Raw genomic sequence first — 230,686 nt, forward strand, 5'->3', positions numbered from 1 at the left:
ATCCTATGCATTATTCTGGCGTCTGTCGGCGCAACCATGACCATGGGTAGCGCCGCGAAGCCTGCAATAGCGGCTGACTGAAAGAGGTTTTGACGAAGGTCTGGCAATTGGTGCGTATTTAGGCCATGTTTAGACCCGTAACCCAATGCCAGACATGGATTTTTTCGGACAGGGATTTCAAAACGCTTAGAGCGCAGGCGAACACAGGCAAACCCGGGCATTAGACTCGTGGCCGCTATAAGGACGGTAATGAAACGAATTTTGATACTGATCGCCATACTGGCTATTGCGGGTTGTGCGGCGACTTCGGAAACCAAGGTAAAACGCGGAAAAAAAGGGCTGCACATCAACTGCTCAGGGCTATCGTCCTCCTGGGACAAATGCTACGCCAGCGCCGCCAATGCTTGCTTGCCGAAAGGCTATAAGGTCATCGCCAAATCCGGTGACACCGTGGAAGAACCCGGCGATTACCCGTTCGGTCTCAATCCTGCGGGTTACACCAGTCGCAGCATGATTGTCATCTGTAAATAGATCAGCGCTGCGCGGCAATCTGCCGGCCAATTTCTTCATGGCTGGACTTCAGCACCGCTTGCTGAACGTCCGGCGTAGCCAACATGCGCGCCACCACCAAGGCCCCGACGCATTGCGACAGCACCGACCACGCTAGGGTCTCACTCTCAAGTATCTGTGCCCAGCGCTCTTGCAGCCGACGAATCCATAACTCGGCTTGCTCCCGTACTTGGATATCCGATCGGGCAATTTCCGCGCCCAGCGCCGGCAACGCGCAACCGGCTTCAGGTTGTTCTACGTGAGCCATGCTCAGATAGTGCTTGAGACAGCGCTCCAGTCGCTCACGATCCTGCGCGCCCTCGCCCCCCAGTCGCTCAAGGCTTTGCCCCAACTCTCGCTCGACGATGGCGGTGAACAACGCATCTTTCGACGAAAAGTGACTATAGAACGCCGCGCCACTCAATCCGATAGCCTTCATCAAGCCGTCGACGCCTACCGTGGAAAACCCCGAACGCTTTGCTGACAGCGAGCTGCTCTGCAATAGCTTTTCCCGAGTTTCCAATTTGTGACTGGCGGAGTAACGCATGTGTTTGCCCTCGAATCGACTGCCTTGACGTGGTCTGGATCCTAGCATAACGTTCGTTCACTTAACGATCGTTTAATAAAGGCATCTACCCATGAATAACAAGAAGGTCGTATTAGTGGTTGGCGCCGGCGATGCCACGGGAGGGGCGATTGCCAAGCGTTTTGCCAAAGAAGGATTCATCGCCTGCGTCACCCGACGCAGCGCCGACAAATTGCAGCCGCTGGTGGACGCGATCAAGGCTGAAGGCGGTGAAGCCCACGGTTTTGCCTGCGATGCGCGCAAAGAAGAAGACGTAATCGCTCTGATTGAAGACATCGAGACTCGCCTCGGTCCGATCGAAGCTTTTGTATTCAATATCGGCGCCAATGTGCCGTGCAGCATTCTTGAAGAAACCGCACGCAAGTATTTCAAGATTTGGGAAATGGCCTGTTTCTCAGGCTTCCTCAATGCCCGTGAAGTGGCCAAACGCATGGTCACGCGCAATCGCGGCACGATTCTCTTCACCGGTGCCACCGCTGGGCTGCGTGGCGCTTCCGGATTCGCCGCATTCGCCGGCGCTAAGCACGGCATCCGCGCACTGGCGCAAAGCATGGCGCGGGAACTCGGGCCGATGAACATCCACGTCGCCCATGTGGTGGTCGATGGTGCGATCGACACCGATTTCATTCGCAACAGTTTCCCCGAGAAGTACGCCACCAAAGATCAGGATGGCATCCTCAATCCCGAGCACATCGCCGAGAACTACTGGTATCTGCACAGTCAGCCACGGGATGCCTGGACGTTCGAGCTGGATCTGCGCCCCTGGAACGAACGCTGGTAAGGCCCCGCCATAACAATAACGACAGAGACGCGAAAATGACTAAAACCGTGGAGTTCTATTTCGACCTTGGCAGCCCTGCCACCTATCTGGCCTACACCCAATTGCCGAAGATTTGTGCCGAGACGAACAGTGAGCTGATTTACATCCCGATGCTGCTCGGTGGCGTATTCAAGGCAACCGGCAACGCGTCACCGGCAATGATTCCGGCGAAGGGTCGGTATATGTTTCAGGATCTGGATCGCTACGCGAAACGCTACGGGGTACCGCTGAGATTTAATCCGCATTTCCCGATCAACACACTGATGCTGATGCGTGCGGTCACGGGTATCCAATTACGTCAGCCAGAACGCTTTGAGGCGTTTATCGATTGTCTGTTCACGGCGCTATGGGTTGAAGGACGCAGCCTTGACGAGCCCGCGACTGTCGCCGCTGTACTGAGCGAACACGGTTTCGACCCGCAGGAAGTTCTGGCGCTGAGCAACGATGAATCTGTCAAAGCAGCGCTTAAGGAGAACACCGAAACGGCGGTTAAACGCGGCGTGTTCGGCGCACCGAGCATGTTCATCGGTAATCAGCTGTTCTTCGGCCAGGATCGGCTCGACTTCGTTGAGGAAGCCTTGCGCCAAGGCTAAGCGATCATTCAGGCGCTGGACACAGCGCCTGAATTCAGCCGATCAGATCGCCGCAGTACGGGTGTTCAACCACTCCAGCGCAGCCCCCTCAAGCAACGGACTCAGGCGCTCACGCACTTCTGTGTGGTAGCTGTTGAACCATTGCTTCTCTTCCTCAGTCAGCAGCGCCGGCAGCAGGCATCGCGTATCGATCGGGCACAGCGTCAAGGTTTCAAACTTGAGGAATTCACCGAATTCGCTGCTACCCGCCTCACGGTTCATCGCCAGATTCTCGATACGCACGCCCCAACGGCCCGGACGATACGTACCCGGCTCGATCGACGTGATCATCCCCGGCTGCATGGCCGTCTGCGGCGCAGGCGCGGCCTGATAGGCAATCACCTGTGGTCCTTCATGGACGTTAAGGAAGTAGCCAACGCCGTGACCAGTGCCGTGGCCGTAATCCACGCTGTCGGCCCAGATCGGCGCACGGGCGATGGCGTCCAGCAGCGGCGAGAGAATGCCTTTCGGGAACTGCGCGCGCGACAGCGCGATCACGCCCTTGAGCACGCGCGTGCAATCGCGCTTCTGCTCTTCGCTCGGCGTACCGACCGGCACCATCCGCGTGATGTCCGTGGTGCCGCCCAGGTACTGTCCACCCGAGTCGATCAGCAGCAAGCCGTCACCCTCGATCACCGCGTGTTCTTCTTCGGTCGCGTGGTAATGCGGCATCGCGCCATTGGCGTTAAACGCAGCAATGGTGTTGAAACTCAGCGAGACATAATCCGGACGACGCTCGCGAGCAGCGGTGAGCTTCTCATCGATGGTCAGTTCGGTAATGCGTTCGCGGCCCCAAGCAGATTCCAGCCAGGTAAAGAATTCGCACAGCGCCGCACCGTCCTGCTCCATGGCTTGGCGGATGTGTTGAGCATCGGCTTCACTTTTCTGCGACTTGGCCAGCGTGGTCGGATTCAAGCCTTCGACCAGTTTCACTGCGCTGTCGAGATTATCCAGTAAACCGCTGGTCACTCGTGCCGGATCAACCAGCAGGCTCGCGCCACTCGGTACGGCACGCAGGGCATCAGCGACTTCGCTGTAATCACGCAGCGTTACGCCATCCTGTTCCAGCACAGCGCGCAATTCGCCATCAACTTTGCTCAGCGCCACGAACAACGTCGCCTGCTGCTGATCGATCAAAGCAAACGAAACAAACACCGGGTTGAACGACACATCGCCGCCGCGCAGGTTGAACAGCCAGGCAATGTCGTCGAGGGTGGCGATGAAATGCCAGTCGGCCCCGCGCTCCCGCAAAGTTTCGCGCAGTTTGGCGAGTTTCTCGCCACGGCTGACCGTCGCCTGCGGTGGCAGATGCTGATAGATCGGTGCATTCGGCAGGCTCGGGCGATCACTCCAGACTTCCTGCAGCAGATCGATATCGGTACGCAGGCGCGCACCGCGTGCTTCAAGCTTGCTGCTCAGGGTACGCGCCGACGCCACGGCCATCACCGCACCGTCAACCGCGACCACACCACCTTCCGGTGTTTGCTCGGCCAGCCAGTCCAGCGGACTCGGCTGACCCGGTTGCAGTTTGACCAGTTCGATGCCGCTGCCCTTGAGTTCCTTGGTCGCTTGCTCCCAATAACGGCTGTCGGCCCAGACACCGGCGAAATCAACGGTGACAATCAACGTCCCGACCGAACCATGGAAGCCCGACAACCACTGCCGGCCCTGCCAGTAACCCGGCAGGTATTCCGACAAGTGCGGGTCGGCGGACGGCACCAACAACGCATGAATGCCTTCACGGCGCATCAGTTCACGGGTCTGCGCCAGGCGCTGGGGCACCGATCCTTCGGTCGAGGTCTGGGTACTCATCATGTCTCCTGCTAATCACTTCATCGTTATTGTTCGTAGCCGAGAGATCGGCTCGTTTAAAGCCCGGTCGCCCAGAATGCCGGAGCACTGGCGCAGGCGGTCTTGATCAATGCACAAGCCTTGTCGATATCCTCGGCGGTGGTGAAACGACCGAGGCTCAGCCGAATGGTGCGACCGGCCAGGTGCGCGTCATGCCCCAGCGCCAACAACACGTGGGATGGCGTGTTACTGGCCGAGTTGCAGGCCGAGGTCGCGGAAAAGGCAATCGAATGGCTCAACGCCGCACTGTTGAATTCACCTTCGCTGAAGGTCAGGCTCAAGGTGTGCGGAATGCGTTGAGTGGCGCAACCATTGAGACGTACGCCCGGCAGGCTGAGCAGTTGTTCGAGCAAGCGTTCACGCAACACGACGATAGTTTTTTTCTCGTCATCGAACGTCTCGGCGGCCAGCGCGAACGCTGCGCCCATGCCGGCAATCTGGTGCGTCGCCAACGTCCCGGAGCGCAAGCCACCTTCATGTCCGCCGCCGTGAATCTGCGCCTGTAACCGCTGCTGCGCCCGTGGGCCAACATACAATGCGCCGATGCCTTTGGGGCCGTAGAGTTTGTGTGCGGAGAAGGACATCAGATCCACCGGCCATTGCCCCAGATCGATTGCCACTTTGCCGGCGCCCTGCGCCGCATCGACGTGGAACAATGCCTCGCGACTACGCACCACTTCGCCAATCGCTTGAACATCATTGACGGTACCCAACTCGTTGTTGACCAGCATCAGCGACACCAGAAAGGTGTCGTCGCGCATAGCTTCACTGACCGCTTGCGGGGTGATCAGGCCATCGGCATCCGGCACCAGATAGGTTACGGCGACGCCGGCGTCCTGCAATTGGCGGGCGGTATCGAGAATGGCTTTGTGTTCGATCTGACTGGTAATGATGTGGCCGCCGGGGACACCGCGGGCCTGCGCCACGCCTTTGAGGGCAAGGTTATTGGACTCGGTGGCACCGGAGGTCCAGACGATCTGCTCAGCCTTGGCGCCGACCAGTTCGGCGACCTGTCGGCGGGCCTGCTCGACCGTGTGTCGGGCTTGCTGGCCGAACGCGTGGGAGCTGGAAGCCGGGTTGCCAAAGTTACCGTGAAACCCCAGACACTCGATCATCACCTGGATGACCCGCTCGTCAACCGGGGTGGTGGCGGCGTAATCGAAATACAACGGACGTGTGTTCATAAAAGACTCGCAGAGCGTGTTCCGGGATCAGGAGGCTCGTGTCTGCAAACGGCACGGCGCAGCCTTGTGAGCTGCGCGTCGGTTCGAGAGCGTCATCAATACCTGATCGGATGCCGTTAAAGAAGAACAACTTCATTTAAAAGTGCGTAGGAACGCTCCTGAAGCCGAGCTTAACAGGCATCCGGCCTGCGGTTGAAGCAATGCGTCAGCTAAAGCTTTCGAGAAGTAACGGGTACAGCGAAATCACCAGCAATGCGGCCATGCCCCAGTTGAACACGCGCAACCAGCGCGGATCCTTCAGCACATTGCGCAACAAAGTACCGCAGGCGGCCCAGACGCCGACGCTCGGCAGGTTGATGATGGCGAACACTGCAGCAATCACCACGACATTGGTGAAATAGCCCTGCATCGGCGTGTAGGTGCTGATGGCCCCGATGGCCATGATCCACGCCTTGGGATTGACCCACTGAAACGCGGCCGCGCCGAGGTAGCTGATCGGCTTCGCCTCGCCTTCGGCGCTGTCGCCGACCGGTCCCGAGTGAGCAATTTTCCAAGCCAGATACAGCAGATAGGCCGCGCCGACATAGCGCAGAACCGTGTAGAGAATCGGGTAGGTCTGAAACACCGCACCGAGGCCAAAGCCCACGGCCACGACCAGAACGAAGAAGCCGCAAGTGATCCCGAGCATGTGCGGGATGGTGCGGTTGAAGCCGAAATTCACTCCCGATGCCAGCAACATGGTGTTGTTCGGCCCCGGCGTAATAGAGGTGACTAGGGCAAACAGGGCAAAGCCCAACAGCAGGTCAAGCGAGAGGTTCATGGCAGGCAATCCATCAGGGTCATTCAGGTGTAGACCCTATCCCACGCCGCCCGGCAAGCCCACGGACAGTTGGGGAAAACTTCCACCAGTACAGTTTGTTTTCAGCTAGGACGACCGTGCAGCTGTACGGCACGTTCGGCGCTCATTTCAGCTTTCTTGTCGAACTGAGTCTGACCGAGCAATTGCGCTTTTTTTGCGTGGTATTCGTCGAAGGACAAGCCGCTGCGATTCAGTGCTTCCATCGCCAATTCACGGGATTCTTCATCGGTGTAAGGACGCAGTTCCGGTGATACATGCCCAGCACAACCGGCGAGTACGGAGACAGCGAGCAACAGGGAAACGGTGAGTAAACGATTCATGGGAGCGTCCTGGCGAGCAATGGGGGGGCGATGGACAAAGGCTACGCCCGGGCACGCTTGCGCAGAAATCAACGCTCTCAATAGTGGCTATCAGGAAATCGACACGTGCTGGCACATATCTCTTAACGATCTATAAATATCAATTAACGTTCTTTTACGGAATAACAAACTGCCTCTATAACTCCCTGCATGCGCTGAGCACTGTTGCTCCAGCAACTGTTGCTCAGCCAACACTGATTCAACAAAGCACCCTGCTACTCACAGGGGCGACCGCCGCGCTAACGCTCAACGCCCTGTAAACCGGGGCTTCCAGGAATTGGTACAGCGCTTGCTCTGACCCGGTGACTCACTCACTGCTCGCTGAGCAACTGTTGAAAAAAGGAACTGATCATGTCGCGTCCCCTGAAAGTCGTCGCCCTCTCCGGCGGCACCTGGCGTCCGTCCCGTACTTTGGTGCTGACCCAAGCCTTGCTCGCCGAACTGGCCGGGCATCTGACCATCGAAAGCCATTTGATCGAACTCGGTGATATCGCTCGCCCGCTCGGTGGCGCGCTGTCGCGTCAGGAGCTCATTGCCGAGGTTGAAGCCGAGTTGCAGGCCATTGAACAGGCCGATCTGCTGATCGTTGCCGCGCCGGTTTATCGCGGTTCTTATCCGGGCTTGCTCAAGCATCTGTTCGACCTGATCGACCTCAACGCCTTGATCGACACCCCGGTGCTGCTCGCCGCTACCGGCGGCAGCGAACGCCATGCGCTGGTGCTCGATCACCAGTTGCGGCCGCTGTTGAGCTTCTTCCAGGCCATGACCTTGCCGATCGGCGTGTACGCCACCGAAGCCGACTTCGCCGATTACCAGATCACCAGCGAGCTGCTGAAGGCGCGCATCCGCCTGGCGGCCGAACGCGCCGCGCCGCTGTTCGCCACCCAAATCAAACCTTTGCTGAAAATCGCCTGAGGAGCCGTTCATGGATGTTTTCTGGTTCCTGCCGACCCACGGTGACGGCCACTATCTGGGCACTCCCCAAGGTGCGCGCCCGGTCACCCTCAATTATCTGAAACAAGTGGCGCAGGCGGCTGACAGCCTCGGCTACCACGGCGTGCTGATCCCCACCGGACGCTCCTGCGAAGACTCCTGGGTGATCGCCTCGGCGCTGGTGCCGCTGACCGAACGTCTGCGTTATCTGGTGGCGATCCGTCCGGGAATCATCTCGCCGACGGTGTCGGCGCGCATGGCTGCGACGCTTGACCGGTTATCCAACGGCCGCTTGCTGATCAACGTCGTGACCGGCGGCGATCCGGACGAAAACCGTGGCGACGGCAGTTTTCTCAGTCACGCCGAGCGCTATGAAGTTACCGATGAATTCCTGAAAATCTGGCGCCGCGTGTTGCAGGGCGAGGCGGTGGATTTCGACGGCAAACACCTGAAGGTGCAGAACGCCAAAGCCCTCTATCCGCCCGTGCAGAAACCCTATCCGCCGCTGTACTTCGGCGGCTCATCCGATGCCGCGCATGATCTGGCCGCCGAACAGGTCGATGTCTATCTGACCTGGGGCGAACCGCCGGCCGCGGTTGCGGAAAAACTCGCCGACGTGCGCGAACGAGCGGCGCGGCATGGGCGCAAAGTGAAGTTCGGCATCCGCTTGCACGTGATCGTGCGCGAGACCGCCGAAGAGGCGTGGAAAGCGGCGGACAAACTGATCGAACACATCAGCGACGAGACTATTGAGGCGGCACAGAAATCCTTTTCCCGGTTCGACTCCGAAGGCCAGCGACGCATGGCGGCTTTGCACGATGGTCGTCGCGACAACCTCGAAATTGCCCCCAACCTGTGGGCCGGTGTCGGTCTGGTGCGTGGCGGTGCCGGTACGGCGCTGGTCGGCGATCCGCAGCAAGTGGCGGCGCGGATCAAGGAATACGCGGATCTGGGCATCGAGAGTTTCATCTTCTCCGGTTATCCGCATCTGGAAGAGGCTTACCGCTTTGCCGAGCTGGTGTTCCCGCTGTTGCCCGAGCCTTACGCCAGTCTGGCCGGGCGTGGCGTGACCAATCTGACCGGGCCGTTTGGCGAAATGATTGCCAATGATGTGTTGCCCACAAAAGCCTCGGCGTAAACAAATCCCCTGTAGGAGCTGCCGCAGGCTGCGATCTTTTGACTTTGATTTCTAAAAACCAGATCAAAAGATCGCAGCCTGCGGCAGCTCCTACAAGGGCAGTACAAATTCAGGAGTGTTGGTGTGACCGCCAAACCGCAAAGTACCTTGTTATCCCCATTGCAGACCGCCCGCCAACTGGCTGCCGAGTTTGCCCTGACCGCCGTCGAACGTGACGAACGTGGTGGCACGCCAAAAGTCGAGCGCGATGCCCTGCGCGACAGCGGCCTGCTGGCCCTGAGCATTCCCACCCGCTACGGCGGCCTCGGCGCGAGCTGGAGCGAAACCCTGCAGGTCGTTCGCGAATTCGCCAAGGTCGACAGCTCGATCGCCCACGTTTTCGGTTTTCATCATTTGATGCTCGCCACCGTGCGCCTGTTTTCCCGGCCGGAACAATGGCAGCCGTGGTTCGAACAGACCGCGCGGCAGAACTGGTTCTGGGGCAATGCGCTCAACCCGCTCGACACTCGGACCGTGGTCAAGGATCTCGGCGGCTGGCGCGAATTTTCCGGGAAGAAAAGCTTCTGTTCCGGCGCCAGCGACTCACAAATGCTGATCGCCTCGGCCGTCGATGAGAGCGCTGGCGGCAAATTACTGATCGCGGCGATTCCCAGCGGCCGCAGTGGTATCACCCTGCACAACGACTGGAACAACATCGGCCAGCGCCAGAGCGACAGCGGCAGCGCGACCTTTGAACGGGTGCGGGTCGAAGAGTCGGAATTGCTCCTCGATCCCGGCCCGCTGAGCACGCCGTTCGCCTGCCTGCGGCCATTGATCGCGCAACTGACTTTCACGCATATGTTTCTCGGGATTGCCGAAGGCGCCTTTGAAGACGCGCGGCAATACACCCTCAATGAAACCCGGCTCTGGCATAAATCCTCGGCGCGCGATGTGCGTGAAGATCCATACGTGCTCGCGCATTACGGCGAGTTCTGGGTGGCGCTGGAAGGCATTCGTCTGCTGGTCGAACGCGCGGCCGCATTGCTCGATGAAGCCTGGGCCAAGGGTGCGAATCTCAGTGCCGAGGAGCGCGGCCAAGTCGCGACAGCGATTGCCACCGCGAAAGTTGCCGCCAGCCGTCAGGGCCTGGAGATTTGCAGCCGTCTGTTCGAAGTGACCGGCGCGCGTTCCACCCATGCTTCCCTGCGCCTCGATCGTCACTGGCGCAATCTGCGCACGCAAACCCTGCACGACCCGCTGGACTACAAACTCCATGAGCTGGGCGACTGGGCGCTGAACCAGTCGCTGCCGGTGCCGACTTTCTATTCCTGACTTGCCTGCATTTGAACTAAAAAGAAGGACGAGCCCATGCAACTGCTGACCCTACCGCCCTCCCCCGCGCTCGCCACGTCGATCCGCGCCACCGCGCAGGTGTTCGAAGACCCGAAATCCCAGGCCCTGCTCGCGCATTTGCAACAGGTCGCGCCGAGTGAAGCCAGTGTGCTGATCATCGGTGAGACCGGCACCGGCAAAGAGCTGGTAGCGCGGCATATTCATAACCTCAGCAACCGCCGTCATCGGCCGTTTATCGCGGTCAATTGCGGGGCGTTTTCCGAGTCGCTGGTGGAAGCGGAATTGTTCGGTCATGAAAAAGGCGCGTTCACCGGTGCGCTGAGCGCCAAGGCCGGATGGTTCGAGGAAGCGGACGGCGGCACCTTGTTTCTCGATGAGATCGGCGATCTGCCGATGGCGATTCAGGTGAAGTTGCTGCGGGTGTTGCAGGAGCGCGAAGTGGTGCGGCTGGGCTCGCGCAAAAGCATTCCCATCGATGTGCGGGTGCTGGCAGCGACCAACGTGCAGTTGGAGAAGGCCATCAATGCCGGCCATTTCCGCGAGGATCTGTATTACCGCCTCAACGTGGTCAATCTGGAATTGAGCCCGTTGCGTGAGCGTCCCGGCGATATCCTCCCGCTCACGCGCCATTTCATCGAGGCCTACAGCCAGCGCCTGGGTTATGGCCGCGTCAGTATCAGCCCCGGTGCCGAGCACAAACTGCGTGGCTACAGTTGGCCGGGCAACATTCGCGAACTGGAAAACGTCATCCATCACACCCTGCTGATCTGCCGCAATGGCGTGATCGAACGCGATGATCTGCGCCTGTCGAACCTGCGTATCGATCGCCCGGACGATCATCACAGCAGCGCCGATGATTCACCGGAAGCGTTGCTGGAACAGGCCTTTCAAAAACTGTTCGCGCAACAGGCCGGTGCTTTGCACGAGAAAGTCGAAGACGCCTTGCTGCGCGCAGCGTATCGCTTTTGCCATTACAACCAGGTGCACACCGCAGCACTGCTCGGTCTGAGCCGCAACGTCACCCGCACGCGTTTGATCAAGATCGGCGAACTGGCAGTCAACAAGCGGCGACTCACGGAAAACCTGCAGGGCGAGCGCCTGATCCAGTTGTCGATCTAGCCGACCAGGTGGCAGTGCAGCGCATCGTCGTGACTGCGGGCGATGCTGCTCAGCACCTGAAATGAATTGAAGGTGATGGTTTTCGCCTGATGGGTGTGAATCAGTTGCCAGAAATCCTGCTCGCCGCTTTCAAAGCTGCGAAACGCCGCCTCCCCCGCCTCGCGGGTCTGCCATTGGAGAAAACTCAGCACGCGCCGGCCGTCATCGCTGGCCTGCACACTGGCACTGACAAAACCGTCGTAGCGCTGAGCCAGACGCTCGGTTTGCCTCGATAGTGCAGTCACCAGCGCAGGTTGTTGGCGTGGTTCGATTTCAAATTCGATCAGTTGGGTAAAACTGCGGTTGTTCATGGAATGCCCCCACTCAGCGTAAGACGAGCCTTGCGACTCGAAGACCTGCAGGGTAAAACCTCTAGTTAAGTCAAGGTCAAGAGCTGTCTGCAGATGATCAGCAAAGAAAATGTGCACAAGCAGTTAACAGTCGGCGAAGTCGCGGCGCGCAGCGGTGTCGCCGTCACCGCCCTGCACTTTTATGAGTCCAAAGGCTTGATCAAGAGCCAGCGCAATGCCGGCAATCAGCGCCGTTATCCGCGCGAAGTGCTGCGCCGGGTGGCGTTGATCAAAGTCGCGCAGCGGCTGGGGATTCCATTGGCGGAGATTGGCGAGGCGCTGAAAATCCTTCCGGATGATCGTGCGCCCAGCGCGGCCGACTGGAAAATCCTCTCGGAGCAATGGCGCCGAGAATTGGATGAACGGATCGAACAACTGACGCTACTGCGTGACCGGCTCAATGGCTGCATCGGTTGCGGGTGTTTGTCGATGGAGGCCTGCCCGCTGCGCAATCAGGGCGATGTACTCGGCGAACAAGGCCCGGGGCCGCACTTTCCAAAGGATTGACTGCTCGTCGGGCAAAAACCTGCACGGCGAGGACGGTTCTATAGTGAATCTTCCACAAATCCGGTGGAGTCCTGTCCCATAGAACAACAATTCAGGGAGAACGTCATGAGCGTCAAACCCATTCCCGAGGGGTATCACAGCATTACCCCGTATCTCGGCATCCACAAAGCGGCCGAGGCCATCGATTTCTATAAAAAAGCCTTCGGCGCCACCGAAGTCATGCGCCTGGCCATGCCTGACGGCGGCATCGGTCACGCCGAACTACGCATTGGCGACAGCGCGATCATGCTCGGCTCGCCGTGCGATCAGGGACCGTTGAGCAATCCCGATAAAAGCGTGTCAGTTGGTTTGCATCTGTACGTGACCGATGTCGACAAGTCCTTTCAGCGAGCGCTGGACGCGGGGGCGACGACGGTGTCCGAGGTCAAGGATCAGTTTTACGGTGATCGGAGTGGCACATTGAAGGATCCGTATGGGCATCTGTGGTTTCTGGCCTCGCGCAAGGAGGATCTGACTGAAGAGCAGATCAAGCAGCGGGCGATGGAGATGTTTCAGCAGGGTTGAGCATCTCAGTGTCTGGACTGGCACTATCGCGAGCAGGCTCACTCCTACAGGGGAACGCATTCCAACTGTAGGAGTGAGCCTGCTCGCGATGAGGCCATAACTATCAACACCCATCACACTTCATGAACCTGCCCACCACGCTTTGCCCCTTGCCGCGAACGCCGGACGATTTCAGGATGCAGCCAACCAGAACCCTGAAAAAGGATCAGCCCGATGTTTGCCGGATTCCGCAAAGACCAGCGTCACGTCAACGGCGTCGACATTGCCTACCGCCTCGGCGGCAGCGGCCCGGGCCTGTTGCTGTTGCACGGGCACCCGCAGACCCATGTGATCTGGCACAAGATTGCCGAACAACTGGCCGAACACTTCACCGTGGTCGCCGCCGACCTGCGCGGTTACGGCGACAGCAGTCGCCCGGCCGCTGATGAGCTGCACGCCCATTACTCGAAACGCGAAATGGCCCGCGACAATGTCGAGTTGATGCAGGCGCTGGGCTTCGAGCAGTTTTCGATTCTCGCTCACGACCGTGGCGCGCGGGTCGCCCATCGTCTCGCGCTTGATCACCCGAACGCCGTGCAGCGCATGATGCTGCTCGACATCGCCCCGACCCTGTCGATGTATACGCAAACCAACGAAGCCTTTGCCCGCGCGTATTGGCACTGGTTCTTCCTGATCCGCCCGGCACCACTGCCGGAAACCCTGATCGAAGCGGATCCGGAAGGCTATCTGCGCAGCGTGATGGGCAGCCGCAGCGCCGGACTCAAGCCGTTTACCGATGAAGCCTTTGGCGAATACCTGCGCTGCCTGCAACGACCGGGCAGCGCTCGCGGCATCTGCGAAGACTATCGCGCCAGCGCCGGCATCGATCTTGCGCACGACCGCGCCGACATCGCCGCCGGGCATCAGCTGAATCTACCGCTGCGCGTGTTGTGGGGCGCCGAAGGTACGGTCGGGCGCTGCTTCGATCCGCTCAAGGAATGGCAGCAAGTGGCGTCGAACGTCAGCGGTCAGGCATTGCCCGCTGGCCATTACATTGCCGAAGAAGTCCCCGAACGGTTGCTCGCCGAAGCACTGGCCTTTCTGCGCTGACCGGAAACACTGGATCTCGGTGCTATGCTGGCGGCTTCTGCCGCCAGTGTTCGTTTTTGACATGTCCCAGAAGAAAGACACCGTGCCCCTGCCCGAAGACCTGCGCGTACTGCTCACCGTAATCCGCAAGAACGGCTTTGCCGCTGCAGCGGATGAGTTGGGCCTGTCACCGGCCTACGTCAGCAAACGCATCCAGATTCTCGAAACCACCCTCGGCACGCGTCTGTTGCACCGCACCAGCCGTCGCGTCTCGCTGACCGAGGACGGTGAGCGCGTGCAGCGCTGGGCGTTGCGCATTCTCGATGATTTCCAGCAGTTGCACGATGAACTCTCCGACGCCCACGGCAGCCCGCGTGGGCGTTTGCACATTTGCAGCAGTTTCGGTTTCGGTCGCAATCACGTAGCCCCGGCGGTGTCGTTGCTGGCCGAACGTTATCCAGAACTGGAGATTCGCCTCGACCTGTTTGACCGGGTGGTGGACATCATCAACGAAGGCTTCGATCTGGAGATCCGCGTCGGCGATGACCTGCCCGGCCAGCACATCGGTCGACGCCTGGTCAGTAACCGGCGGGTGCTGTGCGCCGCTCCCGGTTATCTGCAACGTCGCGGCACACCGCAGACGCTGGACGAACTGCAACAGCACGATTGCCTGGTGATCAAGGAGCGCGACAACGCCTTTGGGATCTGGAATCTGGATCGCGATGGCGGGCAAGAGAGCGTGCGGGTCAGCGGGCCATTGTCATCAAACAACGGCGAAATCGTTTTGCAATGGGCGCTGGATGGACGTGGGGTTTTGTTGCGGTCGTTGTGGGATGTGAAGCCGTTGCTGGAGCAAGGACGCCTGGTGCAGGTGCTGGAGGATTACAGCCAGAGTGCCAATGTCTGGGCGGTGTACCCGACGCGGCTGGCGCATTCGGGGAAGTTGCGCGCGTGTGTGGAGTTTTTGCAGGCGCATTTCAAAAGCCTGTCGCTATAGCTCAAAACACCACAAAAACCTGTGGGAGCTGGCTTGTCGGAACGCCGTATCGCAGCGATGGCGTCAGCTCAGCCAACACAAATGCTGGAAGTGCCGGCCTCATCGCTGCGATGCGGCGTTCCGACAAGCCAGCTCCCACAGGTTATGCGTTCAGCCTAACCAAGGGTTGTTGGCCAGATGTTGGCGTTCGAAGGTTTTGATCTGCTCGCGCCGTTGCAAGGTACTGCCGATAGCATCCAGACCGAGGATCAACGCAGTCTTGCGCAGGGTGTCGATCTGAAAATCGATCACGCTGCCATCCGCAAGACTAATCCGCTGCGCCTCCAGATCAATACTGATCCGCGCCGTTTCAGCCTGACCGACAAGCTGTCCGATGCGTTGCACCTGCGCTTCATCCAGGGTGATCAACAACACCCCGTTACGCTGGCAATTGTCGTAGAAGATCCCGGCAAAACTGCTGCCGATCAACGCGCGGATGCCCATCTGCTGCAAGCCCCAAACCGCATGTTCGCGGCTGGAACCGCAGCCAAAATTCGCTCCGACTACTAGAAAACTCGCGCCCTGCCATGTCGGTTTGTTCAACACAAAATCGGGATCGGGGCTGCCATCGCGCAGAAACCGCAGATCGAAAAACAGCCCGCGATCGAGTCCTCGGCGATCAATGCCTTTGAGGAATTGTTTTGGCATGATCACGTCCGTGTCGACGTTGGCCGCCAGTAACGGTGCGGCCCGACCGCTGATGTGGGTGAAGGGTTGCAGGCTCATGGGCGTTCTCCAAATTGGCGAATATCGGTGAGTCGACCGCAGATCGCAGCGGCGGCGACCATGGCCGGGCTCATCAAATGAGTGCGCGCACCGGCGCCCTGACGGCCTTCGAAATTGCGGTTGGTACTCGACGCGCAGCGGTCGCCGGGCGCAAGTACGTCGTCGTTCATCGCCAGGCACATCGAGCAGCCGGACTGACGCCATTCAAAACCGGCATCGATAAAGATCTGCGCCAACCCTTCGGCCTCGGCCTGAGCGCGAACTTCGCTGGAGCCGGGGACGATCATCGCCCGCACATGTCCGGCCACTTGCTGACCGCGCACGACGCTGGCGGCATCGCGCAGGTCTTCTATCCGCGCGTTGGTGCACGAGCCGATAAAGGCGTGGCTGATAACAATGTCGCTGAGCGCCATGCCCGCTTCGAGGCCCATATAGTTGAGGGCGCGGCGCATGTCCTGACGCAGGATCGGATCGCTGATCGCTTGCGGATCTGGTACCCGCGCACCAATTGCAGCTGCCTGATCGGGGCTGGTGCCCCAGGTGACCATCGGTTCCAGGACGCTGGCGTCAAGGTGAATCTCGCGGTCAAACAGCGCACCGGGATCACTGCGCAGTTCGCGCCACTTCTTCACGCCCTGTTCCCATAGCTCTCCTTGCGGCGTTCGCGGCTTGCCCTTGAGATAGGCGAAGACTTTGTCATCCGGGGCCATGAATGCGCCGCGCGCTCCAGCCTCGACAGCCATGTTGCAAATGGTCATGCGCGCTTCAACGCTGAGGGCATCAATGGTCGAGCCGCAGAATTCGATCGCGTAACCGCTGGCCCCGGAAGCACCGATGCGGCCGATCAGGGCCATGATCACGTCTTTCGAGGTCAAACCCGGCGCCAACTCGCCGTCGACGGTCACGCGCAGGCTTTTCAGTCGTTTGTAGACCAGCGTCTGCGAAGCCAGCAGGTGTTCGATCTCGGAGGTGCCGATGCCGAAACCGAAAGCACCGAGTGCGCCATAGGTGGTGGTGTGGCTGTCGCCAGCGGCAATGACCATGCCAGGCAGAATAAAGCCCTGCTCGGGGGCGATAACGTGCTCGATGCCCTGACGCTTGTCGAGGATGTCCAGCAACTCGATGCCGAAGTCCCGGCAGTTCTCCGCCAGATACGACACTTGCCGCGCGCCGCCGGCGTCGGGCATTACTGCGATGCGCACAGGCGTGGTCGGGTTGACGTGATCGACCACCGCCAGCGCCGTGCCCGGCCGCCAGACGTCGCGCCCGGCCGCGCGCAAACCGCTGAAAGCCTGCGGGCTGGTGTATTCGTTGATCACCTGACGATCGATATACAACAGGACATGACCCTGATCGTCGAGGCGGCACACCGTGTGCGAATCGATGTGTTTGTCATAGAGGGTTCTGGCGGTCATCAAGGCGCTCACTCAGGGAAATCAGGTGATCCCCATCATAGGGAGCGCGGGTCGGCCATCAATTGGCAGACAGTGATGGCGTGGATCATGAATCGTGTTTGATCCCCTGTACGCAGCAAAGCCCTGTGGGAGCGAGCCTGCTCGCGAAAGCGGTGGATCAGGCAACGGATGAAGTGACTGACCCGGCGCTTTCGCGAGCAGGCTCGCTCCCACAAAGGGATTTGTGGTGAGCGGGGAATTGGGAAACATTTGCTTTCATATCACCTTTCGGGATTTGTCCCGCTCATTCGTCCTATAGAGATGCAGGCCGTTCGCGTAGGCAAAAGCCACGTTCGGTCTTTCGGGGTCTGCCGTGCTGCGAAGCCCGTAGCCACGCGCCCTTTCACCGCTATAAAGACGCGCAATCATGTCGAAGAAATCCCGCTCCAAACTGTGGTTCCTCGTTCATAGCTGGCTGGCGTTACCGATCTGGTTCTTTGTCCTGATCGTCTGTGTCACCGGCACGCTGGCGGTGGTCAGCCAGGAAATCGTCTGGCTGGCCAACCCGCAGATGCGCGCCAGCCAGCCTGCGGACGATGCGCCGCTGCTCAGCTATGACCAGATCATGGCAGCGATCAAAACAGCCGAACCACAGACCATCGTTGAAAGTATCAGTCGTCCCGACGAATCCCACTTCGCCCTCGACGTTGCGGTCAGCTATCCGGACGGTCGTTCGCAGACGGTCTACGTCAATCCTTACACCGGGGTGATTCAGGGCCCTGCCCCGACGTTCGATTTCAAGGCCTTCACCCGCGCCCTGCATGGCTGGTGGCTGGTGCCGTTCACCAACGGTTTCAGTTGGGGCTGGTATCTGGTGTCGTTCCTCGGCGTGCCGATGCTGGTGTCGCTGATCACAGGTCTAGTGGTCTACAAGCGCTTCTGGAAAGGTTTTCTGCGTCCGACCCTGCGCGTGCGTCACGGCGCGCGGATCTTCTGGGGTGACTTCCATCGCTTGTGCGGTATCTGGTCGATCTGGTTCATTGCGGTGATTTCCATCACCGGGATCTGGTTTCTGATTCGGGCGATTCTGTTCGACAACCAGATCGCCATTTCCAGCGAGCCGATCATTCCGGCCATGTCCCGCGAGAGCGTGCCGATCTCTGCCGCCGGCACACCGCCGCCACGGATCAGCCTGGACCGTGCCGTCGAGCTCGCGCAAGAGAAGATTCCGGGGCTGGAAGCCAGCTTCGTCAGCCTGCCGGGCAATGCCTACAGCCACATGAGCGTCGGTGGGCGCGGCTGGTATCCGTTGATGTTCCAGACCGCCACGCTCAATCCGTACAACGGCGACATCGCCGCTTCACGGCTTCTGTCCGATCGTTCGTCGCTGGAGTTCGTCACCGAGTCCATGCGGCCACTGCACACCGGCGACTTCGGCGGCATCTGGATCAAGCTGATCTGGTTCTTCTTCGGTTTGATCCTGAGCATGATGATCCTCAGCGGCTTGTTGATCTGGACCAAACGCACCGCGCTGGCCACCGCCAACGCGTTGAAGCGCGAAGACAAGAAACACCGCCTCAAGGCACAACCGGCGATGAGCCGTGAAACCTCGGAGGCCAGCCTGTGAGCAAATCAATCACCAAGGCACAGCCTTCTCGACTCGCGCGTTTCTGGCACAAATGGCGCTTCCACATCAATGTCCTGCTGCTGTTGATCCCGCTGGGGTTCATGCCCAAATACTTCGCCGACGCCTCTCTGTTTCGCGGTGACAGCGGGCTGGGCCAACATGAAATCGGCAATATCCAGGTTGGCCCGTGGAGCCTGCGCCTGGCCGAACTGCGCAACGAAGCGCCGGTGCTCACTGGCCCGGCCGGCTACATGAAAGACTTCAGCGCCGCCCTTTGCGATGCCTGTGTCGAGCAGGTCAAGGCCACCTACCTGCGCATCGGCAAGCCACGCAGCCTGCGCGCCGCCGGTACGATTTTCTTTGGCACGCCATACCGCATGGGCACGCAGATGCCGATCCCGGAGAAGACCAGACCCGACGCCGAACTGTGGATCACCATGGAAGGCTGGGACGGCAGCATGCATCAGGCTTCGATTCCCCTGAGTCAGGCCTCCCCCGCCACCTTCGCCTGGCTGAACAAACAAGGAGTCAAACCATGACTTGTTCCCAACGCCCTTCCCGCCTGCGCCTGAAGGCCGTGCTGCTGGTGCTGTGCGCCGGTTTCAGCGCCAGTGCGCTGGCTCACAACCCGATGTGCGAATGTAAAGCCATCGACGCCGAGCAGATCAAATGCACCGGCGGGTTCTCCGACGGCAGCGGCGCGCCGGGGGTGACCCTCGATGTGATCGGTTACGACGAAACCATTCTGGTGCCGGGCAAACTCGGCGCCGATTCCACACTGACGTTCAAGAAACCCGGCAGCGAATTTTACGTGCTGTTCGACGCGGGCCCGGGCCACGTGGTGGAAATCGACCAAGCGGATATCGAAGCCCCATGAGTACGCCCACTCGACAAATCGTGCGTCCGGCCGGTGCCGGTCATGAAACCCTCAATGTGCTGCTGTTGTGCCTGTTGATCCTCGCGGTCGCAGGTTCTGTGGTCGCGTGGCGCGGGGTTTCCCATGAGCCCGAGCCAGTGGCGACTAACCAGCTCGACGCACGCCGCGACCTCAGTGCTGCCGAGCAAGGCATCTATGCCGACCTGCGTGTGACCCTCGATGAAATCCGCTTGCTGCGCGAGGAACAACAAGCCCTGCCGACGCCGCAGAATCTGGCCGACGAAGGGTTTGCGCCATTTGCCCAGGATGCGAGTTCGGTCAGCCGCGGCGGCCATGCCTGGCAATTGCTGGCGGACGCCGCGTATTTCGGCCAAAGCCAGAATCCGGCCGTCGCCGGTTCGTTTGTGATGCTGCTCAGCGCCGATGACAAGGCTGCGCCGGACATCTGGCTCAGCCGCGATGCTGCCGCTCAAGCCCCGGCGCAACTCACTGCGGCGGCGCTGTCCGCTGCCGGCTGGAAACAGATCGTCGCGCAATACGATGCCGGGGTTACCCGCGAACATCGCCATTGATTCCTCGCCCTCCTCCGAGAGAAGACCGCTTGCCCATGTCTATTTCATCGCCACGCCGTCCATTGTTACGCCTCTTTTTATTGGGCCTGTGTGCCTGTCTGCTGAGCCCTTTGGCCAGCGCCGATCAGGCCAAACGCCTGCGCATTGGCATCACCCTGCACCCTTACTACAGCTATGTGGCCAACATCGTCGGCGACAAGGCCGAGGTGGTGCCGCTGATCCCGGCCGGTTTCAACCCGCATGCCTACGAGCCACGGGCCGAAGACATCAAACGCATCAGCGGGCTGGATGTGATCGTGCTCAACGGCGTTGGCCATGACGACTTCGCCGACCGCATGATCGCCGCCAGCGAAACGCCAAACATCAAAACCATCGAAGCCAACGAAAACGTGCCGTTGCTGGCGGCCACCGGGGTCGCCGCACGCGGGGCCGGCAAAGTGGTGAACCCGCACACGTTCCTGTCGATCAGCGCTTCTATTGCCCAGGTCAACAACATTGCTCGCGAACTGGGCAAACTCGATCCGGACAACGCCAAGACCTACACCCAGAACGCCCGTGCCTACGGCAAACGCCTGCGGCAGATGCGCGCCGACGCGCTGGCAAAACTGACGCAAGCGCCGAACGCGGAACTGCGCGTGGCCACGGTGCACGCGGCTTACGACTATCTGCTGCGTGAGTTCGGCCTGGAAGTGACCGCCGTGGTCGAGCCGGCCCACGGTATCGAGCCGAGCCCAAGCCAGTTGAAGAAGACCATCGACCAGTTGCGTGAACTGGACGTGAAAGTGATCTTCTCGGAGATGGATTTCCCGTCCACTTACGTCGACACCATTCAGCGTGAATCCGGCGTGAAACTGTACCCGCTGTCGCACATTTCCTACGGCGAATACACCGCCGACAAGTACGAAAAGGAAATGACCGGCAACCTCAACACCTTGGTGCGGGCGATTCAGGAGTCTGGCGCATGACTTCCAGAGAAACGATCTCGACCGAACTCCAGTCCCCTGTGGGAGCGAGCCTGCTCGCGAAGGCGCCGGATCAGCCAACATCTGTATTGAATGACACGCCGCATTCGCGAGCAGGTCGAATCGTCGCACCGTCGCTCCCACAGACCTGCGGGCCGACGCTGGATTTTGCGGAGGTTTGTCTGACGCTGGGGCGCACGACGATTTTGGATAACGTCACCTTCCAGGTGCAGCCCGGCAGCGTACATGCTCTGGTCGGCCCAAACGGTGGCGGCAAGAGTTCGCTGATCAAGACCCTGCTCGGGCAAATGCCCCATCAGGGCCAGCTCAGCCTGCAATGGCCCGGCGAACCCGGCACCATCGGTTATGTACCGCAGGCGCTGGAATTCGATCGCGGTCTGCCGATGACCGTCGACGATTTCATGGCTGCCATGTGCCAGCGACGTCCGGCGTTTCTCGGTTTGAGCAAGCGTTACGCCGGCGCCATTGGTGAAGCGCTGGAACGCGTCGGCATGCAGGACAAACGCAAGCGCCGCATGGGCGCGCTGTCTGGCGGTGAGCGGCAGCGGGTGCTGCTCGCCCAAGGTTTGATTCCGGCGCCGCAATTGCTGGTGCTGGATGAACCGATGTCGGCCCTTGATGAAGCTGGGATTCAAGTGTTCGAACGTCTGCTCGGCGATTGGCGTGCAGCGGGCATCACCGTGCTGTGGATCGAGCACGATCTGGAAGCGGTTGGGCGTCTGGCCAGCCGTGTCACTGGTCTAAACCGCCGCGTGCTGTTCGATGCCTCACCGCAAGAGGCGCTGACCCCGGAACGTCTGCTGACCTTGTTCTCGACCCATCCACGGAGCGCTGCCTGATGAGTTACGAAGCCTTTCGTTTGATGGTGCAAGGCTGGGCCTCGTCCGGTTATCTGCCGGAAGCGCTGGCCTACGGTTTTGTGGTCAATGCGTTGCTTGCCGGCCTGTTGATCGGCCCGGTACTCGGCGGCCTTGGCACTCTGGTAGTGGTCAAGCGCTTCGCGTTTTTTTCCGAAGCGGTGGGTCATGCGGCGCTCACCGGTGTAGCCATCGGCATTCTGCTCGGCGAACCTTACACCGGGCCCTACGGCAGTCTGTTCGGCTACTGCCTGCTGTTCGGCATCCTGCTCAATTACCTGCGCAACCGTACCGGTCTGGCACCGGACACTTTGATCGGCGTATTCCTCTCGGTGTCACTGGCACTGGGCGCGAGTCTGCTGCTGATTCTGGCGGGCAAGATCAATGTGCACATTCTCGAGAACGTACTGTTCGGTTCGGTACTCACGGTTAACGGCAACGATCTGGCGGTATTGGCCATCGTCGGTTCGCTGGTCATGGCCCTGGCCTTGCCACTGTACAACCGCATCATGCTCGCCAGTTTCAACCCGCAACTGGCGGCGGTGCGCGGGGTGGCGGTGAAGACCCTGGACTATCTGTTCGTGATTCTGGTGACGCTGATCACCGTCGCAGCAGTGAAAGTCATCGGCGCGATTCTGGTCGGCGCGCTGCTGGTGATTCCAGCGGCGGCGGCACGTTTGCTCAGCCAGTCGCTCAAGGGCTTCTTCTGGTGCTCGGTGTTGATCGCCACGGTCAGCACACTGTGCGGGATCCTCGCGCCGATCGTGTTTGATCTGCCGATTCCGTCCGGCGCCGCGATCATTCTGGTCGCCGGCATTGCCTTCGCCCTCGCCGCCATTGCGCGCGGGGTTGTCCCGAGTCTGAAAGGGAATCTTGGATAAATGAGTTTTTCACTGCGCAAACTGACCCTGGCCATGACCCTGTGCGGTGTGATCTGCACGCCGTTGATGGCCGCCGAAAACACTAAACCGCTGCGAGTGCTGGCCTCGTTGCCGATCACGTATGGCTTGGGCGAAGTGCTGCTCAAAGGCACTGACGTCAGTCTGGAACGTGCAGCCCCCGCCAATTTGCCGGGCAGTCGCCAGACCGCGTATTTCACCGGTCGCGGTGCGCCGGCGCTGAGCAAACTGGCAACCGGAGCGGACGCGGTCATTGGCGTGCGTTCACTGTGGGCCGATGATCCGCTGTACCCGATCGCCCGTCGCAGCAATATTCGCATCGTTGAAGTTGATGCGGCGCGCCCGGTCGACGGCGCCCTCCCGGGCATTGCCGTGCAACCGGATCTGAAGGTTGATGGTTTGAACAGTCAACCGTGGCTGGCGAGCAACAACATGGGGCGCATGGCGGACGTGATGGCGGCGGATCTGGTGCGCCTGGCACCTAGCGCCAAGCCTGCGATCGAGGCGAATCTGGCGACGTTGAAGCAGCGTTTGCTGAAGCTCAGCGCCGACAGCGAGGCGCGGTTGGCGAGTGCCGACAATCTGAGTGTGATGAGTTTGAGTGATCACTTTGGTTATCTGATCGGTAGTCTGAATCTGGAACTGATCGGCGAGGATCCACGCCCTGATGCGGAATGGACGCCGCAGGATCTGAAAAAACTGACGGCGACGCTCAAGGACAATGATGTGGCGGTGGTGCTGCATCATCGGCAGCCATCGGAGTCGGTGAAAGCGGCAATTGCCGAGTCAGGCAGTCGTTTGGTGGTGTTGAGTACCGATGCGGTAGATCCGGTGGCGGAGCTGGAAGGCAATGTGGATTTGTTGCTTAAGGGTTTGAGCGGGGCTTAGTTCCAGCCGGACCGCGTTATCGTTCTTCGCGAGCAGGATCACTCCTACAGGGCGAGCGCATTCCAAATGTAGGAGTGAGCCTGCTCGCGATGAGGCCAGCCCCGCCGACACAAATTCAAGGCAAGAAAAAACCCGCTGACTGTTTCCAGTCCAGCGGGTTTGTTTTTGCCCGGTCGCTTATTGCGCGGCGGCCTGGGCTTCCATCTTCTGACGCAGACTCAGCGGACGCATGTCGGTCCAGACTTCTTCGATATAGGCCAGGCATTCCTTTTTCAGGCCGCTCTTGCCCACGGTGCGCCAGCCTTGCGGCACGGCTTTGTAGTCCGGCCAGATCGAGTATTGCTCTTCGTGGTTGACCACGACCTGAAAGAGGATGTCCTCGCGGTCGAATACTGACGTCATGCTGGTTCTCCATCGTTATAAGGGTGGGCTGCACGCTGAGTGCAGCCGGGTATGTAGAAAGAACGTTCGGCGCGGCGAAAAATTTACAGCGCAGCGGTGGCAGCGGCCAAAGCACGGCCAAAGATTTCTGCGACACGGTCGATTTCGGCGGCAGTGATCACCAGCGGCGGCAGGAAACGTACTACTGCGCCATGCCGACCGCCCAGCTCCAGAATCAGCCCACGCTTGAGGCATTCGCGCTGGACCAGCGGCGCCAGTCGTGCGAACGCCGGCGGATGACCGAGCGCATCCGGTGTGCCGTTCGGCTCGACCAGCTCGACGCCGAGCATCAGGCCGCGACCACGAATGTCGCCCAATTGCGGGAAGTCCCGTTGCAGGATGCGCAGGTGCTCGCTGAGGCGCTCGCCCATGGCAGCAGCGTGTTCGCAGACCTTGTGCTCAACCAGATAACGCATCACCGCAGAACCTGCCGCCATGGCCATTTGATTGCCACGGAACGTGCCGGCGTGCGCGCCCGGCTGCCAGGTGTCGAGCCAGTCGCGATAGACCACCACGGCCAACGGCAGGCTGCCGCCGATGGCTTTGGACAACACCACCACATCCGGGGTGATACCGGCGTGTTCGAAGGCAAACATCTTGCCGGTGCGGGCGAAACCGCTCTGGATCTCGTCGACGATCAACGCCACACCCGCCTTTTCGGTGATCCGGCGCAAGCCGCGCAACCACTCGATGTCCGCCGGAATCACACCGCCCTCGCCCTGCACCGCTTCGACGATCACCGCTGCGGGCAGTTGCACGCCGGCTTCCGGGTCGTTGAGCAAGTTTTCCAGATAGCTCAGGTTAGCCTTCACGCCCGCCGCGCCACCAAGGCCGAACGGGCAACGGTAGTCATACGGGAACGGCATGAACTGCACGCCATTGCTGAGCAACGCACCTAGCGGTTTTTTCGGCCCCAGGCTGCCCATCAGGCTCAGCGCGCCCTGGCTCATACCGTGATAACCACCGGAGAACGACAGCACGGTGCTGCGCCCGGTCGCCGTGCGTACCAGCTTCAATGCCGCTTCCACGGCATCGGTACCGGTCGGGCCGCAGAACTGGATTTTCGCTTCAGCCGCGAGGGCAGATGGCAGCAGGCCGAACAGGTCCTGGACGAACTGATCCTTGACCGGCGTGGTCAGGTCGAGGGTATGCAATGGCAATTCATCGGCCAGTACCTGCTGGATCGCTTCGATCACCACCGGGTGGTTATGCCCCAGCGCCAGCGTGCCGGCCCCGGCGAGGCAGTCGATGAACGTGCGCCCTTCAACGTCTTCGACATACAGGCCTTTGGCGCGCTTCAGTGCCAATGGAATGCGTCGTGGATAGCTGCGCGCGTTGGACTCCTGCCGGGCCTGACGAGCCAGCAATGGCGATTCATTGAACTGGTACAGCGTTTCGGCCGGCGCCGAGGTAACCCGGGCCGACGACTCTTCGATAAGGCTGGTGGCGACTGACATCTCTCGACCCCTCAATTGGCTATGGATAGTGACCAAAACAGCACACCGGACAGGTGCGCATTCCGATCGCGGGGCGCACTTGCAGGTTTTCCTGTTCTGGAAACGCTTAAGGGGCCTGAGGATTTAGCCCGTGATCGTGTTGTCAGGCCGGCGCTGCCAACGACTTGTGCATGGGCAGGGTCTGCACGCCTTGGTATTCGACGGGCGGCGCTGACTCGCGATAGCCCAGACGGCGATAAAAAGTACGGCCGGTGCGCGTGCTGTTGAGATTCGCTTGAGCAACGTCGCGAACCCGCAACCAGCCTTCCAGATCGTGCATCAACGCGCGCCCGACGCCCCGGCGAAAGGATTCCGGCTGCACGTAACACAGGGAAATGTCACCACTGGCCTGTGCCATGCCGACACCGACCGGTTTGTCCGCCAGTAAAGCCATGCATAAATAGAAGTGCGGGTCGGCGAGGCGGGCGCTGATGAAGTCGGCGGATTGCTGAGTGATCCAGGTGCTGACCCGTGTCGGATCGTTACGGTGGTCGAGCGCACAACCGATACGGATCGAACGTTCGATGATGCGGCTGATGATGCCGGCGTCGGCCAGTGTGGCGGGACGAATGCAGATGGGTGCTTCCATGGCGCAATTCCCTCAATCCATTGAGTCAAAGCTGCGTTGACCTTACCCCCACCTCTGCCGGATAGCGAATGTCGAAAAGTTACATTTGATGTGTCTGGCGCGATTTCCTGTAGGAGCTGCCGAAGGCTGCGATCTTTTGATCTTGATCTTGAAAAACAAAATCAAAAGATCGCAGCCTTCGGCAGCTCCTACACAAGCTCTACTGGAATCAGACAGGTTGCAATGGCATGGTCAGCTCGACACTCAGGCCATCCGGGCGGCTGTCGAAATGCAGGGCGCAGTCGCAGCGCTGGACGATCGCCTGAACAATCGCCAGGCCAAGGCCGCAACCGGTGCTCTGGCCGTTGCGCCAGAAGCGTTGGGTCAGGTGTTGCAGATCATCCGCCGCAATCCCCGGGCCATGGTCGCGCACGACAAACCGCACACGGTTGCCAATGGTTTCCAGGCTCAGCTCAACCGCGCAGTCTTCTGGCGTATGGCGCAGGGCGTTGTCGAGCAGATTGCGCAGCGCCGCAATCGACAGCACCGCCGGCATTTGCAGCGGTGCAACGGAAAGTCCGGTCGGCAGTTGCAGTTTGATGCGCTGGTGCTCGCCACCGGTGGCGTCCTGAATGGCCAGGCGTGCCACTTGCTCGGCGCTGCACTGCGAACCGTCATCGAACGACAGACTACCCTCGACCCGCGCCAGCAACAGCAACTGTTCGAGGGTGCGATGCAAGCGATCGGCGCCCTCCTCGGCCCGCGCCAGCGACTGATCGCGGGCGCTGCCATCGGTCATGCGCGCAACTTGCAGGTGGGTCTTGATCGCCGTCAGCGGGCTGCGCAGTTCATGCGCCGCGTCACCGGTCAGGCGCCGCTCGCGCTCGATGGTTTTGCCGATGCGTTGAAACAACTGATTTTGCGTTTCAAGCAGCGGCTTCAATTCGCTGGGGAAGGTCTGGATCTGCAACGGCTCAAGCGAGTCGGCATTGCGCCGCATCAACGCTTCACGTAGACGGTTGAGCGGCGCCAGCCCTTGGCCGATACCCAGCCACAACAGGCACAGACAACCGAGCAGCGCCACGCCCACCGGCACCGACGCTGCCAGCAGGATCGACATGTTCAGCGCCTCGCGCTCGATCTGCCGGTCGGCTGTGGTAATGCGCACATCGCCCCGGGCGAGGGTGAAGCTGCGCCACGGTGCACCGTCGATCATCTGGTCATGGAAGCCCATTTTCTCGGCTTCCAGCGCTTGTTCGGGGTTGTTGTGGCTGCGCGCGAGAATTTCCCCACGCAAGGAGCTGACCTGACAGGCCATGCCACCGGGGATATTCAGTTGTTCGGCACTGAAATGCGTGCCCTCGCCTTTGCTCGGCAGCGTCGGCAACTGTTCCAGCAGCCCGGCGACCATGCGCGCCGAGGCCACCAGACGCTGGTCGAGGGAAAACATCATCTGATTGCGCAGGTCACTGAGCATCCAGGCCGCCGCCAGCGCCCAGATCAGCGCAAATGCAGCGCCGAGGGTCAGGCTCAGGCGCAGTCGCAGACTCATCACTTGCCTTGATCTCCACCGTCGGCCGGGCCAAGGCGATAGCCCAGACCGCGCACGGTTTCGACGATGCCTTTGCCCAGCTTGCTGCGCAGGTGATGGATGTGCACGTTCAGCGCGTTGCTTTCCAGTTCATCGTTGAAGCCGTAGACACTGTCCTTCAATTGCTCGGTGGACAGCACCCGGCCACGATTGTGCAGCAGCGCCTGCAACAGCGACTGCTCGCGACGCGACAGGTCCACCGGTTGCCCGGCCAGGGTGGTTTCGCGGCTGCTCGGATCGTACGTCAGCGCGCCATGCTCGATCAGATTGACGCTGCGCCCGGCGACCCGGCGCAACAGGGTTTGCAGGCGGGCGAACAGTTCGCGCAGATCAAACGGCTTGAGCAGGTAATCGTCAGCCCCGGCCTGCAAGCCGTCAACGCGGTCGGTGACCGAGTCGCGCGCGGTCAGAATCAGCACCGGAATTTCCAGGCCGCTCTGCCGCAGTTGTTGCAGCAACTTGAGGCCATCTTCGTCGGGCAAGCCGAGATCGAGCACCATCACGTCAAATTCGGCAACCTTGAGCATCGCCCGCGCTTTCGATGCGGTGTTGACGTGCTCAACGGTCAAACCCTGAGCCGTGAGACCGGCAACGATGCCGCTGGCAATCAGCTCATCGTCTTCGCAAACCAGTACGTGCATGGTGAGTCCCGTAGAAAAAAGCCGATTAGGCAGTTGGCCGATTAAGCTGACATTATGCCCCGAACGTCACAGCGACAAGGGCGTGGCGGTTAATCATCGGTTAATCGCCGCCGCCCATTGTGCACCTCACTTGCACAGGGACAAGGCTCCTCCATGCGTCATTTTTTTCTTTTGTTTGCTCTGCTGATCTCCAGCCTGGCCCAGGCCGGGAACAATCCATTTGAGACAAAACCGGAGTTTCTCCTGGTCGACCAGGCATTCGTGCTGACATCCGAGCGCCTAGAATCCGGTGAGACCCAGTTGTTCTGGCAAATCGCCGACGGTTATTACCTGTATCAGAAACGCCTGAAATTCGAAGGGCTGAGCGCAGAGCAACAGCCCGCGCTGCCTGAAGGCGAATCCCACAGCGACGAGTTTTTCGGTGAGCAACCGGTCTATCGCCAAGGGCTGGAAATTAAAATTCCAGCCTCGGCCACGGGGCAGATCAAGGTCGGCTATCAGGGCTGTGCCGATGCCGGCCTGTGCTATCCACCGCAAACCCGGGTCATCGACCTGGGCGGTAAAGCGCCAGCCACGACAACACCGGCGACAACAGCGACAACGAACGACCAGGCACCGGATCAAGCCCTGGCCAGCAGCCTGCAAGAACACGCGTTGGGCTGGAGCTTGCTGGCGTTTTTCGGTTTCGGCTTGCTGCTGGCATTTGCGCCGTGCTCATTGCCGATGCTGCCGATTCTGGCCGGAATGGTCGTCGGCAGTGGTGCCACCCCGCGTCGCGGATTTGTACTGGCCGGCAGTTATGTGATTTGCATGGCGCTGGTGTATGCAGCGATGGGCGTGATTGCCGCGCTGCTCGGCGCGAACCTGCAGGCATGGTTGCAAAATCCATGGCTGCTGGGGACCTTTGCCGCGATCTTCGTGGTGTTGGCGTTGCCGATGTTTGGCTTCTTTGAACTGCAATTGCCGGTGGCCCTGCGCGATCGCCTGGAACACGCCTCGCGCAGTCGCAGCGGTGGCAGCGTGATCGGTGCCGGAGCGCTCGGTGCATTGTCCGGTCTGCTGGTCGGCCCGTGCATGACCGCGCCACTGGCGGGTGTCTTACTGTATATCGCGCAGACCGGCAACGCGCTGCACGGTGGTTTGATTCTGTTTTCGCTGGGCATCGGCATCGGTGTGCCGCTGCTGTTGCTGGTGACCGTTGGCAATGGCTTCCTGCCCAAACCCGGTGCGTGGATGAACCTGCTCAAAGGCGTGTTCGGATTCTTCTTCCTCGCCACTGCGCTGGTGATGTTGCGCCCGGTGCTGGATGCGTCGTTATGGCTGGGCCTGTGCGGCGCGCTGCTGTTGATCGCCGCGTTCTGCGCCTGGAAACAGTCCGAAGGTTTTGGCCGCGTTGCGCAGTTGTTCGGCGCCAGTTCGCTGCTGCTCGGGCTGTGGGGCAGTTTGCTGGTGATTGGTGCGGCGGGCGGCAGCGATGATCCGTATCAACCGTTGCAGGTCTACAGTGCCGGCCGCGCTGGCGCCGCCGCGCCTTCGGGTCATGAAGCGTTCACCACGATCAAGGAGCCAGCGGCGCTGCAACGCGAACTCGATGCCGCCAAGGCTCAGGGTCAGTGGGTGCTGCTCGATTACTACGCCGACTGGTGCAAGTCTTGCCTGATCATGGAGAAGCAGGTGTTCGGTAAGGACAACGTGATGCAGGCGTTGAGCAACGTGCGCCTGCTCAGGCTTGATGTCACCGACGACAATGCCGCCAGCGCTGAACTGCTCAGCCGCTACAAAGTGCCGGGACCGCCGACGTTCATCTGGATCGGTGCTGATGGTCTGGAGCGCCGCAGCCAGCGCATCACCGGCGAAGTCGACGCCGAGACGTTCCTGCAACACTGGACTGCCACCCGAGATGCCCATTAATGCTGACTTTCACCCTCGGCACCTTTGCCATCGCGCTTAACCACCTGCTGCTGATCAGTGCCCTGGCGCTGGCGACCTTTGTCGGCTGGCGGGTGGCCAAGCGTGGCGGTGATAACCCCGAGTCAGCATTGTTCAGCCTGTTTCTGCTGGGCATGCTCGCGGCGCGAATTGCCTTTGTGCTGCTGTACTGGTCGCACTATCGCAATGACCCGTGGCAGATCATCGATTTGCGCGACGGTGGTTTCCTCGCCTGGCCGGGGGTGATCGTGCTGTTGCTGGTCGCCCTGTATCGCGGCTGGCGGCGTCCAGGGCTGCGTCGCCCGTTGGGTTTTGGCGTGGCCAGCGGCGTGGCGTTCTGGCTGTTGGCGACGTTGTCGTTAAACCTCTACGAACAAGGCACCCGACTGCCGGACATCTCTCTGCGCAACGCGGCCGGGGAAACCATCCAGCTCAGCGATTATCAGGGCGGCCCTCTGGTAATCAACCTGTGGGCGACCTGGTGCCCGCCGTGCCGGCGCGAGATGCCGGTGCTGGAAAGCGCTCAGCAACAACGCCCGGATCTGACCTTCCTGTTCGTCAATCAGGCCGAAAGCATGCAGAGCGTGGCGACGTTTCTCGAAACCCAGGGCCTGAGCCTCAATAACGTGCTGTTCGACCGCAGTGGTCGGCTGGGTCAGGCCGTCGGTTCCATGGCATTGCCGACTACGCTGTTCTATAGCCCTGACGGTCGGCTGCTGACCAGCCACCTGGGTGAGCTGTCCAACGCCAGCCTGGCGCGCGCGCTGGAAAACTTCGCCACCCCAACCCCGAATTCGAACCCGGCCACTGCACCGGCCACCTCTGCAAGGAAACTGCCATGCCCCGCCTCCGCCACCTGCTGACGCTGACTCTGGGCACCGCCCTGCTGCACTTGCCGTCGGTGCAGGCTGCTGAAGAACTGCCCGCGGCGATCAAGCAGATCGAAGCCAAAGGCGCGAAAATCGTCGGCCAGTTCGACGCCCCCGATGGCCTGCGCGGGTATGCGGCGCAGTATCAGAATCGCGGCATGGCGCTGTACCTGACCCCGGATGGCAAACACGTGTTGCTGGGCAATCTGTACGACGCCGACGGTAAAGACCTGAGCAGCGAGCCACTGCAAAAACTGGTCTATGCGCCGATGGCCAAGGAAGTCTGGGCCAAATTCGAGGCGAGCAACTGGATTCAGGACGGCAACAAGGATGCACCGCGCACGGTGTACCTGTTCAGCGATCCGAACTGCCCGTACTGCAACATGTTCTGGGAACAGGCACGGCCATGGGTCAAGGCCGGCAAGGTGCAACTGCGGCACATCATGGTTGGCATCATCCGCGAGGACAGCCCGGGCAAATCCGCCGCGTTGCTGGCCGCGAAAGATCCGGCCAAGGCCCTGGAGGATCACGAAAAAGCAGGCAAGGGCAGCTCGCTCAAAGCGCTGAAAGATATTCCGGCGGCCGTGCAGACCAAACTGGCAGCGAACATGCAGTTGATGGAAGACCTGGATTTGCAGGCGACGCCGGCGATTTTCTACATGGATGACAAGGGTGAGTTGCAACAGCAACAAGGCGCGCCTTCGCCGGACAAGTTGGTGAAGATTCTCGGCCCCAAGTAACGATTACTGGCTCCCGCCTCAGTGCGGGAGCCATCAATATTCGCTTCGGCCGATAATGTCCTCCAGATACTCCGTTGTCCCCTGCTCTTTCAGGAACGTCGTAACCTCAGCTATCCACTGTTGATCCGACGTGATGCCCGCCCAGGCGTGCGTACCCGCCCAGTGATAGGGACGATCATCAAAGGTGCTGATCAGCGCCTGATTCAATGTTCGCACATCAAAATCCGGATTTTTTGCGCTTTGCATCATCAGTGAGCTGAACACTCGCTGTTGTGTGTCTTCGCACAATTTGACCTGCCGGGCCTCTGTGGAGCTCAAAACGATAAAGTCGGGCTTGATGCCCTCGTCGAGCGCTGCCTGCAACCGGTAGTGGCCATCGATGATCACGTACGAGCACAACGCGCCCACATACCAGAGCAAGATGGGCGGCAAGCTGCCTTCCCTGGCTTTTTTACGCCACCATTTCATCCGGCCTGCCAATGGATCCACCGTGTGCAAGCCGATCAGATGACCCAGATCCCAATCGAGCCAATGCACGGTTTGCGGCTGCACATTGTCGAGAATGCCGTCACCGCGCGCGTACCATTTCGGCAAATGGCTGGAAGCTTCTGCAGGCGTTGAGAAATACCAGCCCTTTGCGCCTTCGCCGTAGGTATAGCGGGCAGCAGCGGGCAGCAGAGGACGCGCCACCCAATGGCCGGGATAGAGAAAGTCCGCCTGATTATCCATCAACCTGTTGATGAAATAACGGCACCAGTGGCGGATGCGCTCATCAGGGGGTAAATCAAAATGTTCCTGAACGTCAGCCGCACCAATGGCAGGAACCGGTGACGAGTCCAGTTGAGTGGACTGCGGATTGCGAACCAGCCACGCACCGTAATACGAGGTGGCGATGGTGCCCCAAAACAACGGGATGTCGTTGAGCATCAGCTTCATCCGACCGTTGTTACCGCTCTGCAGATGCAGCGGAGGTTTGGCTGATTTCGCTCGTTTGACTTCAACGCTCAAGCCGGCCCACTTGTCCTCAAGATCCTTGAGATCGCGCCAGTAAAATTGCTCCACATCAATCCCTTAATGATTGTCTTTGCGGGCGGCAGTATCTCAGATTTCAGCTTTGCGGTGCCTGGGCTGGCCCCATCGGCGGATCTGCGCGCGAAGCCGGCTCGCTCCTGCTTTTAGCCGCGCGTCCTCAGTCAGGGTGCGGTCGAGTATCGGAGCGAGCTTGCCCGCGAAGTGCAATTACCCGGTAATTCGGTTGCGCTCGCTGAGGAAGGTAAGCAACGCCTCGGTGACAAACTGCGGATTCTCCAGATTGGAGATATGCCCCGCTTCCGGCACCAACACCCACGGGCAACCGATCAGCTCGGCCATTTCTTTAGCTTCTGACGGTGGCCGTGGTTTGTCCTGATCGCCGCACATGACCAGCGTGGTCGCCGCATTCAACTTGCCCAACCGTGGCAACAAGTCATCACGGCCAAAGGTGATTCGCCCCATCGGCACGATGCTTTCGCGCAGCCGATCCGAAGAGTACGCCGCCAGTTTCGCGCGGAAATCCTGATACAGCGCCGACTGCGGATCGATCCCCGGACGGAAGAAAATCGGCACAACGATATCCAGTAGTTGCTCGGAGATTTCGCCGGTTTCCTCAATTTGCTTGAACAGCGAGAAGTAATACTGACGGGTGGGTTCAGGTTCGACGCCAACGTAGGTGTCCATCAATACCAGACCGTTGATCCGTTGCGGTGCCGACAACGCCAGACGCACGCCCCACATGCCACCGACCGACAGGCCAATCAGGGTGACACGGTCGATATCCAGATGATCGAGCAGAGCCTGCGCCTGACTGGCAATGTCATCCAGTGATGTCGTGCCTTCAGGCAACCGTCCCGACTCACCGTGGCCCCACAGATCCAGCGCAATCACCCGATAGTGCGGCGATAACGCGGCGATCTGCGGCGCCCACATGGCCTGATCCCACAGATAACTGCCGGCCAGCAAAACTGCCGGACCAGTGCCTTGATCAATGTAATGCAGCGCTTGTCCGTCAACCGTGAAAAAAGGCATCGACCACCCCCGCGACAAAAAAGAGAACCGGCAGACTGAGCTGCCGGTTCTTTATCGTCAACCTTGGAAATGTACATGAATGTACCGGCCTCATCGCGAGCAGGCTCACTCCTACATTTTGGAATGCGTTCCCCTGTAGGAGTGAGCCTGCTCGCGATGAGGCCATTGCAGGCGCTAAGGAACTAGAAGCCCTCCAGCTCCGCCATCAGATCATTCAACCGATCAACCTTCTCCTCGGTGATATCACTCGCCGCCAATCCATCGACGTACTCAGCCAACTCCTCCACCGTGCTGCACTCGAACATCGCCCGCAGCGGCACATCGCGTTGCAGGGTTTTCTGCACCCGCGAGGCGATCTGCGTGGCCAGCAACGAATGCCCGCCCAGCTCGAAGAAGTTGTCGCGTACACCGACCTTTTCGACCTTCAGCACCTCGGCCCAAATATCAGCCAACGTCTGTTCAAGATCATTGCGCGGGGCCAGATAATCCTGGCTCTGCAACAGGCCGATCTCCAGCTCCGGGAGGGCCTTGCGGTCGAGCTTGCCGTTGGCATTCAGCGGCATTTGCTCGAGCCACAACCAGTGCAGCGGCACCATGTACTCTGGCAGTTCGGCGCGCAGGCGCTGCTTGATCCGCTCCAGGCGTTCGCTCGGATTGAGTGCTGAATCGGCCGCAACCAGATAACCGACCAAGTGTTTACCGTTGACGCCCTCCTGCACAGCGACCGCGCCATCGCGCACTTCCGGCTGTTCATGCAGGCGCGCTTCGATCTCACCCAGCTCGATGCGATAACCGCGAATCTTCACTTGGTGATCGACCCGGCCGACGTACTCCAGCACACCGTCACTGCGACGCCGCGCCAAGTCACCGGTGCGATACAGACGCTCGCCCGGCGCACCGAACGGGTTTGGTACAAACACCGGCGCCGTACGCAACGGATCGCTGACATAACCGCGCCCGACGCCGGTCCCGGCAACACACAACTCACCCACTGCGCCCAACGGCACCAGTTCCAGCGCGCCATCGACCAGGTACAGCAAGTTGTTGTCGGTCGGCGTGCCGATCGGCAGGTAACTGCCGCGCGTCGAGGCCATGTCGACGCGGAAGAACGCCACGTCGTCCGAGCACTCCGCCGGGCCGTACGCATTGACCAAACCAATGTCCGGATAACGCAGCAGCCATTGGTGCGCCAGCTCCGGCGGCATTGCTTCACCGGTCGGCAGCATCCAGCGCAAGCCATCAAGACTCAGGCGCTCCGAGGCGAGCATGCCCTGAATCAACGAGGGCACACTCTCCAGCACGGTGATGCCCTGCGCTTGCACATGCACCAGCAAACCTTGCGGATCGTGGGCGATGGTGTTCGGCACGATGTCCACTCGCGCTCCGAACAACGGCGCGGCAAGGAACTGCCAGACCGAAATATCGAAGCTTTGCGAAGCGGTCTGTGCAATCACATCGGCATCACTCAGATCCAAGTACGGCACCTTGCTCAACTGGTTATTGAGCATCCCGCGCTGCTCGACCATCACGCCTTTCGGCAGGCCGGTGGAGCCCGAGGTGTAGATCACGTAGGCGAGGTTGTCCGGGCCGCTGTAAATGCCCAGGTTCTGCGCCGAAGTCGCTGCCGCCTGAATCTCCTCCCACACCAGCAAGCGCGGGCGATTGGCGCAGCTGAATTCATCCAGCAAAGTCTGCGCTTGTTCAAAGCATGCTTTGGAGCAGACCAGCACCGGCGTGCGACTCAGCTCGATGATGCGTTGCAGACGCTGGCTCGGCAGGCCCGGATCCAGCGGCAGATAACCCGCGCCGGCCTTGAAGCTGCCGATGATCATGCCGAGCAGATCAAGGTTACGTTCGCCGAGCAAGGCCACCGGTTGATCCATCTGCACACCGGCGGCGATCAGTGCATGACCGAGACGGTTGGCGTTGTGGTTCAGCTCGACGTAGCTCTGTTGTTGATCAAGGCACGTAGCGGCAATCCGTTGCGGATGCGCGGCGACCTGCGCTTCGAACAGCGCAACGTAGCTTTGCTCCAGCGGATAATCGTGGGCACTCTGGTTGCAACCGTGCAGCAGGAAGTCCTGTTCCTCTGTGCCTAGCAGCGGCAGATCGGCCATGTCGCCATGGAAGCCATCGACCAGCGCCAGCAGCAGACGTTTGAACTCGCCGAGCATGCGTTCGATGGTCGATTCGTCGAAATAACGCTGGTCATACGACAGGTGCAGACCGAGGTCATCGCCTGGGTAACACACCGCCGTCAGCGGGAAGTTGGTGTGCGTACGGCCCGAGTCCGAAGTCGCATTCAAGCTCTGCGCATGATCGAGTACCGAAACTTCCACCGGGGCGTTTTCGAAGACAAACAGGCTGTCGAACAGCGGCTGGCCTTTCGGCAATTCGCTCTGTTCCTGGATGTTCACCAACGGCAGGTATTCGTACTCGCGCAGTTGCATGTTGCTGTCGAGCAAATCACTGAGCCACTGACGCACGCTGCTGCGCTGATCGTCCTCAGGCATTTTCACCCGCAGCGCGATGCTGTTGATGAACAGGCCGACAGTTCGCTGCATTTCCGGCATGTCCACCGGGCGCCCGGCCACGGTCACACCGAAGAGCACGTCACGATCGCCGCTCAGGCGCCGCAGGACCAAGGCCCACGCCGCTTGGGCGAAGGTGTTGATGGTCAGTTGATGGGCCTGCGCCAGTTCCCGCAGACGCGCCCCGTCCTCGACTTTGAGGCGGGTGTAGCGGTCGCCGACGACCATGCCGCCGCTTTCACCGGCATGTTCACGCAGGAATGGACGGTCGCTCGGGATCGGCGTGGTGCGCTCAAACCCTTGCAGATTGTGCTGCCACCACTGCCGCGCCTCGGCCAGGCTCTGACGTTGCAGCCAGCCAATGTAATCACGATAACGCGGCGGCACGGCGAGTTGCGTTTCACGGTCCTCACCCAGTGCGGTGTAAATCTCGAAGAAGTCGTTCATCAGCAACGAGCGGCACCAGGCATCGATGAGGATGTGGTGGTTGCTCATCATGAACCAGTAACGCGCCGCGCCGACCTTGATCAGGCGCAAGTGGAACGGCGCCTGATTGAGCAGATCGAAACCGGCCTCGCGCTCGCTTTTCAGCAGGGCTTGCAGCTTCGGTTCCTGCTCGTTTTCAGCAATGGCGCTCCAGTCCAGATATTCGATTGGCGTACGACCCGGCGTATGAATCACTTGCAGCATGTCTTCGCCGACGTTCCAGCAGAACGAGGCTCGCAGCGCTTCGTGACGGGCGACCACCGCTTGCCAGGCCTCAGCGAAACGCTGCGGGTCGAGTTCGCTGTTGATGCGGTAGCGATCCTGCATGTAGTACAGGCCAGTGCCCGGTTCGAGCAAGGTGTGCAGCAACATGCCTTCCTGCATCGGCGTCAGCGGATAAACGTCTTCGATGTGCGCGGCCGGCACCGGCAAGGCATCGAGTTGCGCCTGAGTCAGTCTGGCCAGCGGGAAGTCCGATGGCGTCAGGCCGCCGGCCTCGTCTTGCAGGCAATGGGTGATCAGGCTTTGCAGTTCACCAAGGTAGGCGTCGGCCAGATCGTTGATGGTTTGCGCGTCATAACGCTCGGCGCTGAAGGTCCAGCGCAGGAGCAATTCACCGCCGTAAACCTGGCTGTCGATGCTCAACTCGTTGGGCAATGGCGCCTGCGGATCGTGGGCGGCACCGACCGGCTCGTCCAGCGGACGGAACAGCGCATCACTGCCGAAGCTCTGGTCGAACTGGCCGAGGTAGTTGAAGGTGACCGGCGCATGCGGCAGCGCGGCCATGCTGCGCTGGCTGAGGTCATCGGCGAGATAACGCAGCACGCCATAACCGAGGCCTTTGTGCGGCACCGCGCGCAGCTGCTCCTTGATTGCCTTGATCGAAGCGCCCTGCCCCGCAGCTTCTTCGATGTTGTGCGGGGTCAGACGCAGCGGGTAAGCGCTGGTGAACCAGCCGACGGTGCGGGTCAGGTCGATCTCGTCGAACAGGGTTTCGCGGCCATGACCCTCCAGTTGAATCAGCGCCGACGGTTGACCGCTCCAGCGGCACAACACTCGGGCCAACGCCGTCAGCAGCAGGTCATTGACCTGCGTGCGATAGGCCGCCGGAGCCTGTTGCAATAACTGTTTGGTGTGCTCGGCATCGAGGCGCACGCTGACGGTTTGTGCGTGACGATTCTGCTGGCCGCCCTGTGGATTTTCGCAGGGCAGATCAGCGTTCGGCCCGGCCAGTTGGGTCTGCCACCAGTCGAGTTCTTCGCGCAGTGATTCGCTGCCGGCGTAGGCCTGCAAACGCGCAGCCCAGTCCTTGAAAGAGCTGGTTTTCGCCGGCAGTTTTACCGCTTGTTCGGCGTCGAGTTGGCGATACACGGTTTGCAGATCGTCGAGCAAAACGCGCCACGACACGCCGTCGACCACCAAGTGATGAATCGCGATGAACAGGCGTTGCTGACCTTCAGGGCCGTCAACCAGCAGGGCACGCAACAACGGACCTTGCGCAAGATTCAAGCTGCGTTGGGCATCAGCGAACAGCGCTTCGCACTTGTCCATCGACGCGACGCGTACTTGCCAGAGAACAGCAACGTCGGACACCGGTTGATGCGTGGCTTGCCACTCAGCATTGGCCTCGCTGAAGCGCAGACGCAAGGCGTCATGCTGCTCAATCACCGCCAGCAGCGCCTGCTCCAGACGATGCGGTTCCAGCGCCACAGTTGGCTCCAGCAACAACGCCTGGTTCCAGTGCTGACGTTCAGGGATTTCCGTGTCGAAGAACCAATGTTGAATCGGCGTCAGGGCCGATTCGCCAGCCACCAGGCCCTGCTCGGCCGTCACCTGCTCGGTACGACTGGCTACAGCGGCCAAAGTCTGTACGGTCTGATGCTGGAACAGATCACGCGGGCTGAAATGAATACTTTGCTGACGCGCACGGCTGACCACTTGAATCGACAGAATCGAATCGCCGCCGAGTTCGAAGAAGTTGTCGTTGAGGCCGACCTGTTCGACGTTGAGTACCTCGCACCAGATCTGCGCCAGGGTCTGCTCCAGTTCGTTACTCGGCGCGACGTAGTCCTGACGATTCAACTCAGGATCCGGCGCCGGCAAGGCGCGGCGGTCGAGTTTGCCGTTGGCGGTCAGCGGCATGCTCGCCAGCAGAATCAGGTGGGTCGGCACCATGTAATCCGGCAGTTGTGCCTTGAGGTGCGCCTTGAGGGCGTCGCGCAGTTCAGCCTGACGGGCTTCACTTTGCTCAGCAACTTCGGTGACCAGATAGCCAACCAGTTGTTTGCCGCTCGGGGCATCCAGTGCGAGCACCACGGCTTCACGGATCGAATCGTGATCAAGCAGACGCGTTTCGATTTCGCCCAGTTCGATACGGAATCCACGGATTTTCACCTGATGGTCGATTCGTCCCAAATATTCCACCAAACCATCGGCACGCTGGCGCACCAGGTCACCGGTGCGATACATGCGCCCGCCATCGGTGGCGAACGGGTCAGCGACAAAACGCTCGGCGGTAATGCCCGGACGGTCGTGATACGCCTGCGCCAGACCGGCCCCACCGACGAACAACTCACCGGTCGCACCTTGCGGTACCAATGCCAAATCGGCGTCGAGAATGTACGCGACACGCGCGCCAATCACGCTGCCAATCGGCACGCTGCCGGCGCCCTCGTCCAGCACCTCCGGCGCCAGACTGGCCAGCGGCATGACCACGGTTTCGGTCGGGCCGTAAGCGTTGAAGAACATCGCCGGTTTGAACGCCGCGCGAATCCGTTGCAGGTGTTCACCGGTCAGCGCTTCGCCGCCGGTAATGATCATCCGCACCGGCAAGATTTCGTTTTGCGTTGAGAGGAACTGCGCCAACTGGCTGCCGTAGCTCGGGGTGAAACCAAGCACGTTGATTTTATACGTGCGGATCAAACCGCAGATTTCTTCCGCGTCCCACTGACCCTGCGCACGCAACACCACCTGCGCGCCACTGAGCAACGGCACCAACAGACGCTCGGTCGCCGCGTCGAAGTTGATCGAATAGAAATGCAGTTCGCAGTCGTCCGGGCGCATGCCGAAACGTTCGATCACGGCTTGGCAGTGCATAGCAATTTCACCGTGGGAGACCACCACGCCTTTCGGTTTACCGGTCGAACCCGAGGTGTAAATCAGGTACGCCTGATGCTGCGGCAGACTGATAAACGGCAGCTCGCTGGCCGGGTAAGCGGCGAGTGCCGCGCTGTCGTCTTCCAGACACCAGCGCGCCACACTTGGCGGCAGATCGCCGAGAGCTTTGAACATGGCGCGATCACTGAGCAGCAGGCCGATGCGGCTGTCTTCGATCATGTAATGCAGACGGTCGAGCGGGTATTCCGGGTCTAGCGGCACGTACGCACCGCCGGCCTTGAGAATCGCCAGCAGGCCGATGACCATTTCCAGCGAACGCTGCAGCGCCAGGCCAACGCGCACTTGCGGGCCGACACCGCGCTCACGCAAGGCCCAGGCCAGACGATTGGCGCGGGCGTCGAGTTCGGCGTAGTTCAGGGTCTGCCCGGCGAAGGTCAGGGCCGGCGCGTCTTTGCGCGCCAGCGCCTGTTCGGCGAACAGGTGATGGATGCACTGATCGAGACGATGCTCACCCGACTCGATGCCGAGGCTATCGAGCAGGTGCTGTTGCTCAGGCGCATCGAGCAGCGGCAATTCACTGAGGCGCTGTTGCGGATCGGCGATCAGCGCTTCGAGCAGATTGCGCCAATGCTTGGCCATGCGCGCGATGGTCGGCTCGTCGAACAGATCGGTGCTGTAAGTCAGGCAGCAACCGAGGCGATGGTCGAGGTCGGTGACTTCCAGGTTGAGGTCGAACTTGGTCGCTCGTGCATCGTTGGCCAGGTACTCGACGGTCATGCCAGCGAGCATGCGGCTCTGCTGGAATTCCCAGCGCTGCACGTTGCACATCACCTGAAACAGCGGGTTGTACGCAGCGCTGCGCGGCGGTTGCAAGGCTTCAACCAGATGATCGAATGGCAGATCCTGATGCGACTGGCCTTCGATCACGGTGTGACGCACCTGCTCGAAGAGTTCGCCGACCGACATCATGCCGTCGAGCTGGCAACGTAGCACTTGGGTGTTGAGGAATGCACCGATCAGCCCTTCACTTTCCGGGCGAATGCGGTTGGCCACCGGCGCGCCAATGCGCAGATCAGTCTGGCCGCTATAGCGGTAAAGCAGCGTCGCGAGTGCGGCGGTCATGGTCATGAACAGGGTCAGACCGTTTTGCGCGTTGAACGCACGAACCCGCGCGGCGAGTTCGTCGCTAAGGTCGAAACGGAACAGCTCACCCTGATGGCTTTGCACTGGGGGACGCGGACGGTCACCCGGCAATTCCAGCAGCGGATGTTCACGACCGAGTTGCGCGGTCCAGTAGTCGAGTTGGCGCTGACGCTCGCCGGATTCCAGCCAGTTGCGTTGCCAGACGCTGTAGTCGAGGTACTGCACCGGCAGCGGCTCAAGCGGCGAATCACGGTCATCGACAAAGGCTTCGTACAGCGCACTGAGTTCTCGGGCGAAAATATCCATCGCCCAGCCTTCGGTGACGATGTGGTGCAGAGTCAGGACAAAGTAATGTTCGTGCTCGGCAGTCTTCACCAGACAGGCGCGCAGCAGCGGGCCGGTTTCCAGATCGAACGGCAGATGAGCTTCGTCATCGGCCAGTTGCTGAACCTTTTGCTCACGCACATCGGCGGCAAGTTTTGAAAAATCCTTCCAACCCATGCGCACACCGGTTTCGCCATGCACCTGCTGACGGGCGACGCCGTCGACGCTCGGGAACGTGGTGCGCAGGGTTTCGTGGCGCAGGATCAGCGCTTGCAACGCCGCCTCGAAACACTCGACATGCAACACGCCGCGCAGGCGCGCCATGCCGCCAACGTTGTACGCCGGGCTGTCCGGCTCCATCTGCCAGAGGAACCACATGCGCTGTTGCGAGTACGACAACGGCACCGGTTGGCTGCGATCAACCTTGTCGATCGGTGGCTGTTTGTTCGTGCGACCGCTGGCCTGGATCAGGTGGATCTGTTCGGCAAAATCACCGAGTTCGCTGTGTTCGAACAAGGCGCGCAACGGCAGCTCGACGTCGCAGGCCTGACGAGTACGCGAGATGATTTGCGTGGCCAGCAGCGAGTGGCCACCAAGGGCGAAGAAGTCGTCGCGCAGACCGACTTGAGGCAGACCGAGCACTTCGCGCCAGATCGCGGCGATCTGCTGTTCAAGTGCAGTGACCGGTTCGACGTGTTCACGCACTTGCCATTGCGGCTCGGGCAAGGCGCGGCGGTCGAGTTTGCCGCTGGGGCTGAGTGGCATGGCGTCGAGACGCATCAGTTGCGCCGGGACCATGTATTCCGGCAGCTCGGCGGCCAGCGTGGTTTTCAGGCGAGTGTTTTGTTCGTCGTGATCTTCGCTGGCATCGGTGGCGGTGAAGTAGCCGATCAATTGCGCGCCGGCAGCGGTTTCACGCACCAGGACCACGGCTTGGGCGACGCCGTCCTGTGCGAGCAAGCGTGCTTCGATTTCTTCCGGTTCGACGCGAAAGCCACGCAGTTTGACTTGCTGATCGAGACGGCCGAGGTATTCGATCACGCCATCGGAGGTCCAGCGCGCACGGTCACCGGTACGGTACAAACGGGCGCCCTGCTCGCCCAATGGATCGACCACAAAACGTTCAGCGGTCATCGATGGACGACCAAGGTAACCACGAGCCAGGCCGATACCGCTGATGCACAACTCACCCGGCACGCCTGCCGGCACTGGATTGAGATCGGCGTCGAGCACGCGGCAGATCACGTTGCCCAGCGGACGACCAATCGGCGAGCGCTCACCATCGGCAGTGGTGCAATGCCAGTGGGTGACGTTGATCGCGGTTTCGGTCGGGCCGTAACGGTTGTGCAGTTGCACCGCTGGCAGTTGCGCGAGGACGCGGTTGCGCAGTTCGGCTGGCAGCGCTTCGCCGCCGGAGAACACCCGGCGCAGGCTGGTGCATTCAGTGCTCAGTGGTTCGTCGATGAACAGCGAGAGCAATGGCGGCACAAAGTGCAGCGTGGTCACGCCATAGGCCTGAACCAACTGGGCGATGCGATGCGGATCGCGATGTTCGCCGGGGCCGGCAATCAACAGACGCGCGCCGGTGATCAGTGGCCAGAAGCATTCCCACACCGACACGTCGAAACTGATCGGTGCCTTTTGCATCAGCACATCGGTTTCATCGAGGCGGTAGGTGTTCTGCATCCATTGCAGACGCTCGGCCAGTGCCGCGTGGGTGTTGCCGACGCCTTTCGGTTGGCCGGTGGAACCCGAGGTGTAAATCACGTAAGCGAGGTTGTCGCCGTGCAGGTGCAAGCCCGGTGCCTGGCTCGGCCAGTTTTCCAAGTGCAACGCGTCCATGGCGATGACACTGACGCCATCGCTGGCCGGCAAGCGGCCGAGCAATTCGGTTTGGGTCAGCAGCAGTTCGACGCCGCTGTCGCTGAGCATGTAAGCCAGGCGATCCGCCGGGTAATCCGGGTCCAATGGCACATAGGCGCCGCCGGCCTTGATGATCGCCAGCAGGCCGATCAGCAGTTGCGGCGAACGCTCGGCGGCAATGGCCACGCAGACATCCGGGCCGACGCCTTTGTCGCGCAGATAATGCGCAAGGCGGTTGGCTTGCGTGTGCAGTTCGGCGAAATCGAGGCTGCCACCGTCCCACACCAGCGCGGTGCGTTCCGGGGTCAGGCGCGCCTGTTCATTGAGCAGTTCTGGCAGCCATTGTTGCGCCGGGGTGCATGGCGCAACGCCCCAGTGTTGTTGCTGATCGTGCTCAGTGGCGGTCAGCAGTTGCAGATCACCGATGGCTTGCTCCGGACGTTCGCAGACGTCGCACAACAGATTGCTGAAATGCTCGGCCAGACGCTCGATGGTCGCCACATCGAACAGTTCGCTGGCGTAGTCGAAAGACAGGGTCAGGCGACCGTTACGGTCTTCTTCGCTGTGCAATTGCAGGTCGAACTTGGCTTCGCGGCTGTGCCACGGCAGTTCTTCGGCGAGCAGACCCGGCAGACGTTTGAGCGCACTCAGATCACGTTGCTGGTGGTTGAACATGACCTGGAACAGACCTTGTTCGCGGGCCTGCGGGAAGGCTTCGAGGAGTTGTTCGAAGGGCAGATCCTGATTCGCCTGGGCACCGAGTGTGGCGTTGCGGGTCTGGGCCAACAGCGCAACGAATGACAGGCGCGAATCGATCTCTGCTCGCAGCACTTGGGTGTTGATGAAGAAGCCGATCAGGCCCTGGGTTTCCAGGCGTGGACGGTTGGCGTTCGGTACGCCGATGCGGATGTCGCGCTGACCGCTGTAGCGATGCAGCAGGCTCTGGAATGCCGCGAGCAACAGCATGAACGGGGTCGATTGCTCAGCCTGTGCCGTGTTACGGATCGCATCGCTGAGGCTCGCGCCCAGACGCACGGAGTGACGTGCGGCGCTGTGAGTTTGTTTGGCGGATCGTGGGTAATCGGTGGCCAGCTCCAGCGCTGGATGCTCGTCGCCCAACTGCGCTTTCCACCAGGCCAGTTGCCGCGCGCTCTCGCCTTGCGCTAGCCATTGACGCTGCCAGCTGCCGTAGTCGGCGTACTGGGTTGGCAATGGCGCGAGGTTGGCTGTCGCTCCTTGCGAAGCAGCGGCGTAAAGGCGCGAGAATTCGTCGATCAATACGTTCAGGGACCAGCCGTCGGCAATGATGTGGTGCAGCGTCACCAGCAATTGGTGATCTTCGTCGTCGAGACGCACCAGCGTCACCCGCAGCAGCGGACCTTTTTCCAGGTCGAACCGGGTGCGTGCTTCGTCTTCGCGGATTTGTTGCGCACGGGCCTCGCGCTCGGGCGCCGGCAAGTCGCTGATGTCGATCAGTTGCAGGTTGAATTCGGTGCCGGCAATCACTTGTTGCAGAGCCACGCCGTCGCGCTCGAAGAAACGCGTGCGCAGGGATTCGTGGCGCTCGATCAGTTGCTGGAAGCTGGCATGCAAGGCGTCTTCGTCCAGTTCGCCGCGCAAACGCAGGGCACCGGGAATGTTATAGGCGCTGCTCTGTGGGTCGAGTTGCCAGGTGATCCACAAACGGTTTTGTGCCAGCGATTGCGGCATCGGCTCGCTGCGCGACAGTGTGGTGATTGCACCTTGGGCGCTGCCGCCGTCCTGCTGCTGTTGCGCAACGGCTGCGGCGAACGCTGACAGGGTCGGTGCTTCGAACAACAGGCGCAGGTTCAGCTCAAGCGCGAGCTCTTCACGCACGCGGGCGACCACTTGCGTAGCGGCGATCGAGTTGCCGCCGAGCAGGAAGAAGTGATCGTCGGCGTTGACCTGTTTGACGTTGAGTTGCTCAGCCCAGATCTTGCCGATCAAGCCCTCAAGTTCTGAGGCGCTGGTGACTGCGCCCTGGCTTTCAGCGGTGCTCGACGGGAACACCGCGTAGCTGTCGAGGCTGCCATCGGCCAGACGATTGCGGCACGCCGAGCGCTGCAATTTGCCACTGGAAGTTTTCGGCAAGGCGCCGGGATTAAGCAGCACCACCACGCTCGGGGCTTCCTGAAAAGCCTCAGCCACGGCTTGGCGAATGGCTTTGATCAACGCCTCCGGCGGGAGGATTTTCTGCACGCTGCGGCTGATTTCCGCCGCAATGCCGATGCCCTCCTCGCCATCCTGATTGACCGCAAATGCAGCGACGCGACCCTTGCGCACCACTTCCACTTCGTTCTCGACCGTTTTTTCGATGTCCTGTGGATACAGGTTGTGGCCGCGCACGATCAGCATGTCTTTCAGGCGTCCGGTGATGAACAGCTCACCGTCGCGCATGAAGCCCAGGTCGCCGGTGCGCAGCCAGGTGCGGCCGGCGTGCTGGACGAAGGTCTTGGCGTTCGCTTCAGGATTGCGCCAGTAGCCGTGGGCGATGCTCGGGCCTGCGGCCCAGACTTCGCCGACCGCGTTGTCGGCGAGTTCGACGAGTGTGTTTGGCTCGACGATCAGCACCGCGTGTTCCGGTTGGCTGATACCACAACTCATGATTGGGCTGCCATCGCCCGGCTCGGCGCGGTTTTGTGCCAGCGCCTGATCGTCCACGCGCAGTGCCGGGATACCGGTGCCGCGCGGGGTGCCGGCGACGAACAGCGTGGCTTCGGCCAAACCGTACGAGGCCATGAAGTTGTGCTCACTGAAACCACATGCGGCGAACTTCTCGGCGAAGCGCTCCAGGGTGTCGAGACGGATTGGCTCGGAACCGGAATAGGCCACGCGCCAGCGACTCAGATCGAGACGTTCCAGCGCCGACTCGCTGACCCGTTCGCTGCACAAGCGATAGGCGAAGTCCGGTCCGCCGCTGATGGTGCCGCCGTATTCGCTGATCGCTTCCAGCCAGCGCAATGGCCGACCGAGGAAGTACGCCGGCGACATCAGAATGCATGGCACGCCGCTGAAAATTGGCTGCAGCAGACCACCGATCAAACCCATGTCGTGGTACAGCGGCAGCCAGCTGACGATGACATCGTCAGGGTTCACGTCGATGCCGAAACCGTGACGGATCAGGAGTTCGTTGGCGACCAGATTGCCGTGGCTGACTTGCACGCCTTTGGGCAGTGCAGTCGAACCGGAGGTGTATTGCAGGAAGGCGATGTGGTCTTGCGGCAGGCTCGGTTCAACCCAGTTTTGCGCCAGTGTCTTGTCGAGAGTGTCGACACACAACAACGGCGGCGCACCCTCGATCTGCTGCAAGGCGTCGCGCAGGTCGGCGCTGGTCAGCAGCAGACGCGGTTCGGCGTCGGCAATGATCGACAGCAAACGCTCCTGATGGTGACGGCGCGCGGATTCCGGCGGATAGGCCGGCACTGCGATCACGCCGGCGTATAGGCAGCCAAAAAATGCCGCGACGTAATCCGGACCGCTGGGAAACAGCAGCACCGCACGGTCGCCGAATTCAGCGTCAGCCTGCAACGCGGCGGCGATCATGCGTGCGCGCTCATCCAGCTCACGATAACTGAGTACCACAGCCTGCTCTTCGTTTTCGGCGAGAAAACGCAAGGCCAGTCGATCCGGCGTCAGGGCCGCGCGGCGCTGGAGGGCTTGGACCAGGGTGCTGGGGAGTTCGAACGCGTCGGTCATGAGGTTTCCTGCCTGAATTCGGCTTGCTAATGGAATCGGGTTTGCTGCGTCACGCCCCTCGAAGGGCATGCAGGGCGCGGTCTGTGCCGACCGCGCAAGGCTGCGGAATGCGGTGTGGCCGGGGTTGTGCACCGGGAACCATTCACCAATGAGAACGGATGACGTCTTGAAATAATTAGTCGGCAGGCTGGATCGCCAATGGGGCCGGGGTGTGGCGGCGTGTCGCAGTTCTCAGAACGCACCTTTGTGGCGCATTACTTCTCTTTCTCAATTGACAATCATTATCATTCAACATAATTTGTCGCTCGATGTGTAGGACGCCCCCATCCCCCAAGGCGTCCCACGAACCTATTTGGCAGCAAGGTGATTTCCATGACGGAACAAGTATCCACAAGCAAGTGCGATTCACCGCTACTTCAGGCATTCGTCGACAATCGACTGATTCTGGTCAAGATTGCAGCCCGCATTACCGGCTGCCGGTCGCGCGCCGAAGATGTGGTGCAGGATGCGTTTTTCCGACTGCAATCGGCGCCACCGATCACGTCGTCGATCAAGGCTCAACTGAGCTATCTGTTCCAGATCGTGCGCAACCTCGCCATCGATCATTACCGCAAACAGGCGCTTGAGCAGAAGTACTCCGGCCCTGAAGAGGAAGGTCTGAATGTGGTCATCCAGGGTGCTTCGCCGGAAACCTCGCATATCAATTTCTCGACCCTGGAAAACATCGCCGACGCGCTGACCGAACTGCCCAGCCGCACGCGCTATGCGTTCGAGATGTACCGGCTGCACGGCGTGCCGCAAAAGGACATCGCCAAGGAACTGGGCGTTTCGCCAACCCTGGTCAACTTCATGATTCGTGATGCACTGGTGCACTGCCGCAAGGTCTCGGGCAGCCGTCAGGATGCGGTAGCCGTGGGTCGTCGCTGAGACCGCGCCGACAGATAAAAAAGATCGCAGCCTTCGGCAGCTCCTACATGGAAATGCATTCCTCTGTAAGAGCTGCCGAAGGCTGCGATCTTTTGCTTTTAAATGACCTCAAGCCAACTTGCAGCGATCAAAAAACCGCTCACGCCCCAGCATCATCAGCGCCGCGCGCTTGTGCGGAAAGTCGAATTCCTTCTCGCAGTGAAAGCACTGATTCTGCATATGGCCGATCATCTTCGCGTTGTCGGCCCGCGGCTCGGCGACCACCCGCTGAGTGCGCGGATCATCAAGAAACAGGTAATGCACCAGCGCCGATAACCAGCTCGCCACTTTATGCGGACCACGGTGCTCTTCCTCGCCGACCAGCATGTGAATACCGCGATCGTAGTTGTCGGCATCGTAGAACGGCGCGATGCGATCTTCCTTGGCCCAGTAGGCTTCGAAATAGGCAAACGGCTGATCATCGAAACAGCCAATCAGCGTCAGCGTATGCGGGTCAGCATCGAGCTTGCTCAGGTATTCGCGATGCTTCTCGAGGCTGCCCTCTTCCTGCCAGAAACTGGCAACGCGCGGGCTGTTCTGCCAGCGGTTGAAGCGCGCCAGGTCTGCTTCGATCTCTACAGTGCGCAGGGAAATCCACGCACCAAGGCGGGCATCGAAACGCCGATACACTTCACCGCGCGGTTTGACTGGCCGCAGCGGATGACGCTTGCCCTGGCTGATGACCATCTGCTGCGGATAACTACCACTCAGCGAAGTGCCGAGCCACGGTTGCGGCAACTGCCAGAACAGCGTGCGCTCGCAGCGATATTCGCCGGCCACTTCGGTGCTCACCAGCAAGCCACTGAGCAAGGCTTCGGTCGGTGGCTGATCGAGTTGCCAGGTCAATTGACGGCACGCCGGATCCCGTGCGAACAGCCAGTAACAGGCTGCCCACAACGCCTGCCCGGGCGGCAACGCAAAACGCTCATCGATCTGGATCGGCCCCTTTGCGTCTCGATCGAGGCGCAAGCGGATCAGCGGTTGTCCGTCCAGGCTCAGGCTCAGACGGTTTTCGCTGACATCAGCGATCAGTTGACTGCCCGCAGGCAAGGCCAGGGAAGTCAGGTCATTCAGATTGGACATGGGTCGGGCTCACGATAATCGTCGACAGTTCAACGATGGGACGTGATCCGGGAGGGAAAATTTAGGCTTTGCCCAGAAATCGCTGCCTCAGTGGTGAGGCACCGGCACTACGGCAATCTTGTACGGATCGAAAATCTTCAGCATTTCACCGTTGTCGCGCAAACCCTGCAACAACTTGCCAAACGCCGCGCCGGTGATCGGCGCGGTCGGACGAAGAATCGCGTAATGGTGATAGACCTGATCGATGCGCTGCGACACCAGCAACTCGTCGCGCACCTTCTCGTTACGCAGCAGGTAATCGAACAGATAGGAACGGGTCACCAAGGCAACATCGGCGCGCCCGCGCAGCACCATCAGCAGGTTGCTGTCGTGGGAATAGGTCAGCGTGGCGTTGTAATTCTGTGCGAGATATTTCGGGTCAGCGTTGAAGTTGGCGAACTCGTAGTGATAACCGCTGAACAGAGCCAGGCGCTTGCCAGTGAGGTCGGCGAAATAATTCTGCTGCCGGCCATCTTCGCGTTGTGCGACGAAAATTTCCGCATCCTCAAGACCCATGTCGACATCTGTGTGGGGAATTTCCTTCCAGCCCCAATCGGGATTCTCGAAAATTGCCATGTCGATCCGGCCCTGCTTGAAGTCACCGAAACGCCGGGGAATCGAGGTGGGCACGAGGACGAACTGATAGTCGCTTTGCAGGCGATTGAGGGCCTCGACCAATTGCGGCAGAAGGCCTGTGTCGGCACCGTTTTCCGGGCGAACGGTGTAAGGCGGAAAATGCGCCGCGCCGACCCGGACCAATTGCGCTGCCTGAGCGGGCAATACCCAAAATGCAGCCAGCGCTGCGAGCATCAAGCCCGCGGCCGTCCGAATTGGCAAAGACTTCAAAACACCCCACTCCCCGAAAAAATACCGATCAATGCATTCAAGCTAGGCGGTTTCGCCCAGTTAGCCAGTTTCCCGGCCCGATAGAAAGTGCTTCAACGCTCTTCGAGGACCAGAATCAACGCCTCGTCGGCCAACTGATCGAGGCTCAAACTGCCGCCGGCACGGAACCAGGTGGTCGTCCAGGACAGTGCGCCAGTGAGGAAACGTCGGGTAATAAATACATCGCCACGGATAAATCCTGCGTCCTTGGCCTCACCCAGCACTTGCAGCCAGATGTCCTCGTAGACATCGCGCAGTGCCAGCACTTGGGTCTGACCTTCTTCGGACAGCGAACGCCACTCATAAACCAGCACCGCCATGGCTTCACCGCTGCCGCCCATGATTGACTGCAGTTCGCAGCGAATCAGCGCCAGCACGCGTTCGCGCACATTGGCCGCATCGGCCAGAGCTGCCCGCATTAACGCGGTGTTGTAGCGGATGGTTTCCTCCATCACCGCCCGGAGGATTTCATCCTTGCTTTTGAAGTGATGAAAAATGCTTCCCGACTGGATGCCGACGGCGCCGGCCAGATCGCGCACCGTGGTACGTTCGTAGCCTTTGTTGCGGAACAGGTGAGCGGCCACTTGCAGCAATTTGCCGCGGGCGCTGTCAGGGTCGGTCAACTGGCCTTCGTCGACCAAATCGCGCATGACCCTCAGGGCTTTTTGCTCGTCCACCCGTTCTCTCCTACAGTCGATCAGTCTGTTGCCCCTGAAACCGCAGGGTTGCGCGCAATTTAAGCCGCCAGCGGCAACCAAGCAAGCGCTTGGGCAGAAGATAGTTTCAACTGTTTACAAACCAAGCGCTTGCTTGGTAGCCTCCAGACACTTCTGTCGCAGGTTGCTGAGTCGGAGATAAAAATGCCCACCACCGTTCGCATCGGATGCGCCAGTGCATTCTGGGGAGACACCTCGACCGCCGCCGCGCAGTTAGTGGACGGCGGCAAGCTGGATTATCTGGTGTTCGATTACCTGGCCGAGATCACGATGTCGATCATGGCCGGGGCACGCATGAAGGACCCACAGGCGGGGTTTGCCGGCGACTTCATCGACGCGCTGACCCCCCTGCTGCCACAACTGGCCGAGCAGAACATCCGCGTGATCAGCAATGCCGGCGGGATCAATCCGCAAGCCTGCGCCGCCGCCCTGCAAGCGGCCTGCGACAAGGCCGGCGTCGCACTGAAAATCGCCGTATTACTGGGCGATGATCTGCAATCACAGCTCAAACAGCTCAGCGGCATCACCGAAATGTTCAGCGGCGCCCCGCTGCCGCCAATGTGCGTGTCGACCAACGCCTACCTTGGCGCGCCGGGCATTGTCGAAGCGCTGCGCCTGGGCGCCGACATTGTCATCACTGGGCGCGTGGTCGACAGCGCGGTGGTCAGTGCGGCGCTGGTGCATGAATTCGGCTGGTCATGGCACGACTACGACAAACTCGCCCAGGCTGCGCTCGCCGGGCACATCATCGAATGCGGCGCGCAATGCACCGGCGGCAATTTCACCGATTGGCGCGAAGTGCCGGATTACGAGCACATCGGCTTTCCGATCGTGGAAGTCAGCGCCGACGGCCAGTTCATCGTCAGCAAACCGCAAGGCTCAGGCGGACTGGTCACCCCGCTGACTGTCGGCGAACAGATGCTGTATGAAATCGGCGATCCACAGGCGTATCTGTTGCCCGATGTAGTCTGCGATTTCACTGGGGTCAGACTTCAGCAACAAGGCAAGAATGCCGTGCACGTCCACGGCGCCAAAGGCCTGCCACCAAGCGATAAATACAAGGTCAGCGCCACCTACCCGGAAGGGTTTCGTTGCACCGCCAGTTGCCTGATCGCCGGTATCGATGCAGTGGAAAAAGCGCAGCGGGTCAGTCAGGCGATCATCGACAAGACTTCGCAAATGTTCAGCCAGCGCGGCTGGGCGCCCTACAGCGAAATCAACATCGAACTGCTCGGCAGCGAAGCCACCTACGGCCCTCATGGCCAACGCCGCGACAGCCGCGAAGTGGTTGTCAAGCTCGCCGTACGTCATCCAGACAAACAGGCGCTGGTACTGTTCTCCCGGGAGATTGCCCAGGCCGCCACCGGCATGGCGCCGGGGCTGACCGGCATCGTCGGCGGGCGGCCAACGGTGTATCCGCTGATTCGTCTGTTTTCATTCCTGATCGATAAAAGCGCCTGCACAGTACAGATCGACATGGCCGGTCAACGTTATCCATGCGCCCTGCCTTCGCTCAGCGCACTCGACAGCGCGGATTTGCCCCTGCCCCATCAGCCGCCCAAACCACAGGGCCGCGCCGATGCCAGTGTGGCGCTGGTGAAACTGGCCGTCGCGCGCTCCGGTGACAAGGGCAATCACAGCAACATTGGCGTGATGCCGCGCAAACCCGAATACCTGCCGTGGATCGCCGAAGCGCTGACCCCGGCCGTGGTTGTCGACTGGATGAGCCACGTACTCGACCCGATCCACGGCCGGGTCGAACGCTGGTATCTGCCCGGCACCCACAGCCTGAATTTTCTATTGGAAAACGCCCTCGGCGGTGGCGGCGTGGCCAGTCTGCGCATCGATCCGCAAGGCAAAGCCTTCGCCCAGCAACTGTTGGAAATCCAGATCCCGGTGCCGCAGAGCATCGCCGAACAGCTCGACTAGAGGATTGTTTGCATGGCTTACGCGTCGATTTTCAACGCAGGTCTGTTCAGCGGCCAGACCATCATCGTCACCGGTGGCGGCAGTGGCATCGGTCGCTGCACCGCCCATGAACTGGCGGCCCTCGGCGCCAATGTACTGCTGGTCGGGCGCAAGCCGGAGAAACTGCAAAAGGTCGCCGACGAAATCGCCGAGGACGGCGGCCGCGCGCACTGGAAGGCCTGCGATATCCGCGATGAAGAAGCGGTAAAACAACTGGTCAGCGAATTGATTGCTGAACACGGACCGATCCACGGTCTGGTCAACAATGCCGGCGGCCAGTACCCGTCGCCCTTGGCCTCGATCAATCAGAAAGGTTTCGAAACCGTGCTGCGCACCAATCTGGTCGGCGGTTTTCTGATGGCGCGGGAAGTGTTCAACCAGTCGATGAGCAAACACGGCGGCAACATCGTCAACATGCTCGCCGACATGTGGGGCGGCATGCCCGGCATGGGTCACTCTGGCGCGGCGCGGTCGGGCATGGACAACTTCACCAAAACTGCCGCGTTCGAATGGGGTTATGCCGGCGTGCGGGTCAACGCGGTGGCGCCGGGCTGGATTGCCTCCAGCGGCATGGACACTTACGAAGGCGCGTTCAAAGCGGTGATTCCGACCCTGCGCGAACACGTGCCGCTCAAGCGTATCGGCACCGAGTCGGAAGTCAGTGCGGCGATTGTTTTTTTGCTTAGCCCGGCCGCCGCATTTATCAGTGGCAGCACCTTGAAAATCGACGGCGCGGCCAGCCTCGGCAGCCGTGCATGGCCGTTGCACAAGGCGACCCACAGCGAGTCGTTCAACGGTTTCCACCGCGCGTATTTACCCGATGTGCTGAAGGACAAGGAGTAAGCCATGCCGCAGATCCAGTCCCGACTCGACCCGCACAGCGAAGCGTTTGCCCGCAACCGCTCGGCCATGCTCGCGGCGATCGAACATGTGCAGCAACTCGAACAGAGTCTGCTGAACAAGGCCACCGAAGCCAAAGCCAGGTTCGACAAGCGCGGGCAACTGCTGCCCCGTGAGCGCTTGAATCTGTTGCTCGATCCCGGCGCGCCGTTTCTCGAACTGGCCAGCCTCGCCGGCTACAAGTTGCACGACGACAAGGACGGCAGTTCCGCCGGTGGCGGACTGATCGCCGGTATCGGTTACGTCTGCGGCATTCGCGCGATGGTGGTGGCGAACAACAGCGCAATCAAGGGCGGGACGATCTCGCCCACTGGCTTGAAAAAATCCCTGCGCCTGCAACAAATCGCCCAGGAAAACAAACTCCCGGTGATCACCCTTGCCGAAAGTGGCGGCGCCAACCTCAATTACGCGGCGGAGATTTTTGTCGAAGGCGCGCGCAGTTTTGCCAATCAGGCGCGGATGTCGGCAATGGGTTTGCCGCAGATTACCGTGGTGCATGGTTCGGCCACGGCCGGTGGCGCTTATCAGCCGGGGTTGTCGGATTACGTGGTGGTGGTGCGCGGCAAGGCCAAGCTGTTTCTCGCCGGTCCGCCACTGCTGAAAGCGGCCACTGGCGAAGTCGCCACCGATGAAGAACTCGGTGGTGCCGAGATGCACGCGCAGGTCGCTGGAACGGCCGAGTACCTGGCGGAAAACGATGCCGATGGCGTGCGTCAGGTGCGCGAAATTCTCCGTATGCTGCCGTGGAACGAGCAACTGCCGTGGCTGCCGGAGCCACAATACAAAGAGCCGCTCTACCCCATCGATGAATTGCTCGGGCTGATCCCCGACGATCCGAAAAAACCTTACAACGTACGCGAAATCATCGCGCGCATTGCCGACGAATCCTGCTTCGTCGAATTCAAGGGCGAGTTCGATCAGCAAACAGTTTGCGGCCAGCTAAAGATTCAGGGCCGCGCCTGCGGGTTCATCGGCAACAACGGCCCGATCACACCCAACGGCGCGAGCAAAGCGGCGCAGTTCATTCAGTTGTGCGATCAGAGCCAGACGCCGCTGCTGTTCTTTCACAACACCACCGGTTTCATGGTCGGCACCGAATCCGAGCAGCAAGGCGTGATCAAACACGGCTCGAAACTGATTCAAGCGGTAGCCAATGCACGGGTGCCTAAACTGACGATGGTCGTCGGCGGTTCCTACGGTGCTGGCAACTACGCGATGTGTGGGCGTGGTCTCGATCCGCGCTTCATCTTCGCCTGGCCGAACAGCCGCACGGCGGTGATGGGCGGTGCGCAGGCCGGCAAAGTCTTGCGCATCGTTACCGAAGCCAAGCAGTTGAAGGACGGCCTGACGCCAGACCCGAAAATGCTCGACATGCTCGAACAAGTCACCGCGCAGAAACTCGACAGTCAATCCACCGCGCTCTACGGCAGCGCCAATCTGTGGGATGACGGGCTGATCGACCCCCGCGACACGCGCACCCTGCTTGGCTACTTGCTGGACATCTGCCACGAGGCCGACATTCGCAAGCTGCAACCCAATAGCTTCGGCGTCAGCCGGTTCTGACCGCCACGGATCTTACGGAGAACAATAACAATGATCTTCACCCCGGAACACGAAGCCCTGCGCCGCACCGTCCGCCAGTTCGTCGAGCACGAGATCAATCCGCACGTCGATGAATGGGAAAAGGCCGGACGCTTTCCCATTCACGAAATTTTCCGCAAGGCTGGCGACCTCGGTTTGCTGGGTATTTCCAAACCGGAAAAATTCGGCGGCATGGGCCTCGACTACAGCTATTCGATTGTCGCCGCCGAAGAGTTCGGCACCATCCATTGCGGCGGCATTCCGATGTCGATCGGCGTGCAGACCGACATGTGTACGCCTGCCCTCGCCCGCTTCGGCTCCGATGAACTGCGCGAAGAATTCCTGCGCCCGGCGATCACTGGCGAGCAGGTTGGTTGCATCGGCGTCTCTGAAGTCGGTGCAGGCTCCGACGTCGCCGGGCTGAAAACCACCGCGCGCAAGGACGGCGACGACTATGTGATCAACGGCAGCAAGATGTGGATCACCAACTCGCCGAGCGCCGATTTCATCTGCCTGCTGGCCAACACCTCGGACGACAAACCACACATCAACAAATCGCTGATCATGGTGCCGATGAACACGCCTGGGATCAGCCTCAGCTCGCACCTGGACAAGCTCGGCATGCGCAGCTCGGAAACCGCCCAGGTGTTTTTCGACAACGTGCGCGTGCCGCAGCGCAATCGCATCGGCCATGAAGGCGCCGGATTCATGATGCAGATGCTGCAGTTTCAGGAGGAACGTCTGTTCGGCGCGGCGAACATGATCAAGGGCCTGGAATATTGCGTCGACAGCACCATCGAGTACTGCAAGGAGCGCAAGACCTTCGGCAATCCGCTGATCGACAATCAGGTCATCCACTTCCGCCTCGCCGAATTGCAGACCGAAATCGAATGCCTGCGCGCGCTGGTCTATCAGGCCACCGAGCAATACGTGAAAGGCCAGGACGTCACGCGGCTGGCGTCGATGGCCAAGCTCAAGGCCGGGCGCCTCGGCCGCGAAGTCAGCGACAGCTGCCTGCAATATTGGGGCGGCATGGGTTTCATGTGGGACAACCCGGTGGCCCGCGCCTACCGCGATGTCCGGCTGGTATCGATTGGCGGCGGCGCCGACGAGATCATGCTGGGGATTATCTGCAAACTGATGGGCATCCTCCCGGGGAAAAAGAAATGAGCAGCCTGCCGCAATGCCAGACGCTGTTGCTGGAACTGCATGGCGGCGTGCTGCACGTCACCCTCAATCGGCCGGACAGTCGTAATGCGATGAGCCTGCAGATGGTCAGCGAACTGCGCGAGGTGCTGGCGGCTGTGCGTGATGACCGCGCTGTTCGGGCGTTGGTGCTCAGCGGTGCCGGCGGGCATTTTTGTGCCGGCGGCGATATCAAGGACATGGCCAACGCCCGCGCTCAGAGCACCGAGGCTTACCGCGATCTGAATCGCGCGTTCGGCGCCCTGCTGGAAGAAGCACAGCACACGCCGCAAGTGCTGATCACCGTGCTGCAAGGCGCGGTGCTCGGTGGTGGTTTCGGTCTGGCCTGTATCAGCGACATCGCGATTGCCGATCATCAAGCGCAATTCGGTTTGCCGGAAACCAGTCTCGGTTTACTGCCGGCGCAGATTGCGCCGTTTGTGGTGCAGCGCATCGGCCTCACCGAAACCCGTCGACTGGCACTGACCGCCGCACGTTTCGATGGGCACCAGGCACGCCGTCTGGGGCTGGTGCATTTCGTCGAGCAGGATGCACAAGCGCTGGCTGAGCGGCTGGATGAGGTGTTGCAACATGTGCTGTGTTGCGCGCCGGAGGCGAATGCCATGACCAAGAAATTGTTGTTGGCGAGTGCCGGGCAGCCTTCAAGTGAATTGCTCGATGAGGCGGCGCAGTGGTTTAGCGAAGCGGTGACAGGCGACGAAGGGATCGAGGGCACCATGGCATTTGTGCAAAAGCGTAAACCTCGGTGGGCCACTTAAAAGCATCGCGAGCAGGCTCACTCCTACAGGGGAAATCCATTCCAAATGTAGGAGTGAGCCTGCTCGCGATGAGGCCATCACATTCACCGCCAAATACTCAGGAAGATCACCATGCCCGCCATCCACAAAATCCTGATCGCCAACCGCGGTGAAATCGCCTGCCGCATCCAGCGCACCGCCCAAGCCTTGGGCTATCGCACCGTCGCCGTCTTCAGCGATGCCGACGCCAAGGCCCTGCACGTTCAGATGGCTGACCAAGCCGTTCGCATTGGTCCGTCCCCCGTTCAACAGTCATACCTCAACATCCCTGCGATCCTCGACGCCGCTCGCCGCAGCGGCGCTGACGCGATCCATCCCGGCTACGGCTTTCTTTCGGAAAACGCCGAATTCGCCCGTGCCTGTGAACAGGCCGGGCTGATCTTCATCGGCCCCAGCGTCGAAGCCATCGAATTGATGGGCAGCAAACGCCGTTCGAAAATCGCCATGCTCGAAGCCGGCGTGCCCTGCATCGCCGGTTATCAAGGTACCGAACAGGACGATGCGACCCTGCTGCGTGAAGCGGAGCGCATTGGCTATCCGCTGATGATCAAGGCCAGTGCCGGCGGTGGCGGGCGCGGTATGCGCCTGCTGCACAGCGGCGCTGATTTGCCGGCGCAATTACGCACCGCGCGCTCCGAAGCACTGAACGGTTTCGGCAGCGACGAATTGATCCTCGAACAGGCATTGATCGAACCGCGGCATGTCGAAGTGCAGTTGTTCGGCGATCAGCACGGCAACCTGATCTACCTCGGCGAACGCGATTGCTCGATCCAGCGTCGCCATCAGAAAGTCATCGAGGAAGCGCCCTGCCCGGTGATGACCGCCGAACTGCGCCAGGCCATGGGTGAGGCAGCATTGAAGGCTGGCCGCGCAGTGAACTATGTCGGCGCCGGCACCGTGGAGTTTTTGCTCGATGCGCGCGGGCAGTTCTACTTTCTGGAGATGAACACGCGCCTGCAAGTCGAGCATCCGGTGACTGAATTGATCACCGGGCTGGATCTGGTCGCGTGGCAATTGCTGGTCGCCGAGGGGCAGCCGTTGCCGCTGACCCAGGACCAGGTGCAGCTCAACGGACATGCCATGGAAGTGCGGCTTTACGCCGAAGATCCCGCGCAAGACTTCCTCCCGCAAACCGGTCGAGTAGAAGCCTGGGAGCCGGCGCTGCAGCACGGTGCGCGAATCGATCATGGCTTGCTGGAAGGGCAATCGATCAGCCCGTTCTACGACCCGATGCTGGGCAAAGTGATCGCCTTTGGCGCCACCCGCGAAGAAGCCCGGCGCAAACTCTTGCGCGCGGTACAGGACACGGTGTTATTGGGCGTGCAAAGCAATCAGCGCTTGCTGGCCAGCCTGTTGCAACATCCGCAGTTCATCAGTGGCGAATTCAGTACTGCGTTCATTGCCCGGTACTTTAGCGAACACCCTTGCTTGCACCGTTACATTGCGAATGCCGAGGAACTGGCGATTGCAGCGATGCTTTTCTATCAATCAAGCGCCCTCGCCCACCGCGCGCCGCTCACCGGCTGGCGCAACAATGCCAGTGTGCCGCTGCATTATCGACTCGGGCTTGATGATCAGAACTGGACAGCGCAACTGCTCGCTCACGCGCAAGGCGCCTTCACCGTGCAGGTTGCCGAGCGCACGCTCGAGTTAAAACTCATCGACCAGGACACGCAATCGCTGACACTGGAACTCGACGGTTTGCGCCAGCGTCACGCGTATCGACTGGATAGCGGGCACCTTTGGCTGTTCAGCCATCCCGGCAGTCTGCGCCTTGAGGATCGAACTCACGCCGTGATCGACAGTCAGACCAGCGTCAGCTCCGGCACCCTGAAAGCACCCATGGACGGTGCCATCGTCGACGTACTGGTCAGCGAAGGCAGTCCGGTCAGCAAAGGTCAATTGCTGGTGGTGCTGGAGGCAATGAAAATGGAGCACCCGCTCAAGGCCGGCATCGACGGCGTGCTCAAGCGGGTGCAGGTCAAGGTCGGCGATCAGGTAAAAAATCGTCAGGTTCTGTTACAGGTCGAGTAGTCGCCCACACGCCCGTGCGGGTTTTGACTACGCTCTGAGTTATCAGAACGCGGAAATCAGGAACCCTGCGATGCCTCACTGGCTGGTCATAGATCTGGAAGCCACCACCGATGAGGGTGGCTGGCCAGTCACCGAAATGGAAATTATCGAGATCGGCGCCACCCTGGTCGATCGCGCCGGGCGCGAGCAGGATCACTTCCAGCGTTTCGTCAAACCGACGCGACGGCCGTTGCTTACGCCTTTCTGTCGTGAACTGACACACATCACCCAAGCCAATATCGACTCGGCACAGCCGTTGACTGAAGTCTGGCCGGCGTTCGAACGCTGGCTCGCGCAACATCAGACACGCCTTGAAGGCTGGGCCAGTTGGGGCGATTACGACCGCAAGCAGTTGTTGCAGGAATGGCAGCGCCTGCAAATCGACAGTGGCTTGAGCAAGGTGCCGCACATGAATCTCAAACAACGCTTCGCCAAGGCCCGCCGCCTGGAGCGTCCATTAGGCCTCAACGGTGCGCTGCAATTGGCTGGCATGCAGTTCAGCGGCCAGCAGCACCGGGCGCTGGAAGATGCGCGCAACACCGCGCGGTTGTTGCCACTGGTCTTGCCACTCTAGGGTCAATTCGAGAACTCACCGGACAGACGCCGGGCAGGTGACGGCGCGAAAAGCCTTGTGCATACTGGCCGCCTCCAATTTCTAACCCTTTTCGAGGAATCGCCCATGTTTAAAGTCAACGAGTACTTCGACGGCACCGTCAAGTCGATCGCCTTTGGCACCGCTGAAGGTCCGGCGACCATCGGCGTCATGGCCCCGGGCGAATACGAATTCGGCACCGCTCAGCGTGAAATCATGCATGTGGTTTCCGGCGCACTGACCGTCAAACTGCCCGACAGCAGCGACTGGGAAACCTTCGCCGCCGGCAGCCAGTTCAACGTCCCGGCCAACAGCAAGTTCCAGCTTAAGGTTGCGGTCGACACCGCTTACCTGTGCGAATACCGCGGCTAAAGCAACGGTTTCACTGCACCAATGAAAATGCCCGTGTCCAAAGACACGGGCATTTTTCGTTGCAGTGACGGCTTATTCGAGAATCTCCACTGGCATCCCGACTTCGAGTCGACCATTACGGTCATTCACCAGATTCTGGCCAAACATCGCACCATCGGCTTGAGCGCGATATTTCTGCAAGGTTGCCAGCGGCTCGCGATCGGCACTGCGCTCACCGGTTTGCGGGTCGATGGTGGTGAGAATGCAGCGCGAGCACGACTTGACCACGCGGAACTCGACATCGCCAATGCGAATGCGCTTCCAGCCATCTTCGGAATACGCCTCACTGCCTTCGATCACCAGATTCGGCCGAAAGCGCAGCATTTCCAGCGGACGACCGACTCTGTCCGAGAGATCCTGCAGGGACGCCTCGCCGATCAACAGCAAGGGAAATCCGTCGGCGAATGCGACCTGATCATCATCCTTGCCGAAACCTGCCTGCGTCATGCGGGCACGATCCAGCGGCACTTGCACCAGCCGGGTCGGCTTGCCGATGAAATCGCTGACCCAGCGCGCTGCTTCTTCACCGGCATCCGGCACGCGCAAGGTGTCGCGCCAGATCGTCACACCGCGTAGTTCGGCGTCATTGCCCGGCAAGGCGATGTCGATGGAGGACTGTTCAGGTGCGCTCAGGGTCAGACCGCCCTGCGCATTCCATAGCGCCGACAACTGACTCATCTTCGCTTCAGCGCGCTGGGTCAGAAAGCGGCCGCTGGCCTCGTCCACGAGCATCCAGCGTCGATCGCCATCAAGCCCCAGCTTGTCGAGATCAACACTTTGCAGCACATCGACTTTGCCGGATTTCAACGGGTAACGATAAAGCGCGCTCAGACGCAGCATGGCCAGCTCCCTGAAGGGTAAAAACGCCACCCTATACGAGCTTGATCAGGAATCAAAGAGCAATAACTGTAGGAGTGAGCCTGCTCGCGATAGCGGTGTGTCAGGTAATGATTCGGGGCTGACACACCGCGATCGCGAGCAGGCTCACTCCTACAATGGGTGTGTGATCAGGCCGGAACTTCGTCGAGCATCAGACGCTGGCGAACGACGTCGACCAGTTTGTCCGGCTGGAATTTGGAGAGGAAGTTGTCGCAGCCGACCTTCTTCACCATCGAGTCGTTGAAGCTACCGGACAGCGAGGTATGCAGCACCACGTACAAGCCACGCAGACGCGGATCGTTACGAATTTCGGTGGTCAGGCGATAGCCGTCCATTTCCGGCATTTCCGCATCGGTGAAGATCATCAGCAGCTTGTCGGTCATGTTCACGCCGGTATCCGCCCAGGCCTTGAGCATGTTCAACGCCTTCAGGCCATCGCTGGCAATGTGCATTTTTACCCCGAGCTGGCCGAGGGTGTCGCGCAATTGCGAAAGTGCCACGTTGGAGTCGTCCACCAACAGCACTTCACGGCCACGGGCGCGCTCGAGCACCGGATCATCGAGTTTTTCACGCGAGACCTTGGCGTTGTACGGGACGATTTCGGCGAGGACTTTCTCGACGTCGATGATTTCCACCAGTTGATCGTCGACCTTGCTGATCGCGGTCAGATAGTGCTGACGCCCGGCGCTGGTCGGCGGCGGCAGAATGGCTTCCCAGTTCATGTTGACGATGCGATCCACACCGCCCACCAGGAAGGCCTGCACCGAGCGGTTGTATTCGGTGACGATGATCGTGCTGTTGGGCCCCGGCACCAACGGACGCATACCGATCGCCTGCGACAGATCGATCACCGGCAAGGTCTGACCGCGCAGATTGACCACTCCGCATACAAACGGGTGACGCTGCGGCATCAAAGTCAGTTTCGGCAGTTGCAGCACTTCCTGAACCTTGAACACGTTGATCGCGAACAACTGACGCCCGGCCAGTCGAAACATGAGAATTTCCAGGCGATTCTCACCCACCAGTTGCGTGCGTTGGTCTACCGTGTCGAGAATGCCGGCCATCAATGACTCCTGGGCTTGTTCTGATGAATTCACTATGTGAGGTTATCGGCGGCAAATCGCAGTTCTTGATTGCCATACCCGACCCCATCAAAAATGCCATGAACAGGCATTGATGTCACATTAACATCATGGTTTACTGGCCCGGTGATTTTCATCTGCTACATTCTCTGCGGCGCGACCTCGGTTTGCACGGTAGGTTCCCGCGCCTAAGGGATTCCCCTAGTAACAATCAGGCCCAACCTGATATTCGCAATATCCAATAGCCATTAATGTGACGCCATTCTCATTGCATGAACGGAGTCAGGCTATTGTGTGCGATCGCAGTTCAGTGGAAACAAGCCCTCTGGAACCTCTCAGTCTGTGCACTTGCACGTCTGGGCGCGATCTCCCGACGATTCACGATCGTCGCCACACACGGCATTCCCTCATCAGACATGACGTTGTGGAGATAAGCATGCCAATGGACCGCAAAGAGTGGGTACAACGCTTCCCCGAATTCCTTGTCGAGGCCGAGCAACTCCTGGCCAAGTCCGAAGAATGCCTCAGCCACCTGCAATTGATCAGCAATGACAAGGACGCCATCGAGTGCATGCTCAGTACTCTGCTGAAACTCGCACGCAGGGCTGAAGCCCTCGCGCTGGAGGCGATTTCCGAGTTTTCCCTGCACATTTACAGCCTGCTCAACCTCAATCAGGAACACGTCGACCTTCACGAACAGGCCCTGCAAGCCTTGCAGGATTGCTTCACATTGATGGCCTGGCAGCTTGAACTGGTCGATCAGCAGACCGGGCAACTGAGTCTGGATGAAAGTGAGCAGGCTTTGCTGCTCGAAGCATTCGCCTTCCAGGTCAGCCAAAGCCGCCATCAGCCGCCCCGCACGGGCAAACGTTTGCCCCAACTGCCCTACTCGGGACAAGCCTGACCCGCACTCGGTACCCGCGCAAGCACTTGGAACACAAGCGTTGAACGTCGCAATTGAATAGTTCATACCTGCCAGCGACAAGTCGAACTAAATAATCACTGAAAGCCGACGCCGATATTTTTGCCGGCCTCAGGGTTTACCTGTGTGCAAACAAGCACAACTTCAGGCAACACTGACATCTATCGAACACAACAAATCGACTTTTCCATTATGGAACTTGCGTCCAATATCACGTATTTCCTGACTCAATGGACATATATAGCAAACGCGACCAACGGTATCTTAAGTGGTATTATGCCGCCCATTAGTTGCTTTCAAATTAGTGGCACAGTGACTTCAGAGATCGCTGTCCACTGATAGTTGGCGGCCAATACGTTTACTGAACCGCGTTGAAATCAATAATATAATTGACAGCATTTTCAGACAGAGACCCGTCAGCCTCCGGCCGGTCTGCCCGCAGCGAACATCCATTGGCTCCATCCGTTATGTACGCCAGCCTCAAGTCAATCACTACATGGCCACCCTCCCGCGAAAATGCTCGCCGGTTCACACTCATACTGTGTGTCGCGGCCACGCTCGGCAGTCTGCTGACCTACGCTCTTTCAACACCACTTTGCCTGGGATTGCTGCTGCTCGATATCGCTGCTACTGCGTGCGTCTGGGTGCAATATCGACTGTCACGCAAATCAATCAAGTTTCAGCCGCAGGAACTCGCTGACCGCTTGCTGGAAGTCCAGGAAAACGAGCGCCATCGCCTCAGCCGCGAACTGCATGACGATATCGGCCAACTGCTGACGGCCGCCAAACTGCAAAGCGAATGGCTCAAGCGGCGCATGCCCGACGACTTGCAGGAACAATGCACCGCGTTGTGCGACACCCTGGAAGAAACCCTCAACAAGGTGCGCGACGTTTCAGCCATTCTCAACCCACGCCAGTTGACCAGCCTGGGACTTGAAGCCAGCCTGCGTGCGCACCTGCTCAAGACATTGGCCAACACTAACGTGCACTGGAGCCTCGATTGCCAGCAGCGGCTCAATGGCATTCCGGAAGAAATGGCAGTCGCCGCCTTTCGTATTACCCAAGAGGCTGTTACCAATATCCTGCGTCATGCCCAGGCAAAAAATCTGGTGATACGCGTGCAACGTCTGCCCAAAGGTCTGACGTTGCTGATCAGCGATGACGGCCTGGGATTCGCCCCGGCGGCCAACCCCGGTCGTGAAGGACAACGAGGCATGGCCGGGATGGCCGAACGAATCGAGCAACTGGGTGGCACCCTGAACGTCATCAGCGAACCGGGCAAAGGCACTCAAATCGAAGCACTCTTCCCGTGGGCGCCACGCGCACTCGAGCGGGCCAGTACGAATAAGGTTATGCGTTGACTTGCAACTTACTTCTGGTGGATGACCACTCGCTGATCAGGGCCGGCGTGCGCGCTCTGGTGCTGGATATTCCCGGTTACGCGGTGATTGGCGAGGCCAATGACGGTTCGCAGCTGCTCGAAATGGTCGAGCAACTGAATCCGGATATCGTGTTGCTGGATATCTCCATGAAAGAAACCGGTGGCCTGGAAGCCCTGCAACGGCTCAAGCGGGTACGCCCGCAGAGCAAGGTGCTGATCCTGTCGATGCACACCGATCCGGCGCTGATCATGCAGGCGCTGGAGTCCGGCGCCCACGGCTACCTGCTCAAGGACACCACAGCGACAGAACTTGAGCATGCACTGGAAGCCTTGCGCAACAACGAGCGCTACCTGAGCCCGGCCATCGCCCATACCGTGATCAATCAAGCCCTGACCCGTAATCAGAAGCAGCAGCCGGAGGCAGCCGACTCGCACAATCTGACCGCGCGCCAACTGGAAATCCTGCGCTTGATCGTGCGCGGAAAATCCACCCGGGAAATCGCCAATGGCCTGGGCCTGAGCATCAAGACTGTCGAGACCCACCGTTCACAGATCATGAAGCGACTGCAAATCTACGACGTGGCGGGTCTGGTGCTGTTCGCCGTGCGTGAGCAGATCATCAGCCTGGACGACTGACCAGCCCGGCGCTGCTCAACAAGGGAGAATGTTCCGGCAAATGCACGCGCAACGCCGCCGGACGCGCCTCGAATCGCATGCTGTCACCTTCGAGCGGTTCGCCATCAAGATTGATGCACAGCCCCTCGGCCACCTTGATTTCGACCCATGGCAAACGGGTGCGAACAAACATGTTGTCGATCCCGAAGCCATCGCTGAGCAGCGTCTTCAAGGTGCCCACCAACTCCTGTGGCGCCGGCAGAATACTGATATCCAGCAAGCCATCATCGGCCAGCGCCTCCGGGCACAACACGTGTCCACCGCCGGCCTGTCGGCCATTGCCGATACCCAGTGCCAACAGCTCGCCACGCCAGTGAAAATCCGGCCCCTGAAGTTCGCCGTAAGCGGCATGCAGCTCGCTGAATCGTGACAAGCCAGTGAACAGATAGGCAGCACCGCCAAGTACTTTTTTCAAGTCCTCGGAGGTATTGGCCGTGACCTGGCTGCCGAAACCACCGGTGGCCATGTTGAGAAAAATCTGCCCGCCCACTTCACCCAGATCGATGGCGCGCGGTGGCACATCGAGCAGCTCAAGGGCTTCGGCAGGCTCCAGTGGTACGCCGGCGGCACGGGAAAAATCGTTGGCAGTGCCCAAAGGCAGGAGTACGAGACTGGCTTTGCCAGGATGCGCGGCGAGCGCTTCGGCGATATCGCGCAAGGTGCCATCGCCGCCCCCGGCAATGATTTTCGTGTAGCCGTCAGCCAAGGCTTGTTCTACCCAGCGCTGTGCGTCCCCTGCCTCCCAGGTCAGACGCACGGCCAGCTCCCAGCCTTGCTTGCGCTTGTCCTCGACGGCGGTGCGTACCGCCTCGTTGAGTGCCTGCTTGCCATGCAGAATCAACAGCGCCCGGCGTTCACTCATAACATCACTCCCAAATTGATCGGTTAAGACATCTTGACCACTGGCGCACGCAAAAAAGCCGTCATACCCGTAATTAATTCAGCCTCCTGGCGCCGGACGTCCTACACAGCGGTACTTTTTCTTACAAAACATGCGGAATCGGCTTAATTGACCCGGTTCGAGCATTGAGTCACCGTGTGTTGGCGGTATCGATTTTCAATCCAACACACAGGGACGTGCATGTAATGAGTGGATACACCCCATGGGCTCTTGCCGGTTCGAGAGCTGGAAAAGGTTGCAAGCAAACAGTTGAAACAATCGGTGGATGCTTCCATGCCTGGTCATGAAGCGAGAATACCCATGAGCCCGGTTGGCCCCATTGTCGAAAGTCGCGCGAATCACAAGTCCGATTTCAAAAACAGCGCCAGAACCACTGGAGAAGTTGATATGGAACCCCGTGTTACCGAGCTGGAAACCCATCTCAAATACCTTCGACGGGACATGGACGAAATTCGCGGTGATGTCCGAACGATCAAACACCGGCTTGCCTACTCGGCGGGTGCAACAGCGGTAGTGCTGGGTTTGCTGGGCTGGGTGGCCAATAGCCGATTCGATCAGCTTGTGACATTGATCAGCAATTAATTGAATCAGTCATTGCAGGCGCCGCCTGAGTCAGCCGACGCCTGCATTTACGAGATAGCGATCAGTCGAGCAAGTCACTCAGCGGGATGAAGACCACTTCGTCTCCGACGCTCAGCGTGCGACCTTCCAGCACTTCGACCAATCCATCTGCCCACGCGGCGCTACGCAGTACACCTGAGCTCTGGTTGCGGTAGACAGTCGCCCGTCCTTGCTCAAGACGGCCTCGCAGGTACTCACGCCGATTGCCTGCCACCGGCCAGTCAAACCCCGCTGGCACGGTGAACTTCAGCGGCTCGACGACCCGAACGCCCTGACGGCGTAACAGATAAGGCCGAGTGAGCAGCGCAAAGGTCACCAGTGTCGACGCAGGGTTGCCTGGCAAGCCAATGACCGGCACGTTGCGGAAATGGCCAAAAGTTAGCGGTTTTCCGGGTTTGATCGCCAGCTTCCAAAGGGCAAGCTCGCCCTCTTCACGCAATGCGACACCCAAAAAATCCGCCTCACCCACCGACACGCCACCGGTGGAAAGAATCAGATCAACATCCTGCAACTCACCCAGACGCGCTCGGGTTGTGGCCAGATCGTCCGGAAGAATACCGGCATCAACTACCTCACAGCCCAGGCGTTGCAGCCAACTGCACAGCAACACTCGATTGCTGTTGTATATCTGTCCCGGCCCCAGGGCCTGGCCCGGCTCGACCAATTCATCGCCAGTGGAAATCACCGCGACACGAACCTTGCGCACGACCTTCAACCCGGCACAGCCCAACGATGCGGCTAATCCCTGCTCTATCGGACCCAGCCGAGTTCCGGCGGGCAGGATCAGTTCACCGACTGTGGTTTCCTGACCTTGCGGGCGAATGTTCTGCCCGGCCTTCATCGGTTCAAGGAAACGCACCCTTTCATCGGTTTGAACCTCAGCGTTTTCCTGCATTTCCACGCAATCAGCGCCCGCGGGCACCGGCGCCCCGGTGAAGATCCGTGCACAGGTGCCCGGCTTCAGCGGTTCGGGGGATTGCCCGGCAAACACCTTCTGACTGACCGGCATCGGTTCGCCCGTCCAGTCGGTCAGATTCAGCGCATAACCGTCCATGGCACTGTTTGGCCAGGGTGGCAGATCCAGCGTCGAAATCAGGTCTTCGCTCAGCACACGCCCCTGAACCTGAGCCAGCGGCAAATACTCATGCTCGACAATCGGCGAGGCCTCGGCCATGTCGAGCAGGCGCTCCAGCGCCAGCTCGACCGGCATCAGCGCTCCGGTCTTGCCCGGCTTACCCACGGGATTCACAAGGCGCTGCCTGCTTCAAATGAGTCACGAAGTTGCACGGACGATGACGCGCGTCCAACTGCTCGCCCAGGATGCCATCCCAACCGGTACGTACGGCATTGGTCGAACCTGGCAAACAGCACACCAGCGTGCCGTTGGCCAGACCGGCCAGCGCCCGGGACTGAACTGTCGAGGTACCGATATCGGCTACCGAAATCTGCCGGAACAACTCCCCAAACCCGTCGACCTGTTTATCCAGCAGGCAGGCAACCGCTTCCGGCGTGCTGTCACGACCGGTAAATCCGGTACCGCCGGTGATCAGCACGACCTGCACGACATCGTCGGCAATCCAGCTGGCGACTTGCGCGCGAATTTTGTAGAGGTCATCTTTGAGCAAAACCCGCTCCGCCAAACGGTGGCCCGCCGCCGTCAAGCGATCGACGAAGACCTGGCCTGAGGTGTCGGTTTCCAGAGTTCGGGTGTCACTGACTGTCAGCACCGCAATATTGAGCGGCACGAAAGGTACATCAGCCTTGGCTTTCATAGGCTCGTCCAGTTGTAGGAGAAACAGCCCGGTGTTATATCACAGCGCCCTATTTTTTCGCCGCCCCTCTGGAGAGCTGCCATGACCCGCGATTCGCAATTGCCCCCCTGCTCCATTCTGCTCCTGGCAGGCGGGCGCGGCCAACGCATGGGCGGTCAGGACAAAGGCCTGGTCGAGTGGCTGGGCGAACCGTTGATTGCACATTTGCAGCGTAAGGTACGCGGGCTGACTGACGACCTGATCATCTCCTGCAACCGCAACCGCGAGCGTTACGCACCGTTTGCCGATCAATTGGTGGTCGATGACGAGGGCGATTTTCCGGGGCCATTGGCGGGTATTCGTGCCGGTCTGAAAGCGGCGCGCCATAGCCACCTGCTGGTTTTGCCGTGCGACGTTCCGCGAATTGACGCCGCGCTGCTGCAAAGCATGCGCGAGACTGCCAATCAGCATCCTGAAAAACCTTTAATGTTGCGCCATGACGAGCATTGGGAACCCTTGCTGTGTGTGATTCCGGTGGCCCTTCTAACGGCCTTCGAAGATGCCTGGAATGCCGGTGAACGCAGCCCCGGCCGGGTCATGCGCAATCTAGGCGCCACTGCCCTGGAGTGCCCTGAAAACGACCCGCGGCTGGCCAACCTGAACACCCCCGAACTGTTAAATTCCCATAACACTGTGTCAGACTGACACCATTCAAGGAACTCTCAAGCCTTGTATACGTCTCAAGCTCAGTAACCAAAAGAATTCCCATTCGGAGACACACCCATGACTCAACGGACCCTCGCCACTTTCATGCTCGCACTGGGCCTTGCCACCCTCGCCGGTTGCTCGTCGCCTACAGTGATCACCTTGAATGACGGTCGCGAAATCCAGGCCGTCGACACCCCGAAATACGATGACGATTCGGGCTTCTACGAGTTCAAACAGCTGGACGGCAAAGAAACCCGCATCAACAAGGATCAGGTTCGTACCGTTAAAGAGCTGTAAGCTCTGGTTCGATACCGGATACAGAAAAGCCCGCATTGATTGCGGGCTTTTTCATGGGCGCTCTAAAAAGTGAAGTCAGTATCACCACTGCAAGGTGATCCGGCTCTCGAATTCGCGCTCCTCACCGGTCACCGGGTCGATAAACCGCAAGCCTTGCGCCAGCAGCTTCAACGGATTGGCATAGTCATCCTCGACGTCTTTCAGCACCTGGGGATAAAACGGATCGTTGCAGATGCTCGCCCCCAGCGCAGTCATGTGGACGCGCAGTTGATGTTTCTTGCCGGTCACCGGAAACAATCCATAACGCCACAGATCGCCATGCTTTTCCCGAACCTCCACCGCCGTTTCGGTATTGCTGGCTCCGGCGCCTTCCTGCATGCGGAAAAACGGTTCTCCGTCGACCAGACGGCTCTTGTGCACCAGGGGGAAATTCAGATCGGGCAGTGCCGGAGCGATGGCCTCATAACGCTTGTCGATCTGCCGCGTGGGGAACAGCGACTGATAAGCCGATCGGGTTTGCGGATTGGCCGAGAAAATGACCAGCCCCGCCGTATGCCGGTCGATGCGGTGCAGCGGCACCAAGTGAGGATTGTCCAGGCGATGAATCAGCCTGCGTAACAGGGTTTGCTCAACGTATTCGCCGGCGGGCGTCACCGGCAGAAAATGCGGTTTGTCAGCCACCACCAGATGTTCGTCCGCATACAGGATCGACTCGACTACCGGGATCGGCTTCTCGTCCGGCACTTCGCGAAAATAATGAATCCGCAGACCTTCCTTGTAAGGCAAGTCCACCGGGATCGGCTGGCCATGGCCGTCCAGCACACGTCCCCGAGCGATGCGGTCCAGCCATTGAACGCGGTCAATGGCGCTGAAATGCTCGCACAGACAATCGAGTACGGTCAGCCATTTACCGGGCGGCAGATAAAGCGTGCTCGCCTGATTCTGAGCAGCAGAAAATGTAGATGTGGACATACGAAAATCGAACCCTCAATGCAGGGCGGCATTATCCAGCACTGAGGGAAACGAACCTAGCGCAGAATGTTCAGGCCGGAATTGTTTTCAGCGCTGCGGCGTCAGTGAATTCCTTGAGCCAGCGCAATACATCAACTGCCTCCCAGCGGCCCGGATCGTACAAGGCGTAGAGCAGCCCCTGATAACCGACCACATCCAGTTGCTTGTGGTAACCGGCACGCTGAAACAAGGCCTCGATTTCGGCAAAGCAAGTGTTGAAATGCAGCTTGTTGAACGGCGTCTTGCCTTCCGTGACCAGCCCGTCCAGGCGCAATTCGAGAACGGCCTCGCGCACCACGTCAACCGACATCCGGTTCACGCTGTTTTTCAACTGTTCGACATTGACCACGGTTCATCCCTCTGACGCATTTACTGTATGAACATACAGTAACCGATGAAACCGCAAAATGCCAAGGAATGCATGGCAGTAGCGACCGGCGGGATAAACCAGAAAATGCGGATTAACGCAGAAATGCCACGACCTCATCAGCGCTGAATGGCCAGCCCAGCTCAGCACCTGTATCGACACGGCGCAGTACCGGAATTCGCAGGCTGTAAGCCGCATACCAAGCCTCATCCTCAGTAATATCGACCAGTTCAACCAACAAACCATGCTCGACAAGAGGCATCAACTCGGCCTCGGCGACTTCACACAAATGGCATCCAAGGGTGCCGAACAGCTGACATTCAGGAGGCATGATTGCTCAACCAAAAAATGAGTGGGCCTATTCTAGGCCGCACCTGAAAACCCGTCGAGCCAGCGCCGCCCAAAGGCTCCAGCCCCTCAACAAAGGGTCACAGGCAAAACCCTGACGCAAATCAGTCCACAGAAAAATCATTTGCGCGATCCTCCCGGTCTTTTTGCCTCTACGCTTGAAAAGCCTGATCTGCCATCGGAGTGTCCAGTGTTTGCCAATCTGTTGATCATCCTCGCCTCGTCCCTCGTGGTCATTGCCCTGTTCCGTCGCCTGCGGTTGCCACCGGTTCTGGGTTACCTGTGCGTCGGACTGCTGGTCGGGCCGAGTGCCTTCGACTGGGTCAACGAAAGCGAACACTTGCCTGACGTAGCCGAGTTGGGCGTGGTGTTTCTGTTGTTTTCACTGGGCCTGGAGTTCTCCCTGTCGAAGATGATCGCCCTGCGCCAGGTGGTGTTTCGTCTCGGCAGCCAGCAGGTGCTGATCAGCACCGCGCTGCTCGGTTTGCTGCTGATGCTGTTGGGCATGCCGATGACGCCGGCGCTGTTGCTCGGTGCCGGGCTTTCGCTGTCCTCAACGGCGATTGTGACCAAAGAGTTGGGCAGCCTCGGCGAGGTGTTCAGCAGTCATGGCCAGAATGCTGTCGGCGTTTTGCTGTTTCAGGACGTTATCGCGGTATTGCTGCTGACGTTGGTGCCGGTGTTTGCCGGCAGCAGCGAGCAAGTCTGGTACTGGGCGTTGCCTTTGACCCTGGTAAAAACCGTGGTGCTGTTTGTCGGTCTGCTGCTGGCCAGTCGCTGGTTACTGCCGAGGCTGTTTCATGAAGTGGCCGCGTCACGCTCGGCAGAACTGTTTGTGCTGTTGGCGCTGGTGATTGTGCTGTTGACCGCCTGGCTGACGCACCTGCTGGGGCTGTCCCCTGCCCTTGGTGCATTTCTGGCCGGCATGTTGCTCGGTGAAAGCCACTATCGACACCAGATCGAGGCGGATATCCGGCCGTTCCGCGACATTCTGCTCGGGGTGTTTTTCGTCAGCATCGGCATGCTCATCGACCTGCAACTGTTCGTCAGTCACAGCCTGCTGATCCTCGGGCTCACCGTCGGTTTGATGGTGATCAAGGGTATCGTCGTGGCCTTGCTGGTGAAGTGGCGCGGCAGTGACAGCGAAACAGCATGGCGCAGCGGTCTGGCGCTGGCCCAGGGGGCGAGTTCTGCTTCGCCCTAATGGCACAGATGCAGCAACACAGCATGATGCCCGAAGCACTGAGCGACCTGCTGCTCGCAGCGACGTTCTGCTCGATGTTGTTGACGCCCCTGTTGCTGCGCGCAGCGCCACGCATCGCAGCAGTGCTGCACCGCAAACCCAATCAGGAGGCGCAAATCGAAGAGATCAGCGCCCTCAACGCCGACCTCAACCAGCATGTGGTGATTTGCGGCTACGGCCGCGTCGGCCAATCCATCGGTCGTTTCATGCGCAACGCCAAGCAGCCTTTTATTGCGCTGGACAATGACCCGGTGCGGGTACAGGAAGCCGCCAGTGGAGAAAGCGACGTGCATTACGGCGACTCGTCGCGCGGCGACCTGCTGACCGCCGTGGGCCTGCTACGCGCCAGACTGTTGGTGGTTGCTGTGGATCAGAGCGACATTGCCCTGCGTATCCTCAAGGAAGCACGTCGGCTCAACGCCCACGTACCGATACTGGTGCGTACCCGCGACGACAGCCAGTGGGCCGAACTGAAAGCCGCCGGCGCCACCGAAGTGGTGCCGGAACTGTTGGAATCGAGCCTGATGCTCGCCTCTCACGCCTTGATCATGCTCGGCTTGCCGGCGCATCAGGTGCAGGAAAAAGTCGATCAGGTGCGCATCGACCGGTATCGCCTGCTTCATGGTTTTTATCCCGGTAGCGACGATGCCGAGACTTAATCCTGACTTACCGCGCCGATCTTGTGCAGCGACAGGTCGGCGCCGTAATACTCTTGTTCCTGACTCAGGCGCAGCCCGTGCAGCGCCTTGATCACGCCGTACACAGCGAAGCCACCGATCAGCGCCACCGCAACACCCAGCGCGGTGCCGATCAACTGGCTGATCAAGCTGACGCCGCCAATACCGCCGAGCGCAGTCTGGCCGAAGATCCCGCAGGCAATCCCGCCCCACACGCCGCACAAGCCGTGCAATGGCCACACACCCAAGACATCGTCGATGCGCCATTTCACCTGGGCGGCGGTAAAGCACCAGACAAACAGTGCACCGGCGATCGCGCCCGTCACCAGGGCACCAACCGGATGCATCAAATCCGACCCGGCACAGATCGCCACCAACCCGGCCAACGGGCCGTTATGCAGGAAGCCCGGGTCATTACGTCCGACAAGCAGCGCCGCCATGGTGCCGCCGACCATCGCCATCAACGAGTTGACCGCCACCAGACCGCTGACGCCTTGCAGCGTCTGCGCACTCATCACGTTGAAGCCGAACCAGCCGACAATCAGAATCCACGAACCCAACGCCAGAAAGGGAATGCTCGACGGTGCGAACGCCACCAGACGACCGTCGCGATAACGGCCATTACGCGGCCCCAGCAGCAATACCGCCGCCAGCGCCAGCCAACCACCCATGGCGTGCACCACTACGGAACCGGCAAAGTCATGAAAAGCGGCACCAAACTGCGCCGTCAGCCACGCTTGCAAACCGTAGTTGCCGTTCCAGATCATGCCCTCGAAAAAGGGGTAGATGAACGCGACAATCAAGGCCGTAGCGCACAACTGCGGCACGAAACGCGCGCGCTCGGCGATACCGCCGGAAATGATCGCCGGGATCGCTGCGGCAAAGGTCAGCAGGAAGAAAAACTTCACCAGTCCATAACCGTGATCGGCACTCAGTACCGCCGCCGGCTGCATAAACGTCACGCCATAGGAAATCCAATAGCCTATAAAGAAATAGGCCAGGGTCGAGACGGCGAAATCACTGAGAATTTTCGACAGCGCATTGACCTGGTTTTTCTGGCGCACCGTACCGACTTCCAGAAAGGCGAAACCGGCATGCATCGCCAGCACCATCACCGCACCGATCAGAATGAACAAGGTATTGGAGCTGTGAACCAGGGTGTCCACAGCGCTTTGCAGATTTTCCATAAGCAGGCAGACCTAAAGGCGAAAAAGGCACCAAAGCGGTTCATACGCACATTTCATGCACCAAGTTGCGACCGCGCAGTCGCAGATCCGAAGGTCCGGCGAACCGCTTTGGCGCACGAGGTCGATGTCCTGACACGAACCGGGCTTGTTTGGGATAAGGTTTCTCGAGGCGCACGCCCGACAACAGCGCACAACCGCCGGGGAACGCACCACGACACAGCAAAAGTTGTACCAGTCATTTGTACTGAACCTTCGCGCAAGGCTCATACTCGAACGCTTCAGACGTCACTTACGGAGATCCACCCATGGCCAGCATCAAGGCAAAGACCGCTCAAGAAATCCTGATGAACGACTTCCAGACTTTGGTCGCCGACACCGAACGCTTGCTCGAGCACACCGCCACCCTGGCCGGCGATCAGGCCGATGAGCTGCGCGAGCAGATTCACGACAGCCTGCTGCGCGCCCGCGAAACCTTGAAACTGACCGAAGAAACCTTGCGTGATCGCGGTCAGGCGGCAGTCACTGCTACCGAAGATTACGTCTCGGCCAACCCTTGGCAGTCCGTCGGTATTGCCGCCGGTGTCGGCTTCCTGATCGGCCTGTTGGCTACCCGGCGCTGATTATGTCGATCGGTGAATCCGGCCCGACTGCGGGCACCGCCTCTTCCACGCGACGCCTGGGCGCCGCCGTTCTCGGTCTGCTGCACAGTCATGTCGAATTGTTCGGCATTGAATTGCAGGAGCAGAAATCACGTACCGTCAGCCTGTTGCTTTTCGCAGGCCTGGCGTTAGTCTTTGCCCTGTTATTACTGGTGGGCTTATCGACACTGGTGATGATTGTGTTCTGGGACACTTATCGCCTTGCTGCGATTATCGGCCTGTGCGTGTTCTATACCCTGGCCTCGATCTTCTGCGCGCTGCGCCTCAAGGCTGCGATCTTCGATGAGTCCTCGCCTTTCCACGGCACGCTCGAAGAGCTGGCCAACGACCGGGAGCGCCTGCTGCCATGAGCCTGCCTGAACTGCCACACAACAGCTCGCGTCGGGAAATGCGCAAGGCGTTGATCCGCCTGCGCATGGAAATGCATCGTCAGGAAATCCGCCATGAAGCCGGGCAAGTGTTGCAGCCTCTGCAGCGCATGCGCGGCATGTCGCAAAACCTGCAAGGTGGTTTCGGCATCAAACACGCGCCTTTGTGGGGCGTGGCCGCCGTTACGCTATTGGGTTTCATCACCGGCAAAGGCGCGAAAAGCGGCGGTGTCGGTGGCCTGACCCGCTTGATCCGGCTCGGCACCAGCCTCGGGCCGCTGATCAAACTGGTGATGCAGAGCTCGGCGAAACGCTAAACAGATACATCTGGCTACATTCTTGCACTGTCGGCGGGATGAATCTCTTTATCCGGAGATTCGATCCCGTGCGCCTACCCGGTCGGCGGGGTTCACCAGAACAAGAACCACTAAGGAGGCCCCGTGATCGACGGGCAACCGCTCGCCTGCTTTCAGCCTTTCATCGATACCGCCACCGGACGCATTGCCGGCGTCGAAGCGCTGGGGCGCCTGCGCCAGGCCGACGGTCAACTGAACTCGGTTGGGCCTCTATTCGCCGACCCGCGCACGCCCGCCATTGCCCTGCGCCGTCTCGACCGGCAGATCCGCGATAACGCCTTGAGCCGCTTGCATGAAGCGCCGGCAGACTGGTTTCTCAGCCTGAACATGTCGCCACGCTGGATCAGTCGCCTGCGCGCCGATCAGGCCTTGCCCAGTCTCAAGCAATTGGCACGCTACGACATCGATCCGCAACGCATCGTCTTCGAGATCACCGAACTGGGTGGCAATGGTCAACGCCTAGCCGAAGTCGTCGCGCGCTATCGCGAGGCGGGAGCAAGAATCGCCATCGACGACTTTGGCGCCGGCTACTCGCAACTGGATCGGGTGCTGGCGCTGCAACCGGACATTCTCAAACTCGATATGCGCCTGTTCCAGGCCGCGGCACTGGGCGGGCCGAGCAGCGACGTGGTCAAGGCCCTCGCGCAGATGGCCGAGAAGACCGGCTGCTGGATCATCGCCGAAGGCGTCGAGACCGAAGCGCAGTTGAATTTCGCCCTGGAATGCGGATCGCGCTATGTGCAGGGATTCCTGTTCGCACGGGCACAGGAGGCGTTTTTCCCCAGTGACGCGTTCGTCCAACGCTTCGCCGAGCTGCGCCAGCGCTATGTCCGGCAGAAACTCGTGGAGCGCGGACGACTGATGCAAATGCGCCAGCAACTCGCTGAACTGATGTCGATCCTGCAAGCCTGGGCTCAGGCCCATGCCCCTTTGAGCGCTTTGCCACAACTGGACGCCTTCCCCTGGCTGCTGCGGTTTTATCAATGCGACCGCCACGGCACGCAACTGACGCCCAATCTGGAATGGCGGCAGCATGGCTGGGTCGCCGACAATCGCTATCTGGGGCACAACTGGTCGTGGCGCCCGTACTTCTATCATTTGCTCGCCGAAGGTTGGGAGGAGCGGCGCTTGACGCTCTCCAATACCTACCGCGATGCCACCAGCAATCAGTACTGCCTGACAGCCGGGCAGTTTTTCGACAACGGTGAACGTTTGCTGCTGATCGACATTGACGCCGCCGGACTGTAGTTCCGCTTGCAGGGGCGGACGTGAACCGGGAAGCTAGGGGCCAACGCCCCCAGTCACCTGACGGAGAGAATCAGCCTTGGATTGGCACACCCTGCTCAACCGCGAACGCCTCGGCAAGCCGCTGCACAGCCCGCAAGAACTTGGCCGCAGCCCTTTCCACAAAGACCATGACCGCATTATCTTCTCCGGCGCCTTCCGCCGTCTCGGGCGCAAGACCCAGGTCCACCCGGTCACCAGCAACGATCATATTCACACGCGCCTGACCCACTCGCTGGAAGTCAGTTGCGTCGGCCGTTCGCTGGGCATGCGGGTGGGTGAAACCCTGCGCACTGTCTTGCCCGAATGGTGCGACCCGGCCGATCTCGGCATGGTGGTGCAATCGGCGTGTCTGGCCCACGATATCGGCAATCCGCCGTTCGGCCATTCTGGTGAAGACGCCATCCGCCACTGGTTCCAGCAGGCCGCCGGACGCGGCTGGCTCGACGGCATGAGCGAAGCCGAACGCGCTGACTTCCTCAATTTCGAAGGCAATGCCCAGGGTTTCCGGGTCCTGACTCAGCTGGAGTATCACCAGTTCGACGGCGGCACCCGACTGACCTACGCCACCCTCGGCACTTACCTGAAGTACCCGTGGACCGCGCGCCACGCCGACTCCCTGGGCTACAAGAAACACAAATTCGGCTGCTATCAGAGCGAGTTGCCGCTGCTCGAGCAGATCGCCCACAAACTGGGCCTGCCGCAAATCGAAGACCAGCGCTGGGCGCGTCACCCGCTGGTGTACCTGATGGAAGCCGCCGACGACATCTGCTACGCGCTGATTGATCTCGAAGACGGTCTCGAAATGGAGCTGCTGGACTACGCCGAAGTCGAATCGCTGCTGCTCGGGCTGGTGGGTGATGATCTGCCGGAAACCTATCGCCAACTCGGCCCGCAGGATTCGCGCCGACGCAAACTGGCGATCCTGCGCGGCAAGGCCATCGAGCATTTGACCAACGCCGCCGCACGGGCCTTTGTCGAACAACAGGACGCCCTCCTCGCCGGCACGCTGCACGGCGATCTGGTCGAGCACATGCACGGCCCGGCCAAGCGTTGCGTGCTGAATGCCAAGGACATCGCCCGCAAGAAAATCTTTCAGGACAAACGCAAAACCCTGCATGAAATCGGCGCCTATACCACGCTCGAGATTCTGCTCAACTCGTTCTGCGGCGCGGCGCTGGAACAACACAACGGTCGTACACCGTCGTTCAAAAGCCGGCGCATTCTCGATCTGCTGGGCAGTAACGCACCGGATCCGCAGGGTTCGTTACACACGTCGTTTCTGCGCATGATCGATTTCATCGCCGGCATGACCGACAGCTACGCCAGCGACATGGCGCTGGAAATGACCGGGCGCTCCAGTCACTGACCCGCTCGCCTACGGGCGGCCATAACGATGGCCGTCCGTATCCACACAGCCTGTGATTATCGACCCACAAGTGTCGACGGGCGTCTGATATGGCTGGAATAGCGGCAATTATTGCGCCGATGACTCAGCAACTTTAAACATCTTTAAAAAGCCATTTACGGCCAGTACTTGCAAATCATTCAAGTCAAACTATAAGCCCGTTCAAATCCAGCACTTCCTTACGTCAAACCTAGTTTGGTTGTAGTCCGTTTCCTCATTAATTGTAGGATTAATCCGATATCGTGACTGAAGCCATGTCACTTCATGCGAGTGCTCATTCAACTGAGCTAAGGTGCGCGCTTTATTCGTGCTTGCATGGGATTTGATTATGAACTCCGTTTTTATTGTCGACGATCACCCGGTCATCCGTCTCGCCGTTCGAATGCTGCTGGAGCATGAAGGTTACAAGGTCGTCGGTGAAACCGATAACGGAGTCGATGCCATGCAAATGGTGCGCGAGTGCATGCCCGATCTGGTCATTCTCGATGTGAGCATCCCCAAGCTGGATGGCCTCGAAGTACTGGCTCGCTTCAATGCCATGGGTTCCCCGTTAAAGATCCTGATCCTGACGGCACAGTGTCCGACGCTGTTCGGCATTCGCTGCATGCAATCCGGCGCATCGGGTTATGTCTGTAAACAGGAAGACTTGAGTGAACTGGTCAGTGCGATCAAAGCGGTACTGTCCGGTTACAACTACTTCCCCAGCCAGGCATTGAATCCGGTGCGCAGCGACGATATCCGTTTTGCCGAACTTGAATTATTCAAATCTGTTAATGATCGTGAGTTGATGGTCTTGCAACTTTTCGCCCAGGGTCGCACTAACAAGGAAATAGCCAAGGGCATGTTTCTAAGTAATAAGACCGTCAGCACCTACAAAAAACGTCTGATGCAAAAACTCAAGGCCAAATCCCTTGTAGAACTTATCGAGATGGCCAAACGAAACGCACTCGTGTGAGAGCCCGCATGCCCAGCCGTTTAAAGGACTATTTAATTGCGTTGAGCGCAGGTTTTTACCTGAGCGCCAATGTGTTCGCCATGCCCGGCACCTCACCTGACTATGCCTTGCTCAGCCGGTCGGCGGACGAGCCAGTTCCGGTCACGCTCGAACACTCCCAACGGCAGTGGCTGCTGACACGTAACGAACTGGTCGTGGGCACCTCCGCGCCCGACTACCCGCCTTTTGACATGACGACCAGTGGCAAGGATTACGAAGGTCTGACGGCCGATTACGCCGGGCTCCTCGGCCAGGCCACCGGTCTACCGATCCGGGTGCAGCGCTTTCCCTCTCGGGACGCGGCGATTAGCGCACTGGTCGATGGCCGGATCGACCTGCTCGGTACCGCGAACGGCTTCGAAGCGGGCAATGCCAACCTGGCGCTGTCGATACCCTACGCCGTTGACATGCCGGTGCTGGTTACCCGCGAGGACGAAACCCGCTCACTCACCGAAGGCCTGGCCGGGCTGCGATTGAGCATGGTCTATCACTATCTGCCGTTGCCCGAAGTCAAAGCGCTGTACCCCAAAGCGCTCATCACCTGCTACCCCTCCTACCAGAATGCAATCAACGCCGTGGCGTTCGATCAGGCCGATGTGTTTCTCGGCGACACGCTTTCAACTCACTACATGATCAACAAGGGTTATCTGAACAACGTGCGCATGGCCAATTTCGGCAAGCAGGAAGCCCAGGGATTCAGCTTCGCCGTGCGCCGCAACAACCCACAACTGCTGGCCATCATCGACACAGTACTAAAAGCTGTGCCGGCCAGTGAGCGTGACAATATTGCCAAGCGCTGGAGCGCTGGCAGTGATCTGCTGCTCACCGACCGGAAACTGCAACTGACCCAGCGCGAAGAAGCGTGGCTCAAACAACATCCGGTAGTCAGTGTGGTGGTCAATGAAGCGTTCGCGCCGCTGACATTTTTTGACAACGACGGTAATTTTCGCGGCATCAGTGCCGACCTGCTCGAGCTGATCCGCCTGCGCACCGGCCTGCGTTTCGAGATCCGTCGCAGCCGCAACGACGCGGAAATGATCCAGCAGATCGACCATCATCAAGCCGATCTGATCGCCGCATTACTGCCGACGGCGGAGCGCGAGAAAACCCTCAACTTCAGTCGTCCCTATCTGGAGAACTCCTACGTTCTACTGACCCGCAAAAGCGCGGATGGTCCGACCAATCTGGGCAAGCTCAAGGGCAAGCGACTGGCGATTGCCCAAGGCAATCCGATGGTCGAGTACCTGCGTCGGGAATATCCGCGCATCCAGTTGATCGAAACGGCAGATACGTTCAGCGCGGTGTCCCAGCTCGCTGAAGGCCATGTCGACGGTGCGGTGAACTCGCTGGTGATTGCCAACTATTTCATTTCTTCGCGAATCTTCAATCAGGCGCTGCAGATCACCACCACGATCGGCACGGGCCAGGCGGCGTTTTCACTGGCGACCGCGCGGGACAACACGGAACTGACGTCGATCATCAACAAGGCGTTGTTGAGCATCGCGCCCGACGAACTGGGGGTGATCAATGGGCGCTGGCGCGGTTACTCCACTGTCTCGCAGAACATCTGGCACAACTACCAACGCCTGTTCTATCAAGTGATCATCGGCGCTTTCCTGTTACTGCTGTTGCTGTTGGTCTGGAACGCTTACATGCGCCACCAGATCAAAAAACGCCAGGCTGCCGAACGAGCGCTGAACGACCAGTTCGAATTCATGCGTTCGCTGGTCGACGGCACACCGCATCCAATTTACGTGCGCGACCGCCAGGGCAGGTTGCAAAGTTGCAATGAGAGCTATCTCGAAGCATTCAATGCCCGCCGCGAGGAAGTCATCGGCAAAAACGTCATCGAGGGCTCCCTGAGCAATGCCTTTGAGGCCCAAGCGTTTCAGGCCGATTACCAGCGTGTCATCGCCGAAGGCACGCCGATGGTCGTCGACCGGCCCCTGCACATCGGCAACCGGCGTCTGACGATCTATCACTGGATACTGCCGTACCGCGACTCCAGCGGTGAGGTGAAAGGCATCATTGGCGGCTGGATCGACATCAGCGAGCGCCGCCAGCTGTTCGACGAGTTGCGTACGGCCAAAGAACGGGCGGATGAGGCCAACCGGGCGAAAAGCACCTTTCTGGCGACCATGAGCCACGAGATCCGCACGCCGATGAACGCGGTGATCGGCATGCTCGAACTGACGCTCAAACGCATGGATCCGCAGCACCCGGATCGCTCATCCATCGACACCGCGTACCACTCGGCCAAGGACTTGCTGGGTTTGATCGGCGACATTCTCGACATCGCACGGATCGAATCCGGGCGTCTGAGTCTTTGTCCGGAACGGGTCAATCTGGTCGATACGGTGACGTCAGTGGCCAGGATCTTCGACGGTCTCGCCCGGCAGAAAAACCTCTCCCTGCAAGTCATCTTCAACCCACCAGATCTGGCCGTCGATGTGCATCTGGACCCACTGCGTTTCAAGCAGGTGCTGTCGAATCTGGTCAGCAATGCGATCAAATTCACCGAACAGGGGCATGTGCGGATCACCCTCGACCTCATGAACACCGATGTACCTGCCCGCGCCCTGATGCAGCTGACCGTACAGGACAGCGGCGTCGGTATCAGTGCCGAGGATCAGCAGCGCTTGTTCGAACCGTTTGCCCAAGCGGAAAACAGCAGCCAGCAAGGCAGAGGTGGTGCCGGCCTGGGGCTGGTGATCAGCCGCAACCTGTGCGAAATGATGGGCGGGCAATTGCAATTGAGCAGCCAGCCTGGCATCGGCACCCAGGTCTGCGTCTCGCTGGCACTGGAAACGCTGCCGATACAGCTGAGCACGGTCAAAAGTGAATCCCCAATCAAGGCATCGCAGACCCCCTTACGCGTTTTGGTGGTGGATGACCATCCCGCCAATCGCCTGCTGATGTGTCAACAACTGGAGTTTCTCGGCCATCACTTCAGCATTGCCGAGAACGGTTGCAGCGGCCTGGAACTGTGGAAGACCGGTCACTTCGATCTGGTGATTGTCGACTGCAACATGCCGTTGATGAATGGCTATGATCTGACCCGCGCCATTCGTCAGCAGGAACTGCAAGCGCGCTGTCCGCCATGCACCGTGCTGGGTTTCACGGCCAATGCGCAGCCCGAAGAAATCCAGCGCTGCAAGCAGGCCGGCATGAACGACTGCCTGTTCAAACCCCTGAGCCTGAGCCTGCTCAGCCAGTGGGTCGATGGCATCACACCGACATCAGCGCCGCCGGCTTTCAACCTGCAAAACCTGAACATGCTGACCGGTGGCAATCCGGCCCAGGCTCGCCGTCTGCTGGCGGAATTGCTCAAAAGCAGCCGTCTCGACCGAGAGGAACTGCTCGCGCTGTCGCCGGAACAGGATCGCGGGGCGCTGGCGGTGGTCGCTCACAAAATCAAGGGCGCGGCACGTATCGCGCAGGCATCGCGCGTAATCGAGTGTTGCGATGCCCTTGAGCAGGCCTGCGCCGAGGCCATGGCGACAGACGAAGTTGCTCGCCGTTGCGAGGCGAGCAACCGCGCCATGCTCGAACTGGAGCAGGCATTACAGCAACAATTGGCGGTGTCGGATCGAAGCACAATGAGCTTGCCTTAACTATGCTTGGCGCTGAGCAGTGAGTTAACCATCATGGAGAGTCCGAAATGCCCAGCCCACTGCGCCCGGAGCAACGCCGGTTTCCGCTGCATGTACACATCAGCGTCATGTTCACATTCCTGTTGCTGCTCACCGGGGTCGTACTGGGCCTGTTCAATTACCACCAGACGACGCAGATCATCCTGTCGAGCAGCGAAAAGCTGTTCGAAAGGATCGAACAAGACGTACGTCTGGACATGTCCGCAACCTATCAGCCGATTCGTCACCTGCTGAGTTTGCTGGCGGATGACCCCGCCACTCAGGCCGCGCGCCTTGAACAACGCTTGCCCTTGCTCCGACCGTTTAGCCAGTCGCTCAACGACAATCCCAATCTGGCATCGCTATATCTGGGTTATGCCAATGGCGATTTCTTCATGGTGCGTCCGCTGCGCAGCGCCGCCATCAAGACATTGCTCAAGGCCCCTGAAGCGGCGGCGTATCAGGTCTGGAGTATCGAACATGACCCGCAGGGCGCGGTGCACTCGCAATCGCTGTTTCTTGACCAGACATTGTCGCTGATCAGCCGTCAGGACAACCCCGACGACAGCTACGATCCGCGTAGCCGCGCGTGGTTCAACCATGCTCGCCAGCAAAACGAACAAATCACCACCGAGCCCTACGTGTTTTTCTCCACGCGCAATGTCGGCACGACGCTGGCCCGACGCAGCGGCGAGAACGCCGTCATCGGTGCTGACCTGACGCTGGTCGCCCTGTCGGCGGCGCTGAGCAAACATGTCGTCACACCCTCCACCGAAATTGCCCTGTTCGATGCTGACGGCAACGCCGTGGCCTATCCCGACAGCGAACGCCTGATCGTCGACAGTAGCGGCGCGCATCTGGCCAAAGCGGCGGATCTGAGTCCGGGCTTGCATGCGCTGTTGTCCGGCGCAGCCGCGGGCAATCGCCTGGAAGCCGATGGTCGCCAGTGGATCGTCGCCCGCAGCAGCATTCAGGAGGGCGGCCCGAAAGGTTTGCAGTTGGCGCTGCTGGTGCCCGAGGACGAGTTATTGATCGATGCCTACCGCCTGCGCTGGCAAGGCGCGCTGATCACCCTCGCGACCCTGCTGCTGTGCTTGCCGCTGGGCTGGGTGATTTCGCGGATATTGGTCAAGCCGTTGCATGCGCTGGTCAAGGAAGCCGACGCGATTCGCAGTTTCGATTTCAACTTTCCTCTGGCCCGCCGCTCGCCGGTGCTTGAAGTCGACCAGTTGAGTGTGTCGATGGCGCGGATGAAAGACACTCTGGCGAGTTTCTTCCGGATTACCGACACCCTCGGCGCCGAAACCCGCTTCGCCCCGCTGCTGCAACGGGTGCTGTTTGAAACGGTGCAGATTGCTCAGGCGCAGGCAGGGCTGATCTATCTGCGTGAAAGCGACAGCAGCCGCATGGAGCCATACGGGCTGGTGATCGATGGTACGTCTCAGGCGTTGGAAGCATTCGACATTCAGGGACACGACCTGCAACAGAACAAAGGGCCGGCGTGGTTTGAACAATTGGTCGGCGCCAACAACGTGGTGAGCAACTTCGGCGTCGATCAGGCCGGCGACTTGCAGAAGGTCTTGCTGGCAATGCAATCGCCCCGCATCCATCTGATCGGCATCCGCCTGCACAACCGCCACGACGAAACCATCGGCCTGCTGATTCTGCTGGTGAGCGACAGCGGCACGGCAGCCGATCTGGAAAAACTGCGCCCTGATCGCATCGCGTTCCTCCAGGCTGTCTCGGGCGCGGCGGCGGTCAGTATCGAGAGCCAACGCCTGCAAGCCCGCCAGAAGCAATTGCTCGACGCCTTCATTCAACTGCTCGCTGGCGCTATCGACGCCAAGAGTCCGTACACCGGCGGCCATTGTCAGCGCGTGCCAGAGTTGACGCTGATGCTCGCCCAAGCGGCAGCGGCAAGCGAGGCGCCGGCGTTCAGTGCCTACCAACCGAGCGAGGATGAATGGGAAGCCTTGCACATTGCCGCGTGGCTGCACGACTGCGGCAAAGTGACGACGCCGGAATATGTGGTCGACAAGGCCACCAAACTGGAAACCATCAACGACCGTATTCATGAAATTCGCACGCGTTTCGAAGTGCTCAAGCGTGATGCCTGGATCAGCTATTGGCAGGCGTGTGCTCTGGGCGGCGATGAGACTGCACTGGCCGAATTGCGCGATGCCACGCTGACGGCGCTGGACGACGATTTTACGTTTGTCGCGCGCTGTAATCTGGGCAGTGAAGCGATGGCAGAGGCGGATCTGCAGCGCCTTGACCATCTGGCGCAACGCACCTGGCTGCGCACCCTTGATGACCGCTTGGGCGTGTCATGGGAAGAGAACCGGCGTCAGGCGCGCACGCCGGCACCGAATCTGCCGGTCAGTGAAAAGCTTTTGGCAGACAAGCCGGAGCACTTGCTTGAACGCGACCCGAACGAGTTGATCCCCGAAGACAATCCATGGGGCTTCAAACTGGATGTACCGCAACACAAATACAATCGCGGCGAGCTGTACAACCTGAGCATCAACCGTGGCACCCTGACCCGCGAAGAGCGTTACATGATCAATCACCACATGGTGCAGACGATCATGATGCTCAGCCACCTGCCCTTCCCCGGCCACCTCGACAGCATTGCCGAAATCGCCGGCGGCCATCATGAAAAAATGGACGGCTCCGGTTACCCGAAACGCCTGAAGCGTGAGGACATGAGCCTGCCCGCGCGGATGATGGCGATTGCCGATATCTTTGAGGCGCTGACCGCAGCCGATCGCCCGTACAAAAAGGCCAAAACGCTGAGCGAGGCCTTGGCGATCATGGCCACCATGTGCCGTGAGGCGCACATCGATGCCCAGCTGTTTGGATTGTTCATCAACGAAGGCGTTTACATGCAGTACGCCGTGCGTTTTCTCGATCCCGGTCAAATCGATAACGTCGATCCGGCCAGCCTGTTGCACAAGGCTGGCCTCACCGCGTGATCAGCAGTCGGTCAGACGCAGGAAAATTGCCGCCAGTTGCTCGATGCCGGCCTGATCCTGCGCGGTAAAACGCGACAGTTTCGGGCTGTCGAGGTCGAGTACACCGATCAGGCGCCCGTCCTTGACCAACGGTACGACCAGTTCGCTGTTCGAGGCGCTGTCGCAGGCGATATGCCCCGGGAACGCGTGTACGTCTTCAACGCGCTGGGTTTGCCGAGTGGCCGCCGCCGCGCCACACACACCACGACCAAACGGAATGCGCACGCAGGCGATCTGCCCCTGGAACGGACCAAGCACCAGTTCTTCGTTGCGGTTGAGGTAAAAACCCGCCCAGTTCAGGTCATCGAGCTGGTTGAACAGAAACGCCGAAAACTGCGCGGCGTTGGCGATAAAATCACGCTCGTCCGCCAGCAGCGATTCCAGTTGTGCGGCCAACATGCCATAGCCTTCGAGGCCCTGGCCGCTTTGTTGCAAATCAATCATGCCTTGTGCTCCAACAATTTCAGTCCCACCCAGTAACGGGCGAATTGGTACGCGCAACGTCCGTTGCGATTACCGCGGCCGGTGGCCCAACGCACCGCAAGGATGTCCAGTGCTTCGTCGCGCTGCCAGCTCAGGCCGGCCTTGGCGGCCAACTGGCCGATCCAGTGTTCGACGACGTTAAGGAAGTGTTCTTGGGTAAACGGATAGAACGACAGCCACAGACCGAAACGGTCCGACAGCGCGATCTTGTCTTCAACGGCTTCGCTGGGATGCAGTTCGCCGTCGACGCGTTTCCAGTTTTCGTTATCGCTCTCCTTTTCCGGCACCAGGTGGCGGCGGTTGGAGGTGGCGTACAGCAATACATTGTCCGGGGCCTGCTCAAGCGAACCGTCGAGGACGCTTTTGAGCACGCGATAATCGCCTTCACCGGATTCGAACGACAAGTCATCGCAAAACAGCACGAAGCGTTGTGGCAGCTTGCCGATCTGCTCGACCACCCGCGGCAGATCCGCCAGATGATCACGCTCGATCTCGATCAGGCGCAGGCCGGCGGCAGCGTGCTCCGCCAGCAAGGCCCGCACCAGCGACGACTTGCCGGTACCGCGCGAACCCCAGAGCAACGCATGGTTGGCCGGCATACCATCGAGAAACTGCTGGGTGTTGCGCCCCAGTTGTTCGAGCTGACGGTCAACGCCGATCAGGTCGGACAGGCGCATGTCGAGGCTGACTTCCAGCGGCATCAGATAGCCGCTGCGCCCGTCGCGTTGCCAGCGCGCCGCCAGACAAGTGCCCCAGTCGATCACCGGCCGTGGTGCCGGCAACAACGGTTCGATACGCGCCAGAACCGACTCGGCGCGTTCAAGAAAAGCATTTAATCGGGAATCCACGTCTTCTCCTCGGGCACGTTCACAGTGATGATGGTGAATCCTGCGACGACACACAGATAAAAATCACCCTACCAAGCCTTGTTACAAGGCGATTCGGGAACCTCGGTATCCATACATGATCGACTATGCTTGAGCAGCGAAGGGAAACGGAAGTGGTTCAACACCCCATGGATATCAAATTCACCCACCGGCTGTCTTACAAGCAAGCCAGGCTTACCGTGCTGGTCGGGTTCATTCTGGGCACGCTGCTCAGCCTGCTGCAAATCGGCATCGATTATGCCAGTGAAGACGCCTCCATCAACCGTGAAATCCTGTCTTTGCTGGAAATCAGCCATAACCCGGCCTCACGGATCGCCTACAACATCGACGCCGAACTGGCGCAGGAACTGACCCTGGGCCTGTTGCGCTCGCCGGCAATCATTTCTGCGCAACTGATCGACAACAACAATACGGTGCTGGCCAGCGTCAAACGCCCGGAACTGCAAAGCGGCTATCGGGTCATCAGCGACTTCCTGTTTGGCGCCAAACGCCAGTTCGAAGACCGTCTGTATCTGGATCATCTGCCCAATGAATCGCTGGGCGTGTTAAGCCTTGAGGTCGACACCTATGCGTTCGGCAGCCGCTTCCTGCGCCGCGCCGAGGTGACCCTGCTCAATGGCTTCGCCCGCAGCCTGATTCTCACCGGCATCCTGTTGGCGCTGTTCTATGTGATGTTGACCAAACCACTGGTGCGGGTCATCCGCGAACTCAGCGGGCGCGACCCGCGCAGCGCCGAGCCGACCACGCTGGAGTGCCCGTCCGGGCACGGCAACGATGAAATCGGCGTGCTGGTCAAAGTCGCCAATCAGCAATTCGAGAACATTGCCACCGAGATCCAGCAGCGACGCAACGCCGAAAACCGTCTGACCGACTACCTCGGACAACTGGAAAACATCGTCTCGGCGCGCACCGCTGAACTCAAGGCGATCAACGCACGGCTGAGCCAGTCCAATCAGGAACTCGAAGTCGCCCGCAGCACCGCCCTGGAAATGGCCGAGGCCCGCTCGGCGTTCCTCGCCAACATGAGCCATGAGATCCGCACGCCGCTCAACGGCCTGCTGGGAATGATCGCGCTGTCACTCGACGGTCCGTTGAATGCCGAACAGCAGCAACAACTGTCGATCGCCCACGACTCGGGCAAAGTGCTGGTCGAATTGCTCAACGATATTCTCGACCTGTCGAAGTTCGATGCCGGGCAACTGGAGCTTGAGCACATCCCGTTCGATCTTGGCTCATTGATCGAAGACACCGCCAACCTGCTGTCGCAGAATGCCGCGCCGAGCGTCGAACTGACCTGCCTGATCGACCCGCACTTCCCGGCACTGGTACTGGGCGATCCGACCCGCGTGCGGCAGATCGTCAGCAATCTGCTGTCCAACGCGCTGAAATTCACCCGCTTCGGCCGGGTGGATGTGCGCTTGTCGACCTACAAGGATGGCGTGCGCATCGAGGTCTGCGACACCGGCATCGGTATCGCCCAGGACGCGCAGCTGAAAATCTTCCAGCCGTTCACTCAAGCGGGCGCCGGCATCACTCGACAATACGGCGGCACCGGGCTGGGTCTGGCGCTGACTTACAACCTCTGCGAAGCCATGCAGGGGCGCCTGACCATCAGCTCCGAGACCGGGTTCGGCAGTCAGTTCTGTGCCGAGCTGCCACTGCCGTGTCATACCCGCGCACTGGTTCCGGCGCCGCTGCACGGGAAAATCCTCGCCATCACCGCTGCCAGCAGTGGACTGGCGGAACTGTTGCAGAGCCTGCTGCCGGTGTGGGGACTTACATATGAGCAGCGCACCATCGATGACTCACTGCTGGGCCTGACGCCGGACGTGGTGATCACCGATTGTCCGGAGTGTCTGTTCGGCTTGCGCCCGACGCTTGGGGCGCCGATTTTGCTGGTAACCGCCTACGGCAGTTTCCTGCCGAGCGAAGAAGCCGCCGCACTCGCGCCTCTGCAGCAACAGGCCCGACCATTGGCGCGAAATGCTCTGTACCAGAACCTGCGACGCACCCTGCAACCGGACGTGGTCGCCGTTAACGATGCGCAACTCGAAACGTCTCCCTCGGTGCGGCGCGGGCGGGTGTTGCTGGTCGAGGACAACCCGGTCAATCAACTGGTGGCCAAAGGCATGCTCGGCAAACTGGGCTGCGAGGTCATCGTCGCCGCCCACGGTGCCGAAGCGCTGGATCAGTTGGAGTATCACGAATTCGATCTGGTGCTGATGGACTGCAACATGCCCGTGATGGATGGCTACGAAGCCAGCCGGCAGATCCGTCAGAGCGGGCGCTGGCCGAGCCTGCCCATCGTCGCTCTGACCGCCAACGCCATGTCCGAGGAACGCGAACGCTGCCGCGCAGCCGGCATGAGCGACTATCTGGCCAAGCCGTTCCGCCGTGAAGAGCTGGCGGCACTGCTCGATCAGTGGATCCCGACTACGCCAGCGCTTTGATCTGTCCCAACAAGTGATCAAGTCCGCTGCGCAGGTCATTGAGACGGTCCAGATCCACCCCGCTGTCGCACAACAATCGGGCCTTGAGCGGCCCGACCTGCTCGCGCAAGGCTTGGCCTGCCGGTGTCAGACTCAAGTGCACTTCGCGCTCGTCACGCGTTGAACGCTGGCGCTGTACCCATTGCAACTGTTCCAGACGCTTGAGCAATGGCGTCAGCGTGCCCGAGTCCAGTGCCAGACGCTCGCCCAACGCCTTAACCGTCGGTTGCTCCGGCGCAGCGTCCTGCCATTCCCACAACACCAGCATCGCCAGGTATTGCGGGTACGTCAGGCCGAGCTGATCGAGCATCGGTTTGTAGGCACGAATCACCGCCCGAGAGGCGGCGTACAGCTTGAAGCACAACTGGTTGTCGAGCTTCAGCGAATCGACCGGCAAGCTGTTCATTTGAGCAGGGCTTCGATCTCGCCGCTCAGCTCCTGCGGCTTGGTGGTCGGGGCAAAACGCTTGACCAGTTTTCCGTCCTTGCCAATCAGGAACTTGGTGAAGTTCCACTTGATGCCCTGGGAGCCAAGCAGGCCCGGCGCGCGTTTTTTCAGCTGCACGAACAGCGGATGCGCGTCTCCACCGTTCACGTCAATCTTCTTGAACAGCGGGAAGCTGACGCCGAAGTTCAGCTCGCAGAACTCACTGATCGCCCCTTCGTTACCCGGCTCCTGCTTGCCGAACTGATTGCACGGAAAGCCCAGGACCACCAGACCCTGATCCTTGTAGGTCTGCCACAGTTCTTCGAGGCCTTTGTACTGTGGGGTGAAACCGCATTTGCTCGCGGTGTTGACTACCAGAACCGCTTTGCCGGCGAAATCGGCCAGGGTCTTTTGCTCACCCTTGATGGTGGTGCACGGAATGTTCAACAGGTTGTCGCTCATGGCGTCGGGCTCCGCAGACAGTCAAGAAAGATCAAACATAGCGAGCAATTAAATTGTGTGCAATTTAATTATCGAATAATAAGGCGACCCGAAGGTCGCCTTCATTCGTTTATGCGCGTGGAACCAGATCCAGGCAAACCGAATTGATGCAATAACGCAAACCAGTCGGCGGCGGGCCGTCCGGGAATACATGACCCAAATGCGCATCGCAGCGCGCGCACTTCACTTCCGTGCGGATCATGCCGTGGCTGATGTCACGGATTTCGGTCATCGCGCTTTCGCCAATCGGCGCGTAGAAGCTCGGCCAGCCGCAGCCGGAATCGAATTTGGTCTTGGAATCGAACAGCGCTTCGTTGCAGCAAACGCAGTGGTAGACACCGTCGGTTTTGGTGTCGTTGTATTTGCCGGAGAACGGGCGCTCGGTCGCACTCAGACGACAAACGTTGTATTGCTCAGGGTCGAGCATCGCACGCCATTCTTCCAGGGTTTTTTCCAACTTTTCCATCATCACACCTCAGCGGCTGAAAAAGCCCGATCTGTACCTTTTCCACGGATCGGGCGGCACGTATGATTGCGCCTCGTCACGCACCAGTCTGGCAGCCAGACCGGGCGCATTCAAACGGATTATGGGAGCCACGGCTCAAGACGTCCGCCTGTGTGAAGACGCAGGAATCCCAGTACGGTTGTCCACCCGCCGCCTGGATCGTTCATTTTCGGGATCACATCGCCATGCAGTTCAGCAAATCGAACAAGCTCGCCAACGTCTGCTACGACATTCGCGGCCCAGTGCTCAAGCACGCCAAACGACTGGAAGAGGAAGGCCAGCGCATCCTCAAGCTGAACATCGGCAACCCGGCGCCGTTTGGTTTCGAAGCGCCGGACGAAATTCTTCAGGATGTGATCCGCAACCTGCCGACCGCGCAAGGCTACAGCGACTCCAAAGGTCTGTTCAGCGCGCGTAAAGCGGTGATGCAGTACTACCAGCAGAAGAATGTTGAAGGTGTCGGCATTGAAGACATCTATCTGGGCAACGGCGTATCCGAACTGATCGTGATGTCGCTGCAAGCGCTGCTCAACAACGGCGACGAAGTGCTGGTGCCCGCCCCGGACTATCCGCTGTGGACTGCCGCCGTCAGCCTCGCCGGCGGTAACGCCGTACATTACCTGTGCGACGAAGGCGCCGACTGGTTCCCGGATCTGGCCGACATCAAAGCCAAGATCACCCCGAACACCAAAGCGATGGTGATCATCAACCCGAACAACCCGACCGGCGCGGTGTATTCGAAGGAAGTGTTGCTGGGCATGCTGGAAATCGCCCGCGCGCATAACCTGGTGGTCTTCTCCGACGAGATCTACGACAAAATTCTGTACGACGATGCCGTGCACATCTGCACCGCGTCGCTAGCCCCGGACTTGCTGTGCCTGACCTTCAACGGTCTGTCGAAGTCCTACCGTGTGGCGGGTTTCCGCTCCGGATGGATCGCCATTTCCGGACCGAAGCACAACGCGCAGAGCTACATCGAAGGCATCGACATGCTGGCCAACATGCGCCTGTGCGCCAACGTGCCAAGCCAGCATGCGATCCAGACCGCATTGGGCGGCTATCAGAGCATCAACGACCTGGTGCTGCCGCAGGGTCGCCTGTTGGAACAGCGTAACCGCACCTGGGAATTGCTTAACGACATTCCAGGCGTGAGCTGCGTCAAGCCGATGGGCGCGCTGTATGCGTTCCCGAAGATCGACCCGAAGGTCTGCCCGATCCATAACGACGAGAAATTCGTCCTCGACCTGCTGCTCTCCGAGAAGCTGCTGGTGGTACAGGGCACGGCGTTCAACTGGCCGTGGCCGGATCACTTCCGCGTGGTCACCCTGCCCCGCGTCGACGATCTGGAAATGGCCATCGGCCGTATCGGCAACTTCCTCAAGTCCTACCGCCAGTAACTGGCCAGCAGTGCGCAACGGCCAAACGTTGCGCACTGTCTGATTCAGCAACACTTCTGCGTTCCGCGTCCGCGCACGCCTTCTACACTTGCGATTCGTACCTTTTACCTGCGTCCAGCTTAATGGCGACGGGTCGCGGCTGGCCGTCATCCCTATCGTTATCTGTCGTGGGAAATGTGCCAGGCACCGAAGAATCCGCTGTAGGACACAGTTTGAAATAGTCACTCAGTTGAATAGCCCGGTGCAGCACCTTATATACCCCGCAGTACGCTACATCTTTAGCTTGAGGAGATTTCTACAACCATGATGCGCATCCTGCTGTTTTTGGCCACTAACCTGGCGGTCGTGCTGATAGCCAGCATCACCCTGAGCCTTTTCGGCTTCAACGGGTTCATGGCGGCCAACGGGGTTGATCTCGACCTTAGTCAGCTGCTGGTTTTCTGTGCAGTCTTTGGTTTCGCCGGCTCGCTGTTCTCGCTGTTCATCTCCAAGTGGATGGCGAAGATGAGCACTGGCACCCAGATCATCAGCCAGCCACGTACCCGGCATGAGCAATGGCTGCTGCAAACTGTCGAGCAACTGTCCCGCGAAGCCGGGATCAAGATGCCCGAAGTCGGTATTTTCCCGGCCTACGAAGCAAACGCCTTCGCCACCGGCTGGAACAAGAACGACGCACTGGTCGCGGTCAGCCAGGGCTTGCTCGAGCGCTTCTCACCCGATGAAGTGAAAGCCGTGCTGGCCCACGAAATCGGCCACGTCGCCAACGGCGACATGGTCACCCTGGCGCTGATCCAGGGCGTGGTGAATACCTTCGTGATGTTCTTTGCACGGATCATCGGCAACTTCGTCGACAAGGTGATCTTCAAGAACGAAGAAGGCCAGGGCATCGCCTACTACGTGGCGACCATTTTCGCCGAACTGGTACTGGGCATTCTCGCCAGTGCGATCGTCATGTGGTTCTCGCGCAAGCGCGAATTCCGTGCCGACGAAGCCGGCGCCCGCCTGGCCGGCACCAGCGCAATGATCGGCGCACTGCAACGCCTGCGCGCCGAACAAGGTCTGCCGGTGCACATGCCAGACACCCTTAACGCCTTTGGCATCAACGGTGGTATCAAACAGGGCTTTGCCCGCATGTTCATGAGCCACCCGCCGCTGGAAGAGCGTATCGACGCCCTGCGTCGTCGCGGTTGATCCGACCGGTGTAACAATGAAAAAGGCCCGCAGTGATGCGGGCCTTTTTTGTTTCTGTGCAAATAATGGATTGTTGCTGATGACCTCTTCGCGAGCAGGCACTGTCAGCCAAAAACTATCGAGAAGAAACCCGATAAACCCGCTCCTCCAGCCGCGTCACGCCAGCCTGAAGGAACTTCCCGCTCTCCCCCAGCACATCCTGCTCTTCCAGCACCGGCACCTGCCAGGCACCACTCAGCAACCGCTGCACCTCATCATCCCCCACCGCAAACGGCGGCCCCGGCATCTGCGCCTGATCGTAATCCAGGGTAATCAGCAACCCGTGCACGCCCTTTGGGAGGATCTGCTGAAGATGCGCCGCATAACGCTCACGCATCGGCGCCGGCAAGGCAATCAGCGCGGCGCGGTCGTACAACGCGGCGCAATCGGCAACATCGGCGGCCGTCAGCGCAAAAAAGTCACCGCACCACAGTTCGATGGCATCACCGCGATAGACCTTGAACGCGCCCTTCTGGCTAATCTGCGGCTGCACCTGATATTCACTGAAAAAGTCCTCGATAGCCTTTTCCGACAGTTCGACCCCGAGCACCTGATGACCACGTCCGGCCAGCCACGCCAGATCCAGACTTTTCCCACACAGAGGCACGAGCACTCGCGCCGCAGCCGATACCGCCCAGTGCCGCTGCAAATACGGGTTTACCTCGGGCAGATGGAAACCAATCTGCCCCGAAGCCCACTTCTTGTGCCAAAACTCAGGCTGCATGCATCACTCCCAATAATTCGATCAAAAAGCGTTAAAACTTATATTAGATTTAGATCAATGATCTGACTGAAGATGAAGCCATCTTAACGCTCAGGAACCCGCCATGTTGCCCAGCCTGTTCATTTCCCATGGTTCACCCATGCTGGCCCTGGAGCCCGGCGCCAGTGGCCCGGCTCTGGCTCGTCTGGCCGCCGAATTGCCGAAACCCAAAGCCATCGTCATCGTCTCCGCGCACTGGGAAAGCCAGGAACTGCAGGTCAGCAGCCATGCACAACCGGAAACCTGGCATGACTTCGGCGGCTTTCCCCGGGCGCTGTTTGAAGTGCAGTATCCGGCGCCGGGTAATCCGCAACTGGCTGCTGAGGTGGCTGATCTACTGACTGCCAACAACCTGCCTGCCCGTCTCGATCCGCAACGCCCGTTCGATCACGGTGTTTGGGTGCCACTGTCGCTGATGTACCCGCTGGCGGATATTCCAGTGGTGCAGGTTTCGCTACCGAGCCGCGCGGGCCCGGCGCTGCAAACCCGGGTCGGCCGCGCGCTGGCGAGTCTGCGTGATCAGGGCATTTTGCTGATCGGTTCCGGCAGCATCACGCACAACCTGCGCGAACTGGACTGGCACGCCGGCCCGGAAAGTGTCGAGCCGTGGGCGCGGGATTTCCGTGACTGGGTGATCGAGAAGTTGGCGGCCGACGATGAGGCAGCGCTGCATGATTATCGCCAGCAGGCACCAAATGCGGTGCGCAGCCATCCGAGCGATGAGCATTTGTTGCCGTTGTATTTTGCCCGGGGCGCGGGGGGAGAGTTCAGCGTTGCTCATCAGGGTTTCACGATGGGCGCGCTGGGCATGGATATTTATCGTTTCGGTTGACGCCTTCGCGAGCAGGCTCGCTCCCACAAAGGCAAAAAACAGGCAAAAAAAATCCCCGAACCAGTCGGGGATTTTTTATGTGCGATCAATCAGCCCAAGGGCGGATCAATCTTCGCGATAGCGACGCAGTTTCAGCTGCTTACCGGCAACGCGAGTGTCCTTCAGTTTGGTCAGGAGTTTGTCCAGACCATCTTCCGGCAGCTCGACGAGGCTGAAGCTGTCACGCACCTGGATGCGACCGATCGCTTCACGGGCCAGACCGCCTTCGTTGAGGATGGCGCCCAGCAGGTTTTTCGCAGCGATACCGTCACGCGCACCCAGCGCGGTACGGCAACGAGCACGGCCTTCGCCCAAAGGCATTGGCGCGCGACGCTCACGGTCACCACGATCAGGACGATCACCGGTGCGCTCAGGACGGTCGCCACGCGGTGCGTTGTTCGGCACCAGTGGACGTTCCTTCTCGATGGCAGCCAGGTTCAGCGCTTGACCGTTGGTGGCTTTGCGCAGCAGCGCAGCAGCCAGAGCACGCGGGGTGCAGCCGATGTCTGCAGTCAGACGATCGAGCAGCTCACCGTGGGTCAATTCGGCATCAGCGACCAGTGGCGACAGGCTGTTGGTCAGTTTCTTGATGCGTGCATCGAGAACGGCTTGAGCGTCCGGCAGGCGAACTTCAGCGACTTTCTGACCGGTTACACGCTCGATCACTTGCAGCATGCGGCGCTCACGTGGAGTCACCAGCAGCAGTGCACGACCTTCGCGACCGGCACGGCCAGTACGGCCGATACGGTGAACGTAGGACTCTGGGTCGTACGGCATGTCAACGTTGAACACGTGAGTGATGCGCGGAACGTCCAGACCACGAGCAGCTACGTCGGTCGCGACAACGATGTCCAGACGGCCATCTTTCAGCGAGTCGATGACGCGCTCACGCTGGTTCTGGGCGATGTCACCGTTCAGCGCCGCGGCTTTGTAGCCTTTGGCGTCGAGGGCGCTGGCCAGATCCAGGGTCGCTTGCTTGGTGCGTACGAACATGATCAGAGCGTCGAAATCTTCCACTTCCAGCAAGCTGAGAACGGCCGAAGTCTTCTGGTCAGCGTGAACCAACAGGTGAGCCTGTTCGATCGCGGTAACGGTCTGGGTCTTGGTCTGGATCTTCACGTGTTGCGGATCGCGCAGGTGGCGTTCGGCAATGGCGCGGATCGACTGCGGCAGGGTCGCCGAGAACAAAACGGTCTGACGGGTCGCTGGCAGAGCCTTGAAGATGACTTCCAGGTCATCCATGAAGCCCAGTTTCAACATTTCGTCAGCTTCGTCGAGAACCAGGTGGTTCACGGTCGACAGAACTTTTTCGTCGCGACGCAGGTGGTCGCACAGACGGCCCGGAGTGGCGACAACGATCTGTGCGCCATTACGGATTGCTTTCAGTTGTGGGCCCATAGGCGCGCCGCCGTAAACGGCCACAACGGTAACGCCCGGCATTTGCTTGGCGTAGGTTTCAAAAGCGGTTGCTACTTGCAGCGCCAACTCACGAGTTGGCGCCAGGATCAGGGCTTGCGGTTCGCGCTTGGCAGGATCGATGCGGTGCAGAATAGGCAGTGCGAACGCGGCGGTTTTACCGGTACCGGTTTGCGCCTGACCAATCATGTCCTGGCCGGCCATGATGATCGGGATCGATTGCTGCTGAATCGCCGAAGGCTCTTCGTAGCCAGTCGCTGCGACGGCTGCAAGAATATTCGGGTTAAGATTAAAAGCGGCGAATCCGCCGGTTTCCTGGGTCATGGGTCTGCCTCTAAGTGCATCCGCAAAGACCCATGCTCCAAAGCTGCGCATGCCGTGTTGAGACTCAAGAGTCGCCCTGGCAGCTTTGTCGGCGGGGATTTGCGAAAACGAATGAATGAAAAAAAGAATCGTCCGGGAAGAGCCCGCAATGCGGACGTGCAGCCGAAGCTGACTTCGGGAAATGCGCTACCTAAACGCGGCCCGGTTAAAGGCCGGCGCGCACTATACCGGATTTTGCCCAAAAAGGGAGCTTTTTTTATTGCCTGAATGAGCGTGTCACCGCTGTGTAACGGGGTTTTGCGGATAATCGCGCGAAGGTCTATTTTTCAAAGGCCCGGCCCTGCGGGCGATGACGCTTAAACGATTCACTGATGTGCGGCATACCGTCGCTGCACCCGCCCTTCCCGCCCGAGGATTTCGCCATGAATCAGCCCTGCCCCGGCCGCGTCAGCCGTGAACGTCGTGGTCACGTCCATCTGATTGGCCTGGATCGAGCGGCCAAGCGCAATGCTTTCGACCTCGACCTGCTCAACGAGCTGAGCCTGGCCTACGGCGAGTTCGAGGCCGACAGCGAAGCGCGTGTGGCGGTGGTGTTCGGGCATGGCGAGCACTTTACCGCTGGCCTGGATCTGGTCAACGCCAGTTCCGCCCTCGCCCAGGGCTGGCAGGTTCCGACCGGCGGTTGCGATCCATGGGGTGTTTTCGTCGGGCCACGGGTGAGCAAACCAGTGATTGTCGCCGCGCAGGGTTACTGCCTGACCATCGGCATCGAGCTGATGCTGGCAGCCGATATAAACCTGTGTGCGAGCAATACCCGCTTCGCGCAGATGGAAGTGCAGCGTGGGATCTTTCCTTTTGGTGGTGCGACTTTACGTTTTCAGCAGATTGCCGGTTGGGGCAACGCGATGCGCTGGCTGCTGACCGGCGATGAGTTTGATGCGCACGAGGCGTTGCACCTGGGGTTGGTGCAGGAAGTCATGGCCAGCGAAGACCTGTTGCCGCGGGCGATTGAATTGGCTGAGCGGATTGCCCGGCAGGCGCCGTTGGGGGTACAGGCGACGTTGATGTCGGCGCGGCAGGCAAGGTATGAGGGTGAGACGGCGGCCGCGCAAGGGTTACCGGCGCTGGTGAAGAAATTGTTGGCGAGTGAGGATGCCAAGGAAGGGGTGCGGTCGCTGGTGGAGCGGCGGCCTGGCATATTCAAGGGGATCTGAGAATTATGGCGCCTGTCAGGGCGCCATCGCTGGCAAGCCAGCTCCCACAGTGACCGAGTCGTTCACACATTTTGCGTACGGCGCGAACCCTGTGGGAGCTGGCTTGCCAGCGATGGGGACAGCACTGACGCCTCAGGTGGCTGGGCGAATACTGTTGATCAACGACTGCAACGAATACCCCAACCGCGGTGCCAGCGCTTCAGCCCGGGCCGTCAGTGCCTGCATGTCCAACTCCTGATCGAGGTCCGCCGGCACAATCAGAATCACGTTGCCCTCCTTCACCGGCAATTCCCAGTAATGCCGGTGATAGAGCCCGCGCAACAACGCCGCGCCCAGAGGCTTGCCGTCATCGGTGGCCCACTGATTGATCACCAGCCAGCCACCCGGATTCAGACGCTTCTGGCAGTCGCCGAGAAAACTCCAGGCCAGATGCCCGACGCCCGGGCCGACATCGGTATACAGGTCGACAAAAATCAGATCCGCCGGCTCAGCCGTCGGCAGTAACTCCAGCGCATCGCCAACACGGATGTACAGCCGCGGATCATCGTCCAGGCCAAGGTATTCGATGGCTAGGCGCGGCACATCCGGACGCAGTTCAATGGCTTCGACATCTTCCAGCGGCAGGAACTTGAGGCAGGCCTGGGTCAATGTACCGGCGCCGAGTCCTAGAAACAGCGCGCTCTCCGGCTGCTCGTGGCACAACGCGCCGATCAGCATCGCCCGGGTGTAATCGTATTCGAGCCAGCTCGGATCTGCGGTGAACACGCAGCTCTGCTCGATCGCATCGCCGAACTCGAGAAAGCGGTAATCGGCCACTTCCAGCACGCGAATCACGCCGAACTCATCCTGTACTTCGGCGAGCAGATGCTCGACGCGCTCCTCAGTCATTTCGTCTCCTGATGGTCACCGGGCGCGGTGACGCGATGGCACCGCTGTGGCGCCGTGGCAAAGCGGCGATTGTCGGCGATGGGGCGGGAGCAGGTCACGCACTAATTGCTGCTACCATGGGCTTCCCGTGCGTAGAACCAATTAGAGACCGTGATGAGCCAACCGTGGAGTCCTGATAGCTGGCGCGCCCTGCCGATCCAGCAACAACCCCAATATCCTGACGCGGCGCATCTGCGCCAGGTCGAGCAGACGCTAGCCAGTTATCCGCCACTGGTGTTTGCCGGCGAAGCGCGCGAACTGCGCCGCCAGTTTGCCGAAGTCACCCAGGGCCGGGCATTCCTGCTGCAGGGCGGCGATTGCGCGGAAAGCTTTGCCGAATTCTCCGCCGCGAAGATTCGCGACACGTTCAAAGTGTTACTGCAAATGGCGATCGTCATGACCTTCGCCGCCGGCTGCCCGGTGGTCAAAGTCGGGCGCATGGCCGGTCAGTTTGCCAAACCGCGTTCGGCCAACGACGAGACCATCGACGGCGTGACGCTGCCGGCTTACCGGGGCGACATCGTCAACGGCATCGGCTTCGACGAAAAGAGCCGCGTGCCGGATCCAGAGCGCCTGCTGCAGTCCTATCACCAGTCCACCGCGACCCTGAACCTGCTGCGCGCGTTTGCTCAGGGCGGTTTTGCCGACCTGCACCAAGTGCACAAGTGGAACCTCGATTTCATCGCCAACTCGGCGCTGGCAGAAAAATACAGTCACCTCGCCGACCGCATCGATGAAACCCTGGCGTTCATGCGCGCCTGCGGCATGGACAGCTCGCCGCAACTGCGCGAAACCAGCTTCTTCACCGCCCACGAAGCACTGCTGCTGAACTACGAAGAAGCCTTCGTGCGCCGCGACAGCCTGACCAACGATTACTACGATTGCTCGGCGCACATGCTGTGGATCGGTGACCGTACTCGTCAGCTCGACGGCGCGCATGTCGAATTCCTGCGCGGGGTGAACAACCCGATCGGCGTCAAAGTTGGCCCAAGCATGGATCCCGATGACCTGATCCGCCTGATCGACGTGCTCAACCCGGACAACGATCCGGGGCGCCTCAACCTGATTGCGCGGATGGGCGCGAACAAGGTGGGCGATCACCTGCCGGCGCTGATCCGCGCGGTGCAGCGCGAAGGCAAGCAAGTGCTGTGGAGTTCCGACCCGATGCACGGCAACACCATCAAGGCCAGCAGCGGCTACAAGACCCGCGACTTCGCGCAGATCCTTGGCGAGGTTAAACAGTTCTTCCAGGTGCACGAGGCGGAAGGCACTTACGCCGGCGGCATTCACATCGAGATGACCGGGCAGAATGTCACCGAGTGCATCGGTGGTGCACGGCCGATTACTGAAGATGGCTTGTCGGATCGTTATCACACGCACTGTGATCCACGGATGAATGCTGATCAGTCGCTGGAGTTGGCGTTTTTGATCGCTGAAACCCTGAAACAGGTTCGCCGCTAGACCGCGTCGCCTCCTTCGCGAGCAGGCTCGCTCCCACACTGGATTTGTGTCGTTCGCATATCCCCTGTGGGAGCGAGCCTGCTCGCGAAGAGGCCGGTTCAGTCGCCCCCAATCTGTGCCAATGCCACCCGCAACCGCGCCGCACTCTCGCGCTGACAATTCAACTGCACCCGCGCCAGCCCCAACCAATCCGCCATCCGCCGCAGATTCTCCGCCAGCGCCAGCATCCCCTGCTCATCCAGCCCCGGCTCTTCCTCGTGCACCGCATGCACCGCCAACTGCCCCGCCGCCCGTTCAGCCCGCAAATCCACCCGCGCAGCAATCCGCTCGTTGTGCAAAAACGGCAACACGTAATAGCCGTAAACCCGTTTGTCCTGTGACGTATAAATCTCCAGCCGATAACGGAAATCGAACAAGCGCTCAGTCCGGCTGCGTTCCCAGATCAACGAATCAAAGGGCGACAGCAGCGCACTGGCCATGACCTTGCGCGGGACGCTCGGCTCCGGCAGGCAATAGGCGATTTGCCGCCAACCGGCAACCTCGCACATCTGCAACTGCCCGGCTTCAATCAGTTCCGCGAGACGTGGCCGCGCATCCGCCGGATTCAGGCGAAAGTAATCACGCAGGTCTTTTTCAGTACCGACACCCAAGGCCTGTGCCGCGTGCAACAGCAACCCGCGTTGCGCTTCGGCCTCATCAGGCAACCCCTGTTGCAGGATCGATGAAGGGATCACCCGCTCCGGCAAATCATACAAACGCTCAAAACCACGCCGCCCCGCCACCGTCACTTCACCCGCCGCGAACAGCCACTCCAGCGCATGTTTTTCCGCGCTCCAGTCCCACCACGGCCCGGCCTTGTCTGCACGGGTTGAAAGGCTGCCGGCGCCCAACGCGCCCTGCTCTTGCACCGAATTCAAGACCCGACGCACCACGTCCTGCTGCTCGCGACCGAATCTGGCCAGTTGCTGATAAATATCCTCGCCACGCCTGGCCCGCTGCATGCGCCAGCCCAGCAACGGATACATCGACATCGGCAGCAACGAGGCTTCGTGTCCCCAGTATTCGAACAACGTGCGACGTCGCCCCGAACTCCAGGCAGCCTGGTCGAGCAAGTCGGAAGAATAGGAACCGAGACGGGAAAACAGCGGCAGGTAGTGCGAGCGCACCACGGCGTTGACGGAGTCGATTTGCAGCAAACCCAGCCTTTCGATCAGCCGGTTGACGTGTGGCGCCTTGACGGTCGGCGGCTGGCGCCCGTTGAACCCTTGGGCAGCCAGCGCCAGTCGTCGCGCCTGTTTGAGGGAAAAGGCCAGAGTCGCGGGCATGAGCATCTCCTTGTCTGCTCGCAACCTACCTCACTGGAAGAGGGTTTGTGTAGCGTTCTGCTGATCATTTATGCAGCGGGTCATTTATGCATCGGATCATCCCAGAACGGCCGCACGGACTCGTGTTCAACATCGGCACGACTGACGCCGATGTCTTTCAACGCTTCGTCGCTCAGACTGGCAAGCAACTCGCGTTCACGGTGCAATTCGTACCAGCGGCTAAACTTGTGCAGCAGGTCGGAAACGATATGGCCGTGGCCGGAAAATTTTGCGTCGTCTACATACTCTCTTTGACCTTTCATCGTGTTGCCTCCTTTGTGGATGGCTCAAGTCTCGCGCCGGCGCTAAGATCAATCCAACGAATGTTTCTGATGGCATGCATCACGGAGATTCATCAATTGTCGGCCTACCCCAGTATCGATACCGATGTCCTGCGCACCTTTGTCGCGATTGCCGATCAGGGCGGTTTCACCCGCGCCGGCGAAATGGTCAACCGCACGCAATCGGCGGTGAGCATGCAGATGAAGCGTCTGGAAGAAGACGTGTTGCAGCGGCAGTTGTTTGAGCGCGACGGACGCCAGGTGCGCCTGACCGCTGAAGGCCAGGTGCTGCTCGGATACGCGCGGCGCATCCTCAAGCTGCACAGCGAAGTGTTCAACACCTTGCGCGAGCCGCACATGGTCGGCACCGTGCGCATCGGCACGCCGGATGACTACGTGATGCGTTTTCTGCCGGGGATCCTGTCGCGGTTTGCGCAGTTCTATCCACTGATCCAGATCGAAGTGCATTGCGAATCGACCAAACAACTGTTGCAGCGTACTGACCTGGATTTGTCGATCGTCACCCGTGAACCGGGCAACGAAATCGGTCAGTTGCTGCGCAAGGAGCGTTTTGTCTGGGCCGAGGCGCAGAATTTCAGCGCCCACGAACAAACGCCACTACCTCTGGCGATGTTCAACAGTGATTGTTTCTGCCGCTTGTGGGCGTGTAACGCACTGGATGCGATGGGCCGCGAATACCGCATCGCTTATAACAGCACCAGCCTCTCGGCGTTGATGGCGGTGGTGAGCGCGGGTCTGGCGATCACCGCGCAACTGGAAAGCCTGATCACCCCGGACATGCGCATTCTCGGCGCCGCCGAAGATCTGCCGCTGTTGCCCGAGGCCAGCATCATGCTGATCCGCAACCTGAACAATCCGTCGCCGATCACCGAGTGCCTGGCCGAGCATATCGTCGAAGGTTTTAAACTTTAAACGCGAGCATCACCGCACACAGCACCAGGAAACCGCAGAACAGCCCGCGCAGAAGTTTTTCCGGCATGGCGTGGGCAACTTTCACCCCCCAACTGATGCTAGCCAGACCGCCGATGGCCAGCGGCAGGCCGATCATCCAGTCCACTTCGTTATGCACCGCGTAGGTCACCAGGGTCACGCCGGTGCTTGGCAACGCCAGCGCCAGCGACAAGCCCTGAGCGACCACTTGCGTGGTGCCGAAGAGGCTGGTCAGCACCGGCGTTGCCACCACGGCACCACCGACACCGAACAAGCCGCCCATGGTTCCGGACGCCGCACCGAGGACGCCGAGCCAAGGCCAGGAATAGCGCATCTCGGAAGTCGCAGCGGGTTGCTTGCCGAACATCTTCAGCAGGTTGTACGCCGAGAGCACCACCAGGAAAGCGACAAAACCGATGCGCATGGTTTGCGCATCGATACCCACCGCCCAGATCGAACCGATCCACGCAAAGCAAAAACCCATCACCGCCAAGGGCAACGCATGCCGCAGTTCGATGCGATTGCGCTGGTGATAGCGCCACAGCGCCAGCATCACGTTCGGCACCACCATGACCAGCGCCGTGCCTTGGGCAATCTGCTGATCGAGGCCGAACCACACACCGAGCAACGGAATGGCGATCAAACCGCCACCGATACCGAAAATGCCACCAAGGGTGCCAAGCGCGGCGCCGAACAGCAGGTACAACAAAAACTCCATCACAGCTCAATTCCTCTTACGTCAGGCGATTCATCCTACGCAGTCGTTGCTGGCGGGGAAACGCACAGCAACGCACAATGGCTATGCTGATTTCGCACAAGCGTGAATTCTTATGAACCCCAACCAACTGACTGAACAATTAGGGTTGTTTCTCGATGTGCTGGAGAGTGGCAGTTTTTCCGCCGCCTCGCGCCGTCATCCGCTGACACCTTCGGCCGTTGCGCGACGCATCGACAGCCTGGAAAGCGCCGTCGGCAGCCAGTTATTTATACGCAGCACCCACGCCGTCAGAGCCACACCCGCCGGTCTGGCGTTTGCTGAACGTGCCCGGCGCATTGTCGCCGAGTTGCAACTGGCGCGGGCCGAAGCCGTGTCCTTGAGCAGCGCGCCGGAAGGTTTGATTCGCATCGACGCCCCCGCCGCGTTCGGGCGACGGCATCTGGCACCGGTGATCGCCGACTTTCTCGTCCTCTACCCGGGGCTGGATGTGCAGTTGCACTTGATCGACAGTTTCGTCGACATGGGCGGCTCGAACCTGGGCAAGGTCGATCTGGTACTGCGTGCCGGGCAAATGGCTGACACGCGATTGGTGGCCACGCCTTTGGCGAGCATGGTGCGCATAGCCTGTGCCAGTCCTGACTATCTCAAACGCCGGGGCGTGCCCGGCAGTCCGGCACAACTTGGTGAACATGACGGTCTGGACTGGGAAGGCCTCGCCCCGCCCTTCGCCTGGCGGTTCGAGCAGGACGGCCAGATGCATTTGCACCGCCCGGCGCGCATCCGCATGAGCGCCAACAATGCCGAAGCGCTGGTGTGTGGGGCTTTGGCGGGATTAGGGATTGCGCATTTGCCGACCTGGCTGGCGAGCGAATACCTGCTGCGCGGTGAACTGGTCCCGCTGTTCTGCGAGAACGGTCTGCCGGCCCCGGAATCCACCGGCATCTACGCACTGCGCATGGAACAGCAAACCAACTCGCGCAGCCGCTTGTTGCTTGAATACCTCAAGACTCGTTTCAGTCCAGTGCCGCCGTGGGATCTGGCGCTGAAACGAGATCTCGACCGCCATTAGACCCGGAGAATTATCTGGCGCATTAAAGATTCGAGCGCTAGATTCATGACCATCACCGAACAAGGCTTTGACATGACTTCCCAACGCGACACCTGCGACGACCTGCTGCTGGATAACCAGGCCTGCTTCGCCCTGCATTCCACTTCGCTGATGATGACCAAGGTCTACAAGCCGCTGCTGCAAGCCTTGAACCTGACCTATCCGCAGTACCTGGCGATGATGGTGTTGTGGGAGAAGGATGGATTGACGGTCGGAGAAATCAGCTCGCGGTTGCTGACCGATCCTGGCTCGCTGACGCCACTGCTCAAGCGTCTGGAAGGCGAAGGGTTGCTCAGCCGCACCCGCAGTCGTGAGGATGAGCGGGTGGTGATTGTCGACCTGACCGAGCAAGGCCGAGCGCTGAAAGAAAAAGCCCAGACCGTTCCGCAATGCATCCTCGGCGCCAGCGGCTTCTCTCTGGAACGCCTGCAGAAGCTGCAATCAGAGTTGCAGGCGCTACGCGGTCACTTGCAAGAAAGCCTGATCTGACCTTCACACAGTCCCTGTGGGAGCGAGCCTGCTCGCGAATGCGTAGTGTCAGTCGGTATGAATGGTGACTGATACACCGCATTCCCGAGCAGGCTCGCTCCCACATTGGGTTCATCGACAGCAAAATATTTTTTCCACCTGATCTACCGCGCAATCCGCTCTAACTCAAGCCTTACAGCCACCCTCTCATACCCGCCCCTTCGTGGAAGTGCAGCTTTTTCAAAAATTTATCTTGCGCACTAAATATTCGCGCGATACATTCACCTCGCACTTACTTAGCGCACAAACAATTAGCGCACAAAACCACACCCAATGAGGCTCACACCATGCAAACTCTCTACACCGCAATCGCAACCTCCACTGGCGGCCGTGATGGTCGTGCGATCTCCAGCGACAACATCCTCGACGTCAAACTCGCCACTCCGAAAGAACTCGGCGGTGCCGGCGGCGCGGCGACCAACCCAGAGCAACTGTTCGCGGCCGGCTACTCGGCCTGCTTCATCGGCGCACTGAAATTCGTCGCCAGCCAGACCAAACGCAAAATCCCTGACGACGCCTCGATCACCGCTCATGTCGGTATCGGCCAGATCCCCGGTGGCTTCGGTCTCGACATCGATTTGCACATCAGCCTGCCTGGCCTGGAACAAGCCGACGCACAAGCGCTGGTCGACGCGGCCCACCAGGTCTGCCCGTACTCCAACGCCACCCGTGGCAACGTCGATGTGCGTCTGCACGTCACCGTTTAACTGCTGATACCCCAGGCCCGAACAGGAAATGAACATGCACACTTTCAGCAAAGTCTTGACCGGTACCCTTCTCGCCCTGTCCATCCACAGTGCATTTGCCGGTGATGTCGAACACAACACTCAGGCATTTCTCGATGTGCTGAATGCCGGCACCGGCAAACCGATGGAACAGCTGACACCCAAAGATGCCCGCGCCGTGCTGGTCGGCGCGCAGTCCGGGGTCAAGTTGACGCTGCCCAAAGCGGACATAAGCGAGAAAACCATCCAGGTCGATGGCCAACCGTTGAGCCTGACCATCGTCCGGCCGGCCGGGGTCAAGGGCGAGCTGCCAGTGTTCATGTTCTTCCACGGTGGTGGCTGGGTGCTGGGCGATTTCCCGACGCACGAGCGGCTGGTGCGGGATCTGGTGGTCGGTTCAGGAGCGGCGGCGGTGTTCGTCAATTACACGCCTTCACCGGAAGCGCATTACCCGGTGGCGATCAACCAGGCCTACGCGGCAACGAAGTGGGTCGCCGAGCACGGCAAAGAAATCAATGTCGATGGGAAACGTCTGGCCGTCGCAGGCAACAGCGTCGGCGGCAACATGGCGGCCGTGGTTGCACTGATGGCCAAAGACAAAGGCACGCCGGCGATCAAGTTCCAGGTGCTGTTGTGGCCTGTGACGGACGCCAATTTCGACACCGGCTCCTACAACCAGTACGCCGAAGGGCACTTCCTCACGCGCAACATGATGAAGTGGTTCTGGGACAACTACACCACCGACGCCAAGCAGCGAAACGAGATTTACGCGTCGCCGCTGCGGGCCACCACTGCACAACTGAAGGGCCTGCCGCCAGCACTGGTGCAGACCGCAGGCGCCGATGTGCTGCGTGATGAAGGTGAAGCCTACGCACGCAAACTCGACGAGGCCGGTGTAGCGGTGACGTCGGTGCGTTACAACGGCATGATCCACGATTACGGTTTGCTTAACGTGGTCAGCCAGGTGCCGGCAGTACGTTCGGCGATGTTGCAGGCATCTGAAGAACTCAAGCAACACTTGAAGTAACCACAATCCCATTGTGGGAGTGAGCTTGCTCGCTCCCACAGGGGATTGTGTGAAGCTCAAATCGCAGGCACAAAAAAGCCCGGCTCAATGGCCGGGCTTTTTCTTTCCGTAAAAAGCAGTGCTTATTTGGCACGGCCTTTGTAGGAACCGCCTTCGCGGGTGTCGATTTCGATCTTGTCACCGATTTCGATGAAGTCAGCAACTTGCAGCTCGGTACCGTTGGCCAGCTTGGCTGGCTTCATGACTTTGCCGGAAGTGTCGCCACGAGCCGAACCTTCGGTGTAGTCAACTACGCGCACGATGGTGGTCGGCAGCTCTACGGAAACCAGACGCTCTTCGAAGAAGATCGCTTCGCAAACATCGGTCATGCCTTCTTCAACGAAAGGCAGAACAGCTTCGATGTCTTCAGCGTTCAGCTCGTACATGGTGTAGTCAGTGGTGTCCATGAACGTGTAGGTGTCGCCGCTGATGAAGGACAGGGTCGCTTCTTTGCGGTCGAGGATTACGTCGTCCAGTTTGTCGTCAGCGCTGTAAACGATCTCGGTCTTGTAACCGGTCAGCAGGTTTTTCAGCTTGGTCTTCATGATCGCGCTGTTACGGCCCGACTTGGTGAATTCAGCTTTCTGAACCAGCCAAGGATCGTTCTCGAGACGGATCACGGTACCGGGTTTCAGTTCTTTACCAGTTTTCATTGCGAATATCCGAATTTGGATGGGATTTACAAAAATCTAGGCCGCGTATCATATCCAATTTAGGTAAAACTGTACCAGCGCTGCGGCAAGATCGGCCTGCAAGCCTTGTTCCAGACACCACGCTTCGGCATTTTCCTGCAGTTCTGGCCAATGATTGCGGACTTCGAGCCACTGTTCACCGATGGGCTGACCGGCGCTCCAGGCTCGCCACAGACCGTTCATCGCCTCGGCAGCGGCCGGTGATAGACCTTTTGTGTAAAGCGCGAGGAAGGCATCAAGCTTGTCCAGATGGATGTCTTCGTCCTGCTGATAGATGTGCCAGAGCATCGGCCGCCCCGCCCACTGCGCCCGCACGAACGAGTCCTCACCACGCACCGCGTTGAAATCACAGCACCAGAGCAACTGATCGTATTGATCCTGACGGACGAACGGCAACACCTGCACAGTCAAAGACTGCCGCACATTAATCTCGTCCACCCTCAGGGTCTCCACCCCGAGCCAGCGCGCCACGTCGCCAAGAATCCGCCCCTCCGGCACCAACAGGTGAGTCGGCGCAGCGTCCGCCGCCAAAACGTCCAGCCAACTGGCCAGCCCGGCATTCTCGTAGGCAAACAACGAAATCAGCTCGGCGTCAGACGCAGGATCGATCCCGAGACCTTGCAGGAATTGCCGTTGAGCTTCGGCATCCTGTTGAAACTGCCGACGCTGCTCGAGCAAGCCGCGCTCACGCAACAGCCCGCCAGTGCCTGGCTGGAATCCGGGAAAGAAAAAGAACTTCTGCACCGATTTGTATTTGACCGACGGCAAGCCGTGACAACCAATCACCCAGTCTTCGGCGCTGAGATAGTCGAGGTTCATCCACAAGGGCGGCGGCTCTCGCGTGGCCATCGCGTCCATGTAATCACTGGGCAACTGACAGGCGAACGCAGCGATCACCACATCCGCCGCCTCTATGTGCACCCACTCGGCTGGCCAGTGCCGCACTTCGACACCTTGTTGCCATTGCTGTGAGGCGTTGATATCAATCGCCGGACAAATGCGTTCGAAGGCGCGCAGATCATCGACCCACAATCGCACCGTCAAACCGTGCTCAGCGGCCAATTGCCGGGCCAGGCGCCAGGTCACGCCGATGTCGCCAAAGTTGTCGACCACGGTGCAAAAAATATCCCAGCGGGGTTTCAATTGCGGCATTCAAGACTCCCGTTGGCAAAAGCTGCGATTGTCCGCATAAATCACCTCGCGCAGAAGAGCCGACGGCGATTAATCTTCGTGCGACAATCGCCACTTGCCCGCAATCATCCGCCAGGAGGCAGCCATGCCGTATCGCCCCAATCCGCGTCGCCCGTTGCCTGTTCAGCTTAGCGCGCTGCATTTGACCGGCAGCATTGCCCTGGGCATGTGGCTGGGCTTTGTCGCCATTGCGCTGACTTGCTGGCTGCTGTCGCAGTTTGTCTTCAAAGAACAACTGGCACCGGTTGCACAAGCGGTGCAGCAACTGGCCAATCCGCCGGCCGTGCAGGTACAACCGGATATTGCGCCGCCGAGCCCGCAGTTCCAGCAGTACGAAGAAAACCTGCGCAAGAACGAACAACAGGCACGTCTGGATCAGGCACGCGGCAGCACGCGTAACCTGTCCAATCCGAAGTGCCAGTTCTGGCTGCAACAGGATCAGACGGCCCCGAGCGAAAAAAGCCGCGCCAACGTTTTGCAATTTTGCGATTGATCATGAACAAGCACATCGTCCACCAACTGATTCTCGACAAACTGCGCATCGACCTCGACATCGCCGAACGCGCCTCGCAAACCGCTTACGAAACCGCGACGCACGAAGAAAACATCGCCGAAAACAAGTACGACACGCTGGGTCTGGAAGCGTCGTATCTGGCAGCCGGGCAAGCAAAACGGGTCGAGGAAATCCGTAAGTCACTGGCGTTGTGCCAGAACCTGACGCTGCGAGCCTACGATGAAAATCGTGGTATCGAAGTCGGTGCCCTGCTCGGCCTGGAGGACGAAAAGGGTCGCGAGCAATGGCTGTTTCTGGCGCCGGATGCAGCAGGCCTGAAAGTCGATGTGGTCGGTCAGCCGATTACCGTCATCACTCCGCGCTCGCCGCTGGGCAAAGGTCTGCTGGGCAAGTGCGAAGGTGATGAGGTGGAGATTCTGGTGGCGGGCACCCGGCAACAGTTTGCTGTCACCGAGGTGCTTTGATTCAACGAATCAGTGAACCGGCAGTTCGACGCCGTCGAACAGTTCTTCCAGTTCCTGCTTGTTGTGGCACTGAATGGCTTTGGCCATGACTTCGCGAGTCAGGTGCGGCGCGAACTTCTCGATGAAGTCGCACATGAAGCCGCGCAGGAAAGTGCCGCGACGGAAACCGATCTTGGTCACGCTCGATTCGAACAGTTCGCTGGCGTCCAGCACCACCAGATCGTTGTCGAGTTTGGTGTCGACTGCCATTTTAGCGACGATGCCCACGCCCAGCCCCAGACGCACGTAAGTCTTGATCACGTCGGCGTCGGCTGCGGTGAACACCACTTTCGGTGTCAGACCACGATGGCTGAAAGCTTCGTCGAGTTTCGAACGACCGGTAAAACCGAACACGTAAGTCACGATCGGGTATTCGGCCAGCGCTTCCAGGGTCAGCTTTGGCAACTTGGTCAGCGGATGGCCCTGCGGTACGACCACGCAACGATTCCAGCGGTAGCACGGCATCATCACCAGATCGCCGAACAGCTCCAGCGCTTCAGTGGCGATGGCAAAATCCACAGTGCCATCAGCGGCCATTTCGGCGATCTGCATCGGCGAACCCTGGTGCATGTGCAGCGCCACGTCCGGGTATTGCTTGATGAAATTGCTGATCACCGGCGGCAGTGCATAACGTGCTTGGGTGTGGGTGGTGGCGATCGACAGGGTGCCTTTCTTCTCGTTGGAGAATTCCTGGGCGATCTGCTTGATGCTTTCGACCTTGCGCAGAATCTCACCGGCGGTGGTGATGATGCGCTCGCCGGCCGGGGTCACGCGGGTCAGGTGTTTGCCGCTGCGGGCAAACACTTCGACGCCGAGTTCGTCTTCCAGCAGGCGGATTTGTTTACTGATGCCCGGTTGCGAGGTGTAAAGGCTTTGGGCTGTAGCGGAAACGTTGAGGTCGTGGTGCGCCACTTCCCAGATGTAGCGCAATTGTTGAAGCTTCATATGAATCCCTCAAAGCAGGTAGACGCCACGGGCATCAGCGACGGTATATAACTATATTAATGGTTTGAATAATAAATCTAGAACTTTTTTATCAAAGCGCCATTATTCCTGCCTTAGCGATCCTCCCGCCGCCGCCGCTCCACTAACGGCACCAGATAAACCGGCACCTTGGCCAATTGCAGGACCCGCGCCGCCGTGCGCCCCAACGGCGTTTCCGCGCCCACCCCATGGCTATGACTGCCTACGATCAGCAGATCGACGGAGAGTTTCTGCACCTGGTCGAGAATCACCTGCGACGGATCGCCCTGCAGCACGCGCACGGCGCGAATGCGCTGCAGATCCAGCTCGCCTTCATCTCCCAATTCTTCGCGAAAACTGTCCAGCACCCGCTGCTCGATATTGGCAATGACAGTTTTCAGACCCTGGCTGTGAAATTCGTTCAATGCCTGCTCGTCGAGATAACTCTGCAATACCGATTCGGCAAACAACCCCATCGGCTCCACCGCGTGCACCACGTACAGATCGGCATTGAACGTTCGCGCCAATGCCAGGGCATGCTGCATGACTAACGGTGCGTACAGACCGAGGTCAGTGGCATACAGCATCGAACGAATCATATGACCTCCTCGCGTGCCAACATGGCGGAGATTTGATTCAGCTTAGCAGTGCCTTGGCGACTACGACGGGCGACGCAACGTCTTGAAGCACAGGGCTTTAGATGGACGGCTCATTGCTGATGCCGTGAGGCACGTGACCGGTGGCGACCACTTCGCGGGCGAGCTCGCAGTGGCCGGCCTGATCGTCGAAAAACACGTCGGCAGCAAACGCTTCGAGAAACGCCGACTTGGTCAGGCCACCGAGAAACAGTGACTCGTCGAGACGAATGTCCCACTCGCGCAAGGTGCGGATCACCCGCTCATGGGCCGGCGCCGAACGTGCAGTGACCAGCGCCGTGCGGATCGGGCAATCGTCATCGGGAAACTCGCGCTGCAACAGATTGAGCGCCGCCAGAAAGCCCTTGAACGGCCCACCGCGCAACGGCTCGCGAGCCGACTCACGCTCCTTGGCCTGAAACGCTTCGAGCCCGCCGGACTGATAGACGCGTTCCGACTCGTCGGAAAAAATCACTGCGTCGCCGTCGAAGGCGATGCGCAATTCGTCGCTGGCCGCGCGACTGGCGCCGCCGGACAGAATCGTTGCGGCAGCGAAACCAGCGTCCAGGGCCGCGCGCACGTCTTCGGCATGGGTCGAAAGAAACAGGTCGCAACCAAAGGCTTTCAGATACGGATACGGACTGCGCCCGCCAACAAACGCCGCGCGGGAAATCGCCAGACCGTAATGGTGAATCGAGTTGAACACGCGCAGGCCGGTGTCGGCGCTGTTGCGCGAGACCAGAATCACCTCGACCCGTGCTCGGCCGAGGCGACTGTTGAGTGCCAACAGTTTTTCCACCAGCGGGAAGGCATCGCCGGGCGCAAGAATTTCGTCTTCGTGCTCGATCTGATATTGCCGATAGGCTTCAACGCCGCTCGACAGATAGACCTTGTGGCTCTCGCTCAGGTCGAACAAGGCGCGCGACGAAATCGCCAGCACCAGTTTGTCATCGATGTTTTTGGCCATGCTTTCCCCCAGAGCGACCGGCTTAAATGTTGCGCCGGTCGATAAAACTCAAATTGCGATACAACGCTTCGATGCGCGGCAACTCACAACCCGCTGCTTTCGCTGCCGCCAATGGCCGAGCGTAGATCGCTTCCAGCTCCAGCGGTCGTTTATGCAAAAAGTCGTGGTACATGCTCGGCCAGTAGTCGGGCATTTTCTCGGTCATCATGAACAGATACTCGGCGTATCCCGGCGGCACGTCGTGGCCGCAGGCCTTGGCGCCCTGCACCACTTCGGCCATCAACGCCTGGATCAACGCGCGGCTGTCGACATCGGCCATCAACGGCGTGGTGCTTGCACCGAGCAACACCGAGAGTCCGTTGTAGGGAATATTCCACACCAGTTTCTGCCAGCGCGCCTGTTGCAGATTGGGCATTGCCTGGGAATCGATGCCGGCAGCGCGAAACAACCCGCTGCCCTCCTCGACAATCGCCATGCGCGCGCCATCATCCATGGCCGGGCCGCTGTGATAGCCAACGTTGACCGCGCCGAGTGCCTGATGGGTCACCAGACCCGGACCTTCGCGGTGTACGCAAATCAGGCACAAGCCGCCCAGCAGATGCAAGGAATCGGGAAGCACCTCACGCAAGCTGTCTTCGACGTCGAGACCGTTTTGCAGCACCAGTACTTTCGCGTCCGGTTTGGCCGCTTGAATGATTGAAGGCGCGAGACCTGCGTTGCTGGTGGTTTTCGCCCCCACCAGCAACCAGTCGCACTTGGGCATGTCTTCGGCGGACGAATAGGCCTGCGCCGGATGCAACGTCAGCGGGCCATGCACCGCGCTGTTGATTTGCAAACCGCGCTCAGCCACCGCCGAAAACTCGCTGCGCAACAGAAAGTGCACATCGAAACCGGCGCGCGCCAGCATCACACCGTAAAAACCACCAATTGCGCCGGTGCCGATGATCCCTACGACCGGTTTATTCACTGCCCCCATCATGGCAACTCCTCTGCAGTTCGCCCCAGTGCCTGCGCCAGCGCCGCGTTCAACGCATCGGCCGTCAGGCGCGTGTGCAATGCCCCAAAGAACTCGCCGTCGCGCACCACGAACAACGCCGGTAAATGAAAGACCTGATAGCGCTCGACCAACCCGCCGTTGTCGCCGGCATCGATCCAGCACAGACGATCAATCCCCAGCGCCATAGCCGGCAACACTTCGCGGGCATAACGGCAACTGGCGCAGCCGACGCTGGTGAAAATCACCAGCGAAACGCCGCTCATCGCCAACAGCCGTTGGTCGGCGTCGAAATCGGTCAGTTCGGATTCGACCACTATACTGGGGGAAACAATGTCAAATGGCTGACACAGGGAGTCTGTGCTCATGGGACGTTTCATTCCTCATCCGGACGAGGTGCCGGTTGAATTAACCTTGCTCAAGCCTGAGTGTATTTCCAGGCAACAGCTGCACACTATCAGCCTCGGCGGCATCGCTTGCAATTACCACCGTGCCTGGCGCCATGGCACGGCGCTGCAAGTGCGCATGCCGTCAGTGAATGCCGACATTTGTTATCCGGGCTACGTGGCGTGGTGCCTGCGGCGCAAAAAAGGCTATCTGGTGGGCATCGCGTTTACCGATGAGCAGACGCTGTTCAGTGCGCGAATGGGTGAGCAAGTGTGTCAGATCGAGCGCTACTGCCGCATGCACGACACCCACGATGACCTGCAAGAAATTCAGGCGGTGGCCCTGCAATGGGTCGAGCAACACGCCGACGAGTTCTCCCACGACAGCGTGCGCAAGGCTTTTGCGCAGCCAGCGCTGGACTAAAGCACCTTTTGCCCATTGTCGAGCAGGCGCTTTACGCGCTAAGGTTCCGCTCCCCGACGCGCTTAAATCTGCTGTGCTCCGCCGCGCGGGGATCGCTGGCGGCCGGCACCCGTGACCTGACGAGTAAACGATGGCTGATTTACCGATCAACGACCTAAACGTCGCCTCTAACGAGACCCTGATCACTCCCGATCAGCTCAAGCGTGATATCCCTCTGAGCGATGCTGCCCTGCGCACTGTCACCAAGGGCCGCGAAGTCATTCGCAACATTCTTGATGGCACCGACCACCGTCTGTTCGTAGTGATCGGCCCGTGCTCGATCCACGATATCAAGGCTGCCCACGAATACGCCGATCGCCTCAAGGTGCTGGCTGCGGAAGTTTCCGACACCCTGTATCTGGTCATGCGCGTGTATTTCGAGAAGCCACGCACCACCGTGGGCTGGAAAGGCCTGATCAACGATCCATACCTGGACGACTCGTTCAAGATTCAGGACGGTCTGCACATCGGTCGTCAGTTGCTGCTGGATCTGGCCGAAAAAGGCCTGCCGACCGCGACAGAAGCCCTTGACCCGATTTCCCCGCAGTACCTGCAGGATCTGATCAGTTGGTCGGCCATCGGCGCACGTACCACTGAATCGCAGACTCACCGTGAGATGGCTTCCGGCCTGTCCTCGGCCGTCGGCTTCAAGAACGGCACCGACGGCGGTCTGACTGTGGCGATCAACGCCTTGCAGTCGGTCTCCAGCCCGCATCGCTTCCTCGGCATCAACCAGGAAGGTGGCGTGTCGATCGTCACCACCAAAGGCAATGCCTACGGTCACGTGGTGCTGCGCGGGGGTAATGGCAAGCCGAACTATGATTCGGTCAGCGTTGCCCTGTGCGAGCAGGCGCTGAACAAAGCGAAGATCAAGCCGAACATCATGGTCGACTGCAGCCACGCCAACTCCAACAAGGATCCGGCCCTGCAACCGCTGGTGATGGAGAACGTCGCCAACCAGATCCTCGAAGGCAACCAGTCGATCATCGGCCTGATGGTCGAAAGTCACCTGAACTGGGGCTGCCAGGCGATTCCGAAAGACCTCGCCGACCTGCAATACGGCGTGTCGATCACCGATGCCTGCATCGACTGGTCCGCTACCGAGAACACCCTGCGCAGCATGCACGCAAAGCTCAAGGATGTTCTGCCAAAACGCCAGCGCAGTTGATACACGTTTTACAGGCATAAAAAAACGCCGGGCAATGCCCGGCGTTTTTGTGTATGCGATTCAGATCTTGGCGGCGCGGCGCTGATGACGCTCCATGTAGCGCTCGACGTAGGAGCACGACGGGATCACCGTATAGCCCATTTCTTCGGCGTACTGCAGCGCGCTTTCGGTCAGCGCTGCGGCAATGCCACGGCCACGCAGGGCATTGGGCACGAAGGTGCGATAGATATCCAGGGTCTGTTTCCCCAGATCCATATAGGTCAGGTAGGCACGATGACCGTCCACATTGGTCTCGAACTGATGACCAGCCTGGTCATGGTGGATGGACAACGCCTCGCTCATCACTACTCCTCGCGGGTCTTGAATTCTGACCCCTACCTTACCGATGTTTTTCCGGCGAAGGAACATCTACGCCACCCCGTGCCTGATGGACACCGAGAAGAGCCACACCGATCTCGCGCAACCTGGCACCTGATAAATAGTAGGCACCATTGGCAAAAATGCTCAAGGTACGCTCGTCATCAAGCGGGTTGACGGGGGGTTGCTCCGATGGACGCAGGGTGGGCCTGGAAGAAGATCTTGCCAAACCGGTCACCTGAACATTGCCGGATGTTGAGACTTAAGACGTGCAGCCTTTTTTAAAGTCACCTCAACATGGACAAAGATAAGCGAAGCAGCACGCAAATTCGGAACAAAAGTGTCGACGTATTCATCTAGAAAGACTTTAGCCAAGACTGCAAAAACAGCACGTGGCAACGGGAACTTTTTCGCATTAACTCGCTCAGCTCGGGGCTTGTAGCTGTATGTTTTTTAAACAGCGCAGTTAAAAGTTGCTCGAAAAAGAATCAACGCCTACAATTTTTTTTGCTTCTTGCCTTACGTCAGTTTACTTACTACAAGTAATGGGTAGTATGTACGCCGGCTATTTCCTCAATCGTGAGGAGACAGCCACTTAATTGAAAGTCCTTGAAGGGGAACACGATGAACAACGTTCTGAAATTCTCTGCTCTGGCTCTGGCCGCAGTTCTGGCTACCGGTTGCAGCAGCGCATCGAAAGAAACCGAAGCACGTCTGACCGCTACTGAAGACGCAGCTGCTCGCTCCCAGGCTCGTGCAGACGAAGCTTACCGTAAAGCTGATGAAGCTCTGGCTGCTGCTCAAAAAGCACAACAGACTGCTGACGAAGCTAACGAGCGTGCTCTGCGCATGCTGGACAAAGCTAGCCGCAAGTAATAATCCTTCGGGGTTGTTATCGAGCCGACCCGATTTTTCGGGTCGGCTTTTTTGTGCCCGATGCTTTTGCCCGGGCATTAAAAAACCCGCCGGCGCTGTACGCATCGGCGGGCCTTTAACCTCGACTTACTGCTGCAAGTCGATCGGTGTACTCGAAACCATCGGGGCCGAGGCACTCGGCGTGCCGATTTCCGTTGGCAGGCCATCTTCGGCCGCGACCACATCACGCACCACATCCCAGTTCACGCGCAGGTTGCTGGTGACGTCTTCACGCTTGAGCATCGCGTTGATCACTGCGGTGTGCTTGTCGACCACAGACGGGTTGCCCTTGTCGTCGATCGGCGTGTGCGCTTCCAGATAAACCTTGCCGCCACTGCTGCCGAACTTGTAGGCATCGTTGAGGATACGCACCGACGTGCCTACCGGCACCATGCCGGCCATTTCCAGCACGTTATTGTTGAACATGCGGAAGCAGCCGTGGCTGGTACGCATGCCGATACCGAATTTCTTGTTCGAACCGTGGATCAGGTAACCCGGCGTACCCAGGGTGAACTTGAACGGGCCTAACGGATTGTCTGGGCCGGCCGGCACTACGTTTGGCAGCGGATCACCGTCTGCGGCGTGTTCAGCCTTGATCGATGCTGGAGGCGTCCAGGTCGGGTTTGGCGTTTTGGCGATGATCGAGGTGTGCGCGATTGGCGAGCCCCAACCCTCACGACCGATACCCAGCGGGAACGTGTACACCACGTTGCGGCCTTTCGGGAAGTAGTAGAGGCGGTATTCGGCAAGGTTGATAACGATGCCTTCGCGCGGGCCCGGCGGCAGAATGAAGCGGGTCGGCAAGACGATTTCAGTGCCGGCACCCGGCAACCAGGCATCGACGCCCGGGTTGGCCGCGACCATCTCCGAGTAGCCCAGATCGTACTTCGTGCCCAGATCGGCGAAGGTGTCTTCGTACTTGGCTTTGATCACCTGCACCTGACCGATGATGTCTTCACCGGGTGGTGGCAGGGGAAACTCCAATGCAGCAACGGGACCGGCCACACACAGGGCGGCAAGTGACAGGCAGCGGGTGACGGCAGGAAAGCGCGGCAACATCCGGAAAATCCTTCGCATGATCAACAAGGGTATAAGAGCGCGATTGTACACCGCACTTTGAATATTCGGGGAGCCACGCCGATGGACCGTGCTGAATGCGAAAAGATCGCAGCCTTCGGCAGCTCCTACAGGATTACGCGAACCCATGTAGGAGCTGCCGCAGGCTGCGATCTTTTGCTCTTAAAGCTCGAAACGCAGCTCTGGCCAGATCGGCGAGGTGCCGCGCTTCTGCGATTCCAGAATCGCCCGGCACAGCGAACACAGGCGCTGATCCTGAAACACCCGGCGATCAACGCTCGACCAGCGCGGTTGCGCCGGCAGCAAGCTGCCGCACAGGGTGCGATCAGCTGAGCCACCGAGTTCGAGTTGACGGGTCACCAGATGCACCCGCACTTCCTGGCAGGCGAACAGATCCAGCTGTTCGTCAGGCTCGATCAGTTGGTAGGCAAACAGGGACCAGGCAGAACGCGACATCGGGGGCTCCAGATAAGGGGGCGCCACATTAGCCGAAAGCCTGTCCTTAGAAAAGCCTCATAACAGCGGTTTTAGCGTCGGCCAGACATTTTCCAGCAACTTGCCCTGAGCCCCGGCTGCCGGGTGCAGACCATCGGCCTGCATCAGGTCCGGATGACCGCCCACACCGTCGAGGAAAAACGGCACCAGGGGGATCTTTTTATCGTCGGCGAGTTTGCCGTAGACCTCGGCGAAGGCATCGGTGTAACGCTTGCCGTAATTGGGCGGCAGTTGCATGCCCAACAGCAGCACCTTGGCCCCGCTCTGACGAGAGCTGTCGATCATCGAGGCAAGATTTTGTTGCAATTGAGTTGGCGGCATTCCACGCAAGCCATCGTTGCCGCCGAGTTCGAGGATCACCAGCTCAGGCTTATGCTCTGCAAGCAGCGCCGGCAGCCGTGCCTGGCCTCCGGCGCTGGTGTCGCCGCTGATGGAGGCATTGACCACTTTGTCGTCGAAACCCTCCTGTTTGAGCCGTTGTTCGAGCAACGACACCCACCCCAAGCGGGTATCCAGTCCGAAACCGGCGCTGATACTATCGCCAACGATCAGGACAGTACCCGCCGCTGCGTTCTGGGCCATGCACATCAAGGCCAGGCCAGCACTCAAAAACCACACACGCATCGGATTCTCCATGGGCGCAAGCATTCTCACCGCGAAGAACCTCAGCAAAGTGGTTCCCAGCGCGGAAGGTGAACTGACTATCCTGCACGAACTCAGCCTGGAACTGAACAAGGGCGACAGCCTCGCCATCGTCGGCGCGTCCGGTTCGGGCAAATCCACCCTCCTCGGCCTGCTCGCCGGCCTCGACTTGCCGAGCAGCGGCGAAGTCATCCTCGCCGGCCAGGGCCTGAGCAATCTTGATGAAGACCAGCGTGCACGCATTCGTGCCGAGCATGTCGGCTTCGTCTTCCAGTCCTTTCAGTTGCTCGACAGCCTCAACGCACTGGAAAACGTCATGCTGCCGCTGGAACTCGACGGCCGCAAAGATGCGCGTGACCGCGCCACCGAATTGCTCCAGCGCGTCGGCCTCGGCCAGCGCCTGACGCACTCGCCGCGCCAGCTCTCCGGTGGCGAGCAGCAACGTGTGGCCATTGCCCGCGCCTTCGCAGCCGAACCTGACGTGCTGTTTGCCGACGAACCGACCGGCAACCTCGATAGCCACACCGGTGAGCGCATCAGCGATTTGCTCTTCGAATTGAACAAGGAACGCGGCACCACCCTGGTGCTGGTGACACACGACGAACGCCTGGCCCATCGCTGCCGGCGCCTGATCCGTCTTGAAGCCGGGCTGTTGGTCGCCCCTCTGGAGCCTTGATGGCACGTTTGCCGCTGTTGCGTCTGTTCAGTCTCGCCATACGCCAACTCATGCGCGATGCCCGCGCCGGGGAATTGCGCGTGTTGTTCTTCGCGCTGGTGGTGGCGGTGGCGGCAAGTACCGCCATCGGTTATTTCGGCGCCCGCCTCAACGGCGCCATGATGCTGCGCGCGACCGAATTTCTCGGTGCCGATCTGGTGCTGGAAGGCAGCTCTCCAGCCCGTGAAGAACAGATTCGCAGCGGCACCGAACTGCGCCTGAAGCATGCGCAAGTGGTGGAATTCTCCAGCGTCATCGCCACTGACAACGGCATTCAGCTGTCGAGCATCAAAGCCGTCGACCGCGCCTATCCGTTGCGCGGCGAACTGAAGAGCGCGCCAGCGCCTTTCGCCACTGAAGAAACCGGCGGTGAACCGCAACCCGGCGAAGCCTGGGTCGAGGCACGCCTGCTGACCGCGCTGGATCTGAAAATCGGCGACAGCATCGATGTCGGCATGAAGACATTGAAAATGACCCGCGTGCTGACCTACGAACCGGATCGCGCCGGCAACTTCTATAGCCTTACGCCGCGGGTCATGATCAACCTCGACGACCTCGCGGCCACCGGCGTGGTACAGCCCGGCAGCCGCGTGAGTTACCGCGAACTGTGGCGGGGTGAACCGCAGGCGCTGGAAACCTATCGGCAACTGATCAAACCCGGGCTCGCCGCGAACCAGCGGATTCAGGACGCCCGCGATGGCAACCGGCAGATTGGCGGTGCACTCGGTAAGGCCGAGCGCTATTTGAACATGGCCAGTCTGGTCGCCGTGCTGTTGGCCGGTGTCGCCGTGGCGTTGTCGGCTAACCGTTTTGCCAGTCGCCGCTTCGATGCCAGCGCCTTGCTGCGCTGCCTCGGTCTTTCGCGCCGGGAAACCATGGTGCTGTTCAGTTTGCAGTTGACCGTGCTTGGCCTGCTCGCCGCACTCAGTGGCGCATTGCTCGGCTGGCTCGCGCAGTTGGGCTTGTTCGCCCTGCTCCATGACTTGCTGCCAACCGACGTCCCGCCGGGCGGTCTGTTTCCAGCCATCGCCGGGATCGGCACCGGGTTGGTGGCGCTGGCCGGTTTTGCCTTGCCGCCGCTCGCTGCGCTGGGCCGCGTGCCGCCGTTACGTGTACTGCGCCGCGACATGCTGCCGATTCCGTCGAGTACCTGGATGGTTTACGGCGCAGCATTGGGCGCACTGGGCCTGATCATGTGGCGCCTGAGCCTCGATCTGCTGCTGACGTTCGCTTTGCTCGGTGGTGGCGTGGTTGCCGCGTTGGTGTTGGGCGGTCTGCTGTTGTTGCTGCTGCAAAGCCTGCGGCGGATGCTCGCCCGTGCTTCGCTGCCGTGGCGGTTGGGTCTGGGCCAGTTGCTGCGCCATCCCTTGGCAGCGGCTGGTCAGTCGCTGGCATTCGGTCTGATTCTGCTGTCGATGGCTTTGATTGCCCTGCTGCGCGGCGAATTGCTCGACACCTGGCAAAACCAGTTGCCGAAAAATGCGCCGAACTACTTTGCTCTGAACATCCTGCCAGCAGACAAACAGGCGTTCACCGATCATCTGATCAAAGTGTCCGCGCAAGCCGCACCTCTTTATCCGGTCGTACCCGGCCGATTGATCAGCATCAACGGCGAAGCTGTGCAGCAAATCGTCAGCAAGGATTCGGCGGGCGATCGCGCTGTGCAGCGCGACTTGAGCCTGACCTGGGCGGCGGATTTGCCGGCGGGCAACAAGCTCACTGCCGGTGAGTGGTGGAAAGATCAGCCAACCGACGGTGTTCCCGGCGTATCGGTGGAAGGCAAAGTCGCCGAAAGCCTCAAGCTCAAACTCGGCGATCACATGGTGTTCAGCGTCGGCGGCGTCAATCGTGAAGCGAAGGTCACCAGCCTGCGCGAGATCAACTGGGACAATTTCCAGCCGAACTTCTTCATGATCTTCCAGCCTGGTACGTTGAAGGATCTGCCGGCGACTTATCTGACCAGCTTCTATCTGGCCCCCGGTCATGACCAGCAGATTGTCGAACTGTCGCGCGCATTCCCGGCGGTGACCATTCTTCAGGTCGAGGCACTACTCGAACAGCTGCGCAGCATCCTCGCCCAAGTCACTTTGGCGGTCGAATATGTGCTGTTGTTTGTGTTGGCAGCGGGTATGGCCGTGCTGTTTTCCGGTTTGCAGGCAACGCTGGATGAACGTATCCGCCAAGGTGCGCTGTTGCGGGCATTGGGCGCGGAACGGCAGTTGCTGATCAAGGCGCGGCGCATCGAATTCGGCCTGCTTGGTGCAGTCAGCGGATTACTCGCCGCGATCGGCTCGGAAGTGGTGAGTCTGGTGTTGTATCGCTACGCGTTCGATCTGCCGTGGCACCCGCATCCGTGGTTGCTGGTGCTGCCATTGATTGGCGCGGCGTTGATTGGTGGCGCCGGCGTGTTCGGTACGCGCCGGGCACTCAATGCAAGTCCACTGACAGTGTTACGTGAGGGTTGATAGACTCAAGCGGTCTTAATCACAAGAAGTTGCCATGAGCCGTTATCGCCCTCCCCGCACCGCCGGCACCGCGCTGATCACCCCTGAAGGTGAAGCGCGGATGCGCGCCGAATTCCATGAGTTGTGGCATGTGCGCCGCCCGCAAGTGACGCAATCGGTCAGCGAGGCCGCGGCTCAAGGCGATCGCTCGGAGAACGCCGAGTACACCTATGGCAAGAAGATGCTGCGCGAGATCGACAGTCGCGTGCGCTTTCTGACCAAACGTCTGGAAGCGTTGAAAGTCGTCAGTGAAAAACCCAGCGATCCGAACAAAGTCTACTTCGGCGCCTGGGTGACCATCGAAGACGAAGACGGCAAGCAATCGCGCTACCGCATCGTCGGCCCCGATGAACTGGATCTGAAACTGGGCCTGATCAGCATCGACTCGCCACTGGCCCGCGCCTTGATCGGCAAGGCGCTGGATGCAGAAGTCCGGGTGCAGACGCCGACCGGCGAGCAGTTCGTTTACATCGTCGCCATCGACTATCCGTAAAGCGAATCAGCGGCGGGTGATCAGGCCCTGCCGCGCAACGCGGACCAGTTGCTTGATCATCTCCGGCGCATCTTCAGCGCTCGGTGTCTGAATCACCGCGAGATCAAAACTGTCACTGGCAAAACGTGACAGCGACTCGCCGTCTTCAACGAACTGGATCAGGAACGCGGCAGGACCGCCACTGCGCCGTGGCCAGCCATCGAGATAACGCAGCAGCGTTGGCTGATGTTTGCCGCCAAGAAGGATTTTCGGGTTGCGCTGGGTGATATGCGCCGTGATCGGTGCGGGACGTGCTGGAGGGCGTAGTGCATTCATCGTGTCGTGTCTCTGCCTCAAAAGTCTGCATGGCAGGTGAGAGGCAACACCGAACCAGCGCTTTAGCGGTATTTCGAAGCCCTGTTCCGGCTTCTGACGGCAACTGTTTAAGTCACCTGGCGCCCCGCAAGTAGCTGTTTAAATCGGCGCATGGGCAACATCCTAGAGAACGTGACCGATCAGTGTCAAGAATCAGCCACAACAAAAAAAGGCCCGCACAATGCGGGCCTGTTCCTTGAGCCAGAGCGCTTAACCGGCGATGGCGCGATCCACCGAGAGCTTGCCGGCGCCTTCGATCAGGACGGCGAGGCTGCCACCGAGCAGAGCCAGGGCGAACTCGTAACCGTTGTTGGCCATAAACAGACCGTTGCTGATATGTACGGTGAAGATCGCCACCAGCGACAGGAAGGTCAGGCCCAATGCTGCCGGACGCACCAGCAGGCCAATGATCAACGCCAGGCCAGCGAAGAACTCAGTACCGCCCGCCAATGTGGCCATCAGGTAGCCCGGGTGCAGACCGATGCTGTCCATGTACTGCGCCGTGCCTGCCAGACCATAACCACCGAACAGACCGAAAAGTTTTTGCGAACCGTGAGCCGCGAAGATCACGCCGACAGCGATGCGCAGGATGGTCAGACCGTAGCCAGCGCGAGTGAACAGTACTTTGTTGATCAGAGAGCTCATGGGCATTCCTTGTTTTTGCGAGAAGTTGTGTGTGTTGGTTGGCCGCTATATTAATCAATAAATTTCATGTTAAAAGCGCAAATATTTCGCCATAACAATCAGTTTATTAGATCATTTACGTGAGACGACTTTTTGTGCCCGGGCTCCAACGACTCCCGCTCCCGGTCGAACGCCAAGTAATACTTGTTCACGCTATTAACATAGCTGACCGGCCCCATTCCTACCTGCTCCATGGCAATGCGCTCGACCTGGAAGAACCACTGGTTGGGATTCAACCCGCGCCGCCGGGCCTCTGCGCGCATGCCCTGCACGCGCTCGGGGCCGATGTTGTAGGCCGCCAACGTGAAAGCCATGCGTTCACGCTCATTAAGCTTGGGACTGTTGAAAAACTTGCGGCGGATCATCGCCAGGTACTTGGCCCCGGCCTGCACATTCGCATCGAGATTCTGAATGTTGTTCACGCCGACTCGCTGAGCGGCAGAAGGCGTGATCTGCATCAGCCCGGTCGGACCACTGCCGCTGCGGGCATTGGGTTGCAGGCGTGACTCCTTAAACGCCAGTGCGGCCAGATTCAGCCAGTCCATGTTCTGCGCGTCGGCATGCTTTTGCAGGGTCGGGCGCAGTTTTTCCAGGCGCTGGCGATCAGCCTTGGCCAAGGGATAGTGGACTTGATAGAGACGACGATAGATGCGCAAAAACGCCGCATCTTCATTGGATGGCTTCTTGTAACCGCCGAGAAAGCGATCGATGCTCGCGCGCAACATCGAGGCATCGCGGCGTACGAACCAGTACTCCTCGCCCGGCTCGCTGATTATCAGTTGCCGGTCAAAACGCAGCTTCGGCAAGATCTTGCCCCAGCGCTCGGCGATAGGTTGCTCGACGATGGTCAGGTGGAAAATGCCACCCTGAACCATCTCCAGCACGTCTTCGACCGCCAGGGTCGGATCAACCCATTCGATCTTGATCGGCGCCAGTTTGTGCAACGCCAGTTTCTGATTGAGCTGACTGACCGCCTCCCCCGCCGCACTGCCGGTGGGCAACGCCAGGGTTTTGCCGGAAAGCTGCTCGACCTTGGTGTAGCGCCGCTCGCCCTTGATCCCGACCAACACCAGCGGCACATTGCTGGCAATCGGTTCGCTGCTGGCTACGGCATAGCCCGGTTGCAGATCGAGCAATTCACCCGGCGCGACCAGATCACCTTCGCCACGTTGCAAGGCGCCGAGCAGTTGATCCTTGGCTTTGGGAATGATCTTGAGGGTGACTTCCTGACCATCGCGGGCGTGGCCATTGAGGTATTGCTCGAAGGCGCGCAGGCGATGGTATTCGACGCCGATGGCCTGGCCCTGGACTTCGCCGGAGCTGTTGCGGCTCTGATTGACCAGTACGCGCAACACGCGGCTGCTGCGAATCTCGGACAAGTCACGCACCTTGGCCGCCGGCACGGCTTGCAGTGGCCCGGGCAGGCGCGCGACCGCCGTCATCGGCAGCAGCAACGATCCACACAACAGGAGCAAAACCGAGGGACGAACCATCCACTCTCCGGAAAGAATACGGGGCGATTTCATCTTTAAAAGGTCGAAATCACCGACGAAAACAGAGCGCCATGAGCGCTGGCAACGTGCGAGAGACTGGCACAGTAATGGCACTTCTACCAAACCGGTCTGCGTCGCGGCATCAACAGACAGCTATAACTCGTTGTAGTTCTTGGCTTTTCTTATGAATCTACAGCTCTGGTATGCTTTCCGGCCTTCGGCCCGAGGTAGCAACCATGCAACTCATCGATATCGGCGTCAACCTGACCAACCCCAGTTTCGCCGACAAACATCAGGCCGTACTCGAGCGCGCCTATGCCGCGGGCGTATGCCAACTGGTGCTGACCGGCACCAGCGTCGAGGGCAGCGAGCAAGCCCTGGAGCTGTGCCAGCAACTCGATGAAAGCGGCCAGCGCCTGTTCGCCACCGCCGGTATTCATCCGCATTCGGCCAGCGACTGGAACGCAGACAGCGCGCGCCGCCTGCGCAATTTGCTGAAAGAATCCAATGTCGTCGCGGTAGGCGAATGCGGGCTGGATTTCAACCGGGATTTCTCCCCGCGCCCACAGCAGGAAAAAGTCCTTGAGGAACACTTGGCGCTAGCCGTTGAACTGCAAATGCCAGTGTTCCTGCACGAGCGTGATGCCAGCCAGCGCCTGCTGGAAATCCTCAGAGACTTCCGCGATCAATTACCCGCCGCTGTAGTGCATTGCTTCACCGGCGAGCAAAAAGCCTTGTTCAGCTATCTCGACCTGGATCTGCATATCGGCATCACCGGCTGGATCTGCGACGAGCGCCGTGGCACGCATTTGCATCCGCTGGTGAAAGAGATCAAACGCGGGCGCTTGATGCTGGAAAGTGACGCGCCTTACTTGCTGCCGCGCTCCTTGCGACCAAAACCGAAAAACGGCCGCAATGAGCCGGCGTATCTGACTGAAGTGCTGCGTGAAGTAGCGTTGCATCGTGGCGAAACCGAGGAAGATCTGGCGGCGCACACCACCGCGTGCGCCCGCGCGTTCTACAACCTTCCCGCATTGGCGTAAGCCACAAAAGATCGCAGCCTTCGGCAGCTCCTACAGGGCATACGCCATCCCAATGTAGGAGCTGCCGAAGGCTGCGATCTTTTGATCTCTTGACCCACATCAAATCGAGCCTTCTGCATAGCGGCACAATAATGGCACCTTGCCAAAACTGTTTCCGCTATCAGAGAAGACCTCCATGGGTGCCTGGCTTAGCAATATCTCGCTGAAATACAAATTCTGGGCGGTCAATGCGGTCGCCTTCGTCACCACCCTGCTGCTGGTGCTGTACGCCGTGCAACTCGAACAACAGGCGCGCAGTCACGCATCACAGGCCTCGGCGCAAGCCCAAGCACAACTGCTTAAAGCCTGGCCGGTCGGTCAGCCATTGCCCAAAGCCGATCAGGTGTTGACCTTCAAACGCGGCGAAGCACCGCGCCTGAACGATCAACCCTTGCTGGAAATCACGGAAAGCAACGGCTGGAACGAGATCAATCACCTGCCGCTGTTCGGCGAAAATCCGTTGATGGGCGCCGAAGTGTTCAGCCGCGCCGATGGCCAGCAGGTTGCGGTGATTGCCTATGGTCCGAGCCTGAGCCAAGTGTTCAGCGAACGTTTCGCCAACTATGCGGTGGCGGTGTTCATCCTGATGTTCGCCATGCTGTGCGCCTCGCAACTGTTAATCCGCTTCCTGCTCAGCCAGCTCAACACCTTGAAAGACGTGATGCTCCACGTCGAGAAAAGCGGCGATCTCTCGGCCCGTGTGCCGCTGGCCGGCAAAGACGAAGTCGGGCAGATGGCCAATGCGTTTAACGCGATGCAGGCCGGTTACCAGCGCGTTGTGACGACCGTCGCCAACACCGCGCGGCAACTGGATGTCGGCGCGGCACGGCTAGCGTCGAGCATGAACGAAGTGCGCCACGGCATGCTCGGCCAGCAGAGCGAAACCGATCAGGCCGCCACCGCGATCAACGAAATGACCGCCACCGTTTACCACATCGCCCAGCACGCCGGCGCCACCCGCGACCTGTCGCAGACCGCCGATGGCCTCGCCGGCAGCGGTCAGCAAGTGGTCGCGCGGGTGCAGCAGTCGATTGCCGGACTCTCCAGCGGAGTGCAGCAGACGGCCGAGATGATTCAACGGCTGGCCGAGGACAGTCAGAAGATCAACGGCGTGGTCAGCGTGATTCACAGCATTGCCGAGCAAACCAACCTGTTGGCACTGAACGCCGCCATCGAGGCGGCCCGCGCCGGTGAGATGGGCCGCGGCTTTGCGGTGGTGGCCGATGAGGTGCGCAACCTGGCCAAACGTGTGCAGACCTCGACCGACGAGATCACCACGATGGTCTCGGCCTTGCAGGCCGGCACTCGCGATGCGGTGGATTTCATGCAGGAAAGTTCGTACAAGGCCGACGATTGTGTGCAGCAGGCGCAGGAGGCTGGTGCGGCGCTGGCGGAAATCACCGGCGCGGTGGCGCAGATGCGTGAAAGCAATACGCAGATTGCCGTGGCAGCGGAGCAGCAAAGTCAGGTCGCCGAGGAGATGAACCGAGCGGTGGTGAGCATTCGCGATGTGACCGAGAACACGGTGCAGCAGACTGTGGATTCGGCGACCACGAGTAATGAACTGGCGACGTTGGCCGGGGAATTGAGCAAGGCGATCGGTCAACTGAAACTCTGATGCCCCCTTCGCGAGCAGGCTCGCTCCCACAAGGGGATTTGTGTGCGCACCGATCCAATGTGGGAGCGAGCCTGCTCGCGAAAGCGTCAGCCCCGGCAACATCGAATCTTGCGATGACGCCTATCACTTCAATAGCCAACCTTGATTCGCCGCCCTCCGTGCCCAGGCCTATTCTTCAACCATGTGTTCAACAAGGATCGAGGAGTAGAAAACATGGGCAAACGTCATCCCAACCTTCCCGCGTGGCAATGGCGCGCGTACCCGGGCAATCATCAGCATCCGACCAATCTGGTGCTGCACCTGATTGCCGTGCCGTTGTTTATCGTCGCGTTTCTGCTGATCGTCTCCGGGGTATTCAGCCTGAGTCTGGCCAGTGTGGCCATCGGCGTGATCGGCATCATCGCGGCGCTGGGTTTGCAGCGCCACGGCCACAGCCTGGAGGCGCAAGCCTCCGAGCCGTTCAGTGATCGTAAAGATGCGATGTCGCGTTTACTGGTCGAGCAGTTCCTGACCTTCCCGCGCTTCTTTCTCAGTGGCGGCTGGTGGCGCGCCTGGCGTGAACGCCACCGTCGGCATTGAGTCAGGCGAAAATCGTAACGGTTTGGCGACTCATCGCAATCAACTCTCCTTCCGCGCTCCACAACTTGGCGGCGACATGGCCGTAGCCGTCGGCGGCGTATTCGATATCGGCGAGATACTGACACCAGTCCAGCGTGCTCAAATCGTGTAGCGGCTGCACGAATTCGATGGTCCAGGTCAGCGTGCTACCCGGTGCCGGCCTCTTCAGATATGGCAACAGCGCGGGCGGCCACGCGTCCACCAGGGCCAGCAGATGCGCCTCGTTGACCGGTTCTTCTTTGACATCTCCGCGTAACCGCACCCAGCCGCCCATCAGCCGCGATTGCGTGCCGGTGAACGGCATGCCGCCGACGCTCCAGCGCATCGCCAAATGACGCATGAATTCTGGGGTCACGCCTTTGATGTAAGGCAACTCCTGGCATTCGTCCCAGTGCTTCATTGATGGCGCCGGATAGGCTTCGACTGCCACCTCCGACGGCCGCGAAGCACCGAAGCTGCCTTGAACGATCGTTACCACCTGACCATTCTGCATCGCCCGGCCCATGACCTGGCTGACGGCCTTGCCTTCGCGCAGTACATCGACTTCGAAACTCACCGGGACTTCAGGCTCGACCGGGCCGACAAAGGTGATCGCCAGCGAACGCACCGGGCGATCTGCCGGGACTTTCGCGCGCATGGCTTCGTATTGCAGCGCAGCCACCAGACCACCGAAACTGGCACGGCCCTGGCCCCATTCGGCAGGGATCGTCAGTTCCGGTTGGCGGCGGACCGCCTCAAGCAGATCGCTAAAGCGCATGGCAACCTCAGAAAACAAGAAAGGAATGCAGGGATCTTAACCAGACCTGCAGAGCGCCGCAGCGTCTATTCCGGTCAAATGGGCTGACAGAAAGGCCTTAGCGTATTTCAAATACAGACACAAAACCCTGTAGGAGCTGCCGAAGGCTGCGATCTTTTGATCTTGTTGTTAAAAATCAAAATCAAAAGATCGCAGCCTTCGGCAGCTCCTACAGGGGATATCGCGGGGCTAAAGTTATTTGAAGCAGGCTGAACTGAGTTTTTCCAGCACGCGATCAGCCTTGCTTTCGGCTTTGATCATGGTCGCCTGCCAAGTGGCGACACAGGGCTGCAGATCCGCCTCAAGCTCAGCCTTCGCCAGCCACTGCCAGCAATCGTGCCAGTCGCCCAGCGCGCCTTGGGCAGACTTGAGGCGAGCCAGCGCCGCCTCGGGCAAGCGATCCAGTTCGGGATAGGCGTCGATGCCGTAGCGCACGCGCTTGATCAACAGGCGCAGGCGATGACGGTCGTGAGCGGGATCGTGCAGCGCCTCGTCGAGTTTCTGCCATTGCTTGCCCAAGCGTTTTTCGATGCGTTTGTCCAAGCCCTTGAGCAAGCCCTGACGCTGAGACGCGCGCAGAAATCGCGGGAAAGCGTCGAGAATCATCAACAGCGAAGCCACCTCGGCGCTCGCCGCCAGCGCCGGATAGGCCTCGGCCATTTGCGCCATGCGCCGTTGCGCGGCCTCAGGCTGATCATGCAGGAGCAGATACGCCGCGAGCACTTCGCGATCGCGCCACGGCGTGGTCAATTGGCCGACCGCCGAGGCGGCATCTTCCAGTTGCTCGACCCCGGGCAAACCGCGCAGTGGCCGCAACAGACTGCGCAAGCGCCGCACTGTGGTGCGCAGATCATGCAGCGCCTCGGGGTCGGTCCGTGCAGTGAGCCGTGCCTGACAGGCTAGCAGGCGCACTTCCAGACTCAGGACATGAGCCACCAACCGGTCAACCAACGCAGACATCACTTGCTCCTGATTCAAATGGCTTGAAGATCATTCTGCTGCCCAGCGAACGCAGCCTCCTTGCTTCACGTCAGCAGCTTAGCGGCCGGCGCGGGATTCGCGAATGTAGAAACGCGCCTTCTCGGCTTTCTTGCTGCAGCCTTCGAACCCTTCGAATTGCTGCTGAGTCTTGGCAGCGGTCAGCAGCGACAACGCTTTGGAGTAGCTGACAGTGCCGGCAAAGCCTTCAGCCTTGGCCAGATCCAGCTCATGCCAGGCCGCGTCGAGCTGGCTGCCGCAGCTGTCGCGGTAAGCGGTTTTACCGGCGCAACCGGCCAATGCCAGAGCCATCAACGGCACACAGATCCAGGCTTTCATCACTCACACCTCAAAATAGGTCAACAGTCGTGCAGGTAAGACGGTAAGGCTGCGAAAAAGTGCCTTGCCGGCGGGTGAAACCGCGCAACTGAGAAGGATAGCGCTGAAGGGCCATGCAGTAGCGAAAAAACGACGTCACCGGCGCACTCAACGACCTCGGCGATTGAGCCTGCCCGGCGATGGGTGCATTGTGGAACCTTGTCGGGAGGACGCTGGATGAAAAAAAAACGTGTCGCGCTGGTACTGGGCTCCGGTGGCGCCCGGGGCTATGCCCATATCGGGGTCATTGAAGAGATCGAGAAACGCGGTTACGAAATCGCCTGCATTGCCGGCTGTTCGATGGGTGCCGTGGTCGGCGGGATCTACGCCGCCGGCAAACTCGACGTTTACAAGAACTGGATCGAAAGTCTCGATTATCTGGATGTGCTGCGCCTGGTCGACGTGAGTTTTCGCCTCGGTGCGATTCGCGGCGAAAAAGTCTTCGGCCAGATCCGCAAGATCGTCGGCGAGGTCAACATCGAAGATTTGCGCATCCCCTACACCGCCGTCGCCGCCGACCTCACCAACCAGCAAGAAATCTGGTTTCAGGAAGGCTGCCTGCATCAGGCGATGCGCGCCTCGGCGGCGATTCCCAGCCTGTTCACCCCGGTGATGCAAGGCAATCGCATGCTGGTCGACGGTGGCATTCTCAACCCGTTGCCGATCGTGCCGGTGGTGTCGAGCCACTGCGATCTGATCATTGCGGTCAATCTCAATTCGACCAATCAGCGTCACTACAAACTGCCGGTGATCCAGCGCCCTGCCGCTTTTCGCTCACGCTTCGATAGCCTGATCAGTTCGCTGGGATCGAAGATGCCATTCCGCCGTACACAGGCCGAGCAATTGTTGCGGCTCGAACAGGAAGCGCTGCGCGCCGAAGCGGCGGACATCAATCCCTGGCTGGACGGCGCCGAGCCGGAGAGCCAGCAACCGGCAGCCGCGCCCGAGCGTGAAGGCGCACCGAAATCGGCGACCGGTTCATTCATCATCGATAACGTCGGACCGGCCTCGTTGCTGGACTTGATCAACCAGAGTTTCGAGGTGATGCAGACCTCGCTGGCGCAGTACAAGATCGCCGGATATCCGCCGGATATCCTGATCAATGTGCCGAAGCGGGTGTGCCGGTTTTTCGAGTTTTACAAGGCGCCGGAGCTGATCGCGTTGGGACGCGAGATTGCCCGGGATACGCTGGATCGGTATGACAGTGAGCAGAGCAGAGAGCCCTGAAGTTTTCCGCAGTCTTTAAGGGCCTCATCGCTGGCAAGCCAGCTCCCACAGTGATCGAGGTGATACACAGATTTCAATCACAGCTGAAAAACCTGTGGGAGCTGGCTTGCCAGCGATGGCGTCTGCCGGGACAACAAATGGCTAAAGAGTGTTGTCACTCAACAGCCGATAGCCAACCCCCGCCTCGGTCACGATAAACCGCGGCCGCGTCGGATCATCCGCCAGCTTCTGGCGCAAATGCCCCACCACAATCCGCAGATAATGGCTGTCCTCGGTGTGGGTCGGCCCCCAGATATCCTTGAGCAATTGCTGCTGGGTAATCACCCGCCCCGGATGCCGTGCCAGTTGCGCCAGCACCGCGTATTCCTTGCGGGTCAGCGCCACTTCGACACCGTCGAGCAACACCCGCCGATAAGCTAGATCCACGGTCAGCGGGCCGAAGCTCAGCGCCGCCTGCTGCGCCTCCCCTGCCGGAGCCTGGCGCAACAAGGCGCGGACTCGGGCGAGAAACTCCTGAATGCCAAACGGCTTGGTCACGTAGTCATTGGCGCCGCCATCCAGCGCCTGGACTTTCTGCCCTTCGCTGGCGCGCACCGACAGCACCAGCACCGGCGCCGTCGCCCACTCGCGAAACTCGCGCAGCACTTGCTGGCCATCCATGTCCGGCAGGCCTAAATCGAGCACCAGCAGGTCCGGTTTGTTCAGCGCCGCTTGCGCCAAACCCTCGGCACCGTTGCCGGCCTCAAGCACTTTATAGCCCTGTGAGGTAAGGCTGATACGCAGGAATTTGCGAATCTGCGGTTCGTCGTCGATGACCAAAATGGTCGTGGTCTGGCTCATGAATTCACATCAACACAAATGATTGGCAAGAGAGTAGCGCAGTCAGCTTCAGCCTTCATCGTCCATCCCCGGTTGCGTCTGCAACGGCAAGTGCAAAGTGATGCAGGTGCCGTGTCCCTCGATGCCGTCGGCGACGCTGATGCGCCCGCCGTGTGCGCCGACCATGCCCTGACAGATCGCTAGGCCGAGGCCCGTGCCCTGGCCGCCACGATCCCCTCGGGCAGCGGTGTAGAACATGTCGAAAATCTTCGCCCGCTCATCCTCCGGAATCCCCGGCCCTTCATCGCTGACCGAGAAGAAAATCTCTTGGTCATCCGCGCCTGCGCTCAGTTGCAAGCGACCGTGAGCGGGTGAGAAACGTGCGGCGTTTTCCAATACATTGACCAGCGCCTGCTCGATCAGCGCGGCATGCACGAACAACAGCGGTAACTCGGCCGGCACATCAGTGCTGACCTGCAACGGCGCGAGCACCGCGCGCAGGCGATTGAGCGAACTGCCGACGATATCGGCCGGCGACACCCAGTCCCGCGCCAGCTTCAGCGCGCCGTGGCCGAGGCGGGTCATGTCGAGCAGATTCTGAATGTAGCGATCGAGGCGCTCGGCTTCATCGCGGGTGCCTTCGAGCAGTTCACGACGATCTTCCAGCGGGATCGCTTCGCCGAGGGCCAACAGGCTGTCGATGCTGCCGCGCATGGCCGTCAGCGGCGTGCGCAAATCGTGGGATACGGAGGCCAACAAGGCACTGCGCAGTTGTTCGGTTTCACCGTGCAGGCGCGCGGCTTCCAGGTCATCAGCCAACTGCGCGCGCGCCAGCGCTTGGGCGAGCGGCTGACTCAATGCGGTGAGCAAGCGCCGACGCTGGCCACTCAAGGTCTGGCCTTCTTTGGCGCAGACACCGAGCAGCGCCAGCGGCCCGTCCTCGACCGACAGCGGCCACCACCACCAGCGTCCGAACGGCAGCGTGCCAGTGCCCATGCCTGCCGGTTGATCGTGTTGCCAGGCCCAGTCAGCGGCGGCGCGTTCGGACTCGGTAAACTCCAACGGCCCGCCGGTCTCGACCTTCCAGCCGCCCTGCCCGTCCCGGTTGAGCAGACATAACTGCAGATCGCTCCAGCCATTGAGGTGTTGCGCGGCAGCGCTGACCACCGCTTGGCGATCCGTCGCGGCAGTGAGTTTGCGCGACAGGTCGAGCAGTTCAGTGGTCTCTTCCTGGGTGTCGCGCAGGGCCTGCAATTGCCGACGCTGACGCGCCGCGAGGTTGCCGGTGAGCGCCGCCATCAACAGGAAAAACAATAGAGTCAGGACGTCTTCTTCGCGCTGAATGCTGAAGGAAAAATTCGGCGGGATAAACAGGAAGTCATAGGTCAGAAACGACAGCGCGGCACAGGCCAGCGCCGGGCCGAGACTGCTGCGCACCGCCACCAACAGCACCGCCGCAAGGAACACCAGCGAGATGTTCGGCAGCGGCAGCACGCTCGACACTGCCCACGCCAGGGCGGTGGCCAATACGGTGGCGACCAGCGCCAAGGCATAGTCGAACCACACCAGGGTCAGCGCGTTGCGCGGGCGCGGTTGATGCTGTTGCTGATCGCTGTCGAGGACGTTGATTTCCAGTCCGTGGGCCTGACGCAGAAGGCGCGCTGCGAGTCCGCCGCCGAACAAACGACGGCGCAGACGTGGCCGGGATTGACCGACTAATACCAAGCTCGCACGGCGTTCGGCAGCGTGCTGGATCAGGGTTTTCGCCACCTCACCGGCGCGCAGCAACACCACTTCACCGCCCAGGCGCTCGGCCAGTTGCTGAGCGCTTTGCAGGCGCAGGCGCGATTGCTCGTCGCGTACGCTGCCGTTATCGACATGCACCAGACTCCACGGTAAATGCCGGCGCTGGGCAACGCGACTTGCATGGCGCACCAGGCGTTCGGCCTGAGCATCACCATCGACGCCGACCAGCAAGCGCCCGCGCACTGCCGGGGCCGCCTGACCGAGTTGGCGATAGCCTTGGGCGAGATCGTTATCGACCTGTGCGGCAGCGGTTTGCATAGCCAGTTCGCGCAATGCGGTGAGGTTGGTCTGGGTGAAAAACGCATCGATCGCCGCACGCGCCTGCTCCGGCACGTAGACCTTGCCTTCACGCAAGCGCTCGAGCAATTCGCGCGGCGGCAGGTCGATCAGCAGCAGTTCGTAAGCTTCTTGCAGCACCCAGTCCGGCAGGGTTTCGCGCACCTGCACACCGGTGATGCCGCGCACCTGATCATTGAGACTTTCCAGGTGCTGGACGTTGACCGTGGTGAACACGTCGATGCCGGCGGCGAGCAGTTCCTGAATGTCTTGCCAGCGTTTCGTGTGGCGACTGCCGGGGGCGTTGCTGTGGGCCAGCTCATCGACCAGCACCAGTTTCGGTTTGGCCGCGAGAATGCCGTCGAGGTCCATTTCTTCGAGCATCACGCCACGGTATTCCGAGCGCACCAACGCTTGCTGCGGCAAGCCGCCGAGCAGCGCTTCGGTTTCGGCGCGGCCATGGGTTTCGACGACGCCAGCGATGACTTTCACGCCTTGGCGCAATTGCGTGTGGGCGGCCTGGAGCATGGCGTAGGTCTTGCCGACACCGGGAGCGGCGCCGAGGAAAACCTTGAGCCGGCCACGGCCGTCACGGGGCAGGTCTGCTAACAGCGCGTCGGCGCGGCCGGAGTCGCTCATGCTTGATGTTCTCTCTTGCTGATAGTTATGCGATGTTCTTTCGGCCCTATTCGCGAGCAGGCTCGCTCCCACATTTGGAACGCATATTCCTGTGGGAGCGAGCCTGCTCGCGAATGGCCGCGCCGCTGATTCAGAGTTTTTCCAGTGCCATATTCAGCTCAAGCACATTCACCACCGGCGGCCCCACCAGCGGCTGTTCGATATGCGCATCGAGCAGTTGCTGAAGAGTCGATACCGGCAAGTTTCGCGCTGCCGCAACTCGCGCCAGTTGATAGGCAATTGCCGCCGGTGGCAAGTGCGGATCGAGGCCACTGCCGGAGGTGGTCAGCAGGGCCAATGGCACTGGGCCTTGGCCGGGAACCTGGAGTTTGTTGGCGTCGTCGATCACGCGGGTTGCCAGTGCCGGATTGCTCGGGGCCAGGTTGCTCGCGCTGCTGGAAACGGTCGCAAACGCACCGGCGGAGGGACGTGGATGAAACCACGCATCGCCGACAAAATCCTGCGCGATCAGCGACGAGCCGCGGACCTTGCCGTCGGCGTCTCGCACCAGGCTGCCATTGGCTTGGGCGGGGAATGCGACTTGCGCAACACCGGTCACCACCAGTGGATAGGCGACACCGGTGACCAGGGTCATCAGCACCAGCAGGCTCAGGGCCGGACGTATCATTGTGGACATTTCAAGATCCTCGAATTCGTTGGGCAAACTTTTGCGGGGTGTCAGGGAGATCTTTTCCCCCTCACCCCAGCCCTCTCCCCCAAGGGGGCGAGGGGGAAAGGGAGCCGACTTGTATGCTTTTCAAGACCTGAGTTCGGCTCGGTATCTCAAGTCGGTGTAGTTCATGCAACCACCTCAATCAGTCCCCTCGCTATAAGTGCGCGAGGGAAAGGGAGCCGATTTCTGTGCTTTTCAAGACCTGAGTTCGGCTCGGTATTTCAGGTTGGTGTAGCTCTCGCAAACACCTCAATCAGTCCCCTCTCCCACGAAGGTGACAAGAGGAAAGGGAGCCGATCCTTGTGCAGTTCAAGACCTGAGTTCGGCTCGGTATTTCAGGTCGGTGTACCTCTGTTGAACCACTCGGTCAGTCCCCTCTCCCTCTGGGAGAGGGTTAGGGTGAGGGGCTTTTTCCGGCCTCACACCAGATGCAGCGCCGTGAGCAACATGTCGATCGCCTTGATCCCCACGAACGGCACCAGAATCCCGCCCAGTCCGTAGATCAGCAGATTGCGTCGCAGCAACGCTGCCGCACTCGCCGCCTGCACGCGCACACCGCGCAGCGCCAGCGGAATCAGCACGACGATGATCAAGGCATTGAAGACGATCGCCGAGAGAATCGCGCTCTGCGGACTGGTCAGTTGCATGATGTTCAGCACGCCCAGTTGCGGATAGATCGAAGCGAACAACGCCGGCAGAATCGCGAAATATTTGGCCACGTCGTTGGCGATGGAAAACGTCGTCAGCGCACCGCGTGTCACCAGCAACTCCTTACCGATCTGCACCACGTCGAGCAGCTTGGTCGGGTCGCTGTCGAGGTCAACCATGTTCGCCGCTTCGCGGGCAGCCTGGGTGCCGTCGTTCATCGCCATACCCACGTCAGCCTGGGCCAGCGCCGGCGCATCGTTGGCACCGTCACCGCACATCGCAACCAGACGACCATCGTTCTGCTCGTGACGAATTCGCGCGAGTTTCTTCTCTGGCGTGGCTTCGGCGAGGACGTCATCAACGCCTGCTTCAGCGGCGATGGCGGCAGCGGTCAGCGGGTTGTCGCCGGTGACCATCACGGTACGAATGCCCAGTTTGCGCAGTTCGGCAAAACGCTCACGAATGCCGGGTTTGACCACGTCCTTGAGATGGATCGCGCCAAGCAGTTTGCCGTCGGCGCAGACCAGCAACGGCGTGCCGCCGCTCTGGGCGATCTTGTCGATTTCCCGCGACAGGGCCGGAGCCAGATCCGAGCGCTGTTGGCCGAGGAAACTCAGCAGCGAATCCACCGCACCTTTGCGGTAGACACGACCTTGATAGTCGACGCCGGACAAACGGGTTTCAGCGCTGAACGGCACAGCGGTCAAGGTTTCCAGCGCCGGCTCAGGCTGCGGGTGCAGACCACGCAGGTATTCGACGATGGATTTACCTTCAGCGGTTTCGTCAGCCAACGAGGCGAACAGCGCGCCTTCGGCCAGCTCGCGACCACTCACACCCGGCGCGGCATACACCGCACTGCAACGACGGTTACCGAAGGTGATGGTCCCGGTCTTGTCGAGCAGCAACACATGCACGTCGCCCGCCGCTTCCACCGCACGACCGGACTTGGCGATCACATTGAGGCGCACCAGACGATCCATCCCGGCGATACCGATGGCCGACAGCAGACCGCCAATGGTGGTCGGAATCAGCGTGACCAGCAGCGCCACCAGAAACACCAGCGGCAGGCTGCCGTTGGCGAAATGGGCGAACGGTTGCAGGGTCACGACCACCAGCAGGAAGATCAGGGTCAGGCCGATCAGCAGAATATCCAGCGCCACTTCGTTCGGGGTTTTCTGGCGTTTGGCGCCTTCGACCAGCGCAATCATGCGATCAAGGGTCGACTCGCCCGGATTGGCGGTGATCTGCACCAGCAGCCAGTCGGAGACCAGTCGCGTGTTGCCGGTGACGGCCGAACGGTCACCGCCGGATTCGCGAATCACCGGCGCCGATTCACCGGTGATCGCCGCTTCGTTGACCGCCGCGATACCTTCAATGACTTCGCCATCACCGGGGATCATCTCCCCGGCTTCGACGCGCACCACATCGCCTTTGCGCAGACTTGCCGCTGGCACCACTTGAAAGCTGCCGTTAGCCTGTTTACGACGTGCGCTGAGGCCTTCGCTGCCGGCCTTGAGGCTGTCGGCACGGGCCTTGCCGCGACCTTCGGCCAAAGCTTCAGCGAAGTTGGCAAACAACACGGTGAACCACAACCACAGGGCAATTTGCGCGGCCACGAAGGTCGGTACATCCGCGTCAGGAATGAAGCACAGCACGGTGGTGAATATCGCCGTCAACTCAACCACCAGCATCACCGGCGAACGCTTCAGTTGCCGTGGGTCGAGCTTGACGAAAGCTTGCACCAGCGCCGGCCGCCACAGGGCCGAGATCGCGGTTTTCGGTGCTTCTGCCGACTTGGTCGGCTCTGCAGGTTTTGCAGGAACGTGCATATTCATGATGGATTCCTTAGAAGCCCATACTTAAATGTTCGGCAATCGGGCCGAGCGCCAGAGTCGGCAAGAAGGTCAGGCCGCCCACCAGCAAAATGGTCACGGTCAACAGGGTCACGAACAGCGGGCCATGAGTCGGGAAACTGTTCTGGCCGATCGGTGCGGTTTTCTTCATCGCTAGACTGCCGGCCAATGCCAGAACCGGAAGGATGTAGCCGAAGCGACCGATCAGCATGCCCAGGCCCAGCATCAGGTTATGGAAAGGCGTGTTCGCGCTCAGGCCACCGAACGCCGAGCCATTGTTGGCGCTCGCCGATGTGTAGGCGTAGAGCAACTGGCTGAAACCGTGCGGGCCAGGGTTGCTGATGGTCGCCGCAGCACTGGGAACCGCGGCGGCAATCGCACCGAGCACCAGCACGCCAACCGGCATCACCAGCAAAGTCACCACCAGCAATTGCACTTCGCGCGCCTGGAGTTTCTTGCCGAGGTATTCCGGCGTACGGCCGATCATCAGACCGGCGAGAAACACCGCGATCAGCACGTTGAGCAACATGCCGTAGAGCCCGGCACCGACACCGCCGAAGATCACTTCGCCGACCATCATGTTGACCAGCGCGACCATGCCGCTGAGCGGGTTGAGGCTGTCATGCATGCCGTTGACCGAACCGTTCGAGGCGGCCGTGGTGGTCACCGACCACAGCACGGTAGCGGTGGTGCCGAAGCGCGCTTCTTTACCTTCCAGCGGCGCGGTCTGTTCGACAGCAGCGTTGTTCAGGGTCGGGTTCGGTTGATATTCAGCCCACAGCGAGGTCGCGCCGCCGATCAGGAACAGCGCGAGCATGCAGGCGATAATCGCGCGGCTCTGACGCAGGTCCTTGACGTAGTGGCCGAAAGTGAACACCAGCGCCACCGGAATCAGAATGATCGAAGCGACTTCGAACAAGTTGCTCCACGCGGTCGGGTTCTCGAATGGATGCGCCGAGTTGACGCCGAAGAAGCCACCACCGTTGGTGCCCAGTTGCTTGATCGCAATCTGACTGGCCGCCGGACCGAGCGGGATCACTTGATCAACGCCCTGCATCGTCACTGCGTTCACATACTGCGCGAAGGTTTGCGGTACGCCCTGCCAGACCAGATACAGCGCCAGCAGCAGGCACAGCGGCAACAGGCCGTAGAGGGTGGCGCGGGTCATGTCGACCCAGAAGTTGCCGAGGGTTTTCGTCGATTTGCGGCCGATGCCACGGCACAGTGCGACCAGAACGGCGAGGCCGGTAGCGGCGCTGACAAAGTTCTGCACGGTGAGGCCAACCATCTGGCTCAGATAGCTGAGCGTCGCTTCACCGCTGTAGGACTGCCAGTTGGTATTGGTCATGAAACTGACCGCGGTGTTGAACGCCTGGGTCCATTCCTGGCCGGGCAGATTTTGCGGGTTCAGCGGTAAGTGATCCTGAAACAGCAGAATCGCGAACAGTAGGAGGAAACCGGCGAGGTTGAAGGCCAGCAGCGCCAGCGTGTACTTCTGCCAGCTCTGCTCGGCGTTAGGATCAACCCCGGCGATGCGATAGCAACCGCGCTCGACCGGGCCGAGAACCGGTGTCAGCCAAGTGCGCTGGCCTTCCATCACTTTGTAGTAGAAGCGCCCGAGGAACGGCGCTGGCAGCAAGACCACCGCAAAAAACGCGAGGATCAGCCAATAGTCATAACTGTGCATAGCCGCTCCTAGTTCCGATCCGCGCGCAACAGCGCAACCAACAGATAAATGAACAGCCCCACTGCCAACAGCAGTGACACCCCGTCCAGAACGCTCATGGAAGATCTCCGTGTTACGGCGTATTGCCGCGTGTGGAGGCATTGTCGGAAAGGAGGCTGTAAAGGAACGAGAGCGAGGGGTCTGGCTGGGCATAAAGAAAGCGTAAAGAGTGGGTTTATGCCGGCGTTACAGGTGGGTTTTGCGCCGTATGGGCAGGCCTCTTCGCGAACAGGCTCGCTCCCACAATTTGAAATGCATTCCCCTGTGGGAGCGAGCTTGCTCGCGAAGACGGCATAACGAGCAACATCGCACTCAACTGGCGCACAAAAAGCAGCTATCCCACCGCGAACATCCCCGATACGACAGCTTTCAACTCATTACGACTTGTTTCACAGCAATGGCACGCCCACTGCACACGCCCTCCCCCGAGCTTTCCAAACCGTTCAGGGAGCAAACGCATGAACACACAACTCAAACCCACACTGGGCACCTTGCACCTGTGGGGCATTGCCGTAGGGCTGGTGATTTCCGGGGAATATTTCGGCTGGAGTTACGGCTGGGGTGTGGCCGGGACGCTGGGTTTCCTGGTGACCTCGTTCATGGTCGCGACCATGTACACCTGCTTCATTTTCAGTTTCACCGAACTGACGACCGCGATTCCTCATGCGGGCGGGCCGTTTGCCTATAGTCGTCGAGCGTTTGGTGAAAAAGGCGGATTGATTGCAGGCCTGGCGACGCTGATCGAATTCGTCTTCGCGCCACCGGCCATCGCGCTGGCGATTGGCGCCTACCTGAATGTGCAGTTTCCGGCACTCGATCCGAAGCATGCGGCGGTCGGCGCTTACATCGTGTTCATGGGGCTGAACATTCTCGGGGTGAAACTGGCGGCGACCTTCGAGCTGGTGGTCTGCGTACTGGCGGTGGCCGAGTTGCTGGTGTTCATGGGCGTGGTCGCGCCGGCCTTCAGCTTCAGCAACTTCGCACTGAATGGCTGGGCCGGTTCGGATGTGTTCGGTGCGCCAGCGATTGCCGGGATGTTCGCCGCGATTCCGTTTGCGATCTGGTTTTTCCTGGCGATTGAAGGCGCAGCGATGGCTGCCGAAGAAGCCAAGGATCCGAAACGCACGATTCCAAAGGCCTACATCAGCGGCATCCTGACGCTGGTGTTTTTGGCCATGGGTGTGATGTTCTTTGCTGGCGGCGTGGGTGACTGGCGCACCCTGGCCAACATCAACGACCCGTTACCGCAGGCGATGAAAACCGTGGTCGGCGATAACTCCGGCTGGCTGCATATGCTGGTATGGATTGGCCTGTTCGGGTTGGTGGCGAGTTTCCACGGGATCATCCTCGGCTATTCACGCCAGTTCTTCGCCCTCGCCCGCGCCGGCTATCTACCGGCCTCGCTGGCGAAACTCTCGCGCTTCCAGACGCCGCACCGGGCAATCCTTGTCGGCGGCATCATCGGCATCGCCGCGATTTACAGCGACGGCCTGATCAACCTCGGTGGCATGACCCTTACCGCCGCGATGATCACCATGGCCGTGTTCGGTGCGATCGTGATGTACATCATGAGCATGCTCAGCCTGTTCAAACTGCGTAAATCGGAGCCGAATCTGGAACGCACCTTTCGCGCGCCGTGCTATCCGCTGATTCCGCTGATTGCATTGGTGCTGGCGGTGGTGTGTCTGGTGGCGATGGCGTGGTTTAACACGTTGATCGGCTTGATCTTCCTTGGCTTCATGGCGGTCGGTTTCTGCTACTTCCTGCTGACCGGACAACTGCGTGCCGACGCACCAGCCGATGCGATGCTCACCGGCCTGTAACGACCCGCCTCCTGTAGGAGCTGACGAGTGAAACGAGGCTGCGATCTTTGCTTTTCAAGATCAAAAGATCGCAGCCTTCGGCAGCTCCTACAGGGATTTCGGGTGTACAGGGTGCAAGCGGCCTAGAATGGAACCACTGCGAAGTCACTTCGCTCAAACGTGGTATGCAGCGTCGCACGGCGAAATCCTCGTCCGTCGACCTGCCCTTAAGGAGAGCCGTTATGCCTTGGTATGCCTGGTTGATTCTGGTCGTTGCAATCGGCTCGATCGTCGGCGGATTAATGATGTTGCGCGACACCGCCAATAAGGTCGATCTGACCGATGAAGAACGCCGACGCGTTGCCCAACGCAATGCCGAAGCGGACGCCAAAGACGCCCAAGACCGCTGAACACAACCCCGCCTGATCGGCGGGGTTTGTGCTTTTTATAGCCATTGGAGCTATCTGCACGCTTTTAAGAAGTAGAAGTACAGTCACCATCTAATTTTCCTTGGTTAAGATGGGGACATTGTTGCGGAGAGTTCCAGATGCGTTATTCGCAGGACCATAAAGCCCAGACCCATAAGCGCATCATCAAGGAGGCTTCGGCACGCTTTCGCAAGGACGGAATCGGCGCTACCGGCCTGCAACCCCTGATGAAAGCGCTGGGTCTGACCCATGGCGGTTTCTACTCACATTTCAAGTCCAAGGACGAGTTGGTCGAGAAGGCCTTGCAAGAGGCCGGCAACCAGGTCGACGGGTTATGTGCCGAGATTTTTGCCCAGGACAACGCGCTAGATGTGTTCATCGAGACGTATCTGTCCGAATGGCACCAGACATCGCCAGATGAAGGCTGCCCGCTGCTGACCATTTCTTCCGAGTTGGGGCTGCGCGGGCAACCGAGTCCCACCAGTGACGTGGTACTCAACGCACGGCTGGAGCAGATCGAAAACAGCCTCGAAGGCGAGAACAGCGCTGACCGCGCCATCGTCATCATGTCGACCCTGGTCGGTGCACTGCTGCTGTCGCGCAGTGTCGCGGATGCCGGGTTTGCGCAACGCATCCTCGATATCACCCGCGATCACCTCAAGAACCGGGACTAAGCCTGCCAGCGCTTGAACAATACGCTGGCATTGACCCCGCCAAACCCGAAACCATTGGACAGTGCATATTCGATCGGAATTGACCGCGCCTCGCCATGGACGATATCCACACCGGCACTCGCCGGATCCGGGTTGTCGAAGTTGAGCGTCGGCGGCACCACCTGATCACGGATCGCCAATAGAGTGAAAATCGCTTCAAGCCCACCGGCAGCGCCGAGCAGATGACCTGTGGCCGATTTTGTCGACGTCACCGCGATTTTATTCTCTTCGCCGAAAACACTTTTGATCGCCGCCAATTCACCCAGATCCCCGACCGGGGTCGACGTGGCGTGGGCATTGAGATGCTGCACCTGATCCGGCTCGATACCCGCCTGCGCCAATGCCAGCGTCATCGCCCGACGTGCCCCACTGCCATCTTCCGGCCCGGCCGTCAGGTGATAGGCGTCGGCGCTGGTGCCATAGCCGACCAGCTCCGCCAGCGGCGTCGCGCCACGCGCCAACGCATGCTCCAGGGATTCGATCACCAACAACCCCGCGCCCTCGCCCATGACGAAACCGTCGCGCCCGCTGTCGAACGGCCGCGAGGCGCGCTGCGGGGTGTCGTTGTAACCGCTCGACAGTGCCCGCGCTGCCGCGAAACCGGCCAGACTGACGCGGTCGATGCAGGCTTCCGCACCGCCACACACGGCAATATCCGCTTCGCCGGCGCGGATCAAGCGCGCCGCATCGCCGATCGCTTGGACACCCGCAGCGCACGCCGTCACCGGCGCACCCAAAGGCCCCTTGAGGCCGTGTTGAATGGACACGTGACCTGCCGCGAGATTGACCAGAAACGACGGGATGGTAAACGGTGACAAACGCCGAGGACCGCGACTGTCGGTCGTGCGTACGGCGTCAGCAATCGCGCCGAAACCACCGACACCGGAACCGATGATCGTTGCGCTACGCTCCTGACTTTTGCTTTCTGAAGGATGCCAGTCGGCCTGCTCCAGCGCCTGTCGGGCAGCCTCCATGGCGAACAGAATGAAGCGATCCATCTTCTTCTGCTCCTTGGGCGGCGTGGCGCGATCCGGATCGAAACCTGCTTCAGCGTCCTCTTCCAGCGTCGGCACCGCGCCGCCGACTCGCGTGGGCAAATCAGCGACCGTTGCCTCAGGCAAGTTACGCAAACCAGAACGCCCAGCCAGCAAACGCTGCCATACGACTTCGAGATCGCTGCCCAAGGGTGAAACCAGGCCCATGCCCGTGACGACTATTCGACGCGAATCCATACTGTGGTGACCTCTGATCAATTCAATTGCCGGACTTATAGCGTTGCGCAGCAGCACTGCGGGAAAGGTTCGGCGCCATGACATGGCGAGCCGCAACAAAGGCGTGCCATTCGCCTGCGTCAGGCAGCGAAGGAATGGTGATCAACTCGCCCTGATCCAGACCGGCCAGCGCCGCATCAACCATCTCGCCCGCCTCCATGACCATTTCTGCCGGAATGCCACTGGCATCGATACCGGAACGCTCCCAGATTTCGGTGCGGGTCACACCCGGCAGCACGGCCTGGATCTGCACGCCGGTGCCTTCGAGTTCAGTGTTCAGCGACTGCGTCAGGCTCAGTACATAAGCTTTGCTGGCGCTGTAGGTAGCGTTGAAACGTTCCGGAAACAATGCCACCACCGAGGCGATATTGATGATCGTGCCACGCCCGGCCTTGGCGAAACTGGCAGCAGCCGCCGATGCCAGGCGCGTGACGGCGGTGATATTCAACTGGATCAACCGCTCCAACTGATCCATGTCGGCGTTAGCCAGTAAACCGTCCGACGCCACACCGGCGTTATTCACCAGCAAACTGATGCTGGAATCGCTGCGCAGGCGTTGTTCGAGTTTGAGTACATCATCCTTTTGCGTCAGGTCTGCTTTCAGCACTTCGACCTGAACGCCATGGGCATCACGCAACTGGCTCGCAGCACTTTCCAGACGATCCTTGTCACGGGCAACCAGCAGCAAATCAAAACCACGCGCCGCCAGGCGCTGAGCGTAAATCGCACCGATTCCGGACGATGCGCCAGTGACGAGAGCAGTACCTAGAGATTGTGCGGAATTCATGAGAATGCTCCTGGAATGCTTGATGAAGGGAGTTGCCGATGAGACGTGTTGGCTCGACGCATCGGCAAATTATTATAGGCATAATCCAAACGCAATATGATAGCCGTAATTTTAAATCGGCGGACTGCTGCCCTCTCTTCCACTACCCGCAGCCATGCGCTGCGCAAGTAAAAAAGGCCGGTCAATGACCGGCCCCCTTGGCATTAAACACTCAGCTTAGTTGACTTCCAGCTTGTCGCGATTGCGATCCAGAATCGCCTTACCGATACCCTTCACTTCCAGCAACTCATCCACCGACGCAAACGGCCCGTTTGTTTCACGATAAGCAACAATCGCTTTGGCCTTGGCCTCTCCGACTCCCGCCAGTTCCTTTTGCAGCGTTGCCGCATCGGCATCGTTGAGGTCGACTTTTGCGCTTTGGGAAGGTGCAGTTGTCTCCATCACCAACGGCGCCTTGGGTGACTCCGCCGGCGCAACAGGCGCGGCAATAGCGGCGATCGAGGCGCTGGTGAGGAAAGCAAAGATCAGAGAATAGAAGTAACCGGTACGCATTAGTGACGCTCCATCATCGTTTGAGAAAGCAGCTTTTCCGAAGCTGCTCTCCAAACTTAGGTCATGGTGGAGGGATGTCAAAAATGCGTGCGTTACAGGATGTGAAACAATCAGGGTTCGAGACGACGCTGCTGGTAGATCCAGTCGACGATCTCACCATCGGGGGTATAGCCGCTGACGGTTTCGCGCAATAACTGGCGAACGCGCGAGTAATCATCCTCATCAACCGCCGCCAACAAACTGGCCAATCTAACCTTTAACACTTCCCAAGGTAGATGATCCTCATTGGCCGTCATGATCATCGGATGCGGTGTTGCAGCGACGTTGTCGCCGATCAACAGCTCTTCATAGAGCTTTTCACCTGGACGCAACCCCGTGAACTCGATGGAGATGTCGCCCTGCGGATTGCGATCGGAACGAATACTCAAACCGGACAAGTGGATCATCTTCTCTGCCAGTTCGACGATTTTCACCGGCTCGCCCATGTCCAGCACAAACACATCGCCACCCTGCCCCATCGAACCGGCCTGAATAACCAGTTGCGCGGCTTCGGGGATGGTCATGAAATAACGGGTAATCTTCGGATGAGTGACGGTCAGCGGCCCGCCGGATTTGATCTGGCTGTGGAACAGCGGAATCACCGACCCGGAGGAGCCCAGCACATTGCCGAAGCGAACCATCGTGAAACGGGTTTTGTTAACCCGGGAAACTTTTGCATTGTCTCCGAACAATACCGGCGCGACTTCACGACTGAGCGCCTGAAGCGTCAACTCCGCCAAGCGCTTGGTACTGCCCATGACATTAGTGGGCCGCACCGCCTTATCGGTCGAGATCAGCACAAAATTTGCTACGCCGGATTGCAAGGCAGCCTGAGCAGTATTGAGCGTCCCGATTGCATTGTTCAACACACCCTCGGCGATGTTGTGTTCGACCATGGGCACATGCTTGTAGGCGGCCGCATGATAAACCGTGTCGACCTTCCAGGTTTTCATCACATCGAGCAATTTATCCTGGTGACGTATGGACCCGAGTATGGGAAGCAATCGAACCGGAGCCGACTCTCGAGAGCTGCGTTGCTCCAGCTCTGAAAGAATGTTGTAGAGATTGAATTCACTGTGTTCGAACAACAGAAGCGCGGTTGGCTCCAACGCAAAAATCTGCCGACACAACTCCGAACCGATCGAACCGCCGGCACCTGTGACCATGACAGTCTTGCCTTTGATACAACGCTCCAGAAGATCAGGCTGAGCTGGAACGGCATCGCGCCCCAGCAGGTCCGCAATATCGACTTCCTGAATATCTTCGACCTTGACCCGGCCACTCGCCAGATCGGAAAAATTCGGCACACTGCGAACATGCAGTGGAAAGCCTTCCAGCAAGTTAAGAATTTCCCGGCGCCGAGCACGAGTCGACGATGGCAACGCGAGAAGGATTTCCTGCGCTCCTGTGACGTCGATCATCTGCTGAATATGCTTGGGTTTGTAAACCTGCAGGCCTGAGATCGAGCGATCGGAAATACCCGGGTCATCATCGATAAAGGCAACAGGGCGCATAACGCGCCCCATACGCAGTGCGGCGACAAGTTGATTGCCTGCAACACCTGCGCCGTATATCGCAACTTTGGTCAGACCATCGTCGCGGCTGGCAAAAGGAACATGCTGCGCGGCTGTAAACCAGTCCCCCATGAAGTATTGCCGCATACATAGCCGCAACCCCCCAATGATGACCAGGCTCAACCACCAGTAATTGAAAATGATCGAGCGAGGCACAACCGCTTCGTGATTGCTGTACCAATAAACGACAACCGCCAGAATCAGCGAAGACAAACTGACAGCCTTGATAATCGCGATCAGTGCATCGTTGCCGAAATAGCGCATGACGGCACGGTACATGCCGAAGCGAATGAACAATGGAATGGCCACAACAGGGGCGCAGACGAATAGCCAGAAGTGGACTTTGAAGGGGTTGTACATATCATCGATACCCAAGCGCACGATGAATGCCAACCACAGGGCCACCCAAACCAGAAAGATGTCTGTGCCAACCTGTATCAGTCGTTTGCGCCGCCGTGGAAGTCCAACGAGACGCTCTCTGACTTTATCCATTAACTCTTCAAGCACCTCAGTTTCCCTCTTTCAAATGCTGATCACCGTAATGAATCACCACAAGCCGCCATCATGACTCTAAACCTGGATACCAGAACTGTGTTCTTTTCCATACTAAGCGGTCTTTTCGAGCTCTCCCGCATGAAACCTGATCGCGAGAAAAACCAGAGGGATATAGGCTAAAAGTACACCCCATACGCCGCCCAGCCCAAACCGTGTAACACCTACCGCAATCGGCAACAGCCAGCATAGATTGATCAAGCCTGTTGCCAAGGTTACGGGCAAATGCCGGCCAAATTGCCTGGAAGCAAACTGATAGGCGTGGCTTCTGTGAGCCTCATACAGTTTGTCTCCTCTGAGCAGGCGCCGGAACAACGTGAAGGTGGCATCCACGATAAACACACCGAGCAGGATGAGCCAGCCCCAAAATAGTGAAGGATCATGCCACGCAGCCTGCAGAGAAAGACCGCCCAGAACAACGCCAAGAAATCCGCTACCCGCATCACCCATGAAAATTTTTGCCGGCGGAAAATTCCAGCAGAGAAAGCCCATCACCGCCGCAGCCAACATCAACGGAGCCCAGATCAACGCTGCTGCACCGACAAGCCAATACAACACACACGCCCCAAGACAAACACAAACCGCCTCGACACCTGCGATGCCATCGATGCCATCCATGAAGTTGTAAAGATTGAGCAGCCATACGAGATAAAACAGTGCCAAGAAATGACCAAAGAAACCCAGATCGACCTGCGCGCCGAACAGCTCCACCTCGGGCATGCCACCCATCCAGATCAGCAGCCATCCCGCAGCAAAGAAATGCCCCAGCAGACGCCAGCGTGCCGCTATATGGCCGTGGTCATCCATGAAGCCAATCACTGCAACCAGACTTCCAGCGCCGGCAACAGCGAGAAAAACGTTACCCGAGGTAATTCCGACGCCCCATAACACTACTAGCGCAAAAACAAATGCGATCACTATCGCTACGCCACCGCCACGAGGAGTAGGCACAGAGTGCGAACTGCGCGCATTCGGAATATCCATCAAGCTGCGCGCCAACGCGTAACGGCGTAACGCCCAGGTGAGAACAAAGGATAAGCAGAGAACGACGAAAAGGAACCATCCATAAGTCATGATTTGCGGGTTTCCAGAAAATGCGTTGCGGTCAAAGCAAGACCCTTATCGAGACTGATGGGCGGGGTCCAACCCAGTAACTGTCGATTTTTACTGATATCGACCTGCAGAGAGCCGAAAAGCCGCTGAGATATAGACCGCCGTCCTACCAGGGCCAACAGCCGCTTCATCATCCATACCGGAACAGGCAAGAGATAACTGGTCTTCCCCAACGCTTGGCCTAGCTTGCGCAACAGGTCACTTGTGGAAACATCTTCGCCATCGCTCGCCATAAAAGTTTGATTGGCAGCACCCGGATGGCTGGCACAGGTCACGATGAGATCTACAAGATTGCCTACTGACACCAGACTACGGCTGTTACTCACTGAGCCAAATGGCAACGGGACGCTGCGGTCCAGCCATTGCATCATAGTGAGAAAATTAGCTTTCACCCCCGGACCGTAGACCAGAACCGGGCGAATAATCACCACTTCCATATCCGTAACCTGCGCCAGTCGCTTCAAGCCCTGCTCGGCTTCAAATTTGGAAATGCCATAGGCGTCAAGTGGTGCAGGCACATCATCGGCGTTAAAAGGAGTGCCTGGAAAAGTGCTCTCTCCGTTCACTTTCACCGAACTGACGAAAATAAACCGTTTAACTCCTGACGCTGCAGCCTGACGAGCGAGATTCAAAGTCGCGTCGACATTGATTTCCCGGAAGGCAGCCAAGGGATCGACCGCGACTTCGTCCATGACGTGAACGCGCGCTGCCGCATGGACGACAACATCAACTTCTGTGAGGACGCGACTCCAATCGTTAGCCCCACTGAGACCTTCGAAGGGTATAACGTCCACACCTGGAGCATGCTCATGAGTTCTCGTACGCATCGGCGCGACGACAGAACAATCCGACTCCAGTATTAGCCGATCTATGAGTGCTCTCCCCAGAAAACCATTACCGCCGGTAATCAGGAATGTCTTGGATCTCATGAAAGCACCTTGAGCTAAGAAATCAATGCTTGCCTGTCGACAACAGCCTCGTTGAAGCGGCAAATGGACGCGTGACTGTAGCAACCATGGAGATCGCGTCGTCGAGGGATATGCGAGCGGCAGTCTATTGAATTACGCGATTCTTGGCCACTTCAAAGCAGCAGGAAAAGACAACTTGCGCCACGTCAGAAAAACACACCCTGAAACCTGCCTTCATTGAGGCAAAATTCACTGCTACATTTTGCGCGACTGACATACTGTTAACAAACAAGTTCTTTGGCAAACTCGCGCATAGACTCTGCAACAAGCAATATAAACTCAAACAAACTTTTCTGGAGCAAAACTTGTACGCAAGTATCCAGACAATAAACCGCAAAACACTCCGATTCTAATTATCCGCAAACATCCGCCATACTGGGGTATTGCCCTAACAGCCCATTAACATGGGCTGCGAAAAGTTTTAAAGCAACGAGCGATAAATATCAGCGTAAGATTGCGCCATTAAACTTGAGGAAAACACTTCCTCAAACCGGCGTTCGGCGGCCAAGCCCATCCTGGCAGCTGTAGCGGGTTCGCTCCACAGCCTTGTCATAGCCTGTGCCAATGCAATGGAATCCCTGGGAGGGACGACCAATCCGGTTTCTCCGGCAATATTAATGTAGGTGGTGCCCGAGCCAATTTCACAAGAGATCATCGGTTTTCCGTACATAGCCCCTTCGAGCAGGGAAATTCCGAAAGACTCCGATCTCAAATGCGACGGAAAGACAAAAGCGTAGCAAAGTGTCAGCAGCGCAGCCTTGTCTTCGTCAGGTAACAACCCCAGAAAATGCACGTTGGACACACCCGCTTCCGCGGCTTGAGCCTTGAGTTCTGCTTCAAGATGCCCGCCTCCAAGAATGGCCACCGGTAACCCGGTCGTCCTGGCTGCCTCAAGCAAAAAATCCAGGCCCTTGTAATAACGCAGGGCACCTACAAAAAGAAAAAAACGCTCACCCAACCGGTCTCGCCAGAATGCCAGTTTCTCTGCAGAAGGGACGGGATAAGTCGAGCGATCCAGACCGTAAGGAACAACACGTACCTTATCTTCAAATCGGGTCAAAACCGGGCTGCTTGCCAGATAATTTGGCGACGACGCGACAATACAGTCAACACTGGACAGGAAGCGATTCATCAATGGCTGATAAAGTTTGAGCAGCGTTTTTTGCTTGACGATATCGGAGTGATAGCTGACCACACTGGGCTTGCCGACTCGACTCGCAAAATGAACGAGATCCATGTAAGGCCAAGGAAAATGGTAATGAACAATATCCGCTTCTCGAGCCAGCTCGATGAAATCCCTGAGCGCCGAAAACGAGAATCCCGTAGAAGCAACGTGAAGATCCAGTTTTGAGCGATGGGTCAGATGATGCGCAATCGGTTCATTGCGTGCAGCCCCTCGCTCACTGAGATAGAGCACCTGGGACTCGTACCCGTGTTGTAAACCACCTTCGGCAATCTGAAAGATGACTTGTTCGATGCCCCCCATTGTCTCCGGGTAATAAGTCTTGAAGAAGTGCAGAACCTTGATCATCGCCCGTCGACCACCTTCTGATAAACCTCGAACGTTTCTTTTGCGCACCGCTCCCAGGAAAACTTCGCTGCGTGCAGTAATCCCTGTTCAATGGCACTGGCGCGCCACGCCTCATCTTCAAGGCCTCGGCGCAAAAGCTCAGTCAACGCCAGCGTGTCCGTTGCTTCGCACATAAGTGCCGCATTACCGGCAACCTCTGGCAGGGAAGAACTGTTGGAGCAAACGACGGGAACGCCCGAACTCATAGCCTCTAGCACAGGTAAACCGAAACCCTCGTACAACGAAGGGAAGGTAAATAGCCGCGCACCGGCAAACAACAGAGGCAAGTCTTCGCTGGGAACAAAACCGAGATAGTAGGCCCAGCCCTCGCGACGTGCGCTTTCAAGCCGGTTATGAATATCCTCGTTTTGCCATCCATAGTAACCCGTCAACACGAGCGGCCAGCGCTTGCGCAGCTCCAGTGGCAGACGTGAATAAGCATTGAGCAAGGTATCAATATTCTTGCGCGGCTCGATGGTACCCACAAACAAGCTGTAGCCGCCCGCCTCAAGACCATGTCGCGACAGAGTCAACCGGAGGTCGTCCGCGGACCGAGGATGAAACTCGGCAGAACTGGCCAACGGCACAGTGTGTATCCGCTCAATAGGCCAGGAAAAATAGTCGGACAACTCTTTACGCGTGTATTCAGAGTCCGTTATCAAAGCGTCAGCCCTGACCAACGTCGTCTTGAGCTCCTTCTGCAAATAGCGCACAAGTTGCGGCGCATGACAGTGGGACCACGTAAAGGGAGAAAGATCGTGAAAGGTAGCAACACTGCGTCCGGCAAACGGAGGCAGATAATAATTGGGGCTGTGGTAAAGAAATTCACCATGACCTTTAAGCGCTCGCTTCCTGAGCAATGGCATCAGCAAACGATAGGCCTCAACCGCCAGGAAATTCTTCTGAACGGCTCGCTTCAGACCATAACCGTTACCCGACGTATCGGAAGCAGCAGGCAACGACGGTAGAAATCGCCGACCTGCAAAAAACTGCAGGTCAGTAATTTCACGATTCTGCTGCAGTCGCAGCGCCAACTCATAGGTGTAGCGACCAATGCCGGTCAGTGGAAAACGGACCGGCTCAACAGAAAGAATTAACTTCATTTATCAACCGTCAGCATCCAGCTCAGGGTTTCGCTCAAAGGCGCCGTTGCCCATCCGGGAACCAGATCCCGCAGCTTCGAGTTATCCCCGCACAAGGTTTTCACCTCGTTGGCGCGAACAAACGCTGGATTCACGTCGACTTCGATGTCATGCCCAGTCAGCGACTTGCACAACTCGATAACCTCTCGAAGTGAGTGCGTTTGTCCCGAACTGACATTCACGATCTGCCCCAAGGGTTTCGCGTCGATCAAACCACGATAAGCCTTGACCAAAGCCCGAACATCACTGAAGTCGCGCCAAACATCGAGGTTACCCAATTCAATCCTTGGCGCCTTGCGCAGGAAATGGGAGACGATTTTCGGCAACAGGAAGTTCTCGGCCTGCCCAACACCAGTGTAATTGAATGGCCGCGCGATAACTATGGGAAGACGATCCATCCAGAGCTTGGCCATGTACTCCATGGCCAGCTTGCTAACGGCGTAATCGTTGGCAGGAGCCGGCACTGTAGCTTCCGACAACATGCCACCTGATGCATTGCCATAGACATTGGCGCTGCTGGCAATCAGAACGCAATCCGGAGCCTTCCCGCTAGCGGCAATAGCATCCAGCAGATTACGCGTGCCTATCAAGTTGACCTGATAGAACGCATCCGCCGCACCATGTCCGACAAATGCCAGAGCTGCAAGGTGCACAACGACATCCGGCTGAATCTTTGCCAGCAACGTGCGTAGACCAATACCGTCAGCCAGATCGACTTGATGATAATTGTGATCGTCGGAGGGTTGACTACCCATCCCGACAACTTCGTAGCCATGAGCTTGCAACTCAGCCGCCATGTAGCGACCGGTAAATCCATGAATACCCGTAATCAGCGCACGTTTGCCAGCATTGATCATCAGAAAGAGAACCCTTGCTTGTTACGGCGCAGGTCAGCCTCGACCATCATGCGGCAAAGCTCTTCAAGCGAGGTTTTCGGTTCCCAACCCAATACTTCCTTGGCCTTGGCCGGGTTGCCGATGAGCAACTCAACTTCGGTAGGACGGTAGAACTTCGGATTGATGGTAACCAGTACCTTGCCGGTAGCAGCATCAGTGCCCTGTTCGGCTTCAGCAGTACCCGACCAGGAAATAGTGATACCAGCGGCCTTGAACGCCATGGATACGAAATCACGGACGGTCTCGGTACGATTGGTCGCCAATACGAAGGTATCCGGTACGTCGGCCTGCAGCATGCGCCACATCCCTTCTACGTACTCCTTGGCAAAACCCCAGTCACGTTTGGCATCGAGGTTGCCCAGCTCCATTTTATCGAGCAGACCGAGCTTGATCTTGGCCACGGAGTCAGTGATTTTGCGGGTTACGAACTCACGACCACGCAGAGGCGATTCGTGGTTGAACAAGATGCCGCTGGTCGCAAAAATACCGTACGACTCACGGTAGTTGATGGTCATCCAGTGAGCGTACAGCTTGGCGACACCGTAAGGGCTGCGCGGATAGAAAGGCGTGCTCTCGACCTGCGGGATGGCCTGTACCTGACCAAACATTTCAGAGGTCGATGCCTGATAGAAACGCACCTTTGGATTGACGATGCGGATCGCTTCGAGAAGGTTCACGGCACCCAGGCCAGTGATTTCAGCCGTAGTGATTGGCTGCTCGAACGACACGCCCACAAAGCTCTGCGCGGCGAGGTTATACACCTCGGTGGCTTCAGTGGTTTGCAGCAAACGGATGCTGGCAGAGAGATCTGTCAGATCATATTCGACCAAATGCAGGTTAGGGTTCTGCTGGATACCCAGCTCTTCGATACGCCAGAAATTGACAGAACTGGTACGACGGTAGGTACCGTAAACGGTGTACCCCTTCTCCAGCAGCAGTTCCGCCAGGTAGGCGCCGTCTTGACCGGTAATGCCAGTAACGATTGCTTTCATGCGAATCCTCTAAACTCCATTTGAACGTTGTTGATAACAAGAAAAAATCTAGCCTGGCAATGCGGATGAGGCCAAGACTGTGCATTTTTTTGCGGAACAGGAGAATAGTACCCCATGAACCGCCATTTGCCGCCCCCTGGGCGACTTTTTAGACGCTTGGATTAACCTGCCCGGGGATCCTGGCGAAAGTCATCGGCAAGCCTGCAAGCCAAATTTTTCGCGAGCTCGCGCAATTCAGGTACAGCTGTGGCTTCCCATAAATCGGCCTTGAGCATCGGCCCTATATAGGAAAGCCATGTTGAAACATTCCCGTCAGCATTTTTAACCGCCAGGCGTTCATCTACATGCAAACCCAAACCCAGTAAGTCTGGCTGGAGAAGTCCTTCATCGCGTAATTGGGTAATCAACCGATCATCGACATACCGTAAATTCGAATTGGGCCCGGTACAATTGATAACCTGCCCGACATCGACATATTCGGTCTGATCGCTACCCCGTCTCTGAAAGCTCACACGCACGCCCTCGCCTTCAGGGCTCATGTCCTTGATTCGCCCTGCCAAGGAAATGATTCGTCCGCTGCCCAGAGCCTCTAGAAAGCGCTCATGGGTCTCAGGGGCAACACGATGACGATGCACATCCCAGTAGGGTTGCAGGTGGCGCAGAAAACGGCGTCGCTCGATCTCCGGCAATCGAGCCCAAAGCGCTGGCGTTGCGGGACGCAAGGCTGCAATGAAATCCCTCCAGTCCCGTCCTTCAGCAGCACCCGCTTTAACAAGACTGCGAACTTCGCGAAGATAATTGCTCGCTGTAGGCTCCACGCCAAACAATCGCTCGCTGATTCCTGCATTCGACGCCAGTCCCTTACCATGAGGGCGATGAGCCAATGGCTGCAAGCCACGGCGCGACAGCATGTAGATTGGGCGTGAATTGCGCTGATCGATGTTGAGTGCTACATCCAGAGCGGTCAGCCCGGCACCTATAAGAAGGACGGGCTTGCCTGCATCGGGTAACAGACGTTCACGATCCCAAGGATCCTGCTGATAGCAGCCAGCGGAGATGGCAGGTGCAACACATTGAGGATTCAGTGGGGCAAAGTGTCCAAATGCGAGTACGACGTGATCTGCACGTAATTGCTCCCCATCTGCCAGTTCTACGATCACGCCCTTCTGACCAGACCTGAGGCTGCGCACCTCCGCCGCCAATCGCTGAAGCGAAGTGTCTTCTGCACGCTCCACGGCCGAATCCAGCAAGAAAGACAGGTAATCGCCGTAAAGCTTACGAGGCACAAATGATGAGCCCGAAACGCTCCGATCGGTTTCCTGGCAAAACTTTTGAAAAGATTCAGGTTCATCTACCAAAGCTGTCATGTTGCCAACCGGAACATTGAGCAGATGCTGAGCACTATTTGTTCCATACGCCAGGCCACGAGCCATACCGCCTGAGCGGTTGATCAAAATAACTTGAGCGCCAGGCGGGCAATGCTTCAAAAACTGAATGGCCGTTACTGTCCCACTAAAACCTGCGCCGATAATGACGAGAGTCTTCATGCCACTACCCGCTGATTCAGACAGTCGAGAATTTTCGCCACGCAGGTTTCCAGATTCTCTTCCAGAGTATTGACACGAACATCGGGATTCAGCGGGCTTTCATAGGCCGAGTCGATTCCCGTGAAGTTCTTGATTACGCCGGAGCGAGCCTTCCCGTATAGGCCTTTTGGATCTCTGCGCTCACACTCTGACAAGGGAGTGTCAATGAAGACCTCGATAAATTTTTCATCGCCGATCACATCGCGAGCCAAGGCACGATCATGTTGAAATGGGGAGATGAATGCAGTGATCACGATCAGGCCGGCATCCATGAACAATTTGGCCAGCTCTGCAATTCGACGAATATTTTCCTCCCGGTCAGCATCACTGAACCCAAGGTCTTTACACAGACCCAGACGTACATTGTCGCCATCCAGCAAATAAGTATGTCGACCACGCTCGACCAGAGCCAGCTCCAGCGCGTTTGCGATGGTGGATTTGCCAGCGCCACTCAACCCGGTCAACCATAAAGTGATCGGCTTTTGCGACTTGACCAGCGCTCTCGTTGAAGCGTCGACAACAGACGCCTGGAAAACTAAATTTTTATTGGACACACCGGTACCTCGTATCACTGACATCTCAGATTATCATTGAATTCGCGTACTCACGACAGCGGCGTCGGAAGCGACCTTTCACCCCGCTCCAACCCACCGCCAAGATCTCCAAGACAATAGAGGATAACCCCGTCGTACCACTGATCGATTGAAAGGTGGGCGCCGAGCGTCACTCGAGACGACCCGGCGGGTAACATTTTGTAATGCACTCGCCGAATACGGGAACTTACTTTAGCTGGCCAATTTCAACGCGCATCAATCAATTGACAAGCAAATCTTCTTGGTTCAGTTCGAGAAATGCATTCAATTCCGCCGGTGTACCTAATACATGGACGTCATTAACAGCAAGATCAGTTATAGAAATTTTCCGGCCTTCGGCAATCAGTTGTCGATAAAGTGGCGCAATGTAACGCTCGCCGCGAACAAGATTTTGGGAGTCAGCAAAGAAACGGTCATAGGCTTTCTCATAGTCTTCAGCTCGTGAAAACCAGTACAGACCGATTGATGCGAAATCCGAAATACGCTGCTTTTCAGCCAAATCGGTAGCCCACTGATCATCGCCCAATTTTACGAAACTCCAATGATCGCCCGGAACCTGGAAGCACGGAACCCATCCATCAGCACCCTCACGAATAGACTCTGGGAGCAAGGCGCGTGGATTAACGTACGTATCGATATTATAAATAAGCAGAGGATCCTCCGGCCGCCAGAATTCACGTGCCAGATACGCACTTGTCGCTTGGCCATCAGTTACCTGCCCAATCTCGATAACGTGCACATCACGAAGCCCCATTGCCTCGCTCTGCCTGCGAACGTAATCAGCCGAGTTATTTTCTTCAAGGCATACAAAGATCACACGGCAATCGGTTGTAAGAAAATTCCGTAAAGAAAGCATCGACCAATCGAACAGACTTTTGCCGTGCGCGGGGATTTCATACTTTGGTACCGTATATCCAGCCTCATAGAAGCGCGATCCGCGGCCCGCCATAGTAATAACAATATTCACCGACATCTCAGACTCCTACTCCTGCCCCAGCAATTTATGGATTTCTTCTTCGGTCATGTTGAGGAACTCGTCCGGGCGCACAGATCGATCATCAATATAGAAGCCGCGTTTTCTCGGCCAAGGCTTGCCAAACAGAATTTCGTCGTAAGGAACTTCCCACTTAGCGAGCCACTCGAGAAGAACTGGTGCAGTATGTTTATTAATAAGCGCCAGATTACCCTTATAAGTGTTCATATTACGCGCAGTGAACAGTAAGATTCGATAACCTTTAGCCTGGTATTCGCGAAGTTTAGCCAGCATGGCCTGATCGGGAATCAGATCTGCGTACGACTGATTCGCCGTTTTAATTCCACACAGCGTGCCGTCAATATCAACGACCAATACACCGTCGACGCTCTCAAACTCTTGATTCACTTTCAACCTCATTGAGTATGTGGTGAGCGTTCAGCAGGAAAGCAATCACCTTGTTTGGATAATCTATGTGCAGCGGCAGCATCGACAAAAACAATGATGCTTCGCCCAGACGCATGACGCGAACGTCGTGGCCTGCCGCCTTGACTCGCTGAACAAAGACAGGTTTCAGGACGGCGTGATTGGTGTGTTTAAAACTCAGCAACAACTGATTACTGTCGGTGAAACCTACATTGTAGAGACCATTGTTAATAAAATCGTAGTCGCCCAATGCGCTGTGCGACACCTTGCACAGATCATACAAAGGGTGTGTCCACAGCCCCTCCTCCGTCAGCGCCCCTTTAGGGTCGATCAGCTTTAGCAGATAGCGTTGTTGATCATAAAGTATATTGGAGAAGCAAGGGTCACCGTGCCCGACCACACGGTAATCAAATGCAAATCCTTTCTCGAAGCGTTTGTAGAGCTTCACAAAACGCTCTAGCTGGCGTGAAACATCCAGTTCAGGAGTAGCGCTAGCAGCCAAACGATTGATCCGCTGTCCCTCCTCCATCGCAAGAAACTGCTCAACCCGTTTTTCAAGTTTATTAACGAACAGTTCTCGCGCCGTGGCAGCCGACTGCTCCTTAGTGCAGGTTTGTCTTGAGCGCTCCGCGAGAAAAAACAGCAGACGGTCAACAAAAGAAGTGAACGTATCGGGCTCAAAAGCGCCGTGAACCCATTGCAAAGCAGTATCTGCCAAGTAATAACGCAGCATTTTGTAAGATGCGCGATCACCATCATCCTGAAAATCAAAAGGCTGTATCAGCCAAGGCCGCATGCCTTCGGGAGCGAGGCTATAAAAGGAATACTCCGCGCGCATCTTGGTCTTGTCAGTGGATCGCTTCGTGTAGTAATACGCGTCCATTTGCATTTCGTTGAAATGGCGCGTTGCTGTAGAACCGCTGGTGTAAGAAAGGAAATCGCGGATCTTGCCTAAATCCAGGGGTTCGACCGACTGCAAACGCTGAGCGCCCTGCCACGCCCTATCCCATGTATGAAGAGGTGCCGCCAGAAACGCCGACCATTGGTCGACCAACATGTGGGCATTGCGCAGAAATACCAGCATCGGTTTGTACAACGTATCGGTAAAGTCCTCTTCAGCATACGGCAGGCGCTCTATCAACTGGGTGAGGCGTTCAGGTTGTGAAAAGCCGGCACGCCCGGCGATAACGCAGACAGATGTATCCTCACTACACGCTTCCAGTGTAGAGCGCAGCGCGACAAGATCATCTTCATTCTGCAAACGAATCACACGTGATCGACTCCACGCCGGCAGCGCGGTAAGGAAATGTTCGATCAGTGGTCGGCGCTTGAAGACGATATCACCGAATCGGCGGGAGCCAACCAAGCTGCGCACTTCACCGAAGGCGAACTCGCGATCATCAAGGATAAGCAATAGTTTGGTATATGCTTCAGACATCTCGGGTCCTTAGAATTTTGGAGCGCGCCGGCAACGAAACGACGAGCAGAAATACCAATGTCAACGCCACCAGACCCAGCGACTGGTAGAGACCGAAGGCATTCGAGACTCCCCCGCCGCCGGGTAAGCTCGCCAGCAAACCGGAGGTGAACAGCGCCGCGAGATCCGGATCTCCGATCCCAAGCTGGTTAATAAATAAAGACAACGCCAGAATCTCGACAGACCAGATAAGTACAGAGAGCAGCAGGAAACCTGACACACGCCCCTCGACGGACTTATAGATCGCGACTTCAAGCCTGCGTAATACTTGGCTCGCGCGTAGCACGGTCAGTCCGCGCGGCGTGTAGCTAGTCAGTACAAGATGACGATTCAAATATACAAAGATCTTAGCAACAGCGAAGAACCCCAACAGACTCAAACCACTGGCCAGTACAAATAATACAAAGACAGTGCGCATTGCGGGCACGACTTGAATATTAAAAATGTACAACCCCAGAATAAAGGCGGAGATCACCACTACATCTCCAAAGCGCTCCGCCAACCATACCGCCAGCGCCTTCTGCCGTTTCCCGTACACATGAAAAAAGGAAGCAAGGCGTAAAATCTCGCCCAGCTTGAATGGCAGAAAGCTACTTGGAAAAGCTGTCAATGTATGCGCCGCAACCAGAGGAAACGCCTTATCGCGATCATCAAGCGTCAACAGCACCAGGCGCAGCATACGCAATACATGTGAGCCGAGATAAAGCAGAGTAATACCCACCAGACCAGCCCACTGTGTCTCACGACCAAAACTGGCGATATCCGGCGCACGTAACCACAGCCAACCCATCACCACGATCAGCAGCAGTCCGAAGTAGACCTTCAAGCTTTTACTCATTGGAAGCTGAGCCTTGGCTATAGCGAATTTGCCCCGTGTAAGAATCAAATGCCCGAGAGCGCAGTTCTGTAGAAACAAAGCTATCGCGGCGCATGCCAAATCCCGCAAGCAACCTCAAGACTTTAAATGCTTGACGGAACAATCTGACGTTCGATATCTGGTCGTCTTCTCTCCAACTGATGGGGAAAAAACGCACTACTTGCTTGCGCTGATAGCTTGCCAACAGCATCACATAATTGAACGTCAAGTCGTCAGGAAATGCTTTGTAGTAGAAGTCACGATACGCCGCCACACGATAAAGGTTCAATCCAGATCCCAAATCATAAATAGCACGCATTGTGACCATGGAAAACAGTGCGTTATAAACCCGATTACCGAATGTACGGAACCAGGAATATCCTTTCAAACGGCTACCACGCATGAAACGTGCACCTAACAAGCAATCAACACCTTTATCCAACTCTGATTCGAGCTGAGGCATCAAATCACGAATATCGGCCTGGTCGTCGCCATGCAGCACAACAAGGTAGTCAAACCCATTATCTACTGCATAGCGAAAGGCTGCTTTGTGCGATCCTCCCAGACCATAGTTGTCATCGTTACACCAAGCGATGAAATTACAATTCTTTAGGACCAATTTGCCGCGCTCAATGGCAGCCTCCAGGGTACCGTCAGGCGAGCGGTTATCAACAACCATAACGGTATCGATCCTAGCCTGTACGCTCTCATCAAACTGATCGATAACGCGAGTAATCTGCGTTTCACAGCGATAGGCAGGGATGAAAACCAGGATTTTCGGATTAGCTTCGGACTTGGCCATCGGAGTCAGTACTCATAAATTTCGTAAGAACAGTCATAAACAGGAAATTCGTCAATAAATTAACGGGCGTGACCATTAGCTTCGCCAGAACAGCCGCTGGCAGTGGCAGTACCTGATCAATCCCAAAATCTACCAGTTTTACAACGACGATGGAAATCAGCATCGAATACCCTAAGATAGACACCGCTTGATAAGTCCAATAGATCGGTAGAAAAATATATTTTCCGTGCCCACCTTGTTTGAAAACCCGATTTAGCGCAATCAACCATACGTATGTAACACCGACCATGGATGATGCGAAATTCGCAAAGGCAGGTGACACATCAAAAGCCTGGGTCAAAGTCGTATAGGAAAGCAGATCAAGAATCCACCCGACTCCAGACACCAGTAAGAACCCTAGAAACAACTTCATTATTTATTTTTTCCAGCGGCCTGAAAACCGTCAAATGAATACAACCCGGGTCCTTCGCTACCATATTCGCCGCCCGAAAGCGGAACAAAAGGAATCTTTTTGGGAGGTTTGAAATAATCATCAAAGCCTTCCGGCCTAAATATTTTAACGACCCGACCATCTTTCTGTAAGCTCATACCGAATACTGGCCACGTCCAGACCCAACGATACTTATAAGCATACTCCCGCTGCTCCGAAATCAGTATTTCTCTCACTGACTCAGGCTGTAAAATTGGCCCTGGCGCCACACTAAGCTCGTGCAGAGCGGCATTCTTGAATTCGAGCCATTGTATACTATTGGAGACCTGCCAGAGCGACGCGGACAACAGGCTGACTGAGAGCGCGACAATCGCAAAATAAGCACCACGCACATCAAAATTAACTTTTGCACGCACAAATATAATTGAAGAGAGCATCCATCCCGTGGATCCGATAGTCATCAGAAACCGATAATTAAACTCTCTGCGCGGATCAGTCAGATTGAAATCCTGTATTGCTGAAACCCCGGCATACACCGCAAGACCCGACAACGACAAAAATATTAAAAAGACCAGCAAAAAAATTGCTCCGCCGCCCGCGCTTATGCTACGAGCTATCCATCCGTAAAGCCCAGCAACAATAAGTAGAACAGTTGCCAATAGACTTATTCTAGTATTGCCTACCCACATTTCCCGCGGCATTGCAAAATTGACAAGCTCTAGAAAGGCATTTGTTTCCTGACCAACCGGATGACTAAACTGCCAATATAGAACAAACAGCGACTGGGCTAGGCCGACAGCGCCAAGTACATAGAGGTGTAAATTTTTACAAAAATTACCGCCTGTTCCGCCGAACCAGAATGCAGTCAGCGCGCCAAAAAATATACTGCCGCCCCAAAGAACCAGATTTTCATGCCCTCTGAACAATATCAAAGAAACAATAGCTATCACTAGCCAGTCAAACCATCGAAAATTTATCTTCAACAGCAAATAATGAATCAGCAACCAAGCAAACGCCAAAGATATAAAAGACTGATTAAGAATAAATATATCGGATGGAATCGCGCACGTAACCAGACTTGCTAGAGCAAAGAAAAAAACGCGATAGTCATTTGCCCGACGACTCAATAAAAAACAGAAAAAATAAACAAACACCGGCCCCAAAAACGTTCCAGCACCAAACAGGAACCTCAACCAGCCTAGGTTTTCCACTCCTAACTTAATAGCAATAGCAACAGGAAGTTGATTTACTATATTCGCAAACAACCGTATGTGCTTTGGATCATCGGCAACTGGCCATACCTTATTCTGACTCAACAGTTGCACAAAAAAATTCGAACCGTCAGCGTACAAGACTCTTTCACTTAGAATCGCGTGACCAAGGTAAACCACGTAAAACACGCAAGCCAATATTACAAGGACCAATGCGAGCCACTTCAATGGCCTCACGCCAAAATCATTGCTATTCAAAACGCTGCCCCCTCGCGCCTAAACTTATTGCATCTCTGTGATTGGCAGCCGGTAAAAAACAGACGCCATCAACGTTATGCAAATATGCCACTTGAACCTTCGATCCCCCAAGCCAATAGAGCCTCAAATCACCCACCAATAAAGTCACAGCCACTTTCAAAGAATCACTTTCAATACCGACCATATTTCCTTCTCCGTCGACCAAGTAGCATGCGACCTTTATAGAATCAATTCCCTCTAACAATTCGAGGAACGACTTATAAGTAAACTCAAAGCCTGCTCCTCGCAAAAAACCAATATATAAACTCGAACGCTATATCAGAAGCTCGTTGCATGTGGTGATAAAACGATCACCGATAACCGACCAGTCATACTCATGAGTAATGCGTTGTCCGTTCTCCGCCAGTGTCGCGCACAATGCAGGATCTCGAATCAATCGAGTGATTGCCTCTTCTAATCCTTCGCGCTCCGTCAATACGGCATTGACACCATCAATCGCCATATCATGAAAAGCTGCACAAGCACTGTTCGCAATTACCGGTTTACCGGCCAACCAAGCTTCCAACAGCACGATGCCGAAGCTCTCGCTACTACTCATGTTAATCAATGAAAGACACGACATGAGCGCTCCACGAACAACATTCCTGGGCTGCTTGCCCAAGTAGCTCGCATGGGCAGATAACACGGGCACACCGTCATCGTCAGGTCCAATCAGTACTACATGTAAGTTCTTACCATTTGCATTTAACTTTTCAACGGCTGCAATCGTGTCTTTATAGCCCTTCGCGCCTGATTTTCTGCCCAACACTAAAACAAAGGGGCGATCTACCGAAAAGACAGCTCGAAAGGCATCTACGTCGTCTTGATGGAATATTTCACTGGTATCAATCCCGGCTGGCAGATAACTGACATTACCCCCTCGGCGACGATAAAACTCGCAAGCAGCAAGAGGCGAAGCTAATACCAGACTAGCGTCTCGTGCCGCGTCATTAATGTCTGGAAAATGGTAAAAATCATCATCTAAGTGCGCGTGAGGTATGATAATTACCGGCACCCCGTGCCGCTTGGCACTTTCAACCGCGACAACAGCCGGGCGAAATACGTGATTATGAGTAATCACCAAATCATAATTACTTACTTGAGACTCAACATAATTCTCAAGGGCTTCGGAGAAAGGACCGCGTATATCACTTAGCTTAACATTCAAGGGATCACGAGTCCCCTTGGCAGCGTCCGCCAACACCTCAAACGCCGTCTCGGCATCGACAGTAGCCAAATTAACCAGCGACGGCTTGGAGATATCAAGCTGCACGCTATTGAAATACAACGCTGTCATCATAAATGCCAGAGGACGAGGATCTTCATGTCGAGAGGATCCAATTGATGTTGTTATTTCCAACTCCCCTGCCGGAGCGGAAAACGCCAACACAAACTGCCCCTGAACTTCCGAGCTCAGGATTATCACCCCTTGAGCGTCCATTACCGTCACATAAGCCTTTTGGTGGGCGAAGCCGTCAATTCGAACGTCTGTATCCTCCACAACATACAACCCACACGTGGCATACGCCCAGCGAGAGGCTTTTATTGCCTTACCTTCCGGCAATGCCCAGCCCCAAGTCAGGCCACTGCGATCAAATCCCGTTTTCACAGAATCCGAGATGATACGCTCGAATGTCGGTTGCAATTGCCAGGCACGCTCCAGCCCCTGCGTCGCGGATTGCCCCATTGATGGCTGAATAGGAAAGCGAGCAAATCTGACGTTGTGCATATTGATGAACGCACTGTCATTCGCGTTGAAATGATAGTCTTCCGCAAATCGGAATTTGCTGTGCATCGAGCTGACTTCAGGCGCAACAACATCAATTTGAAAGTTGTTATTTCTGCCAAGAGCCCTCAACAGTTGCTCAACCATCAACTCAGCACCGCCCATGGCAGGAGAGGTATAACGATAAGTTACAAAGAGCACACGCTTCTTAGGGACTGAAAGGCCTTTTAACGCGTAAACAAAATCTGCCGCCAGCGCCTGCATGGACAAGCAACGATTAAATATGGACTGACGTAACAGTCTTACTTCGGGTGTTTGCAGTTCCACATCGGACAGCGCAGTCATTATCGCCGAGGGAAAATCCTCCAGCGTCACTACATTGATATGATCTTGAATGACGTCAGGATACCCTCGCTGCCCAAAAATCGTCGTCACCACAAATAATCCGTTGGCAAGATAGTCGGCCAACTTCACATTCGAACCGCTGCCAGACATCATGGGGTTGATGGCAATGGAACATGACTGCATAACTGCGGACTTGTCCGAATCATCCAAAACACCCCATAGATGAACATTTCGAGTCATCTTGCCACTAATCGAGCTGCACACGGAGCCGATCAGATGGAACTCGACGTCCGGGCAGTTTGGAGCAATGTGCTCAACAATGTAGTTCGCGGAGTCAACATTGGGCATATGCGCGGAGCCAAGAAAAACCGCGGACCGGGCAGAAATACCGGCCTGAATTTTACTTGCATTTTCTGCATCTACTAATGCTGCAGGCGCAGATCCATTGCGTACAACTATCGCGGGCCCTGCTGTACGACGCTTTCTGAGCAGACTATCGGCATCATCGTCAGAAACAGCAATCGTCAGCGCCGAAAGTTCAACGGCTTTACGCTCAAACTCAGCAACATCATCTATCAAAGAGTGCCTGAGTGGATGGTGTTCCAATAGACGCGTTTTCAGCGTCAATTCATTATTCTGGGACGAGTAAACAAATCGGTCAGCATGTGCGACTGGTAACTCCACCATGAATGGATGCTCAATTACAACACTCTGAGAGTTCCCCCTCAAGGCCTGGTAGACTTTGACCAGCAGAGGATTAAGTGCGCAATGTCGGCCGGCAACGATGTCGTCGCACGATATATGCGATTGTGCATTGACGTATTGTAACTCTCCTAGATGCTCCGCAGTTTTTGGAACAGCGATGACTAATGTATTGTCATTGTGACGATCTACCTGCAAGAAACGATCACTGGAAAAGCATAAAAATACAACCGTACTCGTCTCGGAAACTGCGGCGTATAATCCACGCGTCCTAGTTGCACCACCGCCAATTCCCGCAAAAGAATTGTAATCGTTCAATACCGTTACAAGATTCTTTGGAGTATTTTCTTTATTGCGTTGATAGACATCTACTATTTTTTTACTAGCGTTTTCAGCAATGGCATCCCATGTATAGTTGGCATTTACAAATGATAGTCCGGCCTGACCTATACACGAGAGACGCTCAGGAGAGTTCGCTGCATCTCTAATGGCCTGACCAAACGACTCCAGTGAAGAGATGAGAAAATGCTCGTCCTCCTGACCAGAAAGTCCCCTCACACCGAACTCAGTTGAAAGAACCGGCAGACCTCTAGCCAGATACTCCAACACCTTAATATTGGACCCACTGCCAGTGGACATAGGATTCAATGCCAAGTGGCTAGCCCCCAGCAACTCCTCTTTCAGCGTATCGCTCACCCGACCATGACGGATGACGTTAGCGGGATACTTACCTTCAGGGAGGCATGTACCCAAAATATTGAACTTCACCTCTGGCACTAGAGGCGCAATTTCATTAACAAGTGTCAGCGCAGCTATCTGGTTAGGTAAATGGCCGCTGCCCATGAAAACAGTAGAAAAACCTGAGTTCGAATTTTCCTTCAAAGACGCCGTTCGAACAGGTGTCATACCGTTAGGAACAAAGACAGTTTCGAATTTCGCAGCTGGCGCCAAGTCACGGAATGCGACGAGGTCATCGTCACCGCAGTAAAAAACCAGATCCGAGAGTTCAAGTATCTTCTTTTCCAGCCCTATTACCAAGTTCGGAATATCATCCGATCCGGCATCGCTATGCAAGGAACGATAGAGGATACTTTCGCAATTCTGAGAGTTATAAACACGTAGTTTACTATCAAAACCGGCAAACACGTCATAGTCGATGGTAAATGGGAAGTCATGGATAATTATATCCGCCGACTCATACTCTTCAAGATAAGCATCGTGCAAAGCGCCTGGGTACTTGGCACACACAGCAAGGGCAGGACCTGACAGATCACCTTTCCCGGAAACTTTGGACAGTGCAGCCCAGACTTCATTAAACGCGATATCCTTAGGAATTCTACGCTCGATAAAGTTGACACCATGAAAAACACGCTCTTCATCACTGCCTTGGTGAGTTGAGCTCAACAAGGTAACTTGATGCGTACGACTCAGAGACCTGTAAAAATTAAAAACCCTAGATTCACCACCATTCGAGACAGGCGTAAATGCAGGAAAAAAGCTAAATGCCAATATTTTTTTCAAAATAAATACTCAGTAGAAAAAAGACTCAAGGGGTGATTTCAACTCTTCACCGTTCCCTTTTTTCTTAAAACTTGAAAGCTGTGCATATGAAGTTGACGTGTCTACCGTGGTGTTGGATGGACTCACGGCGCCAACATGACTCTGTTGCATTCCCCACGCAATCCGTTTAAGCCGGGCCTTCAATACCGGGCGACGCGAAAGAAAACCGACAGCCCAACCCTTGATTCTCGGATTTTCAACTGCCTTTCGCATTAAACGAGAAATGAAAGATTTTAGCTTGTGCTTGATCTTCAATAATGGAGAAGCCTTCAAATTAGTACCTGGGTCCTTTATCAGCTTGTTCAAAACTCGCAACGGCCTGGTTAGCCGCCATGAAGCACTCGTCATTAATTCTTTAATCTGTCTTTCAAGTTCGAACACTAACGCTTTAGACTCCAAATGCGCACAATCAAACTCAGCCTCCCTCAATACGAGTTTGTCCTCGACCTTCTGACGCTCCGCGTTCGCTTCCGATATTTTAGTTTCAGCTTCGACTAGGATTTCAGCAAACTCCAAACACTTGGCGTCAAGTGCTCTTACTTTTTCCGTCTCGGCTAACAAACTTGTTTCTATGGAGCTATATCTTTCGTGCTCACCAAGTAACTTCCGCTGATGATCAACGCTCGCGTCCACCACCCTCTTCTCAAAACCGAGAACTAATTCACGCGCTCTTTCAGCATCCCGAATTAGACTGGCGCCGGGATCGGTTCTATAATCACGTTGCCAAACCAGAGGCTCGCTTGCTTTACGAAGCGCAACAACCTCATCAATAAGCGTCTGTGATGTCCCTGATAGAAGTAATAGACCATGGGCCCGTTGCTCAACGCTGTTGAAGAAAGCTTTGTCTTTAGCACCGTACACGGCTTGAGGAACTGAGCATTCAGAAAAATCGAGCCCGTCGATACCCATTTCCTTAAGAGCATGGGTAATGTCATTTCGGCACTCTAAACTGTCGCTGAGTCGATCAATATTGATCTGCAGTTCAGAGTGCTTCAGGCCTTCTTTCAAGCCTAGAAACCAAAGCACATAAAAAACAAGGTAACTGTTTTCCGGAGACAAGCGGTTCTGGTAGAACCACGAAAACTTCTGAAAAATGTTCCCTTCCGTCAAACCGTTGAATCCGATTTCGTCAATCAAGCGATTAATAATTTCGGGGTGATGCGCACCATTGATACACATCTGATTTGCATCATCAAAGTAGTGATCCACCTTGTAAGACCACCACTGATCCCAAGGATTTCGCCAGAGATAAATATGACGACCGCCCAATGCATTCTTGATCACACCGATACGAGAGCTTGTACGACACTCTTGTATAAGTGGTCTGCCTTTGGCCGAAGATATCAAACCTGATAAGTATGGTACGCCCGCCTGCTCTGGAGTCGTGGCAAAATAACCATCATAGATGCAGGACTCGTCTAGCTTCGTTATACATTCGTCAGATACGCTATACAACTCGGAATAATACGCCCCCTTCATATCCGGATGACGCAGCACTTTTGCCAGATTGTCATCTGCAGCAAGCATGCTTTCACGCTCGTTGCGCGCAGACAAGACAAACTCGCTCATCGGTTCCTGATAACACCAGTAGCCTGCGCTCGAGCTTCTAAAAACACTAAATATGTAAGTACTTCCCGCCCGAAACAAAGAGTGAACAAATACAGGGCAGGTTTTAGAATCCTTTAAAATGCTCACCCTCTTACTCCATAGCAAGTTCGAATTTTGCTGGGACATTTATAACGCCAGTTTTCGCAAACGTACCCTCATCTGCTCGCACGCGAAACAGGACAACATCAATACGGCGATGCAAAAACAAAGCAACATCACCCGTGTCATCCCGTACACCGCAGTTCACGTAATAGGTTCCGGGGGCAAATGAATTACCAAATTCAAATTTTAGCAGGAGCGTTTCGCCGGCACTGAAGGTTCTGCCTTTCACTTCAGGCATATCCGCGGTATCCATACCAAACAGCGCAATACCATCACGCGTCTTGACCATGAAGGCAAAGGCGATCTGTGTCACCTCCTCGGTAAAACGAACGCGATACTTCAGTATCAAACTATCGTTGCTGCCAAAAACGTTGGCAGGATGCCCCTCCGAGCTTTCCATCCATATCGACTCAACAACCGCGCGGCCGTCGCCATAAGAAAGTTCACAACTACTCAGCAAGCTGGGATCAACCACAGCCTCGACACTCTTTGCGACTGGCAGAGCCGATTTCTTCCCACCGCCGAACAAAACTTGTTCGTAGGTATCGCATACGTCTTTCGCAGCACCAAAAGCGGCGACACTTCCATTCTGAAGGAAGAGCGCTTTATCGCAGATTTTTTTAACTGTTTCAGTATCGTGAGTCACAAAAAGCAGAGTTGTGCCCTTTTCACGAAACTGTTCAATCCGTCGATAGCACTTTCGCTGAAAAGCAACGTCCCCCACCGACAAGGCTTCATCGACGATGAGAATCTCTGGACGCACTGCCGTTGCCACTGCAAATGCCAGCCTCACCTGCATACCGCTGGAATACACACGCACCGGTTGATCAATGTAATCACCTATGTCGGCGAACGCCTCGATTTCCGACATATGCAGAGAGACCTCCTCCAGAGAAAGCCCAAGCAACTGACCGGCCATATAGGCATTCTGTCTACCCGTAAAATCAGGGTGAAACCCCATACCCAACTCGAGCAGAGCGGCGACTCGCCCATTTATGTCTACACTCCCGGTTGTAGGTTGGGTAGTGCCCGTAATCATTTTCAGCAACGTGCTTTTGCCTGCACCATTGACCCCGATTATCCCTACCGCCTCACCTGCATTTACAGAAAAGCTGATGTCTTGTAATACCCACTTAAGGGTATGTCGGGGCTTTAGTTTGGGAATGAGCCACTCAGCCAATCGCCCCCAACGCGTGCGATATTGTTTGTATGCTTTGCCCAGTCCAACAACCGTAATGCTACCCATCAAAGTTCGTCCACTATTTCGCCTGCGTGCTTGCGGAAAAAACGCATACCCACAAAACACAAAAACACCGCCAGGGTGGTGATCGGCCACAAAGTTTCCCATTGCGGCCACTGACCGGAAACAAGAACCCCTTGAAAGGCGGCCATAAGGCTGGTCATCGGGTTAAGGTCAATAAACACGCGCAACTCTTTGGAGAGCGCGGTAATCGGATAGATGATGGGAGTCAGCCAAAACCAGAATGTAATGAAGATCCCAAAGAACTGTCCGACATCGCGGAAAAACACATTGAGCACCCCCAATGTAATGCCGAGCCCTATTGAAAAGAGGATCAGAATCAACAGCAACGGGACCAAGGCAAGAAATGCCAAACCAGGAAAATTACCGCTAATGATTAGAAAAACAGTAAAAAGACCGAATGTGATGATGAAATTTATGCCGGCATTCGCGACAACCACGACTGGAAGGCACAACCGTGGAAAACTGATTTTCTTCAACAAGTTGGCATTATCGAGAAAAACAGTCTGACTTCTCCCGACCAGTTCGGCAAACAGCCCCCAAGTAAGTATCCCCGCGCACAGGTAGATACTGTATCCAAAGGTGCCTTCGACACCCGGCAACTTGGCTCTCATCACCTCAGCGAAAATAACGGTATATACGATAATCATCGCCAACGGATTGAGTATCGTCCACAACGCACCCAGCAAAGAATTTCTGTATTTGGACTGAAACTCTCGTTTGACACTTCCTGAGATAAACCCGCGATAGTTCCAGAGCGCTTTAAGCATAGAACTCATTGGTTCTCTCCTAAAATCAACCCCTCAAGCAGTGCAAGCTGCGATGAAAGCGTGGCTTCATTGGCGCGAGATTCGACGTTCAGTCGCAATAGAGATTCCGTATTGGACTCTCTAAGATTGAAACGCCAGTCACCAAAGTCCATGCTCAAGCCATCAGTCATATCGATCGCTGGATTCAGCGGAAGATAGGCCTTGCGTATTTTTTCAATAATCGTCGGCACATCATCAACGCGATAATTGATTTCACCGCTGCATGGAAAATCGGAAATTCGTTCGTCAACTAACTGAGCCAGGCTCTTTCCATTAGCCGACATCAAAGCGGCTACCAGCAACCACGGAATCATGCCGCTGTCGCAGTACGCAAAATCACGGAAGTAGTGGTGAGCGCTCATTTCGCCGCCATACACTGCATCCTCCTCGCGCATACGCTCCTTGATAAATGCATGGCCGGTTTTACTTTGCACGGCGATACCACCCGCTTTCTCAACGCGCTCGATGGTGTTCCAAGTCAGTCGAGGATCGTGGATGATCTTGCTGCCAGGGTGCTTTATGAGCAGCATTTCGGCCAAAAGGCCAACCAGGTAATAACCCTCGATAAAACGCCCATTCGCATCGAAGAAAAAGCAGCGGTCAAAATCGCCATCCCAGGCCAGTCCGATATCGCACTGGTTCGCCAGTAGTGCATCACGCGTCAACTCGCGATTCTCAGGCAATAATGGATTTGGGACGCCGTTTGGGAAGGTGCCATCAGGCTCTTCATTGATAAACAGCAACTTCAGAGGTAGTCGCGCGGCCAGCGCCTGGAGTACAGGGCCGGCTGCGCCATTACCTGGGTCTGCGAGGATTTTCAAAGGTTTCAGTGCGCTGATGTCGACGTAAGTCAGCAAATGGTCGATGTAGGCACTCTTATCGAACGCCTGACGGACTGTCCCCTTTTCTGCCACCAGGTCACCCAGGTCACCCTGTTCGACGCGTTGGCGGATGGCATCAAGACCCGTGTCACCACTGATAGGGCGAGACTCTGCTTTGACGAGTTTCATCCCGTTGTAGCCTTTGGGATTGTGGCTGGCGGTAATCATCACGCCGCCATCAACTTTGTAGTGGCTTGTGGCGAAGTAAACTTCCTCCGTGCCGCAAAGCCCGATATCGATGACATCGCCGCCGGCCTCGGTAATGCCCCGCATCAGCGCTGCAGCCAAGGATGGACTTTCAAGCCGCATATCCTGACCAACCACGAAATTTTTCGCACGTAATTCAACTACGAGCGCGCGACCAATGCGGTAGGAAATATCTTCGTTGAGTTGAGCGGGAACCTGACCACGAATGTCATAGGCTTTGAAACACTGCGTCACGATAGGAGGATACATTCTACTCACATAGCTGAAATGTCCGATGCCGCCCTGAGGCGGCAACGGCAAGAATGGACCGCCAGGCTTGATGTCACTGGCGCTTGAACCCTGCAAGGCGCAGGGCTCGCATCGGGTTCAGTGTCGTTATTTGTCGACACGACCATAGTTATCTTCAAAACGCACGATGTCGTCTTCACCCAGGTAATCACCACTCTGCACTTCGATCAGCACCAGATCGATGACTCCCGGGTTCATCAGGCGATGTTGGTGGCCGGCGCGAATGAACGTGGACTCATTGGTGTTCAGCATCAGCTCCTGCTGATCGTTGACCACGATTGCCATACCGCTCACAACGATCCAATGCTCACTTCTGTGGTGATGCATTTGCAGTGAAAGAGAAGCTTTTGGCTTGACCACAATGCGCTTGATCTTGAAACGCTCGCCGTTTTCCAGCGTGGTGTAAGTACCCCAAGGACGATGCACCGTACGGTGAAGCAAATGTACCGTATGACTGCAGGCCTTTAGCTGATTGACAATATGCTTCACGTCTTGAGCGTGATCCTTGTGAGCAATCATCACCGCGTCGGGAGTATCAATGACCAGCAAGTCCTCAACGCCGACAAGCGCAGTCAACCTGTCTTCACTGTTGACATAGTTATTGCGCGACTCATGGGACAGTACCTCGCCCTCAAAGCGGTTACCGTTCTCGTCGGGCTCGGTCAATTCGCTGACAGCGTTCCACGAACCGATATCACTCCAACCAATGTCACAGGGAACAGTCGCAACTTTGGAAGAGCGCTCCATCAACGCGTAATCGATGGAAATATCCGGCACCGCTGCGAATGCTTCGGCATCAAGGGCTAGGCAACGGTATTTGGCGGACGAGGTCAGACGCGAGCTATCGATCGTTTTGCTAACCGCCTCGACTACATCCGGAGCATGCTGACGAAGCTCTTCCAGGACGGAGCCCACACGGAAGCAGAACATCCCGGAGTTCCAGTAGTAGTTCCCCGCGCTGACGTAGTTTTGAGCGGTTTCAAGATTAGGCTTTTCGACAAAACGCGCGACTTTCAAGCCACCTTTAAGAGGGGCATCCTTCTGCGCTTCAATGTAACCGAACCCAGTCTCAGGGTAGGTTGGCTGAATACCAAACGTTACCAACCAGCCGTCGGCAGCCAGCGCCATGGCGCTGGAAACGGCCGCAGCGAAAGCCTTTTCGTCTTTGATCAGGTGATCAGCAGCCAACACCAGCATCTGGGCATCGGGGCCGTGGGTGGATTCGAGTTGAAGTGCCGCTGCGGCAACGGCCGCCGCTGTATTGCGACCAAAGGGTTCAAGAATGAAAGCCTGAGCATGCTTGGCAGAATTGACTGCGCTGTACTCATCTTCAGTCTTGAACAAGAGTTCGCGGTTGGTCACCGTCAGAACTTCCACGACACCTTCCAGACGCGAAGCACGAAGGAACGTTTTCTGGATTAGATTCTGGCCATCTGGCAGTGCCATGAACGGCTTTGGATGGGTTTCTCGAGAAACAGGCCACAACCGGCTGCCCACTCCGCCAGACATAATTACGGGAATCAGTTCCATGCTCTCAATCCTTAGTCCCCTCTCCAGTGGATACTTCCAGAAACGGGTTCAATTATATTTCCGGTCATTTGTGCGTCCTGACTGACGCAAATACTTGCCCCAAGCCGCAAGAAAAAAACAGCCGCTCGGCCTAAATCCAAATCAATACGCAACACCCGGATCCTTGCCGATCAACGATTGGGCAGGGCTTCTTTTATGAGGCGTACCCAATGAGGCGAAGCTGCCCGCCCACGACCGCGAGTCGTAAGAACCGGTATGATTGCTGATCATTCTACAGCTTGTGCTTGGACATTAATAACTCCCTCCCGGCGGAAGGCACAAAAAAACGCCCTTAAAATTGAAAGCATCCGAACAAGATCGATATCAAACCGACATCAACCCGGCTCGGCGTAACCACATCACAATCTCTACGAAAAATGGCTACTGCGCCAACAATGTCAGCCCTCGCGCACTGCGGAATCCAGAAGCTTCTCCAGGTACTGCCCATAGCCGGTTTTCTTCAGACGCTCGGCTTGAGCACGCAACTGCGCCATGTCAATCCAGCCATTACTGTAAGCAATCTCTTCAAGGCAGGCGACCTTCAAGCCCTGGCGCTTTTCGATGGTATGCACGAAGTGACTGGCCTCTAGCAGCGAATCATGCGTACCGGTATCAAGCCATGCGAAGCCTCGACCGAGCATTTCAACCTTCAGCGACTTCTGTTGAAGATAAGCGAGATTGACATCGGTAATTTCGAGCTCGCCGCGCGCGGACGGCTTGATCTTCTTGGCAATATCGACAACCTGATTATCGTAGAAATATAGACCTGTCACAGCGTAGCTGGACTTGGGCACTATCGGCTTTTCCTCGATACTCAATGCTGATCCATTAGCGTCAAACTCAACCACACCAAAGCGCTCGGGATCGGATACGTGATATCCGAAGATAGTTGCACCGTCCTCCTGCAGACCGGCCGAACGCAGGTTGTCCGAGAAGTGCTGACCGTAGAAAATGTTGTCTCCCAGGATCAGACAGCACGGATCATCGCCGATGAACTCCTCACCGATAATGAAAGCCTGAGCCAGCCCGTCCGGGCTTGGCTGTTCGGCGTAACACAGCTTGATGCCATATTGGCTACCGTCGCCCAACAGCTTTTGAAAGCACGGCAAATCTTCAGGCGTGGAAATAATCAGAATTTCGCGCATCCCCGCCAACATCAGCACGGACAAGGGATAGAAGATCATCGGCTTGTCGTAGATCGGCAGCATCTGCTTGGACACGCCAAGGGTCAGCGGGTGCAAACGAGTACCCGAACCGCCAGCGAGGATGATGCCTTTACGATTTATCGTGGTCATTTATTGAGAACTTCCGTAAGCATTCGGGTTACGCCACTGCGCCAATCCGGCAAGTGCAAAGAAAAATTGTCGCGCAGCTTTCCCGTATTCAACCGGGAGTTCAGTGGGCGACAGGCTGGCGTTGGGTAGACAGACGTTTCGATCGCATTGATGCCTTTCACACAGAGCTCTTCCCCATGCGCTTTGGCGAAGTCAATCACGTGAGTTGCATATCCATGCCAAGAGACTTCGCCAGCGGCCGCCAAGTGATAAAGACCCGACAATTCAGGACGCAGAAAAACCTGTCGAAGGGTCAAGGCACTGATGTCCGCAATCAGGTCTGCACCGGTTGGCGCCCCGATCTGATCAGCGATGACACTCAGACTTTCGCGCTCTTTTGCCAGACGCAACATGGTTTTGGCGAAATTATTGCCACGAGCGCCATAAACCCAGCTGGTGCGAAAAATAAGATGCTTGCAGCCGGATTCGATGATCAATCGCTCTCCCGCAAGTTTGCTGGCACCGTAGTGATTCACCGGAGCCACGGCGTCACTCTCCCGCCATGGTGCAGATCCATGCCCATCGAAGACATAATCTGTCGAGTAATGAACCAGCCACCCGCCAAGCGCTCTGACCTCTTGCGCCAATACTCCAACAGCACGCGCGTTCACAAGATCTGCCAGCTCAGTCTCGACCTCAGCCTTGTCGACTGCGGTGTAAGCAGCCGCATTGACAACGACATCTGGCCTGATTGCGCGGAGAGTTGCCCGTAACCCATCAATATTGCTCAGGTCACCGCACAAGCCATCGGTTACTTGACGATCCAGTGCCACCAACTCACCGAGGGGCGCGAGAGATCGCTGCAACTCCCAACCGACCTGGCCGTTTTTTCCCAGAAGAAGGATTTTCATGCCTTGCCCGTACGATCTGCGTAGTTCTGATCAATCCACTGCTGATAGCTGCCGCTCTTCACATGCGCGACCCATTCAGTATTGTTCAGATACCACTCCACCGTTTTGCGGATACCACTATCAAACGTTTCTTCCGGCGCCCAACCAAGCTCTTGCTGTATCTTGCTTGCATCAATCGCGTAACGCTGATCATGACCGGGGCGGTCCTGCACGTAAGTGATCAGACTCGCATGGGGGCAATGAGGCGAAGCCGGGCGCAACTCATCAAGCAGCGCGCAGAGAGCATGCACTACTTCGATATTTTGTTTCTCGTTGTGGCCACCAATGTTGTAAGTCTCGCCGATGACGCCATCGGTGACGACTTTGTAGAGCGCGCGAGCGTGATCCTCCACATACAGCCAGTCACGTACCTGGTCGCCCTTGCCGTAAACCGGTAGCGCCTTGCCTTCCAGAGCGTTAAGTATGATTAGCGGAATCAGCTTTTCCGGAAAGTGGTACGGACCATAGTTGTTCGAACAATTGGTAACCAGGGTCGGCAGACCATAGGTGCGAGACCACGCGCGAACTAGGTGATCGGAGCTAGCCTTGCTGGCAGAGTAAGGCGAACTTGGCTGGTAGGGCGTGGTTTCGGTAAACAGATCTTCAGGCCCTTCCAGATCGCCGTACACTTCATCAGTAGAGATATGATGAAAGCGAAAAACGGCTTTACGACCTTGCTCCAGGCCGCTCCAGTAATGACGCGCTGATTCCAGAAGCGTGTAGGTGCCAATGATGTTGGTCTGGATGAATTCCGACGGACCCGATATGGAGCGGTCAACGTGCGACTCTGCCGCCAAATGCATGATCGCGTCAGGCTGGTGCTCACGCAGAACTCGATCCATTTGACCGCGATCACAAATGTCTACGTGCTCAAATGCATAGCGCGAGCTCTGACTCACATCAGCCAGAGACTCCAGATTGCCGGCATAGGTCAGCTTATCGACGTTAACGACAGAATCGCCGGTATTGGAAATGATGTGACGGATAACTGCTGAGCCGATAAACCCGGCGCCGCCGGTTACTAGAATTTTCACGCGGTACCATGCCTTTGAGCTGCTGACAGCGATTCGGGAGCGCTGTCCAATCCACGAATGCAAAAGCTACCAATCGTAGCTTTTATCAAATTCAGTCTGAATGGGTGTGAAAACCTCACAACCAAAAGAGGATCGCATTTTACAGCTTCATAGGCGTTTTACTATTGGATATAGCTAAGCCTGGAAGCAAGCATATGAGGCTTTCACTCTGTCAAATGCTTGCGCGCAGCCCTGTTTCTACTCGCGACTCTTGATGAGCGCCCCAAAAACCAGCCTAACACCGGCCCGATCAGCATCCCGACAAGCAAAGCCAAAACCACGATCAACGAAATCGGCAACTGAGGCCCAGACAAACCCAGAAACAATAACGAAACCGACTGCTGATTCTCGAGAACAAACGCCAGAATCACCAAAATCAGTAAAAGAATAAAAACGCCAAGAAGTATGCGCTTGAGGTTACGCATCAGCGCCCCCTTGAAAAATAGCGAAGATCAAACCCCCTCCTCCTCTTCCTCATTCACCCGGTCACGCAATTCTTTACCCGGCTTGAAATGCGGAACGAACTTACCGTCCAGACTGACCGACTGACCGGTCTTTGGATTGCGGCCAACACGCGGAGCACGGTAATGCAGGGAGAAGCTGCCAAACCCACGGATCTCGATACGATCACCGGTGGCGAGGCACTGGGACATTTGTTCAAGCATGGTCTTGATGGCCAGCTCCACATCCTTGGATGAGAGTAGCCCTTGATGGGTGACAATTCGTTCGATCAACTCCGACTTCGTCATATTTTTCCCTTCTTTTTCAAGCAGCTAGATCAGCGCTTGAAAGGTTTTAGCACGCCCGGAAGATTTTGAACAGCCCAGGGATTGACATATCTTCCTCCGCGTCGAAACGCCCGTTTTCAGGGCATCACAGCAACAAACAGGGCACAGCATGCTTAACGGCATATCACCAGCATGGTTCGCGTCACGTAGCCCGCCGGGTTGAAGCCAAAAGGAAACTCATCTTCATCCTTGGCATCATCTGACCTCGTGATCACTTTGTAGCCCGCGCCCTTGCACTCCTTCGCCGCGCGCTTCTGGCATTTCTCCCAGCCAGAGCCCAATCCAGAGCAGTCGACCTCTATACCACTGACACCACGCACGGCATGGGTCTTGGCACTGGTCGTACAGCCAGCCAGAGCCAGCACAGCCATGAGGACAATAAACTTGTTCATCCACTTCCTTATGCCAGGCAATGCCCGACCGCTACACGCTTAAGATCAAGCTTAGTCGTGAATAGGCGATTGATCCGATTAAAGAAACAGACCACCCGGAAGCAAGATTGGTTTCACCAAAAACCCTAAACAAGCCGTGAGCACTAAATCGCAGGCACAAAAAAGGGCGACCGAAGTCGCCCTTTTTCATGATCAAGCAGAACTTAGTTCTGTTTGGCCATTGCTTGACGCAGCAGTGCAGCCATAGTGGTATCGGCAGGAGCAGCAGCTTCACCTTCTTTCAGGCTCTGGATAGCTTCTTTCTCTTCAGCATCGTCTTTCGATTTGATCGACAGCTGAATCACACGGCTCTTACGATCAACGCTGATGATCTTGGCTTCTACTTCCTGACCTTCTTTCAGAACGTTGCGCGCGTCTTCAACGCGGTCACGGCTGATTTCGGAGGCTTTCAGAGTCGCTTCGATATCGTCGGCCAGAACGATGATGGCGCCTTTGGCGTCAACTTCTTTCACGGTGCCAGTAACGATTGCGCCTTTGTCGTTAACCGAGACGTACTCGGAGAACGGATCGCTTTCCAGTTGCTTGATACCCAGGGAGATACGCTCGCGCTCTGGGTCAACCGACAGGATAACGGTGTCCAGCTCGTCGCCCTTCTTGAAACGACGAACAGCTTCTTCGCCAACTTCGTTCCAGGAGATGTCGGACAGGTGAACCAGACCGTCGATGCCGCCGTCCAGACCAATGAAGATACCGAAATCGGTGATCGACTTGATGGTGCCGGAGATTTTATCGCCCTTGTTGAACTGGCCAGAGAAATCTTCCCATGGGTTAGATTTGCACTGCTTGATGCCCAGGGAGATACGACGACGCTCTTCGTCGATGTCCAGAACCATAACTTCCACTTCGTCGCCGACTTGTACGACTTTCGAAGGGTGGATGTTCTTGTTGGTCCAGTCCATTTCCGAAACGTGTACCAGACCTTCAACGCCTTCTTCCAGCTCAGCGAAGCAGCCGTAGTCGGTCAGGTTGGTTACACGAGCGGTAACGCGAGTGCTTTCTGGGTAACGGGCTTTGATAGCAACCCATGGATCTTCGCCCAGTTGCTTCAGGCCCAGGGAAACACGGTTGCGTTCGCGATCGTATTTCAGAACCTTAACGTCGATTTCGTCACCAACGTTGACGATCTCGGAAGGATGCTTGATGCGCTTCCAAGCCATGTCGGTGATGTGCAGCAGGCCGTCCACGCCACCCAGATCGACGAATGCGCCGTAATCGGTGAGGTTTTTGACGATACCTTTGACTTGCTGGCCTTCCTGCAGGGATTCCAGCAGAGCTTCACGCTCGGCGGAGTTCTCGGCTTCCAGGACGCTGCGACGGGAAACGACAACGTTGTTGCGCTTCTGGTCCAGCTTGATGACCTTGAATTCCAGCTCTTTGCCTTCCAGGTGCGTGGTGTCGCGCACTGGACGGACGTCAACCAGGGAACCTGGCAGGAACGCACGGATGCCGTTAACGTCGACAGTGAAGCCGCCTTTAACCTTACCGTTGATAACGCCCTTGACCACTTCCTCGGCTGCGAAGGCTGCTTCCAGAACGATCCAGCATTCAGCGCGCTTGGCTTTTTCACGGGACAGCTTGGTTTCACCGAAACCGTCTTCAACCGAGTCCAGCGCAACGTGAACTTCGTCACCGACATTGATAGTCAGATCGCCAGCGTCGTTGTAGAACTGCTCAAGCGGGATGAGTGCTTCAGACTTCAGGCCAGCGTGAACGGTTACCCAGCGAGCTTGGTAATCGATATCAACGATAACACCGGTGATGATGGAGCCTGCCTGAAGGTTCAGGGTTTTTAGGCTTTCTTCAAAGAGTTCCGCAAAGCTTTCGCTCATTTTAATTCCTGTAAATGAGGGCGAAGGATACGCCCATCTCCACACCCCAGACGGTGTGGGTTAGTTTCATATAGAAGAAGCGTCGCAGGACTATGACTGGTCCCCTGCGGCCTTCTTGGTCACCCGGCGATATCGCGAATGGCGATCTCGCTCATGATGCGTTCAAGCACCTGATCGATGGACAACTCCGTGGAATCCAGCTGTATGGCGTCAGCCGCCGGCTTAAGCGGGGCTACCGCTCGCTGGGTGTCACGCTCGTCGCGTGCACGGATCTCATCTAGCAGACTCGACAGACTAACACCCTCGACTTTGCCCTTCAACTGCAAATATCGACGGCGCGCCCTCTCCTCGGCACTGGCGGTCAGGAAAATCTTCAGCGGTGCATCCGGAAAAACCACCGTGCCCATGTCGCGACCATCGGCCACCAGACCCGGCGCTTCCTGAAAAGCACGCTGGCGCTGCAGCAGCGCCTCGCGTACGGCCGGCAATGCAGCCACTTGCGAAGCGCCGGAGCCGACGCTTTCGGTGCGGATCACATCGCTGACTTCGTCACCTTCCAGAATGATCCGTTGCAACTGACCTTCGGTCGCCGCAATGAACTGAACATCCAGATGAGCGGCAAGCTTCTTCAGCAGCTCTTCATTGGTCAGGTCGACACCATGGTTATGCGCAGCAAATGCCAGCAAGCGGTACAACGCACCGGAATCCAGCAGGTTCCAGCCCAGACGCTTGGCCAGTATTCCGGCTACGGTGCCTTTGCCCGAGCCGCTTGGCCCATCAATGGTGATGACCGGTGCAATGTTTTTCACGACTGAGCCTCTTGTGCCACACGAATGCCGACCTGCCCGCACAGCGCGAGGAAGTTGGGGAACGACGTCGCGACGTTGGCGCAATCATGGATGCGGATCGGTGCGGTGGCGCGCAGGGAGGCCACACTGAAAGCCATCGCGATACGGTGATCGCCGTGACCATGCACTTCGCCGCCGCCGATCTGGCCGCCGTCGATGATGATACCGTCCGGGGTTGGCTGGCATTTCACGCCCAGCGCCAACAGACCGTCCGCCATCACCTGGATACGATCCGATTCCTTGACCCGCAGCTCTTCAGCGCCAGTCAGCACGGTACGCCCTTCGGCGCAGGCAGCCGCCACGAACAGCACCGGGAATTCGTCGATGGCCAGCGGAACCAGCTCTTCGGGAATCTCGATACCTTTGAGTTTAGCTGCCCGCACGCGCAGGTCAGCCACAGGCTCGCCGCCGACTTCACGCTGGTTTTCCAGGGTGATGTCAGCACCCATCAGGCGCAGGATGTCGATCACGCCAGTACGGGTCGGGTTGATGCCGACGTGCTCAAGCACCAGTTCCGAACCTTCAGCGATCGACGCTGCGACCAGGAAGAACGCCGACGACGAGATGTCGCCCGGCACTTCAATATGGGTCGCAGTCAGCTTGCCACCGGACTCAACCGATGCCGTAGCGCCATCAACGCTTACCGAATAACCAAAACCACGCAGCATGCGTTCGGTATGGTCACGGGTAGGTGCCGGCTCGGTCACTGTGGTCTTGCCTTCCGCGTACAGACCGGCGAGCAGCAGGCAGGATTTCACCTGAGCACTGGCCATCGGCATGGTGTAAGTCAGGCCTTTGAGTTTATGCCCGCCACGAATGGTCATCGGTGGACGACCTTCGGCAGCAGTTTCGATCACGGCGCCCATTTCGCGCAGCGGATTGGCCACGCGGTTCATCGGGCGCTTCGAAAGCGAGGCATCACCCGTCAAAACACTGTCGAAGTTTTGCGCAGCCAACAGGCCGGACAGCAGACGCATCGACGTGCCGGAGTTGCCCAGATAGATCGGGCCCGGCGCCGGTTTCAGGCCGTGCAGGCCGACACCGTGAATGGTCACGCGGCCGTGGTGCGGGCCTTCGATGACCACGCCCATGTCGCGGAATGCCTGCAAGGTCGCCAGGGCGTCTTCACCCTCAAGGAAACCTTCGACTTCGGTGACACCTTCGGCCAGCGAGCCGAGCATGATCGAACGGTGGGAAATGGATTTGTCACCCGGTACGCGAATCCGACCGGACAGGCGGCCACCAGGTTGAGCCAGGAAGATCAGATCGTTGGAATTCATAGCGTCCACATAGGCCCTGCGGGCCAGGATTTTACTGAAATGCTCGCGGGCAACCCGGGCGCGCGTGAAGACGCCCAACAATTGGTGCCCATCCCCTGCATCGACCGCGTCGCGCAAAGCGTCGAGGTCGCTGCGAAATGTATCGAGTGTGCGCAGGACAGCCTCGCGGTTGGCGAGGAAGATGTCGTGCCACATCACCGGGTCGCTTCCGGCGATTCTTGTGAAATCGCGGAAACCGCCCGCAGCGTAACGGAAGATCTCAAGATTTTCATTGCGCTTGGCCAATGAATCGACCAGACCGAAGGCCAGCAGGTGCGGCAGATGACTGGTCGCGGCCAGCACTTCATCATGACGCTCGACTTGCATGTGCTCGACATCGGCACCCAATTCGCGCCACAGACGATCGACCACAGCCAATGCGGCCGGGTCGGTTTGCTCAAGCGGCGTGAGGATCACTTTGTGGCGACGGAACAGCTCGGCATTGGAGGCTTCCACCCCGCTCTGCTCGGAGCCGGCAATCGGATGGCCCGGCACGAAACGCGCCGGCATGCCGCCAAACGCCTCGGTCGCCGCGCGCACCACATTGCCTTTGGCGCTGCCAACATCAGTCAGAATCGCCGCCCCCAGATCAATACTCGCCAAACGCGCGAGCACTTTTTCCATGGCCAGAATCGGCACCGCCAACTGAATTACGTCAGCGCCCTGACAGGCCACCACCAGATCATCTTCACAACGGTCGACCACACCCAACTCGACCGCCAGCTTGCGCGATTGCGGATCGAGATCGACCCCGACCACTTCGCGGCAGATGCCACTTTCACGCAAGCCTTTGGCAAACGAACCACCGATCAACCCCAGACCGACCACCACAAGGCGCCCGATCATAGGTGCAGCAGATTGCAGTGCAGTGACATCACCCACGAGCCAGAACCTTGCGCAGCGCTTCGAGGAAGCGGCTGTTTTCCGCCGGCAGACCAATGGTCACCCGCAGGTGGTTCGGCATGCCGTAGTTGGCCACCGGACGCACGATCACGCCTTCGCGCAGCAAGCCCTGAAATATCGGAGCAGCTACCTGACCGAGATCGACGCAGATGAAGTTGCTTTTGGATTCGATCCAGCTCAGGCCCAACTCACGGAGACCGGCTTGCAGCTGCTGCATACCCGCCTCGTTGAGCTGGCGGCTTTGCGCCAGATATTCCTCATCCTTCAGCGCCGCACAGGCTGCCGCCAAGGCGAGGCTGTTGACGTTGAACGGTTGGCGAACACGGTTCAGCACGTCCGCCACCACCGGGGTCGACAGACCGTAGCCAACACGCAATGCCGCCAGACCATAAGCCTTGGAAAAAGTGCGCGAAACCAGCAGATTGGGGTAAGCCGCGAGGAAATCCAGACCGTCCGGCAGATCGCTGCCTTCGGCGTACTCGATGTAAGCCTCGTCCAGCACCACCAGTACATGCTCCGGAACATCCTGCAGGAACTCGTCCAGCGCTTCTGCGCCGAACCAGGTGCCGGTCGGATTGTTCGGATTGGCGATGAACACGACACGGGTATTGGCATCGATGGCCGCGAGCATCGCCGGCAGGTCATGCCCCCAATCCTTGGCCGGCACCACTTTGGCTTGTGCGCCGACGGCCTGAGTGGCGATCGGGTACACCGCGAACGCGTGCTCACTGAACACGGCATTCAGGCCCGGCGCCAGATAGGCACGCGCGACCAACTCAAGAATGTCATTGGAACCGTTGCCCAGAGTGACCTGGCTCAGTTCGACACGGCATTGCTCGGCCAGCAGGGATTTCAGCGCAAAACCGTTGCCATCCGGGTAACGGGTCAGCTCGGCCAGCTCTTCGCGGATGGCTGCCAAAGCTTTCGGACTGGCGCCTAGCGGGTTTTCGTTGCTCGCCAGTTTGACGATTTTGGCCGGATCCAGGTCCAGCTCGCGCGCCAGTTCATCCACAGGCTTGCCCGGAACGTACGGCGAAAGTTGTTGCACGCCCGGCTGTGCCAGAGCGAGGAAATTGCCACTCATTTGCTACCGCCCTTAGAGAACTGCTTTCGGGTAGGAACCCAGCACTTTGAGTGCTACTGCTTCCTGACTGATCTTTTCCAGCACACCTTTGATCAACGGATCACGGTGGTGGCCGACGAAGTCGATAAAGAACACGTAGGTCCATTTGCCGCTGCGCGACGGACGGGTTTCGATGCGGGTCAGGTCGATCCCGTTGTCATGGAACGGCACCAGCAGCTCGTGGAGCGCACCCGGCTTGTTGCTCATCGAAACGATGATCGAGGTCTTGTCGTCGCCGGTCGGCGGCACTTCCTGGTTACCGATCATCAGGAAGCGCGTCGAGTTATCCGGACGGTCTTCGATCTTCTCGGCCAGACGGGTCAGGCCATACAGACCGGCCGCCATGTCGCCGGCAATCGCCGCCGAGTTCCACTCGCCCTTGACCCGCTTGGCCGCTTCAGCGTTGCTCGACACCGCGACGCGCTCGACATTCGGGTAATGCGCGTCCAGCCACTTGCGGCACTGGGCCAGCGACTGCGCGTGGGAATAGATACGACTGATGCTGTCGGTCTTGGTGTTTTCACCGACCAACAGGTGATGGTGAATGCGCAGCTCGACTTCGCCACAGATGACCATGTCGTGTTCGAGGAAGCTGTCCAGCGTGTGGTTGACCGCGCCCTCGGTGGAGTTTTCCACCGGCACCACGCCAAAATTCACCGCACCGGCCGCCACTTCACGGAACACTTCGTCGATCGCCGCCATCGGCTTGCTGATCACCGCGTGACCGAAGTGTTTCATCGCTGCAGCCTGGGTGAAGGTGCCTTCAGGGCCGAGGTAAGCCACTTTCAGCGGCTGCTCCAGCGCTAGGCACGAGGACATGATTTCGCGGAAAAGCCGCGCCATCTCTTCGTTGCCCAGCGGCCCCTGATTGCGCTCCATCACGCGCTTGAGCACCTGAGCTTCGCGCTCAGGACGATAGAACACCGGCACTTCGCCTTCGGCCAGCGAGGCCATCTTTACTCGCGCGACTTCCTGGGCGCAACGCGCACGCTCACTGATCAGCTCAAGGACTTTGGTGTCCAGAGCGTCAATACGAACGCGCAGTGCCTTGAGTTCTTGCTCGGACATCAGCCGTGTTCCTTCTCGAATTCAGCCATGTACGCCACCAGCGCGTTAACGGCGGTGATGTCGACGGCGTTGTAGATGGAGGCGCGCATGCCGCCCACGGAGCGGTGGCCCTTCAGATTGAGCAAGCCGCGCTCTTCGGCACCGACCAGGAAAGGCTTGTCCAGACGATCATCAGCCAGACGGAACGGCACGTTCATCCACGAGCGGTCCGACTTGTTGATCGGGTTGCTGTAGAGGCCGCTGGCGTCGATGAAGTCGTACAGCGTGCGCTGCTTGACGTCGTTGAGCCTGGCGATCGCTTCAACGCCACCCTGCTCTTTCAGCCACTGGAACACCAGACCGGACAGGTACCAGGCCAGCGTCGGCGGGGTGTTGTACATCGAGCCGTTATCGGCCGCGACTTTGTAGTCGAGCATGGTTGGGCACAGCGAACGCGCCTTGCCGAGCAGGTCTTCGCGGATGATGTTGACGACGATGCCGCTCGGGCCGATGTTTTTCTGTGCGCCGGCGTAGATCATGCCGAAACGCGAGATGTCGACCGGACGCGAGAGGATGTCCGAAGACATGTCCGCTACCAACGGCACGTCACCGGTTTCCGGGATCCACTGGAATTCCAGACCGCCGATGGTTTCGTTCGGCGCGTAGTGAACGTAAGCGGCGTCTTTCGACAGTTTCCACTCGTTCTGGCCCGGGATGGCGAAATAGTCGTAAGGTTTGGCGGTGGCGGCAACATTGACGTGACCGTAGCGCGAGGCTTCTTCGATGGCTTTCTGCGACCAGATACCAGTGTCGATATAGTCGGCCGAGCCGTTTTCCGGCAGCAGGTTCAGTGGAATCTGCGCGAATTGCTGGCTGGCGCCACCTTGCAGAAACAGCACTTTGTAGTTCGACGGGATATTCAGCAGGTCACGCAGATCCTGCTCGGCCTGGGTGGCGATGGACACGAACTCATCGCTGCGATGGCTCATTTCCATGACCGACAGACCCTTGCCGTGCCAATCAAGGAGTTCACCCTGGGCACGTTGCAGGACAGCTTCAGGAAGCGCCGCAGGACCGGCGCAGAAGTTATAGGCTCGCTTGCTCACATCCAATCTCGCTCTGATTTGGTGGTATCACGCAATAAATCACACTACCGATCAACACGGCCCTGTGGGAGCGAGCCTGCTCGCGAATGCATCACCGCGGTGCGTCAGAGGTACCGCAGCGCCTGCATTCGCGAGCAGGCTCGCTCCCACAGGGGATCTCCATGATGTCGAAATTTCATACCGGACAAATAACAAGGGGGCGAATTCTCATCCGCCCCCTCGTTTGTCCGCTTATTCTTGCGGTTCTTCGTCTGCTGCGGCGTCGAGTTGCTGGTCTTCGGCAGCATCGTCGATCACGACATTGCCTTCGAACTCCTCGCCCTCTTCACCCTCAAGCTCTTCACCTTCAACTTCCGAAGGCTCCTGAACCCGCTCCAGCCCAACCAGGGTTTCATCCTTGGCCAGCTTGATCAGTGTGACGCCCTGAGTGTTACGACCCAGGCTCGACACTTCGTCGACACGGGTACGCACCAGAGTGCCCTGATCGGAGATCAGCATGATTTCTTCACCGTCCTGCACCTGAACCGCGCCGACCAGACGGCCGTTACGCTCGTTGCTGACCATGGCGATAACGCCCTGACCGCCACGCTTGTATTCAGGGAACTCGGTGATCGCCGTACGCTTGCCGTAGCCGCGCTCGGAAGCAGTGAGAATCTCGCTGCCTTCTTCTGGAATCAGCATGGAGATCAGCTTCTGCCCTTCTGGCAGACGCATGCCACGCACACCGCGGGCGGTACGGCCCATGGCGCGAACTTCGGATTCCTTGAAGCGAGTCACTTTGCCGCCGTCGGAGAACAGCATGATTTCCTGCTCGCCATCGGTAATGGCGGCGGAGATCAGGATGTCGCCTTCGTCCAGTTCCAGCGCGATCAGACCAACGCTGCGCTGACGGCTGAAGGCCACCAGCGGGGTCTTCTTCACGGTACCGTTGGCGGTCGACATGAAGATGAACGGGGCTTTCTTGCGGTCAGCAGCCTTGATGCGAGCACGACGTTCTTCATCGGTCTCGTTGCTGTTTTCGATTTCTTCTACATCAGCCTCGGCGCCTTCGGCTTCTTCTTCATCAGCCTGACGCTTCATGGCTTCGAGATCGACCGGCAGCATGGTGGTGATGTATTCACCTTCGCTCAATGGCAGAAGGTTGACCAGCGGACGACCACGGGCGGCGCGGGACGCTTCCGGAATCTCGTAGGTCTTGAGCCAGTAAACCTTGCCTTTGCTGGAGAACAGCAGCAGCGTGGTGTGGCTGTTGGCAACCAGCAGGTGAGCGATGTAGTCCTCATCCTTGACGCCGGTGGCCGACTTGCCTTTACCGCCACGACGCTGAGCCTGGTACGCAGCCAGTGGCTGGGTCTTGGCGTAGCCACCGTGGGAGATGGTCACGACGCGTTCTTCTTCCGGGATCATGTCACCCAGGGTCAGATCGAGACGGGCATCGAGAATCTCGGTGCGACGCTGATCGCCGTATTCGGCGCGGATCACTTCCAGCTCTTCGCGGATCACTTCCATCAGGCGCACGGCGCTGTTGAGGATGCGGATCAGCTCGCCGATCTGGTTGAGGATCTCTTGATACTCGGCCAGCAGTTTTTCGTGTTCCAGACCGGTCAGACGGTGCAGACGCAGTTCCAGAATGGCTTGCGCCTGTTCTGGCGACAGGAAGTACTTGCCTTCACGCAGACCGTATTGCGGATCGAGGTTTTCCGGACGGCACGAATCGGCACCGGCACGCTCAACCATCGCCACCACTGCCGAGGATTCCCACGGCGTGCTGACCAGCGCTTCTTTGGCTTCCGACGGCGTCGGCGAAGCCTTGATCAGGGCGATGACCGGGTCGATGTTCGACAGGGCAACGGCCTGGCCTTCGAGGATGTGCCCACGCTCGCGCGCCTTGCGCAGTTCAAACACGGTACGACGGGTGACGACTTCGCGACGGTGACGAACGAAGGCTTCCAGCAGATCCTTGAGGTTAAGGATGCGTGGACGGCCATCGATCAGCGCAACAATGTTGATGCCGAATACCGATTGCAGCTGAGTCTGGGCGTAGAGGTTGTTGAGGATCACCTCAGGCACTTCGCCGCGACGCAGTTCGATCACGACGCGCATACCGTCCTTGTCGGACTCGTCGCGCAGTTCGGTGATGCCTTCGAGCTTCTTCTCTTTAACCAGCTCGGCGATCTTCTCGATCAGACGCGCCTTGTTCAACTGGTAAGGGAGTTCGGTGATGACGATCTGCTGACGGCCACCGACCTTGTCGATGTCTTCGATGATCGAGCGGGCGCGCATGTAAATACGGCCACGACCGGTACGGTAGGCTTCGATGATGCCGGCGCGACCGTTGATGATCGCGGCGGTCGGGAAGTCCGGACCGGGGATGTATTGCATCAGTTCATCGACGGTCAGCTCAGGGTTGTCGATGAGCGCCAGGCAACCGTCGATGACTTCACCGAGGTTGTGCGGCGGAATGTTGGTCGCCATGCCCACGGCAATACCGCTGGAGCCGTTGACCAGCAGGTTGGGGATACGGGTCGGCATGACCGCCGGGATCATTTCGGTGCCGTCGTAGTTCGGCACCCAGTCCACGGTTTCTTTGTGCAGGTCAGCCAGCAGCTCATGCGCCAGCTTGGTCATGCGCACTTCGGTATATCGCATGGCCGCAGCGTTGTCGCCGTCGACCGAACCGAAGTTGCCCTGACCGTCTACCAGCAGGTAGCGCAGGGAGAAAGGCTGTGCCATACGAACGATGGTGTCGTACACCGCGGTATCACCGTGCGGGTGATACTTACCGATCACGTCGCCGACAACACGGGCAGATTTCTTGTACGGCTTGTTGAAGTCGTTGCCCAACTCGCTCATCGCGAACAGTACGCGACGGTGCACGGGCTTGAGGCCATCGCGCGCATCCGGCAGTGCACGGCCGACGATCACGCTCATCGCGTAGTCGAGGTAGGACTGTTTCAGCTCGTCTTCGATATTGACCGGGAGGATTTCTTTGGCCAGTTCGCCCATGAGAAGCCTGATTCCTTTTTCTGGTGAAACTTCGTCATATCCATATGGGACCAACGAAGCTCGTCGGGGCAGACCGAGTGCCATGCACCGACTTACGACAAATCAACATTGGATCGCGGATTTGCGCAGTAAAGACAGCTCCGTGGAGCTGCCTCGGAAAACGCCGGATGTTATCACAAGAGCCGCCACGCACCTATCCCCCTGATGCGCATGGAGCATAGTTAGTTGACCGGTGACAGGCTTAACGGGGACGAGAGAGGCTCAGAGCTTCTTTGAATGCAGAATTGGGGCTTGGTTTAGCGATGTTTATTGACATTTAGGACCCCAAACACCTGTAGGAGCTGCCGAAGGCTGCGATCTTTTGATCCTGACCTGTAAAAAGCAAGATCAAAAGATCGCAGCCTTCGGCAGTTCCTACATTGAGCAGGCCAGCATCAATGCAGGCGTTTGCGGCACATCAACTGGGCCATTTTCGCGGTATCCGGGCGCTCGACGATGCCTTTTTCGGTGACGATCGCATCGATCAGGTCGGCCGGCGTCACGTCAAATACCGGGTTGAACGCTTCAACGTCCGCGCCGACGCGCTTGCCACCCACTTCGAGCAACTCGGCGCCATCACGCTCCTCGATCGGGATGTCGTCACCGCTGGCCAGATTCATGTCGATGGTCGAACTTGGCGCCACCACCATGAAACGCACACCGTGGTGCATGGCGTTGACAGCCAGTTGGTAGGTGCCGATCTTGTTGGCCACGTCACCGTTGGCGGTGATGCGGTCAGCACCGACGATCACCCAGGTCACGCCTTTGGTTTTCATGATGTGCGCAGCGGCGGAGTCGGCATTCAGGGTGACCGGAATGCCTTCGTTGGCCAGTTCCCAAGCGGTCAGGCGCGAGCCCTGCAGCCACGGACGGGTTTCATCGGCGTAAACACGCTCGACCATGCCTTCCAGATAAGCCGCGCGAATCACCCCCAGCGCCGTACCGAACCCGCCGGTAGCCAGCGCACCGGTGTTGCAGTGAGTCAGAATCGCCTGCGCATTGCCCTGGTGCTTGCGGATCAGATCAACGCCGAGCTGGGCCATGGTCAGGTTGGCTTCGCGGTCGCTTTCATGAATGGCAATGGCTTCGGCTTCCAGCGCCGCCAACGGGTCGGCGTTGCCTTTCAGACGATCCAGTCGATCGTGCATACGGCCCAACGCCCAGAACAGATTGACTGCGGTCGGACGAGAATCGGCCAGCAAGGCGAAATCTTCTTCCAGCGCCGCAGCCCAGTCGCCACCTTCGGCCAGACGGGCACGGGCCGCCAGCACAATGCCATAGGCCGCGCTGATGCCGATGGCCGGCGCACCGCGCACCACCATCGAACGAATCGCCTCGGCCACGCCGGCGGCGCTGGTGTAGGCAATCCAGGTTTCCTCGAACGGCAAAATACGCTGATCCAGCAGGTGGAGCGCGCCATCTCGCCAATCGATGGCCTTTACTTTCTCCGCAGCCAACAGTCGATCGCGCATCCCTCACCCCGCACTCATGAACAAAAGCCGCCGATTATAGCGATCCCCCCGCGAAGACGCTCGGGTATACTTCGCCATCCTTTACAAAAGCACTGGAACCGACCCTCGATGCCGAAACCTGCCATTGCGCTCGACTTATTATTGCTGCCGACCTGGCTGGTACCCGTCGAACCTGCAGGTGTTGTGCTCAAGGAGCACGGCCTGGGCATTCGCGACGGTCGCATCGTGTTTATCGGCCCGCGCGCCGAAGCATTGAAGTGTAACGCCACTGAGATCCGGGAATTGCCGGATGTGCTGCTCGCCCCCGGTCTGATCAATGCGCACGGTCACGCGGCGATGACGCTGTTTCGTGGCCTGGCCGATGATTTGCCGCTGATGATCTGGCTGGAAAATCACATCTGGCCGGCCGAGGCCAAGTGGGTCGATGAAGATTTCGTTCGCGATGGGACTGATTTGGCTATCGCCGAGCAGATCAAGGGCGGCATCACCTGTTTCTCGGACATGTATTTCTACCCGAAAGTCGCCAGCGAGCGCGTGCACAACAGCGGTATTCGCGCGCAGATCGCCATTCCAATCCTTGATTTCCCGATTCCGGGCGCCAGCAGCGCCGATGAAGCCATTCGTCAGGGCGTCGAGTTGTTCGGCGATCTCAAGCACCATGAACGGATCAAGATCACCTTCGGCCCCCATGCACCGTACACCGTCGGCGACGAAAACCTGGAGAAAATCCGCGTGATTGCCGAGGAGCTGGACGCCTCGATCCATATGCACGTGCACGAAACCGCTTTCGAAGTTCAGCAAGCGCTGGAGCAGCGCGGCGAACGTCCGCTCGCGCGCCTCGGTCGTCTGGGCCTGCTTGGCCCGCGCTTCCAGGCCGTGCACATGACCCAGATCAGCGATGACGACCTGGCGTTGCTGGTAGAAAGCAACACCAGCGTGATCCACTGCCCGGAATCGAACCTCAAACTCGCCAGCGGCTTCTGCCCGGTCGAGCGTTTGTGGCAGGCTGGCGTCAACGTGGCCGTTGGCACCGATGGCGCCGCCAGCAATAACGATCTCGATCTGCTCGGCGAAACCCGTACCGCTGCACTCCTAGCCAAAGCCGTCGCCGGCTCGGCCACTGCGCTGGATGCCCATCGAGCACTGCGCATGGCCACGCTGAATGGCGCGCGCGCACTGGGGATCGAGGCGCAAGTCGGCTCGCTGGAAATTGGCAAAGCTGCCGACATCGTCGCTTTCGACCTGTCCGGCCTGGCCCAGCAACCGGTATATGACCCGGTCTCGCAGCTTATATATGCCACCGGTCGCGATTGCGTGAAACACCTGTGGGTCGCCGGCAAGCAACTGCTCGACGACCGCCGCCTGACGCGCATGGACGAAGAGCAACTGGGCGTCACCGCCCGGACCTGGGGCCAGCGCATCAGCGGCCACACCGAATCGTAAACACCTTGGCGCAAACGCCAGGGCTACAGCACTTTTAAAGTTTTAGAGGATTTAACATGAGCAACGTCGACCACGCTGAAATCGCCAAATTCGAAGCCTTGGCCCATCGCTGGTGGGACCGCGAAAGCGAGTTCAAACCACTGCACGACATCAACCCGCTGCGGGTCAACTGGATTGACGAGCGGGTCAATCTGGCCGGCAAGAAAGTCCTCGACGTCGGTTGCGGCGGCGGCATCCTCAGCGAAGCCATGGCGCAACGCGGTGCCACGGTGATGGGCATCGACATGGGCGAAGCGCCGCTGGCGGTCGCGCAACTGCATCAGCTGGAATCCGGCGTCAGCGTTGAGTACCGCCAGATCACCGCCGAAGCCCTGGCCGAAGAAATGCCGGAGCAGTTTGACGTGGTCACGTGCCTGGAAATGCTTGAGCACGTGCCGGATCCGTCGTCAGTGATCCGCGCCTGCTTCCGCATGGTCAAGCCGGGCGGTCAGGTGTTCTTCTCGACCATCAACCGCAACCCGAAGGCCTACCTGTTCGCCATCATCGGCGCTGAGTACATCATGAAGCTGCTGCCGCGCGGCACCCACGATTTCAAGAAATTCATCCGCCCGTCCGAGCTGGGTGCCTGGAGCCGCATGGCCGGCCTGACCGTCAAAGACATCATCGGCCTGACCTACAACCCGCTGACCAAGCACTACAAGCTGGCCAGCGACGTTGACGTCAACTACATGATCCAGACCCTGCGCGAGGAGTAAGCCGATGGCGATCAGAGCAGTTCTCTTCGACATGGACGGCACCCTACTCGACACGGCGCCGGACTTCATCGCCATCTGCCAGGCCATGCGTGCAGATCGCGGCTTGCCGCCGATCAACGACAAGCACATCCGCGACGAGATCTCCGGCGGCGCCAAAGCGATGGTTGCGGTGACGTTCTCGATGGACCCGGAGTCGCCGGGCTTCGAAGAACTGCGTCTGGAGTTCCTTGAGCGCTATCTGGTTGGCTGCGCCGTGCACAGCAAGCTGTTTGACGGCATGGGTGAACTGCTGGCCGATATCGAAAAGGCCAAGCTGATCTGGGGCGTGGTGACCAACAAGCCACTGCGCTTTGCCGAGCCGATCATGCAGCAACTGGGATTGGCTGAGCGTTCGGCGCTGCTGATCTGCCCGGATCACGTGAAGAACAGCAAGCCGGATCCGGAGCCGTTGATCCTCGCGTGCAAGATGCTTGATCTGGATCCGTCGACGGTGCTGTTTGTCGGCGATGATCTGCGTGATATCGAATCGGGGCGCGATGCCGGTACGAAAACGGCAGCGGTGACGTTCGGCTACATCCACCCGGACGACAACCCGCGGCATTGGGGGGCGGACGTGGTGGTGGATCATCCGTCGGAGCTGCGCAAGGTGCTCGATAGCGCGCTTTGCAGTTGCTGAGACCTGACGCAGAGCGTCATTGGCTGCATTCCCACGCAGAGCGTGGGAACGATCTGACTTGATGAGGTTTTTATGTTTGATTACTCCGCTCGTCCCGAATTGCTCAAGGATCGGGTCATTCTAGTCACCGGTGCCGGTCGTGGCATTGGCGCGGCGGCCGCGAAAACCTACGCCGCCCATGGCGCTACGGTACTGCTGCTGGGCAAGACCGAGGCCAATCTGACGCAGGTGTATGACGAGATCGAAGCTGCCGGGCATCCGCAACCGGCGGTGATTCCGTTCAATCTGGAAACCGCCCTGCCCCATCAGTACGATGAGTTGGCCGCGATGATCGAGACCGAGTTCGGCCACCTCGACGGTCTGCTGCACAACGCTTCAATCATCGGTCCACGCACGCCGATCGAACAGTTGTCCGGTGAAAACTTCATGCGCGTGATGCAAGTCAACGTCAACGCCATGTTCATGCTGACCAGCACCCTGCTGCCGCTGCTCAAACTGTCGCAGGATGCCTCGGTGGTGTTCACCTCCAGCAGCGTCGGTCGCAAAGGCCGTGCGTACTGGGGCGCTTATGGCGTATCGAAGTTCGCCACCGAAGGCTTGATGCAAACCCTGGCCGATGAAGTCGACGGTGTCGCGCCGGTACGCTCCAACAGCATCAACCCGGGCGGCACGCGCACCAGCATGCGCGCCCAGGCGTATCCGGGGGAAAACCCGCTGAACAACCCGACGCCGGAGGAGATCATGCCGGTCTACCTGTACCTGATGGGCCCGGACAGCTCGGGCATCAACGGCCAGGCCTTCAACGCGCAATAACTGCCATACGTCGCTTTTGTTGCCGCGGCAGATTCCTGTCGCGGCATGCATTTGCCGCTGGCGACCGTCATATTTCAGTCAATTTTCCAGCACACTCCTCCCCCTTGATCAGCCAACTTATTGATTCAAAACGGTTTAAATAAAACCGAACCGAATGGCACGACTTTCGCTCTAAATTTCCTCAAAGCATGCCGTGTGAAGGCAGTGGGGCAAAGCCGATTTCGATAGCTGACTAATCGTCTTCAGGCAGACTAAACTTACGCCAAATGTCCTACGGGACTGATGGATCAGTATGACGCGCAGCCCATAGCCGCTCTCACCCAGCCTGTAAGACAGACTTACTGCTTTAGGGGCTCACGCCATATGAAATCACCCTCCCAGACCAATGCAATTGACTTTGACAGTGCCAAATTGCAACGCCTGGGCTTTGGTCAGCTGCCTCCCCTTCTGGAGCGACCGGCCAGTCTTGCGCAATTGCGCCAGCAAATGAGCCTGCAACTGCAAACCAGCCTCGAACCGCAACGCATCCTCGGTCTGTTTTTCCGCGAAGTTCAGCGCCTCGTGCCCCTGGACGCGCTCAGCTACGTGCATCAGGGCAGCGACCTGCGCCTGGAATTCGGTGCCCGCGGCCACCACTCGATCAGCTATACCCTGAGCCACGAAGGCGAGCACATGGGCGAACTGGTGTTCCGTCGCAATCAGCGCTTCAACGACACGGAACAAGGTCAGCTGGAGTCGTTACTCTCATCCTTGCTGTACCCGATGCGCAACGCGCTGCTTTATCGCGAGGCGACTCAGAGTGCCCTGCGCGATCCGCTGACCGGCGCCGGTAACCGCATCGCCATGGAGCAAACCCTGCAGCGGGAGATCGATATGTCTCGCCGACATCAACAACCGTTGTCGCTGCTGATGCTCGATATCGACCACTTCAAGCGGGTCAACGACAGCCATGGCCACAGCGCCGGCGATGACGTGCTTAAAGCCATCGCCGCGACAATCAAGGCGCAACTGCGCAACGTCGATATGGTGTTCCGTTACGGTGGCGAAGAGTTTCTGGTGCTGCTGTCCAACACCAGCCGGGAAGCGGCAGCGATGGTCGGCGAACGACTGCGTTATGCGACGCAGGCGGCCGAATACTATGCGGATGGACATTTGATTGAATTGACGGTGAGCCTGGGCTGCTCGACGTTGTTGCCGGGGGAATCGGCCGACAGCTTGCTGCGCCGCGCTGACAGTGCGTTGTATGTGGCCAAGCGTGAAGGTCGCAACCGCCTGGCGATGGCGGGCTAAGCTATTCAACCAACACAAAACAGTGTGGGAGCGAGCCTGCTCGCGAATGCGATCTGACATTCAACCATGAGTTGACTGGCATACCACTTTCGCGAGCAGGCTCGCTCCCACATTGGTTTTGCGTGAAGACGAATATCAGCTCTCGACTACCGCCCTGCGCTCTCGGTTGACCAGCAAGCGTTCCGACGTCTCCAGTTGCATGCAACGCTCCAGAAACAGATACATGTAGTCATAGCTCTTGCAGACGGCCTGACGCAACTCGGCCTGCAAGGCCTTGCTAGGGTTCATCCCGGCCAGGGTGCAGATGATTTCCAGCGCCTCCCACGGATGGGCATCGTCGTACTGGGCATGCATCTTCAACCACTTCATCGCGCGCTTGCGATCCTCTTCGGGAAACGCTGCGGCATACACGCCGGTGGAGCAGACCAGCGCCGACCACTCCCCGGTCGCGCCTTCGATGGCATAGTTGGTGGCCGCGATGGCCACAATCAACGAATCGGCTGAGCTGGTGTGCCAGCACCAATGACTCAAGGCATGCAGTTCGGGCGGCACATGTTGGGCCTGAAGGTCTTCCAGACTGACGCCATGTGCACGACTCCAGTGCACCCAATAATCCGCATGATTGAGTTCGACGCGGATATTGCGCATCAGCCAGCGCCGCGCCATGTCTTCGCCCGGATGCCGGGCAAACCTGGTTTTGGTGAGATTCTGCGCCATGTACAACGCAAACTGCTCAACCACCGGCCAGCCCCCGATCAGGTACTGACGCATGGTTCTGGCGCTGAGTTTGTTATCACGCATGCGCAGGTAAAGTTCATGTTCGACAACCCGGCGCTTGCTCTCGCTGCAATCCTCAATGAGCTGTTGTGCCCAGGCAGGATAACTTGCAGCTTCCATGAGTGGTCCGGTTCGGTTGAATGTGTCGATCACTGTTCGGCTCCTTTTGATTTGTGATTGTAAGGATCGGCGAGAGACTTCAACGGAACGTGCCAGGCGCTTTGAATAACAGCGGTTGCGGTCTGGCGGGCCGACTTTGCAAACTGTCGCAGGTAAACAACTGTGGGCGTTCTATAACATAACCCTGAGCGTAATCCACACCAATTTCAAGCAGGGCCTGCTCGATCTGGGTTGTTTCAACAAACTCGGCAATTGTCTTTTTACCCATGACATGCCCGATGTGATTGATCACTTCGACCATTGCGCGGTTAATCGGGTCGTCCAGCATATCCTTTACGAAACTCCCGTCGATCTTCAGGAAGTCTACAGGCAAATGTTTCAGATAAGCGAATGAAGACATTCCGGCGCAAAAATCATCTAACGAAAAATAGCAACCTAAGCCTTTGAGTTCATTAATAAATCTTATTGCACTGCCCAGATTTGAAATTGCACTGGTTTCTGTAATTTCAAAACAAATCATTTCAGGCGGTATTGCATAGTTAACAAACTGTTCCCGCAGAAAGTGCAAAAACGCGTCATCTCCTATAGTAATGCCTGACAGATTAATCGCACACATTGCTAAAGGTTGTTTATGTTCTTGTGCAATACATTGAGCAATAACCTTAAATACATTCTGAACTACCCAACGATCCAGTTGACTCATCAAACCATAGCGCTCGGCTGCGGGAATGAAACTGTCCGGCAGAATCATCCGCCCGGCTTCATCGTGCAGACGCAGCAGAATCTCGATATGCCCACCGTTGTTGTCACCCGACTTGAGCGGAGCGATTTCCTGGGCGTACAGACAAAAACGGTTTTCTTCCAGGGCCATGTGCAAGCGTTGCACCCAGGCCATCTCACCAAAGCGCAGGGACAGTTCGGAATCGTCAGTGTGATAGACCTGCACGCGGTTACGGCCCTTTTCCTTGGCCATGTAACAGGCCATATCTGCGGCACGCAATGAGGCTTCGAGGGTCGTCGGGATTTGTGCGATATGCACCAGGCCAATGCTCACGGTGGTCAGGAACGGCCGCCCCTTCCAGACAAAGTGCAGATTCTGCACAGTCTGACGCAGCGCCTCGGCAATCTTTTCCGCCGCATCCGGCGCGCAGTTCTCCAGCAAGATGCCGAACTCATCACCACCCAGTCGCGCCAGCGTATCGCCCTCGCGCAGTCCGGACTGCAGCAGCGTACAAATGTGCCGCAACAACTCATCGCCGGCGGCATGGCCGCAGGTGTCGTTAACCAGTTTGAATTGATCAAGATCGAGGAACATCAGCGCATGCCGCCCGGTATGGCGCGTGAGATTGTGCAGCGCCTGCTCCAGGCGATATTCGAACTCGCGACGGTTAGCCAGCCCGGTCAGCGCGTCATGGGTGGCCTGCCACGACAGATTGGCGATGTATTGCCGTTCCTGGGTCATATCGTGCAAGACCAGCACCGTGCCACTGACCTTTCCGGCATTACGGATCGGCGCGCCGACCAGGGTCACCGACAATGTCGTGCCATCGAGGCGCTGGATCAGCTTCGAGTGCTCGCTGCCGCCACTAAGCTTGCCGCTGAGAATGTGCTCGATCAGGGTCAGCCCTTCGGACTGGGCGTTGTCGTCGAGCAGATTGAACAATGCCGCCAGCGGCAAACCCGCCGCCTGTTCGGCTTTCCAGTGGGTCATGGCTTCAGCGGCCGGGTTCATGTAATCGATAGCGCCGCTGACGTCGGTGGTAATGACGCCATCACCGATCGAATGCAAGGTAACGTGCGCCCGATCCTTCTCCAGTTGCAGCGCCTCGGCAAAGGCATGGCGCTGTTTGAGCAACTTGTGCGTACGCCACAGGGCCAGCACGATCAACCCCAGCGCCGTGGCGAGATTGGTCAACAGCAGCAGCCGCAGGATCATCCGCGAGCCTTCGCCCAAGGCATCGCTGAAGGCTTTCGCAGCTGGAGTCACGCCATCGTTGATGGCGAAAATCCGTGCCTTCCAGTGCTGGATATCAGTGCTGCTGGCACTGTTTTGCGAAATGCTGCGGTGCATCTCCTGCGCCACGTCATCCAGCTCGACCAGGTAGGCGTCACCGACCGTCCAGCGGTCAATTGCGGTTTCCAGATAACTGAAATGGCGGAAGTTGAGGTACAGCCAGATCAGGCTGGAAACGTCGTCCGGGTGGTTACCACCCTTTAGAATGCCTTCGCGCGCCGCGGCCAGATCCGGTGGTTGATGATCCAGCGCCAGACGCAACTGATGCCCGCCTTGCGGCACACCGATCGCAGTGCGGTACTTGAGGAAAATCGCCTCATCACGGCTGTCGGCGTAGAGATTGAGGTAGTAAATCGCGTCTTTCTGGCCCTTGGACCAGAGGCTTTCACCAGCGACGTAACCGCGAACCGCCGAGAGCACGTAAAGACTCACGCCGCCCAATAACGCTTGAAACAACACGACGGCAATAAATGGCCAGACGATGCCCAACAACCGTGGCGTTCCGAGAGTCCGCTTTTGCTTCATGAGATCCCTTGCGCAAGCACTGCCAGATGAACACCGGAAAATCCCGCTCCTGACAGCTCAGCCTAGGCTAATTTTCGCCAAGTCAAAGGGACAGCTCTGCCGTCCTCTAGGTCGATTGTGCAAATGGCGGGACTGTGCGGGCGTTCCGAGTGATTTTACTTAATGCAATTCAAGCACTAAGCACAGAAACCGGCACGAAACTCAAGGGCGCTGGATCTGCTGCAGATGACCATAGAGCTTGGCATACAGGCCACCGTCGGCAATCAACTGCTGATGATCGCCGTCTTCAGCGACCTGGCCACCATCGAACACCAGCACGCGATCAGCCTGTTTCACCGCCGACAGTCGGTGGGCAATGATCAGCGTGGTGCGGCCATTGAGGAAGCGCGCCATGGCCTGGTGCAGGTTGTACTCGGTGGCCGCGTCGAGGGCCGAGGTGGCTTCGTCGAGGATCACGACTTTCGGTTCGGCGAGGATCATCCGCGCGATGGCCAGACGTTGCCGCTGCCCACCGGACAGGCGCACGCCGGAGCGGCCGACGATACTGTCCAGACCATTGGGCAAGGCGCGGATGGTCGCTTCGAGCTGAGCGATTTCCAGCGCCTGCCAGCACGCCTCGTCACTGCGGGTGCGGCCCATGGTCAGGTTGGCGCGCACGGTGTCGTTAAACAGCGCCGGGTGCTGCAACACCACCGCGACGTTTTCGCGAACCGTGTCCAGACCGATTTCCTGCTGGGTCGAACCGCCGAAGCGGATGGTGCCGGACAGTGGCGTATACAGCCCGAGCAGCAATTGCACGAGGGTACTTTTGCCGCCGCCACTGGCGCCGACAATCGCGACTTTTTCACCGGGAGCAATCGACAGATTCAGCTGATCCAGCACCAGGTCATTGCCGTAGCCGAAGCTCAGGCCCTGTACCTGAATACCTACGGTGTCACGGCCCTTGAACGGATCGACACCGCCGGGATATTGCGGCTCATCGGCGCGCGCCAGCAGTTCGTTGATCCGCGCCAGCGCCCCGCCCGCCGCGTAATAGGCGTATTGCAGATTGAGCAGTTGCTCGACCGGGCCGATCATGAACCACAGGTAACTGAACACCGCGAGCATCTGGCCGATCGACAGGTCGGAGAACAACACCGTAAGCATCGCCGCCGCGCGGAAGATGTCGATACCGAACTGGAACAACAAACCGCTGGCACGGTTGGAAGCGTCGGTTTTCCACTGCGAATTGACCGCGTAGTTGCGCACTTCCTGCGCCCGCAGACCGAGCCGCCCGAGGAAGAAACCCTGACGGTTGCCGGCACGGATCTCCTGAATCGCATCAAGGGTTTCGCTCAACGCCTGGGTGAAGCGCGAGGTGCTGTCGTTCTCGAGTTTCTTCAGGTGTTTGACGCGTTTGCCCAACTGCACCGTGGCGTAGATCACCAGCGGGTTGAACAGCAGAATCAGCAGCGCCAGTTTCCAGTGCATCCACAGCAGGATGCTCGCGGTGCCGACCAGCGTCAGCATCGCCACCAGAAAGCGACTGAGGGTTTCGCCGACGAATTTGTCGAGGGTATCCAGATCAGTGACCAGGTGCGTCGTGACTGTGCCGCTACCAAGGCTTTCGTATTCGCCGAGGGAAATCCGCTTGAGGCGTTCGATCAAACGCACGCGGATACGGTAGACGATGTCCTTGGCCAGCTGTGCAAACAGCCGCGACTGCAACACGCCGAAGCACAGCGAACTGCAACGCAGGGTAAGGGTCACCAGCAGCATCAGGCCTATATAGCCGGCCGCTTGCTGCCACATCGTCGGCAGCACATGGTTCATGACTTTCAGCGCGGCATCGCCATGGCCGAGAAGGACTTCGTCCACTAGCAATGGCAGCAGCAATGGGATCGGCACGCTGCACAGCGTCGCCAGCACAGCCACGCCGTTGGCAATCCATAGGGATTTTTTGTGAGTGAGTGCCAGTCGCCGGACTTCTGCCCAGCTCAGCCGGTCGACACGCTTTACGGCTGGCGTGTCATCGGCCAGGTCAGGCACAGGCGGCGCGCTCCAGCCAGCGGCCGAGCAATGGCGACAGTTCGCTGAGCGGTTGATAGCCATTGGTCAGCAGCGCCAGTTGGCCATTGCGTTCGGCGAGCAGGGTCGGGAAACCGGCGATGCCCAGATCTTGCACCCAACTGAAATCGGCCTGAGTGGCTTTGTGTTGATCGGCATGATCGAACAACGCCGCGAACTCGATGCGCGGCACACCCGCCTGCTCCGCCAACTCGACCAGTACACTGGCCTGGGTGACATCGCGGCCTTCAGCGTAAAACGCCTGCTGGATCAGCCCGACCAACTTCCACGCGCAATCCGGCGCCAGACTGCGCGCCGTGACGATTGCGCGGCAGGCAGGCTCAGTGTCGTAGACAAAACCGTCGGGCAACGCGCCGTCAAATTTGAACGCCTGGCCGGTGGCATCGGTGACCGCTTGCCAGTGTTCAAGAATGTAGCGACGCGTGGTCGGCTCCAGCGCCGAGCCGCTGCCGGTGCGCAAACCACCGACCACCAGATGCAACTCCACCCCGGCTGCTTGCGCCTGCTCGACCAATGCCTTGGCCACCGGAGCAAAACCCCAGCACCACGAACACATCGGATCCATCACATAGAGCAGGCGCGCAGACATGGTTAAGCCTCGGTGGATGCTTGCTTGTAGTTGTAGCCGATCGGGTGCGGCTGGTTACGCGCCTTGGCCAGTTCGATCTGTTTCTGCCGATCGATGGCGCTGCGGCGGGTTTTCTCGCTCAACGTGTCCCAGCAATGCGGGCAGCTGATGCCGGCAACGTAATGCTCGCTGGTGCGATCTTCAACGCTAACCGGTGTGCGGCAGGCATGACATTGATCGTAGTCGCCTTCGCTGAGGTCGTGACGCACGGTCACGCGGTTGTCGAACACGAAGCAGTCGCCCTGCCACTTGGTTTCTTCCTGCGGCACCTCTTCGAGGTACTTCAGGATGCCACCCTTGAGGTGGTAAACCTCTTCGAAACCCTCGCCGAGCATGTAGCTCGAAGCTTTCTCGCAGCGAATGCCACCGGTGCAGAACATTGCGACCTTCTTGTGCACGGCCGGGTCGAAGTGTTCTTTGATGTAGTCGGGGAATTCGCGAAAACTGGTGGTTTTCGGATCGATGGCGCCTTCGAAAGTGCCGATCGATACTTCGTAATCGTTACGGGTGTCGATCAACAGCACTTCCGGGTCACTGATCAGCGCGTTCCAGTCTTGCGGATCAACGTAGGTGCCGACCTTTTTGTTCGGGTCGACGCCTTCGACACCGAGGGTGACGATCTCTTTCTTCAGTTTGACCTTGGTGCGATAGAACGGCTGCTCGTCGCAGTACGACTCTTTGTGATCGATGTCGATCATGCGTGGGTCGTTCTTCAGCCAGGCGAGCAGACCGTCGATGCCTTCGCGAGTGCCGGACACCGTGCCGTTGATGCCTTCTTCGGCGATCAGCAGGGTGCCTTTGATCTGGTTGTCGACCATCGCTTGCAGCAGCGGCTCGCGCAGGTTGACGTAATCTTCGAGGGTGACGAACTTATACAGTGCCGCCACGACAATCGGTTGTGTCATGGGTATTTCTCCAGGTGGCTACCCTCGCAAAGGGTGAACCGGATTCAAAAAAAAACGCGCCGGGTGAGCGGCGCGTTGCGGATTCTAGCAAAAAACCGAAGCTTAATGCTTACTGCCGCCAGCACAGGTCGGCGATGCCGGAGCGGCGCCGATCTCTGCCCATTCCTGCGGGGTGTAGGTGTGCAGCGCCAACGCATGGAACTCGCCCATCAGCTCACCGAGCGTGCCGTAGACTTTCTGGTGGCGCTTGACCCGGTTCAGGCCGTCGAACTGCGCGCTGACCACTACGGCCTTGAAGTGCGTCTGCAACCCGCGACTGTGCATGTGGCTTTCATCCAGCACTTGCAGGTGCTCAGGCTGAAGCAGGGCCAGCGTCGATTCGATGCGTTGTTGCATGGTCATCACGAACTCCGCTTACTTCTTCTTGGCCGGCGCAGCAGCGCCTTTCGGGTCCAGCTCTTTGGTCATGTCGTCGAGCAGCTTGTTGACGACAGGCACGGCGCTTTCCAGTTTGGCCTGGGTCATCTGGGCCGATTGCTGAGTCAGCTGCGGCATTTTTTCCAGGACTTTCTTGCCCAGTGGCGACTTGTAGAACGCGACCAGATCTTTCAGCTCGGATTCGCTGAAGTTGCTGGTGTAAAGCTTGACCATGTCAGGCTTGAGCTTGTTCCAGCCGATGGCCTGGTCCAGGGCGGCGTTGGCCTTGGCCTGGTAGGTTTCCAGAACGGCTTTCTTGGCTTCCGGGGCTTTGGTCTGTTCAAAACGCTGAGCGAACATTTGCTGCACTTGCATGTACACCGGAGTGCCCAGCTTGTCAGCGTGCGCCAGGGTCAGGAAAGCTTCAGCACTGGCGTTGTGGCTGGCGGTATCGGCAAGCACCTGGCCGCTGGCGCAAACCAGTGCAACCGCGGTGCAGATGGCACGAAGACGAGTCATCGAGTTTCCTTTTCAGCTAGGCGAGGTAAAACCCCAAGGGCGACCATTCTGCGCCTAAAAAACCTCGTGGCTCAACCCCCGAGCCTTGCCGTGCTTGATTGGCCGGGTTTTACCGGTCAACAATCGGTTCGAGGGAACCACCACGGCCGATGCCGGCCTAAACTGCGCAAACAGACCAACAGGAGTGTGCACGATGAGCCGTATCGAAACCGACAGCCTGGGCCAGATCGAAGTCCCGGACGACGCCTACTGGGGTGCTCAGACGCAACGCTCGCTGATCAACTTCGCCATTGGTCAGGAACGCATGCCGCTGCCGGTACTGCACGCTCTGGCCCTGATCAAGAAAGCCGCTGCACGAGTCAACGACCGTAACGGCGATTTGCCCGCCGACATCGCCCGCCTGATCGAGCAAGCTGCCGACGAAGTGCTCGACGGCCAGCACGACGACCAGTTTCCGCTCGTCGTGTGGCAGACCGGCAGCGGCACGCAGAGCAATATGAACGTCAACGAGGTGATTGCCGGGCGCGCCAACGAGCTGGCCGGTAATCCGCGCGGCGGCAAGACGCCGGTGCACCCCAACGATCACGTCAACCGCTCGCAAAGCTCCAACGACTGCTTCCCTACCGCCATGAGCATTGCCACCGCCCAGGCTGTGCAGGAACAACTGCTGCCGGCGATCGCCGAGCTGTCCGGTGGTCTCGCCGAACTGGCGGCGCGGCACATGAAACTGGTGAAGACCGGTCGTACGCACATGATGGACGCGACACCGATCACCTTTGGCCAAGAGCTTTCCGGTTTTATCGCGCAGCTGGATTACGCCGAACGCGCAATCCGCGCTGCATTGCCAGCGGTGTGTGAACTGGCTCAGGGCGGCACCGCGGTCGGCACCGGGCTGAATTCGCCGCATGGTTTTGGTGAGGCGATTGCTGCAGAACTGGCGGCGCTGTCCGGCCTGCCCTTCGTCACCGCGCCGAACAAGTTCGCCGCCCTCGCCGGCCACGAACCACTGACCAGCCTGTCCGGTGCGCTGAAAACCCTCGCCGTGGCGCTGATGAAAATCGCCAACGACCTGCGCCTGCTCGGCTCCGGTCCCCGCGCAGGTTTTGCCGAGGTGCGGCTGCCGGCAAATGAGCCGGGCAGCTCGATCATGCCCGGCAAGGTCAACCCGACCCAGTGCGAAGCGCTGTCGATGCTCGCCTGTCAGGTGCTGGGCAACGACGTGACCATCGGCATTGCCGCGAGTCAGGGTCACTTGCAGTTGAACGTGTTCAAACCGGTGATCATCCACAACCTGCTGCAATCGATTCGCCTGCTCGCCGATGGCTGCAGCAACTTCCAGCAGCACTGCATTGCCGGGCTGGAACCAGATGCCGAAGTCATGGCCAGACATCTGGAACGAGGGCTGATGCTGGTGACGGCACTGAATCCGCATATTGGTTATGACAAGTCGGCGGAGATCGCCAAGAAGGCTTACAGCGAAGGGCTGACTTTGCGTGAGGCGGCGTTGGCGTTGGGCTATCTGACGGATGAAGAGTTTGATGCGTGGGTGCGGCCGGAGAATATGATCGAGGCTGGCGCCAAGGGCTAAACAGCAAAAGATCGCAGCCTGCGGCAGCTCCTACATTGGAATGCGTCCTCTGTAGGAGCTGCCGCAGGCTGCGATCTTTTGATCTTCAAGCCATACGCATGCGCCGCGCCTTGAGCCCGGCAATCAACGAAGGCCCCAACGCCACCAGCGCCGAACCCAACACCACTAACACCGCCCCGCCATAGCCAAGCCCATTGATCTGCTCGGCATGCACATAGTCCGGCCAGATAAAAGCCGCAATGGCCACTGCGCCAAACGTCACCAACGGCGTAATCGCCAACGTCGCACTGACCCGCGACGCCTCCCAATGCGCCAGCGCTTCAGCGAACGCGCCATAGGCAATCAGCGTGTTCATACAGCACGCCAGCAGCAGCCAGCCCTGCAACGGGCTGAGGTTCAGCGCTTCGAGCGGATGCACCCACGGCGTCAGCAACAGTGCGCAGAACAGGTAGATCACCATCATCACCTGCAACGAATTCCATACCGTCAGCAATTGCTTCTGGCCCAGCGCATAGAAGGTCCACACCGTCGACGCCAACAGCACCAGCAACACGCCTGCGGTGTAATCCGACAATGACGTCAACAACTCCGCCAGACGTTGATTGAAAAACAGTACAAAACCGATCAACAGCACCGCCAGACCAATGCTCTGACCAATACTGAAGCGCTCCTTGAACACAAACAGACTGGCGATCAACAGCATGATCGGCCCCATTTGCACCACCAGTTGCGCGGTGCCGGGGCTGAGCAGGTTAAGGCCCATCAGGTACAACACGTAGTTGCCCACGAGGCCGAGCACCGCCATCAGCACCAGCCAGCCGCCCTTCGGCCCCAGCACTTTGCGACTCGGCAAACGCTTGACCGCCGCCAGATAGATGAACAGGCAGCCGCCGGACACCAGCAGACGAAACCAGGTCACCGTCACCGGGTCCATCACCAGCAATACCTGTTTGAGTTTGATCGGCAGGATGCCCCACAAAAACGCAGTCAGCAGCGCCAGGAACAAGCCGTAGACCCAGCGACCGGATGAAATGTGCATGGAAACCCCAAAACCTGCTGACAAGAGCGCTCATTCTAGGCGCGCAGCAGGTCGGGACACAGGGACAGTTAAGGCCAGGACGCGAATGCAACTGTGCAGGTCGCAGCATAAAATTGACGCGGCGCCGTTGATCGGCTGGGCGGGCGCGCCAAGTGCTTCAGACATAAGCTCACTGGATCCCTTTCAGCGTACCAGCCAAGGAGACCGCTCATGTTGGGAATGCGCGCCCAGGACAGCGCCCCCGCCATGCGTTTTCGCAGCGACCGGGTGTGTCGGGTCAATGGTGAACTGTATTTCAGTACTCGGGAAAATACCCTTGAAGGGCCGTTTGAGAGTGCCGTACAGATTGAGAAGGAAATCCAGGCTTACATCGCGCGGATGCAAGGACTGAATTCCAGTCGTTAAGCGGTGGTGATCCAATCGCTGGCAAGCCAGCTCCCACAGGATTAGTGGCGTACACAATTTGTGCGACCGCTACGAAACCTGTGGGAGCTGGCTTGCCAGCGATAGCAATGGAACAGACAACAAAAATGCTCTGGCTTAGCTAACCGCCTCAAACAACCCCGTCGCGCCCATCCCGCCGCCCACACACATGGTAACAATGCCATAACGCAAATTGCGCCGCTGCAACTCCCGCACCAGATGCCCGACCTGCCGCGACCCGGTCATACCAAACGGGTGACCAATGGAAATCGAGCCGCCATTGACGTTGTATTTCTCATTATCGATCTCCAGCCGATCCCGGCTGTACAGGCACTGCGAAGCAAACGCCTCGTTCAGTTCCCACAGATCGATATCCGCCACCTGCAAGCCTTTGGCCTTGAGCAGCTTCGGCACCGAGAACACCGGGCCGATGCCCATTTCGTCCGGCTCGCAACCGGCCACGGTGAAGCCGCGAAAAAATGCTTTCGGCTTGAGGCCCAACTGCAAGGCTTTCTCCAGGCTCATCACCAGCGTCATCGACGCACCGTCGGACAGCTGCGACGAGTTGCCCGCCGTGACCGAACCATCCTCAGCAAACACCGGTTTCAACCCGGCGAGACTTTCATAGGTGGTGTCCGGGCGATTGCAGTCGTCGCGATCAACCACACCGTCGAGAATCTGCACTGCACCGGTGTTTTTGTCCTCGACGCGGTACTTCACCGCCATCGGCACGATTTCATCGTTGAACAGTCCGGCAGCCTGCGCCTGAGCGGTGCGGATCTGGCTCTGCAATGAATAGCGATCCTGCGCTTCACGGCTGACGCCATAACGCCGCGCGACCACTTCGGCGGTCTGGCCCATCGTGTAGTAGATGCCCGGCGTTTGCTGTTTGAGCAGCGGGTTGATCAGGTGATCGGTGTTGACGCTTTTCATCGTCAGGCTGATCGACTCGACGCCGCCGGCAACGATGATGTCGCTGCAACCCGAGGCAATCTGGTTGGCAGCAATCGCAATCGCCTGCAAGCCCGATGAACAGAAACGGTTGAGGGTCATGCCGGCGGTGCCGGTGCCCAAACGCGACAGCACCGCGACGTTACGGCCGATGTTGTAGCCCTGCGCGCCTTCGTTGGAGCCGGCGCCGACGATGCAATCCTCGACGCTGGCCGGGTCGATGTCGTTGCGCTCAAGCAGCGCGTTGACGCAATGAGCCGCCATATCATCGGGGCGGGTCTGGTTGAACTTGCCGCGAAAGGACTTGGCCAGGCCAGTCCGCACGCTGTCGACGATCACCACTTCACGCATGGCATACCTCATTGTTGTAGTCGGTTGAGAGTGGACCGAGCATAAGTCCACCGCATCAACCACCGCGACAATCATTCACCCCGCGTATGCGCGTCTATCGGCTCAGTCCTTGTGTTTCTTCGCGTGCTTGTCGGATTTCTCGAAGGCCTCTTCCAGTGCACGGTTGATCGTGCGCAACACCTTCACCCGAGCCCAGCGCTTGTCATTGGCCTCGATCAGCGTCCATGGCGAGATTTCCGAGCTGGTGCGGTCGACCATATCGCCGACGGCAGCGCGATAGGCGTCCCACTTGTCGCGGTTGCGCCAGTCGTCTTCGGTGATCTTGAAGCGTTTGAAGGGGATCGCTTCGCGCGCCTGAAATCGCTCCATCTGCGTGTCTTTATCAATCGCCAGCCAGAACTTGACGACGATCACTCCGGCGTCGGACAGCTGCTCTTCGAAATCGTTGATTTCGCCATAGGCACGCAACCAGTCGGCCGGCGTGCAGAAACCCTCAATCCGCTCTACCAGCACCCGGCCGTACCAAGAGCGGTCGAACACGGTGAACTTGCCGCGCGCCGGAATGTGCCGCCAAAAGCGCCACAAGTACGGCTGAGCGCGCTCCTCCTCAGTCGGTGCGGCGATCGGCACGATGTTGTATTGCCGTGGATCGAGCGCCGCCGCGACCCGACGGATCGCCCCGCCCTTGCCGGCGGCATCGTTGCCTTCGAACACCGCCACCAGGGCGTGGCGGCGCATGCGTTTGTCGCGCATCAGCCCAGACAAGCGCGCCTGCTCGGTGATCAGTTGTTCTTCGTAGTCTTTCTTCTCCAGACGCTGGGTCAGGTCGAGGCTGTCGAGCAGGTTCAACTGATCGACCGGCGTGCCCAACGGCGCGGCGCTGACATCGTGCGGATGCACGTCCGGACGCTTCAGCGCATTTTGCAAACCTTCGAGGAGAATCTTGCCGACCGCCAGGCTGCGATAGTTGGCGTCGGCGCCTTCGATCACATGCCACGGCGCGTAATCGCGACTGGTACGGCGCAGCACGCGCTCGCCGTATTTGACGAACTTGTCGTAGGTTTCCGATTGCTGCCAGTCCAGCGGGCTGATGCGCCAGCTGTGCAGCGGGTCATCAGCCAGCGCCTTGAGCCGGGCCTTCATCTGTTTTTTGGACAGGTGAAACCAGAATTTGAAAATCAGTGCGCCTTCATCGCAGAGCATCTTTTCCAGACGCTCGGCGCCGGCGATCGCCTGATCCAGACGCGGATCCTTGAACAGGCCATGCACCCGCCCCTGCAGCATCTGGCTGTACCAGTTGCCGAAAAAAATGCCCATGCGCCCCTTGGCCGGGAGCATTCGCCAGTAGCGCCATGCCGGAGGCCGTGACAACTCCTCATCGGTCTGCTGATCGAAGGTGCGCACTTCGATCAGGCGCGGGTCCATCCACTCGTTGAGCAACTTGACCGTCTCGCCCTTGCCCGCGCCTTCAATGCCGTTGATCAAGATGATCACCGGAAAACGCTTCTGCTGCTGCAGTTCGAACTGAGCTTCGAGCAAGGCTTCACGCAATGCCGGGACGGCCGCATCAAAGGTGTCTTTGTCGATGGCGTGACCGATTTCAGCGGATTCAAACATGGGACGGCTCCTTCCAGGATTCAGCAAGACTAGCGGATTGGGCACAGCAGCGGCGCAGAAATTCCCGCGGCTGGCGGATTGTCCGTGAGTCAACGGGCGCAAGCCTTGCCATGGATCAAGCAGCCCCTGCGCGATCGGCTAGAATGGCCGCCTTGTCGTTGCCGAGCCTGCCATGAAACCTGTATTGCCCCACGCCCAACTCGATTGGGATGACCACGGACGCCCGCGTTCGCGGGTGTTCGATGACGTGTACTTTTCCGATCAGTCGGGGCTGGAAGAAACCCGTTACGTGTTCCTCGAACAGAACCGCCTGGCCGAGCGTTTTGCCGCGCTGCCGGCGGGTGGGCGACTGGTCATCGGTGAAACCGGTTTTGGCACCGGGCTGAATTTTCTCTGCGCCTGGCAGTTGTTCGAGCAACACGCCATGGCGGGTGCGCGCCTGCATTTCGTCAGCGTCGAAAAATACCCGCTGAGCCCCGCCGACCTGAAACGTGCCTTGGCCCTGTGGCCGGAACTCAAGCCGCTGGCCGATCAGTTGCTGACGCATTACGTGGCGATCCATGCCGGCTTTCAGCGCATCACCCTGGCCCACGGCCGCGTGACGCTGACGCTGTTGATCGGCGATGCCCTGGAACAACTGCCGCAGCTCGACGCGCAGATTGATGCGTGGTTTCTCGACGGTTTCGCCCCGGCAAAAAACCCCGACATGTGGACTGCCGAACTGTTTGTCGAACTGGCGCGACTGGCAGCGCCCGGCTCAACCATCAGCACCTTCACCAGTACCGGTTGGGTCCGCCGTTTGCTCAACGCCGCCGGGTTCAAAATGAAGCGCACGCCGGGCATCGGTCACAAGTGGGAAATCCTCCGTGGCGAGTTTCTCGGCTGGCCGGCGGAAGTGACGCCGCCGACACCGGAAAAACCCTGGTTCGCTCGTCCTGCACCGATCGCGGCTGAACGTCGAGCGCTGGTGATTGGCGCCGGTCTCGCCGGCTGCGCCACGGCGGCCAGCCTGGCCGCACGCGGCTGGCAGGTGACGTTGCTCGAACGCCATGCGGCGGTGGCGCAAGAAGCCTCGGGCAATTCGCAGGGCGTGCTGTACCTGAAATTGTCTGCCCACGGCACGGCACTGTCGCAACTGATCGTCAGCGGTTTCGGTTACACCCGACGCCTGCTGGAAACCCTGCAACGCGGCACCGACTGGGACGCTTGCGGCGTGCTGCAACTGGCGTTCAATACCAAGGAAGCCGAGCGTCACGCCCAGTTGGCCGAAGCCTTCCCGGAAGACCTGTTGCAGTGGCTGGATCAGCCCAAGGCGCAGGCCCGTGCCGGAGTCGGTCTGGCCCATGGCGGCTTGTACTATCCCGAAGGCGGTTGGGTGCATCCGCCGGCGCTGTGTCAGGCGCAAGCGGCGCAGGCGAACATCGAACTGCTCAACCATTGCCAAGCACTGCAACTGCGCAGGGTCGATGACCAGTGGCAAGCCCTCGACGGTGACCGCTTGCTCGCCAGCGCGCCGGTCGTGGTGTTGGCCGGTGCTGCCGACATCAAATGTTTTGCGCAGAGCGCCGAGTTACCGCTCAAGCGCATTCGCGGGCAGATCACCCGTCTCGCCGAAACTGCAGAAAGCCAGGCACTGGCCACTGTGGTCTGCGCCGAAGGCTACGTCGCTCCTGCCCGTCTAGGCGAACACACCCTCGGCGCCAGTTTCGATTTCAACAGCGATGACCTGACGCCAACCACCGCCGAACACGTGGGCAATCTGGCGATGCTCGAAGAGATCTCAAGCGATCTGGTTACGCGTCTGCACATCAGCGAACAGCCCGTCGAAAATCTTCAGGGCCGCGCAGCCTTCCGCTGCACCAGCCCTGACTATTTGCCGATTGTCGGCCCCCTCGCCGACCGCGAAGCGTTCCTCGACACCTACTCGGTGCTGAGCAAAGACGCGCGCCAAGTGCCGGACATCGCCTGCCCTTGGCTGGACGGTTTATACGTCAACAGCGGCCACGGTTCTCGCGGGCTGATCACCGCGCCATTGTCCGGCGAACTGCTCGCTGCGTGGCTGGACAACGAACCGCTACCGCTGCCACGCAGTGTCGCCGAAGCCTGTCACCCCAACCGCTTTGCATTACGTCGGTTGATTCGCGGCAAATGAACTGAAGACCACGGGCCATGACGGTGGCCCACTGGTCTGACGGCGCCGCTTATAACTTATCGTTTTAAAACTCCCACAACCGCGCCGGGTCAGTTTCTGAGTACCGGCCATTTCGGCCGCTGAAGAAACACCCTCCCCAACGGAAAAACCGGTAAGGACTTTATGTGCGGATTAGCTGGCGTTTTTGGTCTGGGGGTTTTAAAGGGCTTCAGGGGGCATTCAACCCCCTAATTCCCCCTAAAAAACGCAGGAATGGTACAAAAATTGGTACGAGATTTCCGTATAGCCAGGCACCTTGAAAGTGCTAGCCGGCTGTACCATCCTGTGTGCGGCATTTGGCCATCAACATAGGAAATGATCATGGCGGATTTCTGCATTACAGCTGTCAAATACTCTAATGACCGAAAACATATCGAGTGGCTCGTCGTTAAAGAGGAAAAACCAACTTCTATCGGCTTAGATAGAATTGTTGCAAGGGCTTTTGTTGCAGACTTAATTCGACTCAACAAGGCAACTTTTCAAACCAGAACAGCCACAACAGATGGTAAATATAAAGTCGGCGCGCAGGTTCACGTTATTGATGAGGTCTACCTCACAACAAACAAGAACAACAGCAAACGAGACAACTTAGAGAATTTTCCTGAATTTGAATAGTTTCACTCGTGACCACCCTGTGCCAGAGCTTTGATGTAGGCCTGGCACGCCTTCAGCGCGATCAACCCCGGTCGCCGTGTCGGTGATGGCGATAATGCGTTGGGCATCGGCTCGACGGATGGGCGTTCGCAGTTTGGAGGGAGTGCTACGATTCGGTGCTGGTGCGGCCTCCATCTCCCCCAACCGCTTGGGCGCTCGCTGCAGAGTCTGATGGAGGTCACACCAAATCATTGAGGTCTCAGCCCATGACCAAGCTCACCTTTCAGCCCCGCATAATTAGAGCAAAGCTGGCGCCAGGATATTTGGGTATGTGCCGAGACGTATTCAACAAGGTCGTCCGGCCATATGTGCGCGAGTTCCCGATCGGCGGGCAAGGTATAGGCTTTGACCGGGTTGAGCTAGACAAATGGGCAGATGCTTACATCGAGGAAAACTCGATAGAAAAACCTCAAAGGGTAGAGGCGCCACCTCCTCTGTTCGACGCACCGCAATCGGTGCGGAAACAGCGTGGCCCCGCGATGTTGGGCCAAAGATCCAGCCTATCCGCCCGTAAGCCTCCGACTTCAGAAGATTTTTATAAATTGATAGACGAAATCTTGGGACGGTCTGGTGTGAAGAAAGATCGCCGCCCGAAAAAGCTGAGTTCTCGATTGTCTGACCAGTAGACTGCGAAGGTAATGCGCCCCGCCCAATAATGCAGCAGTATGAGCTTGAGCAGTGCATAGGCCCCGTATACCCTGGCTTTCAGCATCTCTATCTAAAAATCTTCTGTCATTTGAGTGGATTTCCCCCTAGTAAAACCGGGAGAGAGTGAGCTAGTTTTAGACAGCTTTTCGGAGGGCCGAAGGGAGCTCCAAAATATAAATGGCCGCAGAGCACTACCTGCGCCCGTACGCACGAAAACTTACAGAGGAAAAAACATGTCGAGCAAGGAAGACTTGATTCAGGCATTACAGCGCTTTGAAGAAAAAAAGAGAAGCGCGGAGATAGACAAGGAGGCAAAAGCTGCTGAGTTCAAAAATTTGATCGGCCATAAGATGCTAGAGATACGTAACTGGGTTCCAAAGGTAAGTGGAATTCAGGCGCTGATGGGGCCATCAGTGAGTTTGGGAGGTCTGACCCTTACCTCCCTTGACATAACTGTTCTGGACAAGAAAGTGTCGATTTCGCCAAACGTCCTTGACGAACAGTACTCTATAAAAATTGATGGCCTTTTCGACGGCGTTCAGTATTTTCATTACATAAATAAAGAATGGATCGCCAAGGAAGATTTCCTCGATGTAACCATCAAGCTCACACCCGAAACATTCTATGACCAACTAATCGCCCTTATCCCTAAATAGTTTTCAGCGCAACTAGCTGTCACCGTGTCACACCCCGAACATACGCCTGACAGGCCTGCAAGGCGATCAATCCACGGTCGCCGTTGTCGGTGATGGCGATAATTCGTTGAGCATGCGCCGGGTCAAGTCGGGCGCGTACGGCTGCATGACCCACGCCGCCGGCGCTGGCGGTGGTTGGCACGTCGCAACCTTTGGCAACGTCGGTTGCGTCGAGGAGTACTGACAACCGCAAATCAGCAGTGGCAAGGCGATCGCGCAGGCGATCTTGGTCACGTTGGGCATCAGTCATTTTCCTGAAGTGAGTTTGCTCGCTGGCTGCCAGGCGCTGCTCGAGCGCGAGTCGCTTGTCCTGCTCGGCCTGCTGCGCGGTTGCGGCGGCCTGGATCAGTTGGTTTAGGGTTTCGGCATGCAGCTTTGCCTGCTCGGCAAGCTGCTGGCCGTAACGCCAATCCTGAAACTGCCAGGCGCTGCCGAAGCTGCCGACCACCAGCCCCAGCACGCCAATCAACCGCCACGGAACGGTCACGCCAGCACCTCGCGGGCCTTATCCCAAAGCTCCACCCGATCAGCCAATCCGTTCAACCCACCGTTGATACGCCGGGTGATGGTATTGAACTGGTCCCGATCAGCAAAATCGTTTAACCCGCTCTGTTTCCAGAACCATGCCGCCGACATCGCAGCATGCTGAGGCAACTCGAGCAGTTCGGGATGGGTGATCAGGTCAAGCCCCAGCGCCTCGCCGCACTTGACATAGTTGGCGCGGCCGGTGATCTGGATTAGGCCGCGCCCGCAATACTTCCTGCCATCGCCGGCCACGGTGTTGCCCAAGTCTTCGCGCCCCTCATACCCATGCTGGGCGGCGGTTGGCCCCCAAATCTCGCGGACGTAACGAAGCTGGCCCGACTCATGGCCAATCTGAGCAATGAACGCGGCGGTGCGTTTGTTGCCAACGATTTGGTACCGCTGCATCGCCGTATTTAGGACAGGTGCAAAAACGCCGGCTCGTTGGCCGGCGTTCGGGAGGATCTGCAGCAGCTGCTGCGATGTGATAGACATTCTTTTCTCCAGGAAGGATTAGACGTACAGTGGCGCTCTGAGGTTTATTCTGTTAAATAAAATAGGATTGAGTCGCTCATGGAACTAAAGCACTTATCAGAAGCAGTGATGCAACGATGGAAAACCAAAGAAGTTCATGACACTGATTTTTATGGTTTCACAATAGGCTCAAGACGCATCAACACAATACTCGACATAGGTGCAAATCTTGGCCAAAGCATTATATCCTTCCGAATACTTTTTCCAGATGCGACCATTCACTCGTATGAAGCAAACCCGATACTTATAGACGAATTAAATAGCTTGGCGAGCAAAGTACCCGGAAACATAGAAATAAACCCCTACGGCCTAGCCGATAAAGGGGGCAGCTTTTATTTAAACATACCATATTCAAACGAGGAGGCCTTCATAGAAGAGGCTTCTATAACAGACTCATACTACGAATTACCCTGGGTCAAGCAAAAGTTCTTGGAGCGCGGCGGGCTTACAAGGCTGGAGAAGGTCAAATGCGACTTGAGGGTTGGTGATGATTTAAAATTATCTCCCGACCTAATTAAGGTTGACGTCGAAGGCGCCGAGTCGATGGTTCTTCGCGGATTAAAAAGAACAATCGAGCGATCGAAGCCAATAATAATGGTAGAAAACTCAGATTGGCACAACGTATCCACAATCATGAAGTCATTGGGATATGTTGCACGACGTTATGATCACGATGAAAACAAGTTATTGCCGATGAATGGGCCAACAACAAACACATTCTATATACACCAAGGCCTTAGCCTGACTGATTCCATCAAGAAATTATTATTTCTCAAGTAACCAACCGCGTGTTGGGCACCCTAAGCCGGATGCCCAACACACGGTTGGTTATTGGAGTTACAGCGCCGGTTAATCTTGATCGGCGTTTGGCTTGGCTTCCGGTGGTGAGGCAGGCCACTCAATCGTCATCGGATACCCCATTTGCGCTTCGACCTTACTGAGAGCGACTCGGTATTTTTTCCAGAGCCTCAGACTAGCCAAGACTTCGGCACCAGCCTCATCAATATCCACCGCATCCTGCAAAGGCTTGATGTTGTAATCTGCGATTGCACGCAGCCGCGAAATTTCAAGCGAAGCCTCAATAAGTTTCTGAGCTTTCAACTCGTCCTCGCTGAACCTTGGGTCCGGTGCATTACCTACAGCCAGCCATAGCTGGTAGGCCTGCCATTCCGTGTTTTCCGGGTCCGCTGGAATCCAGAACCCGGTGTCAGTGGTGACACTTTCGCCTTCTGATTGCTTGTAATTCATAGCTCGGCAGACGCCTCCCAGTGGCAAAGAAATGTTTCACCAGCATTACGAGCACAGTGCGCCCAGACGTACGCCGTGCTTGCCTGAACAGTGCGAAATGTATCTCCCGTGAATCCATTGGTCTGAACTCCGCCATCGGAATTACCCACAGTAAAGGCATTTACGATCCCCTGCTGGTCCCAATATCGCAGCGTTGGGGTGGATCTCTTCTCAACCGAGAACTTGGTCCGCCCCATTGCCCGAGTGCCGGATCCTGAGCAAGAAAGGGTCATACCGTTGGAAATGTTTGGTGGTGCAAATCCAGAAACTGTTCCGGGCTTGATGTCCGTCGGATAGGACTTCTCGTAGTAGCGCTGGCAGAGAATCAGCTCTTCACCATAACTCCGGTCCTCGTACCCCGTTGGCAGACTGCCCAGCTCAAGCTTCGGATAGAACAGCGTTCCGCCGATGAACCTGATCGTGCTGTTTGATCCGGCGGTCAGCGTTACCTGAGCGCCGTTCGCGACCACTACGGTATTGACTGTTGCTGTAGCAGTGCCTTCCCAGGACAAGGTGTAAATCCCCCCGCCAATGAAGCTCCCTTCTATCACCTGTTCAAGCCCGCCAGAGGGCGGATTTACAGTTCGACCATTCTTGTTGACCTGGGAGGAAAGGCTCTGTCCAGAGGTGACAATGCGCCAGCGGTCGAACGTGTATTGACCGGCGGCCGTTGTTGCCTCGGCGGCGTAAATCCGCTGATTGACGTTGAAGAGCGGATTCATGATCAGGTTGCGGCGCGGCCCAACCTGAAGCTTGGCGCGGGCGCCGGCAACTGTATTCGACTCAGTACCGCCTTTGCTGATGGGCTGCACGTCATCAATCTGAAGCGCCTCGCGCGCGCTTGCAAGATTAGTAGCTCCGGTACCGCCCTTGGTCAGCGGAAGAATTTCGTAATTGCCGGTAGTCCCGAGTTCAGCCAGTTTTTCGCCATAGTCATTGAGGATTGTGCGGACCTGATCGGACAGATCTTTCTGGTATCCCTGCACTGGCATGATGGCGTAGAAGCCGCCTGCCACTGTCGGGCCTTCGTAGTTCGGCGAGATCGACAGCGCGGTATTGCTGGCGATGTTGGTCACCTCGTACCAACGACCGTCCCGGCCGCGAAAACCATCACCGACTCGGCTGTTTGCAATAAAAGCAGTGCCTGTTCCGATCACCGCATTGGAATTTTGGGTGACAGAGACCGTTCCCGTCTTGTACCAGGGCATTGTGTATCTCCAGAAATGAAAGATTCAGGCCAGCAATTTGGCGCAGAGAAACGGGCGGTGGCCCTGATTGGTCCACGCAGTGAAAGCGAGGCTGTACATCATGATTCGGCCGTTGGCGTAATCGACGCCGATCGCACAACTACCGCCGGTACCTTCGTTATGACAGGCCATAGTGAAAGGGTTTATTGATACGTACTCCCCAGCTCCAAGCGCTTTGTTGATGCCCCAGATATATCGGCGACCAACACTCAGTTGCTCAGTGCCTATATACGTCCAGTCTCCCACCGCGAATGTCACGATGACCGCCGGCGCACCGCTGTCATAGCAAAGCGCACCGTTCTGATCCCATAAGCGAAGACCATAGGAGGCGGTGCCCATCGACGCCCATGCCGCAACGAAATACTGACCGCTCAACGACTCATTGACCTTTGAGGCGTTCATTGAAAACCCCGTCCAGTTGCCAGGGCCTCCGGTGAACCAGACCGAGTACGGAACCTGAATTACCCCCGTTTGATCAGGACGAATGAAAACAAGCGGTGGATCTTGGCTCGTTACTGCGCGAGGAAATGTTGCCGTGGCATTGGCCGTCCCTGAATACGATCCGCGCGTCAACATACAGAGCCGTGGAGCCTCCGAGTCGATTTGCACGAAAGCGTTGTCATTGATGCTCTGAAAACCGTAACTCATGTCCCATACCTAATCGCGTAAGCCTTGGCCACTACCGATGACCCAATTGTGGAAGCGCTCGCTGAGGGGTTTTTCTTGAGCACAACAACCTGGCCTACCGCGGTAGTGACGAATGGATAGGATTTTTGGTTAGCGCTGCCGTCCGTCTCTGATGGCTGCACGTCCTGCAGCCTCGTCGGGATGATCATGAACACGCAGTTGGCCGGGTTGAAACCCGAAATGTTCAGCGTGTAGCTGGGAACGGACCCACTGAAATCGATGACACCCTCCCAGATCACTTGATAGGTGAAGCTGTTGGTGTCCATCGCGAGCTGACCACTCTCGTTAAAGACACGCAGTCCAAATTGCCCCATTTATTACCCCAGATAGCCGAGACGAACACGCAGCACGTTGTTGGCGTCGTAGACCGAGACGTTCAGTGAGTTGATCACCAAGCGCCCTTGGCCAGGAACGATGCCGTTTATTTCGAGTGTGCCGTCTTTGTTCAGGATCCAGCCTTGCTGGCCGGCGATGTAGTTGGTCGAGCTGATATAGCTACCGATCTTCGCGTTGGTGATCGTTCCGTCCTGGATGAACGCCGAGTTCATGAACACCTGCCCGCCCTGCACTGCAAACGGCACTGCGATCGCGCCCCCGGCAATGGTGTTGACGATGGCGAAACGGTCGGCACTCACCAGGAACTGGCTCTGCAATCCTGCAGGCCCGTTTTCAATGCCAAGCCCGATACCGGCAGCGATGTACTGGCCCGTGCCGGAGTTGTATTGCATCTTCACCGACCAACTGGCCGATATCTTCCCGTTCACGTCGTTGACTATCGACGTATTTTGCTCGATTGCTGTTTGCTGACTGCCGACGGTCGTGCTCAGCTGAGTGATCTGCTGTACAGAGGCCTGCTGGTTGGTGACCACCACTTCCTCAAGCTCGGTGATGTTCGCCGCGTTCTCTCCGATTTTGGCGTCGAAGGTCGTTAGGCGCCCGGCCATTGCTTCGCTCTCGGAGGCGCGAACCTTCGATTCGGAAGCGATCGCGGCGGTGCTTGTGTGGCTTTTGATCGCGTCCGCGAGATCGCCAGCGCCGTCATCGTCTCGATAAGAGGCGCGAAGGGCTTCGAACGCCGTGGCCTGGGCAGTAACAACTCCGTCGATCTCGATGATCTCGGCGGTGTTGGTCGCCACTTGCTGAGCAAGCGCATTGGCGGTTTCCACCGTCTGCCCCACATCGAGCCAGTAGATTGGATTCGGCGGCGGCATGTTGAGCGGTACCGGGCCAGTGGCCTGATAGATCCGCTTGCCCTGCACTACGAGGTCGTACTCCTCATAAGTGGCTTCGCGGTCGTAACCCTTCAAGCCATCCAACGCATCGATCTGCGCCTGCAAGCCTGGGATCTTCTCGATTTCTGCCAGCAGATCCTCGCCGAGTTCCGTCTCGGTGATCTGCCCCTTGATTAGTTGAAGGATCGGGCCAGCGTCGGAACTGGCTTGGCCCATTACGCCAATCCCCTCTGGGTACCATGGTCCGACGTTACCCGTACGATCCACCAACCTAGCCCAAAAGAAGAAGGTGGCTCCCGCCAGCAGGCTTTGCATGCTGTAGTCGTTCTGCGGATAAGCCAAATCAGCCAGCTTAATGGCGTCTTCTCGAGACGGTGACGAGCCATACCAAATCTCGGTGCGCTGAGTGTCCTCTGCTCCAGCCGGAAAACCCCACTTGAGTTCAATCCCGAAGAGCAAGGATGTCGCGGTGAGATGCGTAACCGCCGGCGGCAAGCCGGTTTTGCCAAGCAAGTCGGTCAATACCGAGTTGGTCGGCACCGATGAGACATTCATGGCGCTGACCGCGCGCACACGCGCCAGGTACTGACCCGAATAGATCCCGCGAACGTCGACCATCAGCTCACCGGTGCGCGGAACCTTGATCCACTCCCGCGCCCCCCAACGCCATTCGACGTCGTAACCGACCGCACCAGGAGCAGCGTCCCAGGCGATCGCCATACTGGTCACGGCAATGCCTTGCTCGACCACAACGTTCTGACTGATCAACACCCGGGCTGGTGCGGCCTGAGTGCCGATAGGAATCCCGGTGATTGGCCGAGTATCAACCACGGCGCCGAAGTCGATCGCGTCAAACTTGCTGGGTTCGTGCTGAATCATTTCCAGCTGGAACTGGTGCCATTCCGGGCGCGTCACGTTGCGCACATAAAACTGCATCAGCTTTAGGTCGTCGTAGTCGAGCGCCCACCCGCATTCAGCTTCTGGCGCTTCGCTGTAATCCGCCATGACAGTGATCGCCCGGCCGACAGCAGACCGGACTACACGGGCTTCCGACTTGCCACTCGGCAGGTTTACGAGGAGTCGAGCGCCTGCTGGAACCGGAGTGTCCCGGTCAAGCGTAATGACCCGGCCAGCGACCGCCGAGATACGCCCGCCATTCGCACGCCCGGCCAACGACGGATCGGCTATCGCGATAACTTGACCAGGCTTGGGAATTTGCCCATCCAACCCCACGCGCATGGTGGCGCCTCGTGTTTGCAACTGCTCGGTCAACAGCGCCCACTGGCCGGCGCGCTGAGCCTGTCCAAGCGATGTGCAGCCAATGGCATCTACTGAAAGCTCGCGCACCATGCCTAGCTCGGTCATGGTCTCGTCATCAAATAACGGCTCCTTGTCGGTCTCAAAACCTTGATCCGGATTGTCCCAGGAGACCATGGCCAGCGTATGCCGATCCCGCGCGCGAGTGCCCTCGTATTTGATTTCGCCGTTGTTCAGGATCTGGGCGGGACTGTAGGTGTACACCGGATCACCAGGCATATCGGCATTGACGACGATCTGGCTACCATCCCAATAGGCCATGCCGTGAAAGATCGAGGCCAGATCCTGCAGCACGGCGTAGGCCTCGGCTTGCTTCTGGAAATACAAGTTGCAGGTGAACCGCGGAACCTGACCACCCTTGCCATCCGGCACCATCTGGTCGCAGTACTGGGCAATTCGGTACAACGACCATCGATCAACCATTGTTGCGTCGATGCGCTCGCCAAGCCCGTAATACGGATGCAGCACCAGATCGTAAAAGATCCACGCCGGGTTGTTGGTGTAAGCCTCCTTGAAGGTGCCGTCCCAAACACCGTTGCTGGTACCGGGGCCGCCAGTCGAATACGTACGGGTGTCGGCGTTGTAGTTGGCCGGCACACGAATAATGCGACCACGCATCAGGGCGGCGACCTTGGCGATATCGCCGCCGAATTGCTGGGCGTCATACTCGAGGCAACCCACGGCGGTCAGCGGGTATTCCTGATCGCTGTCGACAACCTCGGCAATAGCCTCGACCAGCATCCCGTCTTGCACCAGCGAGCTGTTCGCCTCTGGCGTCAGGCGCCGCGCGCGGATCGTCCAGCGACTTCCGGCAGGCAAGTCGATCCGATGCGATCGCTCGTACTTGGTGACGTTTTTGCGATCAACGAACGAACTCAGGACCTGCAAATATGGGCCGCTGTCAGTCGAGACCTCAACGACATATTCGATCCGAACGCCGTTGATGTTGCCGCTAGCGTCCTGGCTCTGCAGTTGTGGCCAGCCGAAGCGAAGCCGCACCGCATCAATCTGCGAATTGGTGATGCTGTGCAGCCAGGGGCTGGTGCTGCGCAACTCCTGGTTGACCTGAATTTCGTTGCTGGCTTCCGAGATGCCATCCAGCCGTGGCTGGTTCAATTCACCGGAGCGGAACTGCCATTTCACACCGGGGTAGTTGAGCGTGCCGTCTTCGGCCTGCACCGGAGTGCCATCGAGCTTGATTGAGCGCAGCCCGTTCACCGGCCCAACAATTGGCCCCCAGCTCCAGAGATAGACGATTCGCGCGGTAGCAATCGACGGCACGCTATTGGTGGCGATGCTCGGCTGCTTCTGCTTGGCCTGCCCGCCCTTGCTGCCAGCGACAGCGCGGCGCTTTCTCGGTGCTGCGCGCGAAGCCTTCTTTGCTGCTGCGCTCATGCGCCCTCCTGAATGCAAAAACCCGCCGAGGCGGGTTGGGGAAATAGCAATTTAGATTGGTAAAAATCGGTGCAGGACTGTGAACATTTCCGTCAGCTTGCTATAAGCATCGGTCTTAATACAGGGAGTTCAATCATGACTGTTTTTACATTATTTCCAACGAATGCTAATGGGGAACCGCTTGAAGATGCGCCGAATGGAGTCTGGTACGTACTGGAAGGGGACTACGTTCATTTCAAATGCACTGACCCAAAACAAGCATTAGCGATACTCGAATATATAAAAAACACAACAATTCCCGCAAAAAATCGATGCACCGAGCTGGCACATGAATTTTATGAGCTGGGAGGAGCCAGAGCCGAAGCCACGTCTCTATTTGCAAAGATGACTCTGCGCAGCATGAAATGGTTAAAGTCTGAAACACTCAGAACCCCCCTTCCAGATCGAGCCCAGCAAACTCCAGAAAAACAGCAAAAAGCGAGTTCCAATGACTCGCGAAAAAACAATCCGACCTCGCCCGACAGCAGCAAAAACAAGATCTAATGTCAGGCATCCACGATGCGAGTTAAATGTTGTCTTGGGTGTAGATGCCACCGGACTCGATAGCCCCGCCTATCTCTCGCTCGCCATAGAGCAGCGGATAGGGGTTGCCTTGAGCGATGGTGGTCACCGCGCCGCCGAAGCCGTAGCTGGGGTTGTTGCCGTCTTCGTTGCGGTCGCTGGTGTTCGCCTTGGTGGTGGGTGAAAGCATCTGTACCACACCACCCAGCCCGACAGCCGCGCCGGTGGCCAGCAACCCCATGCCCAGCGCCGAGGTGGTACCGCCGGTGAACAAGCCCGCCACGATCAGCGCCACGCCCAGCAGCGTTTGAAACATGCCCGCCTGCTTGCTGCCCTGAATGATCGGCATGATGCGGATAGCGCCGGCGCTGGGGTCTTTCATGGCCAGTTCTTCCGGGGCGATATTGCGTTCGTCGACGAACACAGCGAAGACCAAGCCCCGCTCTTCTGCGGTGCGCATGAACTGCTCGAAGCCCGGCTTCAGGTTGCACAGCGCGCTCGTGGCATCCAGCACACCATTGACATCAAGGACGTACTCCCGCCCAAAACGCTTACCCAGCACTCCTCCGAGTTTGATGGTGCGCTTCATGGTCGGTAATCCTTGTGCCGGAGAATCAGCTTTACCCGGTTGGCCATCGACCAGCCGTAAATCTCACGGCTGGCAAGTCGCCCAGGCATATGGTGGTAAATGAACGGCCCAGCACCACCGAGAGTGGCAGCGGGTTCGCTCACCAGCGCGGGTTCGTCGCCCAGATAGATCACTGCGTGGTTGGGGTGGAAGCAGTTACGGCCCGGCGTTGGGATCTGCAACACCAGCATGTCGCCGCGCCGCGCCGCGCTCACCTGGTAAAAGCCGGTGGCTTTGAAGTTGTCCTCATAAAGGCTCGGCCCGGTTTCGTCTTCCCACCACAAATCCTGTCGCTCGAAGTTAGGCAATTGCAGCCCAGACTCGCGTGCGTACCAGTCGCGGCACGCCGCCCAGCAATCGAGCAGGCCGTGGGAGAAGTCGCGGCCCAGCAGCGGCGCCTGAAAGCCAGAAGGCTTGAACCATTCGAACTCACCGCCAGGCCACCCGACGATGCCCCAAGGCAGTTCGTGCAACTCACAACTGACCCGATCGGCCATGCTCGGCGTGGGCGCTTTGTCGGGGTGGCTGTGAATGATCGCCAGCACTTCGCCGCGATCCTCTGCGGCAGCCTGATCTCGCTCACAGATTTGGAAGTTTTCGCGATCTGTCTTTGCCCGGTTGGCGCACGGCACGTACTCGCGGCCGGCGGCGGTGCTGATCAGAAGACCACAGGCTTCAGCCGGGTACGACTGTTCCGCGTGGGCGCGAATCGCGTCCTGCAGCTGTCTGTTAATGCGCATGGGTTACCTCGAACTGGTGATCAGGCTCGCGCCCATTGAGCCGCCAAATCGGCGAGTGTTGCCGCGCAGCTTGCAGCTGCTCCACCAGCCGCCACAGCGATCCAACGCTGGGTTGTCGGTGGGTTCGTTCTTCTTGGTGAACATCGCGCCGCCCATGTAGGCGCAGGCCTCGCCCCGGTACCTGACGGGCTTCGCGCAGAAATCGAGGCAATTGCCAACGGCAGCGACCGCAGCATGAACGCCGTATTTGTCCAGGCTGTTAGACAGTACACAGATGGTCAGAAGCGCCAGCAGCTGTTGCTCGACGCTCTGGCAAACGCTGCCCAGCCCTCTCTGCACATCGATGCTCGCGTGATAATGGCGGCGAACGCTCGTCGCTATGAATGGTTGCGCGACGTGGCGTTTAACACGCCGCGGCAGGATCTAGTGCCGCGCGATCAACGGGGCAACATGCTAACTGAGCGAGAACTCGACGCAGAGATCGACCTCGCGATGCGTCAGAATCCAAGTGAGCGGGAGTTCTCCCCATGCGAGCAATGATCACAACCGCCTTGCTGCTGATCGCCGGCCAAGCCGCCGCCAGCGAGCAAGTCATCAGCGTCCAGCACGACAGCCAGCGCGGCGTGACCTGCTGGATTTTGAACAACACCGGTATCAGCTGCTTGCCGGATAGTTCGCTCCTACAGAAGGCCACCCCGTCAAGTGATGCGGGACGGGCGTCTCGGGCCGGTTTAGCCCAAGAAAAGGCGTCGTTGGTGGCCAGCCCGCTCCCACAGGTAATTGTGACTCCAGATCACAATAAGACCGAACCGTTACCGGCGTCCCTCCCGCTTCCTCGGGAAGAGAGGTTCCAGCTATGACCATACTTCCAGAGGGCGCAGCGCTCGTTAAAGGCCAGGGCAACGAGTTCGCAAACCTTGGCTCCCGCCTCGTTCGCTTCGGGCAGGCACTGCAAGAACCCAGCACCACCGTCAGCGAGCTGGCCAAATTGGCCGGCGCCTGCGGGATCTCGCTAAAGTTGCGGGCAGTGAGTGAGTCGGGAGGCGATCGCGATGAGTAATCCAAACGCAGCGCAGAAACTCGCCGCCGATCTGGCCGTGCTGGCCAAGGCCGCAACACCTGGGCCGTGGGTCACTGATGGCGACCACGTCAACGAGCACGGTTACGTTCTCTACTCCTACATCGCAAGCGGCCGACGCCAAGGCGGGCGAATCGCCGGCGCCTTCGCAAACTGTCTGGTCAAGACCGATGAGCAGTGCCGGGCCAACGCCGCATTTATTGCGGGGGCGAACCCGAAAGCAGTAATGATGCTGATTGGCGAGATTCATCGCCTTGACGAAGACGCCTCAATGCGCGCCATCCGCTCGCTGCGGGCTGACTGCAAAGATCTCCTGGTGGAGCGCAACTCGCTGGCTTCACTTCTCAAGCGAGTTGTGGATGGCGAGCACGATCAGGAAGAGAGCCAGGCCGAACGCCACATGTACCACGACGAGGCGGTGGCGCTGCTGGCGTATCTGGGCGGGGAAGTCCAGGGCCATACGCTGGTGCCGGATGAGGCGCTGCGCGAGCAGACACAGAAGCTCGCAGCAGATGAGCAGGATGAAGGTGGCCTGTGTAACCGGATAGGCGCCGCGCCGGAAGATATCGCGACACAATCCACGAATAACGAAAACGTGTCGCGACACGTAGGGGGTGACTGATGGGGGCTGCTGAAAAATTGCCCATAGAGGATGGTCACGACAAAGTGACCGAAAAGCGGATGGCGGAGCTGGTAGGCACAACAGCGAAGGCGCTGCAGCGTAAGAGAGAGCGGAAAATCATACCGCAAGGCGTCTGGTCGAAGATCGACGGCAGGATCATGTACAGCGTGAGGAGATATGACGAATGGATCGAAAGTCTGTGGACTTGCCAACAGGGGTTGAGTTTGTCGGTCCATCAATCCGCATTCGTTTCTCCTGGAACAAGAAGCGGTGCTGCGAAACGCTCCCCTTCCCTCAAACCGCGAAAGGAATCGCTGCAGCGGCAAGCCTTCGTGCTCAGGTAAAGCAACTGGATAAGCTCGGCGCTCTCACACCGCAGAAGTACGCCGAGCTGTTCCCGGGCACTCGAAGCGCTGAGGTTCAGGGTATGCCGATCTTCTTCGACTATGCCCAGGACTGGCTCGACAGTCTCCAGATCGTCGAAAGCACGCGCAAAAACTACCGATCGACGCTCCAGAACTATTGGGTGCCCTACCTGGCGGACAAGCCGCTGGACATGGTTACACCCGTGCTCATGCGCAAGGTCGTCAATAGCATCGAGTGGACTTCACCGGTACGCAGGAAGAATGCCATTCGCTTGGTGACCACCATTTTTACCCAGGCCGTGCGCGACGAACTGATCTCCCGCAATCCGGCCGCGTCGATTCCACCCACTCGAGTAACGAAGCGCGATCTCGATCCGTTCACCCGGCCAGAGGCTGATCTGATGATTGCAAAGTTGTACGAACTGACGAGCGGTTTGCAGCAGATTTACGCCATCTTTTTTGAGTTCTCTTTCTACACCGGAATGCGGCCGGGGGAAGCCATGGCGCTACGCTGGGCAGAAGTTGATATGCGCAAGAAAACAGCGCGTGTTTGCAGGATCCGCATCTACGGAAAGATTCAAGAGCGGACTAAGACGAAGACTTCTCGCGAAGTTTTATGGAACGATCGCGCGATAAAGGCGCTCGAAAAAGCCAGACCACTCACGGCGGCGCGTTCTGATTATGTGTTCGCGCCGGAAGGATCGGGCGATAAGTCCGAACTGTTTATTCGATCCGAGACTGGGCCAAAACGCTACTGGCTGAGCGCGCTGCGAAAGTTAGGTATTCGGCATCGCAGGATGTATGACACGCGCCACACGTACGCAACGATGTGTTTGATGTCGGGGATGAATCCAGCGTTCATCGCCGCACAGCTTGGACACAGCGTTCAAGTACTGCTTTCCACCTACGCCAAGTGGATCAGCTCGCCGAGTGACTGGGCAGAGCTTGAGAAGCTGGATCGATTGGAAAGTGGTACAAAACCGGTACGGGAAAATCACCAGTAGCTACATGAACGCCGAAATACAAAGGGTTTACGGTACATGTGCGGATTAGCTGGCGAGTTACGTTTTGATCAACAACCTGCAGACCTTGCAGCGATCGAGAGAATCACCCATCACCTGGCCCCTCGCGGCCCCGACGCGTGGGGTTTCCATGCCCAAGGGCCGATTGCCCTGGGTCACCGTCGCCTGAAAATCATGGACCTGTCGGACGGCTCGGCGCAGCCGATGATCGACAGCCAGTTGGGCTTGTCCCTGGCCTTCAACGGCGCGATCTACAACTTCCCGGAACTGCGTGCCGAACTTGAAGCGCTGGGTTACGCCTTCTACTCCGGTGGCGACACCGAAGTGCTGCTCAAGGGCTACCACGCCTGGGGCGAAGCGCTGCTGCCGAAGCTCAATGGCATGTTCGCGTTTGCCATTTGGGAACGCGACGCCAAACGCCTGTTCATCGCTCGCGACCGTCTCGGCGTGAAGCCGTTGTACCTGTCGCGCACCGGTCAGCGTTTGCGCTTTGCTTCGGCCTTGCCGGCGCTGCTCAAGGGCGGCGACATCAACCCGATCCTCGATCCGGTGGCGCTCAATCATTACCTGAATTTCCATGCCGTGGTCCCCGCGCCACGCACCCTGCTGGCCGGCATCGAAAAACTGCCACCGGCGACCTGGATGCGCGTTGAAGCCGATGGCACCACCGAACAGAAAACCTGGTGGACGCTGCCTTACGGCCCACACGATGATGAGAAAAATCTGACCCTCGAAGATTGGGTTGATCGCGTCCTCGACAGCACCCGCGAAGCGGTGGCGATTCGTCAACGCGCGGCAGTGGATGTCGGTGTACTGCTGTCCGGCGGCGTCGATTCGAGCATGCTCGTCGGCCTGTTGCGTGAAGTCGGCGTCGACAACCTTTCGACCTTTTCCATCGGTTTCCAGGATGCCGGCGGCGAACGCGGTGACGAATTCCAATACTCGGATCTGATCGCCAAACATTACGGCACTCAACATCATCAACTGCGCATCGACGAGAAAGAGATCATCGAGCAATTGCCCGCCGCGTTCCGCGCGATGAGCGAGCCGATGGTCAGCCATGACTGCATCGCCTTCTATCTACTGTCGCGCGAAGTGGCCAAGCACTGCAAAGTGGTGCAGAGCGGCCAGGGTGCTGACGAGTTGTTCGCCGGTTATCACTGGTATCCGCAAGTCGACGGTGCGGCGGATCCGTACGCGGCGTATCGCAATGCGTTTTTCGACCGCAGCTACGATGACTACGCCGCCACCGTGCAGCCGAAATGGCTGACCGCGAACGATGCCGCAGGCGACTTTGTGAAAGAACATTTCGCCCAGCCCGGCGCCGATGCGGCGGTGGACAAAGCATTGCGTCTGGACAGCACGGTGATGCTGGTCGATGACCCGGTCAAACGCGTCGACAACATGACCATGGCCTGGGGTCTGGAGGCGCGTACGCCGTTTCTCGACTATCGACTGGTAGAACTCTCGGCCCGAGTGCCTGGCCAATTCAAGCTGCCTGACGGCGGCAAACAAGTGCTCAAAGAAGCCGCGCGCCGAGTCATCCCGAGTGAGGTGATCGACCGTAAAAAAGGCTACTTCCCGGTGCCGGGCCTCAAGCATTTGCAGGGCGACACGCTGAACTGGGTGCGCGAACTGCTGCTCGATCCGAGTCAGGATCGCGGTCTGTTCAACCCGGCCATGCTCGACAAATTGCTAACCGATCCGCAAGGCCAACTGACGCCGTTGCGCGGTTCGAA

Annotated in this window: 209 protein-coding genes and 2 pseudogenes (2 of these 211 only partly in view); 90 read left to right on the plus strand and 121 right to left on the minus strand. The window is 58.3% G+C overall.

Annotated elements, in window-relative coordinates; all coding sequences use genetic code 11:
• Positions 1–81, plus strand: the final stretch of a protein-coding gene (gene rhtA, locus LOY43_RS19310) for a threonine/homoserine exporter RhtA (protein WP_095048642.1). Its footprint begins 807 nt before the window's first position; the window shows 81 of its 888 coding nt (coding positions 808–888); its start codon lies beyond the left edge, outside the window; it ends in the stop codon at positions 79–81.
• Positions 82–249: 168 nt separating this feature from the next.
• Positions 250–531, plus strand: a complete 282-nt coding sequence (locus LOY43_RS19315; RefSeq protein ID WP_093434980.1) for a hypothetical protein — start codon at positions 250–252, stop codon at positions 529–531.
• A 1-nt stretch (position 532) separates the two neighbouring features.
• Here LOY43_RS19315 and LOY43_RS19320 read toward each other — a convergent pair whose 3' ends face one another.
• The gene (locus LOY43_RS19320) at positions 533–1,096 is read right to left on the minus strand and encodes a TetR/AcrR family transcriptional regulator (RefSeq protein WP_258708593.1); all 564 of its coding nucleotides are present in this window, start codon (positions 1,094–1,096) and stop codon (positions 533–535) included.
• Positions 1,097–1,187: 91 nt separating this feature from the next.
• On the opposite strand from LOY43_RS19320, the gene LOY43_RS19325 reads away from it, so the two are divergent.
• Positions 1,188–1,916, plus strand: a complete 729-nt coding sequence (locus LOY43_RS19325) for an SDR family oxidoreductase (RefSeq protein WP_095048398.1) — start codon at positions 1,188–1,190, stop codon at positions 1,914–1,916.
• A 35-nt stretch (positions 1,917–1,951) separates the two neighbouring features.
• Positions 1,952–2,548 (plus strand): 2-hydroxychromene-2-carboxylate isomerase, encoded by a 597-nt coding sequence (locus LOY43_RS19330; protein WP_093434986.1) that lies wholly within the window; start codon positions 1,952–1,954, stop codon positions 2,546–2,548.
• A gap of 42 nt (positions 2,549–2,590) precedes the next feature.
• Here LOY43_RS19330 and LOY43_RS19335 read toward each other — a convergent pair whose 3' ends face one another.
• The 4 genes from LOY43_RS19335 to LOY43_RS19350 form a co-directional block, all read right to left on the minus strand.
• Positions 2,591–4,399, minus strand: a complete 1,809-nt coding sequence (locus LOY43_RS19335; RefSeq protein ID WP_095048399.1) for an aminopeptidase P family protein — start codon at positions 4,397–4,399, stop codon at positions 2,591–2,593.
• A gap of 56 nt (positions 4,400–4,455) precedes the next feature.
• The gene (locus LOY43_RS19340; protein WP_095048400.1) at positions 4,456–5,622 is read right to left on the minus strand and encodes a cysteine desulfurase family protein; all 1,167 of its coding nucleotides are present in this window, start codon (positions 5,620–5,622) and stop codon (positions 4,456–4,458) included.
• A 205-nt stretch (positions 5,623–5,827) separates the two neighbouring features.
• Positions 5,828–6,442: a LysE family translocator gene (locus tag LOY43_RS19345; RefSeq protein ID WP_034155169.1), complete on the minus strand. Its 615-nt coding sequence runs from the start codon at positions 6,440–6,442 to the stop codon at positions 5,828–5,830.
• 101 nt (positions 6,443–6,543) lie between these two features.
• Positions 6,544–6,801 carry a hypothetical protein gene (locus LOY43_RS19350; RefSeq protein WP_007917547.1) on the minus strand — a complete coding sequence of 86 codons (258 nt, stop codon included), beginning with the start codon at positions 6,799–6,801 and terminating at the stop codon, positions 6,544–6,546.
• 390 nt (positions 6,802–7,191) lie between these two features.
• Here LOY43_RS19350 and msuE point away from each other — a divergent pair, with 390 nt between their 5' ends.
• The 4 genes from msuE to LOY43_RS19370 all read left to right on the plus strand — a co-directional run bounded on the left by msuE (position 7,192) and on the right by LOY43_RS19370 (position 11,362).
• Positions 7,192–7,755: an FMN reductase gene (gene msuE, locus LOY43_RS19355; protein WP_258708594.1), complete on the plus strand. Its 564-nt coding sequence runs from the start codon at positions 7,192–7,194 to the stop codon at positions 7,753–7,755.
• Between the two features lie 10 nt (positions 7,756–7,765).
• Positions 7,766–8,911: an FMNH2-dependent alkanesulfonate monooxygenase gene (gene ssuD / locus LOY43_RS19360; protein ID WP_258708595.1), complete on the plus strand. Its 1,146-nt coding sequence runs from the start codon at positions 7,766–7,768 to the stop codon at positions 8,909–8,911.
• Between the two features lie 123 nt (positions 8,912–9,034).
• Positions 9,035–10,222, plus strand: coding sequence for an acyl-CoA dehydrogenase family protein (locus LOY43_RS19365; protein ID WP_258708596.1), 1,188 nt, complete (start codon positions 9,035–9,037; stop codon positions 10,220–10,222).
• 36 nt (positions 10,223–10,258) lie between these two features.
• A complete protein-coding gene (locus LOY43_RS19370; protein WP_220556626.1) occupies positions 10,259–11,362 on the plus strand; it encodes a sigma-54-dependent Fis family transcriptional regulator in 1,104 nt (367 codons plus the stop codon).
• On the opposite strand, the gene LOY43_RS19375 is transcribed toward LOY43_RS19370, so the two are convergent.
• A complete protein-coding gene (locus LOY43_RS19375; protein WP_220556627.1) occupies positions 11,359–11,712 on the minus strand; it encodes an antibiotic biosynthesis monooxygenase in 354 nt (117 codons plus the stop codon). The genes LOY43_RS19370 and LOY43_RS19375 overlap by 4 nt on opposite strands.
• Before the next feature lie 93 nt (positions 11,713–11,805).
• On the opposite strand from LOY43_RS19375, the gene soxR reads away from it, so the two are divergent.
• From soxR to LOY43_RS19395, 4 genes are all read left to right on the plus strand, one after another.
• Entirely contained in the window at positions 11,806–12,258 is a 453-nt protein-coding gene (gene soxR / locus LOY43_RS19380) for a redox-sensitive transcriptional activator SoxR (RefSeq protein ID WP_220556628.1), read from the plus strand.
• 105 nt (positions 12,259–12,363) lie between these two features.
• Positions 12,364–12,822 (plus strand): VOC family protein, encoded by a 459-nt coding sequence (locus tag LOY43_RS19385; protein WP_093435014.1) that lies wholly within the window; start codon positions 12,364–12,366, stop codon positions 12,820–12,822.
• Positions 12,823–13,035: 213 nt separating this feature from the next.
• Entirely contained in the window at positions 13,036–13,911 is an 876-nt protein-coding gene (locus LOY43_RS19390; RefSeq protein WP_220556629.1) for an alpha/beta fold hydrolase, read from the plus strand.
• Positions 13,912–13,972: 61 nt separating this feature from the next.
• On the plus strand, positions 13,973–14,887 hold the full coding sequence (locus tag LOY43_RS19395) for a LysR substrate-binding domain-containing protein (protein WP_095048643.1): 915 nt from the start codon (positions 13,973–13,975) through the stop codon (positions 14,885–14,887).
• A gap of 150 nt (positions 14,888–15,037) precedes the next feature.
• On the opposite strand, the gene leuD is transcribed toward LOY43_RS19395, so the two are convergent.
• Positions 15,038–15,652 carry a 3-isopropylmalate dehydratase small subunit gene (gene leuD / locus LOY43_RS19400; protein ID WP_258708597.1) on the minus strand — a complete coding sequence of 205 codons (615 nt, stop codon included), beginning with the start codon at positions 15,650–15,652 and terminating at the stop codon, positions 15,038–15,040.
• Positions 15,649–17,067, minus strand: coding sequence for a 3-isopropylmalate dehydratase large subunit (leuC, locus tag LOY43_RS19405; protein WP_258708598.1), 1,419 nt, complete (start codon positions 17,065–17,067; stop codon positions 15,649–15,651). The genes leuD and leuC overlap by 4 nt, the downstream gene beginning before the upstream one ends.
• 406 nt (positions 17,068–17,473) lie before the next feature.
• On the opposite strand from leuC, the gene LOY43_RS19410 reads away from it, so the two are divergent.
• Genes LOY43_RS19410 through LOY43_RS19445 form a run of 8 tightly spaced genes read left to right on the plus strand, consistent with a single transcriptional unit; the run spans position 17,474 to position 23,749 of the window.
• Positions 17,474–18,673: a PepSY domain-containing protein gene (locus LOY43_RS19410; RefSeq protein ID WP_095048408.1), complete on the plus strand. Its 1,200-nt coding sequence runs from the start codon at positions 17,474–17,476 to the stop codon at positions 18,671–18,673.
• Positions 18,670–19,212, plus strand: a complete 543-nt coding sequence (locus tag LOY43_RS19415) for a thiamine pyrophosphate-binding protein (protein WP_095048409.1) — start codon at positions 18,670–18,672, stop codon at positions 19,210–19,212. The genes LOY43_RS19410 and LOY43_RS19415 overlap by 4 nt, the downstream gene beginning before the upstream one ends.
• The gene (locus LOY43_RS19420) at positions 19,209–19,550 is read left to right on the plus strand and encodes a hypothetical protein (protein WP_095125122.1); all 342 of its coding nucleotides are present in this window, start codon (positions 19,209–19,211) and stop codon (positions 19,548–19,550) included. The genes LOY43_RS19415 and LOY43_RS19420 overlap by 4 nt, the downstream gene beginning before the upstream one ends.
• Complete coding sequence (locus LOY43_RS19425; RefSeq protein ID WP_095048411.1) at positions 19,547–20,122, plus strand: DUF6162 family protein; 576 nt, start codon at positions 19,547–19,549, stop codon at positions 20,120–20,122. Before LOY43_RS19420 ends, LOY43_RS19425 begins: the two co-directional genes overlap by 4 nt.
• A gap of 35 nt (positions 20,123–20,157) precedes the next feature.
• On the plus strand, positions 20,158–21,087 hold the full coding sequence (locus LOY43_RS19430; RefSeq protein WP_258708599.1) for a metal ABC transporter substrate-binding protein: 930 nt from the start codon (positions 20,158–20,160) through the stop codon (positions 21,085–21,087).
• Complete coding sequence (locus tag LOY43_RS19435) at positions 21,084–21,944, plus strand: metal ABC transporter ATP-binding protein (RefSeq protein WP_258708600.1); 861 nt, start codon at positions 21,084–21,086, stop codon at positions 21,942–21,944. Before LOY43_RS19430 ends, LOY43_RS19435 begins: the two co-directional genes overlap by 4 nt.
• On the plus strand, positions 21,944–22,843 hold the full coding sequence (locus LOY43_RS19440) for a metal ABC transporter permease (protein ID WP_007917717.1): 900 nt from the start codon (positions 21,944–21,946) through the stop codon (positions 22,841–22,843). Before LOY43_RS19435 ends, LOY43_RS19440 begins: the two co-directional genes overlap by 1 nt.
• Positions 22,844–23,749, plus strand: coding sequence for a metal ABC transporter solute-binding protein, Zn/Mn family (locus tag LOY43_RS19445; protein WP_258708601.1), 906 nt, complete (start codon positions 22,844–22,846; stop codon positions 23,747–23,749).
• Between the two features lie 177 nt (positions 23,750–23,926).
• On the opposite strand, the gene LOY43_RS19450 is transcribed toward LOY43_RS19445, so the two are convergent.
• The 5 genes from LOY43_RS19450 to LOY43_RS19470 form a co-directional block, all read right to left on the minus strand.
• Entirely contained in the window at positions 23,927–24,151 is a 225-nt protein-coding gene (locus LOY43_RS19450) for an MbtH family protein (protein ID WP_038364139.1), read from the minus strand.
• Positions 24,152–24,234: 83 nt separating this feature from the next.
• Positions 24,235–25,647 carry an aspartate aminotransferase family protein gene (locus LOY43_RS19455; RefSeq protein WP_095048414.1) on the minus strand — a complete coding sequence of 471 codons (1,413 nt, stop codon included), beginning with the start codon at positions 25,645–25,647 and terminating at the stop codon, positions 24,235–24,237.
• 142 nt (positions 25,648–25,789) lie between these two features.
• Positions 25,790–26,275: a GNAT family N-acetyltransferase gene (locus tag LOY43_RS19460; RefSeq protein ID WP_220556632.1), complete on the minus strand. Its 486-nt coding sequence runs from the start codon at positions 26,273–26,275 to the stop codon at positions 25,790–25,792.
• 208 nt (positions 26,276–26,483) lie between these two features.
• Complete coding sequence (locus tag LOY43_RS19465; protein WP_095048416.1) at positions 26,484–27,806, minus strand: ATP-binding protein; 1,323 nt, start codon at positions 27,804–27,806, stop codon at positions 26,484–26,486.
• Positions 27,806–28,486: a response regulator gene (locus tag LOY43_RS19470; RefSeq protein ID WP_007908710.1), complete on the minus strand. Its 681-nt coding sequence runs from the start codon at positions 28,484–28,486 to the stop codon at positions 27,806–27,808. The genes LOY43_RS19465 and LOY43_RS19470 overlap by 1 nt, the downstream gene beginning before the upstream one ends.
• Positions 28,487–28,639: 153 nt before the next feature.
• Here LOY43_RS19470 and dsbD point away from each other — a divergent pair, with 153 nt between their 5' ends.
• The 3 genes from dsbD to dsbG are packed head-to-tail and all read left to right on the plus strand — an operon-like array spanning position 28,640 to position 32,024.
• Complete coding sequence (gene dsbD, locus LOY43_RS19475; RefSeq protein WP_095125125.1) at positions 28,640–30,397, plus strand: protein-disulfide reductase DsbD; 1,758 nt, start codon at positions 28,640–28,642, stop codon at positions 30,395–30,397.
• Positions 30,397–31,278, plus strand: coding sequence for a TlpA disulfide reductase family protein (locus tag LOY43_RS19480; protein ID WP_095048418.1), 882 nt, complete (start codon positions 30,397–30,399; stop codon positions 31,276–31,278). The genes dsbD and LOY43_RS19480 overlap by 1 nt, the downstream gene beginning before the upstream one ends.
• A complete protein-coding gene (dsbG, locus tag LOY43_RS19485; protein ID WP_095048419.1) occupies positions 31,254–32,024 on the plus strand; it encodes a thiol:disulfide interchange protein DsbG in 771 nt (256 codons plus the stop codon). The genes LOY43_RS19480 and dsbG overlap by 25 nt, the downstream gene beginning before the upstream one ends.
• A 33-nt stretch (positions 32,025–32,057) precedes the next feature.
• Here dsbG and LOY43_RS19490 read toward each other — a convergent pair whose 3' ends face one another.
• From LOY43_RS19490 to LOY43_RS19500, 3 genes are all read right to left on the minus strand, one after another.
• Positions 32,058–33,086, minus strand: coding sequence for a ParB/Srx family N-terminal domain-containing protein (locus LOY43_RS19490; RefSeq protein WP_258708602.1), 1,029 nt, complete (start codon positions 33,084–33,086; stop codon positions 32,058–32,060).
• Between the two features lie 177 nt (positions 33,087–33,263).
• Positions 33,264–34,088 carry an alpha/beta fold hydrolase gene (locus tag LOY43_RS19495; protein WP_220556636.1) on the minus strand — a complete coding sequence of 275 codons (825 nt, stop codon included), beginning with the start codon at positions 34,086–34,088 and terminating at the stop codon, positions 33,264–33,266.
• A 182-nt stretch (positions 34,089–34,270) separates the two neighbouring features.
• A complete protein-coding gene (locus LOY43_RS19500; RefSeq protein WP_258708603.1) occupies positions 34,271–47,269 on the minus strand; it encodes a non-ribosomal peptide synthetase in 12,999 nt (4,332 codons plus the stop codon).
• Between the two features lie 372 nt (positions 47,270–47,641).
• Here LOY43_RS19500 and LOY43_RS19505 point away from each other — a divergent pair, with 372 nt between their 5' ends.
• Complete coding sequence (locus LOY43_RS19505) at positions 47,642–48,196, plus strand: RNA polymerase factor sigma-70 (RefSeq protein ID WP_095048423.1); 555 nt, start codon at positions 47,642–47,644, stop codon at positions 48,194–48,196.
• Positions 48,197–48,304: 108 nt separating this feature from the next.
• Here the strand turns inward: LOY43_RS19505 and LOY43_RS19510 are convergent, their stop codons facing one another.
• The 3 genes from LOY43_RS19510 to LOY43_RS19520 all read right to left on the minus strand — a co-directional run bounded on the left by LOY43_RS19510 (position 48,305) and on the right by LOY43_RS19520 (position 50,919).
• Positions 48,305–49,318, minus strand: coding sequence for a GNAT family N-acetyltransferase (locus tag LOY43_RS19510; protein ID WP_095048424.1), 1,014 nt, complete (start codon positions 49,316–49,318; stop codon positions 48,305–48,307).
• Positions 49,319–49,405: 87 nt separating this feature from the next.
• Positions 49,406–50,203: an ABC transporter substrate-binding protein gene (locus LOY43_RS19515; protein ID WP_093435061.1), complete on the minus strand. Its 798-nt coding sequence runs from the start codon at positions 50,201–50,203 to the stop codon at positions 49,406–49,408.
• A 92-nt stretch (positions 50,204–50,295) separates the two neighbouring features.
• Positions 50,296–50,919, minus strand: a complete 624-nt coding sequence (locus LOY43_RS19520; RefSeq protein ID WP_095048426.1) for a TetR/AcrR family transcriptional regulator — start codon at positions 50,917–50,919, stop codon at positions 50,296–50,298.
• A gap of 183 nt (positions 50,920–51,102) precedes the next feature.
• Here LOY43_RS19520 and LOY43_RS19525 point away from each other — a divergent pair, with 183 nt between their 5' ends.
• The 8 genes from LOY43_RS19525 (at position 51,103) to LOY43_RS19560 (ending at position 60,447) form a co-directional block, all read left to right on the plus strand.
• Positions 51,103–52,887, plus strand: coding sequence for an acyclic terpene utilization AtuA family protein (locus tag LOY43_RS19525; protein ID WP_258708604.1), 1,785 nt, complete (start codon positions 51,103–51,105; stop codon positions 52,885–52,887).
• 12 nt (positions 52,888–52,899) lie between these two features.
• Complete coding sequence (locus tag LOY43_RS19530) at positions 52,900–53,769, plus strand: SDR family oxidoreductase (protein WP_258708605.1); 870 nt, start codon at positions 52,900–52,902, stop codon at positions 53,767–53,769.
• Between the two features lie 3 nt (positions 53,770–53,772).
• Positions 53,773–55,389, plus strand: a complete 1,617-nt coding sequence (atuC, locus tag LOY43_RS19535) for a geranyl-CoA carboxylase subunit beta (RefSeq protein WP_258708606.1) — start codon at positions 53,773–53,775, stop codon at positions 55,387–55,389.
• 30 nt (positions 55,390–55,419) lie between these two features.
• Complete coding sequence (atuD, locus tag LOY43_RS19540; protein WP_095048430.1) at positions 55,420–56,577, plus strand: citronellyl-CoA dehydrogenase; 1,158 nt, start codon at positions 55,420–55,422, stop codon at positions 56,575–56,577.
• The gene (locus LOY43_RS19545; RefSeq protein WP_258708607.1) at positions 56,574–57,371 is read left to right on the plus strand and encodes an enoyl-CoA hydratase/isomerase family protein; all 798 of its coding nucleotides are present in this window, start codon (positions 56,574–56,576) and stop codon (positions 57,369–57,371) included. The genes atuD and LOY43_RS19545 overlap by 4 nt, the downstream gene beginning before the upstream one ends.
• Positions 57,372–57,482: 111 nt before the next feature.
• Positions 57,483–59,444 carry an acetyl/propionyl/methylcrotonyl-CoA carboxylase subunit alpha gene (locus LOY43_RS19550; RefSeq protein ID WP_258708608.1) on the plus strand — a complete coding sequence of 654 codons (1,962 nt, stop codon included), beginning with the start codon at positions 57,483–57,485 and terminating at the stop codon, positions 59,442–59,444.
• A 70-nt stretch (positions 59,445–59,514) separates the two neighbouring features.
• The gene (locus LOY43_RS19555; RefSeq protein WP_095048433.1) at positions 59,515–60,057 is read left to right on the plus strand and encodes an exonuclease domain-containing protein; all 543 of its coding nucleotides are present in this window, start codon (positions 59,515–59,517) and stop codon (positions 60,055–60,057) included.
• A gap of 105 nt (positions 60,058–60,162) precedes the next feature.
• Positions 60,163–60,447, plus strand: coding sequence for a pyrimidine/purine nucleoside phosphorylase (locus LOY43_RS19560; RefSeq protein WP_003226701.1), 285 nt, complete (start codon positions 60,163–60,165; stop codon positions 60,445–60,447).
• A gap of 72 nt (positions 60,448–60,519) precedes the next feature.
• Here the strand turns inward: LOY43_RS19560 and LOY43_RS19565 are convergent, their stop codons facing one another.
• Both LOY43_RS19565 and LOY43_RS19570 read right to left on the minus strand, forming a co-directional pair.
• Positions 60,520–61,326 carry an MOSC domain-containing protein gene (locus LOY43_RS19565; protein ID WP_258708609.1) on the minus strand — a complete coding sequence of 269 codons (807 nt, stop codon included), beginning with the start codon at positions 61,324–61,326 and terminating at the stop codon, positions 60,520–60,522.
• A 167-nt stretch (positions 61,327–61,493) separates the two neighbouring features.
• Positions 61,494–62,429: a chemotaxis protein CheV gene (locus tag LOY43_RS19570; RefSeq protein WP_064391361.1), complete on the minus strand. Its 936-nt coding sequence runs from the start codon at positions 62,427–62,429 to the stop codon at positions 61,494–61,496.
• A gap of 454 nt (positions 62,430–62,883) precedes the next feature.
• On the opposite strand from LOY43_RS19570, the gene LOY43_RS19575 reads away from it, so the two are divergent.
• The 3 genes from LOY43_RS19575 to LOY43_RS19585 all read left to right on the plus strand — a co-directional run bounded on the left by LOY43_RS19575 (position 62,884) and on the right by LOY43_RS19585 (position 65,386).
• Entirely contained in the window at positions 62,884–63,351 is a 468-nt protein-coding gene (locus LOY43_RS19575; RefSeq protein WP_095048435.1) for a hypothetical protein, read from the plus strand.
• Between the two features lie 485 nt (positions 63,352–63,836).
• Positions 63,837–64,730: a sensor histidine kinase gene (locus tag LOY43_RS19580; protein WP_093435091.1), complete on the plus strand. Its 894-nt coding sequence runs from the start codon at positions 63,837–63,839 to the stop codon at positions 64,728–64,730.
• The gene (locus LOY43_RS19585; RefSeq protein ID WP_093435094.1) at positions 64,727–65,386 is read left to right on the plus strand and encodes a response regulator transcription factor; all 660 of its coding nucleotides are present in this window, start codon (positions 64,727–64,729) and stop codon (positions 65,384–65,386) included. Before LOY43_RS19580 ends, LOY43_RS19585 begins: the two co-directional genes overlap by 4 nt.
• On the opposite strand, the gene yegS is transcribed toward LOY43_RS19585, so the two are convergent.
• Positions 65,370–66,287 (minus strand): lipid kinase YegS, encoded by a 918-nt coding sequence (yegS, locus tag LOY43_RS19590; RefSeq protein ID WP_093435097.1) that lies wholly within the window; start codon positions 66,285–66,287, stop codon positions 65,370–65,372. The two genes, LOY43_RS19585 and yegS, sit on opposite strands and share 17 nt — an antisense overlap.
• A 312-nt stretch (positions 66,288–66,599) precedes the next feature.
• Here yegS and LOY43_RS19595 point away from each other — a divergent pair, with 312 nt between their 5' ends.
• A complete protein-coding gene (locus tag LOY43_RS19595) occupies positions 66,600–66,908 on the plus strand; it encodes a hypothetical protein (protein ID WP_175559630.1) in 309 nt (102 codons plus the stop codon).
• 61 nt (positions 66,909–66,969) lie between these two features.
• On the opposite strand, the gene glp is transcribed toward LOY43_RS19595, so the two are convergent.
• Entirely contained in the window at positions 66,970–68,196 is a 1,227-nt protein-coding gene (gene glp, locus LOY43_RS19600) for a gephyrin-like molybdotransferase Glp (RefSeq protein WP_095048437.1), read from the minus strand.
• Complete coding sequence (gene moaB / locus LOY43_RS19605; protein WP_095048438.1) at positions 68,180–68,719, minus strand: molybdenum cofactor biosynthesis protein B; 540 nt, start codon at positions 68,717–68,719, stop codon at positions 68,180–68,182. The genes glp and moaB overlap by 17 nt, the downstream gene beginning before the upstream one ends.
• Positions 68,720–68,800: 81 nt before the next feature.
• Between moaB and mobA the strand changes: the two genes are divergently transcribed.
• Positions 68,801–69,403 carry a molybdenum cofactor guanylyltransferase MobA gene (gene mobA / locus LOY43_RS19610; protein ID WP_095048439.1) on the plus strand — a complete coding sequence of 201 codons (603 nt, stop codon included), beginning with the start codon at positions 68,801–68,803 and terminating at the stop codon, positions 69,401–69,403.
• A gap of 78 nt (positions 69,404–69,481) precedes the next feature.
• A complete protein-coding gene (locus LOY43_RS19615; protein WP_007908660.1) occupies positions 69,482–69,703 on the plus strand; it encodes a YgdI/YgdR family lipoprotein in 222 nt (73 codons plus the stop codon).
• A gap of 81 nt (positions 69,704–69,784) precedes the next feature.
• Here the strand turns inward: LOY43_RS19615 and LOY43_RS19620 are convergent, their stop codons facing one another.
• The 3 genes from LOY43_RS19620 to LOY43_RS19630 form a co-directional block, all read right to left on the minus strand.
• Complete coding sequence (locus tag LOY43_RS19620) at positions 69,785–70,675, minus strand: pseudouridine synthase (RefSeq protein ID WP_095125130.1); 891 nt, start codon at positions 70,673–70,675, stop codon at positions 69,785–69,787.
• Positions 70,676–70,745: 70 nt separating this feature from the next.
• The gene (locus LOY43_RS19625) at positions 70,746–71,063 is read right to left on the minus strand and encodes a transcriptional regulator (protein ID WP_093435111.1); all 318 of its coding nucleotides are present in this window, start codon (positions 71,061–71,063) and stop codon (positions 70,746–70,748) included.
• A 112-nt stretch (positions 71,064–71,175) separates the two neighbouring features.
• On the minus strand, positions 71,176–71,412 hold the full coding sequence (locus LOY43_RS19630; RefSeq protein ID WP_258708610.1) for a glutaredoxin family protein: 237 nt from the start codon (positions 71,410–71,412) through the stop codon (positions 71,176–71,178).
• Between the two features lie 207 nt (positions 71,413–71,619).
• Between LOY43_RS19630 and LOY43_RS19635 the strand changes: the two are divergent.
• Positions 71,620–73,331, plus strand: a pseudogene (locus tag LOY43_RS19635) (cation:proton antiporter).
• Here the strand turns inward: LOY43_RS19635 and LOY43_RS19640 are convergent.
• On the minus strand, positions 73,328–74,536 hold the full coding sequence (locus LOY43_RS19640) for an ammonium transporter (protein WP_095048442.1): 1,209 nt from the start codon (positions 74,534–74,536) through the stop codon (positions 73,328–73,330). The pseudogene LOY43_RS19635 and the gene LOY43_RS19640 sit on opposite strands and share 4 nt — an antisense overlap.
• 305 nt (positions 74,537–74,841) lie before the next feature.
• Here LOY43_RS19640 and LOY43_RS19645 point away from each other — a divergent pair, with 305 nt between their 5' ends.
• The 8 genes from LOY43_RS19645 (at position 74,842) to LOY43_RS19680 (ending at position 86,212) form a co-directional block, all read left to right on the plus strand.
• On the plus strand, positions 74,842–75,156 hold the full coding sequence (locus tag LOY43_RS19645) for a YqjD family protein (protein WP_007908653.1): 315 nt from the start codon (positions 74,842–74,844) through the stop codon (positions 75,154–75,156).
• Between the two features lie 2 nt (positions 75,157–75,158).
• Positions 75,159–75,545, plus strand: coding sequence for a phage holin family protein (locus LOY43_RS19650; RefSeq protein ID WP_007908652.1), 387 nt, complete (start codon positions 75,159–75,161; stop codon positions 75,543–75,545).
• Complete coding sequence (locus tag LOY43_RS19655) at positions 75,542–75,880, plus strand: hypothetical protein (protein ID WP_093435122.1); 339 nt, start codon at positions 75,542–75,544, stop codon at positions 75,878–75,880. Before LOY43_RS19650 ends, LOY43_RS19655 begins: the two co-directional genes overlap by 4 nt.
• A gap of 123 nt (positions 75,881–76,003) precedes the next feature.
• A complete protein-coding gene (locus LOY43_RS19660) occupies positions 76,004–77,167 on the plus strand; it encodes an EAL domain-containing protein (RefSeq protein WP_099756841.1) in 1,164 nt (387 codons plus the stop codon).
• Positions 77,168–77,243: 76 nt separating this feature from the next.
• Positions 77,244–78,572 carry a deoxyguanosinetriphosphate triphosphohydrolase gene (locus LOY43_RS19665; RefSeq protein WP_258708611.1) on the plus strand — a complete coding sequence of 443 codons (1,329 nt, stop codon included), beginning with the start codon at positions 77,244–77,246 and terminating at the stop codon, positions 78,570–78,572.
• A 367-nt stretch (positions 78,573–78,939) separates the two neighbouring features.
• Positions 78,940–79,566 (plus strand): response regulator transcription factor, encoded by a 627-nt coding sequence (locus LOY43_RS19670; RefSeq protein WP_007908640.1) that lies wholly within the window; start codon positions 78,940–78,942, stop codon positions 79,564–79,566.
• A gap of 8 nt (positions 79,567–79,574) precedes the next feature.
• On the plus strand, positions 79,575–83,219 hold the full coding sequence (locus LOY43_RS19675) for a transporter substrate-binding domain-containing protein (protein ID WP_095125131.1): 3,645 nt from the start codon (positions 79,575–79,577) through the stop codon (positions 83,217–83,219).
• A 47-nt stretch (positions 83,220–83,266) separates the two neighbouring features.
• On the plus strand, positions 83,267–86,212 hold the full coding sequence (locus LOY43_RS19680) for an HD domain-containing phosphohydrolase (protein WP_095125132.1): 2,946 nt from the start codon (positions 83,267–83,269) through the stop codon (positions 86,210–86,212).
• Here the strand turns inward: LOY43_RS19680 and LOY43_RS19685 are convergent, their stop codons facing one another.
• Positions 86,213–86,695 (minus strand): GAF domain-containing protein, encoded by a 483-nt coding sequence (locus LOY43_RS19685; protein ID WP_095048447.1) that lies wholly within the window; start codon positions 86,693–86,695, stop codon positions 86,213–86,215.
• Positions 86,692–87,582, minus strand: coding sequence for an ATP-binding protein (locus tag LOY43_RS19690; protein ID WP_095048448.1), 891 nt, complete (start codon positions 87,580–87,582; stop codon positions 86,692–86,694). The genes LOY43_RS19685 and LOY43_RS19690 overlap by 4 nt, the downstream gene beginning before the upstream one ends.
• Before the next feature lie 167 nt (positions 87,583–87,749).
• On the opposite strand from LOY43_RS19690, the gene LOY43_RS19695 reads away from it, so the two are divergent.
• A complete protein-coding gene (locus LOY43_RS19695; protein ID WP_095048449.1) occupies positions 87,750–90,071 on the plus strand; it encodes a response regulator in 2,322 nt (773 codons plus the stop codon).
• Here LOY43_RS19695 and LOY43_RS19700 read toward each other — a convergent pair.
• From LOY43_RS19700 to msrB, 3 genes are all read right to left on the minus strand, one after another.
• Complete coding sequence (locus LOY43_RS19700) at positions 90,055–90,516, minus strand: MarR family winged helix-turn-helix transcriptional regulator (RefSeq protein WP_095048450.1); 462 nt, start codon at positions 90,514–90,516, stop codon at positions 90,055–90,057. The two genes, LOY43_RS19695 and LOY43_RS19700, sit on opposite strands and share 17 nt — an antisense overlap.
• Positions 90,513–90,998, minus strand: coding sequence for a glutathione peroxidase (locus LOY43_RS19705; RefSeq protein WP_016985485.1), 486 nt, complete (start codon positions 90,996–90,998; stop codon positions 90,513–90,515). Before LOY43_RS19705 ends, LOY43_RS19700 begins: the two co-directional genes overlap by 4 nt.
• A 109-nt stretch (positions 90,999–91,107) precedes the next feature.
• Complete coding sequence (gene msrB, locus LOY43_RS19710) at positions 91,108–91,503, minus strand: peptide-methionine (R)-S-oxide reductase MsrB (protein WP_095048451.1); 396 nt, start codon at positions 91,501–91,503, stop codon at positions 91,108–91,110.
• A gap of 224 nt (positions 91,504–91,727) precedes the next feature.
• Here msrB and LOY43_RS19715 point away from each other — a divergent pair, with 224 nt between their 5' ends.
• Together LOY43_RS19715 and htpX are read left to right on the plus strand one after the other, a co-directional pair.
• The gene (locus LOY43_RS19715) at positions 91,728–92,939 is read left to right on the plus strand and encodes a pyridoxal phosphate-dependent aminotransferase (RefSeq protein ID WP_007908620.1); all 1,212 of its coding nucleotides are present in this window, start codon (positions 91,728–91,730) and stop codon (positions 92,937–92,939) included.
• A 303-nt stretch (positions 92,940–93,242) separates the two neighbouring features.
• A complete protein-coding gene (gene htpX, locus LOY43_RS19720) occupies positions 93,243–94,130 on the plus strand; it encodes a protease HtpX (protein ID WP_007908619.1) in 888 nt (295 codons plus the stop codon).
• Between the two features lie 115 nt (positions 94,131–94,245).
• Here htpX and LOY43_RS19725 read toward each other — a convergent pair whose 3' ends face one another.
• Positions 94,246–94,893: a thiopurine S-methyltransferase gene (locus LOY43_RS19725; RefSeq protein WP_258708612.1), complete on the minus strand. Its 648-nt coding sequence runs from the start codon at positions 94,891–94,893 to the stop codon at positions 94,246–94,248.
• Positions 94,894–94,996: 103 nt separating this feature from the next.
• Between LOY43_RS19725 and LOY43_RS19730 the strand changes: the two genes are divergently transcribed.
• Positions 94,997–95,764, plus strand: a complete 768-nt coding sequence (locus tag LOY43_RS19730; RefSeq protein ID WP_220556652.1) for a class III extradiol ring-cleavage dioxygenase — start codon at positions 94,997–94,999, stop codon at positions 95,762–95,764.
• A gap of 105 nt (positions 95,765–95,869) precedes the next feature.
• Here the strand turns inward: LOY43_RS19730 and LOY43_RS19735 are convergent, their stop codons facing one another.
• Positions 95,870–97,543: a DEAD/DEAH box helicase gene (locus tag LOY43_RS19735; protein ID WP_258708613.1), complete on the minus strand. Its 1,674-nt coding sequence runs from the start codon at positions 97,541–97,543 to the stop codon at positions 95,870–95,872.
• Between the two features lie 422 nt (positions 97,544–97,965).
• Between LOY43_RS19735 and LOY43_RS19740 the strand changes: the two genes are divergently transcribed.
• Entirely contained in the window at positions 97,966–98,757 is a 792-nt protein-coding gene (locus tag LOY43_RS19740; protein WP_034155234.1) for a crotonase/enoyl-CoA hydratase family protein, read from the plus strand.
• 132 nt (positions 98,758–98,889) lie between these two features.
• Here the strand turns inward: LOY43_RS19740 and LOY43_RS19745 are convergent, their stop codons facing one another.
• Entirely contained in the window at positions 98,890–99,645 is a 756-nt protein-coding gene (locus tag LOY43_RS19745) for a spermidine synthase (RefSeq protein ID WP_095125136.1), read from the minus strand.
• Between the two features lie 153 nt (positions 99,646–99,798).
• Between LOY43_RS19745 and LOY43_RS19750 the strand changes: the two genes are divergently transcribed.
• Complete coding sequence (locus tag LOY43_RS19750; RefSeq protein ID WP_095048455.1) at positions 99,799–101,145, plus strand: class II 3-deoxy-7-phosphoheptulonate synthase; 1,347 nt, start codon at positions 99,799–99,801, stop codon at positions 101,143–101,145.
• Between the two features lie 98 nt (positions 101,146–101,243).
• Here the strand turns inward: LOY43_RS19750 and LOY43_RS19755 are convergent, their stop codons facing one another.
• A complete protein-coding gene (locus LOY43_RS19755; RefSeq protein WP_258708614.1) occupies positions 101,244–102,470 on the minus strand; it encodes a winged helix-turn-helix domain-containing protein in 1,227 nt (408 codons plus the stop codon).
• A gap of 80 nt (positions 102,471–102,550) precedes the next feature.
• A complete protein-coding gene (locus LOY43_RS19760; protein WP_095048457.1) occupies positions 102,551–102,772 on the minus strand; it encodes a DUF1127 domain-containing protein in 222 nt (73 codons plus the stop codon).
• A 96-nt stretch (positions 102,773–102,868) separates the two neighbouring features.
• Here LOY43_RS19760 and LOY43_RS19765 point away from each other — a divergent pair, with 96 nt between their 5' ends.
• Positions 102,869–103,723, plus strand: a complete 855-nt coding sequence (locus tag LOY43_RS19765; protein WP_007908606.1) for a LysR substrate-binding domain-containing protein — start codon at positions 102,869–102,871, stop codon at positions 103,721–103,723.
• Here LOY43_RS19765 and LOY43_RS19770 read toward each other — a convergent pair.
• On the minus strand, positions 103,713–104,462 hold the full coding sequence (locus LOY43_RS19770; RefSeq protein ID WP_220556655.1) for a sulfite exporter TauE/SafE family protein: 750 nt from the start codon (positions 104,460–104,462) through the stop codon (positions 103,713–103,715). The genes LOY43_RS19765 and LOY43_RS19770 overlap by 11 nt on opposite strands.
• Before the next feature lie 109 nt (positions 104,463–104,571).
• Between LOY43_RS19770 and LOY43_RS19775 the strand changes: the two genes are divergently transcribed.
• The 4 genes from LOY43_RS19775 to LOY43_RS19790 all read left to right on the plus strand — a co-directional run bounded on the left by LOY43_RS19775 (position 104,572) and on the right by LOY43_RS19790 (position 107,847).
• Entirely contained in the window at positions 104,572–105,528 is a 957-nt protein-coding gene (locus LOY43_RS19775) for a LysR family transcriptional regulator (RefSeq protein ID WP_258708615.1), read from the plus strand.
• Positions 105,529–105,600: 72 nt separating this feature from the next.
• Positions 105,601–106,056 carry a MarR family winged helix-turn-helix transcriptional regulator gene (locus LOY43_RS19780; RefSeq protein WP_258708616.1) on the plus strand — a complete coding sequence of 152 codons (456 nt, stop codon included), beginning with the start codon at positions 105,601–105,603 and terminating at the stop codon, positions 106,054–106,056.
• Positions 106,057–106,382: 326 nt separating this feature from the next.
• The gene (locus LOY43_RS19785; protein WP_007908600.1) at positions 106,383–106,802 is read left to right on the plus strand and encodes an organic hydroperoxide resistance protein; all 420 of its coding nucleotides are present in this window, start codon (positions 106,383–106,385) and stop codon (positions 106,800–106,802) included.
• Positions 106,803–106,836: 34 nt separating this feature from the next.
• Positions 106,837–107,847 carry an alpha/beta hydrolase gene (locus tag LOY43_RS19790; RefSeq protein WP_220556657.1) on the plus strand — a complete coding sequence of 337 codons (1,011 nt, stop codon included), beginning with the start codon at positions 106,837–106,839 and terminating at the stop codon, positions 107,845–107,847.
• 122 nt (positions 107,848–107,969) lie between these two features.
• Here the strand turns inward: LOY43_RS19790 and LOY43_RS19795 are convergent, their stop codons facing one another.
• Both LOY43_RS19795 and earP read right to left on the minus strand, forming a co-directional pair.
• Positions 107,970–108,539, minus strand: a complete 570-nt coding sequence (locus LOY43_RS19795; RefSeq protein WP_007908599.1) for an elongation factor P — start codon at positions 108,537–108,539, stop codon at positions 107,970–107,972.
• 48 nt (positions 108,540–108,587) lie between these two features.
• Positions 108,588–109,730: an elongation factor P maturation arginine rhamnosyltransferase EarP gene (gene earP / locus LOY43_RS19800; RefSeq protein WP_258708617.1), complete on the minus strand. Its 1,143-nt coding sequence runs from the start codon at positions 109,728–109,730 to the stop codon at positions 108,588–108,590.
• Between the two features lie 124 nt (positions 109,731–109,854).
• On the opposite strand from earP, the gene LOY43_RS19805 reads away from it, so the two are divergent.
• Both LOY43_RS19805 and LOY43_RS19810 read left to right on the plus strand, forming a co-directional pair.
• The gene (locus LOY43_RS19805) at positions 109,855–110,262 is read left to right on the plus strand and encodes a hypothetical protein (protein ID WP_095048462.1); all 408 of its coding nucleotides are present in this window, start codon (positions 109,855–109,857) and stop codon (positions 110,260–110,262) included.
• A 2-nt stretch (positions 110,263–110,264) separates the two neighbouring features.
• Entirely contained in the window at positions 110,265–110,747 is a 483-nt protein-coding gene (locus LOY43_RS19810; protein ID WP_258708618.1) for a GreA/GreB family elongation factor, read from the plus strand.
• 9 nt (positions 110,748–110,756) lie between these two features.
• Here LOY43_RS19810 and cysB read toward each other — a convergent pair whose 3' ends face one another.
• The 5 genes from cysB to LOY43_RS19835 form a co-directional block, all read right to left on the minus strand.
• Entirely contained in the window at positions 110,757–111,731 is a 975-nt protein-coding gene (cysB, locus tag LOY43_RS19815; RefSeq protein WP_003183769.1) for an HTH-type transcriptional regulator CysB, read from the minus strand.
• Positions 111,732–111,844: 113 nt separating this feature from the next.
• A complete protein-coding gene (locus LOY43_RS19820; protein WP_095048464.1) occupies positions 111,845–112,348 on the minus strand; it encodes a universal stress protein in 504 nt (167 codons plus the stop codon).
• A 97-nt stretch (positions 112,349–112,445) separates the two neighbouring features.
• Entirely contained in the window at positions 112,446–113,351 is a 906-nt protein-coding gene (locus tag LOY43_RS19825) for a 5'-nucleotidase (RefSeq protein WP_034155247.1), read from the minus strand.
• A gap of 22 nt (positions 113,352–113,373) precedes the next feature.
• Positions 113,374–114,330, minus strand: coding sequence for a putative 2-dehydropantoate 2-reductase (locus tag LOY43_RS19830; RefSeq protein ID WP_095048465.1), 957 nt, complete (start codon positions 114,328–114,330; stop codon positions 113,374–113,376).
• Positions 114,327–114,713: a co-chaperone YbbN gene (locus tag LOY43_RS19835; RefSeq protein WP_095125141.1), complete on the minus strand. Its 387-nt coding sequence runs from the start codon at positions 114,711–114,713 to the stop codon at positions 114,327–114,329. The genes LOY43_RS19830 and LOY43_RS19835 overlap by 4 nt, the downstream gene beginning before the upstream one ends.
• Here LOY43_RS19835 and LOY43_RS19840 point away from each other — a divergent pair.
• Both LOY43_RS19840 and LOY43_RS19845 read left to right on the plus strand, forming a co-directional pair.
• Positions 114,712–115,155, plus strand: coding sequence for a PilZ domain-containing protein (locus LOY43_RS19840; protein WP_095048467.1), 444 nt, complete (start codon positions 114,712–114,714; stop codon positions 115,153–115,155). The two genes, LOY43_RS19835 and LOY43_RS19840, sit on opposite strands and share 2 nt — an antisense overlap.
• Before the next feature lie 130 nt (positions 115,156–115,285).
• Entirely contained in the window at positions 115,286–116,362 is a 1,077-nt protein-coding gene (locus tag LOY43_RS19845; RefSeq protein WP_007908583.1) for a 3-deoxy-7-phosphoheptulonate synthase, read from the plus strand.
• A gap of 60 nt (positions 116,363–116,422) precedes the next feature.
• On the opposite strand, the gene LOY43_RS19850 is transcribed toward LOY43_RS19845, so the two are convergent.
• Positions 116,423–116,704: a GNAT family N-acetyltransferase gene (locus LOY43_RS19850; RefSeq protein WP_003226804.1), complete on the minus strand. Its 282-nt coding sequence runs from the start codon at positions 116,702–116,704 to the stop codon at positions 116,423–116,425.
• 639 nt (positions 116,705–117,343) lie between these two features.
• On the opposite strand from LOY43_RS19850, the gene oprI reads away from it, so the two are divergent.
• Positions 117,344–117,595, plus strand: coding sequence for an outer membrane lipoprotei OprI (gene oprI / locus LOY43_RS19855; RefSeq protein ID WP_003199355.1), 252 nt, complete (start codon positions 117,344–117,346; stop codon positions 117,593–117,595).
• Between the two features lie 126 nt (positions 117,596–117,721).
• Here oprI and LOY43_RS19860 read toward each other — a convergent pair whose 3' ends face one another.
• The 3 genes from LOY43_RS19860 to LOY43_RS19870 form a co-directional block, all read right to left on the minus strand.
• Positions 117,722–118,693 (minus strand): L,D-transpeptidase family protein, encoded by a 972-nt coding sequence (locus LOY43_RS19860; RefSeq protein ID WP_093435185.1) that lies wholly within the window; start codon positions 118,691–118,693, stop codon positions 117,722–117,724.
• 180 nt (positions 118,694–118,873) lie between these two features.
• Positions 118,874–119,167, minus strand: a complete 294-nt coding sequence (locus tag LOY43_RS19865) for a hypothetical protein (protein WP_007908575.1) — start codon at positions 119,165–119,167, stop codon at positions 118,874–118,876.
• 57 nt (positions 119,168–119,224) lie between these two features.
• Entirely contained in the window at positions 119,225–119,830 is a 606-nt protein-coding gene (locus LOY43_RS19870; protein ID WP_016985507.1) for an arylesterase, read from the minus strand.
• 10 nt (positions 119,831–119,840) lie between these two features.
• Here LOY43_RS19870 and LOY43_RS19875 point away from each other — a divergent pair, with 10 nt between their 5' ends.
• Genes LOY43_RS19875 through greB form a run of 3 tightly spaced genes read left to right on the plus strand, consistent with a single transcriptional unit; the run spans position 119,841 to position 123,560 of the window.
• Entirely contained in the window at positions 119,841–120,524 is a 684-nt protein-coding gene (locus LOY43_RS19875; RefSeq protein WP_220556660.1) for an ABC transporter ATP-binding protein, read from the plus strand.
• Complete coding sequence (locus LOY43_RS19880) at positions 120,524–123,028, plus strand: ABC transporter permease (RefSeq protein WP_258708619.1); 2,505 nt, start codon at positions 120,524–120,526, stop codon at positions 123,026–123,028. Before LOY43_RS19875 ends, LOY43_RS19880 begins: the two co-directional genes overlap by 1 nt.
• 34 nt (positions 123,029–123,062) lie before the next feature.
• Positions 123,063–123,560, plus strand: coding sequence for a transcription elongation factor GreB (gene greB, locus LOY43_RS19885; protein WP_003226818.1), 498 nt, complete (start codon positions 123,063–123,065; stop codon positions 123,558–123,560).
• Between the two features lie 6 nt (positions 123,561–123,566).
• On the opposite strand, the gene LOY43_RS19890 is transcribed toward greB, so the two are convergent.
• The 3 genes and pseudogenes from LOY43_RS19890 to LOY43_RS19900 form a co-directional block, all read right to left on the minus strand.
• On the minus strand, positions 123,567–123,875 hold the full coding sequence (locus LOY43_RS19890) for a hypothetical protein (RefSeq protein ID WP_093435191.1): 309 nt from the start codon (positions 123,873–123,875) through the stop codon (positions 123,567–123,569).
• Positions 123,876–124,124: 249 nt separating this feature from the next.
• Positions 124,125–124,559: a DoxX family protein gene (locus tag LOY43_RS19895; RefSeq protein ID WP_007908568.1), complete on the minus strand. Its 435-nt coding sequence runs from the start codon at positions 124,557–124,559 to the stop codon at positions 124,125–124,127.
• 111 nt (positions 124,560–124,670) lie between these two features.
• A pseudogene (locus LOY43_RS19900) lies at positions 124,671–126,091 on the minus strand (transglycosylase SLT domain-containing protein).
• A 236-nt stretch (positions 126,092–126,327) separates the two neighbouring features.
• Between LOY43_RS19900 and LOY43_RS19905 the strand changes: the two are divergent.
• From LOY43_RS19905 to LOY43_RS19915, 3 genes are all read left to right on the plus strand, one after another.
• Entirely contained in the window at positions 126,328–127,134 is an 807-nt protein-coding gene (locus LOY43_RS19905) for a TatD family hydrolase (protein WP_095125143.1), read from the plus strand.
• 175 nt (positions 127,135–127,309) lie between these two features.
• The gene (locus LOY43_RS19910) at positions 127,310–128,791 is read left to right on the plus strand and encodes a methyl-accepting chemotaxis protein (protein ID WP_095048526.1); all 1,482 of its coding nucleotides are present in this window, start codon (positions 127,310–127,312) and stop codon (positions 128,789–128,791) included.
• 213 nt (positions 128,792–129,004) lie between these two features.
• Positions 129,005–129,370 (plus strand): terminase, encoded by a 366-nt coding sequence (locus LOY43_RS19915; RefSeq protein WP_095048527.1) that lies wholly within the window; start codon positions 129,005–129,007, stop codon positions 129,368–129,370.
• 1 nt (position 129,371) lies between these two features.
• Here the strand turns inward: LOY43_RS19915 and LOY43_RS19920 are convergent, their stop codons facing one another.
• The 3 genes from LOY43_RS19920 to LOY43_RS19930 all read right to left on the minus strand — a co-directional run bounded on the left by LOY43_RS19920 (position 129,372) and on the right by LOY43_RS19930 (position 131,522).
• A complete protein-coding gene (locus LOY43_RS19920; protein WP_093435202.1) occupies positions 129,372–130,166 on the minus strand; it encodes an acyl-CoA thioesterase II in 795 nt (264 codons plus the stop codon).
• Between the two features lie 234 nt (positions 130,167–130,400).
• Entirely contained in the window at positions 130,401–131,165 is a 765-nt protein-coding gene (locus tag LOY43_RS19925; RefSeq protein WP_220556665.1) for a CHAD domain-containing protein, read from the minus strand.
• A 78-nt stretch (positions 131,166–131,243) separates the two neighbouring features.
• Entirely contained in the window at positions 131,244–131,522 is a 279-nt protein-coding gene (locus LOY43_RS19930; RefSeq protein ID WP_007908543.1) for a hypothetical protein, read from the minus strand.
• Positions 131,523–131,738: 216 nt separating this feature from the next.
• Between LOY43_RS19930 and LOY43_RS19935 the strand changes: the two genes are divergently transcribed.
• Positions 131,739–132,788, plus strand: a complete 1,050-nt coding sequence (locus LOY43_RS19935; protein ID WP_258708621.1) for a patatin-like phospholipase family protein — start codon at positions 131,739–131,741, stop codon at positions 132,786–132,788.
• 141 nt (positions 132,789–132,929) lie between these two features.
• Here the strand turns inward: LOY43_RS19935 and LOY43_RS19940 are convergent, their stop codons facing one another.
• The 6 genes from LOY43_RS19940 to kdpF all read right to left on the minus strand — a co-directional run bounded on the left by LOY43_RS19940 (position 132,930) and on the right by kdpF (position 141,326).
• Positions 132,930–133,628, minus strand: coding sequence for a response regulator (locus LOY43_RS19940; RefSeq protein ID WP_095048530.1), 699 nt, complete (start codon positions 133,626–133,628; stop codon positions 132,930–132,932).
• Positions 133,629–133,676: 48 nt separating this feature from the next.
• Complete coding sequence (locus tag LOY43_RS19945; protein WP_095048531.1) at positions 133,677–136,328, minus strand: sensor histidine kinase KdpD; 2,652 nt, start codon at positions 136,326–136,328, stop codon at positions 133,677–133,679.
• A gap of 130 nt (positions 136,329–136,458) precedes the next feature.
• The gene (gene kdpC, locus LOY43_RS19950; protein ID WP_095048532.1) at positions 136,459–137,004 is read right to left on the minus strand and encodes a potassium-transporting ATPase subunit KdpC; all 546 of its coding nucleotides are present in this window, start codon (positions 137,002–137,004) and stop codon (positions 136,459–136,461) included.
• Positions 137,005–137,459: 455 nt separating this feature from the next.
• On the minus strand, positions 137,460–139,523 hold the full coding sequence (gene kdpB, locus LOY43_RS19955; RefSeq protein WP_258708622.1) for a potassium-transporting ATPase subunit KdpB: 2,064 nt from the start codon (positions 139,521–139,523) through the stop codon (positions 137,460–137,462).
• 10 nt (positions 139,524–139,533) lie between these two features.
• Complete coding sequence (kdpA, locus tag LOY43_RS19960; RefSeq protein WP_095125148.1) at positions 139,534–141,228, minus strand: potassium-transporting ATPase subunit KdpA; 1,695 nt, start codon at positions 141,226–141,228, stop codon at positions 139,534–139,536.
• Between the two features lie 8 nt (positions 141,229–141,236).
• On the minus strand, positions 141,237–141,326 hold the full coding sequence (gene kdpF, locus LOY43_RS19965) for a K(+)-transporting ATPase subunit F (RefSeq protein ID WP_007899818.1): 90 nt from the start codon (positions 141,324–141,326) through the stop codon (positions 141,237–141,239).
• A 399-nt stretch (positions 141,327–141,725) separates the two neighbouring features.
• Between kdpF and eat the strand changes: the two genes are divergently transcribed.
• The 3 genes from eat (at position 141,726) to LOY43_RS19980 (ending at position 144,171) form a co-directional block, all read left to right on the plus strand.
• Complete coding sequence (gene eat / locus LOY43_RS19970) at positions 141,726–143,090, plus strand: ethanolamine permease (protein ID WP_095125149.1); 1,365 nt, start codon at positions 141,726–141,728, stop codon at positions 143,088–143,090.
• Between the two features lie 221 nt (positions 143,091–143,311).
• A complete protein-coding gene (locus LOY43_RS19975; protein WP_007908505.1) occupies positions 143,312–143,479 on the plus strand; it encodes a DUF2897 family protein in 168 nt (55 codons plus the stop codon).
• A 137-nt stretch (positions 143,480–143,616) separates the two neighbouring features.
• Entirely contained in the window at positions 143,617–144,171 is a 555-nt protein-coding gene (locus LOY43_RS19980; RefSeq protein ID WP_258708623.1) for a TetR/AcrR family transcriptional regulator, read from the plus strand.
• On the opposite strand, the gene fabF is transcribed toward LOY43_RS19980, so the two are convergent.
• The 39 genes from fabF to mtnA all read right to left on the minus strand — a co-directional run bounded on the left by fabF (position 144,168) and on the right by mtnA (position 192,604).
• The gene (gene fabF / locus LOY43_RS19985) at positions 144,168–145,442 is read right to left on the minus strand and encodes a beta-ketoacyl-ACP synthase II (RefSeq protein WP_095048537.1); all 1,275 of its coding nucleotides are present in this window, start codon (positions 145,440–145,442) and stop codon (positions 144,168–144,170) included. The two genes, LOY43_RS19980 and fabF, sit on opposite strands and share 4 nt — an antisense overlap.
• 22 nt (positions 145,443–145,464) lie before the next feature.
• Positions 145,465–146,268 (minus strand): SDR family oxidoreductase, encoded by an 804-nt coding sequence (locus LOY43_RS19990; protein ID WP_095125151.1) that lies wholly within the window; start codon positions 146,266–146,268, stop codon positions 145,465–145,467.
• Between the two features lie 216 nt (positions 146,269–146,484).
• Positions 146,485–146,820: a helix-hairpin-helix domain-containing protein gene (locus LOY43_RS19995; protein ID WP_093435238.1), complete on the minus strand. Its 336-nt coding sequence runs from the start codon at positions 146,818–146,820 to the stop codon at positions 146,485–146,487.
• Between the two features lie 110 nt (positions 146,821–146,930).
• Entirely contained in the window at positions 146,931–148,925 is a 1,995-nt protein-coding gene (locus tag LOY43_RS20000) for a nucleoside-diphosphate sugar epimerase/dehydratase (protein WP_095048539.1), read from the minus strand.
• Between the two features lie 114 nt (positions 148,926–149,039).
• Complete coding sequence (locus LOY43_RS20005; protein ID WP_258708624.1) at positions 149,040–150,059, minus strand: glycosyltransferase family 4 protein; 1,020 nt, start codon at positions 150,057–150,059, stop codon at positions 149,040–149,042.
• Positions 150,056–151,027 (minus strand): SDR family oxidoreductase, encoded by a 972-nt coding sequence (locus tag LOY43_RS20010; RefSeq protein WP_258708625.1) that lies wholly within the window; start codon positions 151,025–151,027, stop codon positions 150,056–150,058. Before LOY43_RS20010 ends, LOY43_RS20005 begins: the two co-directional genes overlap by 4 nt.
• A 460-nt stretch (positions 151,028–151,487) precedes the next feature.
• A complete protein-coding gene (locus tag LOY43_RS20015; protein ID WP_309475297.1) occupies positions 151,488–152,597 on the minus strand; it encodes a glycosyltransferase family 4 protein in 1,110 nt (369 codons plus the stop codon).
• Positions 152,594–153,739 (minus strand): glycosyltransferase family 1 protein, encoded by a 1,146-nt coding sequence (locus tag LOY43_RS20020; RefSeq protein ID WP_258708626.1) that lies wholly within the window; start codon positions 153,737–153,739, stop codon positions 152,594–152,596. Before LOY43_RS20020 ends, LOY43_RS20015 begins: the two co-directional genes overlap by 4 nt.
• Complete coding sequence (locus LOY43_RS20025; protein WP_095125156.1) at positions 153,736–154,635, minus strand: GDP-mannose 4,6-dehydratase; 900 nt, start codon at positions 154,633–154,635, stop codon at positions 153,736–153,738. Before LOY43_RS20025 ends, LOY43_RS20020 begins: the two co-directional genes overlap by 4 nt.
• Positions 154,635–155,666 carry a GDP-mannose 4,6-dehydratase gene (gene gmd, locus LOY43_RS20030; RefSeq protein WP_095048546.1) on the minus strand — a complete coding sequence of 344 codons (1,032 nt, stop codon included), beginning with the start codon at positions 155,664–155,666 and terminating at the stop codon, positions 154,635–154,637. The genes LOY43_RS20025 and gmd overlap by 1 nt, the downstream gene beginning before the upstream one ends.
• A gap of 161 nt (positions 155,667–155,827) precedes the next feature.
• Entirely contained in the window at positions 155,828–157,213 is a 1,386-nt protein-coding gene (locus LOY43_RS20035; protein ID WP_122707310.1) for an FAD/NAD(P)-binding protein, read from the minus strand.
• Positions 157,210–157,806, minus strand: coding sequence for an adenylyl-sulfate kinase (gene cysC, locus LOY43_RS20040; protein WP_374046154.1), 597 nt, complete (start codon positions 157,804–157,806; stop codon positions 157,210–157,212). The genes LOY43_RS20035 and cysC overlap by 4 nt, the downstream gene beginning before the upstream one ends.
• A 259-nt stretch (positions 157,807–158,065) precedes the next feature.
• Complete coding sequence (locus LOY43_RS20045; protein ID WP_122707314.1) at positions 158,066–158,818, minus strand: glycosyltransferase family 2 protein; 753 nt, start codon at positions 158,816–158,818, stop codon at positions 158,066–158,068.
• A gap of 9 nt (positions 158,819–158,827) precedes the next feature.
• The gene (locus tag LOY43_RS20050) at positions 158,828–159,226 is read right to left on the minus strand and encodes a capsular biosynthesis protein (RefSeq protein ID WP_241089713.1); all 399 of its coding nucleotides are present in this window, start codon (positions 159,224–159,226) and stop codon (positions 158,828–158,830) included.
• A complete protein-coding gene (locus tag LOY43_RS20055) occupies positions 159,210–160,682 on the minus strand; it encodes a hypothetical protein (protein WP_220556672.1) in 1,473 nt (490 codons plus the stop codon). The genes LOY43_RS20050 and LOY43_RS20055 overlap by 17 nt, the downstream gene beginning before the upstream one ends.
• Positions 160,675–161,547, minus strand: a complete 873-nt coding sequence (locus LOY43_RS20060) for a lysylphosphatidylglycerol synthase domain-containing protein (protein WP_163032979.1) — start codon at positions 161,545–161,547, stop codon at positions 160,675–160,677. Before LOY43_RS20060 ends, LOY43_RS20055 begins: the two co-directional genes overlap by 8 nt.
• Before the next feature lie 4 nt (positions 161,548–161,551).
• The gene (locus tag LOY43_RS20065) at positions 161,552–162,379 is read right to left on the minus strand and encodes a glycosyltransferase family 2 protein (protein ID WP_122707322.1); all 828 of its coding nucleotides are present in this window, start codon (positions 162,377–162,379) and stop codon (positions 161,552–161,554) included.
• Positions 162,360–162,791, minus strand: coding sequence for a GtrA family protein (locus tag LOY43_RS20070; RefSeq protein WP_220556673.1), 432 nt, complete (start codon positions 162,789–162,791; stop codon positions 162,360–162,362). Before LOY43_RS20070 ends, LOY43_RS20065 begins: the two co-directional genes overlap by 20 nt.
• Positions 162,791–164,278, minus strand: coding sequence for a hypothetical protein (locus LOY43_RS20075; RefSeq protein WP_220556674.1), 1,488 nt, complete (start codon positions 164,276–164,278; stop codon positions 162,791–162,793). Before LOY43_RS20075 ends, LOY43_RS20070 begins: the two co-directional genes overlap by 1 nt.
• 313 nt (positions 164,279–164,591) lie before the next feature.
• On the minus strand, positions 164,592–168,611 hold the full coding sequence (locus LOY43_RS20080) for a glycosyltransferase (protein WP_258708627.1): 4,020 nt from the start codon (positions 168,609–168,611) through the stop codon (positions 164,592–164,594).
• 9 nt (positions 168,612–168,620) lie between these two features.
• On the minus strand, positions 168,621–170,345 hold the full coding sequence (locus tag LOY43_RS20085) for a hypothetical protein (RefSeq protein WP_258708628.1): 1,725 nt from the start codon (positions 170,343–170,345) through the stop codon (positions 168,621–168,623).
• A 4-nt stretch (positions 170,346–170,349) separates the two neighbouring features.
• Positions 170,350–171,606 (minus strand): ABC transporter ATP-binding protein, encoded by a 1,257-nt coding sequence (locus LOY43_RS28730; protein ID WP_220556677.1) that lies wholly within the window; start codon positions 171,604–171,606, stop codon positions 170,350–170,352.
• On the minus strand, positions 171,606–172,400 hold the full coding sequence (locus LOY43_RS20100) for an ABC transporter permease (RefSeq protein ID WP_258708629.1): 795 nt from the start codon (positions 172,398–172,400) through the stop codon (positions 171,606–171,608). Before LOY43_RS20100 ends, LOY43_RS28730 begins: the two co-directional genes overlap by 1 nt.
• The gene (locus tag LOY43_RS20105; RefSeq protein WP_281062961.1) at positions 172,397–173,767 is read right to left on the minus strand and encodes a phosphomannomutase; all 1,371 of its coding nucleotides are present in this window, start codon (positions 173,765–173,767) and stop codon (positions 172,397–172,399) included. The genes LOY43_RS20100 and LOY43_RS20105 overlap by 4 nt, the downstream gene beginning before the upstream one ends.
• Positions 173,768–173,893: 126 nt before the next feature.
• The gene (locus LOY43_RS20110; RefSeq protein ID WP_258708630.1) at positions 173,894–175,336 is read right to left on the minus strand and encodes a mannose-1-phosphate guanylyltransferase/mannose-6-phosphate isomerase; all 1,443 of its coding nucleotides are present in this window, start codon (positions 175,334–175,336) and stop codon (positions 173,894–173,896) included.
• A gap of 437 nt (positions 175,337–175,773) precedes the next feature.
• Positions 175,774–176,670 (minus strand): glucose-1-phosphate thymidylyltransferase RfbA, encoded by an 897-nt coding sequence (gene rfbA / locus LOY43_RS20115; protein ID WP_220556680.1) that lies wholly within the window; start codon positions 176,668–176,670, stop codon positions 175,774–175,776.
• The gene (gene rfbD / locus LOY43_RS20120; RefSeq protein ID WP_258708631.1) at positions 176,667–177,560 is read right to left on the minus strand and encodes a dTDP-4-dehydrorhamnose reductase; all 894 of its coding nucleotides are present in this window, start codon (positions 177,558–177,560) and stop codon (positions 176,667–176,669) included. The genes rfbA and rfbD overlap by 4 nt, the downstream gene beginning before the upstream one ends.
• Positions 177,557–178,633, minus strand: a complete 1,077-nt coding sequence (gene rfbB / locus LOY43_RS20125; RefSeq protein WP_258708632.1) for a dTDP-glucose 4,6-dehydratase — start codon at positions 178,631–178,633, stop codon at positions 177,557–177,559. The genes rfbD and rfbB overlap by 4 nt, the downstream gene beginning before the upstream one ends.
• Positions 178,634–178,836: 203 nt before the next feature.
• Positions 178,837–179,097, minus strand: a complete 261-nt coding sequence (locus tag LOY43_RS20130; RefSeq protein ID WP_095125174.1) for a lipopolysaccharide assembly protein LapA domain-containing protein — start codon at positions 179,095–179,097, stop codon at positions 178,837–178,839.
• 27 nt (positions 179,098–179,124) lie between these two features.
• A complete protein-coding gene (ihfB, locus tag LOY43_RS20135) occupies positions 179,125–179,421 on the minus strand; it encodes an integration host factor subunit beta (RefSeq protein WP_003189779.1) in 297 nt (98 codons plus the stop codon).
• A 152-nt stretch (positions 179,422–179,573) separates the two neighbouring features.
• Positions 179,574–179,852, minus strand: a complete 279-nt coding sequence (locus LOY43_RS20140) for a hypothetical protein (protein WP_095048561.1) — start codon at positions 179,850–179,852, stop codon at positions 179,574–179,576.
• Between the two features lie 203 nt (positions 179,853–180,055).
• Positions 180,056–181,741: a 30S ribosomal protein S1 gene (gene rpsA, locus LOY43_RS20145; protein WP_093435292.1), complete on the minus strand. Its 1,686-nt coding sequence runs from the start codon at positions 181,739–181,741 to the stop codon at positions 180,056–180,058.
• Positions 181,742–181,860: 119 nt separating this feature from the next.
• Positions 181,861–182,550 carry a (d)CMP kinase gene (gene cmk, locus LOY43_RS20150; protein ID WP_064391442.1) on the minus strand — a complete coding sequence of 230 codons (690 nt, stop codon included), beginning with the start codon at positions 182,548–182,550 and terminating at the stop codon, positions 181,861–181,863.
• Positions 182,547–184,754, minus strand: a complete 2,208-nt coding sequence (locus LOY43_RS20155) for a bifunctional prephenate dehydrogenase/3-phosphoshikimate 1-carboxyvinyltransferase (RefSeq protein WP_256587195.1) — start codon at positions 184,752–184,754, stop codon at positions 182,547–182,549. The genes cmk and LOY43_RS20155 overlap by 4 nt, the downstream gene beginning before the upstream one ends.
• Before the next feature lie 28 nt (positions 184,755–184,782).
• Positions 184,783–185,895, minus strand: coding sequence for a histidinol-phosphate transaminase (gene hisC, locus LOY43_RS20160; protein ID WP_258708633.1), 1,113 nt, complete (start codon positions 185,893–185,895; stop codon positions 184,783–184,785).
• Between the two features lie 12 nt (positions 185,896–185,907).
• The gene (pheA, locus tag LOY43_RS20165) at positions 185,908–187,002 is read right to left on the minus strand and encodes a prephenate dehydratase (protein WP_016770924.1); all 1,095 of its coding nucleotides are present in this window, start codon (positions 187,000–187,002) and stop codon (positions 185,908–185,910) included.
• Positions 187,002–188,087: a 3-phosphoserine/phosphohydroxythreonine transaminase gene (gene serC, locus LOY43_RS20170; RefSeq protein WP_095048564.1), complete on the minus strand. Its 1,086-nt coding sequence runs from the start codon at positions 188,085–188,087 to the stop codon at positions 187,002–187,004. The genes pheA and serC overlap by 1 nt, the downstream gene beginning before the upstream one ends.
• Before the next feature lie 231 nt (positions 188,088–188,318).
• A complete protein-coding gene (gene gyrA / locus LOY43_RS20175; protein ID WP_093435302.1) occupies positions 188,319–191,093 on the minus strand; it encodes a DNA gyrase subunit A in 2,775 nt (924 codons plus the stop codon).
• 434 nt (positions 191,094–191,527) lie between these two features.
• A complete protein-coding gene (gene mtnA, locus LOY43_RS20180) occupies positions 191,528–192,604 on the minus strand; it encodes an S-methyl-5-thioribose-1-phosphate isomerase (RefSeq protein ID WP_095048565.1) in 1,077 nt (358 codons plus the stop codon).
• Positions 192,605–192,712: 108 nt separating this feature from the next.
• Between mtnA and LOY43_RS20185 the strand changes: the two genes are divergently transcribed.
• The 5 genes from LOY43_RS20185 to LOY43_RS20205 all read left to right on the plus strand — a co-directional run bounded on the left by LOY43_RS20185 (position 192,713) and on the right by LOY43_RS20205 (position 197,581).
• Positions 192,713–194,047: a TRZ/ATZ family hydrolase gene (locus LOY43_RS20185; protein ID WP_258708634.1), complete on the plus strand. Its 1,335-nt coding sequence runs from the start codon at positions 192,713–192,715 to the stop codon at positions 194,045–194,047.
• Positions 194,048–194,103: 56 nt separating this feature from the next.
• Positions 194,104–194,802, plus strand: coding sequence for a bifunctional 2-polyprenyl-6-hydroxyphenol methylase/3-demethylubiquinol 3-O-methyltransferase UbiG (ubiG, locus tag LOY43_RS20190; RefSeq protein ID WP_093435309.1), 699 nt, complete (start codon positions 194,104–194,106; stop codon positions 194,800–194,802).
• A 4-nt stretch (positions 194,803–194,806) separates the two neighbouring features.
• Positions 194,807–195,478 (plus strand): N-acetylmuramic acid 6-phosphate phosphatase MupP, encoded by a 672-nt coding sequence (gene mupP, locus LOY43_RS20195; RefSeq protein WP_095048567.1) that lies wholly within the window; start codon positions 194,807–194,809, stop codon positions 195,476–195,478.
• A 72-nt stretch (positions 195,479–195,550) separates the two neighbouring features.
• Entirely contained in the window at positions 195,551–196,291 is a 741-nt protein-coding gene (locus tag LOY43_RS20200) for a YciK family oxidoreductase (RefSeq protein ID WP_095125179.1), read from the plus strand.
• A 363-nt stretch (positions 196,292–196,654) separates the two neighbouring features.
• On the plus strand, positions 196,655–197,581 hold the full coding sequence (locus LOY43_RS20205; protein ID WP_220556685.1) for a GGDEF domain-containing protein: 927 nt from the start codon (positions 196,655–196,657) through the stop codon (positions 197,579–197,581).
• A gap of 135 nt (positions 197,582–197,716) precedes the next feature.
• Here the strand turns inward: LOY43_RS20205 and LOY43_RS20210 are convergent, their stop codons facing one another.
• The 7 genes from LOY43_RS20210 to LOY43_RS20240 all read right to left on the minus strand — a co-directional run bounded on the left by LOY43_RS20210 (position 197,717) and on the right by LOY43_RS20240 (position 205,553).
• Positions 197,717–198,478 (minus strand): TenA family transcriptional regulator, encoded by a 762-nt coding sequence (locus LOY43_RS20210; RefSeq protein WP_371857736.1) that lies wholly within the window; start codon positions 198,476–198,478, stop codon positions 197,717–197,719.
• 79 nt (positions 198,479–198,557) lie between these two features.
• A complete protein-coding gene (locus tag LOY43_RS20215; protein WP_258708635.1) occupies positions 198,558–201,017 on the minus strand; it encodes an EAL domain-containing protein in 2,460 nt (819 codons plus the stop codon).
• Positions 201,018–201,218: 201 nt separating this feature from the next.
• Positions 201,219–203,045 carry an ABC transporter ATP-binding protein gene (locus LOY43_RS20220; protein WP_258708636.1) on the minus strand — a complete coding sequence of 609 codons (1,827 nt, stop codon included), beginning with the start codon at positions 203,043–203,045 and terminating at the stop codon, positions 201,219–201,221.
• On the minus strand, positions 203,038–203,640 hold the full coding sequence (locus tag LOY43_RS20225; RefSeq protein ID WP_176471270.1) for a DsbA family protein: 603 nt from the start codon (positions 203,638–203,640) through the stop codon (positions 203,038–203,040). The genes LOY43_RS20220 and LOY43_RS20225 overlap by 8 nt, the downstream gene beginning before the upstream one ends.
• Before the next feature lie 35 nt (positions 203,641–203,675).
• Positions 203,676–204,617, minus strand: coding sequence for a rhodanese-related sulfurtransferase (locus LOY43_RS20230; RefSeq protein ID WP_095048574.1), 942 nt, complete (start codon positions 204,615–204,617; stop codon positions 203,676–203,678).
• A gap of 102 nt (positions 204,618–204,719) precedes the next feature.
• Positions 204,720–205,019, minus strand: coding sequence for a BolA family transcriptional regulator (locus LOY43_RS20235; RefSeq protein ID WP_007908388.1), 300 nt, complete (start codon positions 205,017–205,019; stop codon positions 204,720–204,722).
• Positions 205,020–205,031: 12 nt separating this feature from the next.
• Positions 205,032–205,553 (minus strand): DUF2059 domain-containing protein, encoded by a 522-nt coding sequence (locus LOY43_RS20240; protein ID WP_095120531.1) that lies wholly within the window; start codon positions 205,551–205,553, stop codon positions 205,032–205,034.
• A 193-nt stretch (positions 205,554–205,746) separates the two neighbouring features.
• On the opposite strand from LOY43_RS20240, the gene LOY43_RS20245 reads away from it, so the two are divergent.
• Positions 205,747–207,141, plus strand: a complete 1,395-nt coding sequence (locus LOY43_RS20245) for a class II fumarate hydratase (protein ID WP_007908383.1) — start codon at positions 205,747–205,749, stop codon at positions 207,139–207,141.
• A gap of 85 nt (positions 207,142–207,226) precedes the next feature.
• Here LOY43_RS20245 and LOY43_RS20250 read toward each other — a convergent pair whose 3' ends face one another.
• A complete protein-coding gene (locus LOY43_RS20250; RefSeq protein ID WP_258708637.1) occupies positions 207,227–208,180 on the minus strand; it encodes a DMT family transporter in 954 nt (317 codons plus the stop codon).
• Positions 208,181–208,390: 210 nt separating this feature from the next.
• On the opposite strand from LOY43_RS20250, the gene LOY43_RS20255 reads away from it, so the two are divergent.
• Positions 208,391–208,585 carry a DUF6316 family protein gene (locus LOY43_RS20255; protein WP_134176376.1) on the plus strand — a complete coding sequence of 65 codons (195 nt, stop codon included), beginning with the start codon at positions 208,391–208,393 and terminating at the stop codon, positions 208,583–208,585.
• Between the two features lie 135 nt (positions 208,586–208,720).
• Here LOY43_RS20255 and LOY43_RS20260 read toward each other — a convergent pair whose 3' ends face one another.
• Both LOY43_RS20260 and pap read right to left on the minus strand, forming a co-directional pair.
• Positions 208,721–209,905 (minus strand): thiolase family protein, encoded by a 1,185-nt coding sequence (locus tag LOY43_RS20260; protein ID WP_095125186.1) that lies wholly within the window; start codon positions 209,903–209,905, stop codon positions 208,721–208,723.
• A gap of 102 nt (positions 209,906–210,007) precedes the next feature.
• Complete coding sequence (gene pap / locus LOY43_RS20265) at positions 210,008–211,522, minus strand: polyphosphate:AMP phosphotransferase (RefSeq protein ID WP_095048579.1); 1,515 nt, start codon at positions 211,520–211,522, stop codon at positions 210,008–210,010.
• Between the two features lie 172 nt (positions 211,523–211,694).
• Between pap and mnmC the strand changes: the two genes are divergently transcribed.
• The 4 genes from mnmC (at position 211,695) to LOY43_RS20285 (ending at position 215,671) form a co-directional block, all read left to right on the plus strand.
• Positions 211,695–213,674: a bifunctional tRNA (5-methylaminomethyl-2-thiouridine)(34)-methyltransferase MnmD/FAD-dependent 5-carboxymethylaminomethyl-2-thiouridine(34) oxidoreductase MnmC gene (gene mnmC / locus LOY43_RS20270; RefSeq protein ID WP_258708638.1), complete on the plus strand. Its 1,980-nt coding sequence runs from the start codon at positions 211,695–211,697 to the stop codon at positions 213,672–213,674.
• A gap of 360 nt (positions 213,675–214,034) precedes the next feature.
• On the plus strand, positions 214,035–214,328 hold the full coding sequence (locus tag LOY43_RS20275; protein ID WP_258708639.1) for a hypothetical protein: 294 nt from the start codon (positions 214,035–214,037) through the stop codon (positions 214,326–214,328).
• Positions 214,329–214,573: 245 nt separating this feature from the next.
• Positions 214,574–214,993 (plus strand): hypothetical protein, encoded by a 420-nt coding sequence (locus tag LOY43_RS20280; RefSeq protein ID WP_258708640.1) that lies wholly within the window; start codon positions 214,574–214,576, stop codon positions 214,991–214,993.
• Positions 214,994–215,248: 255 nt separating this feature from the next.
• The gene (locus LOY43_RS20285) at positions 215,249–215,671 is read left to right on the plus strand and encodes a hypothetical protein (protein WP_258708641.1); all 423 of its coding nucleotides are present in this window, start codon (positions 215,249–215,251) and stop codon (positions 215,669–215,671) included.
• Positions 215,672–215,690: 19 nt separating this feature from the next.
• Here the strand turns inward: LOY43_RS20285 and LOY43_RS20290 are convergent, their stop codons facing one another.
• On the minus strand, positions 215,691–216,197 hold the full coding sequence (locus tag LOY43_RS20290; protein WP_258708642.1) for a lysis protein: 507 nt from the start codon (positions 216,195–216,197) through the stop codon (positions 215,691–215,693).
• Positions 216,194–216,727, minus strand: a complete 534-nt coding sequence (locus tag LOY43_RS20295; RefSeq protein WP_258708643.1) for a glycoside hydrolase family 19 protein — start codon at positions 216,725–216,727, stop codon at positions 216,194–216,196. The genes LOY43_RS20290 and LOY43_RS20295 overlap by 4 nt, the downstream gene beginning before the upstream one ends.
• 78 nt (positions 216,728–216,805) lie before the next feature.
• Here LOY43_RS20295 and LOY43_RS20300 point away from each other — a divergent pair, with 78 nt between their 5' ends.
• A complete protein-coding gene (locus tag LOY43_RS20300) occupies positions 216,806–217,546 on the plus strand; it encodes an FkbM family methyltransferase (protein ID WP_258708644.1) in 741 nt (246 codons plus the stop codon).
• Between the two features lie 69 nt (positions 217,547–217,615).
• Here LOY43_RS20300 and LOY43_RS20305 read toward each other — a convergent pair whose 3' ends face one another.
• From LOY43_RS20305 to LOY43_RS20325, 5 genes are read right to left on the minus strand one after another with little or no spacing between them, the layout of a single operon-like run.
• Positions 217,616–218,014, minus strand: a complete 399-nt coding sequence (locus tag LOY43_RS20305) for a tail fiber assembly protein (protein WP_258708645.1) — start codon at positions 218,012–218,014, stop codon at positions 217,616–217,618.
• Positions 218,011–219,261, minus strand: coding sequence for a hypothetical protein (locus tag LOY43_RS20310; RefSeq protein WP_258708646.1), 1,251 nt, complete (start codon positions 219,259–219,261; stop codon positions 218,011–218,013). Before LOY43_RS20310 ends, LOY43_RS20305 begins: the two co-directional genes overlap by 4 nt.
• Positions 219,262–219,285: 24 nt before the next feature.
• Positions 219,286–219,948 carry a hypothetical protein gene (locus tag LOY43_RS20315; protein WP_258708647.1) on the minus strand — a complete coding sequence of 221 codons (663 nt, stop codon included), beginning with the start codon at positions 219,946–219,948 and terminating at the stop codon, positions 219,286–219,288.
• Positions 219,945–220,301, minus strand: a complete 357-nt coding sequence (locus LOY43_RS20320) for a hypothetical protein (RefSeq protein WP_258708648.1) — start codon at positions 220,299–220,301, stop codon at positions 219,945–219,947. Before LOY43_RS20320 ends, LOY43_RS20315 begins: the two co-directional genes overlap by 4 nt.
• Before the next feature lie 3 nt (positions 220,302–220,304).
• Positions 220,305–223,931, minus strand: coding sequence for a phage tail protein (locus LOY43_RS20325; protein ID WP_258708649.1), 3,627 nt, complete (start codon positions 223,929–223,931; stop codon positions 220,305–220,307).
• A gap of 135 nt (positions 223,932–224,066) precedes the next feature.
• Between LOY43_RS20325 and LOY43_RS20330 the strand changes: the two genes are divergently transcribed.
• Complete coding sequence (locus tag LOY43_RS20330) at positions 224,067–224,474, plus strand: hypothetical protein (protein WP_258708650.1); 408 nt, start codon at positions 224,067–224,069, stop codon at positions 224,472–224,474.
• Between the two features lie 22 nt (positions 224,475–224,496).
• Here the strand turns inward: LOY43_RS20330 and LOY43_RS20335 are convergent, their stop codons facing one another.
• The 3 genes from LOY43_RS20335 to LOY43_RS20345 are packed head-to-tail and all read right to left on the minus strand — an operon-like array spanning position 224,497 to position 226,199.
• Positions 224,497–225,081 carry a tail assembly protein gene (locus LOY43_RS20335; RefSeq protein WP_258708651.1) on the minus strand — a complete coding sequence of 195 codons (585 nt, stop codon included), beginning with the start codon at positions 225,079–225,081 and terminating at the stop codon, positions 224,497–224,499.
• On the minus strand, positions 225,078–225,860 hold the full coding sequence (locus LOY43_RS20340) for a C40 family peptidase (RefSeq protein ID WP_258708652.1): 783 nt from the start codon (positions 225,858–225,860) through the stop codon (positions 225,078–225,080). The genes LOY43_RS20335 and LOY43_RS20340 overlap by 4 nt, the downstream gene beginning before the upstream one ends.
• A gap of 3 nt (positions 225,861–225,863) precedes the next feature.
• Entirely contained in the window at positions 225,864–226,199 is a 336-nt protein-coding gene (locus tag LOY43_RS20345; protein WP_258708653.1) for a hypothetical protein, read from the minus strand.
• Here LOY43_RS20345 and LOY43_RS20350 point away from each other — a divergent pair.
• The 4 genes from LOY43_RS20350 to LOY43_RS20370 all read left to right on the plus strand — a co-directional run.
• Positions 226,095–226,400 carry a hypothetical protein gene (locus LOY43_RS20350; RefSeq protein WP_258709955.1) on the plus strand — a complete coding sequence of 102 codons (306 nt, stop codon included), beginning with the start codon at positions 226,095–226,097 and terminating at the stop codon, positions 226,398–226,400. The genes LOY43_RS20345 and LOY43_RS20350 overlap by 105 nt on opposite strands.
• A gap of 512 nt (positions 226,401–226,912) precedes the next feature.
• Positions 226,913–227,560: a hypothetical protein gene (locus LOY43_RS20360; protein WP_258708655.1), complete on the plus strand. Its 648-nt coding sequence runs from the start codon at positions 226,913–226,915 to the stop codon at positions 227,558–227,560.
• A 184-nt stretch (positions 227,561–227,744) separates the two neighbouring features.
• Positions 227,745–228,929, plus strand: coding sequence for a site-specific integrase (locus LOY43_RS20365; protein ID WP_258708656.1), 1,185 nt, complete (start codon positions 227,745–227,747; stop codon positions 228,927–228,929).
• 36 nt (positions 228,930–228,965) lie between these two features.
• On the plus strand, positions 228,966–230,686 hold the 5' portion of the coding sequence (locus LOY43_RS20370; RefSeq protein ID WP_093435339.1) for an N-acetylglutaminylglutamine amidotransferase. The gene runs 52 nt beyond the window's last position; only the first 1,721 of its 1,773 coding nucleotides appear in the window; the start codon lies at positions 228,966–228,968; its stop codon lies beyond the right edge, outside the window.

Origin of the sequence: Pseudomonas sp. B21-041, assembly GCF_024748675.1 — a bacterium.
In the GTDB taxonomy this organism is placed as follows: domain Bacteria; phylum Pseudomonadota; class Gammaproteobacteria; order Pseudomonadales; family Pseudomonadaceae; genus Aquipseudomonas; species Aquipseudomonas neuropathica.

Coding starts and splice junctions, on each gene's coding strand:
- LOY43_RS19315 (WP_093434980.1), top strand. CDS start 250: ATGAAACGAATTTTGATACTGATCGCCATACTGGCTATTGCGGGTTGT.
- LOY43_RS19320 (WP_258708593.1), bottom strand. CDS start 1,096: ATGCGTTACTCCGCCAGTCACAAATTGGAAACTCGGGAAAAGCTATTG.
- LOY43_RS19325 (WP_095048398.1), top strand. CDS start 1,188: ATGAATAACAAGAAGGTCGTATTAGTGGTTGGCGCCGGCGATGCCACG.
- LOY43_RS19330 (WP_093434986.1), top strand. CDS start 1,952: ATGACTAAAACCGTGGAGTTCTATTTCGACCTTGGCAGCCCTGCCACC.
- LOY43_RS19335 (WP_095048399.1), bottom strand. CDS start 4,399: ATGAGTACCCAGACCTCGACCGAAGGATCGGTGCCCCAGCGCCTGGCG.
- LOY43_RS19340 (WP_095048400.1), bottom strand. CDS start 5,622: ATGAACACACGTCCGTTGTATTTCGATTACGCCGCCACCACCCCGGTT.
- LOY43_RS19345 (WP_034155169.1), bottom strand. CDS start 6,442: ATGAACCTCTCGCTTGACCTGCTGTTGGGCTTTGCCCTGTTTGCCCTA.
- LOY43_RS19350 (WP_007917547.1), bottom strand. CDS start 6,801: ATGAATCGTTTACTCACCGTTTCCCTGTTGCTCGCTGTCTCCGTACTC.
- msuE (WP_258708594.1), top strand. CDS start 7,192: ATGTCGCGTCCCCTGAAAGTCGTCGCCCTCTCCGGCGGCACCTGGCGT.
- ssuD (WP_258708595.1), top strand. CDS start 7,766: ATGGATGTTTTCTGGTTCCTGCCGACCCACGGTGACGGCCACTATCTG.
- LOY43_RS19370 (WP_220556626.1), top strand. CDS start 10,259: ATGCAACTGCTGACCCTACCGCCCTCCCCCGCGCTCGCCACGTCGATC.
- LOY43_RS19375 (WP_220556627.1), bottom strand. CDS start 11,712: ATGAACAACCGCAGTTTTACCCAACTGATCGAATTTGAAATCGAACCA.
- soxR (WP_220556628.1), top strand. CDS start 11,806: ATGATCAGCAAAGAAAATGTGCACAAGCAGTTAACAGTCGGCGAAGTC.
- LOY43_RS19385 (WP_093435014.1), top strand. CDS start 12,364: ATGAGCGTCAAACCCATTCCCGAGGGGTATCACAGCATTACCCCGTAT.
- LOY43_RS19390 (WP_220556629.1), top strand. CDS start 13,036: ATGTTTGCCGGATTCCGCAAAGACCAGCGTCACGTCAACGGCGTCGAC.
- LOY43_RS19395 (WP_095048643.1), top strand. CDS start 13,973: ATGTCCCAGAAGAAAGACACCGTGCCCCTGCCCGAAGACCTGCGCGTA.
- leuD (WP_258708597.1), bottom strand. CDS start 15,652: ATGAGCCTGCAACCCTTCACCCACATCAGCGGTCGGGCCGCACCGTTA.
- leuC (WP_258708598.1), bottom strand. CDS start 17,067: ATGACCGCCAGAACCCTCTATGACAAACACATCGATTCGCACACGGTG.
- LOY43_RS19410 (WP_095048408.1), top strand. CDS start 17,474: ATGTCGAAGAAATCCCGCTCCAAACTGTGGTTCCTCGTTCATAGCTGG.
- LOY43_RS19420 (WP_095125122.1), top strand. CDS start 19,209: ATGACTTGTTCCCAACGCCCTTCCCGCCTGCGCCTGAAGGCCGTGCTG.
- LOY43_RS19425 (WP_095048411.1), top strand. CDS start 19,547: ATGAGTACGCCCACTCGACAAATCGTGCGTCCGGCCGGTGCCGGTCAT.
- LOY43_RS19430 (WP_258708599.1), top strand. CDS start 20,158: ATGTCTATTTCATCGCCACGCCGTCCATTGTTACGCCTCTTTTTATTG.
- LOY43_RS19435 (WP_258708600.1), top strand. CDS start 21,084: ATGACTTCCAGAGAAACGATCTCGACCGAACTCCAGTCCCCTGTGGGA.
- LOY43_RS19440 (WP_007917717.1), top strand. CDS start 21,944: ATGAGTTACGAAGCCTTTCGTTTGATGGTGCAAGGCTGGGCCTCGTCC.
- LOY43_RS19445 (WP_258708601.1), top strand. CDS start 22,844: ATGAGTTTTTCACTGCGCAAACTGACCCTGGCCATGACCCTGTGCGGT.
- LOY43_RS19450 (WP_038364139.1), bottom strand. CDS start 24,151: ATGACGTCAGTATTCGACCGCGAGGACATCCTCTTTCAGGTCGTGGTC.
- LOY43_RS19455 (WP_095048414.1), bottom strand. CDS start 25,647: ATGTCAGTCGCCACCAGCCTTATCGAAGAGTCGTCGGCCCGGGTTACC.
- LOY43_RS19460 (WP_220556632.1), bottom strand. CDS start 26,275: ATGGAAGCACCCATCTGCATTCGTCCCGCCACACTGGCCGACGCCGGC.
- LOY43_RS19465 (WP_095048416.1), bottom strand. CDS start 27,806: ATGAGTCTGCGACTGCGCCTGAGCCTGACCCTCGGCGCTGCATTTGCG.
- LOY43_RS19470 (WP_007908710.1), bottom strand. CDS start 28,486: ATGCACGTACTGGTTTGCGAAGACGATGAGCTGATTGCCAGCGGCATC.
- dsbD (WP_095125125.1), top strand. CDS start 28,640: ATGCGTCATTTTTTTCTTTTGTTTGCTCTGCTGATCTCCAGCCTGGCC.
- LOY43_RS19480 (WP_095048418.1), top strand. CDS start 30,397: ATGCTGACTTTCACCCTCGGCACCTTTGCCATCGCGCTTAACCACCTG.
- dsbG (WP_095048419.1), top strand. CDS start 31,254: ATGCCCCGCCTCCGCCACCTGCTGACGCTGACTCTGGGCACCGCCCTG.
- LOY43_RS19495 (WP_220556636.1), bottom strand. CDS start 34,088: ATGCCTTTTTTCACGGTTGACGGACAAGCGCTGCATTACATTGATCAA.
- LOY43_RS19500 (WP_258708603.1), bottom strand. CDS start 47,269: ATGACCGACGCGTTCGAACTCCCCAGCACCCTGGTCCAAGCCCTCCAG.
- LOY43_RS19505 (WP_095048423.1), top strand. CDS start 47,642: ATGACGGAACAAGTATCCACAAGCAAGTGCGATTCACCGCTACTTCAG.
- LOY43_RS19510 (WP_095048424.1), bottom strand. CDS start 49,318: ATGTCCAATCTGAATGACCTGACTTCCCTGGCCTTGCCTGCGGGCAGT.
- LOY43_RS19525 (WP_258708604.1), top strand. CDS start 51,103: ATGCCCACCACCGTTCGCATCGGATGCGCCAGTGCATTCTGGGGAGAC.
- LOY43_RS19530 (WP_258708605.1), top strand. CDS start 52,900: ATGGCTTACGCGTCGATTTTCAACGCAGGTCTGTTCAGCGGCCAGACC.
- atuC (WP_258708606.1), top strand. CDS start 53,773: ATGCCGCAGATCCAGTCCCGACTCGACCCGCACAGCGAAGCGTTTGCC.
- atuD (WP_095048430.1), top strand. CDS start 55,420: ATGATCTTCACCCCGGAACACGAAGCCCTGCGCCGCACCGTCCGCCAG.
- LOY43_RS19545 (WP_258708607.1), top strand. CDS start 56,574: ATGAGCAGCCTGCCGCAATGCCAGACGCTGTTGCTGGAACTGCATGGC.
- LOY43_RS19550 (WP_258708608.1), top strand. CDS start 57,483: ATGCCCGCCATCCACAAAATCCTGATCGCCAACCGCGGTGAAATCGCC.
- LOY43_RS19555 (WP_095048433.1), top strand. CDS start 59,515: ATGCCTCACTGGCTGGTCATAGATCTGGAAGCCACCACCGATGAGGGT.
- LOY43_RS19560 (WP_003226701.1), top strand. CDS start 60,163: ATGTTTAAAGTCAACGAGTACTTCGACGGCACCGTCAAGTCGATCGCC.
- LOY43_RS19565 (WP_258708609.1), bottom strand. CDS start 61,326: ATGCTGCGTCTGAGCGCGCTTTATCGTTACCCGTTGAAATCCGGCAAA.
- LOY43_RS19570 (WP_064391361.1), bottom strand. CDS start 62,429: ATGGCCGGCATTCTCGACACGGTAGACCAACGCACGCAACTGGTGGGT.
- LOY43_RS19575 (WP_095048435.1), top strand. CDS start 62,884: ATGCCAATGGACCGCAAAGAGTGGGTACAACGCTTCCCCGAATTCCTT.
- LOY43_RS19580 (WP_093435091.1), top strand. CDS start 63,837: ATGTACGCCAGCCTCAAGTCAATCACTACATGGCCACCCTCCCGCGAA.
- yegS (WP_093435097.1), bottom strand. CDS start 66,287: ATGAGTGAACGCCGGGCGCTGTTGATTCTGCATGGCAAGCAGGCACTC.
- LOY43_RS19595 (WP_175559630.1), top strand. CDS start 66,600: ATGCCTGGTCATGAAGCGAGAATACCCATGAGCCCGGTTGGCCCCATT.
- moaB (WP_095048438.1), bottom strand. CDS start 68,719: ATGAAAGCCAAGGCTGATGTACCTTTCGTGCCGCTCAATATTGCGGTG.
- mobA (WP_095048439.1), top strand. CDS start 68,801: ATGACCCGCGATTCGCAATTGCCCCCCTGCTCCATTCTGCTCCTGGCA.
- LOY43_RS19615 (WP_007908660.1), top strand. CDS start 69,482: ATGACTCAACGGACCCTCGCCACTTTCATGCTCGCACTGGGCCTTGCC.
- LOY43_RS19620 (WP_095125130.1), bottom strand. CDS start 70,675: ATGTCCACATCTACATTTTCTGCTGCTCAGAATCAGGCGAGCACGCTT.
- LOY43_RS19630 (WP_258708610.1), bottom strand. CDS start 71,412: ATGCCTCCTGAATGTCAGCTGTTCGGCACCCTTGGATGCCATTTGTGT.
- LOY43_RS19640 (WP_095048442.1), bottom strand. CDS start 74,536: ATGGAAAATCTGCAAAGCGCTGTGGACACCCTGGTTCACAGCTCCAAT.
- LOY43_RS19645 (WP_007908653.1), top strand. CDS start 74,842: ATGGCCAGCATCAAGGCAAAGACCGCTCAAGAAATCCTGATGAACGAC.
- LOY43_RS19650 (WP_007908652.1), top strand. CDS start 75,159: ATGTCGATCGGTGAATCCGGCCCGACTGCGGGCACCGCCTCTTCCACG.
- LOY43_RS19655 (WP_093435122.1), top strand. CDS start 75,542: ATGAGCCTGCCTGAACTGCCACACAACAGCTCGCGTCGGGAAATGCGC.
- LOY43_RS19670 (WP_007908640.1), top strand. CDS start 78,940: ATGAACTCCGTTTTTATTGTCGACGATCACCCGGTCATCCGTCTCGCC.
- LOY43_RS19675 (WP_095125131.1), top strand. CDS start 79,575: ATGCCCAGCCGTTTAAAGGACTATTTAATTGCGTTGAGCGCAGGTTTT.
- LOY43_RS19680 (WP_095125132.1), top strand. CDS start 83,267: ATGCCCAGCCCACTGCGCCCGGAGCAACGCCGGTTTCCGCTGCATGTA.
- LOY43_RS19685 (WP_095048447.1), bottom strand. CDS start 86,695: ATGATTGATTTGCAACAAAGCGGCCAGGGCCTCGAAGGCTATGGCATG.
- LOY43_RS19695 (WP_095048449.1), top strand. CDS start 87,750: ATGGATATCAAATTCACCCACCGGCTGTCTTACAAGCAAGCCAGGCTT.
- LOY43_RS19700 (WP_095048450.1), bottom strand. CDS start 90,516: ATGAACAGCTTGCCGGTCGATTCGCTGAAGCTCGACAACCAGTTGTGC.
- LOY43_RS19705 (WP_016985485.1), bottom strand. CDS start 90,998: ATGAGCGACAACCTGTTGAACATTCCGTGCACCACCATCAAGGGTGAG.
- msrB (WP_095048451.1), bottom strand. CDS start 91,503: ATGGAAAAGTTGGAAAAAACCCTGGAAGAATGGCGTGCGATGCTCGAC.
- LOY43_RS19715 (WP_007908620.1), top strand. CDS start 91,728: ATGCAGTTCAGCAAATCGAACAAGCTCGCCAACGTCTGCTACGACATT.
- htpX (WP_007908619.1), top strand. CDS start 93,243: ATGATGCGCATCCTGCTGTTTTTGGCCACTAACCTGGCGGTCGTGCTG.
- LOY43_RS19725 (WP_258708612.1), bottom strand. CDS start 94,893: ATGCAGCCTGAGTTTTGGCACAAGAAGTGGGCTTCGGGGCAGATTGGT.
- LOY43_RS19730 (WP_220556652.1), top strand. CDS start 94,997: ATGTTGCCCAGCCTGTTCATTTCCCATGGTTCACCCATGCTGGCCCTG.
- LOY43_RS19735 (WP_258708613.1), bottom strand. CDS start 97,543: ATGACCCAGGAAACCGGCGGATTCGCCGCTTTTAATCTTAACCCGAAT.
- LOY43_RS19740 (WP_034155234.1), top strand. CDS start 97,966: ATGAATCAGCCCTGCCCCGGCCGCGTCAGCCGTGAACGTCGTGGTCAC.
- LOY43_RS19745 (WP_095125136.1), bottom strand. CDS start 99,645: ATGACTGAGGAGCGCGTCGAGCATCTGCTCGCCGAAGTACAGGATGAG.
- LOY43_RS19750 (WP_095048455.1), top strand. CDS start 99,799: ATGAGCCAACCGTGGAGTCCTGATAGCTGGCGCGCCCTGCCGATCCAG.
- LOY43_RS19755 (WP_258708614.1), bottom strand. CDS start 102,470: ATGCCCGCGACTCTGGCCTTTTCCCTCAAACAGGCGCGACGACTGGCG.
- LOY43_RS19760 (WP_095048457.1), bottom strand. CDS start 102,772: ATGAAAGGTCAAAGAGAGTATGTAGACGACGCAAAATTTTCCGGCCAC.
- LOY43_RS19775 (WP_258708615.1), top strand. CDS start 104,572: ATGAACCCCAACCAACTGACTGAACAATTAGGGTTGTTTCTCGATGTG.
- LOY43_RS19780 (WP_258708616.1), top strand. CDS start 105,601: ATGACTTCCCAACGCGACACCTGCGACGACCTGCTGCTGGATAACCAG.
- LOY43_RS19785 (WP_007908600.1), top strand. CDS start 106,383: ATGCAAACTCTCTACACCGCAATCGCAACCTCCACTGGCGGCCGTGAT.
- LOY43_RS19790 (WP_220556657.1), top strand. CDS start 106,837: ATGCACACTTTCAGCAAAGTCTTGACCGGTACCCTTCTCGCCCTGTCC.
- LOY43_RS19795 (WP_007908599.1), bottom strand. CDS start 108,539: ATGAAAACTGGTAAAGAACTGAAACCCGGTACCGTGATCCGTCTCGAG.
- earP (WP_258708617.1), bottom strand. CDS start 109,730: ATGCCGCAATTGAAACCCCGCTGGGATATTTTTTGCACCGTGGTCGAC.
- LOY43_RS19805 (WP_095048462.1), top strand. CDS start 109,855: ATGCCGTATCGCCCCAATCCGCGTCGCCCGTTGCCTGTTCAGCTTAGC.
- LOY43_RS19810 (WP_258708618.1), top strand. CDS start 110,265: ATGAACAAGCACATCGTCCACCAACTGATTCTCGACAAACTGCGCATC.
- cysB (WP_003183769.1), bottom strand. CDS start 111,731: ATGAAGCTTCAACAATTGCGCTACATCTGGGAAGTGGCGCACCACGAC.
- LOY43_RS19820 (WP_095048464.1), bottom strand. CDS start 112,348: ATGATTCGTTCGATGCTGTATGCCACTGACCTCGGTCTGTACGCACCG.
- LOY43_RS19825 (WP_034155247.1), bottom strand. CDS start 113,351: ATGGCCAAAAACATCGATGACAAACTGGTGCTGGCGATTTCGTCGCGC.
- LOY43_RS19830 (WP_095048465.1), bottom strand. CDS start 114,330: ATGATGGGGGCAGTGAATAAACCGGTCGTAGGGATCATCGGCACCGGC.
- LOY43_RS19840 (WP_095048467.1), top strand. CDS start 114,712: ATGGGACGTTTCATTCCTCATCCGGACGAGGTGCCGGTTGAATTAACC.
- LOY43_RS19835 (WP_095125141.1), bottom strand. CDS start 114,713: ATGAGCACAGACTCCCTGTGTCAGCCATTTGACATTGTTTCCCCCAGT.
- LOY43_RS19845 (WP_007908583.1), top strand. CDS start 115,286: ATGGCTGATTTACCGATCAACGACCTAAACGTCGCCTCTAACGAGACC.
- LOY43_RS19850 (WP_003226804.1), bottom strand. CDS start 116,704: ATGAGCGAGGCGTTGTCCATCCACCATGACCAGGCTGGTCATCAGTTC.
- oprI (WP_003199355.1), top strand. CDS start 117,344: ATGAACAACGTTCTGAAATTCTCTGCTCTGGCTCTGGCCGCAGTTCTG.
- LOY43_RS19860 (WP_093435185.1), bottom strand. CDS start 118,693: ATGTTGCCGCGCTTTCCTGCCGTCACCCGCTGCCTGTCACTTGCCGCC.
- LOY43_RS19865 (WP_007908575.1), bottom strand. CDS start 119,167: ATGTCGCGTTCTGCCTGGTCCCTGTTTGCCTACCAACTGATCGAGCCT.
- LOY43_RS19870 (WP_016985507.1), bottom strand. CDS start 119,830: ATGCGTGTGTGGTTTTTGAGTGCTGGCCTGGCCTTGATGTGCATGGCC.
- LOY43_RS19875 (WP_220556660.1), top strand. CDS start 119,841: ATGGGCGCAAGCATTCTCACCGCGAAGAACCTCAGCAAAGTGGTTCCC.
- LOY43_RS19880 (WP_258708619.1), top strand. CDS start 120,524: ATGGCACGTTTGCCGCTGTTGCGTCTGTTCAGTCTCGCCATACGCCAA.
- greB (WP_003226818.1), top strand. CDS start 123,063: ATGAGCCGTTATCGCCCTCCCCGCACCGCCGGCACCGCGCTGATCACC.
- LOY43_RS19890 (WP_093435191.1), bottom strand. CDS start 123,875: ATGAATGCACTACGCCCTCCAGCACGTCCCGCACCGATCACGGCGCAT.
- LOY43_RS19895 (WP_007908568.1), bottom strand. CDS start 124,559: ATGAGCTCTCTGATCAACAAAGTACTGTTCACTCGCGCTGGCTACGGT.
- LOY43_RS19905 (WP_095125143.1), top strand. CDS start 126,328: ATGCAACTCATCGATATCGGCGTCAACCTGACCAACCCCAGTTTCGCC.
- LOY43_RS19910 (WP_095048526.1), top strand. CDS start 127,310: ATGGGTGCCTGGCTTAGCAATATCTCGCTGAAATACAAATTCTGGGCG.
- LOY43_RS19915 (WP_095048527.1), top strand. CDS start 129,005: ATGGGCAAACGTCATCCCAACCTTCCCGCGTGGCAATGGCGCGCGTAC.
- LOY43_RS19920 (WP_093435202.1), bottom strand. CDS start 130,166: ATGCGCTTTAGCGATCTGCTTGAGGCGGTCCGCCGCCAACCGGAACTG.
- LOY43_RS19925 (WP_220556665.1), bottom strand. CDS start 131,165: ATGTCTGCGTTGGTTGACCGGTTGGTGGCTCATGTCCTGAGTCTGGAA.
- LOY43_RS19930 (WP_007908543.1), bottom strand. CDS start 131,522: ATGAAAGCCTGGATCTGTGTGCCGTTGATGGCTCTGGCATTGGCCGGT.
- LOY43_RS19935 (WP_258708621.1), top strand. CDS start 131,739: ATGAAAAAAAAACGTGTCGCGCTGGTACTGGGCTCCGGTGGCGCCCGG.
- LOY43_RS19940 (WP_095048530.1), bottom strand. CDS start 133,628: ATGAGCCAGACCACGACCATTTTGGTCATCGACGACGAACCGCAGATT.
- LOY43_RS19945 (WP_095048531.1), bottom strand. CDS start 136,328: ATGAGCGACTCCGGCCGCGCCGACGCGCTGTTAGCAGACCTGCCCCGT.
- kdpC (WP_095048532.1), bottom strand. CDS start 137,004: ATGTCCACAATGATACGTCCGGCCCTGAGCCTGCTGGTGCTGATGACC.
- kdpB (WP_258708622.1), bottom strand. CDS start 139,523: ATGAATATGCACGTTCCTGCAAAACCTGCAGAGCCGACCAAGTCGGCA.
- kdpA (WP_095125148.1), bottom strand. CDS start 141,228: ATGCACAGTTATGACTATTGGCTGATCCTCGCGTTTTTTGCGGTGGTC.
- kdpF (WP_007899818.1), bottom strand. CDS start 141,326: ATGAGCGTTCTGGACGGGGTGTCACTGCTGTTGGCAGTGGGGCTGTTC.
- eat (WP_095125149.1), top strand. CDS start 141,726: ATGAACACACAACTCAAACCCACACTGGGCACCTTGCACCTGTGGGGC.
- LOY43_RS19975 (WP_007908505.1), top strand. CDS start 143,312: ATGCCTTGGTATGCCTGGTTGATTCTGGTCGTTGCAATCGGCTCGATC.
- LOY43_RS19980 (WP_258708623.1), top strand. CDS start 143,617: ATGCGTTATTCGCAGGACCATAAAGCCCAGACCCATAAGCGCATCATC.
- fabF (WP_095048537.1), bottom strand. CDS start 145,442: ATGGATTCGCGTCGAATAGTCGTCACGGGCATGGGCCTGGTTTCACCC.
- LOY43_RS19990 (WP_095125151.1), bottom strand. CDS start 146,268: ATGAATTCCGCACAATCTCTAGGTACTGCTCTCGTCACTGGCGCATCG.
- LOY43_RS19995 (WP_093435238.1), bottom strand. CDS start 146,820: ATGCGTACCGGTTACTTCTATTCTCTGATCTTTGCTTTCCTCACCAGC.
- LOY43_RS20000 (WP_095048539.1), bottom strand. CDS start 148,925: ATGGATAAAGTCAGAGAGCGTCTCGTTGGACTTCCACGGCGGCGCAAA.
- LOY43_RS20005 (WP_258708624.1), bottom strand. CDS start 150,059: ATGACTTATGGATGGTTCCTTTTCGTCGTTCTCTGCTTATCCTTTGTT.
- LOY43_RS20010 (WP_258708625.1), bottom strand. CDS start 151,027: ATGAGATCCAAGACATTCCTGATTACCGGCGGTAATGGTTTTCTGGGG.
- LOY43_RS20015 (WP_309475297.1), bottom strand. CDS start 152,597: ATGATCAAGGTTCTGCACTTCTTCAAGACTTATTACCCGGAGACAATG.
- LOY43_RS20020 (WP_258708626.1), bottom strand. CDS start 153,739: ATGAAGTTAATTCTTTCTGTTGAGCCGGTCCGTTTTCCACTGACCGGC.
- LOY43_RS20025 (WP_095125156.1), bottom strand. CDS start 154,635: ATGATCAATGCTGGCAAACGTGCGCTGATTACGGGTATTCATGGATTT.
- gmd (WP_095048546.1), bottom strand. CDS start 155,666: ATGAAAGCAATCGTTACTGGCATTACCGGTCAAGACGGCGCCTACCTG.
- LOY43_RS20035 (WP_122707310.1), bottom strand. CDS start 157,213: ATGAAGACTCTCGTCATTATCGGCGCAGGTTTTAGTGGGACAGTAACG.
- LOY43_RS20045 (WP_122707314.1), bottom strand. CDS start 158,818: ATGTCGGTGAATATTGTTATTACTATGGCGGGCCGCGGATCGCGCTTC.
- LOY43_RS20055 (WP_220556672.1), bottom strand. CDS start 160,682: ATGTCTGAAGCATATACCAAACTATTGCTTATCCTTGATGATCGCGAG.
- LOY43_RS20065 (WP_122707322.1), bottom strand. CDS start 162,379: ATGGCCAAGTCCGAAGCTAATCCGAAAATCCTGGTTTTCATCCCTGCC.
- LOY43_RS20070 (WP_220556673.1), bottom strand. CDS start 162,791: ATGAAGTTGTTTCTAGGGTTCTTACTGGTGTCTGGAGTCGGGTGGATT.
- LOY43_RS28730 (WP_220556677.1), bottom strand. CDS start 171,606: ATGGGTAGCATTACGGTTGTTGGACTGGGCAAAGCATACAAACAATAT.
- LOY43_RS20100 (WP_258708629.1), bottom strand. CDS start 172,400: ATGAGTTCTATGCTTAAAGCGCTCTGGAACTATCGCGGGTTTATCTCA.
- LOY43_RS20105 (WP_281062961.1), bottom strand. CDS start 173,767: ATGTATCCTCCTATCGTGACGCAGTGTTTCAAAGCCTATGACATTCGT.
- LOY43_RS20110 (WP_258708630.1), bottom strand. CDS start 175,336: ATGGAACTGATTCCCGTAATTATGTCTGGCGGAGTGGGCAGCCGGTTG.
- rfbA (WP_220556680.1), bottom strand. CDS start 176,670: ATGACCACGATAAATCGTAAAGGCATCATCCTCGCTGGCGGTTCGGGT.
- rfbD (WP_258708631.1), bottom strand. CDS start 177,560: ATGAAAATCCTTCTTCTGGGAAAAAACGGCCAGGTCGGTTGGGAGTTG.
- LOY43_RS20130 (WP_095125174.1), bottom strand. CDS start 179,097: ATGCGTAACCTCAAGCGCATACTTCTTGGCGTTTTTATTCTTTTACTG.
- ihfB (WP_003189779.1), bottom strand. CDS start 179,421: ATGACGAAGTCGGAGTTGATCGAACGAATTGTCACCCATCAAGGGCTA.
- LOY43_RS20140 (WP_095048561.1), bottom strand. CDS start 179,852: ATGAACAAGTTTATTGTCCTCATGGCTGTGCTGGCTCTGGCTGGCTGT.
- rpsA (WP_093435292.1), bottom strand. CDS start 181,741: ATGAGCGAAAGCTTTGCGGAACTCTTTGAAGAAAGCCTAAAAACCCTG.
- LOY43_RS20155 (WP_256587195.1), bottom strand. CDS start 184,754: ATGATCGGGCGCCTTGTGGTGGTCGGTCTGGGGTTGATCGGTGGTTCG.
- hisC (WP_258708633.1), bottom strand. CDS start 185,895: ATGAGTGGCAATTTCCTCGCTCTGGCACAGCCGGGCGTGCAACAACTT.
- pheA (WP_016770924.1), bottom strand. CDS start 187,002: ATGTCCGAGCAAGAACTCAAGGCACTGCGCGTTCGTATTGACGCTCTG.
- gyrA (WP_093435302.1), bottom strand. CDS start 191,093: ATGGGCGAACTGGCCAAAGAAATCCTCCCGGTCAATATCGAAGACGAG.
- mtnA (WP_095048565.1), bottom strand. CDS start 192,604: ATGCGCGATCGACTGTTGGCTGCGGAGAAAGTAAAGGCCATCGATTGG.
- LOY43_RS20185 (WP_258708634.1), top strand. CDS start 192,713: ATGCCGAAACCTGCCATTGCGCTCGACTTATTATTGCTGCCGACCTGG.
- ubiG (WP_093435309.1), top strand. CDS start 194,104: ATGAGCAACGTCGACCACGCTGAAATCGCCAAATTCGAAGCCTTGGCC.
- mupP (WP_095048567.1), top strand. CDS start 194,807: ATGGCGATCAGAGCAGTTCTCTTCGACATGGACGGCACCCTACTCGAC.
- LOY43_RS20200 (WP_095125179.1), top strand. CDS start 195,551: ATGTTTGATTACTCCGCTCGTCCCGAATTGCTCAAGGATCGGGTCATT.
- LOY43_RS20205 (WP_220556685.1), top strand. CDS start 196,655: ATGAAATCACCCTCCCAGACCAATGCAATTGACTTTGACAGTGCCAAA.
- LOY43_RS20210 (WP_371857736.1), bottom strand. CDS start 198,478: ATGGAAGCTGCAAGTTATCCTGCCTGGGCACAACAGCTCATTGAGGAT.
- LOY43_RS20215 (WP_258708635.1), bottom strand. CDS start 201,017: ATGAAGCAAAAGCGGACTCTCGGAACGCCACGGTTGTTGGGCATCGTC.
- LOY43_RS20225 (WP_176471270.1), bottom strand. CDS start 203,640: ATGTGTTCGTGGTGCTGGGGTTTTGCTCCGGTGGCCAAGGCATTGGTC.
- LOY43_RS20230 (WP_095048574.1), bottom strand. CDS start 204,617: ATGACACAACCGATTGTCGTGGCGGCACTGTATAAGTTCGTCACCCTC.
- LOY43_RS20235 (WP_007908388.1), bottom strand. CDS start 205,019: ATGACCATGCAACAACGCATCGAATCGACGCTGGCCCTGCTTCAGCCT.
- LOY43_RS20240 (WP_095120531.1), bottom strand. CDS start 205,553: ATGACTCGTCTTCGTGCCATCTGCACCGCGGTTGCACTGGTTTGCGCC.
- LOY43_RS20245 (WP_007908383.1), top strand. CDS start 205,747: ATGAGCCGTATCGAAACCGACAGCCTGGGCCAGATCGAAGTCCCGGAC.
- LOY43_RS20250 (WP_258708637.1), bottom strand. CDS start 208,180: ATGCACATTTCATCCGGTCGCTGGGTCTACGGCTTGTTCCTGGCGCTG.
- LOY43_RS20255 (WP_134176376.1), top strand. CDS start 208,391: ATGTTGGGAATGCGCGCCCAGGACAGCGCCCCCGCCATGCGTTTTCGC.
- LOY43_RS20260 (WP_095125186.1), bottom strand. CDS start 209,905: ATGCGTGAAGTGGTGATCGTCGACAGCGTGCGGACTGGCCTGGCCAAG.
- pap (WP_095048579.1), bottom strand. CDS start 211,522: ATGTTTGAATCCGCTGAAATCGGTCACGCCATCGACAAAGACACCTTT.
- mnmC (WP_258708638.1), top strand. CDS start 211,695: ATGAAACCTGTATTGCCCCACGCCCAACTCGATTGGGATGACCACGGA.
- LOY43_RS20275 (WP_258708639.1), top strand. CDS start 214,035: ATGGCGGATTTCTGCATTACAGCTGTCAAATACTCTAATGACCGAAAA.
- LOY43_RS20280 (WP_258708640.1), top strand. CDS start 214,574: ATGACCAAGCTCACCTTTCAGCCCCGCATAATTAGAGCAAAGCTGGCG.
- LOY43_RS20285 (WP_258708641.1), top strand. CDS start 215,249: ATGTCGAGCAAGGAAGACTTGATTCAGGCATTACAGCGCTTTGAAGAA.
- LOY43_RS20295 (WP_258708643.1), bottom strand. CDS start 216,727: ATGTCTATCACATCGCAGCAGCTGCTGCAGATCCTCCCGAACGCCGGC.
- LOY43_RS20300 (WP_258708644.1), top strand. CDS start 216,806: ATGGAACTAAAGCACTTATCAGAAGCAGTGATGCAACGATGGAAAACC.
- LOY43_RS20305 (WP_258708645.1), bottom strand. CDS start 218,014: ATGAATTACAAGCAATCAGAAGGCGAAAGTGTCACCACTGACACCGGG.
- LOY43_RS20310 (WP_258708646.1), bottom strand. CDS start 219,261: ATGCCCTGGTACAAGACGGGAACGGTCTCTGTCACCCAAAATTCCAAT.
- LOY43_RS20315 (WP_258708647.1), bottom strand. CDS start 219,948: ATGAGTTACGGTTTTCAGAGCATCAATGACAACGCTTTCGTGCAAATC.
- LOY43_RS20320 (WP_258708648.1), bottom strand. CDS start 220,301: ATGGGGCAATTTGGACTGCGTGTCTTTAACGAGAGTGGTCAGCTCGCG.
- LOY43_RS20325 (WP_258708649.1), bottom strand. CDS start 223,931: ATGAGCGCAGCAGCAAAGAAGGCTTCGCGCGCAGCACCGAGAAAGCGC.
- LOY43_RS20330 (WP_258708650.1), top strand. CDS start 224,067: ATGACTGTTTTTACATTATTTCCAACGAATGCTAATGGGGAACCGCTT.
- LOY43_RS20335 (WP_258708651.1), bottom strand. CDS start 225,081: ATGAAGCGCACCATCAAACTCGGAGGAGTGCTGGGTAAGCGTTTTGGG.
- LOY43_RS20340 (WP_258708652.1), bottom strand. CDS start 225,860: ATGCGCATTAACAGACAGCTGCAGGACGCGATTCGCGCCCACGCGGAA.
- LOY43_RS20350 (WP_258709955.1), top strand. CDS start 226,095: ATGAACGCCGTATTTGTCCAGGCTGTTAGACAGTACACAGATGGTCAG.
- LOY43_RS20360 (WP_258708655.1), top strand. CDS start 226,913: ATGAGTAATCCAAACGCAGCGCAGAAACTCGCCGCCGATCTGGCCGTG.
- LOY43_RS20365 (WP_258708656.1), top strand. CDS start 227,745: ATGGATCGAAAGTCTGTGGACTTGCCAACAGGGGTTGAGTTTGTCGGT.